The sequence below is a fragment of the Cellulosimicrobium sp. E-16 genome (assembly GCF_049913115.1).
Taxonomy (GTDB): domain Bacteria; phylum Actinomycetota; class Actinomycetes; order Actinomycetales; family Cellulomonadaceae; genus Cellulosimicrobium.
In genome coordinates, this window is record NZ_CP183974.1 from 3311875 (window position 1) to 3542560 (window position 230686).

Sequence of the window (230686 nt, forward strand, 5' to 3'; positions counted from 1 at the left end):
CTTCGGCGTCGCGCTCATGCGGGCAGCCGCATTTTTGAACATGTTCAAAAACTATCACAGGGGAGGTCGGCCCCCTGGCGCGCGACGAGCCACCCGCGCCTGACTGTTGTTTTCTGTTGGCTCTTGTGGGAATCTGTGGCCGACAGCGCAGTCATGTCCCCGCGCCCATGACCCGCGCGGGCCCGCTCTTCGACGACGAAGGACACGCATGCGACGACCACGCTCGACGGGCGCCCTGGCGCTCGCCTCCGGCCTTCTGGCCCTCGCCCTCGCGGCACCGGCGGTCGCGGCGACGCCGCGGATCCCCGCGGCCGCTCCGGCCACGTCCCCGGGCACCACGACCGACGACCCGACGACGCCCCTCGACCGGCCCGAGATCGGGCCGGGGACCTCGTTCGTCGACGTGCGCGAGAAGCTCGACGGCTACGCCGACCCCGACTGGTACGCGGCCAACGTCCCCGTCGTGGACCTCCCCGACGCGGACGCCGAGGCGGTCTACTACTACCGCTGGCGCGTGCTCAAGGAGCACCTGCGCTACACCGAGCCCGGTACGGGCTGGGTGCTCACGGAGTTCCTCGACTGCTGCGGCTATGCCGCGCCCTACCAGGCCATCAACGCGGCGGCGGGCCACCAGCTCGCCGAGGGCCGCTGGCTGCGCGACCAGCGCTACCTCGACGACTACGAGGACTACTGGCTCACGGGCCCTGGACAGATCGAGCCCGCGCAGAACCCCGAGGCCGCCGACTGGGCGCACCAGTACTCGTTCTGGGCCGTGTCCGCGATCGTCGAGCGTGCGAAGGTCACCGGGAACCTCGACCGCCTCCGCGCGCTCCAGCCCGAGCTGGAGACCTTCGTCGAGGACTGGGGGAACCAGTTCGACGCCGACCTCGGGCTCTACTGGCAGACGCCCGAGTACGACGCCAAGGAGAGCTCGCCCGCGTCGTACGTGACCGACCGCGACTACGCGGGTCGCCACACGTTCCGGCCGTCGATCAACGCCTACCTCTACGGCGACATGCTCGCGCTCGTCGAGGTCGCGACGCTCAACGGCGACGAGGCGACCGCGACGGAGTACCGCGACCGCGCCGCGGCGCTGCGCGAGGCCGTGGACACCTCCCTCTGGGACGACGAGCGCGACTTCTTCTACGACGTCGTGGACTGGGAGAACCCGGACCACGAGCCGCTGCGCGACCGGCTCGACGTCGGGTTCGTCCCGTGGAAGTTCGGCCTCGCCTCGCCGGAGCAGGCGGTCGCCCTCGACCAGCTCCTCGACCCGCAGGGGTTCGCGGCGCCGTACGGCCCGACGGTGACCGAGCGCCGCTCCCCCGACTTCTGGCGCTCGTCCGACCAGGGCTGCTGCAAGTGGGACGGGCCGTCGTGGCCCTTCTCGACGTCGCTCACGCTCGACGGCGTCGCGACCGCGCTGCGCGACGACGCCGCGGGCGACCTCACGCGCGCGGACTACCTCGACCTGTTCGACACCTACGTGCGCACGCAGCTCCGCGACGGCGAGCCGTACGTCGCCGAGGCGCACCACCCCGACGAGGACCACTGGATCTACGACGGGAACAACCACTCCGAGGACTACCTGCACTCCAGCTACGTGGACCTCGTCCTCCAGGACGTCCTCGGCATCCAGCCGCAGTCCGACGACTCGCTCGTGCTCGACCCGCTCGTGCCCGCCGACTGGGACTGGTTCGCCGCGGAGAACGTGCCGTACCACGGGCGCAACGTCACGGTCCTGTTCGACCGCGACGGCTCGCGCTACGGGGTCGGCGCAGGCCTGCGCGTCTACGTGGACGGCGAGCAGGTCCTCCACGCCGACGCCGACGCGGTCGCCGAGGGTGCCGACCCGGTCGAGGTGCCGGTGCCCAACGGTGAGCCGCAGCGGCTCCCCCACGCCGTCAACACGTCGGCGAACCCGCTCAAGAACGCCTACCCGCGACCCGTCGCGTCGTACACGTGGCGCTACGACGACGCGTGGCGGGTCCTCGACGGCAAGGTCTGGTACGACGAGGTGCCGCAGAACACGCGCTGGTCGAACTACTCCTCACCGAACGCGCGCGACTGGCTCGGGGTCGAGTTCGCCGAGCCGACGACGATCGGCGACGTCCGCTTCTACGGCTACCAGGACGCCGACGCCGTCCAGCCCGCCGTCGGCTACGAGCTCGAGTACTGGGACGGCGCTGCCTGGCAGGTCGTCCCCGACCAGACGCGCGTGCCCGAGCAGCCCGTGGGCAACGGCCTGAACCGCATCACGTTCCCGCCGCTCGAGACGACGAGCTACCGCGTCACGTTCGACGCCGCGCCCGGGAAGTCCGTCGGCGTGACCGAGCTCGAGTCGTGGAGCCCCGTGTCTCGGGCCGTCTCGGCGCGGGTCGAGGCCGCGGAGCCTGCCGTCGGACGCGCCTCGCGCGTCGACGTGACCGTCTCGACGCGCGACGACGCCGTAGCCGGCGCCGAGGTCGCGCCCGACCTCCCGGCCGGCTGGACGGCCGTCGCCGTGGGCGAGGCAGGCCCGCTCGACCTCGGCGCGTGGGACCGCGCGACCCGGTCGTGGGACGTCACGCCCGGGCCCGACGCCGTCCCCGGCAGCGAGGCGCGGATCGGCGCCGTCGTGCGCTGGGGCGGGTCGAGCTCCCCCGAGGAGGCGCGCGCGACCACGACCGCCCGGCTCGCGTTCGACCCGGACTGGTACGACGACGTCGTGCTGCACGACGACTTCGACGCCGACACGACCGCGGACTACGCGACGCTCCGACCCTCCGGCGAGGCGCTGCCCGCCGTCGCGGCCGGGGACGGGGCGCTCGCCGCGACCGGCGACGCGCGCTACTGGGGTCTGTACGGGCACCGCACGGCCCGCGCGACGCCGTCGTCCGTGGTGGTCGCGGAGATCGGCGCGTTCTCCGGCGCGGGCACGCAGGAGGACTCGCTGTTCCTCGGCCTCGCCGCCGCGGACCGCACCTACGCGCTCGCGTGGTTCAACCACACGAACGTCGCCGCGGGCCTCGACTACGTCGGGGGCGCGGACGGGTCGTCGCCCTACTTCGGTCTGCGGGGCTACGGCCCCGGCGACCGGGTCGCGCTCCAGGTGAACGGCGCGCGCGTCGACGTGTTCGCCGAGGAGGACGGCGAGTGGACCTGGTACGGCGGCACGACGACCGGCGGCGCGCTCGACACGTCCGACCCCGACGTGCTCGCCGGACTCCTCCCGACGATCGGGTTCCGTGCCGACCGCGGCACGGTGAGCATCGCGTCGTTCGAGGTGCGCTCCCGCTCCGCCGGCGCGCCCACGCCCCAGGTCGACGTCACCGCGGTGCCGCGCTGCCTCGCCGGAACGGCGTACGTCGCGGTCCGTGCGTCGTACGTCGGGACGGGCGGCACCGAGACGGGCGACCCGGTGGACGTCGAGCTCGTGACGCCGTTCGGGTCGCGCACGGTCATGGGCGTCGCGCCGGGTGCCAACGCCTACCAGTCGTTCTCCGCACGTGCCGCGTCGCTCTCGGCGGGCTCGGCGACGGTCCGCGTGACCGACGCCGCGGGGCGGGTCACCGAGCACGCGGCGCCGTACGCGGCCCTCACGTGCTGATCGGTCGGCAGGTCCCACGGTTCTGACTCCTCGACCAGTGCGGTCGTGGCCTGTCCCCGCTGCGGGACGGGCCACGACCGCCTGCACGTGCGGGTGGGCCGCGCGCGCGTCAGAAGAGGCGGGAGTCCACGTCGTCGACACCGCGCATCGCGTCGTAGTCGAGCACGAGGCAGCCGATCCCCCGGTCCGTCGCGAGCACGCGCGCCTGCGGCTTGATCTCCTGCGCGGCGAACACGCCGCGCACAGGGGCCAGGAGCGGGTCGCGGTTGAGCAGCTCGAGGTAGCGCGTGAGCTGCTCGACGCCGTCGATGTCGCCCCGGCGCTTGATCTCGACGGCGACGGTCGCGCCGCTCGCGTCCTTGGCGAGGATGTCCACGGGGCCGATCGCGGTCGGGTACTCGCGGCGCACGAGCGTGTGCCCCGAGCCGAGCAGCTCGATCTGCGCGGCGAGCATCTCCTGGAGGTGCGCCTCCACGCCGTCTTTGACGAGGCCAGGGTCGACCCCCAGCTCGTGCGAGCTGTCGTGCTGGACCTCGTGGAGCTCGATCTCGAGGCGGTCGTCGCTCTTGGCGTGCTGCACGGCCCAGACCTCGGTCACGCCACGCTCGCGCGCCTCCTCGGACGGCGCACGGACCGCGAGCGAGCACGGAGGGCTCATCCAGTTGAGGGGCTTGTACGAGCCGCCGTCGGAGTGCAGCAGCACGCTCCCGTCGGCCTTGACGATGAGCACGCGCGTCGCGAGCGGCAGGTGGGCCGAGAGACGGCCGGTGTAGCGGGCGGAGCAGCGGGCGACGACGAGACGCATGAGGCAGGTCCTCCGGGTCGGTGGTGGGCGGTCCGGGACGCGGCGTCAGCCCACGGGCGACGCCTCAGACGACGACGTCGCGCCGACCGGGCGGCGCGGCCTCCAGCCAGGAGGCGAGCCCCTCGTACGCGGCGCGCGACATCGTGAGCTCGAAGTCCTGGCCGTGGTAGCGGCACCGGACGAGGTAGGTGTCGGGGCCGTCGCCGACGAACGGCTCGCGGCCCGCGATGACGAGGTCGTAGCGGGACCACGTCCGGGCGGGGCGGATCGACACCGACCACAGCCGCCACCAGTCGATGCGACCGACGCCGTAATGCGCGATGCCCGCGACCCAGGGCGCGCCCGCCGCGCCCGCACGCCGTGCACCGCACTCGAACGACCCGACGCGGTGGGACAGGGCGCGCAGACGCCACGCCCCCAGCCCGATCGCGAGCAGGACGAGGACGAGCAGTCCGATCGCGAGCCAGGCCAGGGGCGTCATGGTCGTGCGAGGGTCAGCGGGCCGGTACGGACTCGACCGAGTCCGCGACGATCGTGACCTGGTTGGAGTCGACGGAGAGGAACCCTCCGCTGACGCGCACGTCGAGGGTCTCACCCTCGGCCACGATGCGCACCGAGCCCTCGCGCAGCACGGAGAGCAGGGGCGAGTGGTCCGCGAGGATGCCGATCTCGCCGTCCGCCGCAGGGGCCGTGACCCGCTGCGCGCGGCCCGACCAGATCTTGCGGTCCGCCGCCACGAGGTCGACGTTCAGCTGTGCCACGGGAACTCCTTCATGGGCGGTTCATGCCCGGCGTGGTGTCCGGGTCCGGGTGCGACGCCCGCGGGGCCGGGCCGAGCGGCCCGGCCCCGCGACTGCGTCGGATCAGGCGCCGTACTCCTGCTGGATGCGCGCCCAGTTGCGCTCGAGGTCCTCGAGGCCACCGATGTTGAAGAACGCCTGCTCGGCGACGTGGTCGAACTCGCCGTCCGCGATCTTCTTGAACGCCTCGATGGTCTCGCTCAGCGGCACCGTCGAGCCGACGACGCCCGTGAACTTCTCGGCCATGTAGGTGTTCTGGGAGAGGAACTGCTGGATGCGGCGCGCACGCGCGACGACCGTCTTGTCCTCCTCCGAGAGCTCGTCCACACCGAGGATCGCGATGATGTCCTGGAGCTCCTTGTTGCGCTGCAGGATCGACTTCACGCGCGTCGCGACGTCGTAGTGGTCCTGGCCCACGTAGCGCGGGTCGAGGATGCGGCTCGTCGACGCGAGCGGGTCCACCGCGGGGTACAGACCGCGCGAGGCGATCTCACGGGAGAGCTCGGTCGTCGCGTCGAGGTGCGCGAACGTCGTCGCCGGCGCCGGGTCGGTGTAGTCGTCCGCCGGCACGTAGATCGCCTGGAGCGACGTGATCGAGTGACCACGCGTCGAGGTGATGCGCTCCTGGAGCAGACCCATCTCGTCTGCGAGGTTCGGCTGGTAGCCCACCGCGGACGGCATGCGGCCGAGCAGCGTCGACACCTCGGAGCCCGCCTGCGTGAAGCGGAAGATGTTGTCGATGAACAGGAGGACGTCCTGCTTCTTCACGTCGCGGAAGTACTCCGCCATGGTCAGCGCGGAGAGCGCGACGCGAAGACGCGTGCCCGGGGGCTCGTCCATCTGGCCGAAGACGAGGGCGGTCTTGTCGAAGACGCCGGCCTCCTCCATCTCGACGATGAGGTCGTTGCCCTCACGCGTGCGCTCGCCGACGCCGGCGAACACGGACACGCCACCGTGGTCCTGCGCGACGCGCTGGATCATCTCCTGGATGAGGACGGTCTTGCCGACGCCCGCACCACCGAAGAGGCCGATCTTCCCACCCTGGACGTACGGGGTGAGGAGGTCGATGACCTTGATGCCCGTCTCGAACATCGTGGTCTTCGACTCGAGCTGGTCGAACGCCGGGGGCTTGCGGTGGATCGGCCAGCGCTCGGTGATCTCCACCGTCTCGCCAGGGGCGCCGTTGAGCACGTCGCCCGTGACGTTGAAGACCTTGCCCTTGGTGACGTCGCCGACGGGCACGCTGATCGGCGCGCCGGTGTCGGTGACCTGGGCGCCGCGGACGAGGCCGTCCGTCGGCTTGAGGGCGATGGCGCGCACGAGCGAATCACCCAGGTGCTGGGCGACCTCGAGCGTGAGCGTGAACGACTTCTCGCCCTCGCCCTGCGACGAGAGGTCGATCTCGACGGTCAGCGCGTTGTAGATGTCGGGGATCGCGTCCGCCGGGAACTCGATGTCCACGACGGGGCCGATCACACGAGCGACCCGGCCCACGCCGGGACCGCTGGAGTGCTCGACCTGTGCTTCCACGGTGGTGGCGGTCATTGCTGGCCTCGCTTCGCAGTGCCGGAGTGGTCCCCGGCGGTGTCGGTCAGGATGTCGGTGATGGTGCTGGCCGCGCGGGCCGTGCGGCCCGTCATGACGCCGCCAGGGCGTCGGCACCCGAGACGATCTCGCTGATCTCCTGGGTGATGTCCGCCTGCCGCGCCTGGTTCGCCAGCCGCGTGTAGTTGCGGATGAGGTCCTCCGCGTTGTCCGTCGCCGTGTGCATCGCGCGCTGACGTGCCGCGAGCTCGGACGCCGCCGCCTCGAGGAGGCAGCTGAAGATCCGGCTGCGCACGTAGCGCGGGAGCAGCTCGTCGAGCACGGCCTCGGGCGAGGGCTCGAAGTCGTACAGCGGGAGCACATCGTGCTTGCCCGCCGGGGCGACACCCTCGACGACTTCGAGCGGGAGCATCCGCACGACGCGCGGACGCTGCGTGACCATGTTGACGAACTGCGTGTACACGATGTGCAGCTCGCTCACGCCACCCTCTGCCGCCGGCGCGAGGAACGCCCCGAGCAGGGCGTCCGCGATCTCGCCCGCGACCTCGGAGTTGGGCGCGTCCGACCCGTACGACCACGACCCGGCGAGCTCGCGCCCGCGGAACGTGTAGTACGAGATGGCACGACGACCGGCCCCGTAGAGCGCGACCTCCTTGCCCTCGGCCACGAGGCGCTCGACGAGGCGCTCCGTCTCGCGGATGATCGACGCCGAGTAGGCGCCGGCCATGCCACGGTCGGAGGCCACGACGAGCACCGCGACGCGGTTGGTGTCCGTGCGCTCGCTCGTCAACGGGTGCTTCGTCGACGTGTGGGTCGCGACGGCCGACACGGCCCGGGTGATCGCCCGGGCGTACGGCGACGCGGCGGCCGTGCGGTCGCGCGCCTTGCCGATCCGCGACGCGGCGATGAGCTCCTGCGCGCGGAACATCTTCTTGAGCGACTGCGTCGACTTGATCCGCTGCTTGTAGACGCGCTGGGATCCGGCCATCGTCAGGCCCTCTTCTGCCGGACGATCTGCTCCTGCTCGATCTCCGTCTCGGCCTCGTCCTCGGTGTCCCCACCGACGAGCGGCGTGCCGTCACCCGTGAGGAACCCGGAGCGGAACGCGTCGACCGCCGAGGAAAGCTGGGCCTCGGTCTCGTCCGACAGCTTGCCGGTCTCCGCGATCGTCGACAGGACGTCCGTGTTGCGGCGCAGGTGGTCCAGCAGCTCGGACTCGAAGCGACGCACGTCCTCGACCGGGACGTCGTCGATCTTGCCCTTGGTGCCGGCCCAGATCGACGCGACCTGGTCCTCGACCGGGTACGGCGAGTACTGGCCCTGCTTGAGCAGCTCCATCAGGGCCGCGCCGCGCTTCAGCTGGCCGCGCGACGCCGCGTCGAGGTCGGACGCGAACATCGCGAACGCCTCGAGCGACCGGAACTGCGCGAGCTCGAGCTTCAGCGTGCCGGAGACCTGCTTCATCGCCTTGACCTGTGCGGCACCACCGACGCGGGACACCGAGATGCCGACGTCGACGGCGGGGCGCTGGTCGGCGTTGAACAGGTCCGACTGGAGGAAGATCTGGCCGTCGGTGATGGAGATGACGTTCGTCGGGATGTACGCCGAGACGTCGTTCCCCTTGGTCTCGATGACCGGCAGGCCCGTCATCGAGCCGGCGCCGAGCTCGTCCGAGAGCTTCGCGCAACGCTCGAGCAGGCGGGAGTGCAGGTAGAAGACGTCGCCGGGGTACGCCTCGCGGCCCGGCGGGCGGCGCAGCAGGAGCGACACGGCACGGTAGGCCTCGGCCTGCTTCGACAGGTCGTCGAACACGATGAGGACGTGCTTGCCGCCGTACATCCAGTGCTGGCCGATGGCCGAGCCGGTGTACGGGGCGAGGTACTTGAAGCCCGCCGGGTCGGACGCGGGAGCCGCGACGATCGTCGTGTACTCCAGCGCGCCGGCCTCCTCGAGCGCACCGCGCACGGACGCGATCGTGGAGCCCTTCTGGCCGATGGCGACGTAGATGCAGCGGACCTGCTTCTCGGGGTCGCCCGACTCCCAGTTGGCCTTCTGGTTGATGATCGTGTCGATCGCGATCGCCGTCTTGCCCGTCTGGCGGTCACCGATGATCAGCTGGCGCTGGCCGCGGCCGATCGGGATCATCGAGTCGATCGCCTTGAGACCGGTCTGGAGCGGCTCGTGGACCGACTTGCGGTCCATGACGCCGGGCGCCTGGAGCTCGAGGGCGCGACGGCCCTCCGTGGCGACCTCGCCGAGGCCGTCGATCGGGTTGCCCAGCGGGTCGACGACGCGACCGAGGTACCCGTCGCCGACGGGGACCGAGAGGACCTCGCCCGTCCGGCGGACCTCCTGGCCCTCCTCGATGCCGGTGAACTCGCCGAGGACGACGACACCGATCTCGCGGACGTCGAGGGTGAGGGCGAGACCCAGGGTCCCGTCCTCGAAGCGCAGCAGCTCGTTGGCCATCGCGCCCGGCAGACCCTCGACCTGGGCGATGCCGTCGGCGGCCAGGGTGACCCGGCCCACCTCCTCGGACACGGCGCCCTCGGGCTCGTAGGACTTCACGAAGCTGTCCAGAGCGGCCCGGATCTCCTCCGGCCGGATCGTCAGCTCAGCCATTGCTCTTCTCCTGTCGTGGCCGCACCTCGTGGTTCGGGTGCGGTCGAACGTTTGTCGGTTGTGCGGCCGGTGGCCGGCAGGACGGTCGTCGGTCGGAAGGGTCGCTCGTCAGCTCACGAGGCGACGGCGCGCGTCGGCGAGCCGGGAGAGCACGGTGGAGTCCACGACGTCGGCACCCACCTGGACGCGCAGCCCGCCGAGCACCGTGGGGTCCACGGTCACGTTGAGCTGCACGGCGCGCCCGTAGGCCCGCTCGAGCAGTCCCGCGAGGCGGTCGAGCTGCGCCTGCGTGAGCACCGCGGCCGACGTGACCGAGGCGACGAGGCGCTGGCGACGCTCGGCCGCGATCTCCCCGATCCACCCCAGCGTCGGGACGAACCGGCGACCGCGCAGCGCGCGCGTCGCGTGGACCGCGAGCACCTCGGTGACGCGGTCGACCTTGCCGTCGAGCAGCGCGTGCACGAATGCGGCACGACGTCCGGGGTCGGTCGTGTCGTCGGAGAGGACCTGCCGCGCCTCGCGCTGCCCGACGAGCGCGCGCGAGGTCCGGAACAGCTCGTCCTCGACCTTCTCCAGCGCACCACGGGCCTCGGCCGACGCGAGGACCGCGTCCAGGCCCAGGCGCTCGGTCGCGTCCGCGAGGTCGCCCTCGCGGGTCCAGCGGGACCGGACCAGGCCGGACACGAGGTCCACGACGCGCTCGTCGAAGCCCGACGCGAGGACGGCGGACACGAGGGCCGCCTTGTCCGCGCCGGACCGCGACGGGTCCGCGAGCGAGCGCCGCAGCGGCACCGACTCGTCGAACGCCGCGGTGACCGCGAAGAGCTGCTCGCCCAGCGCGAGCGCGCCCTCGCCCGCCGAGCGCAGGACCGGCTCGAACCGGTCCCGCGCCTGCGTCAGGGACTCGCCGCTCGTTCCGCGCATCAGCGCTCCTCGGATGCCGTGCCCGCCGCGCTCGCCGCCGCGGGACCCGCGGCCTCGAGCTCGTCGAGGAAGCGGTCGACGACGCGGCTCTGGCGCGCCGAGTCGGCGAGCGACTCGCCCACGATCTTCGAGGCGAGCTCCGTCGCGAGCAGACCGACGTCGTTGCGCAGCGAGACCGCGGCCTGCTGGCGCTCGGCCTCGATCTGGCGGTGCGCCGTCTCGACGATGCGCGAGGCGTCGTCCGACGCCTTCGCCCGCAGGTCCGAGACGATGGCCGAGCCCTCGGCCCGCGCCTCCTCGCGGATCTTCGCCGCCTCCGTGCGCGCCTCCTGGAGCTGCTGGTGGTACTCCGCCAGCGCCGCCGCGGCCTCCGCCTGGGCGGACTCCGCCTTGGCGAGGCCACCCTCGATCTTCGCGGTGCGCTCGTCGAGCACCGCCTGGAACTTGGGCAGGATCGCCTTGTAGAAGACGATCGCGATGACGATCATGATGACGGACGACCAGAGGATGTCGTACCCGGCGGGGAGGAACAGGTCGATGCCCTGCGGCTCCTCGCCCGTCTCCGCCGCGACGTTCAGCGCGGCGGTCGCCAGCGCCGACATCACGCCGTGAAGAGGAAGCCGGCGACGAGACCGAGCAGCGCGAGCACCTCGACGAACGCGACACCGATGAACATGGTGGCGCGAAGCTGGCCGGCGACCTCGGGCTGACGGGCGATGCCCTCGATGGTCTTGCCGATGAGAATGCCGAGGCCGATGCCCGGGCCGATCGCGGCGAGGCCGTAACCGACGGTGCCGATGTTGCCGGTGACCTCAGCGAGAGTGGTGACGTCCACGATTGCTCGTTCCTTCCGTTGGGCGCCCGACCGGATGACCGGGCGTCGCGTTGGTACTGCGCTTGATGGGTGTGTCTGGTGGAGCGGAGTCGGTGCACGACCCGGAGGTCAGTGCTCCTCCTCGAGCGACATGTTGATGTAGACCGCCGCGAGGAGGGCGAAGATGTAGGCCTGCAGGAAGGCGACCAGGATCTCGAAGAGCGTGATCGCGAAGCCGCCGACGAGGGTGAGCGCGCCGAAGGCCTTCATCGCGGGCACCGCCTCGAAGACGAAGTACTGCGTCGCGGCGAAGCACAGGACGAGCATGATGTGACCGGCGATCATGTTGGCCGCGAGTCGGATGGCCAGGGAGGCCGGCCGGATGATGAGGATCTGCAGCAGCTCGATCGGCGTCACGATGAGGTAGATGGGCCACGGGATACCGGGCGGGAAGAGGTTGTTCTTCAGGTATCCGCCGAGGCCGTGCTTCCTGATGCCGACCGCCCAGTAGGTCGCGAAGACCCAGAGCGCGAGCACGATCGGAAGTCCGATGCGCGAGGTCCCGGCCAGGTTGAGGAACGGGATCACGCTCGTGATGTTGAAGGCCAGCACGGCGAAGAAGATCGTCGCGATCATCGGGACGAACCGCCGGGCGGTCTCCTTCCCCATGATCTCCTCGACGATCTGGACGCGCACGAAGTCGATGAGCATCTCGAGCGCGTTCTGGAGGCGTCCGGGGACGAGTCGCGCCCGACGGGCCCCGATGACGAAGATCGTCAGCAGGACGACGGTGGCGACGATCCGGATGATCCAGATGCGGTCGATCTGGAAGATGGTGCCCTCGAAGAGGATGGCCGGCGGGAAAAAGTCGGCGATCGACGGCGCGTGGAAGCCACCTTCGCTCTCGGAAGCAGCGAGGAGCACGGGGGTCGCAAGCGTGGACAGGGTGGACTCCCAATGGTCGTGTGGTCCGGGCAGCCGTCACTCGTTGGTGGGCACGCCGTCGGACCTGGCCGTCATGGATTCGCCAGTAGCCTAACGTATGGATCGGCGTGCTCACGCCGATCTGGTGGCGCTTGTGACATTTTGCTCATGCGCTCCGGGCAACTGGTCCCTGGCCCGGGCGCTGCCCGCCTGGTAGAGGCGTGGTCGGTCAGCGGGCGTCGGGCTCGACGTAGGGGATGCGCCCCCTGCTCACGGCCCGGTAGTCGAGCACCGCGGAGCCGACGACGCCGACGAGCAGGACCCCCGCGAAGACCCAGCGGTCGTAGAAGTCCATGCCGCGCAGGACCACGAGGATCACGATGAGCACGACCATCTTCGCGAGCCAGCTCCCCATGACGACCGCCGCGGTCGTCGACGGGCTGGCGTCCACCGTGCGCAGCATCGCCCAGACCGTGGTGGCCGAGAAGAGCAGCGCCACGCCGACCCCGAGCAGGGCACCCCACACGCCCGGCAGACCGGCGACGAGCGCGCCGATCGCGACGCCGAGGACCGTGAGCGCGCCGAGCAGGACGAGGACGTCCCGCAGCGCGGTCCGGAAGACCGCGCGCACGGCCTGCCCGTGGGGGCCGATCGTCTGCTCGGCGGACTGCTCGGCAGGCTGCCCGCCGTTCGGCTGGGCGGGCTCGGGCTGGCTCGTCGTCATCTCAGTGCTTCCTTCGGCGGGGTCGTGACGGCGGGCGAGGACGGCGGGGCGGCCTCGCTCGGGTCGTCGTCGGAGGTGGTGGGCGTGACGGGCACGGACGACGTCGTGGTCGCGGCGTCGTCGTCGAGGAACCGGCCGCGCGTGCGCAGCGGGCCGAGCGTGAGGACCGCGGAGACCAGGACCGCGACCGCGAGGCCCACGGCCACGCCGTGCCAGTGCCACTGGACGAGCGCGACCGCGGCGAACGCGAACACCGCCGTCCAGACGTAGAGGATCAGCACGGCGCGCCGGTGCGAGTGCCCGATCGCGAGCATGCGGTGGTGCAGGTGCATGCGGTCCGGGTGGAACGGCGACCTCCCGCGCGCGACGCGGCGCACGACCGCCATGCCCATGTCGAGCAGCGGCAGGAGGATCACCGCGAGCGGCAGCAGGATCGGGATGAACGCCGGGATCTGCTGGGCGCCGGAGAGCGCGTCGGTCTCGATCTTGCCGGTCACGACGATGGACGCGGCGGACATGACGAGCCCGAGGACCATCGAGCCCGAGTCCCCCATGAAGATGCGCGCGGGATGGAAGTTGTGGGGCAGGAAGCCGGCGCAGATGCCGACGAGCGCGGCGATCACGAGCGTCGCGAGGCTCGAGTAGTCGTCGGCGCTCGCCTTCTGCGTGAGCACGTAGGAGTAGACGAAGAACGCCGTGCCACCGATCGCGACGAGACCCGCGGCGAGGCCGTCCAGGCCGTCGACGAAGTTGACCGCGTTCATCGCGACGACGACCACGAGGATCGTCGCGGCGAGCTGGAGGCGCGAGGACCAGATGAGCTGCTGCTCGCCGATCCCCAGCGGGAGCGTGAAGAGGACGACTCCCTGGGCCGCCATGAAGCCCGCGGCGAGCACCTGCCCCGCAAGCTTCGTCATCCAGTCGAGGTCCCAGATGTCGTCGGCGATACCGAGCAGGCAGACGATCGCGGCCGCGCCGACGATCCCCCACGCCCGCGAGTCCGCCACGAGCCTGCCCGCGACCTCGCTGACGAAGACGCTCTCGAGGAACGGCATCTGCGACGCGAAGACCACCGCCACCACGAGGCCCAGCAGCATCGCGAGCCCGCCGAGCCGGGGGGTCGGGATCGTGTGGACGTCGCGGTCGCGCACCGCGGTGATCGCGCCGGTGCGCAGCGCGACCCAGCGCGCGAAGGGCGTCGCGAGGAACGTCACCACGGCGGCGACGAGCATCACGAGCAGGTAGACCCTCACCCGCCGTTCGCCTCCGGCTCCCCGGCGTCGTCGGTGTCCTGAGCGTCGGTGGGCGCGTCGGTGGGAGCGGCGGCGGGCGGGTCGTCCGGGCCCGCGACGTCCGCGACCTCGCGGAGCCGGTCGAGCGTGACCGCGCCCTGGCGCACGACGCGCAGCGTGGCGGACGTCGCGTCGACGATGGTCGACGCCACCCCGCCGGGCGCCGTGCCGCCGTCGAGGTAGACCGTCACGGCGTCGCCGAGCTGCGCCTGCGCGTCGTCGACGTCGAGGGCCGCGGGACGGCCGGTCGCGTTCGCCGACGACACGGCGAGCGGGCCCGTACGGCGCAGGAGCGCGAGCGCGGCCGGGTGGTCGGGCATGCGCAGCGCGACGGTCCCGTGCGTCTCCCCCAGGTCCCACGCGAGCGAGGGCTGGGCACGCAGGATGATCGTGAAGCCGCCGGGCCAGAAGGCCTCGACGAGGCGGCGCGCGGCGTCGGGCACGTCCGTGGCGAGGCCGTCGAGCGTGCGCGCGTCCGGCACGAGCACGGGCGGAGGCATCTGCCGGCCACGGCCCTTGGCCGCGAGGAGCGCGGCGACGGCCTCGGCGTCGAAGGCGTCGGCACCGATGCCGTAGACGGTGTCGGTGGGCAGCACGACGAGGCCACCGCGGGAGATCGCGTTGACCGCCTCGTCGATGCCGGCGCCCCAGGTGTTCTGGTCGGTCACGGGGTGGACGGAGCTCACGGGTCCATCCTTCCACGCTCACGGGCGGGCTCCGGGTCACCGGCGTGCTCGGGTCCCGAGCGCCGGGCCACGACCATGCGGTCGCGTCCCGTGAGGTCGACGACGGTGCGGACGTCGACGAACGCGCCGGTCGCCGCGACCATCTCCCGCGCGGCCGCGGCCTGGACCTCGGCGTGCTCCATGACGTAGAGACCGCCGGGGCGCAGGAGCCGCGCGGCCGCGGCCGTGATCCCCCGCGGCACCTCGAGACCGTCCGGCCCGAGGCCGTAGAGCGCCACGCCGGGGTCGTGGTCGGCCACCTCGGGGTCGCGCGGGACGGCGCCGGGGGGCACGTACGGCGGGTTGGACACGACGACGTCGACCGCGCCGTCGAGACCGCCGTCGGCGGCGGGCCCCGCGAGCGCCGTGCGGGCGTCGCCCCGCACCAGGTGCACGGCGACGCCGCTCGCCTCGCGCGCGGCCGTCACGTTCCGCTCGGCCCAGGCATGGGCGGCGGCGTCGAGCTCGACCGCGTGCACGTCGGTCCCGGCGACCTCCGTCGCGACGGCGAGCGCGATCGCCCCCGAGCCGGTGCACAGGTCGACGACGGTCGCGCGTCCCGCTCCGGCCACGACCGCGCCGGCCTCGTCGACGGCGACCTGCGCGACCTGCTCGGTCTCGGGCCGCGGGACGAAGACGCCCGGCCCGACGGCCAGCTCGAGGTGCCGGAACGGCGCGGTGCCCACGAGGTGCTGGAGCGGCACGCGCCGCGCGCGCCGGGCGACGAGCTCCGCGAGGGCGGGCGCGACGTCGTCCGGGACGGGCGTGCCGAGGATCGCGCGACGCGCCACGTCGCTCCGGGGCACCGCGAGCGCGTGAGCGACCAGGAGCTCGGCGTCCGCACGCGCCGACGGCACCCCCGCGGCGTCGAGGACGGCCGTCGCCCAGCGCAGCCAGGTCGAGGTGCGGGCGTCCGACGGCGGGTTCGGACCGACCGGCTCAGGCATCGCCGGCGCTCGCGAGGCGGGCCGCCTCGTCGGCCTCGACCGCCGAGCGCACGACCGGGTCGAGGTCGCCGTCGAGCACCTGGTCGAGGTTGTACGCCTTGTACCCCGTCCGGTGGTCCGCGATGCGGTTCTCCGGGAAGTTGTAGGTGCGGATGCGCTCGGAGCGGTCGACGGTACGGACCTGCGAGCGGCGCAGGTCCGCGGCCTCGGCGGCCGCCGCCTCCTGCTGGGCGGCGAGGAGCCGCGCGCGCAGCACGCGCATGGCCTGCTCGCGGTTCTGGAGCTGCGACTTCTCGTTCTGCATCGACACGACGATCCCCGTCGGCAGGTGCGTGATGCGCACGGCGGAGTCGGTCGTGTTGACGGACTGCCCGCCGGGGCCGGACGAGCGGTACACGTCGATGCGCAGGTCGTTCGGGTCGATCTCGACCTCGCCCGCGTCCTCCACCTCGGGGAACACGAGCACGCCGGCCGCGGAGGTGTGGATCCGGCCCTGCGACTCGGTCACGGGCACGCGCTGGACGCGGTGCACGCCGCCCTCGTACTTGAGGTTCGCCCAGACGCCGTCGGCGGGGTCGGTCGGCGTGCTGCGCGCCTTGACCGCGACCTGGACGTCCTTGTAGCCGCCGAGGTCGGACTCGGTGGACTCGAGGACCTCGGTCTTCCAGCCCCGGCGCTCCGCGTACCGCAGGTACATGCGGAGCAGGTCGCCCGCGAACAGGGCGGACTCCTCGCCGCCCTCGCCCGCCTTGATCTCGAGGATGACGTCGCGCCCGTCGTCGGGGTCACGGGGCACGAGCACGCGGCGCAGGCGCTCGCGCGTCTCCTCCTCCGCGGCGCGCAGGCCCGGGAGCTCCGCGGCGAACGCGTCGCCGTCCTCGCCCCCGAGGGCCGCGAGCTCGGCGGCGGCCTCGGCGTCGTCGCTCGCCTCGCGCCACGCGCGGTACGCGCCGACGACCTGGTTGAGCTCGGCGTAGCGCCGCCCGAGCGTGCGCGCGCGACCGGCGTCCGCGTGGACGGTGGGGTCGGCGAGCTGGCCCTCGATGTCGGCGTGCTCGGCCAGCAGCGGCTCGACGGCGGCGAACGACTCGGTCACGGAGTGCTCCTCGGTGGCGGGCTGGGTCGCGGCCGGCGCGCCGGGGCGGCGACCGCGCGAGGATCGGAGGATCGCTCGGGCAAAGCAACAGCGCCGGTGGTCCGAGCTCGCCGACTGCCCCTGGAGAGGTTGTCGGGCTCGGACCACCGGCGCTGCGGAGCGGCTACTTGCCGGCGTCCTTCTTGCCGTAGCGCGCCTGGAAGCGGGCCACGCGGCCACCGGTGTCGAGGATCTTCTGCTTGCCCGTGTAGAACGGGTGGCAGGCGCTGCACACGTCAGAGCTGATCTTGCCCGACGCCTCGGTGCTGCGCGTCACGAAGGTGTTCCCACAGGTGCAGGTCACCTCGGTGACGACGTACTCGGGGTGGATACCAGACTTCACGGTTTTCTCCTTGGGGTGACGTCTCCGGGTCAGGTGCGGCGACCGCACCTGTGAACCGGCGACAGGCGGCCTGACGATCGCAGGCCGACGAACCATTGTGCCAGAACGCGCGGGCGCCCCGAGAACTTCCCGGGGCCGCCCGCCGTCGGCTCCTGCCGGACGACCGTCAGATCGTGCGGCCGACGTTGTCGTCGTCCGCAAGACCGCCCGGCGTGGTCTTCTGGACGTGGAGCAGGAACTCGACGTTCGTCTGCGTCTTCTTGAGCTGGCCGAGCAGCAGCTCGATCGCCTGCTGCTGGTCGAGGGCGCCCATGACACGACGGAGCTTGTAGACGATCTTCAGCTCGTCCTGCGACAGGAGGATCTCCTCGCGGCGCGTGCCGGACGCGTTGACGTCCACGGCCGGGAAGATGCGCTTGTCCGCGAGGTTGCGCGACAGGCGGAGCTCCATGTTCCCCGTGCCCTTGAACTCCTCGAAGATGACCTCGTCCATCTTCGAGCCCGTCTCGACGAGCGCCGAGGCCAGGATCGTCAGCGAGCCGCCGTTCTCGATGTTGCGGGCCGCGCCGAAGAACCGCTTGGGCGGGTAGAGCGCGGACGCGTCCACACCACCGGACAGGATGCGGCCCGAAGCCGGCGCCGCGAGGTTGTACGCGCGCGACAGGCGGGTGAGCGAGTCGAGGAGCACGACGACGTCCTGGCCGAGCTCGACCAGGCGCTTCGCGCGCTCGATCGCGAGCTCGGCGACGATCGTGTGGTCGGACGCGGGGCGGTCGAACGTCGAGGCGATGACCTCGCCCTTCACCGTCCGCTCCATGTCCGTGACCTCTTCGGGCCGCTCGTCCACGAGCACCACCATGAGGTGGACCTCGGGGTTGTTGGCCGTGATCGCGTTGGCGATCTGCTGCATGATGATCGTCTTGCCGGCCTTGGGCGGCGCGACGATGAGGCCGCGCTGGCCCTTGCCGATCGGCGCGACGATGTCGATGACGCGCGGCGTCAGCCGCGTCGCCTCGGTGTTCTCCAGGCGCAGGCGGTCCTGCGGGTACAGCGGCGTGAGCTTGGTGAACTCGGGGCGCTGGCGCGCCTCGTCGGGCGACATGCCGTTGACGGTGTCCAGGCGCACGAGCGCGTTGAACTTCTGGCGCGCCGTGCTGCCCTGGTTCTCGCCCTCGCGCGGCTGGCGCACGGCGCCCGTGACCGCGTCACCGCGGCGCAGGCCGGCCTTCTTCACCTGGCCGAGCGAGACGTAGACGTCGTTCTGGCCCGGCAGGTACCCGCTGGTGCGCACGAACGCGTAGTTGTCGAGGATGTCGAGGATGCCCGCGACGGGGAGCAGCACGTCGTCCTCGTTGACCTCGATGTCGTCGAGGCCCGCGACGTCCGGACCCTGGCGGTTGCGGCCGCGCTTGCGGTCGCGCTCGCGGCCGCGGTCACGACCCCGACGCCGGCGTCCGCCGCGCTCGTCGTCCAGCAGCTGGCGGTCGTCCCGCCGGTCCGCCTGGCGCTCGCCGCGGGTCTGCTGGCCGCCGCTCTGCTGCTCGCGCTGCTGACCGCCCTGCTGGTCGCGCTGGCGCTCGCCGCCCTGCTGGTCGCGCTGGCGGTCGGCGCGCGGCGCGTCGCCGTCACCCTCGCCGGTCCGGGGGGCGCCGGCACCGCGGCCCGCACGGCGCGAACCCCGCTCGCCCGTGACGAGGCCGACCGCCGCGGCGGCGCGCGCGGCGCGCTCGTCGACGGACTCGTTCGAGGTGTCGCGCGTGCGCACGCCCTGCTCGCCGAGCGCCTCGGCGACCGCGGCGGCGGCCTCCGAGCGGGAGTCACGACGGCCGTCACGACGCTCCCCCCGCTGTTCCGTGCGCTGCTCGTCGGCGCGCACGGGCAGGTCGAGCACGGGAGCGGCGGTGCGCTCCTCGCGGCTCGCGGCCGAGGGCGCGTCCTGACGCGCCGTCGTCGCGGTGTCGGTGGTGCCCGCCGGGCTGGCGGCGGGGCGCTCGGCGCGGCGGCTGCGGCCGCGCCCGGAGGCGGCGGGCGCCTCGCTCGTCTCACGGCCCGCGGCGTTCGCCCCGTCCGTGTCGCGCCGCGGCGTGGCGGGGCGCTCGGACGCGCCCTGCTCGCCGGTGCGGGCGCGGATGACGTCCACAAGATCGCCCTTGCGCATCTTGGACGTGCCCTTGACCCCGAGCTGCGAGGCGAGAGCCTGCAGCTCCGGGAGGCGCAGCGTGGAGAGCGCGCCGGTCCGGGCGTTCCCGCCGGCAGCGGCCGAACCGGTCGCGCTGCTCGTGGCGGTGTCGATGGTGTCTGTCACGAAGGACCCTTCCCCCTCGTTTGCGCCCGCCGCTCAGAGGGCGGGCCGCGGGTGGTCGACGCCCGGCCGTGACGGCCGGTGCGTAGGTGTCGCCACGCGTCAGTGGTACGACGACGTCATCTGACGCGGGGCTGGATTGCCTTCTCTCGGACTGCTCGGTCGCGGCACACCCGGTGGGCGAGAGCGCGCTCCGCGTGCGGATGTACTGGTGCGAGAGCGTGACCGAAGGCTGGGAACCATCCTAGCACCGGCACGCCCGAGGTCAGAGCCGTTCGCCCACGACGCCACGCGTGTCGACGTCGAGACGGTGCACCGCCCAGTCCGCGGTCCCCCCGACGAGCGAGTCCGCGACGCGCGCGACCTCCCCCAGCCGGTCCGCCGCCGAGAGCACGAGGACGGTCGGGCCCGCACCCGAGACGGTCGCGGCGAGGCCGCGGGCCCGCAGCGCCTGCACGAGCTCGAACGACGACGGCATGACGTCGGCCCGGTAGGCCTGGTGCAGGCGGTCGTCCGTCGCGTCGAGCAGCAGGTCGGGCCGCCGGGCGAGCGCCTCGACGAGGAGGGCCGCACGCCCCGCGTTGAAGGCGGCGTCGGCGTGCGGCACGTGCGTCGGGAGCACCCCCCGCGCCCGGCTCGTCGCGAGCCGGGCCGAGGGCACGAGCACGGTGGCCCGGACGTCGGGGTGCACGTCCAGCCGCGCGGCACGGGGCCCGGCGACCTGGCCCGCGTCCCACGCGACGGTCGCACCGCCCAGGAGCGCGGGCGCCGCGTTGTCCGGGTGCCCCTCGATGGCGGTCGCGAGGCCGAGCGCCACGTCGTCGTCGAGGACCGACGGGTCGGCGACGAGCGCCCGCGCCGCCACGATGCCCGCGACGACGGCGGCCGCCGAGGAGCCGAGGCCCCGCCCGTGCGGGACGCGGTTGACGCAGGTCAGGTGCAACCCGGTCTGCGGTGCGCCGGCCACGTCGAGCGCGGCCCGCAGCGCCCGCACCACGAGGTGCGTCTCGTCGCCCGGAACCTCGCCGGCGCCCTCGCCCTCGACGTCGACCACGACCTCGTCGGTCGCGAGCGCGCGCACCTCCAGCACGTCGTGGAGCGCGAGCGCCAGACCCAGCGCGTCGAAACCAGGGCCGAGGTTCGCGCTCGTCGCCGGGACGCGCACCCGCACGTGGTCCGCGCCGAGCTGCATCAGTCGAGCCCGAGGGCGTCGGCGATGGACACGACGTCGGCGCTCACGCGCGTCGGCGTCACCTCGCTGCCGTCGAGCGTGCGCAGCGCCCACTGCGGGTCCTTGAGCCCGTGGCCCGTGACCGTGACGACGATGCGCGCGCCCGCGGGCACGAGCCCGCGCTCGGCGCGCGCCAGGATCCCCGCGACGCCGGCCGCCGACGCGGGCTCGACGAACACGCCGACCTCGCTCGACAGGACCCGGTGCGCCGCGAGGATCTGCTCGTCCGTGACGGCCTCGATGACGCCGCCCGAGTCGTCGCGCGCCGACTCGGCGAGCTCCCACGACGCGGGGTTGCCGATGCGGATCGCGGTCGCGATCGTCTCCGGCTCGGTGATCGGGTGGCCCGCGACGATCGGTGCGGCGCCCGCGGCCTGGAAGCCCCACATCTGCGGCACGTGCGTCGCGACGGCCGGCAGGCCCTCCCCCGCGTGACCCGGGGCGCCCTGGCCGGCGTACTCCCGGAACCCCTTCCAGTACGCCGTGATGTTCCCCGCGTTGCCGACGGGCAGCGCGTGGATGTCGGGCGCGTCCCCCAGCGCGTCGACGATCTCGAACGCGCCGGTCTTCTGGCCTTCGATGCGGTCGGGGTTCACGGAGTTGACGAGCTCGACCGGGTAGGAGTCGGCGAGCTTGCGCGCCGCGACGAGGCAGTCGTCGAAGTTCCCGTCGACCTGGAGCAGGCGCGCGCCGTGCGCGATCGCCTGGCTGAGCTTGCCCATCGCGATCTTGCCGTCCGGGACGAGGACCGCGCACGTCATCCCGGCGCGCACCGCGTACGCCGCGGCCGACGCCGACGTGTTGCCCGTCGAGGCGCACACGACCGCCTGCGCGCCGCGCCCCGCGGCGGCGGAGATCGCCGTCGTCATGCCGCGGTCCTTGAACGACCCCGTGGGGTTCATGCCCTCGACCTTGACGAAGACCTGCGCGCCCGTGCGCGCGGAGAGCGCCGGTGCCTCGACGAGCGGCGTGCCGCCCTCGCCGAGCGTGACGACGCGCTCGGACACGTGCGCGGGCAGACGCTCCGCGTACTCGGCGATGATGCCTCTCCACTGGTGGGCCATCAGGCTCCCTCGACTCTCAGGACGGACGTGATCGTGCGGACGGGCTCGAGCTCGGCGACCGCCGCGACGGTCGCGGACAGCGCCGACTCCGGCGCCGCGTGCGTGGTGATGAGGAGCTCGGCGACCCCGGGCTCGGCGACGTCGGAGACGCCCGGTGCCGTCGGCTGACGGACCGCCTCGATGGAGACGCCGTGCTCGGCGAGCGCGTGCGCGACCTGCGCGAGGACGCCCGGGCGGTCGTCGACGTCGAGGCGCACCTGGTAGCGGGTCACGGCCGCGCTCGCGGGCAGGATGGCGAGCTCCGCGTAGGTGGACTCCTGCGGGCCCTTGCCGCCGAGCACGCGGTGCCGCGCGGCGGAGACGACGTCGCCCAGGACGGCCGACGCCGTCGGGGCGCCGCCCGCGCCACGCCCGTAGAACATGAGCTCGCCCGCGGACTCCGCCTCGACGAACACCGCGTTGAACGACCCGCGGACGTTCGCGAGGGGGTGCGACGTGGGCACGAGCGCCGGGTGCACGCGCACGGAGACGCCCGCGGGCGACCCCGCCCCTGCGCCGACCGGGGTGCCTGCCGTGGTGCCGTCGCGCAGCTCCGCGATGGCGAGGAGCTTGATGACGTGGCCGGTCTGCGCGGCCCACGCGACGTCGTCGGCCGTGACGGACATGATGCCCTCGCGCGCGACGTCGTCCAGCGACACGCGCGTGTGGAAGGCGAGGCTCGCGAGGATCGCGGCCTTGGCCGCGGCGTCGTACCCCTCGACGTCGGCCGTCGGGTCCGCCTCCGCGTAACCGAGGTCCTGCGCCTCCTTGACGGCCTCCTCGAGGTCCATGCCCGTGGTGGCCATCTGGTCGAGGACGTAGTTGGTCGTCCCGTTGACGATGCCGAGCACGCGGCGCACGCGGTCGCCCGCGAGCGACTCGCGCACGGGGCGCACGATGGGGATCGCGCCCGCGACGGCGGCCTCGAAGTAGATGTCGACGCCGGCCGCGTCGGCGGCCTTGTAGAGCGTGGGCCCGTCCTCGGCGAGCAGCGCCTTGTTCGCCGTGACGACGGCGGCGCCGGCGTCGATCGCGCGCAGCAGGAGCGACCGCGCGGGCTCGGTGCCGCCCATGACCTCGACGACGATGTCCGCGCGCGCAACGAGGCCCTCGGCGTCCTCGGTGAGCAGCGAGCGGTCGATCGCGGCGGCGCGCGGGGCGGCCGTGCTCCGCACCGCGATCCCGACGAGCTCGAGGCGGGCGCCCACGCGCGAGGCGAGGTCGTCCGCCTGCTCCGTCAGCAGCCGCGCGACCTGGGTGCCGACGACGCCGCACCCCAGCAGGGCGACGCGCAGGGGCGGGTGGGACTCGGCGGCAGGGGGCACGACGGACCTTCCTCGGGTGGTCAGGACGGGTGCGGCGCCGTGCACGCGGCCCGGGTCGTGCCCGGGTGGCTCGGGAGCCGCAGGCACAGGATACGGCGCCCCGTGCGACCGCCCGGGGCGTGCCCACGGGTCGGATGCCGGCCTCCCCGGGCGCGACGCACGGTCAGCCCTCGTCGAGCGCCAGCAGGTCCTCGACGGTCTCTCGGCGCACGAGCACGCGGCTCGCGCCGTCGCGCACGGCGACCACGGGCGGACGCGTCAGCAGGTTGTAGTTCGACGCCATCGAGCGGCCGTAGGCACCGGTCGCCGGGACCGCCAGGAGGTCGCCCGCACGCACGTCGCCGGGGAGCTGCACCTCGTGGACGACGATGTCGCCGCTCTCGCAGTGCTTGCCGACCACGCGCGCGAGGAGCGGCTCCGCGTCCGACGACCGGCCGACGACCTCCGCGTGGTACTGCGCCGCGTAGAGCGCAGGACGGATGTTGTCGCTCATGCCGCCGTCGACGGACACGTACGTGCGCACGCGGCCGTCGTCGAGCGTCACCGGCTTGACCGTGCCGACCGTGTAGAGCGTGAGGCCGGCCGGCCCGACGATCGCCCGCCCGGGCTCGATCGAGAACCGCGGCAGCGGCGTGCCGAGCTCCGCGGCCACCGCATCGACCGCGGCCGCGACGTCCTTCGCGACGCGCTCGGGGTCGAGCGCGACCTCCCCGGGGAGGTACGCGATCCCGTAGCCACCGCCGACGTCCACCTCGTCGACGAGCACGCCCGAGCGCGCGGCGAGCTCGGCGCGCAGCTCCAGCACCGCGCGCGCCGCGACCTCGAACCCCGACGGGTCGAGGATCTGCGACCCGATGTGCGAGTGGATCCCCAGCAGGTGCAGCTCGGGGCGCGCGACCACGTCGAGCAGCGCGGTCATGGCCGGGGAGTCGCCGGCCCGGGTGCCGTCCGCCGCGCGCGGCGCGGCGATCGACAGGCCGAACTTCTGGTCCTCGTGGGCGGTCGAGATGTACTCGTGCCCGCCCGCGTGGACGCCCGTCGTGACGCGCACCATGACGGGCGCGACGACGCCGCGCTCGCCCGCGAGGCGCGCGACGCGCTCGACCTCGACGAGCGAGTCGACGATGATCCGGCCGACGCCCTCGTCCAGCGCCCGGCCGATCTCGGTGTCGGACTTGTTGTTGCCGTGCAGCCCGATCTCGGGACCGGGGACGCCCGCGCGCAGCGCGACGGCGAGCTCTCCCCCGCTCGCGGTGTCGACCCGCAGGCCCTCCTCGCGCGCCCAGCGCGCGACGGCCACCGTCAGCAGGGCCTTGCCCGCGTAGTACACGTCGACGTCGGAGCCGACGGCGCGGAACGCCGCCTCGAACGCCGTACGGTACGCCCGGGCGCGCGCGCGGAAGTCAGCCTCGTCGAGCACGTACGCGGGCGTGCCGTGCGCGGCCGCGAGCTCGTGGACGCCGACGCCCGCGACCTCGACCGCCCCGTCCTCACCCCGGCGCACGCCCCGCGACCACGGCTCGCCGGGGTACCCCGGCAGGCCCGTGCTCACATGCGCTCCGGCGCGGAGACGCCGAGCAGCCCGAGGCCGTTGGCGAGCACCTGGCGCACCGCGTCGTTGAGCCACAGGCGCGTGCGGTGCGTGTCCGTGACCTCCTCGTCCGGGTAGGGCAGGACGCGCTGGGACTTCTGCTGGTACCACGTGTGGTAGTCGCCCGCGAGCGCCTCGAGGTAGCGCGCGACGCGGTGCGGCTCGCGCAGCTCCGCGGCCTGGGCCACGATGCGCGGGAACTCGGTCAGGCGACCGATGAGCGCGGCCTCGCTCGGGTGGTCGAGCAGCGCGGGCACGAAGCCGTCGACGCGCGCGACGCCCCGGTCGGCCGCGTTGCGGTCCACGGCCGCCGTGCGCGAGTGCGCGTACTGCACGTAGTAGACGGGGTTCTCGTTCGTCGCCCGGGCGAGCAGGTCGAGGTCGAGGTCGATGTTCTGGTCCGCCGACGAGCGCGCGAGGGAGTAGCGCGCGGCGTCGACGCCGACGGCGTCCACGAGGTCCTCGAGCGTCACGACGGTCCCGGCGCGCTTGGACATGCGCACGGGGTGCCCGTCCTTGACGAGGTTGACCATCTGCCCGATGAGGAGCTGGAGGTTCTTCCCCGGGGTGTCGCCGAACGCGGCGCACACCGCCATCATGCGGCCCACGTACCCGTGGTGGTCGGCACCGAGCATGATGATGACCTCGTCGAAGCCGCGCTCGCGCTTGTCGAGGTAGTACGCGATGTCGCCCGCGATGTACGCGGCGTCGCCGTCCGACTTGATGACGACGCGGTCCTTGTCGTCGCCGAAGTCGGTCGTGCGCAGCCACGTCGCGCCGTCCTGCTCGAACATGTGGCCCGACTCGCGCAAGCGCTCGACCGCACGCTCCACGGCGCCCGACTCGTGCAGCGAGTCCTCGTGGAAGTACACGTCGAAGTCGACGCCGAAGTCGTGCAGCGACGCCTTGATCTCGCCGAACATGCGCTCGACGCCCCGCGCCCGGAAGACCTCCTGCGCCTCGGCGTCCGGGAGCGTGCGCGGGTCGGGGTCGCCGGCGGCGACCGCGTCCGCGATGACCGCGTCCGCGATCTCGCTGATGTACTCGCCGCCGTACCCGTCCTCGGGCGCCTCCAGGCCGCGAGCGCGCGCGAGGAGCGAGCGCGCGAAGCGGTCGATCTGCGCGCCGTGGTCGTTGAAGTAGTACTCGCGCGTCACGTCCGCGCCGCTCGCCTCGAGCACCCGCGCGAGCGAGTCGCCGACCGCGGCCCAGCGGACGCCGCCGATGTGGATGGGCCCGGTCGGGTTCGCGGACACGAACTCGAGGTTGACCTTCGTGCCCGCCTCGGAGCCGCCGCGCCCGTACGCCGGGCCGGCCTCGACGATCGTGCGCGCGAGCTCGCCCGCCGCGGCCGCGTCGAGCGTGATGTTGAGGAAGCCCGGGCCGGCGACGTCCACGGCCTTGACGCCCGGGGTCGCCGCGAGCCGCGTCGCGAGGTCCTCGGCGAGGGCGCGCGGCGTCGTGCCCGCCTTCTTGGCGAGCTGGAGCGCGACGTTCGTGGCCCAGTCGCCGTGCTCGCGCTGGCGGGGTCGCTCCACGTGGACGCGCTCGGGGACCGCGGCGGGGTCCAGGGCGAGGGTGCCGTCGGCGACGGCGGCGGCCAGGGCAGCGCTCAGCGCTTCGGAGAGCTCGTCGGGGGTCACCGGGCGATTCTACCGAGGCACGAGCGCGCTCCGTCGCCGTGTCTCCGGATCCCGGACGGGGCCGGGGCCGCGGCTCGCGGCCGCACCCGGACGAGACGAGGGGTTGTGGCGCCCCGGCGGTCGGGCGTCAGATGGAGGCAGGTGCGACGGCGACGACCGGCGTCGTGAACGGCCGCACCGACCGCCGAGCCGAGGAGCCGTCATGGACGACCGCGTCGCCGAGTTCCACCGCCTGCACGAGACCGGGTGCTTCGTGATGCCGAACCCGTGGGACGTCGGCAGCGCCCGCGTGCTGGAACAGCTCGGCTTCCCGGCCCTCGCCACGACGAGCGCCGGGTTCGCGTGGACCCGGGGGGCTCCGGACACCGGGGTCGGGCTCGAGGACGTGCTCGACCACCTCGGCGTCGTCGCCGCAGCCGTCGGGGTGCCGGTGAACGCGGACTTCGAGGGCGGTTACGCAACGGACCCGGACGGCGTGGCGGCCCATGTGACCCGGGCCGTGACGACCGGCGTCGCGGGGCTGTCGATCGAGGACTCCACAGGGGACGCGGACCGGCCGCTGCACGACCTCGGCCTCGCCGCGGAGCGGGTCCGGGCGGCCCGGGAGGCGATCGACGCGAGCGGCACCGGCGTCCTGCTCACGGGGCGCTCCGAAGGGTTCGTCGTCGGGCACCCGGACATCGACGAGACGCTGCGCCGGCTCGTGGCCTACGCCGAAGCCGGTGCCGACTGCCTCTACGCGCCCCGGATCACCTCGCTCGAGCACGCCGCCGCGATCGTCGAGGCCGTGGCGCCCAAGCCGGTGAACCTGCTGATCAACGCGCCGTTCACGACGGTCGCGGAGGCGGCCGCGGTCGGCGTCCGACGGGTCAGCGTCGGGGGCACCCTGGCCCGCACGGCCTGGGGCGGCTGGCTCGCCGCGGCCCGGGAGATCGCCGAGGCGGGCACGTTCACGCGGTTCGACGCCCTCCCGGACGTCGACGGGCTGCTCGCGCGGGGCGAGTAGCCCGCGCGCCGCTGGAGAGTCACGCCGGCCCGAGGAGGGTCCGCGCACCCCGGACGTGCTGGTAGTCTCGTGCATCGCGTCGGCGGACACCGTCGGCGCTCGCCCTCGTAGCTCAGTGGATAGAGCGTCTGCCTCCGGAGCAGAAGGTCGTAGGTTCGAATCCTATCGAGGGCACCCTGCTCCGCTCCGACGAGCCCGGCCCGCCTCTGGCGGCCGGGCTCGCGCCGTCTCCGGTTCCGCCCGTCCACCGCCGCACCTCCCGTCGTCCCGCTACGGTGGGGCCATGACCGACGGCGGCTACGGGGACTTCGAGTTCGAGCGCCGGTTCCTCGTGCGCGACCTGCCCGAGGACCTGCGCGACGCACCGGCGCTCATCGTGCAGAGCTACTACCTGGCGGACGAGGGCTACGCGCTGCGGCTGCGTGCCAAGGTGCCGACGGTCGACGCGACGATGGACGCGGAGACGGACCCGGTCCGCCTGCTCGACCGGTTCGCGCCCGCCGTCGACCTGTGCACGCTCACGGTGAAGGGGCCCATGGCGGGCGGGACGCGGTACGAGGCGGAGCGCGAGGTCGACGTCGCGGTGGGCGTGCAGATGATCCGGCGTGGCGGCGCGCGCGTGGTCAAGACGCGGTACTCGGTGTGGGTCGGGGCGGACGGCTGGGTCGTCGACGTGTTCGGCGGGGCGAACCACCCGCTCGTCGTCGCCGAGTGCGAGCGCACCGGACCCGTCACGGACCTCCAGATCCCCGCCTTCTGCGTCACGGAGCTCACCGACGACCCCCGCTTCTCCAACGACGCCCTGGCCAACCGGCCCTACGGCTCGTGGCGCGAGGAATTCGAGGCCGAGCTCGCGGCGTCCGGGCCGCGGTTCCTCCAGGACTTCGGGCGCAACGAGCGGCTCGCGGGACCGTAGGTCCGGCGCCGTCGACGAGCACCGCCCCGGGCGCGGGGTCGTCGTGCAAGGAGTCGCGCACGGACGCCGTCAGCGCAGTGCGTCGGCCGCGTCGCACACGGCCGCGACGTCGAACCGGACCGTCCGACGATCGACAGGCACCCACCCGGGCTCGTGCCCGAACAGCACGGCCCACGGGAGCGCGCCCGACGAGACGTGCTCGCGCGCGTGGTCGTGCGCGCGAGCGTCCGCCACCTCCCGCTCGACGGAGTCCTCCAGCGCCACGAGCTCGGCCCGCACGGCCTCGCCCTTCTCCGTGAGGCGGCGCGCCCGCCCGGGCTCGAGGTAACCGTCACGGCGCGCGGCCCGCACGACGTCGCGCGAGGCGGAGCGCACCCGGGCGCGGAGACCGCCGTCGGCGGGGTCGAGGACGACGCGCGTCCCCCGCCCGGCGCCGTCGCCGAACACCGCGAGGAGCGCGACTCGGTCGCGCTCGGAGGACGGCTCGGGGTCGAGGAGGGTGAGAGCCGGGGGCGACCCGGACGCTGTCGGCTCGACCCTGACGAGTCCGGAGAGCGCGAGGCTCAGCACCTGCGCGGCGAGCGCGTGCTCGGGACGGCGCAGGACGACCGCGGCGAGGAGCAGGTCGGCCACGCTTCCGACGATACGGCGGCGACGGCCGCGGCGGAGGGCGACGGGCCGCGCGTCAGGAGCTCTGGATCTCCTCGACGCCCTGGACGAACTCGAAGTGCCACGGCTCGTAGGCGCCGCTTCCGCCGCGCTTGGCCCAGGCGGGGTTGGCCCAGCCGTAGGTGGCACCGTTCTGGTTGATCCACGCGTAGACCTCGCGCGAGCCGGTCTCGACCGAGCAGAGGTCGATCGCGAGCCCCCACCCGTGCATGGACCAGCCGGGAGGCGCGGCGAACGCGCCGCGGGAGGACTTGAGCGAGACCTGCGTCGAGAGCGTGCGGTACGACGAGACGAGGCACAGGTCGCGACCGAACGTCGCACGGAAGGCCTCGTTCATGGCCGACAGCGAGACGGCCGCGTCGGGCCGCAGGTGCTCGCCGGCCTGCCAGAGCTCGCACAGCGCGTGCTCGTCGAGCTTGCCGTTGGTGCCGGCGGGGCGCACGGTGGGGTCGCAGCCGGGGAGGGGGTCGCGCGCGGCGGACCGGGAGGCGGCCTCGCGGCGCACCTCGACGCGGGGTGCGGCCGCGACGCTCTGGGAGACCGCGGGCGCCGTCGACCCGGCGGTCGCGAGGTCGAGCGCGCTGGGGCCCAGCGGTCGCGTCTCGGGCTCGAAGGGAGACCCGCTGCCGAGGCCGTCGTCCGCGCCGGCGGAGAGGGGCATCGCGATCGTCGCGGCGGCGAGCGTCCCGAGGACGGCGATGCGCGGCATCCAGCGGTGCTGGCTGGAGACCTGCGCCTGGGGGCGACGACGACGGGAGCCCTGCTCCGCCTCGCGCCGGGCCCGTCGGGACTCGAGGGCGGGTGCGTCGGTCTGCTGCGACTCCACCCGCCACCTGCCTCTCACCCTTCGGGGTGGCTCTCGGGCCACCGACGACCGATCAATCACGGAACAGTAACGAAGCACTCCGGCGATGCCAAGTCCCCTGCTCAGGACCGGTCTCGGCGCCGGGGACGCTCGTCAGTGGCGACGCTGCATGGCGTCGCGCACCTCCCCCACGAGCTCCTCGAGGATGTCCTCGAGGAACACGACGCCGAGGGCGCCGCCGCCCTCGGGCGCGTCGACGCGCGCCAGGTGCGCGCCCGAGCGCTGCATCGCCCGGAGCGCGTCCTCGACCTCGTCGCCCGGGGCGGCGGTCGCGAGCGCTCGCACGCGCCAGGACGGGACCGGCGCACCGCGCGTCGTCTCGTCCGCGTACAGCACGTCCTTGACGTGGAGGTAGCCCACGAGCTCGCCCGACGCGTCGGCGACGGCGAACCGTGAGAACCCTGTCTTCGCGACGAGCCGCTCGACCTCCTCGGGCGTGCAGCCCTCGGTGACCGTGACGAGGTCGGCGACCGGGACCATGACGTCCTGCGCCGTGCGCTCGGAGAACTCGATCGCGCCCGAGAGGAGGCCCTGCTCGTCCCGGAGCACGCCCTCCGCCTGCGAGTGCTCGACGATCGACTGGACCTCCTCCGCAGTGAACGCCGAGGCGACCTCGTCCTTGGGCTCGACCCCCGTCGCCCGGACCGCGTGGTTCGCGAGCCAGTTGAGCGCGACGATGACCGGGCGCAGCACGCGCCCGATCCACACGAGCGGGGGCCCGAACCACATGACCGCCGTCTCCGGCCCCGCGACGGCGAGGTTCTTGGGGACCATCTCGCCGAGCACCACGTGCAGGTAGACGACGATCGCGAGCGCGACGACGAACGCGATGGGGTGCGCGAGCGACGTGCTCACGCCGAGCGCGTGCAGCGGGTCCTCGATGAGGTGCGCGAGCGCGGGCTCCGCCACGACGCCGAGGCCCGTCGAGCAGACCGTGACGCCGAGCTGGGCGCACGCGAGCATGAGGGACACGTTCTCCATCGCCCACAGGACGGTCTGCGCCCGGCGGTTCCCCTGCGCGGCGAGCGGCTCGATCGCCGAGCGGCGCGCGGAGATGACGGCGAACTCGGCGCCGACGAAGAACGCGTTCCCCGCGAGCAGGAGGACGGCGACGAGCAGTGCGGTGGTCGAGCTCACGACTCCACCTCCACCGGCGTCGCCCGGACCGAGAGCCGCTCGACCCGCCGCCCCTCCATGGCCTCGACGCGCAGCACGACGCGGTCCCGTGCGTCGCCCGCGACGACCTCGTCGCCCGGGACGGGCACGCGCCCGAGCCGGGCCATCACGAGGCCGCCGAGCGTCTCGTAGGCGCCGTCCTCGGGCACGCGCAGGCCCGTCACCTCGGTGAGCTCGTCGGGCCGCATGACGCCGGGAACCAGCCAGGAGCCGTCCGCGCGCCGGGCCGCGCCGGAGCGGCGGGGGTCGTGCTCGTCCGCCACGTCGCCCACGAGCTCCTCCACCACGTCCTCGAGCGTCACGACGCCGGAGGTGCCGCCGTACTCGTCGACGACGACCGCCATCTGGAGCCCGAACCCGCGCAGCTCGACGAGCAGCGGGCCGAGGCGCACGGTCTCGGGGACCCGGGGCGCCTCGACCATGAGCGCGGCCGCCGGGACCTCCTCGCGCCGGTCGTACGGGACGGCGACGGCGCGGCGCAGGTGGACGAGACCGACGACGTCGTCCCGGTCCTCGCCGATGACGGGGAACCGGGAGTGCCCGGTCCGCCGCGCGGCGTCGACGACGTCCGCGGCCGTCGCGTCACGGTCGACCACGACCATCCGCATCCGGTCCGTCATGACGTCGACGGCGCTCAGCTCGTCCAGCTCGATGGAGTTGGTGAGGAGCGTCGCGACGGACACGTCCAGCGTGCCCTCCTGGGCGGAGCGGCGCACGAGCGCGGCGAGCTCCGAGGCCGAGCGGGCGCCCGACAGCTCCTCGCGCGGCTCGACGCCGACGCGCCGCAGGATCGCGTTCGCCGACCCGTTGAGCACGGCGATCACCGGCCGGAACAGCTTGGTGAACTGGCGCTGCACGGGCACGACCTGCCGGGCCGTCGCGTAGGGCGCGCTCAGGGCGAAGTTCTTCGGGATGAGCTCACCGAAGAGCATCGAGACGAAGTTCACGACGAGGAGGGCGAGGACGCCGGCGAGGACGGCGGACGCCGCCTGGCCGAGCGCCGTGGCACCCAGCCCGGTGCCGAACAGCGAGAGCAGCGCGGGCTGCGCCGTGTAGCCGAGGAGGATCGTCGTCAGCGTGATGCCGACCTGCGCGGACGACAGCTCGGTCGACAGGTGCTTGAGACCGGCCCGGACGCTGCGGTCGCGGCGGTCGGCACGGGCCTTCCGGCCCGACGGCGGGGAGCCGCGTCTGTCGCCCTCCTGGTCGGGGTCGTCGCCCGCGGGGAGGACGGCGGGGTCGAGGGTGACCAGGGAGAACTCGCTGGCCACGAAGACGGCGGTGCCTGCGGTGAGGAGCACCCCGAGCGCGACCATGGCCCAGTCGCCTACCACGAGGTGCTCCACCGATATCGGGAGGTGCTCTTCATCGTGCCGACGATGCTAGCGCCCGCTCCCCCCGGGCCGCCCGGCCGTGCGGCGCCCGGGGTGCCGGGCGGCGGCGAAATCCGGCCGACCTGGGCCGACGTGTGCCACGCTGTATCCCATGGCAGATCCGAGGGCAGCGAGCGCATCACCGACCGGCGCGGGCGCCGGTCCCGTCCCGGGCCGCGGGCCCGTGCCCACGACGGCACCTCTGGCCGGCGGCACCCCGCAGCAGGCGGCGACGGTCCTCGTCGTCGAGGACGAGCCCGCCATCGCGACCGCGATCGCGCAGCGCCTGAGCGCGGAGGGCTGGCGCGTCGAGGTCGCGCGCGACGGGCTCTCCGGCGTCGACGCCGCGACGCGGCTGCGCCCGGACGTCATCGTGCTCGACGTCATGCTGCCCGGCATCGACGGCCTCGAGGTGACCCGGCGCATCCAGGCCGAGCAGCCCGTGCCGATCCTCATGCTCACCGCGCGCGACGACGAGACCGACATGCTCATCGGGCTCGGCGTCGGCGCGGACGACTACATGACGAAGCCCTTCTCGATGCGCGAGCTCGTCGCGCGCATCAAGGCGCTGCTGCGCCGGGTCGACCGCGCCACGCAGGCCGCGAGCGCCGCCCCGACCGACCCGCCCATGACGGTCGGCGACGTGACCATCGACAAGGCCCAGCGCCGGGTCTACCGCGCGGGCGAGGAGGTCCACCTCACGCCCACCGAGTTCGAGCTCCTCGTCATGCTGGCGAGCTCGCCCAAGACCGTGCTCACGCGCGAGCGCCTCCTCGCGGAGGTGTGGGACTGGGCCGACGCGAGCGGGACGCGCACCGTCGACTCGCACATCAAGGCGCTGCGCCGCAAGCTCGGCGCCGACCTCATCCGGACGGTGCACGGCGTCGGGTACGCGTTCGAGCCGCCCGCCGGATGACCTCCTCCCCTGCCGACCCGGCCGACGGCACGGGCCCGGGCCGGGGCCCGGGCGGGTCGACGAACGCTCCGGCGCGGAACGGCGTGCACCGTGCGCACACGATCCGCCCCCACCTGCCCGACGTCCGGCCGCTCGACTCGTTCCGCTCGCTGAAGATCAAGCTCGGCGTGCTCGTGGCCGCGACCGTCACGCTCGCGGTCCTCATCACGTGGATCGGGCTCCAGAACCAGCTCGGGCCGTCGCGCACGTTCCCGCTCGCGATCGTCCTGTCGCTGCTGCTCACCCAGCTCCTCGCGCGCGGCATGACGTCACCGCTGCGCGAGATGACGGCGGCGGCACGCGCCATGGCCGACGGCGACTACACGCGACGCGTGCGGGCGACGAGCCGCGACGAGGTGGGCCAGCTCGCGGTCGCGTTCAACGTCATGGCGGAGGACCTGGCGACGAGCGACCAGGTGCGCCGCGAGCTCATCGCGAACGTCTCGCACGAGCTGCGGACCCCGATCGCGGCGCTCCAGGCACAGCTCGAGAACGTCGTCGACGGCGTCACGCAGCCGACGCCCGCGACCATGGAGATGGCCCTGGCGCAGACGGAGCGCCTCACGCGCCTCGTCTCCTACCTCCTGGACCTGTCGCGCATCGAGGCCGGCGCGGCGGCCCTCAACATCACCGAGATCGACGTGGGCGACTTCCTCGAGGAGAACGCCGAGGCCGTGTCGATGGTGGAGGCCGGGAAGCAGCTGCGGTACGTCGTCGACGTCACGCCGCCCGACCTCGTGCTCGAGGCGGACCGCGAGCGTCTGCACCAGGTCGTGACGAACCTCCTCCAGAACGCGATCCGGCACTCTCCCCAGGGGGGTGAGATCCGGCTCGAGGCGTACCCCGTGGACGACGACGTCGTGCTCGAGATCGTGGACGAGGGCCCGGGGATCGCGAAGGAGGACCGCGAGCGCATCTTCGAGCGCTTCGCCCGGGCCAGCGCGACGGGCACGCACACGACGACGGGCGGCTCGACGGGCGGGACGGGCATCGGCCTGGCGATCGTCCGGTGGGCGATCGACCTGCACGGCGGGCGGATCGAGGTCGCGGACTCGCGCAGCGGCGCGACGATGCGTGTCACGCTCCCGGCGCACGCCCACCCCGTCGAGCCCGACCTGCTCGACGACCCGGCGGCGGGCCGCGAGGACCCGACGGCGCGCTGAGCCCGGCGCTGACAGCGTGGGTCACGAGCACGCGAGGACGAGTGAGTTCCGTCACACCGCGCGCCCCGGATACCTCGCTATGGCTTGGAATTCCGCGATCTTGCCGTCCGACGAGGTCCGCGTGGGGTCACGTTTGCCTGGCCCAGACGCGGCGTGAAGAACCCGCGAACAGGCCGCGCGCGAACGTCCCGCGCAGCCCCCTGGGCCGCCGTCGAGGGCCTAGGCTGGAGTGGTCCGGAATCCGGACGAGTCTGCGCCGACGTCGGGCGCCACGCCTCGCGCGTGCCGCCACGCGTCTGCTCGCAGACTGTGACCGACAGCGACCTGTGTGTGAAAGTGGGCGATCCTCGCGTGTCCCCGAAGGCTGAGTCAGAGGCGATCAGCGACGCAAGCTCCGTGTTCGGAGCGAACGAGTGGCTGGTCGACGAGCTGTACGAGCAGTACCTCCTGGACAAGAACGCGGTGGACCCCGCGTGGTGGGACTTCTTCGAGGACTACCGTCCGGCGGAGCGTGCCGAGCAGGCCACGACGACGGCCGCCGCGCCGTCGACGCCCGTGAACGGGTCCCCCACGGCACCGGCGGCCCCCGCCGCGCCGGTCGTCCCCGCCGCCGTGACGGACGGCTCGGCCGCCGCCGAGGCGGCGCAGCGCGTCAAGCCCCCGAAGCTCCCGGCCGACCCCGCGGTCAACGCCGCCGCCGAGGCGGTCCTGGCGACGCGTCCCGTCGCGACCGCCCAGCCCGCGACCGCGCCGTACGCGCAGGTCCCGGCCCGCAAGGTCGCCGGCGCCCCGGCGGCCGAGGCGGAGACCGTCGGGGACGACGTGCAGAAGCTCCGCGGTCCCGCGGCGCGCGTCGTGACGAACATGGAGGCCAGCATCCAGGTGCCGACGGCGACGTCGGTGCGCGCGGTGCCGGCCAAGCTCATGGTCGACAACCGGATCGTCATCAACAACCACCTCGCGCGCGGCCGCGGCGGCAAGATCTCGTTCACGCACCTCATCGGGTTCGCGCTCGTCGAGGCGCTGGCGGACATGCCGGTCATGAACGCGAGCTACACGCAGCTCGACGGCAAGCCCGCGGTGAACCAGCCGGCGCACGTGAACTTCGGTCTCGCGATCGACCTCGCCAAGCCGGACGGGTCGCGCCAGCTCCTCGTGCCGAGCATCAAGAAGGCCGAGTCGATGGACTTCGCCCAGTTCTGGGCGGCCTACGAGGACCTCGTGCGCCGCGCGCGCGGCGGCAAGCTCGGCGTCGACGACTTCGCCGGGACCACGATCTCGCTCACCAACCCCGGCGGCATCGGCACCGTCCACTCGGTCCCGCGCCTCATGGCCGGCCAGGGCACGATCATCGGCGTCGGTGCGATGGACTACCCCGCCGAGTTCGCGGGCGCGTCCACCGAGCGCCTCGCGCGCCTGGGCATCTCGAAGGTCCTGACGATCACGTCGACCTACGACCACCGCATCATCCAGGGCGCCCAGTCGGGCGAGTTCCTGCGGATCCTGTCGCAGAAGCTCCTGGGCGAGGACGGCTTCTACGACCGCGTGTTCGCGGCGCTGCGCATCCCCTACGAGCCGGTGCGCTGGGTCCGCGACAACACCACGGACGCCGAGATCGAGGCGGCCAAGCCCGCGAAGATCGCGGAGCTCATCCACTCCTACCGGTCCCGCGGCCACCTCATGGCGGACACCGACCCGCTCGCGTACCGGCAGCGCAAGCACGGCGACCTGGACATCCAGAACCACGGCATGACGCTGTGGGACCTGGACCGCACGTTCCCCACGGGCGGCTTCGGCGGCAGGACGAAGTCCTCGCTGCGCGACATCCTCGGCCTGCTGCGCGACTCCTACTGCCGCACCGTCGGCGTGGAGTACATGCACCTGGCCGACCGCACCCAGCGCAAGTGGCTCCAGGAGCGGCTCGAGTCGGGCTACGCCCGCACGCCGCGCGAGGACCAGCTCCGCATCCTGCGCCGCCTCAACTCGGCCGAGGCCTTCGAGACGTTCCTGCAGACGAAGTTCGTCGGGCAGAAGCGCTTCTCGCTCGAGGGCGGCGAGTCGGTGATCCCGCTGCTCGACGCCATCCTGTCGAAGGCGGCGGAGAACGGCCTCGACGAGGTCGGCATCGGCATGGCCCACCGTGGCCGCCTCAACGTGCTCGCCAACATCGCGGGCAAGAGCTACGCGCAGATCTTCGCGGAGTTCGAGGGCAACCTCGACCCGAAGAGCGTGCAGGGCTCGGGCGACGTGAAGTACCACCTCGGCACCGAGGGCGTCTTCACCGCGGAGAGCGGGGCGACGACGAAGGTCTACCTCGCGGCCAACCCGTCCCACCTCGAGGCGGTCGACCCGGTGCTCGAGGGCATCGTGCGCGCCAAGCAGGACCGCATCGACCTCGGCGGCGACGGCTTCTCCGTCCTGCCGATCCTCATCCACGGCGACGCGGCCTTCGCGGGCCAGGGCGTCGTGCCCGAGGTGCTCAACCTCGCCCAGCTGCGCGGGTACCGCACGGGCGGCACGGTGCACGTCATCATCAACAACCAGGTCGGGTTCACGACCGGTCCGTCGTCGTCGCGCTCGACGACGTACGCGACCGACGTGGCCAAGGGCTACCAGGTCCCGATCTTCCACGTGAACGGCGACGACCCCGAGGCGTGCGTGCGCGTCGCGGAGCTCGCCTTCGCGTTCCGCGAGCAGTTCGACCGCGACGTGATCATCGACCTGATCTGCTACCGCCGCCGCGGTCACAACGAGGGCGACGACCCCTCGATGACGCAGCCGCTCATGTACAACCTCATCGAGGCCAAGCGCTCGGTGCGCAAGCTGTACACCGAGAACCTCGTCGCGCGCGGTGACATCACGCTCGAGGAGGCCGAGCACGTCCTCCAGGACTACCAGGCCCAGCTCGAGCGCGTCTTCACCGAGACCAAGGAGGGCGGCTTCACGCCCGCCGCGGACCGCGAGCCGGTCGCCGGTCTCGAGCGCCCGGAGTCCCAGCTCGAGGACGCCGGCACGATGGTCGGCTGGAAGACGGCGATCGACCGCTCGGTCCTCGAGCGCGTCGGCCAGGTGCACGTCGCGCCGCCGGAGGGCTTCACCGTCCACCCCAAGCTCGCGCAGCTCCTCGAGAAGCGCCGGCAGATGTCCGTCGAGGGCGGCATCGACTGGGGCTTCGGCGAGCTCGCCGCATTCGGCTCTCTCCTCGCGGAGGGCACGCCCGTGCGCCTCGCCGGGCAGGACTCGCGCCGCGGCACGTTCGTCCAGCGCCACGCCGTCCTGCACGACCGCGAGACGGGCGCCGAGTGGACGCCGCTGCTGTACCTGTCGGCGGACCAGGCCAAGTTCTGGGTGTACGACTCGTCGCTGTCGGAGTACGCCGCGCTCGGGTTCGAGTACGGCTACTCGGTCGAGCGTCCCGACGCGCTCGTGCTGTGGGAGGCGCAGTTCGGCGACTTCGTCAACGGCGCCCAGACGGTCATCGACGAGTTCATCTCGTCCGCCGAGCAGAAGTGGGGCCAGTACTCCTCGGTCGTCATGCTCCTCCCCCACGGCTACGAGGGCCAGGGGCCGGACCACTCGTCCGCGCGCATCGAGCGGTTCCTCCAGCTCGCCGCCGAGGACAACATGACGGTCGCGCAGCCGTCGACGCCCGCGTCGTACTTCCACCTGCTGCGCCAGCAGGCGTACGCCCGCCCGCGTCGTCCGCTCATCGTCTTCACGCCGAAGCAGCTCCTGCGCCTCAAGGCCGCCGCGTCGAGCGTCGAGGACTTCACGACCGGCACGTTCCAGCCCGTCATCCCGGACGCGACGGCCGACCCGGCGAAGGTCGACCGCGTGCTCCTCTGCACGGGCCGCGTGTACTACGACCTCCTCGCCGAGCGCACCAAGCGCGGCGACGAGGGCGTGGCGCTCGTCCGCCTCGAGCAGCTCTACCCGCTCGACGTCGACGGCATCCGGACCGAGCTCGCGAAGTACCCGGGCGCCGAGGTCGTGTGGGTCCAGGACGAGCCGGAGAACCAGGGCGCCTGGTCGTTCGTGCACATCAACCTGCCGGAGGACCTGCCCCGCGTGAGCGTCGTCTCCCGCCCGGCGTCGGCGTCGACCGCCGCCGGCACGGCGAAGAAGCACCAGGCCCAGCAGGCCGTGCTCCTCGAGCAGGCGTTCGCCCGCTGACGCAGCCGGGCTCCGGCCCTGGACACGACGAAGGCCCCCTCCGAGCGGAGGGGGCCTTCGTCGTCGGTGCGTGCGGCACGGTCGCGCCCGGGGGCGCCGCCGCCACCGCGAGATCGACCCGAGCGTCCGAGATCGACCCTCAGGGGGTCGATCTGGTGACGTGCGGGTCGATCTCGTGGGTCACCAGCGGTCGTGGATCGTGGCGCGCAGGTGCTCGTCGTAGATCTCGCGGACGCCCGAGGTGAAGAGCGGGCCGAGGACGTCCGCGTCGCCCGCGGCGGCGTTCGAACGGGCCTGCTCGACGTTGCGCGCGCCGGGGATGACGGTCGACACGCCGGGCTGCTGCCAGACCCACGCGATCGCGACCTGGGCGGGCGTGAGGTCCTGCCCGACGACGTCCTGCACGAGCGTGGTGAACTCGCCCGCCGCCTGGACGCCGGTCTCGAAGTCGACGCCCGAGAACGTCTCGCCGACGTCGAACGCGCTCCCGTCGCGGTTGTAGGTACGGTGGTCGTCGGCCGCGAAGGTCGTGTCCTTCGTGTACCTCCCCGACAGGAGGCCGGACGCCAGCGGCACGCGCGCGATGACGCCCACCCCGGCGGCGGACGCGGCGGGCAGGACGGCGTCGAGGGGCTTGAGCCGGAACGCGTTGAGGATGATCTGCACGGTCGCGACACCGGGACGCGCGATGGCGGTGAGCGCCTCGTCGACCGTCTCGACGCTCACGCCGTAGCTCGCGATCGCGCCCTCGGCGACGAGGGTGTCGAGGCCGTCGTACACCTCGTCGCGCGAGTAGACCGCCGTCGGGGGGCAGTGGAGCTGCACGAGGTCGAGGCGGTCGGTCCGCAGGTTGCGGCGCGACCGGTCGGTCCACTCGCGGAACTTCGCGAGGGTGTAGTTGTCCGCGTCCTGTTCCTCGCGGCGACCCATCTTCGTGGCGACCGTGATCGCGTGGCCCGGGTTGTCGGCGAGGTAGCCACCGATGATCTGCTCGCTGCGCCCGTCGCCGTACACGTCCGCGGTGTCGAAGAACGTCACGCCGGCCTCGGCGGAGGCGTCGAGCACGGCGCGCGCGTCGTCCTCGCTCACGTCGCCCCAGTCGGCGCCGAGCTGCCAGGTTCCCAGTCCGACGACCGAGACGAGCCGTCCCGTGCGTCCGAGCACCTGTCGTTCCATCGTTCCTCCTCGTGCTGCGTCGGGTACGCCGGGAGACACACCCGGGCACCGAGTCTGACTGGCGAGAGCGCATCGCGCACGCTCGCACGCCGAGTACCGTATGTGAGCGTGAACACCCAAGCCCCCTCGGGGACCCAGGTCCGCATCGCCCACGGCGAGCACGCAGCGACGATCACCGAGGTGGGAGCGGCCGTGCGCGAGTACACGGTCGGCGGCCGGCCCGTCTTCACGTCCTTCCCGGAGGACGAGGTCGCGCCCGCGTTCAACGGCGCGGTCCTGCTCCCCTGGCCCAACCGGCTGCGCGACGGCGCGTACGAGGTCGACGGCACGACCTACCAGGTGCCCGTGTCGGAGCCCGACCGCGGCACCGCGCTGCACGGGCTCGCCTGCTGGCAGCGCTGGGTCGTCGTCGAGCACGACGCGACGAGCGCGACGCTCGAGCTGCACCTGCCGCCGTCGCCCGGCTACCCCTTCGACCTCGTCTCGCGCGTGACCTACTCGCTCGACGACGCCGGGCTGCGGGTCCGTGTGCGGACCACCAACGTCGGCGCCGCGACCGCGCCGTACGGCATCGGCTTCCACCCGTGGCTGTCCGCTGACGGCGCGAACCTCGACGAGTGCACCCTGCGCCTCGACGCCGCGACGCGCGTCACGACCGACGAGCGGCTCCTGCCCACCGGCACCGAGCCCGCCGCAGGGAGCCACGACCTGCGCGATCCGCGCCTGCTCGCGGGCGTCGACCTGGACGACGCCTACGTCGACGTGCTGCGCGACGCCGACGGCCTGTCCTGGATGCGCCTCTCCGCTCCCGACGGCCGCACGTCGGCCGTCTGGATGGACGGCTCCATGGACACCTGGCAGGTCTGCACGGGTGACCACGTGGGGGACGTCGCGTTCCGCCGGTCCGGCGTCGCGGCGGAGCCCATGAGCTGCATCGCGGACGCGTTCCGCACCGGCGAGCGCCTCGTGCGGCTCGAGCCGGGCGCCTCGCACGAGGTCACCTGGGGCGCGACGCTGCTCTGACCCGGCTGCTCGCGGGCGGTCCGTCCCCTATGTCCGGCTGGACACGCCGTCACCACGGGCCCGTTTCGACCGGCGCCGCCCGCGTCGGGGAGAATGGCGCCCGTGGAAGACGCGGTGAGTCGAGAGGTACGGATCTGCGTCGTCGGCGACGAGCTGAGCGCCGGCGTCGGCGACGCGAAGGCCCTGGGGTGGGCGGGGCGCGTCGTCGCGCGCACACGCTTCCCCCAGCCGGCGTACGTGTTCCCGCTCGCCATCCCCGGCGAGACGACGACGGCGCTCAGCCAGCGCTGGGAGGCGGAGACCGCGCGGCGGTTCGCCCCGGAGCCGGACGTGGACAACCGCCTCGTCATCGGCCTCGGTCGCCACGACCTCGACGCGGGGCTCTCCGTCGCGCGCTCGCGCCTCAACCTCGCGAACGTGCTCGACGTCGCGGAGTCGCACCGCCTGCCGACGTTCGTCGTCGGGCCTCCGCCGGGGCACGCGCAGGACGCCGAGCGGCTCGCCGAGCTCTCGCACGCCTTCTCGGACGTCGCGAACCGACGCCGCGTGCCGTACGTGGACACGTTCAGCCCGCTCGTGACGCACGAGCAGTGGCTCGCGGACCTCGCGCAGAGCGGCAACGGGTTCCCCGGCCAGGCGGGATACGGGCTCATGGCCTGGCTCGTGCTGCACACGGGCTGGCATGCCTGGCTGGGCCTGCCGGACGACACGGTCTGAACCACCACGCACGACGACGGCCCGCCGTCCCGGGATCGCTCCCGGGACCGCGGGCCGTCGGCGCGCGGGCGTCAGCCGCGCGAGACCGTGAGGTCGCCCGAGACGGTATTCGCCGAGACGTACGCGCCGCCGGCGCCGGGCTGGTCGACGTGGTCGACCGACGTCGTGCGCTGCGCGCTGGAGTCGAGGCGGACGCCGTCGAGCACGGCCTTGCCCGTGACGCTGCGGGCCTTGAGGTTGACCGGCGAGCCGGCGCCGAGGCGCACGGCCACGTCGCCGGAGACCGTGCGCGCGTCGACGAGCGGGGTGCTCTCGCGCGCGACGACCTCGACGCCGCTCGTCACGGTGTTCACGGACACGCGGCCGAGCGTCCCGCCGAGCGTGACCGCGCCGGACGCGGTGCTCACGTGGACGTCGCCGACGTGCTCGCCGACGTCGACGGCGCCCGTCGCCGTCTTGATCGACGCCGTGCCCGACACGCCCTGGACGCGGACGGCACCCGTCGCCGTGGTGACCGACAGGTCCGCCTGCGTGCCGAGGACGCTCGCAGCGGCACGCGCCGTCGTCACCTTGACCGGTACGTGCGGGGGGACGGTGAGCCGCACGACGGCGCGGTCCTTGTCGCGCAGGCCCTTCGCCCGCTCGACGAGGCCCTCGACACCGGCGAAGTCGTAGCCGACGCGCAGCTCGCCGTCGTGCACGCTCACCTGGAGCGGACGCTCGGACACCTCGCTGACGTAGAGGTGGGCCCCGGCCTCGCGCGCGGGGTCGGCGACGACGTCGACCGCGCCGTCGGTGAGCTGGACGACGACGCGCCGGACGTCGGCGACGTCGACGGTCTGGGGGGCGTTGATGACCCAGGACTCGGTGCTCATGCGCTTCTCCTCGTTCGGTTGTCTGGTTCGGGGGTGCGATGCGTTCGTCGAGGGGTTCTCGTGATCCTCGGTCAGGGCAGGGTCGCTCGCACGGCCTTGCGCGCGCTGTCGAGCACGGTGCGCAGGGTGTCGACCGTGAGCTCGGAGACCACGCTCGCGGCGTCGGCGCGGCGCAGGTCGGCGCGCACGTCCTCACGGAATCGCTGGAGCAGCGCCTCGGCCTCCATGCGCCACGCGTACGACTCGCGGCGCCGCGGGTCGGGCTCGCCGTCGCGCGGGCGGGCGCGCGCCGTCTGCGCGGCGGCCGCGAGCTCGGCCCGCAGGCCCTTCAGCGAGCCCTGCACGTCGGCGCGCAGCGCCTCGGCGCGCTGGCGCACCGTCTCGGCGATGCCGTGCTCCAGCGCGGCGACGTCCCCGCGGCGCGCCTCGATCTCCGCGCGCCCCGCGGGCGTCAGCTCGTACGTCGTCTTGCGGCCGTCGGCGCTGCGGTGCACGAGGCCCTCGTCCTCGAGCCGCGCCAGGCGGGGATAGATGGTCCCGGCGCTCGGCCGATAGGTGCCGCCGAAGCGCTCCGAGAGCTCGGTGATGAGCTCGTAGCCGTGCTTGGGCCCGGTGTCGAGGAGCGCCAGCAGGTAGAGCCGGAGCTCGCCGTGCGCGAAGACCGTGGCCATCAGCGGTCCACCGGCCCGCTCGACGACGCGGCGCCCCCGGCCCGCGGGCTCCCCCACGCGGGGGCGTCGGCGTCGACCGGGGCGTCCTCGACCGGGTGCTCGGCGGCGTCCTCCGACGTCTCGTCCGGCGCCCCGCGCAGGACGGTCACGTCGCCGGAGACGGCGGAGACCCGGACCGGCGAACCCTTCCCGGACCGCGCGGGCCGGTGGAACGAGCGCGCGGACCCGCGCTGCTCCGCGCCGTCCACGAGCAGCCGCCCGCTCACGCAGCGGATCGCGTAGTCCATGGCGTCGGGGTCAGGCAGGCGCACGAGCACGTCGGCGGAGACCGCGCTCACGGTGATCTCGGTCGGGGTCGTGCGGGTGTCGACGGTGACGGAGCCCGAGACCGAGTCGAGACGGAGCGCGTGGAGCGCGCCCGTCGCCGTGAGGCCGCCGGACACGGAGTCCATGCGGACCGGGCCGTCGTGCTCGCTCGCCGAGACCTCGCCCGAGACCGTGTCGACACGGAGCCCGCCTCGCGTGCGGCTCGTCATCACGGACCCGGAGACGGTCGCCAGCCGGGCGCCGTCGCGCACGCCCGCGACGAGGGCCTCGCCCTGCACGGTCGCGACCTTGACCTGCGTCGTCCCCGGCACGGCGACGTGCACGTCCGCGGCGTCCTTGCCGGTGTACGTGCGGAAGCGCTCGAGGAAGCCCTTCCAGCCCGCGACGAACGGTCCGTAGCCGACCCGGAGCGTGGTGCCCTCGAGACGCACCTCCAGGGGGCGCCCGACCACCGAGTGGACCTCGACGCGCGTGTCGGTGCGCGTCGGGTCGTCGTGCGCGACCACGTCGATGCGCCCGCCGATGACCGTCGCGTCGAGCGTCCGCACGCGCGCCAGGTCGATGGCCTGCGGACCCGTGACGGTCCAGCTCTCCTGCGTCATCCGTGTCTCCGTCCGTGGTCGCGTCCCGTGCGGTCGCGACGGCGACACTCGTGGACACTCGCGATATATCTCGTTCTGCAGACACGATATATCGCGTGCTCGACCCTGGCAAGGGGTCGCGTGTGGGACGATGGGAGGCGGACTTGACCCGCCGGGACCGGCGGGACTCCCCCGATCGTCAGGAGAACACCATGAGCAAGCGCGGACGCAAGCGTCGCAGCCGCAAGGGCAACGCCGCGAACCACGGCAAGCGCCCCAACGCCTGAGACGGCGCGCCCCCACGGGGGACGACGAGAGGGCCCGTACCGACGACGTCGGTACGGGCCCTCTCTCGTTCTCTTCCCGTCGGGGCAGGTGCCCCGCGGCGGTCCTCAGCGGGTCTCGACGACCGTCGTCGTGACCATGACCGTGAGCTGCGTGTGGATGCGCTCCCGCAGCCCGGCGGGAGCCTTCTCGTGGCACGAGCGGCGCACGAGCTGCTTGACGAGCTCCTCGACGCTCAGCTCGGCGAGGCACGGCGAGCAGTGCGCGACGTGCGCGCGCATGCGCAGCTCGTCGTCCGGCGTCATCTCCGAGTCGAGGTACTCGTACAGGTGCGTGAGCGCGTGCTCGCACTCCGACTCGCCCGCCGTCGAGTGCGGGATGGGCGTCACCGACTCCTCGACCGGGCCGCGCCCGGGGATCCGGCTCTCTGACGTGCTCACGACTCACCTCCGGGGGTCTTGGCCCCCACCAGTCCTCGCCTCACGGCGTAGTCGGCCAGCAGCTCGCGCAGCTGGCGCCTGCCTCGGTGCAGGCGGGACATGACCGTGCCGATCGGTGTCCCCATGATCTCGGCGATCTCCTTGTACGGGAAGCCCTCGACGTCCGCGTAGTACACGACCATGCGTCGGTCCTCGGGCAGCTCCTGGAGCGCGCGCTTCACGTCCGAGTCCGGCAGGCGGTCGAGCGCCTCCGCCTCGGCCGAGCGCAACCCCTGCGAGGTGTGCGACGCCGCGCGCGCGATCTGCCAGTCCTCGACGTCGTCCGTCTGGGCCTGCTGCGGCTCGCGCTGCTTCTTGCGGTACGTGTTGATGAACGTGTTCGTGAGGATGCGGTACAGCCACGCCTTGAGGTTCGTGCCCGGCCGGTACTGGTGGAACGCCGCGAACGCCTTCGCGAACGTCTCCTGCACCAGGTCCTCGGCGTCCGACGGGTTGCGCGTCATGCGCAGCGCCGCCGAGTACAGCTGGTCGAGGTACTGGAGCGCGTCCTGCTCGAACCGCGCGGCGCGCGCGGCGTCGCTCTCGGTCTGCGGCGCGCGGTTCGTGTCCTCGGCGTCCGTCGCGTCCGCGGGCAGCGTCGTACCCTCGACGGGCGTCGTTCCCGACGTCGTCGCGGGGCTGCCGGAGACGTCGCTGCCGGAGATTCGCTCTGTCATCAACAACGAGCCTAGTCCCCTGTTCGTCTGGGTGTCCGGTGACGTGACCGGCGCCGACCACGCGGCGGCGAACGCGGAGTCCGCCGTCGGCGCACCCGGGGTCGGGGACGCGGCCCGGGCAGCGGGTGCGGGGTTCTCGAGCAGGACGGTCACGAGTGGTGCAACCCGCGCGCGCCCTCGCACATTCCCGCGGCCCCGGGGACGCCGCGCAGCGCGGCGCGCGCGACGCGCGCGGCGTCGCTAGCGTGGCGCCATGACGACCTCGCAGACCCCGTCCCGCTTCCTCACCCTGCTGCGCGAGCAGGTCGGGCACGAGCTCGACGCGCACCAGCAGTACATCGCGATCGCCGTGTGGTTCGACGCGCACGACCTGCCGCAGCTCGCCGCGCACTTCTACCGGCAGTCGGTCGAGGAGCGCAACCACGCGATGATGATCGTGCAGTACCACCTCGACCGGGACCTGCCCGTCGAGATCCCCGGCTCCGGTCCGGTCCGCAACGACTTCGCCGACGTCGTCGAGCCGCTGCGGCTCGCGCTCGACCAGGAGAAGCAGGTCACGGCGCAGATCGAGGCGATCTTCCGCGCCGCGCGCGAGGAGGGCGACGCCCTGGGCGAGCAGTTCCTCCTGTGGTTCCTCAAGGAGCAGGTGGAGGAGGTCGCCTCCGCGACGACCCTGCTCACCGTCGCCCAGCGCGCGGGCGACAACCTGTTCGACCTCGAGAACTTCGTCGCGCGGGAGACGATCGGCGACTCGGGCGAGTCGGCCGACGCCCCGGAGGCCGCGGGCGGCGCGTTCTGAGGGTCCGACGTGAGGCGGGCGTCACCGGCCGCGGGTGGCGCCGTCCCGGCGGTCGCGGCAGGCTGGGACCGACCGGCGGACGCCCGAGGCGGACACCGGCGAGTCACCGGCGATGAGGAGAGAACCGATGCTGCTGCGTCACCTCGCGAGGCCCATGCTGGCCTCGTGGTTCGTCTACGACGGGGTCCAGGCCGCGCTCAAGCCCGCCGAGCACGTGCGAGCCGCGCGCTCGGGCGTCGAGCTCGTCGAGAAGAGCGCCGGCATCGAGGCCCCGCTCAGCGAGAAGCAGGTCGCGACGCTCGTGCGTGCCCACGGTGCCGCGACGGCCGTCGCCGGGCTGTTCCTCGCCGTCGGCAAGGCTCCCCGCACGGCGGCCCTGACGCTCGCCGCGCTCACGGTGCCGCTCGCGGTCGTCAACCAGCCCTTCACCTCGGGCGAGGCGACGCGCGCCGAGCGCACGCGCAAGTTCGTCGCGAACGTCGGCGCGATCGGCGCGGCGCTCATCGCGGGCGCGGACTACGAGGGCCGCCCGGGCGTGCAGTGGCGGCTCGAGAAGGCACGGCACGACCTCGCGCTCGCCAAGCAGGCGAAGCAGGAGGCCGTGGTCGCGGGCGCGAAGGGTGCCGTGAAGGAGGTCTCGGCCTCGGCCCGGGGAGCGGCGAAGGAGGCGGGACGCTCCACGAAGAACGCCGCGAAGCACGCGGCCAAGGAGGCGGGGCGCTCGGCGCGGCGTGCCACGAAGGCCGCCCAGGAGGCCGCGGAGCACGCCGCGACCCTCGCCGCGGGAGCCGTGCACGACGCCGAGGCCGCGGTCCGCGCGAAGGTCGCCTGACGCGGTCGTGACGCGTCCGCGCGGCGGGACCCTCCGCCGTCGGGCGCGGTCCCTCCACTAGCCTGGAGGCCATGACGACCTCGCCCTCCGCCGCGCCCGTGCCCCCCGCCGTCGACGAGGGCTGGGCCGCGCCCACGGCGGGCGGGCCGCTCGACGCGACGGTCGAGGTCCCGGGGTCGAAGTCGCTGACGAACCGGCTGCTCGTGCTGGCCGCGCTCGCCGACGGGCCCGGGACGCTGCGCGGCGCCCTGCGCAGCCGCGACGCGGACCTCATGATCGCCGCCCTGCGCACGCTCGGCGTCGGCGTCGAGGAGGGCGCGTCGCCGAGCGAGCTGCGCGTGACCCCCGGTCCGCTGCGCGGACCCGTCGCGGTGGACTGCGGCCTGGCCGGCACCGTCATGCGCTTCCTCCCGCCGCTCGCGGCGCTCGCCGACGGCACGGTCCGGTTCGACGGCGACGAGGGCGCGCGCGTGCGCCCCATGGGCCCGGTCCTCGCCGCGCTCAGCGCGCTGGACGTGCCCGTGGAGGGCGACGGGGACGGGCTGCCGACGACGCTCCCCTTCACGATCCGCGGCCGCGGCCGCGTGCGCGGCGGGGCGGTCGACGTGGACGCGTCGGCGTCGAGCCAGTTCGTCTCCGGGCTCCTCCTCGCCGCCGCGCGCTACGACCAGGGCCTCACGGTGCGCCACATCGGCCACACGCTGCCGAGCATGCCCCACATCGAGATGACCGTCGAGGTCCTGCGGGAGGTCGGCGTCGTCGTCGACGACTCCCGGCCCGCGATCTGGCGGGTCGAGCCCGGTCCGATCGCGGCGCGCGACGTGCAGGTCGAGCCCGACCTCTCGAACGCCGCGCCGTTCCTCGCCGCCGCGCTCGTCGCGGGCGGCACCGTGCGCGTCACGGGCTGGCCGACGCAGACGACCCAGCCGGGCGCGATGGTCCCCGAGCTGCTCGAGTCCATGGGCGCGACCGCGTCTCTCGACGGCGACGTGCTGTCCGTGACGGGCACGGGCGACGTGCGCGGTGTCGACGTGGACCTGCACGCCGCCGGTGAGCTCGCGCCGACGATCGCCGCGCTGGCCGCCCTCGCCGACTCCCCCAGCCGCCTGCGCGGCATCGCCCACCTGCGCGGGCACGAGACCGACCGGCTCGCCGCGCTCGCGACGGAGATCACGCGCCTCGGCGGGCAGGCGGAGGAGACGCGCGACGGCCTCGTCATCACGCCGCGCCCCCTGCACGGCGCGCTGTTCCGCACGTACCACGACCACCGCATGGCGACCTCCGCGGCGGTGATCGGCCTGCGCGTCCCGGGGGTCGGCGTCGAGAACGTCGAGACGACGGCCAAGACGCTCCCCGGGTTCGCGGGGATGTGGCAGCGCATGCTCGACGGCGCGGCGGGGTCCGGCACGGGAGCGGCGGCCCGCTGATGGCGCGCCGCGTCCCGGACGAGTCCGACTTCCGCGCGCGCCCCGGCAAGCGCGGGAGCCGTCCGCGCACCAAGCAACGGCCCGAGCACGCGGACGCGGTGACGGGGTTCGTCACGGGCGTGGACCGGGGGCGCTACACGCTGCTCGTCGGCGGAGGAGGCCAGGACCAGCACGTCGCTGCCGGCGAGGAGCGCACGGTCGTCGCGATGAAGGCCCGCGACATCGGCCGCACGCGGGTGGTCTGCGGAGACCGGGTGGACCTGGTGGGGGACGTGAGCGGCGACGACGGCACGCTCGCCCGCATCGTGCGGATCCAGGAGCGCTCGTCGGTCCTGCGCCGCACGGCCGACGACACCGACCCGTACGAGCGGGTCGTCGTCGCGAACGCCGACCAGCTCGTGATCGTCACCGCTCTCGCCGACCCGGAACCGCGCACGCGCATGATCGACCGGTGCGTCGTCGCCGCGTACGACGCCGGCATGGACGTCCTCCTCTGCCTCACCAAGGCGGACCTCGCCGACCCGGGGCCGCTGCGGGCGCTGTACGAGCCGCTCGGGGTGTCCGTCGTCGTGACGCGCCGTGCGCCCGACGGTCTCGCACCGGACGGCTGGGCGATCGAGCCGCTCGACGCGGTGCGCGAGGCGCTGGCCGGGCGCACGTCCGTGTTCGTCGGGCACTCGGGCGTCGGCAAGTCGACGCTCGTCAACGCGCTCGTCCCGGACGCGCAGCGCGCGACGGGCCACGTCAACGACGTCACGGGTCGCGGACGCCACACGTCGACGTCGGCCGTCGCGCTGCGCCTGCCTGGCGGCGGGTGGGTCATCGACACGCCCGGCGTGCGGTCGTTCGGGCTCGCGCACGTGCAGGTCGACCACCTGCTGCGCGCGTTCGAGGACCTCGACGCCGTCGCCGCGGACTGCCCGCGCGGGTGCACGCACCTCGACGACGCCCCGGACTGCGCGCTGGACGAGTGGGTCGAGGCGTCGCCCGACGACGAGACCCGCGCCGCCCGCGCGGCGCGCCTCGAGTCGTTCCGCCGCGTGCTCGCCTCGCGCACGGGCGCGGCCTGAGCCCTGGCCCGCGCGGCGCCTCCCCCACCCCGGCGGGCACCGCTACGGTGTGAGCCATGACGCCCCCCTCGACGCGCGGCTACGACGACGACCTGCGCCTCGCCCACGTGATCGCCGACCAGGTCGACGCGCACACGATGTCCCGGTTCAAGGCGCTCGACCTGCACGTCGAGTCCAAGCCGGACTCGACGCCGGTGAGCGACGCCGACCGCACCGCCGAGGAGATCATCCGCGGCCAGCTCGGCCGGGCGCGCGGTCGCGACGCGATCGTCGGCGAGGAGTTCGGCGAGACCGGTCACGGCGCGCGGCGCTGGATCGTCGACCCGATCGACGGGACCAAGAACTTCGTGCGCGGCGTGCCCGTGTGGGCGACGCTCATCGCGCTCGCCGACGGCGACGAGGTCGTCGTCGGGCTCGTCTCGGCGCCCGCGCTGGGTCGGCGCTGGTGGGCCTCCAAGGGCACCGGCGCGTGGACCGGCAAGTCGCTCGCCGCCGCGTCGCGGATGCAGGTCTCGGGCGTCTCGTCGTGGTCCGACGCCTCGTTCGCCTACGCGTCGCTCGACGGCTGGGAGGAGCGCGGGAAGCTCGAGCCGTTCCTCGACCTCCTGCGCGGCGCGTGGCGCACGCGCGGCTACGGCGACTTCTGGTCGTACATGCTCGTCGCCGAGGGCGCCGCCGACGCGGCCGCCGAGCCCGAGCTCGAGCTCTACGACATGGCCGCGCTCGTGCCCATCGTCACCGAGGCCGGCGGCCGGTTCACGTCGCTCGACGGCGCCGACGGGCCGTGGGGCGGCAACGCCGTCGCGACGAACGGGCTGCTGCACGACGAGGTGCTCGGCCGCCTCGGCTGACGCGGACCGCCGTCGGGCACCGCCTGGCTCCCGACCGGCCGGCCGCTCCGCACCGCTGAGCCCTCAGCCGCGCGGCACGTCCTTGAGCTCCGACCAGTCGTACCAGAGCAGGTCGCGCTCGTTGACCCGGTCGATCGCGGCGTCGAGCGCCGCGTCGGCACCCGGGCCGTCGTCGTCGGCCGCGGCGAGCACCGCCGCGACGTCCTCGACGGCCTCGGGCTCGTCGACGTGCACGCACACGATCGCGACGTCGGGCACGGTCCGCAGGACCTCGACCGCGCTGGGCGCGGGCGCGTCCTCGTCGTCGGAGTCCTCGGCGCCCACGACCTGCACCGCGCCGTCGGGCACCTCGAGCGTCACGACGAGCCGCTGGCGCGGCGCGCCCGGGCGCGCCGCGACGAGCGCGAGCGAGTCGTCCGCCGCCTCGAGCGCGGCCGCGTACTCCAGGCCCTCCTCGTCCTCGTCGGGCAGCGCGCGCGTCAACGCTGCTGTCACGGCGTGGGCGCCGCGGGGGGCGACGCTCCAGCGGGCGGCGTCGGCGGTCACGGTGACGGCGTCGAGCTCGTCGAGCGTCGCGGGGAGGTAGATGCGCATGGGTTCAGTGTGCCGCCTCCAGCGCGAGTCCGTGCGCCGCACCACGCCCGGGCTGCGCCGCCTCCCGCACGTGCGCGGCGAGCCGCGCGAGGGCGCGACGAGCGGGGCTCGCGGGCGCCGACTCCGCGAGCGTCCGGCCCTCGCGGAGGCCGAGGTCGACCGCGGCGTCCTCGGGGACGACGTGCAGGTCGTCGACGCTCGCGTAGCGGGCCATCGCGTCGCGCACCGCTCGCTCGGGCCGGGGCCCGACGGCGCTCGCACGTACGCGGTTCACCACGACGACGCGCGCCGCGCCGACGCACGCGCCCGTCTCGGCGAGCTCGTCGAGCGCCCGGACCAGACGCTGGAGCCCGACGGGGTCTCCCCCGCCGACGACGACCACCACGTCCGCGGCCGTGAGCGCGCTCCACGTCGCGTCGTTGCGCTGCGGGGCGCGGGTGTCGTACGTCAGGAGCTCGTCCCGCTCGATCCCGAAGCCGCAGTCGACGACCGTCCAGTCCGCGACGGACCGCCCGACCTCCCACACGGCGTCGAGCGACGCCCCGGGCAGCTCTGGCCACCGGGCCGCCCGGGTCAGGCCCGTCAGCACCCGGACCCGTGGCAGGACCGTCGGCGCCAGCGCGACCAGCCCCGCGTCGTCGAGCGCGCCCTGACCCGCGCTGCGGGCGGCCGCCGCCAGTCCCGGTGACTCGTCGAGCAGGCCGAGTCGCTGGGCGACGCTCCCGCCGTAGGTGTCCGCGTCGACGAGCAGGACCTCCGCGCCGGGCGCCGAGGGGACGGTGGCGGGGACGTCCGCGTCCGCGGAGCGCCGCTCCCGACGCGGCGGACGAGCACGCCGCACCGGTGCCGGTCCCGCGAGCTCGGCGGCGAGGTTCGTCGCCACGGTCGTCCGGCCCGGTGCGCCGGTCGGCCCCCACACGACGACGGTCCGTCCGAGGCGGGGCTCCCGCCCCGGATCCGTGGCGCCGGCGCCGACGGCCCGCCGGGGGACGCCGGGTGCGCCCGTGGCCGCCTCGCGTCGCGGCAGGACGGCCCGGACGACGTCGCACAGCGCGTCCGGCGCGGAGTCCAGGTCGACGACGGCGTCGACGCCGTAGGCCCGCACCCGCCCCTCCTCCCACGTCCCGGCCGGGGCGAGCGCGACGATCCGCACGTCGTGGGCGTGCAGGTCGACGACCGCCTGCCGGTCCAGCGCGGGCAGGTCGCACGACACGACGGCGACCCGGCCCGCACCCGCCGCGGCCGCGGCGAGCAGCTCGACGACGTCCGCGCACCGTCGCGTGACCTGGAGCCCGGGAGCGGCGAGCGTCGTGACCACCTCGGCCTCGCGCGCGCCCCGGACCGCGCACAGGACGGTCGCGACCGTGGTCGCGCCGCTCATCCCGCGGCCCCGACCGGGACGAGCGCGATCGTCCCGTCCCCGGCCACCGCCGCGAGGACGGCCGGGAGGTCGTCGACGCCGACCAGGAGGTGGACCGTCGTCGGTCCGCCCACGACGAGCGTCCCCTCGCCCTCGTCGACCTGCGCGACGGTGACGCCCTCGACGAGCGGCTCGGGCTGCGGCGGCCCGTCCCCCGCGGCGGCGCCCGGCTCGGCGCCGGCCGTCGGGGTGGCAGCCTCGGGGACGTACCAGACGTCGACCGCCGCCCCGGCGACGATCCGCTCCGAGAGGCCCGTCGTCACGGGGACCGCGACGGCGCGCACCGCGAGGTCGGCGGCCGCGCCGAGCGACGACGCGGGGACCAGCTCGCCCGCGGCGACGGTGCGCAGGACGACGGCCTCGTCCGGGAGCCCGTCGGCCACGAGGAGGTAGCTGTCCGTCTGCGTCCCGAGCCGCACCTCGACCGCCCGCAGGTCCGCCGCGGTCACGGTCGTCCCGGGCGTCAGCGCCGCCCCGGCCGCGTAGACGGTGACGGTACGGCTCGCGGTGCTCACGGCCCACGACCCGAGAGCCACCGAGAGCGCGACCACCACGATCCCCACGAGGAGCCGCGGGTCCTTCCAGCCAGGTCGCCTCAGGCGCACGGCGGGCGGTGGTGCCGGCTGGACCCGCACGGGTCGTTCCGCGGTCGTCGTCATCGATCTCCCCCTTGGTCGTCCGGCACGTCAGCCGTGCCGCGGCTTCATGATCCCCGGTCTGCGCCACCGGTGGCAGTGCCTGTGGACGACCGCCGAGGCGCGGCGCACGCGTGCCAGACTGACGCCATGGCCCAGCGGTTCCTCACCCTCGCCGACGTCACGGACGAGCTCAACATCTCCGCGGCGCAGGCGTACGCGCTCGTCCGCTCCGGCGAGCTCCCCGCGATCCAGGTGGGCGGCCGGGGGCAGTGGCGCGTCGAGGTCAGCGAGCTCGAGGCGTACATCCAGCGGATGTACGCGCAGACGCGCCAGCGCATCGAGGCCGGCGACTTCGACGGCTGAGCGCCCGCCGCGTCCTCGACCTGAGACCCGACGGGGCTGCGGGGACGCCGTGAGCCCGGCGCGCTCCCCCTGCACGCTCCTCACCGCGGGACGAACCCCGTCTCCGACTCGCTGACGCACAGGACGGCGGACCAGGGCACGACCCTCGAGCCGTGCCCGCTGCCCGGGACGACCTCCAGGTCGACGTGGTCCTTCCCGACCCGCGCGACCCACCCGGGAAAGACCCCGGTGGGGGTCCGCACCTGGACGGGCCGACGGTCGCGCATGAGCGCGCGCAGGGCGTGGCCGAGTCCCAGCCGCGCGGACCTCCCCGAGGGCGCCGGCTGGGCATGGCGGCCGAGGCCCTGGACGGCAGCGATCGCGCCGGTCGGGACCAGGTGCTGACGCCGAGCCTCGCCCACGAGCACCCACTCCTCCGCCGCCTCGCGCAGCTCTCCGGTGACGGCCCACCCGTCGCGCAGCTCGAGCGTGACCGTGCCGGGCGTGCCGCGCAGCCGCTCGACGAGCGTGATCGTCGCGTGCTCCGCACGGGTGAGGTCGGCGACGGCGGCGGCCCGGTCCTGCGACTCCGCGGCGGCGAGCTGCGCCGCGAGGTCGTCGAAGAGGGCGTCCCATCGCACCGGGACACCGTAGCGGTCCCCCACGCCACCGGCCCGCGCCCTGTCCACATCACGAGAAGCCCTCTGGACAGGAGCTACCGGTCGCGCTTAGATCGATCTGTCGTCATCAAACGACAACAAACGAGATCAAGAGCCGTCCATCACGGGCGGAGTTGCAGGGGGCAACCGATGGACCGTCGTACCGCCATACCCGCACGAACCGGAGGCGTCGCCGTCCTCCTCGCGCTCCTCCTCGTCATGGGCGGCGCCGTGACGGCGCTCGCGCTGCGCGCCGCGCACCTCGTGGGCACCCTCCCCGCAGCCCGCCCCGAGCCCTACGTCGAGCTTCTCGCCGTAGGGCTCGGGACCGTGGCGGCCACGTGGGTGGCCGCCAGTGCCCTCCTCGGCCTGGGCTGCGTCGTCGCGCGCGCGGTGGGCCGCTCGTGGGGAGCCGGGGAACGGCTCCTCCTGCGCGCGGCGCCCGCCGTCGTCCGCCGTGCCGCGCGGGCCGGCGTGGGGCTGACCGTGGGTGCGGGTCTCGTCCTCGCCGGAGGTACCGCACAGGCCGCCACGACCCCGGACGCCGACCCCGGCGTCGTGGCGGTCGACCTGGGATGGCAGACCTCGACGCCCACCCCCGCGGCGGCCGGACCGGCGCAGCCCGCTCCCCTCCCGACGGACGTACCGTCAGCCGCAGCACCGCACGGCCCCTCGGCCCCGGCGACGGCCTCCGACCGGTCAGCGCCGGCGGTGGCCGCACCGACCCCGGGGCCGGCCGGCCTCGCGCCCTCCGCACCGGCCGCGCCGTCGATGCCGCCGGGCACCCCGGACGCTCCGAGCGCGACCCCGAGCACGCCCTCGCCCCCGGCCCCGGCCCCGGCACAGCCACAGGAAACGGCGCAGGCGACGGCACCCGGAACCGCGACGACGACGGGTCCGCCCGCTCCCGCACGTGCTCCGGGAACCCGGAGCGCCCCGGCCGACCAGCGCGACGCCGCGCTCACGGTGGTGCGGGACGTCGCCGCGGACGGGCCGCGCGAGGTCGTCGTCGTACGCGGCGACTCGCTCTGGTCGATCGCCGCACGCCACCTGCCGGACGGCGCGTCGGACGCGCAGGTGGCCGACGCGGTGCAGCGCTGGTACGCCGCGAACGTCGGGGTCGTCGGCGACGACCCCGACCTCGTCCGCCCCGGCCAGGTGCTCGTCGCACCGACCTCCTGACGACCCGTCCGCCGCGAAGGAGGCCCACCATGACCGCTCCCCTGCTGACCACCGTCGACGACCTGGCCACGACCGACGCCGCCGCACCGCCGCGCCGTCGGGCCGCCCCCGCGCCGCCCGCCCGCTCCACGAGCGTGCCCGCCGAGCTGCCCGCTCGCCTGCTGCGCTGCGTCGGCGAGCGTCCCGTCCCGACACTGGACCTGGCCGACGTCACGACCGCGCGGGCACCGCAGCACGTCGTGCGGGGACGCCCGCTCGCACCTCCGGCGGCACCGCTCCCGCTGCCGGACCCGACGGCCCTGTGCTGCGCCGTCGTGCGGGCTGCCGTCGAGGTCGTGCGCGGCGAGCGCACCGTGGGCCAGCTCGCCCGGTGGGTGTCGCCCGAGATCTACGAGACGCTCGCCCGGCGGTCGCGGCTCGTCGCCGACGCCCCGCGCGCGACGACGACCCGGCCCGTCACCGTGCGCCGCGCACGCGTGCTGCGGATCGGCGACGGCGTCGCGGAGGGCACGGTCGTGGTCGAGGACGGTGACCGCGTGCGGGCCGCCGCGGCACGGCTCGAGGCTCGCCGGGGCACGTGGCGCGTGGTCGCGCTCGAGATCGGGTGACCGGGCCCGACCCCACCGACGACGGCGGGGCGCGCCACCCGCTGGTGGCACGCCCCGCCGTCGTCGGTCCCGTCACGGCGTACGCCGGACGGGTCGGGGATCACTCCTCGTTCTGGCCGTGGCAGACCTTGTACTTCTTGCCCGAGCCGCACGGGCACTGCGCGTTGCGCGGGGTGCCGGGGAACGTGCGACCGTCGCTCTCCACCGCGCTCGCCTCGCCGTGCAGCGCGCGGCGCGAGCGCCGGCTCGCGTCGCCCGAGACGACGGCCTGACCGGTTCCGTCCTCGCTCGGCGCGCTGTACGACAGCGGGACCTGCCGGTCGGGACCGTCGAGGCCCTTGGCGATGAGCGTGCCGGGGCGGTCACCGCTCGGGCCGCCGAACGCCGCCGGGGCCGTGACCGGAGCGGGCTCCGGCTCGACCGGCGCGTCCTCGACCGGGGCGTCGACCGCCGGTGCGTCCTCGACGGGAGCGTCCGCCACGGCGGCGCCCTGCGCCGGAGCGGCGGCCTGCTGGGCCGCCGCCGCGAGGCCTGCGGCCGCACCGGCCGAGGCCGCGCCCGCCGCCCCGCCGAGCGCCTGACCGGCCGCCGACTGCGCCGCCTGGGCGGCGTCCGCGACCGAGATCGCCGGTGCCTGGCCCGGCGCCGCGCCCGGCTCGGCGACCTTGACCTCGAGGTTGAAGAGGTACCCGACCGTCTCCTCCTTGATGGCCTCGGTCATCGCCTGGAAGAGCTGGAAGCCCTCGCGCTGGTACTCGACGAGGGGGTCGCGCTGCGCCATCGCGCGCAGGCCGATGCCCTCCTTGAGATAGTCCATCTCGTAGAGGTGCTCGCGCCACTTGCGGTCCAGGACCGAGAGGGTCACGCGCCGCTCGAGCTGGCGCATGTTCGTCGAGCCGAGCTGCTCCTCGCGGCTCTGGTAGGCGATGCGAGCATCGGAGAGGATCTCCTCGAGCAGCATCTCGCTCGTCAGACGCGTCTCTCCGCCCGCCTGCTCGACGACCTCGTCGGGCTCGATCGAGATGGGGAAGACCGCCTTGAGCGCGGTCCACAGGGCGTCCAGGTCCCAGTGCTCCGGGTTGCCCTCGGCCGTCGCACCCTCGACGTACGCGGTGACGACGTCGGTGAGGAAGTGCTGCACCTGCTCCTGCAGGTCCTCGCCCTCGAGCACGCGGCGACGCTCGTCGTAGATGACGGTGCGCTGGCGCGACAGGACGTCGTCGTACTTGAGGACGTTCTTGCGGATCTCGAAGTTGCGCGACTCGACCTGGCCCTGCGCGCTCGCGATGCCGCGCGTGACCATCTTGGACTCGAGCGGCACGTCGTCGGGGAACCCGGCGCGGTTCATCATCGACTCGGCGAGGGTCGAGTTGAACAGGCGCATGAGGTCGTCCTGCATCGACAGGTAGAAGCGGGACTCGCCCGGGTCGCCCTGACGACCGGAACGACCGCGGAGCTGGTTGTCGATGCGGCGCGACTCGTGGCGCTCGGTGCCCAGCACGTAGAGCCCCCCGAGCTCACGGACCTCGTCGTGCTCCGCCGCGACCGCGGCCTTCGCCTTCTCGAGCGCGTCGGGCCAGGCGGCCTCGTACTCCTCCGGGTTCTCCGCGGCGTCGAGGCCGCGCGCCGCGAGGTCCGCGACCGCCATGAACTCGGCGTTGCCGCCGAGCATGATGTCGGTACCGCGGCCGGCCATGTTCGTCGCGACCGTCACGGCGCCCTTGCGGCCCGCGAGGGCGACGATCGAGGCCTCGCGCTCGTGCTGCTTCGCGTTGAGGACCTCGTGCGGCACGCCCTGCTTCTTGAGCTTGGACGACAGCAGCTCGGACTTCTCGACGCTCGTCGTGCCGACCAGCACCGGCTGTCCCTGCGCGTGGCGCTCGACGATGTCCGCGACCACGGCGTCGAACTTGCCCTCCTCGTTCTTGTACACGAGGTCGGCCTGGTCGACGCGCTGCATCGGCCGGTTCGTCGGGATCGGCACCACGCCGAGCTTGTACGTGCCCTGGAACTCGGCCGCCTCGGTGTCCGCCGTACCGGTCATGCCCGAGAGCTTGGAGTACAGGCGGAAGTAGTTCTGGAGCGTGATCGTGGCGAGCGTCTGGTTCTCCGCCTTGATCTGCACGCCCTCCTTGGCCTCGATGGCCTGGTGCATGCCCTCGTTGTACCGACGGCCGGGCAGGATGCGCCCGGTGTGCTCGTCGACGATCATGACCTCGCCGTTGAGCACGACGTAGTCCTTGTCGCGCTTGAAGAGCTCCTTCGCCTTGATGGCGTTGTTGAGGAACCCGATGAGCGGCGTGTTCAGCGACTCGTAGAGGTTGTCGATGCCGAGGTAGTCCTCGACCTTCTCGATGCCCGGCTCGAGCACGCCGACGGTGCGCTTCTTCTCGTCGACCTCGTAGTCGGCCCCCTGGTTCAGGCGCCGCACGACCTTCGCGAACTCGCCGAACCAGCGGTTCGTGTCGCCCGACGCGGGACCGGAGATGATGAGCGGCGTCCGCGCCTCGTCGATGAGGATCGAGTCGACCTCGTCGACGATCGCGAAGTGGTGGCCGCGCTGCACGAGGTCGTCCGTGGACCACGCCATGTTGTCGCGCAGGTAGTCGAAGCCGAACTCGTTGTTCGTGCCGTACGTGATGTCCGCGGCGTACTCCTGGCGGCGCTGCGCGGGCGTCTGGCCGGACAGGATGACGCCGGTCGTCAGGCCGAGGAAGCGGTAGACGCGGCCCATGAGCTCGCTCTGGTACTTCGCCAGGTAGTCGTTGACCGTGACGACGTGCACGCCCTTGCCCTCGAGCGCGTTGAGGTACGCGGCCGTGGTCGCGACGAGCGTCTTGCCCTCACCGGTCTTCATCTCGGCGATGTTGCCGAGGTGCAGCGCCGCGCCGCCCATGAGCTGCACGTCGAAGTGCCGCTGGCCGAGCGTGCGACGGGACGCCTCGCGCACCGCCGCGAACGCCTCGGGGAGCAGGTCGTCGAGGGTCTCGCCCGCCTCGAGGCGCGCCTTGAAGCGGTCGGTCTCCTCGCGCAGCTCCTCGTCGGTGAGATCCTCGAAGCCCGGCTCGAGCTTGTTGACCTGGTCGGCGATGCCGGACAGCTTCTTGAGGATCCGGCCCTCGCCGATGCGAAGGACCTTGTCGAGGATCGAAGGCACGCAGGACTCCCGTATCGATCGGTGCCCGGGCCGGGTGGTCCGGGAGCAGCGCCGACGCTCTCCCGCGCGGGCGCGCACGGCAGCGGACGTCGGCAACGTCACACAACATCGTAGGCGAGTCGGAGCGACGTCGGACCCGCCCGGGTTTCGCCGACGACGAACCTCGCCGGCGAGACCCCGCGCCAGGGTACGACGCCGGGTCCCTGCACGGGCGGGCTGCCCACCGGCGCCCCGGCCCCGACCCGCCCCCGACCGACCGTCAGCCCGTCGTCGCCACCTCGGCCGCGAGCGCGGGGGCCAGGTCTCCCGAGAGCGCCACGTCGACGTCCGGCACGCCGAGCCACCCACCGAGCACGCGGAGCTCCGCGGCGAGCCGGGCCGCCGTCTCCTCCCCCGCCCCCTGCTCGCGGTGCGCCGACAGCACCCGCAGCACGCCCGCCCGCCGGTCGGCCTTGAGGTCGACCCGGGCCGTGAGCTGCTCTCCCTCGAGGAAGGGAAGGACGTAGTAGCCGTGCACCCGCTTCGGTGCCGGCACGTAGATCTCGATCCGGTAGTGCACGTCGAACAAGCGCTCGAGCCGCGTGCGCTCGAACACGAGCGGGTCGAACGGGTTGAGCAGCGTCGTCGCCGTCGCGCGACGCGGGAGCGCGGCGTCCGCGTGCAGGTACGTCGGCTCGTCCCAGCCGCGCACCGTCACCGGCCGCAGCGTGCCCGCCTCGACGAGCTCGTCGAACGCCGTGCGCACCGCGGGACCGCGGAGACGGAAGTAGTCCTTGAAGCAGCGCAGCGTCCCGACCCCGTGCGCGCGCGCACCGATCTCGAGGAGAGCCCGGACGGCGTCGGCGTCCGCGACGGGCGGCGCCGCGACGACCTCCGGCGGGAGCACGCGTTCCGTGAGGTCGTAGCAGCGCTCGAACGCGCCGTTGCGGCGCGCGGACGTGATCTCGCCCGTGAAGAACAGGAACTCGAGCGCCCGCTTGGCGACGGTCCAGTTCCAGCCCCACTGGGACCGGTCCCGCGGGTGCGCCCGACCCTCCGCCTCCAGGATCTCGTGCACCTCGCTCGCCGTGATGGGGCCCCGCTCGGTGACGAGTCGGCGCACGTCCTCCACGGCCTCGGAGTGACTCATCTCGACCGCGCTGATCGTTCCCCACGCCTCCGTCCGGTAGCGGCGGCGACGCCACTCCAGCAGCGGCCACGTGCTCGGCGGCACGTACGACGCGACGTGCGCCCACGTCTCCACGAGCCGGCGCGGCGCCCGTCCCGCCGCGCGGTCCAGCAGCGCCGTGTCGTACGGGCCGAGACGCGCGTACAGCGGCATGAGGTGCGCCCGCGCGAGCACGTTCACCGAGTCGATCTGGAGCAGCCCGAGGCGGTCGATCACCCCCTGGACCTGCCGCATCGTCGGCGCCCGCCCGGCAGCCCCGGCGCCCGCGCCGTCGTACGGGCGCGGGCGGTGCAGCCCCTGCGCGGCGAGCGCGACGCGGCGCGCCTGGGACAGGGACATCGACTCGGACCTCGACGGCGTGACGACCACCCTCCGATCCTGCCCGACCCCACCCACACTCCCGCAGGTCCGGACAGCGCGACGCGCCCGGACCCGAGGAGGGTCCGGGCGCGTCGGTGCGGGTCAGGCGGTCTTCTCGACCGCTGCGTCGGCGCAGTCGCAGGACGTGTCGAGCGCGACGACCCCGTACGTCCAGCCGCGGCGCCGGTAGGCGACGGACGGGCGCGAGGTCTCGACGTCGACGAACAGGAAGAAGTCGTGGCCGACCATCTCCATCTCGTACAGCGCGTCGTCCACGGTCATGGGTTCCGCGGAGTGCAGCTTCTGCCGGATGACGACGGGCGAGTCGCCGAGGGTGGTCTCGACGGCCTCCCCGGGCTCGCTGGGCGCGGTCGGCGCCGGCGGCGGGGGTGCGGCGTGCGTGGCCGGGTCGTAGGGACGCACGTCGACGGGCGGCACGACGGTGTGGTTGCGGTGGTCCTTGCGACGGTCGCGGGCACGGCGCAGGCGCTCGGCGAGCTTGTCCATCGCGAGGTCGAGGGCGCCGAACCGGTCGTCGGCCGCTGCTTCGGCGCGGACGACGGGTCCCTTGGCGCGCACGGTCAGCTCGACGCGTTCGCGGACCCCGGAGAGCCTCGGGTTGTTCTCGTGGGTGACCTCGACGTCCACGCGCTGCGCCGTGGGCGCGAGCTGCTGGACCTTGGCGAGCTTGTCCTCCACGTGCCGGCGGAAGCGGTCTGCCACTTCCGTGTGCCTGCCGACGACGACGATCTCCATGTGAGCCTCCGCGAGGATCTTGTGCGGCGCCCGGCTCGATGCGTCCGAGCGCCTCGTTCGGATTCGGTAGGAGCACCCGGTTCCGGGTGCGGTGGGCTACCACCTCCTTGCGGCGCGAGGCCGCGCGCTCGGTACGCTCGCGCGGCGCCGGACGTGCTCTGCACCTCCGTCGTCCGCGGCGACTGGCCCTCAGACTAACCCGCGCTCCGGGGTGTCGGCAGCACCAACGGGCGGTGAACCGGAGGACCTTCGCCCCGTCCGTCGGACGGGGAGTCACGGCACCCCCGGGACGGTCCCGCGGACGGCCTCGCGACGCCGCGAGGGCGCGGGCGTCGCCGCGACGACGAAGGCCCCCAGCACGGGCAGGCCGGCGCGCACGAGGGCGGCCTCGCTCGCGGCGAGGGTCGCTCCGGTGGTGAGGACGTCGTCGACGAGGAGGCACGGGAGGCGGTCGCGCACGGCCTCGCGCACCCGAGGACGCATCACCGGCCCGGTCGCGACCCCGACGGCACCGAGACGTGCGCCGCGCGCCCGGGAGCCCAGCCCGACCTGGTCGCGCGCGCGCCCGCGCTGCACGAGCAGGGGCACGACCCGTGCTGGTGTCCCCGAGGCCGTGAGGCCCGCCGCGACACCGCGCGCGAGCACGACGACGGGGTCCCGGCCGCGTGTCCGCCGCGCCGCGGCGGACGTCGGCGCGGGAACGACCAGGACCGCCCGGGGCGACGGTCCGCGGTCCGTTCGCGCCAGCGGCCTCGCGACGGGTCGGGCGCCCGCACCGAGGAGCCCGGCCAGCGCGGTGCCCGCGCGACGTGCGACCGCGGCCAGCGGCGGGTCGAGGTCCGCCCGGCCGCGGTCCTTCCACGCGACGACCACTCCTCGTACGGGCCCTGCGTAGTGCGCGGGCGCCCACACCGGCAGGGGCGCGACGCCGTCGAGCCGGTCGAGGCGTGGGGCGGCCTGCTCACGGCGCCGCAGCGGGGCGTCCAGGGGCGCGAGGCAGTCGGCGCACCAGCGGACGTCGGGCCGGTCGCACCCCGGGCAGGCGACCGGCAGGACGAGGCGCACGACGTCGTCGAGGGCACGGAGGAGCACCCGACCAGCCTGCCCGCGCAGGGCTCCGCGTGGGGGCGCGGGTGCGAGACCTGTGGACGACGGCGCCGCCCGGGCGCGCCGCCGTCCCGGCGGCCGGGCCTGTGGTCCACCCCGCACGAGCGACGGGCCGCCCTGGGACGGCGCGACGTCGCCGGCGCCGTCAGCCCGGGAAGGTGGGCAGCCGCACCTCGGTCGCGACCCTGGTCCAGAGCGTCGAGGTGCCTGCGGCGTAGAGGCTGCTGTCGCTCGTCCCGACGAGCGTCGTCGAGACGCCCGTCGCCGACGCGAGCGACACCGCGTCCTCGACCGGCGACGAGGGCACCGTGGGCCCGCCGACGGGGACGCGCTGCACCACGGGCTCGGCCGTCCCCGCCGTCCTGCCGAGGACACCCAGGAGCGCGCGGTCGACCCACGTGACCTGGGTGGCCGCCAGCACGGGCTGGCCCACCCGGACCGGCTCGGAGAGCTGGGTGGGGCGACCGGACTCGTCGCGGACGATGCCGGCGACGTGGATCTGCGCCCCGCTCCCCGCGTCGCTCACGACGGCGACCCGCGCGCCGTCCGGGGCGACCCGCACCGACATGACCGTGCGCCCCTCGAGCCAGGCCGCCGCGACGGGGGTCACGGCCTCGTCCGAGCCCGCCTCCCCGAGGTCGACCACCTGCAACGAGCCCGCCTGGACCTGCGGACCGCTCCACAGGTACTGGTAGCGGTCGATCGACGGGGCGAGGAGGTTCGACCCGGTGAGGAGCGTCGTCGGCCCGGCCTCCGCGGTGGGCGCCGTGACGATGCGGCTGCCCCCGTCGCGGACGACGAACGCGGCGTCCGTGGAGCGTCCCCGGAACGCGAGGGCCGTGGGCTGGAGGCCCGTGAGCGGCACGGCGGACGCGACCGGCTCGGTCGTGCGGCCCTGGAGCCTCATGATCTGGTCGCCCGCCAGGACGACGGGGTCGTCGGGGGTCGTGGCGACGCCGATCGTCGGGACCTCGTCGGCCGAGAGCACGGACCCGCCGACGTCGACCGTGATCTCGACGCGTCCCCCGAGGGAGGCCTGGAGCTGGGCCAGCAGCAGGGCACGGTCCGCGGACGAGGCCGCGGTGACGGGATCCGTGAGCGGCACGGAGATCGTCCCCTCCACCGCCGGGACCGAGTCGATGCTCAGCGCGGTGCCCTCGGGAGCGACGGTCGCCACGGAGCCGGCGAGCCACTCCGACGGCCCGCGCAGGGTCTCCCGGACCGCGAGCGCCTGCCAGTTGCGGCTGGGGAACCAGCGCGCGTCGGGCACGAGGTACTCCCGGTCGAGCGTCGGGAAGTAGAGGTTGACCTGCTTGTACGTCTGCGCGAAGTTCGTCTCGGTGATCGTCAGGCCGTCGTCGACGGTGTCGATGCGCCACTGGTCCTGGTCGTCGCGCACCAGACCGTAGGAGATCTCGATGGTCTGCCCGGGGACCTCCTCGGTGTAGACCCCGTGCTCGTCCACGGTGCCGACGAGCTCGGCGGTCGTGCGGACCGTCGTCGTCCCGCCCTCGAGCGTCGACTCGTCCACGACGAGCTCGGGCTCCCCCGCGACGACCGCCACCTGGGCGAGCGGGGACCACTCCTCCTGGACCTCCGGCGTGAGGAACTCCGAGGCGACGTCGAACGAGCTCCGGGCGCCCTGGGCCTGGGCCGCGAGGAAGCCCTGGACGATCTGGGACGGCGACGCGTCGGGACGCGGGGCGGCCGCGCTGACGAACGGCTGGCCGGGATCCTCCGGGGTCGCCTGCCCCTCGGTGACCGGTCCGGACGTGGGGATCGAGGCGCACGCGGCGAGCGCGGCGACGAACGCCGTCGCGAACCCGGCGGCGAGCGTGCGCACGGTCCGACGGCGCAGCGTCCCGGTCGTGGTCATCGCGCCTCCTGCACGTCGTCGGTGGTCAGCCGCTCCGGCTGCTCCCCGGGGCGGGGCGCCGCTCCACGGCCGGGGTGCGGGTCGTGGTCGCGCGGCAGGACGACGGGGATGCCGCCCGTGACGGACGGGAGGTCGGCGGGACCGGCCGTCCCCTCGACGTCCTCGACGACCGGGGTCGTGGCGCTCCACTCGGCGGGGAGGCCTCGGCCGACCGCCGCCTCCGACACGAGCGGCAGCGGCGACGACTGGAGCCGGATGCCCGCGCGCCGCGGGAGCGTGAGCCGGAAGCTCGCGCCGCGCGCCGGACGGCCCCACGCCTCGAGCCAGCCACCGTGCAGGTGGGCGTCCTCGAGCGAGATCGCGAGGCCCAGACCCGTGCCGCCGGTCGTGCGGGCGCGGGCAGGGTCGGCGCGCCAGAACCGGTCGAACACGTGCGGGACCTCGTCCGCGGTCATCCCGACGCCGTGGTCGCGCACCGCGACCGCGACGGCGTGCCCGTCGCCCTCGACCGTGATCTCCACGGGCCGCTCCTCGGCGTGCTCGATCGCGTTGACGACGAGGTTGCGCACGATGCGCTCGACGCGCCGGGGGTCGACGTCCGCCGTGACGGGCTCGTCGCCGAGGTGGACCGACAGCCACACGCCCTTGCGCTCGGCGAGCGGGGCGGCGTGGTCGACCGCGGCGTTGACGACGTCGCGCAGGTCGCGGCGCTCCGCGTCGAGGACCGCGGCCCCCGCGTCGAAGCGGCTGATCTCGAGCAGGTCCGCGAGCAGGTCCTCGAACCGGTCGAGCTGGGTCTGCAGCAGCTCGGTCGAGCGCTTCGAGACGGGGTCGAAGTCCTCGCGCGAGGAGTGCAGCACCTCGGACGCCATGCGGATCGTCGTGAGCGGCGTGCGCAGCTCGTGCGAGACGTCGGAGACGAACCGGCGCTGGAGCATCGACAGCTCCTCCATGCGCCCGATCTGGTCCTGCAGGCTCCGTGCCATCTCGTTGAACGAGTGCGCGAGCGAGGCCATCTCGTCGTGCCCCTTGACCGGGAGCCGTTCGTCGAGGCGACCGTCGGCGAGCCGCTCGGCGACGGTCGCCGCCTGCCGCACGGGCAGCACGGCCTGGCGGGTGACGAGCGCGGTGATGCCGACGAGCAGCGCGAGCAGGACGAGCGCGCCGACGAGCAGGACGGACTGCAGGAAGCGCAGCGTCTCCTGGTCGGCCTCCAGGTCGTACAGGTAGTAGAGCTCGTACGTCCCGGCGACGGGCACCTCGACCGTCGAGCCGACGACGATGCCCGGCACGACCGGCGAGGCGGGGTCCGCCGGGTCGACCGGGATCCCGACGGACTGCAGGTACTGCTCGCCGTCGGCGGTGACCGTGGCCGCGCGCATCTCGGGCGTGACGAGGTCGACGAGCTGCGGGTTCGTCGACAGGTCGAGGAACCCGACGGTGCTCGACCCTCCCGCCTGCCACAGGAAGACGTCGCGCGACGATCCCGTGGTCTGCAGCATCGAGAACAGGTCGAACAGCAGCGACTGCGCCTCCGTCGCGTTCGCGGCGGGCGACGCGTCGAGCGTGCTGCGCGCCTGCTGCGTCGACTGCGCGCTCTCCAGGTCCACCTCGGCCGCGCGCCGCTCGTAGAGCCCGTCGCGCATCGCGTCGGTGAGGTAGGCGCCGAGCGCGCCGACCGTGAGGACGCCCACGACGAGCGCCGACGTCACGACGCGAAGCTGCATCGACGAGCGCCAGCGCCACACGACGCGGCGGGCCGTGGCACGCGCGCGTCGACGGACCCGGCGCCAGAGCCCTCGCCAGCGCCCGTCGGTGGAGCCGGCCGTCGCGCTCACGTGCGGGTCGCGCCCGCCTTGTACCCGACGCCGCGGACGGTCAGCACGATCTCCGGGTTCTCGGGGTCGTGCTCGATCTTCGAGCGCAGGCGCTGGACGTGGACGTTGACGAGGCGCGTGTCCGCGGCGTGGCGGTAGCCCCACACCTTCTCGAGGAGGACCTCGCGCGTGAACACCTGCCAGGGCTTGCGCGCGAGCGCGACCAGGAGGTCGAACTCGAGCGGCGTGAGCGCGACCTGCTCGCCGCCGCGGGAGACGCGGTGGCCCGTCACGTCGATCTCGACGTCACCGATCGACAGGTGCTCCGGGGCCGGCTCCTCCGTGCGACGCAGGCGCGCCCGGATGCGAGCGACGAGCTCCTTGGGCTTGAACGGCTTGGAGATGTAGTCGTCGGCGCCCGACTCGAGCCCGAGGACGACGTCGACCGTGTCGCTCTTCGCGGTGAGCATGATGACGGGCACGCCCGACTCGGCGCGGATGAGGCGGCACACCTCGGTGCCGTCCTTGCCCGGGAGCATGAGGTCGAGGAGCACCAGGTCCGGCTGGGTGCTGCGGAACGTCTCGAGCGCGAGGTCCCCGTCCGCGCAGAACACGGGTTCGAAGCCCTCGGAGCGCAGGACGATCCCGATCATCTCGGCCAGGGCGGTGTCGTCGTCCACCACGAGCACACGAACCTTCATGCGGACATCTTGCCATCGACGCGCCTCACCTCGGCGCGGCCTGACGCCGCGCCGCGGGTGAACCCGCCGCGCCTCGCGCCGAGGTGGCGGGCCGGTCCCGCGTGCGCACGAGGCGAGGTCGGCAGGCGCGTGGCCCCGGCCGTGCCACGCGGGACCACGCCTCTCCTCGGCACGGCGGGCAGGGGCGCGTACTAGGGTGGCCTCGCCGCCGTTGCCGATCCTCGCCCGGCGGCCTGGAACGACGCCCGAGCCGACCGCGGGGGACCACGAGCACATGAGCACACCCGACACCTCCGGCACGCCGGACGGTGCCACGCCGGACCCGACGGCGGCACCCGGTCCGACGACGCCCGCGGGCCCCGGCGGCGACGCCGGAGGCTGGGGAGCCCCCGCGTACGGCGCACCCGGCTACGGCGCGCCGGGCAGCACAGCCCCGCAGCCGCCGCCCCAGCCCCAGTACGGCCAGTACGCCCCCGGGTACGAACCCGGGCAGGTCCCGACGGCGGACCAGCCGCCCGCGCCCGGCGGGTGGGGGCAGCCGTCGTACGGGCAGCCGCAGTACGGTCAGTCCGCGCCGCAGGCTCCGGGCGGGTACGGCCAGCAGGGCTACGGACAGGGGCAGCACGGACAGGGTCAGTACGGCCAGGGTCAGTACGGACAGCCGCAGTACGGCGCCCCCGGCTACGGCCCGCCCGCCGGGTTCGCGGGCGCGTCCTACGTGCCGCCCGCCGCGAAGCCGGGCATCGTCCCGCTCCGCCCCCTGTCGCTCGGCGAGATCTTCGACGGTGCCTTCGGCGCGATCCGGCACAACCCCCGGGTCATGCTCGGCATGAGCGCGCTCGTCGTCGTGATCGCGACGATCATCGGGGCGCTCCTCGGATGGGCGTTCTCCGGCTACTTCGCCGACTTCTTCCTCTCCCTGCCCAGCGAGTCCGGGCTCGGCGGGATGGAGAACGACTTCGCGATGCTCTACTCGAGCACGCTCGGGACCGGGCTCACGACGAGCCTCGCCACCCCGATCGTCAGCGGTCTGCTGACGGTGTCCATCGGGCAGTCCGTCATCGGGCGCAAGGCCACGATCGGAGAGGTCTGGTCGCAGGTCGGGCGCCGCGCCTGGTTCCTCATCGGCTTCTCGCTCCTGCTGGGCCTCGCGTGGGCGGTCGCCGTCGCGCTGGTCGTGCTCCTGGTCGCGCTCGGCTTCGCCGCCACGACCGGGCTCGGCGTGGTCCTGCTCGTCGTCGCCCTCCCGGGCCTCCTCGTGCTCGCCGTCTGGGTCGGTACCCGGACCGGGCTCGTCCCCCCGGCGCTCGCGCTCGAGGGCCAGCCGTTCTGGGCGACCGTCCGGCGGTCGTGGCGTCTGACGCGCGGCAGCTTCTGGCGCCTCTTCGGCATCTACCTGCTGGCCTACGTCGCGATGTACGTCGTCGTGCAGATCGTCGTCTCGCCGTTCAGCATCGTGAGCACGTTCCTCCTCGCCGCGGGTCAGGCCTTCCTCGCGAACGCCCTGCTGGCACTCGGTGTCGCGGTCTCGACCATCGTCATGACGCTGTTCCTCGGGAGCGTCGTGGCGCTCCTCTACATCGACGTGCGCATGCGTCGTGAGGGCCTGGACGTCGAGCTCGCCACCGCGGCGAACGCGCAGCCGCCCGCATGACGCTGCGGTCGCTCGCGGCCGACGTGCCCGTGCAGCCGGACGCCGACGAGGCGCGCCGGTGGCTCGTCGAGGAGCTCGCGAAGCCCGAGTACCGCACGGAGCCGTCGCTCCTCCAGCGGTTCCTCGACTGGCTGCTCGGGCTCTTCGACGGCGCGCCCACGATCGACCTGGGCGGCCCGCTCACCGCGGTGCTCGTCGTCGCGGTCGTGCTCCTCGTCGCCGGCATCGCCTACTGGGTGGCGGGCCCGGTGCGCCTGTCGCGCCGGGCGGCGTCGTCCGCCGTCGTGCACGACGACGACGCGCGGACCGCCGCCGAGATGCGTGCGGCGGCCGATGCCGCGGCGTCCCGGGCCGACTGGGCGACCGCCACGCTCGAGCGCTTCCGTGCCCTCGTCCGCTCGCTCGAGGAGCGGGCCGTCCTCGACGCACGTCCCGGACGCACCGCGTGGGAGGCCGCCGAGGCCGCGGGCGAGCGCGTACCCGACGTCGCCGACGGCCTCGCCCGCGGCGCGCACCTCTTCGACGACGTCGCGTACGGCAAGGCCGCCGTCGGGCCCGAGGCGGACGCGTTCCTGCGGGCGCTCGACGAGCGCACTTTGGCGACACGCCCCGCGCTGCGGGCAGAGCTCGCGAGCTCCGCCCCGACCTCGGGGGGTGGCGACGCGTGAGCACCACGGCGTCCCCGCCCCACCCCACCGCGCCCCCGTCCGGTGACGGTCCTCGAACCGTCACGACGGCGCACGTGCCCGTCGTGGGCGACGGCACCACGGCGGGCTCGCGCGCCCGCAGCCGGTGGCGTCGCGCGCGCTGGCCGGTGGCCGTGGTCGTCGCCCTCCTCGCGCTCGCCAGCCTGTCGGCGATCGCACGGCCGACGACGTCGTCCACGCCCCTCGCGCCGGACAACCCCGGGCCCGCCGGCGCCAGGGCCGTCGCGGAGGTCCTGCGCGACCAGGGCGTCGAGGTCACCTACGTGACCACGGTCGCGGACGCGGTCGCGGCGTCCGCGGACGGCGGCACGCTGCTCGTCGCGCAGGGCGACTTCCTGCTCGACGAGCAGGTGGAGGCGCTCGTGGGCACGCCCACCGACCTCGTCCTCGTGGCCCCGCCCGACTTCCTGCTCTCGCCCGCGACGGACGGGGGCGCGGAGCTCGCCTACGACTGGGGCTCGGGGTCGTCCGCGCGCTCCCCCCGCTGCGACGACCCGGCCGCGGAGGCGGCCGGCGCGCTGCGCTCGGACGGCGTCGGCTTCCTCGCGCTCGACCGGACGGCCGTCCTGTGCTTCCCCTCCCCCGACGACCCGGCCATCGGCGCCTACCTCGTGCACGAGACCGACGAGCGGACCGTGCGCGCCGTGGACACGACGGCCGTGCTGCGCAACGACTCGGTCACCGAGGACGGGAACGCGGCGCTCGCCCTGTGGATGCTCGGCGAGAACGACCGCCTCGTGTGGCTCGTGCCCGACCCGTTCGACACGTCCCTCGGCGGCGGCGAGGACGAGCAGACCCCCGCGCTGTCGCTGCCGCCCTGGTTCGGCGTCGTCGCGCTCCAGGTGCTCGTCGTCGTGCTCGTCATCATGCTGTGGCGCGGCCGCAGGCTCGGCCCGCTCGTGACCGAGGACCTGCCGGTCGTCGTGCGCGCCGTGGAGACGACGCGCGGCCGTGGCCGCCTCTACCGGCGCGCGGGGGCCCGCGGGCACGCCGCGGCCGGGCTCCGCGCGAGCGCCGCGGACCGGCTCGCGGGCCGGCTCGGCCTCCCGCGCTCCGCCGACGCACCTGCCCTCGTCGACGCCGTCGCCCGCGCGACGGGCCGACCGGGCGAGCAGGTCGCCCAGCTCCTGTACGGACCACCACCCGCCGACGACGCGGCGCTGCTCGAGCTCGCGCGTCACCTTGACCGGATCGAGAGCGAGGTCTACCACTCGTGACGCACCACCCCGACGGCTCCGTGCCGCAGCCCGACCGCTACGCGCCGCCACCGCGCCCGGACCAGCCGGCTCCGCAGGACCCGAGCGTCGCCGACCGCGTGAGCGCGGCCGCCGGCGCCCCCGGGCACGAGCCCGGACCGGGCGGTCCCGGAGCCCCGACGCCGGGCTACGCCACCGCGCCCCCGGCTGCCTACGGCCAGCCCGGCGTACCCGCACCAGCACCCGCGCCCGTGCACGACGCGCCGCCCGCGCCGTCTCCCGAGCTGCGCCAGGCACTGGCCGCCGTCCGCACCGAGGTCGGCAAGGCCGTCGTCGGGCAGGACGGGGCCGTGACGAGCCTGCTCATCGCGCTGCTGTGCAAGGGCCACGTGCTACTCGAGGGCGTGCCCGGCGTCGCCAAGACGCTGCTCGTGCGCACGCTCGCCGCCTCGCTCGACCTCGGCACCAAGCGCGTGCAGTTCACGCCCGACCTCATGCCCGGCGACGTCACCGGCTCGCTCGTGTACGACGCGCGGACCGCCGAGTTCTCGTTCCGCGAGGGGCCGGTCTTCACGAACCTCCTGCTCGCGGACGAGATCAATCGCACGCCCCCCAAGACGCAGGCCTCGCTCCTCGAGGCGATGGAGGAGCGCCAGGTGTCGGTGGACGGGACCCCGCGCCCGCTGCCCGACCCGTTCCTCGTCATCGCGACCCAGAACCCCGTCGAGTACGAAGGCACCTACCCGCTGCCCGAGGCCCAGCTCGACCGCTTCCTGCTCAAGGTCGTGCTGCCCCTGCCCGAGCGCGAGCAGGAGGTCGAGGTGCTCGCGCGGCACGCCGCGGGGTTCAACCCGCGTGACCTCGCGGGCGCGGGCGTGCGCCCCGTCGCCGGGCGGGACGTGCTCGACCGGGCGCGCGCGGAGGTCGCGCGCGTCCAGGTCGCGCGCGAGGTCCTCGGCTACGCCGTCGACGTGTGCCGCGCGACGCGCCACTCCCCCTCGCTGTCGCTCGGCGTCTCCCCGCGCGGCGCCACCGCGCTCCTCGCGACGGCGCGTGCGTGGGCGTGGCTGTCCGGCCGCTCCTACGTGACGCCCGACGACGTCAAGGCCCTCGCGCACCCGACGCTGCGCCACCGCGTGCAGCTCCGGCCCGAGGCCGAGCTCGAGGGCGTGACGGCCGAGAGCGTGCTCGACACCGTGCTCGCGTCCGTCCCCGTCCCCCGCTGAGGCGTCGCACGTGGCCCTGACGTGGCGCGCCGTCGTGCTGACGGCGCTCGGGATCGTCCCCGTGCTGCTGTTCCCCGTGCCGGGGACGGTGCTGGTGTGGACGCTGCTCGTCGTCGCGCTCTGCGCGCTCGATGCGTCGCTCGCGGCGTCCCCGCGGCGCGTCGCGATCGAGCGCCGCGTCCCGGGCTCCGTCCGGCTCACCGACACGACGACGTCGCGCCTCACGCTTACCAACCTGGCACCGCGGCGGCTGCGCGCGCTCGTCCGGGACGCGTGGCCGCCGTCGGCCGGGACCCAGGTCAACCGGCACCCGGTCGACCTGCCACCCGGCGAGGCCACGCGCGTCACCACCGTCCTCGTGCCGACCCGGCGCGGCGAGCGCGTCGCCGACCGGGTCACGATCCGCTCGTTCGGCCCGTTGCGCCTCGCCGCGCGCCAGGCCTCGATCACCGTGCCCGGCCGGCTGCGCGTGCTCCCCGAGTTCGCATCCCGCCGCCACCTGCCGAGCCGGCTCGCGCGCCTGCGCGAGATGGACGGTCGCGCGGCGGTCCAGGTGCGCGGCGAGGGCACCGAGTTCGACTCGCTGCGCGAGTACGTGCTCGGCGACGACGTCCGCTCGATCGACTGGCGCGCGTCCGCCCGAGGCCGGGACATGGTCGTGCGCACGTGGCGACCGGAACGCGACCGGCGCGTGCTCATCGTCGTCGACACGTCGCGCACGTCCGCGACCCGCGTCGGCGACGAGCCGCGCCTCGACGCGAGCATCGAGGCCGCGCTCCTGCTCGCCGCGCTCGCCGGCCGCGCGGGCGACCGCGTCGAGCTCGTCGCGTACGACCGCACCGTGCGCTCGCGCGTCGCCGGGGCCGCCGGTCCGCGCCTCATGCCCGCCATGGCCGACGCGCTCGCCCCCCTCGAGCCCGCGCTGCTCGAGACCGACTGGCCCGGGCTCGTCGGCGCGGTGCACGAGCGCCTGTCCCAGCGCGCGCTCGTCGTGCTCCTGTCCACCCTCGACGCCGCCGCGGTCGAGACCGGGCTGCTCCCCGTCGTCGGGCAGCTCACGGCCAAGCACCAGGTCGTGCTCGCGGCCGCCGGCGACCCCGAGGTCGTCGCCCTGCGCGACGAGCGCACCGGCACCGCCGAGGTGTACGACGCCGCCGCCGCGGCACGCGGGGAGATCGAGCGCGCCGCCGTGACGACCGTCCTGCGCCAGCGTGGTGTCGAGGTCGTCGACGCCCTCCCCGACGACCTCGCCCCCCGCCTCGCCGACACCTACCTCGCCCTCAAGGCCGCCGGCCGCCTCTGACGTCCGGGCCGCTGCGCGGTCAGCCGACCGCGAGGTAGAACCTCCGGTCGCGAGATAGAGCTCCGCACGTTCTACCTCGCGACCGGGGGTTCTACCTCGCGAGCACGGTTGCTGCCTTCGCGGGCGAGGTAGGGTCGTGCGGGTATTTCCACCGAGCTCAGGAGAACCCCGTGGCCTGGCAGCCGACCGATCCCCGACAGCGCGCACGGCGCAACCGTCGCGTCGCGATGATCGTCGTAGCGGCGCTCCTCGCGACGTTCCTCATCCCCGCGCTCGCGATCGTCCTGTCCTGACCCGCCGATGGTGGACGGGCGGTTCGGGCCGCGGCTGAGCCACGACGACCTCAACCGTGCGCTGCTCGCGCGCCAGCACCTCGACGCCCCGCGCGCGGGGTCGGTGCTGGACGAGGTGCGGCACCTCGTGGGGCTTCAGTCGCAGGTGCCGTCGTCGCCGTACCCGGCGCTGTGGTCGCGGCTCGCGACGTTCACGCCCGACGACCTGGGCTCGCTGCTCACCGCCCGTGACGTCGTGCGCGTGGGCGCGCTGCGCGGCACGGTGCACCTGGTCGCCGCGGACGACGTGCTGGGGCTCACCGCGCTGGTGCGGCCGACGCTCGCCGCGTACCTGCGGGCGAAGAACCAGCACGGCGCGGCCCTCGCCGACGTCGACCTCGACGAGCTCGAGGAGGTCGCACGCGACCTCCTCGAGGAGCCGCTCACCTCGGTCGAGCTCGGCAGGCGGCTCGCGGAGCGGTGGCCCGACGTCGACCCCAAGCACCTCGCGTACGGGGCGCGCTGCCTGCTGCCGCTGGTCCAGGTGCCGCCGCGCGGGCTCTGGGGCGCGAGCGGGCCGGGCACCACGACCACCTGGACGACGGCGCACGCCTGGCTGGGCCGCTCCGACCCGGTCCTCGACGCGGTCGCGCACGACACGGACCCCGACGCCGTCCTCGCGACCCGCGTCGTCCTCGTGCGGCGCTACCTGGCGGCGTTCGGCCCGGCCTCCGTGGTCGACGCGCAGCGGTGGGCGGGGCTGACCCGGCTCAAGGCCGCGTTCGACGTGCTGCGTCCCGAGCTCGTGACGTTCACCGGCCCGGACGGCAAGGAGCTCTTCGACCTCCCCGACGCGCCCCGCCCGCCCGGCGACGCCCCCGTGCCGACGGTCCTCGCGGGCGACTTCGACAACCTCGTCCTGGCGCACGACGACCGGACGCGGGTCCTCGGCGACGTGCCGGTCAAGAGCGTCGTGAGCATCAACGGCCAGGTCGCGGCGACGGTGCTCGTCGACGGACGCGTGGCCGGGGCGTGGACGGCGCGCCCCACAGCGACGACCACCCCGTCCGCCCCCGCCCGGGCGGCGACCGAGGAGACGTCAGCCGTCGCGCCGGCAGACGATGTCGTGCACGTCGAGGTGCGCCCGCTGCGCGGCCCCGCGGGTGACGCGGCCGGCCGCGGTACGGCTGCGGGCGGGATGGGCGACGCCGACGTCCGCCGCTCTCCCGCGGACCGGCTCCGCGAGCCCGGCGTGCGCGACGCGGTCGTCACGCGCGCCGAGGACTGGGTCCGGTGCGCGTGGCCGGGCGCGCGGGCGCGCGTCGTCGTGCACGACTGACTGAACCCCACGAGCCCCGAGCCGAGAGCAGGAGCCCGGGAGAGGAGCCGGGAGAACTGTCAGGCTGCGACCGGGGCGACGTCGCCCGCGTGGTCGGCGGTGAGGTCGCCGGTCTCGCCGGCCGCCACGGCACGACGGCCGAGCACGATCGTGTAGACCCAGAACCCGGCGAGCGCGATCGCGCCGATGACGATCTTGAGCCACCACGGCATGGTCGAGCCCGTGACGAAGCCCTCGATGACGCCGGAGATCGCGAGCGCGATGACGAGCCCGATCGCGACCGTGACGAGCGCGCGGCCCTCCTGGGCGAGGGCGCGCGAGCGCGGGAGCGGGCCGGGGTCGACCCAGGCCCAGAAGATCCGGAGACCTGCGGCACCGGCGACGAACACGGACATGAGCTCGAGCAGGCCGTGCGGCGCGATGAGCTGGAGGAACAGCCCGAGCTCGCCGTGCGCGGCCATCATGCCGCCGGTCGACCCGATGGCCACGGCGTTCGAGAACAGCACGTAGGCGGGGAAGATCCCCGTGATGCCCAGCCCGATGCACTGGGCCGCGATCCAGGCGTTGTTGGTCCAGACGACGGTGGCGAAGTCGAGGCCGGGGTCGTAGTAGGACGCGAACGCCTCGTTCACGTAGTTCTCCTGGACGCTCGGAGGCCCCATGGACGCGAGGCCCTCGGGCGTCGTCGCGACCCAGATCCCGGCGACGAGCGCCACGACGAGGCACGCGACCGTCACGCCGACCGACCACCACCGGATCCGGTACAAGGCGGCCGGGAGGGACACCGTGAGGAACCGCACGACGTCGCGCCACGCGGGCTCGTGCGCCCCGGCGATGCGCGTCCGTGCCTTGCCCAGGAGGACCGAGAGGCGCGAGATGAGCACGGGGTCGGGCGCGACGGACCGGACGGTCGACAGGTGCGTCGCGACGGCCTGGTAGAGCCGGACCAGCTCGTCCGCCTCGGCGCCGTCGAGCGTGCGCCGCGAGGTGAGGGTCTCCAGGCGGTCCCACTGCGCGCGGTGCACGTCGGTGAAGGCGTCGAGGTCCACGACCGATACCCTGCCACACAGGGCGTGCCGCCGGTGCGCCGACCGGCGCGCGGGCACGGACCCGTGGCGGAACGAGGGCGAGGAGCAGCGTGCGGGACGGCATCCTGATCGGCGAGGGCGTGGTCCTCGACGCGCGACCGGCGTCGTTCGTCACGCGCGGCCTCGCGCTCTTCCTCGACATGCTGACGCTCTTCGTCGCGCTGTTCGCGCTGCTCTTCGCGACGTCGGGCTCGCTCGAGCTGGTCGACCCGGACTTCGCCCCGGCCATCGGCATCGCGCTCGCCGTCCTCGTCATGGTCGTGATCCCGACGACGGTCGAGACGCTCTCGCGCGGCCGCTCGCTCGGCAAGCTGGCGCTGGGCATCCGCGTCGTGCGCGACGACGGCGGCCCGGTCCGCTTCCGGCACGCCTTCCTGCGCGCCCTGGTCGGCATCGGCGAGATCTGGCTGACGCTCGGCTCGGTCGCGCTCGTCGCGTCGCTGACGAACGACAAGGGCAAGCGCCTCGGCGACATGGCGGCGGGGACCTACGCGATCCGGGTGCGGGGCGGGCGGCCGACGCTCGCGCCGCTCGTCATGCCCCCGTACCTCGCCGCGTGGGCGTCCCACGCGGACATGCGCCGCCTGCCCGACGGCCTCGCGCTCGCCGCGCGCCAGTTCCTGGCGCGTGCGGACAAGCTCCACCCGGCGTCGCGGGCCCGGCTGGGCCAGGAGCTCGCGGGACAGGTCGAGCGGTACGTGGCGCCCGGCCCACCGCCCGGCACGCACCCGGAGACGTTCCTCCTGGCGGTGCTCGCCGAGCGGCGCGACCGGGACTGGGCGACGGCGCAGCGCGCGCAGGCGCTCGCCGGCGAGCAGGCCGAGCTGCTGCACCGGCTCCCCTACTCGATCCCCGACCCCACGCGCTGACGCCCTGGCGCGCGCTGCACGGGACGCGCGTCCTCGAACCGGCCGACGACGCGGGAGATGCCCAGGAGCACGAGCGCGAAGGCGCCGAACCAGACCGGGCGGCTCGCCCACCAGTCGGCGCTGCCCGGCGCCGGGAGCTGCTGGCCGAGCACCACGAGCACCGTCCCGACGACGACGATCATCGCGGTGAGGTGCCACAGGTAGACGGTCATCGACCGTCGGGCGAGACCCGCGACGACGCCCCGGCCGCGCCCGTCCGCCCAGCGCACGAGCGGTCCTCGGGCGGCGAGCGCGAGCGCGACGAGCGCGACCGCGTGCAGGACGACCGGCGCCGTCGGCGGACCGAGGTTCGACATCGCGTCCCCCGGCATGCCGATGAGCGAGACCGGGTACGGCCCGACGACGACGAGCAGGGCCGCGAGCGCCGCCGCCGCGAGCCCGACCCCGACGAGCACGAGCGGCCGCGGGAGGACGGCGACGGGCACCACGCGTCCCCGCCGCACGACCCGCGTCCCCGAGCGCGCGTCGGCGTACAGGAGCCCGATCGCGTAGGGCACGGCCCACACGAGCAGCACGTCGACGAGCGCGAGGCGTTCCAGACCGGCGCCGAAGCGGAGCGCCTCGACGACGAGCGGCGCGGCGACGAGAGCGGCGACGGCCCACCAGCCCGCGGCGTGCAGCGCGCGGCGCAGGAGCGGCGTGAGCACGACGAGGCCGAGGTACACCGCGAGGAACCACAGGAGCTGCGGCGCGAGCGTCCCGAGCGAGCGCACGGCGTCCCCGGGCAGCCCGACCGCGAGCAGCACCCCGATCGCGACGACCCACGCCCCGACGAACACCCCGACGGGCCGCAGCAGCCGGGGCAGGCGCCGCCCGGCGAGCCGTGCCCCGGCCGCGAGGTCGGCGAGGACGCTCGGGCGGGCCACCACCCGCCCCGCACCCGCCGGCCCGGGCGAGCGACCGCCGCCGGGCCCGCGCCGCAGCCCGTACGCGGCCGAGGCTCCGGCGGCGAAGAACAGGAGCGCGAGCACCTGGAGGACCCAGGTGACGGTCCAGCCGGCGCCGTGCGCGAGGGCGTTGCCGATGCGCAGGTGCTCACCGTCCCACGTCGCGTCCGCCATGAGCCAGTGCACCGAGAGGACGCTGAGCGTCGCGAGGGCCCGCACGGCGTCGACGAACACGTCGCGCCGCGGTCGGCGGGGGTCGTCCGCCGCAGGGAGCCGGACCGGCGCGGTGCCGGGTCTCCGCGCGGTGCCCGACGGCGGTCGGTCCCGGTGGGCCTGCGCCCCGCCCGGGGGCGACGGGTGGGCGGGTGCGGGTCGCGCGCGGGACGGCGCACGGGTCGGGGACGGCGGCGGCGACAGGACGGCCACGGGATGCTCCAAGGTCGGCGTGCCCGGGAGGATCCCCGGTGGTCACCAGTCTCGAAACATCCTGTTCGTCCCGGTACGGGACGGTCCCCCGGCCCTGCCGCGGCGGACCACCTGGTCCGACGGGGGTTGTCCCCCGCCCCCGCTCAGACCTTGAGGTAGCGCAGCACGGCGAGCACGCGGCGGTGGTCGCCCGCGTCCTGGGGCAGACCGAGCTTGCCGAAGATCGACGTGACGTTCTTCTCGACCGCGCCGTAGGAGAGGAACAGCGCCTCCGCGATGGCGGAGTTCGACCGCCCCTGCGCCATGAGCTCCAGGACCTCCGTCTCGCGCGGCGTGAGGCGCGCCAGCCCGTCGTCGGACCGCGAGGCGCCCATCAGCTGGCTCACGACCTCGGGGTCGAGCACGGTCTGCCCGGCCGCGATGCGCGTGAGCGCGTCGACGAACTCGCCGACGTCCGCGACGCGGTCCTTGAGCAGGTACCCGACGCCGCGCGCTCCCCCGGTGAGCAGCTCGCTCGCGAACCTCGTCTCGACGTACTGCGAGAACAGCAGCACCCCGAGGTCGGGGTGCGCGGCGCGCAGCGCGAGGGCGGCGCGCAGGCCCTCGTCGGTGAACGTCGGGGGCATGCGGATGTCGACGACCGCGACGTCGGGCAGGGCGTCCTCGGCCGCGAGCCGGGCGACCCGCGCGACGAGCTCGTCGCCGTCCGCGACCGCCGCCACGACCTCGTGGCCGCGGCGCGTGACGAGCGCGACGAGCCCGTCGCGCAGGATGGCGGAGTCCTCGGCGATGACGAGCCGCATGGTGTCCTTCCGGTCGGGCGGGCCGTGCGACGGCCCCGGCGGGCGTGGTGCCCCGGGGACATCGTGCCCGACGCCGTCCACACGTCCCGGCAGGACACGGTCGTCCGTGCGCACGTCAGACCCGCACGGGCAGGAGGACCGTGACGACGGTGGGGCCGCCGACCGGGCTCGTGAGCTCGAACGTGCCGTCCACGGAGCGCACGCGCTCCGCGAGGCCCGCGAGGCCGGACCGCTGGCCGTCGGAGCCGGGCTGCACGACGCGCGCGCCGCCCTGGCCGTCGTCGCGCACCCGCAGGCGCAGGCGCGCCCCGCGGCCGCTGCCCTGCCGCTCGACGAGCACGTACACGCCCGTCGCCCGCGCGTGCTTGACCGCGTTCGTCACGAGCTCGGCGACGCAGAAGTACGCGATCGACTCCACGGCCGGCGCGAGCCGCCCGGACGCCTCGACGGCGGGGTCGACGTCGACCGTGACCGGCAGCGGCGAGCGTGCCGCGAGCGTCTCCAGCGCGACCGCGAGCCCGTTGTCGAGCGCCGGCGGGTGGATGCCGCGCGCGAGCTCGCGGAGCTCGACGAGCGCCTCCTTGGTCGACGAGTGCGCGAGGTCGACGAGCTCGAGCGCCTCGTCGGGGTCGCCGCCCCCGGCGAGCTGCTCCTTGGCCTCCCCGAGCTGCATCGCGACGGCGACCAGGCGGGCCTGCGTGCCGTCGTGCAGGTCGCGCTCGATGCGCCGCAGCTTCGCGTCGGCGTCCTCGACGGTGCGGCCGCGCGACTCCTCGAGGTCGGCGACGCGCAGGCTCGAGAGGGTCGGGCCGAGCAGCGCCACGGTGAGCGCGCGGAAGAGCTGCGCGAAGCCCCGCGTGATCTGCGCCCAGAGCCAGAGGAAGAGCAGGCCGACGACGACGAGGCCGAGCTGCCGCACCGGGGTGTCGACGAACCAGTCCGTGCCGAACGACGCGCCACGGTGCCACGACCCGTCGCTCGCCTGCTGCAGGGGGAGCCAGCGCGACCAGATCCAGTGCGTCATCCCGCCCAGCCCCACGGCGAGGAACACCGTGCTCACGACGAAGGACACGATCGCGAGGGGGAACGTGACGAGGAGGAAGAGCACGGCCCGCCAGCCGGTCCCGTCGCCGATGCCGCTCCACAGCGTGCTCCAGAACCCGCGGCGCCGGACGTACGGCGCGGGGGCGGCGACGTCGATGCCGAGCGCCGAGCGCGCCAGGGACCGGTACATCGAGCCCCAGCCCCGCCCGCCGACCACGACCCACCCCGCGACCACGAGGCCGATGACCGGCACCAGCATCGCCACGAGGAAGACGACCGCGAACAGCCCGTAGGTGAACGCGAACGGCGCGAGGAGGATCGCGAGCCACAGGTACCCGTACGCGCGCCACGTCTGCCGGTGGAACGGCGCGCTCGCGAACGCCACCCGCTCGCGGTGGTCGACGTACCGCGGGTCGGGCTGCGTGCCGGCGAACGTCGTCGCGTCCATCGCCGTCGCGGACGTCGCGGCGACGTCCCTCGCGGGTGCGGTCGGCGCCGTCAGGGGGCCCTGCGCCGGTCCCGGGGTCGGGGTGCCCGACGTCGGGTCGCCCGCGGGCACGACGCTCGGCTGGTCAGGGGTCACGGCAGTCATGGTGCCAGTCTGGGCGTGCCGTGGTCACGGCGACAGGGTGGCCTCCGCCGCGCCGGGGTGGGGACAACCCCCGTGTCACCCGGCGCGGCCGGGTCAGTGCAGGAGGTACTTGACGGCGATGACCACGCCCGCGAACGCGGTGGCGAGCAGGGTCTCCCCGACGAGGCGGCGGCCCCGGGCGCCCGCCCGGTAGGCGGCGAGGAAGCCGACGACGCCGAGGAGGAGCACGGTGAACCACACCGCGACGAGTGCCGCGTTCTCCACGTCGAGCCCGAACGCGTAGGCGAGCAGGTAGACCACCATCCCGGGGACCGCGCCGAGCAGCACCCCGACGTTGAGCCGCAGCGCCGTGAGGGTGCGGTCCCACAGGGAGTGCCCGCTGTCGTGGAAGCGCCCGCTGACAGCGTCCACGTAGCAGTGCGCGAGCCAGTACCCGACGGCGACGAGGCCCGTCGCGATGATCACCCGGTCCCCCGTCGGGGCGTGCACGCTCGACACCGCCATGACGAACCCGGCGACGATCGCGCCGTAGAGCAGGTCGTGCGGGGGCTCGCGCTCCCACCGGTCGCCCACCCGGTGCCACAACGGCCTGACGCCTGGGGGCGGCCCCTCCGGCTCACCGTCGACCGGCGGACCGGCCCGTCCCGCCGTGCCCCCGCCCGTGGGGGGCGAGGGCACGGCGGAGCGACGCTCGTCGGGCGACAGGTCCATGCGGCCTCCTCGTGGCGCGAGCGGTCGCCCGCGCTCAGTAGCGGTAGTGCTCGGGCTTGTACGGGCCCTCGACCGGGACGCCGAGGTAGTCGGCCTGGGACGGCGAGAGCTCGGTGAGCCGCACGCCGAGCGCGTCGAGGTGCAGGCGGGCCACCTTCTCGTCGAGCACCTTGGGCAGGCGGTAGACCTGGCGCGCGTACGACCGCTCGCGGCCCTCGCGCTCGGCACCCGTCGCGTCCTGGAACAGCTCGATCTGGCCGATCACCTGGTTGGAGAACGAGTTGCTCATGACGAACGACGGGTGGCCGGTCGCGTTGCCGAGGTTGAGCAGGCGTCCCTCCGACAGCACGACGATCGAGCGGCCCGCAGGCTGCCCGCCCGGGCCGGGCTCGGCGAACGTCCACTCGTGGACCTGCGCCTTGATCTCGGTGCGGGAGACGCCCGGCACCTCGGCGAGGCCCGCCATGTCGATCTCGTTGTCGAAGTGGCCGATGTTGCCGACGACGGCCTTGTCCTTCATCGCGACGAGGTGCTCGGCGCGGATCACGTCCTTGTTGCCCGTGGTCGTGACGAAGAAGTCGGCCTCGCCGAGCACGTCCTCGATCCGGGCGACCTGGTAGCCGTCCATCGCGGCCTGGAGCGCGCAGATCGGGTCGACCTCGGACACGATGACGCGCGCGCCCTGGCCGCGGAACGCCTCGGCCGCGCCCTTGCCGACGTCGCCGTACCCGGCGACGAACGCGACCTTGCCGCCCATGAGGACGTCGGTCGCGCGGTTGATGCCGTCGGGCAGCGAGTGGCGGATGCCGTACTTGTTGTCGAACTTCGACTTGGTGACCGAGTCGTTGACGTTGATCGCCGGGAAGAGCAGCTCGCCGGCCTCGGCGAGCTGGTAGAGGCGGTGCACGCCCGTCGTCGTCTCCTCGGTGACGCCCTGGATCGCCTGGGCGATGGTCGTCCAGCGCAGCGGGTCGGCCTCGAGCGCGCGGCGCAGCACGGCGCGCACGACGTTCATCTCGTGCGTGTGGTCCGGCTCGCCCGGCAGGGTGTCGGGCGGGACGACGCCCGCGCGCTCGTACTGGAGCCCGAGGTGGACGAGCATCGTGGCGTCGCCGCCGTCGTCGAGGATGAGGTTCGGCGACTCGTCGCCGGGCCACACGAGGATCTGCTCGGTGCAGTCCCAGTACTCCTCGAGGCTCTCGCCCTTCCACGCGAAGACGGGCACACCCTGCGGGTCCTCGGGCGTCCCGTGCGGCCCGACGACGACGGCGGCCGCGGCCTCGTCCTGCGTGGAGAAGATGTTGCAGCTCGCCCAGCGCACCTGCGCCCCGAGCGCGACGAGCGTCTCGATGAGGACGGCGGTCTGCACGGTCATGTGGAGCGACCCGGCGATCCGGGCCCCGGCGAGCGGCTGCGACTCCCCGTACTCGGCGCGCAGCGCCATGAGGCCGGGCATCTCGTGCTCGGCGAGGCGGAGCTGGTGGCGGCCCGCCTCCGCGAGGGAGAGGTCGCGGACCTTGTAGCCGCCGGGGACCTCGTCGAAGCCGGGGGTGGCTCCCGGGGTTCCGGTCGTCGGGGCGGGCGCTGTGGTGGACATGGTTCTCCTGTGCGTTCTCGGTGCCGGTCGGGCCGGTGGTACCGGCCGGTCCGGTGGTCGGCCGGTGGCTGCGCTGGGGGCTCCCGTCCGCGCCGGACGGGACCGCGGCCCGCCCGGTCCCAGCCTACCGACGACGATGCCGACCGGCCCCGGCGAGCGGGCGCCCGGCGCGGGTCACACCGTTCGTCCTGCGCGCGCGCCCGGGCGCGCGCGTAACACGAATGCTTGACCATCTCAAGATCACAAAGGGATAACGATCCGCAATCGTTCGTCATCCGCACCGTTGCAACGATGCTCGGTCAAGAATCGTCCTAGAACAGCCCCCGATCCACGACCCCTAGGTAGAAGTTGAACCTCGAATCAGGCAGGGTGCTGGAGTACCGATTGACGTCGGACCAGCATGTGGCCCGCTGCGCGCCGAGCGCGGAGGTCGCCTCCGGGCGCCCGACCGCGACGCGATCAGGGGCCACGTGCCGCGCTCCCGAGACGCCGCCGCCGGACCCCTCTGGCGCCGTCCTCGCGCGGGGCGTGCCGGTCCCCCGCACGGAAGGTGGCGAGACCCGCCCGCATGACTGCCCCCAGCATCACCCCGCCAGACAGCACGACCGCAGTACCCGAGCAGACCGAGCCGAGCACGACCGCCGCCGACGTCGCGGTCTCCGTCCGCGACGTCTACAAGGTCTTCGGCCGCCGGCCCGTCGAGGCGATCCGCCGGCTCGAGCAGGGCGCGGCGCGCGACGACGTCAAGGCGCTCGGGACCGCTGCGGTCATCGACGCCTCCTTCGAGGTGCGCCGCGGCGAGATCTTCGTCGTGATGGGCCTCTCCGGCTCCGGCAAGTCGACGCTCATCCGCATGCTCAACGGCCTGTGGAAGCCGACGGCCGGCCACGTGGTGGTCGGCGGCACCGACCTCGCGACCACCGACGCCAAGCAGCTGCGCGCCCTGCGCCGCAGCAGCGTGAGCATGGTCTTCCAGCACTTCGCGCTCCTCCCCCACCGCACCGTGCTCGACAACGCCGCCTACCCGCTGGAGATCCAGGGCGTCGGCAAGGCCGAGCGCCGCGAGAAGGCCCGCACCGCCCTCGACCTCGTCGGGCTCGGCGGGTGGGAGGACTCGCTCCCGTCGCAGCTCTCGGGCGGCATGCGCCAGCGCGTCGGCCTCGCCCGCGCGCTCGCCGCCGACACCGACGTCCTGCTCATGGACGAGGCGTTCAGCGCGCTCGACCCGCTCATCCGGCGCGAGATGCAGGAGCAGCTCCTCGACCTCCAGCAGCGCCTCGGCAAGACGATCGTCTTCATCACGCACGACCTCAACGAGGCCATGCACCTGGGCGACCGCATCGCCGTCATGCGCGACGGGCGGATCGTCCAGATCGGCACCGCCGAGCAGATCCTCTCCGACCCGGCCAACGACTACGTCGCCCAGTTCGTCGCCGACGTCGACCGCACGCGCGTCCTCACGGCCTCGTCCGTGATGGTGCGCCCCGCGGTCGTCGTGCCCGTGAGCGGCGGGCCGCGCCAGGCGAGCCGGGCCATGCGCGAGGCACAGGTGTCGGCCGCGTACGTCGTCGACCGCCAGCGGGTGCTGCACGGCGTCGTGCGCGACGACGACGCCGTTGCCGCGCTCAAGGCCGGCCAGGAGTCCATCGCCGACCTCGTGCACGACGGCGTCGCGCCGGTGTCCCCGGACACGCCCCTCGCGGAGATCTTCGCCCCGGCCGCCGAGTCCTCGCTCCCGGTGCCCGTGACCGACGCCGAGGGCCGCCTCGTCGGCGTCGTCCCGCGCGTCACGCTGCTCGAGGCCATGGTCCCGCCGGACCAGCCGCGCACCGGCGAGATCGACCTCGGCGCGCCGTCCGTGGCGGACGAGACGGTCGCGGACGCCGCCGTGGACTCCGACCCGACGACCGAGGGAGGTGCCGCGTGAACGACACCCTCGTCCCCCGCATCCCGCTCGGCGAGTGGGTCGACACGTTCGTCGACTGGATGACCTCGACGTTCCGGCCGCTCTTCCGCTTCGTCAAGGACGTGCTCGTCGGCATCTACGACGGGCTGGACACCATCCTGTCGAGCCCGCCGTTCTGGGTCGTCGCGCTCGCGCTCGCGCTGCTCGCGCTCCTGGCCAAGGGCTGGAAGCTCGCACTGGGCTCGCTCGTCGGGTTCGTCGTCATCGCGGGCGTCGACCAGTGGGACAACGCGATGGACACCCTCGCGCTCGTCCTGCTCTCCGCGGTCCTGGCCCTCGTCGTCGCGATCCCGCTCGGCATCTGGGCCGCGCGGAACGACCGCGTCTCCACGGTCGTGCGTCCGGTCCTCGACTTCATGCAGACCATGCCGGCGTTCGTCTACCTCATCCCGACCGTCGTCATCTTCCTCACCGGCCCCGTGCCCGGGATCATCGCGACGATCATCTTCGCCATGGCCCCCGGCGTCCGGTTCACCGAGCTCGGCATCCGGCAGGTGGACAAGGAGGTCGTGGAGGCAGGCCAGGCGTTCGGCTCGACCCCGGGCCGCATCCTGCGACAGATCCAGCTCCCGCTCGCGCTGCCGACCATCATGGCGGGCGTCAACCAGGTCATCATGCTGTCGCTCTCCATGGTCGTCATCGCGGGCATGGTCGGCGCCGGCGGCCTCGGCAACGACGTCGTCGCCGCGCTCCAGCGCGTCAACGTCGCGCTCGGCTTCGAGGCCGGTCTCGCCGTCGTCATCCTCGCCATGTTCCTCGACCGCGTGACTTCCGCGCTCGGCGACCGCGCCCCCGTCTCGCGCGCCCTCGCCGCAGCACGCGTCTGAGGCACGTCCGAACCGAACCCGGCCGCAGCGCCGGGAACCAGCCCGCCGCACCCCCGGCGCCGGGCACACCGACCGGGTCCGTCCGGACCCAGGGAAGGACAGCATGACCCCCGCACGTACCCGCACCACCCGCCGCACCGTCCGTCGCTCCGCCGCCGTCGCAGCGACCGCCGTCCTCGGCCTCGCCCTCACCGCCTGCGCCTCCGACTCCGGCTCTGGCGGCTCGGACGGCGGCTCCACCGGGGAGGACGAGACGTCGATCTCCATCGGCATCCCCTCCGGGTGGGACGAGGGCATCGCCGTCTCCCACCTGTGGACCGCGATCCTCGAGGAGGAGGGCTACGACGTCTCCTCCCAGACCGCCGACGTCGGCGTCATCTACACCGGCCTCGCCGGCGGTGACTTCGACGTCACGCTCGACGTCTGGCTGCCCTACACGCACGCCTCGTACGAGAAGGAGTACGGCGACGAGGTCACCGACCTCGGCTACTGGTACGACGACGCGAAGCTCACCATCGCGGTGAACGAGGACTCGCCCGCGCAGTCGCTCGAGGACCTCGCCGGCATGGCCGACGAGTACGGCAACAAGCTCGTCGGGATCGAGGCCGGCGCCGGGCTCACCGAGATCACCCAGGACCAGGTCGTCCCGACCTACGGGCTCGAGGGCATGGACTACTCCATCTCCTCCACGCCCGCGATGCTCGCCGAGCTCAAGGGCGCGACCGACGCCGGCGAGAACATCGCCGTGACGCTGTGGCGCCCGCACTGGGCCTACGACGAGTTCCCCGTCCGCGACCTGGAGGACCCCGAGGGCGCGCTCGGCGAGGCCGAGAAGATCCACATGTGGGGCTCGTCCGACTTCGAGGAGCGCTACCCGACGCTGACCAAGCTGTTCGGTGCGTTCACGCTGGACGACGAGCAGCTCTTCTCGCTCGAGAACATGATGTTCAACTCCGACGAGTACGCCGACGAGGCCGAGGCCGTCCAGGCCTGGCTCGAGGCGAACCCGACGTTCGTCGACGACCTCAAGGAGTCCGCAGGCGTCTGACGCCCGGGCAGGACCACGAGCGCGGCGGCCGCCTCCCGTACGGGGGGCGGCCGTCGCCTCTCTATCATCGTGCGGTGACCTCTCCCCAGACCGAGCTCCGCACGCACCCCCCGCGGCACGCCGCGCCCCGTGCGTCCGGCGGCACGCCGGCAGCGCCCAGGACGGACGTCCAGGCGCTCCGCGCGATCGCGGTCGGAGCGGTCGTCCTCAACCACCTGTGGCCGAACCGGCTCCCGGGCGGCTACGTCGGCGTGGACGTCTTCTTCGTCATCTCCGGCTTCCTCATCACGTCGCACCTGCTCAAGGAGCTGCTCTCGACGGGGCGCGTCCGGCTCGCGACGTTCTACGCGCGCCGCGTCCGACGCCTCCTGCCGGCGGCGCTCCTCGTCCTGGCGGTCTCCGCCGTCGCCGTCTGGGCCTTCCTGCCGTACACGGCGTGGTCACGCAGCGCGCAGGAGATCGCGGCGTCCGCGTTCTACGTCGAGAACTGGGCGCTCGCCGCGCGCTCCGTGAACTACTCCGCGCTCAACGACGACGCCACCGTCGCGCAGCACTACTGGTCGCTGTCGGTCGAGGAGCAGTTCTACCTCTTCTGGCCGCTCCTGCTGCTCGGCCTCTACCTCGTGGCCGTCAGGGGCGGGCGCGCGGCGGCCCGGCCACGGCGCGCGGTCGCCGCCGGGGTCCTCGCCGTCGGCGCGCTCTCGCTCGTCCTGAGCGTCGTCATGACCGTCCGCTCGCCGAGCGAGGCGTACTTCGTCACGCCGGTCCGGTTCTGGGAGTTCGCGCTCGGTGGTCTCCTCGCGCTCGGCGCGACCCGCGTGCGGCTGAACGGCGCGGCGGCGAACGTGCTCGCCCTGGCGGGCTTCGCGACCATCGCCGCCACCGCGATCGTCTACGACCACGCCACGCCGTTCCCCGGCTGGCTCGCCGCGATCCCCGCGCTCGGCACGGCCGCCGTGATCCTGGCCGGGACGGAGCGCCGTCCGCTGCTCCACGACCGGGTCACGGCGCTGCGCCCGGTCCAGGTCCTCGGCGACGTCTCCTACTCCGTCTACCTGTGGCACTGGCCCCTGATCGTCGTGGCTCCGTTCGCGCTGAGCCGGTCGCTCACGACCGTGGACAAGCTGGGCATCGCCGTCGCGTCCGTCGCGCTGGCGTGGGTCACCAAGATCCTGGTCGAGGACAAGGGACGGACGTGGCGCTGGGCGTCCGTCCGGCCACGCCGGTCGTTCGTCCTCATGCTGGCGGGCATGGCGGTCGTCGGCGCGCTCGCCCTGGGGCTGCACGCCGCCGCGGGACGCTCCGCGGCCGAGGCGGAGCGCGCGGCGCAGCAGGCGGCCGCTGCTGATGCCGCCTGCTACGGACCGGCCGCGCTCGCTGCCGGCGCACCGTGCGACGACCCGTTCGGCCCCGCCGTCAACCCCGTCCTCGGCGAGGACAGCAAGTACTACGTCCTCGACCACCCCGACGCGTGCGGGCAGGCCGGGTCCTGGCTGGAGATCGACGGCACCAAGACGACCGTGCGGTGCGACTTCGGCGGCGGGCCCGACGCACCCCGGGTGTGGGTCATGGGCGACTCCCACGCGCAGCAGTGGCAGGCGCCGCTGCTGGAGATCGCCGACGAGCAGGGCTGGCAGGTGACGCTCAGCTTCCTGGGCGCGTGCCCGCCGGCCGACGTCGAGTACGTCGGGTACCGGGGGAATCCCGCGACCGCGGAGAAGCGCGCGCAGTGCGACGAGTGGCGCGACGCCGTGCACGACGAGATCTCCGCCGAGAAGCCCGACATGGTGTTCACGTCGAGCTTTGCCCGCGCGGAGCAGGTCGACGACGGCTCGGGCCGGAGCACTACCGAGCAGTACGTCGAGGGCTTCCGGTCGTTCTGGCAGCCGTGGCTCGAGGCCGGGACCGACGTCTACGTGCTCGGCGACCCGCCGATGAACGGCATGGTCCGCGACAAGGACTGTGCGATCCTCAACCCGCAGTCACCGGTCGAGTGCGCGGTCGACCGGGGCGTCGCCCAGCCCGCGGACCCCATGCTCGAGGCCGCGAGCCGACCGGCGGACGGTCCAGGCAGCCTCGTCCCCGTCGACCTCACGGACCGCTTCTGCGACGCCGAGCGCTGCTATGCGGTGGTCGGCGGGCTGCCGGTCTACGCCGACCGCGACCACCTCAACAAGCAGTACGCGCTCGGGCTCGAGGGCGAGATCGCCGGCATCGTCGCGCGCGAGGGCTGAGGTCGAGACCGTCGGCCGAGCGGAGACGGAGTCGCCGCACGGCCGACGGCCCTGTCAGGTCATCCGTTCTTGGACGCGCGGTAGCCCGCAGCGCGCGCGGCCGCCGCCGTCGTGAAGCACTCCTCCGGCTTGGTCGCCGCGTAGTACCGGCCGCCCGGGACGTGGTAGATCATGCTGTTCCGGTTGCCCTTGATCGGCGCCCAGGACGGGCAGTTCCACGTGCTCACCGGTGTGGTGCGCGACGGTCGCGGCGGGGCCTTCACCGCGGCGGTCGCGGCGCTCGTGCGGGACGCCGTGACCCAGCCGCCCCTCTTGCCCGTCACGGTCACGGTGATCTTCTTGCCCTGGTCCGCCGCGACGAGCTTGTAGGTCGACCGGGTGGCGCCGGGGATGGCGACCCCGTTGCGCTTCCACTGGTAGCCGAAGGTCGCTGCGGGCGACCAGGCACCTGGCCGCACGGTGAGGGTCTTGGTGACCTGCGCCGTGCCGGCGATCACGGGGACGACCGTGCGCACGAACGCCCGGACGACCCCGGCCGTCGCGGCGCTCGTCGCGCTCCGCGAGGTGTAGCCCGTCGCGCGACCGGTGACCGTCACCGTGATCCGCTTCCCGTGGTCGGCGACGGCGAGCGTGTACGAGGTCTTCGTCGCTCCCTTGATGGCGACCCCGTTGCGCTTCCACTGGTAGGAGAGCGTGGGCTTCGGCGTCCACGTGCCGGCGGTGACCTTGAGCACGGACCCGACCCTCGCGGTCCCGGAGATCTTGACCGCCCCGGGAGCCAGGACACCGTCCGCGACCTTCGCGGTCGCCTTGCTCGTCACGGCACGGGTCGTGTAACCGGCGTTCGTCCCCGTCACGGTGACGGTGACGGTCTTGCCTCGGTCGGCGACGCGCGGGGTGAACGTCGCACCGGTCGCACCCGTCACCCTCGCCCCACCGACGGACCACTGGTAGGCCAGGCGCGTGCCCGCCGTCCACGACCCCGCCGCCGCCGTCAGCCGCGAGCCGACGCGCGCGGTGCCGGACACGACCGGCGTCGGCGCGGTGAGCACGCCCGCGACGACCTTGGCCGTCGGCGCGCTCGCGACCTCGCGCGGCGCGTACCCCGGCGACGCCCCGGTGACGACCACGCTGACCTGCTGACCGATGTCGGCAGCCGAGAGCACGTAGGACACGCCCGTCGCCCCGGCGATCGCCGCCGTACCTCGACGCCACTGGTACGAGAACGTGGCCGACGGCGACCAGGTCCCGGGCGAGGCGACGAGGGTCGCGCCCACGCGGGCCGTTCCGGTCACGACCGGCACCTGCGGGAGGAGCGTGCCCGCGGCGACGGTGACGGGCGCGCTCGACGACGTGCGCGTCGCGTAGCCGGCCCTGGTCCCGGTCACCTCCACGACGAGCTCGCGACCCTCGTCCGCGGGCGTGGCGGTGTAGGCCGCGTCGAGCGCCTCGTCGACGGGGACGCCATCACGCAGCCAGCGGTAGGAGAGGGCGACGTCCTCGCCCCAGTCGACGACGGCGACGACCGTGCTCCCGACCGCTGCGGTCCCCTCGACGACGGGGTCCGGTCCGGGGAGGGAGCCCTCCGCGACCGGCTCCGTCGCGGCGGTCGCACGGGTCACGGGCGCCGCGCCGGAGCCGGGGAGGGACCCGACGAGCTCCGCGTGCACGCGCGCCCCGACGAGCGACGGCGAGATCTCGAGCTCGGTGGCGACGGCGCCGTCGATCAGGGTGCCGTCGGCGTACCAGGAGACCGCGAGCTCGACGCCGTCAGGACCCCACGGGTCCGAAGCGACGCCCAGCGTCGCGCCGACACGTGCCTCGCCGACGAGGACCGGGCTCGTCCTGGGAGCGACCACGACCTCCGTGGTCTCCTGCACGTCTTCCGACGGGGCCGTGCCGACCGCGTCGACCAGCTCGACGACCGGGCCCGCACCGGGCTCCGCGACGAGCGCCGCCGGCCGCTGGGTGGGCTCCTGGGCCGCCGCGGGGACCGCCGCGAGCGGCGTGAGGACGAGCGCTGCGACCACGGCCGGGGCGAGAAGCCGATGCCGCGGCGACGCGGCGTCGTGCGAGAAGAGGAACACTGCAGCTCCAGGCGGTGACGGGTCCGGCCGCCCTGGCCGGCGAGAGAACCGTAGTCGACCGGAGGTCGGTCACGACCCTTCCCGCCGAGGATCCGCAAGGAATTCACCCGCGCTGACGGCGGCGCTCAGGTCCGCGAGGTCAGTGCTCCCTGGCGTACTGCTCCAGGACGTCGTCGAGCGGCCCGTCGGCGCGCAGCTCACCAGCTCGCAGGTAGAGCCCGCGCGTGCAGAACCGCCTCAGGTCGTCGTTGTTGTGCGAGACGAGGAACAGGGTGCGCCCGGCGGACAGCAGCTCGCCGATCCGCTGGTAGCACTTGTCGCGGAACGCCTTGTCCCCGACCGCCAGGACCTCGTCGACGAGCAGGATGGGGCCGTCGAGCTGCGAGACCACGGAGAAGGCGAGACGGACCTGCATCCCCGAGGAGTAGTGCCGGTAGGGCGAGTCGAGGAACTTGTGGATCTCGGCGAAGTCGACGATCTCGTCGAAGCGCTCGTCGATCTCCTTCTTCGACATCCCGTGCAGGCCGGCGGCGAGGTAGATGTTCTCCCGGCCCGTGAGGTCGGGGACGAACCCGCCCGTGATCTCGATGAGCGGGGACACGTCGGCCTTCACGGTCGCCCGGCCCTCGTCCGGGAGGAGGACGCCCGTGACGACCTTGAGGAGCGTCGACTTGCCCTGACCGTTCCGACCGATCACCCCGATCGCCTCACCTGGAGAGACGTCGAACGAGACGTTGCGCAGAGCCCAGAACGAGTCGCGGGCCGGGCCCTTGTCACGACGCAGGATCATCTGCCGCAGGCCCGCGCTGCGGCGGCCGCGGTCGAACTGCACGCCGACGTCCTTCACCGAGATGATGGGGTCGGGCAGCCCGGCGAGCGAGGTCGTCGCCATCACAGCTCCTTCAGCATGGAACGCTCGGTCCGCGCGAAGACGATCCAGCCGAGCACGAGGGTGAACACCGAGACCCCGCCGGCGATCGCGATCGCGTCCCAGTGCACGGCGTCAGGGAAGAACCCCGCCCGGAACGCCGTGATGATCCCGCTCATGGGGTTGAGCAGGTACAGCGTCTTGAGGACCTGCGGGATCCCCGCGTTGTACACGTCCTGGATCCCGTACAGCACGGGCGACGCGTAGAAGAGCACGCGCATCGCGACCCGGATGAGCGGCTCGATGTCGCGCAGGAGCACCTGGAGCGGCGCCAGCAGCAGGCCGACCCCGGAGAGCAGGACGAGCTGCATGACGATCGCGACGGGGAAGAGCCAGATGTGGCCGTTGATCTCCGGCTGGAAGATGAGGAGGAACACGGCGAGCACGGGCATCGAGAACCCGAACTCCACGGTCTTCGACATCACCACGCGGAGCGGCCAGACCTCACGGGGCAGGCGCGTCGACCGCACCAGGCGGGAGTCGTGCTGGAGCGAGTTGGCGCTGTCGCCCACGCAGTTCTGGAACCAGGTCCAGGGCAGCAGCGCGGCGAGGAGGAAGATGATGTACGGCTCTTCCCCGACCGAGCGCGGGAAGATCTTGGTGAAGACGAACCAGTAGACCGCGGCCATGAGCAACGGGTCGAGGATCGACCAGAAGTACCCGAGCAGCGAGTCCGCGTACCGGACCTTGAGGTCTCGCCGGACCAGGAGGCCCAGGACCGAACGGGCCCTCCACAGCGCCATCGGCCTGTTCACGGCCGCGACGACGCCTGCATCACTCACTTCTGCCTCCACGTGCTGGACGCCTCGCACACGAGGCCGTCGCACACCCTACCGCCGTGAGACCCTGCGGACGGACGGTCAGTCGTCGCCATCGGTGATCCCGATCGTCGCGCGCCATGCCGAGGGGGCGACGAGCGCGGACGCCTGGTCGCGGTACGCCTTCTGCACCTCGGGCCAGCGCCGCTTGAGCTCTCGGTGCAGCGCGAACGACTCCCGCCAGAGCCCGACGAACGCCTTGCGGTCTCGCACGTACCAGTTCCCCGTACGGTCCTCTCCGGCCAGGACGAGCACGCTGTCGTACCGCGGCAGCTCCCACCAGACCCCCTGGCCCCGCTCGAGCTGGGCGTCCGGACGGCTCCGCTTCTCGGGGCGCACGGGGACGAGGAGCTGACGCGCGACGGCGCGCAGCGTGAAGACCGCGAGCGCCGCACCTCGGGGACCGTGCTTCCGGGCGGTGGGCGGCACGTCCTTGCGGGCCGCCACCGGAGCCGGGGCGTCGACGGTGTAGCTCCGGGCCTCGCCGAACTCCTTGGCCAGCGCGCGCAGCTCACCGAGCCGCGTCCCCATCGTCGCGTGGAGCTCGCCCGGACCCTTCAGCACGTCGCGGAGAGCCGCGTTGCGGAGCGTCACGGCGTAGTACTGCATCGAGAGGAGGTGCTTGAGGTTGAGCCGGCTGCTGTCCGCGAGGAGGGCACCGCCGTGGTCCTCGGTGGAGTGGACCAGCCCGGAGACCACGCGGTTGCGGGCGTGGAAGTACGCCTGCCAGTCGATCGCGTCGTCCTTGTCCTGCCACGTGATGTGCCACAGCGCGACGCCGGGGAGCGAGACCGTCGGGACGCCCGCCGCCTTGGCGCGCAGCCCGTACTCCGCGTCGTCCCACTTGATGAAGAACGGCATCGACAACCCGATCTCGCGGACGACCGCCGTCGGGATCAGGCACATCCACCAGCCGTTGTAGTCCGCGCGCGGCCTCCGGTGCAGCCACCGCGTCGAGCGCAGCGACTCGTCCGAGAAGTCGACGAGACGGTGGTCGGGGTCCGCGGGGCCCCACATGAAGTTGGACTGCTGCACGATCTCGCTCACCGCGTGCAGGTTGGTGGGGCGGTACATGTCGAACATGTGGCCGCCGACGATGGTGGGCCGCGAGCAGGCGTCCGCGAAGCGCACGGCACGGAAGATGCTCTCCGGCTCGACCGCGACGTCGTCGTCGAGGAGCAGGACGTGCGTGGAGCCGTGCGCGACCGCCTCGAGCATGCCGCGCGAGAAGCCGCCCGAGCCGCCGAGGTTGGGCTGGTCCACGATCTTCAGCCGGTCCCCGAGGCCTTCGCGCGCCTCCTCGAAGCCCGGCTCCGCCGCGACCTTCTGCGTGCCCTGGTCCACGACGACGACCCGGTCCAGGACCTGGCGCACGTCGTCGTCCGTGCCCAGCGCCCGCAGCGTCCGCACGCAGTAGTCGGGCTTGTTGAACGTCGTCACGGCCACGGTCACCGTGCCGGCCGCCGCGGTCCCGTCCACCTCCCAGTGCCCGGGGCCGATCTCGACGTCGGTCGACGCCGTGATCTCGAACCAGCACCAGCCGCCGTCGGCCGCCCCGGCCGTGGCCACCTCGAGCCGCACGGTCTCCTCGCCGTCGAACCGGACCGCCTCGAGCCGCGTCGCGTGCCCGCGGGCGTCCGTGCGCACGAGGCGGACCTGCCCGCGTCCGGCCAGCTCGATCTCCAGCGTCACGGACGTCACCGCGGTGCTCGCCGCCCAGTGCATCAGGGGGAAGGCGTTGAAGTAGGAGGCGAACGAGACGTCGCTCCCGGCGACCAGACGGGCCGTGCGGCGCGAGACCACGTCGATCGACGAGGTCGCTCCGCGCGGGCTCTCGACGTACAACGGGAGCTTGTCCAGATCCGTGGGGTAGACGACGTGCTGGACGGTGATCACGGTGGGCGCCTCGCAGGATGGGTCGAAGATCCGGACGGCCGAAGACGTGCGCAGCACCTGCTGAGGCGGCGCGTCGGCTCGATGGCACAGGCTACCGGCCCGACCGCTCAGGACGGGCGAAATCGGTCTGGTTCACAGAATGTGCAGATCGCGTTCACGAACGCGTCGACGGCACGTCCGTCGGGCGACGCTGGCGTAAACTCGGGTCGGCCTCGGGGCGGTCCTCCGCACCCGCGGCACTCGTCGAGACCCCGATCCGAAGGGCCCCCATGCCGCGTCGTCCCGCCACGACGTCCCGCGAGCTGCGCGCGAGCCGCACCCGCCTTCGACTTCCCGCACGTGTCCCGGACCATGTCTCCTCCCTCGACGTGCTCGTCAACGGCCACCGCGTGTGGTCGATCGACCTCGTCTCGGACGAGACGCTCCGCGAACGGCTCGACCACCCGTGGCCGGCACCGATCGCGCCGTTCCTCGACGGCACGGCACGCATCGACGTCGCCGACTCCACGACCGGGGACGTCCTGTGGAGCACCTCCGTGCGGTTCGGCAGGAGCGAGCGGCCCGTCGAGGTCGTGGACGCCCTGGGACGCCACGTCGCGCTCAACAAGTGGGGGCGGCTGGGCAAGACGTTCGACGGTGCGGACGAAGGCTTGCAGCAGCGCCTGCTCGACCGTCTGGACGTGCTCCTCGAGCTCCTGCACGAGCTCGGTCTGCGGCCGTTCGTGGTCGGCGGCACGCTGCTCGGCGCCGTCCGCTCGGGCCACATCCTCCCGCACGACGACGACGCCGACCTCGCCTATCTGTCGGAGCTGAGCCACCCCGCGGACCTCTCCCTGGAGAACGCCCGGATCGCGGCCGACCTCACGTCGCGCGGGTACGAGATCGTCCGGCACAGCAACGCGCACCTCCAGATCACGTTCCGTCGCGACGACGGGCTCGTCGACGGCTACATCGACATCTTCACGGCCTTCTTCACGCCCGACGGCCAGATCAACCAGCCGTTCCACGTGCGCGGTCCGATGCGCCAGGAGTCGATGCTCCCGTTCTCGACCGTCACGCTCGAGGGCCGCGACTACCCGGCACCGGCCGTCCCGGAGGACTGGCTCGTCGTCAACTACGACGAGAACTGGCGCACTCCGCTCCCGGGCTACAAGCTCCGGACCCCGCGCGCGACGGCCCGACGCTTCCGCAACTGGTTCGGCTCGTACAACTTCCAGCGCGACTTCTGGGAGGACCGCTACCTCTACGACCCGACGAGCGGGAGCGGCACGGACCTGCGCGGTGCGGACGCCCTGCTCGCCCGCACGGACGACGGCGACGTGGTGGTCGACCTGGGGTGCGGGGCCGGTACGGCGGCGCGGCACCTGGCGGCGAACGGTCGTCGGGTCGTCGGCGTGGACTACGCCGAGTCCGCGCTCCTGCGCGCCCGCGGCCTCACCGACGCCGCCGAGGCGGAGCGGGTCACGTGGCTGCGCCGCAACCTCATCGACTTCCGCGAGGCCGCGGACGTGATCGCCCTCCTCTCCGAGGAGGAGGGCCGTGTGCACGTGCTCGCCAACCACCTGCTGGAGCGTCTCGGCCACCATGGCAGGGCCACCGTCTGGCGTACCCTGCGCCAGTACGCCCGGGCCGGGAGCGTCGTGGCGCTCGTCGTCGACACGGTGCCCGACCCCGAGGTGACGTTCCGCGACCCGACGACGTGGCACCTGACGCTCGACGAGATCGAGCAGGAGATCGCCCCCCTGGGGCTCTCCCTCGACGGGACGACGCCCCTGCGCGGGACCGCACGCGACGACGTCCGGCGGCCCGTGCTCACCTACCTGACCATCGCAGCCCAGAGCTGAGACGAGGACGACATGAAGCAGAAGATCATCGCCGTCGGCGACCGCGTGGCGCCTTCCCTCATGGCACGCCTGCGGGGGAAGCCCCTGCCGAACCACGCACAGGTGCTCGAGGAGCTGGCCCAGCTGCGCGAGGACGTGCGCGACCTGCGCGCGGAGATCGACGAGTGCCGCCGGGACAACGTCCGCATCGCCGAGCTGACCGACATCGTCGAGACGCGGCTCGCCGCACCTCGGTCGGTGGACTGACCGACCCGCACCGCCCCGGCCCGACCTCGACGGAACAGCGAGCACCCCTATGACCCAGACCCCCCACGTGGCAGCCGTCGTCGTGACGTTCAACCGTCTCGAGAAGCTCAAGAAGGGCATCGCCGCGATCCGCGCGTCGAGCGTCCCCCCGCAGACGATCCTGCTCGTCGACAACGACTCCACGGACGGCACGGGCGACTACCTGCGCACCATCGCGGACGAGGAGGACATCCACGTCCTGTCGCTGCCGAAGAACGTCGGAGGCGCCGGCGGGTTCGCCGCCGGCCTGCGCCGCGCCCACGAGCTCGGGGCGGACTTCTTCTGGATCATGGACGACGACTGCTACCCGGAGCCGGACGCGCTCGAACGGCTCCTCGACGAGCACCGCGCGGTCGAGGAGCACGTCCACGACCGCGTGCCCTTCGCGTGCTCCGTCGTCAAGTTCGTCGACGGTCAGCTGTGCGAGATGAACGAGGCCGTGACCACCTGGGACTGGCCGCGCTACCTGGTGCAGGGCCTGAACGCGGTCAAGGTCCGCGAGTGCACGTTCGTCTCCGTCCTGCTGCCCCGGTGGACGGTCGAGGAGCACGGGCTGCCCCTGGCCGAGTACTTCATCTGGTACGACGACAAGGAGTACACGAAGCGCCTGTCGGGCCGCACGCGTCCCGGCATCCAGGTGCTCGACAGCTACGTCGTGCACGACATGGGCGACAACAAGGGCGTCAACTACGGCCAGATCACCGCGCAGAACGTCTGGAAGTTCAAGTACGGCGCCCGCAACCAGTCGTCGTACCGCTGGCACTACGAGGGCAAGCTCTCGTGGATCACCTACGTGAAGAACGTGGTCGGCAAGATGCGCCAGGGCGGGGTCTCCCGCAGCCTCCAGGTCCAGATGGTCCGGCAGCTCCTCGCCGGCATCCGCTTCAACCCGCAGCCCCAGTTCCCCCGGACGTCGCCGAAGGCGCCGAGCGCGAGCTGACGCCGAGCGGACGAAGGGCCGGTCTCCCGTGCGGAGACCGGCCCTTCGTGCGTCCTGGGACGGTCCGATCAGAGGAACTCGTTCGCCCGCTCGAGGTCCTCGGCGAAGTCCACCTCGACGGCGTACAGGTCGGAGACGTCGACGGGAACCACCTGGAGCCCGTCCTTCCCGATCGCGACCTCGATGCCGCGCTCGAAGTAGTCCTGGTCGCCGACCTCGGCGAGCCGCGCCACGAGCGCGGTCTTGTCCGCCGGGGCGACGAAGTTGATGCCGACGGCCTCCCCGAGCGCCCCCTGGACGGTCTTCGAGAGCTCGTCGATCCGCCCGTCGCCGTCGACGGTGTACTTGACCTCCTCGTCGCCGACCGCCGCGGTGTTGACGCTGACGAACGACTGCCCCGACTCGATGTACGGCTTGAGCCGCTCGAGGACGCGCGGGTCGAAGACGACGTCGCCGTTCATCCACAGGACCCCGCGGTCGCCGGTCACGCGCAGCGCCTTGAGCAGGCTCTTGGACGTGTTCGTCTGGTCGTAGATCTCGTTGTACGCGAACGTCACGTCGGGCGCCGCCTCGAGGATCTGCTCGAGCTTGAACCCGACCACGACGAGCACCTGGACGTCCCGCCCGAAGGCGCCGCGGACGTTGCCGAGCTGCTGGGCGAGGATCGTGCGCCCGTCCTTGAGCTCGGTCAGCGGCTTGGGGAACGGCCGTCCGAGGCGGGTCCCCATCCCGGCGGCCAGGATGACGACCTGGGGCGCGTTGCTCACGGTGTGTCCTTTCGTCTCTCGCTCCGGCTCGCCGACGAGCGGAGCACCGGACCGACTCTACCGACTGCGACCCTGCTCTCCTGCCGCGTCAGAGCTCGCGCGCGTCGTCCTCCAGCAGGACCGGGATGCCGTCGCGCACCGGGTAGGCGAGCGGGCGGTCGGTGTCGGTGGAGTGCAGCTCCGGCTCTCCGGACGGGCCGGTGCCGTCCACGAGACGGGCGCCGGTCACGGGGCAGCGCAGGGCCTCGCGCACCCAGGGGTCGATCTGCAGGCTCATGCTCGCTCCTCGTCGTCGTGCGTGCGCACGAGCGACAGGACGTCGTCGCGCACCTTCTCCATGATGTCCTCGTCTGCCGCCTCGACGTTGAGCCGCAGCAGCGGCTCGGTGTTCGAGGCGCGGAGGTTGAACCACCACTGCGGGTGGGAGTCCCAGTGCGAGACGGTCAGCCCGTCGAGCTCGTCGACCTCGACCGGGCCGCCGCCCTGCTGCGTCACGTAGGCCTCGACGACGCGCGCACGGGCCGCGGGCACGTCGGCCACGGTCGAGTTGATCTCGCCCGACGCGACGTACGGCTCGTACATCTCCCCCAGCGCCGACAGCGGGTGCGGCTGCGACCCGAGCGCCGCGAGGACGTGCATCGCCGCGAGCATCCCCGTGTCCGCGAAGAAGAAGTCGCGGAAGTAGTAGTGCGCGCTGTGCTCGCCACCGAACACGGCGTCGTGGTCGGCCATCTGCGCCTTGATGAACGAGTGCCCGACGCGCGTGCGCACCGTCCGCGCGCCCGCCGCCCCGAGGAAGTCGGGCACGGCACGCGACGTGATGAGGTTGTGGATCACCGTCGGCGTGCGCCCCGCCTCGACCTCCTTGGCGACCTCGCGCAGGCCGACGAGCGCCGTGATCGCCGACGGCGACACCGGGTCGCCGTGCTCGTCGACGACGAAGCAGCGGTCGGCGTCGCCGTCGAACGCGAGCCCGAGGTCGGCGTCGTGCTCCACGACGGCGGCCTGGAGGTCGAGCAGGTTCTTCGGGTCGAGCGGGTTCGCCTCGTGGTTCGGGAACGTCCCGTCGAGCTCGAAGTACAGCGGCACGACGTCGAGCGGCAGCGCGGGCAGGCCCGCGCCGGTGCCCAGGACGGCCGGCACGGTGTGACCACCCATCCCGTTCCCGGCGTCGACCACGACCTTGAGCGGCCGGATCTCCGACAGGTCGACGAGCGAGCGCAGGAACGTCGCGTAGTCCGCGAGCGTGTCGCGGTCCGTGAGCGACCCGGGCTCGTCCACGGCGGCCGGGAGGCCGTCGTCGAGGAAGCCCTCTGCGAGCCCACGGACCTCCGCGAGCCCCGAGTCCTGACCCACCGGCCGCGCCCCGGCACGGCACAGCTTGATCCCGTTGTAGACGGCCGGGTTGTGGCTCGCCGTGAACATGGCGCCCTGTACGCCCAGCACGCCGGAAGCGTGGTAGAGCCCGTCCGTGGAGCACAGGCCGATCCGCACGACGTCGACCCCGGCCTCCGTGAGCCCGGCGGCGAACGCGTCCACGAGCTCGGGCCCGGAGTCGCGCATGTCGTGCCCGACGACGACGCTCGCCCGGGCCGGCGCGTCGCCGTCGGTGACGTGCGCCTCGGGCAGGACCACCGCACGGGCGAACGCGGCGCCGATGGCCTTCGCCACCCGAGAGTTCAGCTGGTCCGGGACCGTGCCGCGGACGTCGTACGCCTTGATGAGGTGGGAGAGGTCGGTCGTCACGCGCCCCAGCCTATCGGCGCCCGCGGCGCCCGCCGCCGGTCGGCGGCGGGCCGCTACTGCCCGCCGGCCGCGTACCGCGCCTCGGTGCGCGCCTTCGCGGGGCGCCACCACGCCTCGTTGTCGCGGTACCAGTCGACCGTGCGGGCGATGCCCTCGGCGAACGACGTGTAGCGCGGCACCCAGCCGAGCTCGGCGCGCAGCCGCGTGGCGTCGATCGCGTAGCGCAGGTCGTGCCCGGCACGGTCGGCGACGAGGTCGTAGTCGGCGCGGTCGCGCCCGAAGATCTCGAGCAGGTCGCCCACGACGTCGAGGTTGGACCGCTCGCCGTCCGCCCCGACGAGGTACGTCTCGCCGACGGCGCCCCGCTCGACGATCGCCCACACCGCGTCGTTGTGGTCGTCCACGTGGATCCAGTCCCGGACGTTCTGGCCCGCGCCGTACACCTTGGGCCGGCCCCCGTCGAGGAGGTTGGTGATCTGCCGCGGGATGAACTTCTCCACGTGCTGGTACGGGCCGTAGTTGTTGGAGCAGTTGGAGATCGTCGCGCGCACGCCGAACGAGCGCACCCAGGCTCGCACGAGCAGGTCGCTCGACGCCTTGGTCGAGGAGTAGGGCGAGGACGGGTCGTACGGCGTGGACTCGGTGAAGCGGCCGGGGTCGTCGAGCGCGAGGTCCCCGTAGACCTCGTCGGTCGAGACGTGGTGCAGCCGGACCCCGTGGCGACGCACGGCCTCGAGGAGGGTGAACGTCCCGAGGACGTTGGTCCGGACGAACGGTGCCGGGTCGGCGAGCGAGTTGTCGTTGTGCGACTCGGCGGCGAAGTGCACCACGAGGTCCGTCGACCCGACGAGCCGGTCCACGAGGTCGCCGTCGGCGACGTCACCGACCTCCAGCTCGACCCGGTCGCGCACGGGGTCCAGCGACCGCTCGTCGCCCGCGTAGGTGAGGGCGTCGAGCACGACGACGTCGACGTCGGGCCGCGTCTCGACGGTGCGTCGCACAAAGTTCGCCCCGATGAAACCGGCCCCGCCGGTCACGAGCACCCGCACCGACGACCTCCTCGACCCGTTCCCCTGCCGCCGTGAGTCTAGCGACGGGCGGTGCGCGCACCGGCGCGTCGCACGGCATTTCACCCTCCCCCGGCCCTCCTGCTCGTGAGAGCCTGCCGGGATGAAGGGGATCGTCCTGGCAGGTGGCGCGGGCACGCGCCTGCACCCGATCACGCTCGGGGTGAGCAAGCAGCTGCTGCCCGTCTACGACAAGCCCATGGTCTACTACCCACTGTCGACGCTCCTGCTCGCCGGGATCCGCGACGTGCTGGTGATCACGACCCCGCACGACGCGGCGGCGTTCCACCGGCTGCTGGGGGACGGGTCGCAGCTCGGCGTCTCCATCTCCTACGCCGTGCAGGCCGAGCCGAACGGCCTCGCCCAGGCCTTCGTGCTCGGGGCCGACTTCCTCGACGGCGACTCGGCGGCGCTCGTCCTCGGCGACAACATCTTCTACGGGCCGGGCCTCGGCGACCGGCTCCAGCGCTTCGCGGGGATCGACGGCGGCGCCGTCTTCGCCTACCGCGTCGCCGACCCGACGGCGTACGGCGTGGTCGAGTTCGACGAGTCCGGGCGCGCGCTGAGCATCGAGGAGAAGCCGGTCCGGCCCCGGAGCAGCTACGCGGTCCCCGGCCTCTACTTCTACTCGGCGGACGTGGTCGACGTCGCGCGCTCGCTCCGGCCGTCGGCGCGCGGCGAGTACGAGATCACCGACGTCAACCTGCACTACCTGCGCGAGGGGCGGCTCCAGGTCGAGGTCCTGCCGCGCGGGACGGCCTGGCTCGACACCGGGACGGTCGACTCCTTGCTCGACGCGAGCGACTTCGTCCGCACGATCGAGAACCGGCAGGGGCTGAAGATCGGGGCGCCGGAGGAGGTCGCGTGGCGACGCGGGTTCCTCTCGGACGAGGAGCTGCGCGTGCGGGCGACCGCGCTCGCGCCGTCGCGCTACGGCACCTACCTGCTGTCGCTGCTCGACACGTGAGGGCCCGGACCCTCGGGGCCGGCGAGGACGCGCGAGGACGCCGTGGCCCATCGCTCGCGCCAGTCCCCGATCGGCTCGACCCCGAGCGTGCGCAGCGCGTCGTGGCCCAGGACGGACCACGCGGGACGGGGCGCGGGCCGGGCGAAGGCCGCGCTCGACGTCGGCCGGACGCTCCCCGGGTCGAGCCCCGCGGTCGCGACCACCTCCCGTGCGAGCTCCCACCACGACGCCTGGCCCTGGGCCGTCCCGTGGTAGGCACCGCCGGGCGCTCCCGCGCCGACGAGGCGCACCACAAGGTCGGCGAGGTCCACGGTCCACGTCGGCTGACCGACCTGGTCCTCGACGACGTCGACCGACCCGCGTTCGCGCGCGAGGCGCGCGATCGTGCGGGGGAAGCACGTGCCGTGCGCGCCGTAGAGCCACGCGGTGCGCACGACCAGGGCGCCGGGATGCTCGGCCCGCACCGCCCACTCCCCGGCCGCCTTGGAGCGCCCGTACGCCGAGCGCGGCGCGAGCGCGGCGTCCTCGGCGTAGGGCCTCGCGTCCGCGCCGCTCGCCCCGCCGTCGAACACGTAGTCCGTCGAGACGTGGACGAGCCGGGCCCCGTGCCGGGCCGCGGCCCGGGCCACGTGCTGCGCCCCCACCGCGTTCACGGCGAACGCTCGTGCCTCGTCGTCCTCCGCCGCGTCGACCGCGGTGTACGCGGCGGTGTTGACGACGACCTCCGCCCCGCGCACCGCCGCGTCGACCGCCGCGGCGTCCGTGACGTCCAGGCTCGCGCGGTCGACCGCTCGCACGTCCTCGCCGCGGGAGCGCAGCAGGGAGACGAGGTCCGTGCCGAGCATCCCCCCGGCGCCCGTGACCGTCCATCGCACCGCGACCACCTCCGCACGAACCCTACCGAGGAGCAGCATGAACGCTCGTGAGCTGACCGTCCCCGGCGCGTGGGAGCTCACGCCGCGCCAGCACCTCGACGATCGCGGGGTCTTCCTCGAGTGGTTCACGGCGTCGGCCCTGCGCGGTGCGACCGGTCGCGACCTCGACCTGGCGCAGGCGAACGCCTCCGTGTCGGCCGCCGGAGTGGTCCGCGGCGTGCACTACGCCGACGTCCCGCCCGGTCAGGCGAAGTACGTGACGTGCGTCGCGGGGTCCGTGCTCGACGTCGTCGTCGACCTGCGGGTCGGTTCCCCCGCGTTCGGGCGCTGGGACGCGGTGACCCTCGACGCGCACGAGCGCCGCGCCGTCTTCCTCCCGGAGGGCGTGGGCCACGCGTTCATGGCGCTCGAGGACGGGTCGACCGTCGTCTACCTGTGCTCGAGCGCCTACGCGCCCGAGCGTGAGCACGGCGTGGACCCGACCGACCCGGACCTGGCGATCGACTGGCCGACGACCGGGCCGCACGGGCACGTGCTCGTCCCGTCGTTCTCCGCGAAGGACGCCGCGGCCCCGTCGCTCCGGGCCGCGCTCGAGGCCGGTGCGCTCCCCCGCGCCGACGAGGTCGACGCGTTCGTGCGCACGCTCAGGGCCTGACGGGTCAGTCGCCCTCGGCGCGCAGCACGCGCAGGTGGCCGCGCCGTCCGACCTCGGTGACGTCCGGCGGCTCGGGCTCGGTCCGCACCTTGCCCGCCTCGCGCACCGCGTCCGCGAGCGCCGACAGGTCGTCGTCGCTCGGGCCGGTCTCGACGAACTGCGGCGACAGGCGCACGACCTCCCAGCCGCGCGGCGCGGTGAGGCGCTCCGCGTGCTCGGCGCACAGGTCGTAGCTGTGCGGCTCGGCGAGGTGCGCGAGCGGGCCCAGGACCGCCGTGGAGTCGGCGTAGACGTAGGTGAGGGTCGCGACGGCGGCACGGACGCACGCCGTGCGCGAGCACTGCCTGACGGATCTCACGCGCTGACCTTACGCCCTCCGGGCGTGTCGTGGGGCCGCCACACGCCGTCCGGGGACTCCGCGCCGCCGCAGGTGGGCGCGCTGCGCCGCGGGTCGGCGGGCTAGAGTCGTCGTGTGCGTGGCAACACTCCCTCCCCCGGCTCGCGGCCAGAGCCCGCCGGCACGGGGCGCCGAGCCCGCGACCGCTGGTCGCGGCGTGGCGCCGCCACCCCGCCCCCGGTCTCGTTCGACGAGCTCGTCATCCCGCCCCGTGCGCCCGGTCCGGGCGGCCAGGGCCCGGTGCCGCGGCGCCGGGACCGTCGTGGTCGCGGGATCCGCGGACCGCTCCTGCCGCCCACCGCACCCGCGAGCCGCACGCGGGCGGAGAAGTTCGACGACGTCGTCGTCGACGTCGTCGAGCGGGTCGAGCGCTCGTGGGCGAAGCAGCTGCGCGGGACGGAGTTCGCGGTGGAGGACGTCCCGCCGTCCGACCCGGCACCCTGGGAGGACGGCGGCGTGCCGCTCGGCCGGTGCTTCCCCGCGGAGTCGGGGCAGCCCGCCCGCATCGTCGTCTACCGGCGCCCGGTCGAGGCCCGCGCGTTCGACGCCGAGGACCTCGAGGACCTCGTCCGCGACGTGCTCGTCGAGCAGGTCGCGCACCTGCTCGCGCGGACCCCGGAGGAGATCGACCCCCGGTACACCGGCGACCGCTGAGCCGGCGCAGGCCCCTAGTACCCCAGCCCCGCGGTGTCCGACGCGCGGACCGCGACCTCGCCGGGCGCGGGTGCGTCGACGACGGGCAGCAGGACCGAGAGCAGGCTCGGTGTCTCGTCGCCGTCGTCGCCGCCCGGCGGACCCGCGCTCGCCGTGACCGACCAGGCCGGGTCCAGGTCCCCGCGTGCACCGACGACGTCGACCGTCACGGCCCCGACGACCGCCTCCGAGCCCTCGGCCCGCAGCGTGGACGGGTCGAGCGTCTGCACCGTGCCGGCGGCGAGCGTCACGGTCGTCGTCCCGGCCTCGGCGCCGTCCTCGTCGTAGGCGCGGACCCGGAGCTCGAGGCGTCCGACCGCGTCGTCGCCGCCGTCGGCCGCGTCCGTCGTGGGGACTGCCGCGAGCGTCAGCGCCGACGCCGTCCCGGGGACGAGCGCGACCTGACCGGCCCGCGCGCCGTCCTCGTCGACCGGGGCGTCCCCGCCCGCGGGGGCGCTCGTTGCGGGAGCCAGCGCGCGGGCCGCGATCCACGCCCGGTCGTACTGACGCTCCTCGTGCAGCAGGTCGGGGTCCGCCTCTCCGCGCCGGTCGACCGACGCCCCCGCGACGACGGGGACGTCCGCGTGCACGGCCACGGCGTACGACCCTGCGGGGAGACCGCCGAGCGAGACGTCCGTGACGACCCCCGGCGTGAGGGCGACGTCCTCCACGCCGCGCAGCGGCACTGGGCCGTCCGCGCCGTAGACGGTCACGCGCGCGGTCCCGGCCGCGTCGCCCGGTGCGAGGAGGCGCAGCTGCGGGGCGTGCGGGTCGTCGACGGCCTCGCCGACGCTCGCGACGCCGGCGAGGGCCAGGTCGTGCGCCGGCGCCGCGCCCGGCACGACGTAGTCGACCCCCAGCGGGACCAGCCCGTCGAGCGTGGAGTGCTGGAGGTACGCGGAGACGAGCCCGCCCGTCGCCGAGACGTGCACGACGAGGCGGCGCTGCTCGGGAGCCGCGGCCTCGACCAACGTCACGACCTCCTCGCCCGGCCCGACGAGCTGCTGCCCGCCCCCGGAGAGCACCGCCGCTCCGCCCTGGCCCCAGACGTCGACCTGCACGACCGCCGGCGTGAGCCCCGGGTTCTGGAGCACGAGCTGGGTGCTGCTGCCGATCTGGGTGCTCCCGCCCACGAGCCACTGGCTGATGCCGGGCCGTGCGCAGCTCGCCGCGGCGAGGCCGCGCAGGTCGCCGGCCGTCGTCACGGACCCGACCGACGCCGCGACCCGCGGCCCGGCCCCCTCCCCCGGGCGGACGGTCAGGACCGTGCCCGCGGTCGGGTCCTCGACGGTGCTCACCGTCGCGTCCGCGTCGGGGGCGCGCTCGAGCGCCCGGGCGTCGGCGCGCGCGGCCGTGCCGTCGAAGGCGCCGAGCTCGGCCGACCCGTCGCCCTCCACGACGGCGCGCAGGCTGCTCTCGGTGCCCACCGGCGCGGGGCCGAACTGCGCGTCGCCGACCGTCTCCGGGTCGGTGAGCCGCGCGGGGCCCGGGCAGACCGTGACCTCCGGGCCTGGCTCGACCGCGACCTGCTCGACCGCGTCGACCGGGGCCGGCGCGGCAGGGACGAGCGTCGCGCCCGTGCTCCCGAACGCCGCCACGGCACCCGCCGCGAGCATCCCGACCAGGCCGGCGCCCGTCGTCGTGACGCGTCGCACCACCCCGCGCCGCGTGCCGCGGGACGTCCCGGCACCCGCCTCGTCGGGGACCGACCGGCCCTGACCCGTCTCGTTCTGCGTCGTCACCGCGCTACCTCGTCCCCGCCCGTCGACGCCGTACCGGCACCGCGAGCAGCACGTACACGAGCAGGGTCACCCCTGCCACCGTCATCCAGCCCGACCGGTGGTCCGCCGCGTGGAACACCTCGAGGCGCCCGTCGGCGGAGCCGAGGGCGAACGCCTGGAGCCCGCCGGTGGTCGACGGGTCGACGGCCTCCAGCGGGCGGCCGTCGAGCGTCGCCCGCCACCCGGAGGAGGCGTCCTCCGCGAGCACGACGACACGGTCCTCGGACCCCGCCGGCACGGCCGTGTCGACCGGTCGGAGCGCCTCACGGTCGGCCTCGAGCGGCTGCGCCCCCGCCGCCGACTCGACCCGCGCCCAGGAGGGGTCGACCCCCTCGGGGGCCACGCGCCACACCAGCCCCGCCTGACCCTCCGTCATGCGCTCGAGACCGGGCACCGTGTCGAGGCGCGCCACGAGCTCCGCGCGCGCCTGGTCCTGCTCGGCCGACGCCGGCAGGAGCACCGCGCCCACGCCGAGGCGCCCGAGGCCGGCGGCCACGTCGGCGGACGTCCCGGAGACGAGGTCGGCGACGAGCCGGGGCAGCTCGCCCTCGGTCGCGCCGGGGTCCGCGGCCCGCCACGCCTCCACGACGACCGAGGAGTCGACGGCCTGCGGCCCGTCCGAGCGCAGGGCCGCGTACTCGACCACGTTGCCCGGAGCGAGCTCGAGGTTGAGGACACGGGCCTGGCGCGGGGAGGACTGCATCTGTCGACCGACCGGCGGGACGACGGGCTGGGTCGTCGCGCGGACCGCGCCGACTCGCGCGTCGTCCCGGTCGAGCACGCCCGCCGTCCACGACGCCGCGGTGCCCAGCGGGAGCAGGGTCACGACGAGGCCGAGAGCGACGACGGCACCGGACCGCCAGGGCGGGGCGCCGCCGTCGGGCAGCCGCGGCGCCCCGACGAGCGCGGCACCGAGGAGCGCGAGCAGCGCGAGCGAGGTGCCCACCCCGGGCCACCCCGTCACCGGGGCGTCCGGCGTCGTCCCGGCCGCGACGACGGTCGAGCCGGCGAGGATCGCGGTCGCCAGGCCGATCGCCGCGACGAACCACGCGCCGACGGCGAGGCGACGACCCCGGAGCACGGCCACGACGGCGAGCGCCACGACCACTGCCCCGGCCGCGAACGGCGCCCACCGCGCGAGCAGGTCGACGGCGCCCGAGCCGTCGAGGCCGAACCATGCGTCCGGCGGCACCGGCAGGCCGAGGAGCTGCTGCCACGGCGGCGCGGTCGTGGCGGCGACGGGCGCGCCGGGGTCGGCGAGCAGGAGGCGCCACCCGCCGTCGCCCGCGGTCCTCGCCACGTGCACGAGGAACGGCGCGAAGAGCACGACGGCGGGGACGGGCACGAGCGCGAGGTAGCGGCGGTGCGCGGGCGCTCCGACCGCGACCACCACGAGCACGAGGACGCCGACCGGGAGGAGCACGGGCGCGCCGGCGACGACGACGGCGAAGAGCAGGCCGGCGGTCGCGGCCGCGGCGAGCGACCCCGGCTCGCGCCGGGGGGACGGGCGTGCGGCGTCGGGCGCGGCCGGCGCGACCACGTCGACGCGCTGGAGCCCGAGCGCGCGGACGACCGCGAGCGCGAGCCACGGCAGGGTGGCGTGCACGAGCACGGCACCCATGCGACCCGCGCCGACGGCGGAGAGCAGCGCCGGCGCGGCCACCCACACGAGCGTGGCCCACGCACGCGCCGGGACCGAGCGGACGAGGGCCCCCGCGGCGAACCAGGCGCCCAGCCCCGCCGCGACGAAGCACGCCGGTACCAGCAGGTTCACCGCGGTCTGCGTCGCACCGCCGGCGAGCAGGGAGGCGGGGACGAGCGCCGTGACGAAGGGGTCGGACGGCGCCGGCGCGCCGAGGCCGGTCGTGACCCACCCGGTCGTGGCGGCGCGCCAGACGTCGCCGAGCGTGCCCGTCGCGGGGAGCAGCGAGCCGCCGACGAGGCGACCGCCGGCGAGCAGCGCCCCGGCGAGCGGGCCGAACACGACGGCCGTGTACGCCCCGAGGGCCACGACCGTCGCGGCGAGCCCCGCCCGTCGGCGCAGGGCGAGGGCGCGCAGCTCCCGTCGCTCGATGTCGGTCGGGGCCCACGCGGTGCGCCGCTGCTCTGCCCGGGCCAGACGACGGTCACGACGCTCGGCGAGGACCTCGCGCCACGTGCCACGCAGCGGGCGCAGGGCGCGGCGCGGGAGTCTGCGGGTGCGCCGGGCGGCGCGCCGCGCGCGCCACACGGGCCCGATCCGCACGAGCGCCCACAGCGGGGCGAGCAGCTCGTCCCGCGCGTGTCCGGGCTGCTTGACGAGCAGCCGGTACGCGGCGTGGAACGGCGCGCCCAGGACCATCGCCAGCGCGACGAACGGCAGCCACGGCGCCGCGACCCCGACGAGCCGCGCATGGAGCTGCGAGCGTCGCCGCGCGGCGGAGGAGGAGTCGGGGTCGGGCGCGGGGAGCGTGGTCGCGCCGCGTCGGCGGTCCCGCAGCCCGAGGAGCGACGCCTGCGCGTGCCGCACCACCGCCGACGGCACGACGATCACGCGGTGCCCGGCGAGCCGTGCCCGGCGGCACAGGTCGAGGCCGTCGCCGAACGGCCCGTACTCGGGGTCGGTCCCGCCGAGCTCCTGCCACACCGTGCGACGCACGAGCGCGCCCGCGAGCCCGACGGCGAGCACGTCGTCGCGCGCGTCGTGCTGGCCCTGGTCGATCTCGTCGTCGTCGATCCCCGTCATGCGGCGCCCTAGCGGCGTCGTCGTGACGCCGACCTCGACGAGGCGGCTCGCCGTGCCCGGCTCGAACGGCGCGGCGGGACCGGTCCCCGTGCCCACGGTCCACCGCTCCTGCTTGGGCCCCGCCACCGCGACCGCGGTCGAGTGCTCGACGGCGCGCAGGAGCTCGGCGAGCGCGTCCGGCGCGGGCGCCGAGTCGTCGTGGAGCAACCAGAGCCACGTGCCCGGCTCGACGTGCGCGAGCGCGGCGTCGACCGCGTCCCCGAACGAGCGGGCCCGCGGGGCCGCGACGAACCGCGCGTCCCCCAGCTGGAGGCCCTGGTGCTCGTGCGTCGCGTCGCCGGTCGTGGCGTCGACGACGACGACCGCGTGCGGACTCGTCGTCTGGGCGCGCAGCGCGGCCATCGTGTGCGCGAGGAACGGCGTGCTCCCGCGCGTGACGACCACGGCCGTGACGGTCGTGACGACGGGCAGCGCCCCGGTGACGGCGGCGACGATCTCGGGTGCCGCGACGACGCCGGACACCGCGGCGGCACGCGCGGCCGCCCCCGGCGTGAGGGCGCCGGGGCGTGCGCTGCGCGCGGAGGTGGTGAGGTCGGAGGAAGTCATGTCCCGTCGATCATGCGACGGGCACGGCTCCGGGCGCGGCATTTGCGCTCCCCGGTGTGGCGGGGTGTCGTGGCCCCGTCACAGCGCGGCCCGGCGGCCCGTGCGACGGCCGGTCCGCGGTGCGCTCGTCGTCAGACGACGCGGCGCTTGAGCTTGCGGCGCTCGCGCTCCGAGAGACCGCCCCAGATGCCGAACCGCTCGTCGTTCTCGAGCGCGTACTCGAGGCACTCGGCGCGGACCTCGCAGCCCGTGCAGACCTTCTTGGCCTCGCGCGTGGACCCGCCCTTCTCCGGGAAGAAGGCCTCCGGGTCCGTCTGGGCGCACAGCGCCCGCTCCTGCCAGCCCATGAGCGAGTCGTCGACCGGCTCACCGAAGAGCGGCAGCACCGGTGCCACGCGCTCCACCTCTCGTTCAGCGTCGGAGGGGAAAACCCCTCCCGTCCCGTCCAGCATGTTCCACATCGTGCGCCCCTTCATGCCGTTCGCCGGGCCTCGTGGCGAGAACCCCGCCGGAAACTGCATTGAAGAAATTACACGCGTGTCGTCCTCAGGCGTCAAGCCGAAATGTGATAGCGAGGAGGAGGCCAGGGGTGAAATTCCGACATGTCGGGAGCCGATACCAGCACTCTAGGGTGGTGTCCATGGTGACCGCTCCCCATCCTTCCGGCCCCCGCGCCGAGCGCCCGGCGCACGTCCCTGACCTGCTACGTCTCGTGACGCGAGACCCGGGCCGGCCGCGAATCACGTGGTACGGCGACGACGGCGAGCGCGTCGAGCTCTCCGGCGCCGTGCTCGAGAACTGGGTCAACAAGACGACCAACCTTCTCGTCGAAGAATTCGACGCCGGCCCCGGCACGCGCGTCGCTCTCGACCTTCCCGTGCATTGGCGCACGGTCGTCTGGGCGCTCGCCGCATGGCGCGTCGGGACGACGGTCGTGCTCGCGCCCGCTGAGGACGACGGTACGACGGGTACGGGCGCCACGCGACCGGACGTGGTCGTGACGTCGCGCCCCGGCCGCTGGGCCGGCACCCGCGCCGAGCTCGTGGCCGTCGCCCTGCCCGCGCTGGCACGACGCTTCGACGGTGACCTCCCGGCCGGGGCGATCGACGCCGCGTCCGCCGTCATGACGTACGGGGACCAGGTCGGTTGGGCACCGGAACCCGACCCCGGGGCAGCCGCGCTCGAGAGCGCCGCCGGGATGGTCACCTCGCACGCCGACCTCGTCCCGGGATCTCCGCCCCCGGAGGGCGCGACCGGGGGCGCCCGCGTCCTGGCGCGGGGCGGCTCCACCCTCGAGGAGGCGCTCCGTACGGTGCTCGCCGTCCTGGCCGACGACGGGTCCGTCGTGCAGCTCTCCCCCAGCCGTGCGCACGCGCTGGCCGGGGACGAGGCCGCCCTCGCGCGGCTGGTCGCCACCGAGCGGATCACGGTCTCCTGACGCCGGTGGCGCGCACCCTGCGGGTGCGCGCCACTCAGGCGGGCGTCCCGCGACCACCGCGCGGGCGACGTGACCGATCAGGCGTCGACGCCGCCGCTCTCGATCGCGGTGCCCCGACCGAAGTGCGGGGCGAGCTTGTTGTCGACCATCGAGAGCGCGGCGCCGATCGCCATGTGCATGTCGAGGTACTTGTACGTGCCCAGACGCCCCCCGAAGAGCACGTCCCGCTCGCCCGCGGCGAGGTCGCGGTACTTGAGCAGTCGCTCACGGTCGGCCGCCGTGTTCACGGGGTAGTACGGCTCGTCGGCGCGCTCGGCGAACCGCGAGAACTCCCGCATGATGACGGTCTTGTCCGTCGGGTAGTCCCGCTCCGGGTGGAAGTGCCGGAACTCGTGGATGCGCGTGTAGGGCACGTCCGCGTCGGCGTAGTTCATCACCGAGGTCCCCTGGAAGTCGCCGACCGGGAGCACCTCCTCCTCGAAGTCGAGCGTGCGCCACGACAGGTCGCCCTCGGCGTAGTCGAAGTAGCGGTCGACCGGACCCGTGTAGACGACGGGGACGTTCCCCACGACGTTGCCCTTGCTCACGGGCTGCGACTCGTCGAAGAAGTCGACCCCCAGGCGCACCTCGATGTTCGGGTGGTCCGCCATCCGCTCGAGCCACGCGGTGTAACCGTCGACGGGCAGACCCTCGTGCGCGTCGTTGAAGTACCGGTTGTCGTACGTGTAGCGCACGGGTAGGCGGGAGATGATCGACGCCGGCAGCTCACGCGGGTCCGTCTGCCACTGCTTGGCCGTGTACTCCCGGATGAACGCCTCGTACAGCGGGCGACCGATGAGCGAGACGCCCTGCTCGTCGAGGTTCTCCGGCTTCTTGCCCCCGAGCTCGGCGGAGAGCTCCTTGACGAGCTCGCGCGCGGCGTCGGGGCCGTGCGCGGACCGGAAGAACTGGTTGATCGTCCCGAGGTTGATGGGCATCGGGAAGACCTCGCCCCGGTGCGTGGTGTACACGCGGTGGACGTAGCTCGTGAACGCGGTGAACCGGTTGACGTACTCCCACACCCGCTCGTTCGACGTGTGGAAGAGGTGCGCCCCGTAGCGGTGCACCTCGATCCCCGTCGTCTTCTCGGCCTCGCTGAACGCGTTGCCGCCGATGTGCGGCCTGCGGTCGATCACGAGGACCTTCCGGCCGTACTCCTCGGCGATCCGCTCAGCGACGGTCAGGCCGAAGAAGCCCGACCCCACGACGACAAGATCCGCGTCCACACACACTCCTAGCTCTCGGTCTCAACGCCGCACAGCGTATCCCGGGCACGGTGCCCGGTCGTCAGTCCTCGGCGCCCGCGCACGCCGTGATCCGCAGGAGCCGCGAGTCCTCCACGCGCGCGACCTCCTCGGCGACGCCCGCGGCGACCAGGCCGTCCAGCCCGGCGAACCGGGCGCCGTCGTCGCCCCAGAAGTTCTCGCCGCCCAGGTCGAGGACGTACTCGAGCCCGAGCCGTGTGACGGCCTCGCAGACCTCCGGGTCCTCGCCGGCCTCGTTCAGTCGGTCGGCAACGACGGCCCGGTCGCCTTCGAGCGGCATGCGCAGGTGCGGGTAGAGCGTCTCCCGGTCCGTGAGCGCCCACACGAGCACGCTCCCGTCCCACGGCTGCCCGGCGACGACGGCGTCCTCGGGGACGACCCGTTCGACCTCGTCGAGGATGCGCATCTCCGACTCGTCGACGAGCGTGCTGGTCGTCGACTCCGGCGTGAGCTCGTAGCGGTGGGCGACGTAGTCGTACGAGTTCTTGAAGAGGGTCGTGCGTGGCAGGACCACCACGAGGACCAGGGCGGCGAGAACCGCCAGCACGGGAACGGAGAACACTGCCCGAGCCACCTTGCCGGCACCGGCCGAGCCGTGCACCAGGCTCGCGACGCCTGCGACGACGACGGTCAGCCCGATCGTGGCCAGCGGCACGGCGAGCAGCGGGAGCTGGGACGCCAGGCGCTGCACGTCGCCGTACCAGTAGCCCGTCAGCAGTGCACGCGTCTCGCCGTCAGCGCTCGCCGCGACGACGAAGAGCCACGCGAGCAGCACGTAGGCGATCGGGAGCCACCGCCAGCGCGCGACGAAGGCGGAGACGAGGACACCCACGAGGACGAGACCGGCGACGAGCATGTTGCTCTCGCCCGAGGGGTGCATGGCGGCGAGCGTCACCGCGTCGTTGACGGCCTCGCCCGTCGACATGCGCGCGGGCCAGGAGACCTGGGTCCGGAACTCCTCGACGAGCGAGACCTGGCCAGCAGCCCAGTACGCGACCACGCAGAGCGCGACGAGCACGACGCCGGGCACCACCGCGCCGGGGAGGCTGCGTCGCAGCCGCCAGGCACGCACGCTCACGTGCGCGACGTAGTGCGCCAGGAGCGGGACGGCGACGTATCCCAGCGTGAAGAGCCCGTTGGGCTGCGCGAGCGCCACGGCCACCGCGCCGACCCCCACGAACGCGAGCGGCGCGAGGCGCGCGCGTCCACGCGCGCGCCACAGCGCGAGCCAGGCGAGACCGAGGAGCGCGGGGAGCACCGCGTAGGCCAGAAGGTTGGGGTAGAGGACGCCGAACCCCGTGAGCTGGTTCGGGAACTGGGTCATCGCGAACGAGACTGCGACGGTCAGCCCGAGCATGACCGGGCGCGGCCCGAAGAGTCCGCGCGCGAGCACGAGCATCGACGCCGGCCAGACGAGGCACGCGATGACGAGCGTGGTCCAGTTCGCCGGCGCCACGACGTCGGTCCCGCCGGACAGCTGGACCAGGAGCGACACGAGGTCGTGCCAGAGCGCCGGGTAGAAGGACGTGGTGGCGTCCGGGGCGGTCAGCGTCATGTGGAGCGACGAGGCGTCGCCGCTCTCGAGAATCAGCCGGACCGAGTTGAGGTGGTACGGGGCGTCGAACGTCTGCGAGACGTGGTCGGGCCCACCGATCGCGGCCATGAGGCGACGGGCCTGCAGGCCGCCCGCCACCAACAGGCTCACGGCGACCGTCACGAACACCTGGCGCCAGACCACGCGGCTCCGGTCGACACGGGGAGAACGCCATCCCCCCGCGACCGCACGGACGCCCCACGCCACCCCTGCGGCGAGGACCGTCGCCCCGACCACGACGAGGACGGACCACGACAACCCGACGGCTCCTGCCACGATCGCCGACGCGCCGATCAGCGCGGAGGACACGAGCGGCGCGGAGCCCCAGGCGAAGAGGCCCCTCAGCCCGCCGGCATAGCCCACCGCAAGACCCGGGATCCACAGCAACAGCACTGCCAAGAGCCCGATCCAGGCCGTCGGGAGCCACTCGAGCACAACGCCTCCTGCTGGTTCTGTCCTTACCGGACCGTCCGGCTCCAGATCCGCCGCGGGACCGGTCCCGGGGCAAACTCGCGCAGCGTAGCAATCGAACGTGTCCGTCCGGTGACGCGTGCAGGGGAACCGCGTGCGCACCGGGTAGAGCCTCAAGGGCTTCTCGCGCTCGGATAGAGTCTGCACCATGCCCACCACGCCATCGCGGAGCCTCGCCGTCGCCCAGCACGAGATCGGGGAGGAGCACCGCCCGTTCGTCGTCGCCGAGATGTCGGGGAACCACAACGGGGACCTCGGACGCGCGCTCGCGATCGTCGACATGATCGCCGAGAGCGGCGCCCAGTCCGTCAAGCTGCAGACGTACCGCGCCGACACCATCACGATCGACGCGGACGGCCCGTCGTTCCGCGTGAGCGAGGGCCACGAGCTGTGGGGCGGCAAGAACCTGTACCAGCTCTACGAGGAGGCGCACACCCCCTGGGAGTGGCACGCGCCGATCTTCGAGCGGGCGCGCGAGCACGGGCTCGTGCCGTTCTCCAGCCCGTTCGACGACACGGCCGTCGACCTCCTCGAGGACCTGGACGCGCCCCTGTACAAGATCGCGTCGCTGGAGATCGGCGACATCCCGCTCCTGCGCCGTGTCGCCCGCACGGGCAAGCCGGTCGTCCTGTCGACGGGCGCCGCGAACATCTCCGACGTCGACCTCGCCGTGCGCACGATCCGCGCCGAGGGCAACGACCAGATCGTGGTCCTCGGCTGCACGTCGTCCTACCCGGCGTCACCCGCCGAGTCGAACCTGCGCACGATCCCCGTCCTGCGCGACACGTTCGACGTCGTCGCGGGCCTCTCGGACCACACGATGGGGATCGGTGTCGCCGTGGCGGCGGTCGCGCTCGGCGCGGCCGTCATCGAGAAGCACGTGACGCTCTCCCGGGCCGACGGCGGCGTGGACTCCGACTTCTCGCTCGAGCCCCACGAGCTCGCGGCGCTCGCCGCGGAGACGGAGCGCGCGTGGCTCGCGCTCGGCTCCGTCCACGTGGGCCCGACGGCCGGCGAGGCGGAGAGCCGCCGACTGCGCCGGTCCCTCTTTGTGGTCGAGGACGTCCGGGCCGGCGACGAGGTGACCTCCGCGAACGTCCGGTCCATCCGCCCCGCGGGCGGCCTCGAGCCGGTGCACCTCGACACGGTCCTGGGCCGGACGTTCAGCACGGACGTCGCGCGCGGGACCCCGCTGACCTGGAGCCTCGTCTGAGCAGACCCGTGAGCACGCGCTGAGAGCGGGCGCCGTCCGTGCCGGACGGTGCCCGCTCTCAGCGTCTGCGCTCCTTGACGAGCACGTCGAAGTCGCCGTCCCTGCGGTGCGGGACGTGCGCGTAGCCCGCCCGGGCGAACAGCCGCTGCGACGGTGCGTTGTCGGGCAGGATGGCGGCGACCAGCCTCGCCCCCTGCCCTTCTGCGGTGAAGGCGTCCTCCGCCGCGGCGAGCACGTCACCGGCCATGCCCCGGCCACGCGCCTCCGGGGCCAGGGTGATGGAGACCTCCCACTCGGTCTCGCCCCCCTGCTCGTCGCCCAACCGGTCGAACCGCACCGTGCCGGCCTGGACACCGCCGTGCTCGACGACGTACAGCCGCCGCGCCGGGTCCTCGAGGACCCGTGCCAGCCACGTCCGGTGCGAGTCCCACGGGACCGGATCGGACGACCGGGACACCGCCCGTACGGACGGGTCGTTGCGCCAGCGCAGCAGCACCAGCGCATCGTCGCTCGTCGCCGGCCGGGCGACCGTCCGGCCGTCGGGCGCGAGGGCGCGCGTCCGCTCGCGCAGCGCTGCGTCCCACTCCGCGACGATCCGCGACGCCCCGCGCCCGTCGACGCCGTCCCGCCGTTCGTACCGGGAGAGGTCGTCGAGCAGGGCGCCGAGACGCCCGGCCCCGGCAACCAGGTCGTGGCGAAGCTCCGCGAGCGTGCCCAGCCCGAGTGCGAAGCGTCTCGCGACCGCCGCCTCGTACCCGGGAACCTGGTTGTCCACGACCGCGACGAGCACGGTCGGGACGCCGATGCACGCGAGCTCCCATGCGGTCGTACCGGCAGCGCTGAGGACAACGTCCATGTCCGCGGCGAGGTCGAGGACGCCCGGGAACGGCTCGCGAAGGTCCACGTCGTCGCCCGCCAGCGCGCGGACGTCGTCCCAGCGAGCGACGGGCGCGACCACGACGAGGTCGACCACCCGCGCCGTCGCCCGGGCCACCCCCGCGAGGACCGCCGCCGCGCCGACCGCGTCGGTGCCGCCGGCGACGACGAGGGCGCGCAGCGGGCCACCCGGGTCGCGCGGGACGCGCGCCTTCCGGCGCTCGCGCGCGTGCAGCACGTCCTCACGCATCGGCGCGTACCGGATCCCGCGCAGCACCACACCGGACCCGTCGTCGGGACGCCCCGCGTCCTCGGCGCCGAGCGTCGAGTCCACCACGACGTCCGCCGGGCGGCGCCCGAAGGTGCCGTCCTCCATCGACGACAAGAGCGTCCCGGCCAGAGCGAGCTCGGTCCGCACCTCGGGGCCGGTCGCATAGTCGTCCACGTGGACGAGGGCTGCGCCCTGCTCGGCGGCGACGACGGCGAGACCCGCCGCCGGCACGTCGACGCGCTCGAGGCGGGACTCCGCGAGGAGGTCACGGCCCAGCGGCGACGTCACCTCGCCCGCGAGCGAGACCGTCCAGCCCGCCTCGCGGGCCGCCCGCGCGACCGAGAGCACGCGTACCAGGTGCCCGACGCCACCTTCGGGTGTCGCGTCGCACCGCAGCAGCGCGTGGCTCATCCGTCGGCCAGCGCCTTCTGGCGCACGGCGGCGTTCTTCTCCACGAGGGCCGGATCCCCGCGCAGGAGGTCGACGACCTCGTGCCAGCGCGGCGGCGTGTCGCCCAGCCTGTCGACGATCGCCTCGATCGCCTCGGCGTCCTCGGGCGTGTCCAGGGTGACGCGCAGTTCGTTCGCCGTCGGGGCCACGACGATGCCCAGACGACGGAAGTCCCGGTCCGCGGCCGCATAGAGATATGACGTCACGTGCACACGGTGGTGGTCACGCGCCTCGGCGTCGGCCGCGAGCAGCGCACCGCGCGACGCGAGCTCGACGTCCAGCCCGCGCGGGAGCGTGCGCTGGAGCGTGGTCGCCACGTACTCGAGCGTCGGGTCGGCCCGCCACAGCGCGACGACCTGGGAGACGAGAACCGGATCGACGAGGGGACAGTCGGCGGTCAGCCGCACGATCGCGTCGGCGGCCGTCTCCTCGAGCGCCAGGACGAAGCGTGAGAGCACGTCGTCCTCGCTCCCGCGGACCACCCGCACGCCCGACGACGCGGCGAGCTCTGCCACGGCGTCGTCCCCGGGCGCGGTGGACGTCGCGACGACCACCTCGTCGACGCCCCGGGCGGCCGACGCCGCTCGGATCATCCATGCGAGGACGGGCCGACCGGCGAGGGGCCGCAGGACCTTGCCCGGCAGACGGGACGAGCCGGTCCGCGCCTGGATCACGGCGACTACCTTCAGAGGGGTCTCATGCACCGTGCCATAATGCTCCATGCGTTCGGCCGCGGCGAAGCCGGTCCGGCGAGAATCCTCCGACTGACGGGAAGAGTTCCGTATGTCCATGCTCACTGGCGCATCGATCCTCGTGACGGGCGGCACCGGCTCGTTCGGCAAGGCGTTCCTGCGCGAGGTGCTCGACAACCACGATCCGCGCCGCATCGTCGTCTTCAGCCGCGACGAGCTCAAGCAGTTCGAGGTGCGGGCGCAGTTCGGCGACGACCCGCGCCTGCGCTGGTTCATCGGTGACGTGCGCGACCGCCGCCGCCTCGAGCGGGCGATGCACGGCGTCGACTACGTGGTTCACGCGGCGGCCCTCAAGCAGGTCGACACCGCGGAGTACAACCCGTTCGAGTACATCGCGACCAACGTCACCGGGTCCCAGAACGTGGTCGAGGCCGCGATCGACGCCGGCGTGAAGAAGGTCGTCGCGCTGTCGACCGACAAGGCCTCCAGCCCGATCAACCTCTACGGCGCGACCAAGCTCTGCGCGGACCGCCTGTTCGTCAGCGCGAACAACTACGCGGCCGCCTACGAGACCCGCTTCTGCGTGGTCCGCTACGGCAACGTCATGGGCTCCCGCGGGAGCGTCGTGCCGAAGTTCAAGGCGCTCGCCGAGGCGGGCGAGTCGCTGCCGATCACCGACAAGCGCATGACGCGCTTCTGGATCACGCTCCCCCAGGCCGTCAAGTTCGTGCTCGACTCCTTCGAGATGATGGAGGGCGGCGAGCTCTACGTCCCGCGCATCCCGAGCATGAAGGTCGTCGACCTGGCGGAGGCGATCGCGCCGGGCGCCGCCCAGCACGAGGTCGGGATCCGCCCCGGCGAGAAGCTCCACGAGGAGATGATCGCGCCGGACGACTCGCGCCGGACCGTGCGCCTGGGAGACCGGTACGTCGTCATGCCCTACGTGGGCGGCTGGGGCTACGAGACCCCGGCGGACGGCGAGGCGGTCGCCGACGGCTTCGCCTACCAGTCCGACACGAACGACCAGTGGCTCAGCGTGGAGGACATCCGCGAGCTCCTCGAGCTGTCGTGACGACGGGGCCCCTGCTCCCCTACGGGCGGCAGTCGATCGACGAGAGCGACGTCGAGGCGGCTGTCGCCGCGCTGCGGAGCGACTGGCTGACGACCGGCCCCGAGGTGGAGCGCTTCGAGTCCGCGATCGCAGCGCGTGCGGGCGTCCCGCACGCCGTCTCGGTGACGTCGGGAACGGCGGCGTTGCACGTCGCCTACGCCGCCACCGGCGTCGGCCCCGGGGACGAGGTCGTGACGACTCCGCTGACCTTCGTCGCGACGGCGGCCGCCGCCGCGCTGCAGGGCGCGACGGTGGTCTTCGCGGACGTCGACCCCGCCACGGGCAACCTCGACCCCCGCGCGGCGGAGGCCGCCGTGACGGAACGCACCCGCGTCGTCACGGGGGTCGACTACGCCGGCGTGCCGGTCGACGCCGCCGCGTTCCGCAGCCTCGCCGACCGTCGGGGCCTGCTCTTCGTCGAGGACGCCGCGCACTCGATCGGCACGACCCTCGACGGTCGCCCGGTCGGCTCGCTCGCCGACCTCACGACGTACTCGTTCTTCCCCACGAAGAACCTCACGACCGCAGAGGGCGGCGCCGTCGTCACGGCGGATGACGAGCTGGCGGCGCGCGCGCGTTCGTTCAAGAACCACGGGCTCGTCCGCGATCGCGCGTCCCAGCGCTACCCCGACGAGGGGCCGTGGCACCAGGAGGTCCACGCCTTCGGTCTCAACTACCGCCTGCCCGACGTGCTCGCTGCGGTCGGGACGAGCCAGCTCGCGCGACTCGACGCGTTCGTCGCGCGCCGCGCCGAGGTCAAGGCCGCGTACGACGAGGCCTTCCGCGACCTGGACGAGGTCGAGCTTCCGGCGTGCCCCGACGGTGCCGCGCCGGCGTGGCACCTGTACCCGCTGCGCGTCCCCGCGGACCGTCGCCGCGCGATCTTCGAGTCCCTGCGCGCGCAGGACATCGGTGTCCAGGTGAACTACATCCCGGCCTACTGGCACCCGGTGTTCGAGGACCTCGGATACCGGCGTGGCCAGTGCCCCGTCGCGGAGGACTACTACCGGCGCGAGATCTCGCTCCCGATGTTCCCCGGCCTCACCGACGGCGACGTCGCACGCGTCGTCGAGGCCACGCGGCACGCACTCGCCACCGCGCGGTGACCACGGGGCAGGGTGACGGGGGGCCGGAGCCGACCGTGGACGAGGTAGCCGACTCGCCCCGCCGCGTCGCGTCCCGTGCGGCGGTCTACACCGCCGGGAGCGCTGCGCCGGCCATCGCGTCGCTCGTCGTGATCCCCCTGATCACCCGTCTGCTCTCGCAGCGCGAGTACGACGTGGTGGCGCTCGGCACCGTCGTCATCCAGGTCGGGGTGATCCTGGTGGCGCTCGGCATGGGCGCCGCGATCACCCGCGAGTACATCCTCGGGGAAGCGGGGGCCCGGGGCGCCCGGGGACTGGTCGTCCAGTCCTCGCTCATCAGCGTCCTCATCGCGGGGCTCGCGCTCGCGCTCGGTCCCGTGTGGGGCCCGGCCCTGCTGGGCAGACCTTGGGACGCCGCCCTCGCCCTCGCGGTCGTCGCGTCGCTCGGTGGCGGCATCGTGATCGTCGTCCAGGCCTACCTGCGTGGCGCCGAGCGCCCCGTGCCGTTCGTGCTGCTCGCCGCCGGGGGCACGCTCGTCGGGCCGGCCGTGGGACTCGTGGTCGTCCTCGCGGGCCAGCGCACGGGAACCGCGTACCTCGCCGCGCTCGCCGCGGGCTACACGTTGTCCGCGCTGGTCGGCGTGTGGGTCACGCTGCGCTCGGGTCCACGCGACACGAGCTGGACGGGCCTACGGCGGGCCCTGCGTCTCGGGGCACCGACGGTGCCCCACCAGATCGCCATCTACGTCGCGATAGCCGGCCTGGTCGTCGTCGCAGACCGGGTCCTGGACGCCGGCGGCACGGCCAACATCGTGCTGACGCTCGGCGCGGGGGCGACCGTCCTGACGGGCGCGCTGAACAACGCCTGGGCCCCGCTCATCTACAAGGAGCCTGCCGCGACGCGTCACGCGCGCCTCACGAGCACCACGCGTGTGATCCTGCGGGTCGTGGGCGCCCTTGTCGCCGCGGTCTGCCTCGCGGCGCCCCTGCTCGTCCAGATCGCCTCGCCCCCGACGTACGACCACGAGGCCATGGTGCCCGCCGTCGTCCTCGCGTCGTTCTCCGCGGTCGCCTCGGTCTACTACCTCGCGAGCAGCCATCTCATCCTCGTCCGCGGACGCACGGGCGTGCTCTCGGTCTCGACGCCGACGGCCGTCGCGCTCGGCCTGGTCGCGGCGACGCTCGCCGCGCCGGTATGGGGGCTCGCCGCCGTCGGGGCGTCCTACGCGCTGATGTACGTGCTGCTCGCGCTGCTCACGACCGGCGCGCAGGCCGTGCTCGTGGACCGGCCGTGGCGTCCGCCGCTCGCGCCCCTCACGCTCGCCGTCGTGCTCGCGTGCGCCGCTGCCGCGGTCCTGCTGCCGACGGCCACCGGGTGGTGGACCGTGCTCCGTGCCGTGGTCGCACTGCTCGCGGCCGCGGTGCTCCTCGCGCCGCTCCGCACGGCGCTCCGACGGTAGTCAGGCGCTGGAAGCGGACCCGTCGAGCTCGATGGGTTGCGACGACGACGTCCGCGCACCGCCGAGCGGGCGGGGCAGGTAGGACGTCGCGGCACGCAGCCACGCGAGGTCGATCCCGGACGAGGCGGGCGCCGGCTCCTGGCCGCCACCAGCGGACTGAGGAGCCGCAGGAGCCGTCGCGCCGCGGCGACGCACGTTGACCAGCGCCCGCTCAACCGGCGAGGTCGTCCAGTGCCGCGCGAACGGCGCGATGCGAGGTCGGTCCCAGCCGAGCGCGCGGCGCAGAGCGTCGGGAGCCAGGAGGTCCCCCGCACCGAGCTCGTCCGTGGCGACGGCACGCGCGGCGTCGTCGTCGGTCTCGTACCCGTACAGCTCGGGCCACGTCTGCTCGAGGCGCACGAGCGCGCTCTGGTCCTCGGAGTCGAGGAGCATCGGGTCGCCGTACACCCCGACCGAGCGTCCGAGCCAGGCCGCGTACACGACCGGCGTCGAGAGCCGGTTCGAGACGACGCGCGCGCTGCTCGCGATCAGGCCGACGAGCCGCGCCAGGAAGTCCGGGTCGGTGCGCGGGCCGAGCGTCACGCACCGGTGGCCCGCGTCGCGGTAGGCGTCCACGAGCCGCTCGTCGCGCGCGTCGCTCCAGTAGATGGAGACGGTGGACGGCCCCTCGGAGTCGAACCACCGGCGTGCCGCTGCGCGGTGGTCGCCGGAGATGGCCTGCGTCTCGATCCCGTGGACCGGGAGGATCACGGTCCCCTCACCTCGCGGACCGCTCTCGAGGCCACGGCTCACCGCCTCGTACGCGAAGGGCGCGCCGACTGCCGTCGTGGGTGCGCTCGATGCCGGGTCCCACGCGCGCGACCGGTGGCTCCACACGAGGAGCCGGTTGGGTCCGCGGTACGTCGGGCTCGCGAGCCACGGGAAGTCCCGGAAGTGCGTGGTCACCGGCGAGAGCGCGGTCCAGCCGTGCTGGACGAGCCCGGCGATGTGCCGCGGCCTGTCCTCGCCGAGGTAGTGCGCGAAGGCGCGACTGTGACCGTAGTAATGGTTCTGGGACTCCATCCAGCCTCTCCGGTTCCGGGCACGCGTCGACGTGCGTTCGCCGACGAACGGGGGATCTCCCGGGCGACGCGCGCCCAGCATACCGACCGTCCTGCGTGCGGGGTGCGGCCCCACGACGGCGTGCCTAGCCTGGCAGGAGGAAGAGGAGGTCGGTGCAGATGGACATGACCAGACTCCGGCGGCGGGGACCCCTCCTCGTCGCCGTCCTGCTCGTGGCGCTGCTCGCGCCCGTGGCTGCGGTCGACCCTCCTGCACAGGCGTCGGTGACCACGACCGAGCGCGTGACGCTCACGGCGACGAGCACCGTGACGGTCGCGGGCCGCGGGTTCGGCCACGGCATCGGGATGTCGCAGTACGGGGCGCGTGCCGCGGCCGCCGCCGGCTCCACGTACCGGCAGATCCTCGACTTCTACTACCCCGGCACCACGGCCACGACCCAGGCGAGCACCGAGCTGCGGGTCCTGCTGAAGTCCGACTCGGACGACGACCTCCGCGTCGTCGCCACGCCCGGCATGGTCATGTCCGACGCACGGGGCGTCGCGACGCCCATCGGGTTCTCCGGTGCGACGGTCAGCCAGTGGCGCGTGCTGCGCAACGCCAACGACACGGGTTTCGTGCTCTTCGGGCTCGTCGGCTCGACGTGGCGTCTCTGGTCGCAGACAGCGTCACCGGGCTTCATCGCGCTCTCGACCTCGCCCGCGACGACCGTCCAGGTGGTCCTGCCCGACGGCTCCCGGCGCGAGTACCGCGGGTCCGTCCGCGCCGTCGCCGACGGCGCCGCTCCGGGGCTGGCCTCCGTCAACGCCGTGCGCATGGAGGACTACCTGCGGTCGGTCGTGCCCGCGGAGATGCCGTCGAGCTGGCCCGCGAACGCGCTCCGCGCCCAGGCCGTCGCAGCCCGGACCTACGCCTCCCAGAACCGGGCGTCCCGACCCACCGGCGCCTGGCACACGTGCGACGACACCGCGTGCCAGGTGTACCGGGGCGTGCGCACGCTCAGCGCTGCGGGAGCCGTCACGCCGCACGAGGCGGCCGCCACCGACGCGGCGGTCTCCGCCACGTCGGGCGTCACGCTCTATTACGGGGGCGCCCCGGCCTTCACCCAGTTCAGCGCCTCGAACGGTGGCTGGACCGCCGCCGGGAGCGCTCCGTACCTCGTGGCCAAGCGGGACCCGTGGGACGCCCAGGGGAACCCCGTGCACGCGTGGAGCGTGCGGATCACGGCGTCGCAGATCCGCGCGGCGTACCCGACGATCGGGACGCCGAGCTCCGTCACCGTGGTGAGCAGGACCGGTCCGGGCGAGTGGGGCGGGCGGGTCGAGAGCGTCGTGCTCGCGGGCTCCACAGGTTCCAGGACCGTCACCGGCGCGGCCTTCCGGACCGCGTTCGGTCTGCGGAGCGCGTGGTGGAAGGTCACCGGGACGTCTCGGCTCGAGCCGGACACGACGGCCGACGGCCGGCCGGACCTCACCGCGCGCACGCCCGGTGGCGCGCTCATGAGCTACGAGGGCGACCGGTCCGGCGGATTCGCGACCTCGGCGCGCCGTATCGGCACGGGGTGGCAGGTGATGCGGCTCGTCACGGACGGAGCCGACCTCGACGGCGACGGGAACGGCGACGTCCTCGCGATCGACAGCGGCGGGGTGCTCTGGTTCTACCCCTCGAACCGCGCGGGCGGATTGGCGGCACGGCACCAGGTGGGCACGGGGTGGCACGTCATGTCCTTCCTGGCGTCGCCCGGCGACATGACGGGCGACGGGCGTGCCGACGTCCTCGCCGTGGACCGTGCGGGCACACTCTGGCTGTACCCCGGCGACGGTACCGGCGGGGTCACGGCCCGCCGCGCGATCGGCAGCGGCTGGCAGGCCATGACCGCGGTCGTCGGCGCCGGCGACATGGACGGCGACGGCACGGCCGACGTCGTCGCGCGCGACTCTGCAGGTCGCCTGCTCCTGTACCGGGGGCGCGGCGACGGGACCGTCCGGGGCGCGGTCGTCATCGGCGACGGCTGGCAGTCGATGCGGCTGCTGACCGTGCACGGGGACTGGTCCGGCGACGGTCGCCCGGACGTCCTGGCCTCCGACGGCTCGGGCGCGCTCTACCTCTACCCGTGGAACGGGAGCGCGTTCTCGGCGCGCCGCACGATCGGCCAGGGCTGGACCGTGTACGACCGGCTGCTGTGAGGACGTGCCGGGGACCGCGAGCGCAGTCCCCGGCACGCGCTCACGCGATGGGTGCCGGTGCGGACCCGTAGGTGCGCCACGGGTAGAACCCTCCGGCGCCGTTCCCGGGGTAGAGCACCAGCGTCCCGTCCGACCGGCGCGCGACGAGGTCGTGCTTGCCGTCCCCGTCCACGTCACCGACGCCCACGACGCGCGTCAGCCCGCCCCACCCCGTGCCGATCGTCGTGGGGTTGCCGAGGAGCGCAGCCCCGTTGCCGCGCCGCAGCTGGAGGTCGCCCGAACGGGAGTCGCGCGTGAGCAGGTCCGGGACCCGGCCCCCTGACCACATCCCCGCGGTGACGATCATGTCCACGTTGGACACGCCGGACGCGAGGAGGACCCGCGCGCCGAACCGGGCGGCTCCCGTCGTGGGGTACAGCCAGATCCGCCCGCTCGTGTCGAGGGTGATCAGGCTGGGACGTCCGTCACCGAGGAAGTTCCCACCGTCGATGACCTGGCGCATGACCTGCCACCCCGTGCCCACACGAGTGCCGGACGCGGCGTACCGCCCGCCGCCGGTCCCGCGGTGCAGGTAGAGCTCGCCGCTCGTGCGGCGCACGACGAGGTCACGGCGGCCGTCGCCGTCGAAGTCCCCCGTCGGGACGAGCTCCGCGACGCCGGAACCCCCGGTCACGCCCGTCGCGACGACGCGCTGGAAGTCGCCCTGCCCCTGGTAGGAGTAGCGCAAGAGCTGGCCGCTGCCGGAGCGGACGGCGTACAGGTCCTGACCACGGCCCGAGCGGCCCGCCGAGACGATCCCCGAGAAGGACTGCCAGCCGGCTCCGATCTGCGACCGGCCCCGCAGCCCTCCCGTGCCCGTCCCCGGGTAGAGGAAGAGGCGTCCCGCGGCGTCGCGTGCGACGAGGTCGCCGCTCCGGCCGTCGTCGTTCATGTCGCCCACGCCGACGATGGCGGTCATGGCCTGCCAGCCCGTCCCGACCACGGTGCGCGCGCCGCTGAAACCGCCCCTCCCGTCACCGCGGTAGAGGTAGAGCGTGACCCCGCTGCGGGCGACCAGTGCGGGGCGGCCGTCGGACAGCGTGCCCGTCATGGCGACGGCGGCCATGGACTGCCAGCCCGAGCCGATCCGGCGCCGCGGCTCGAAGCCGCCCCTGCCGTTCGACGGGTAGAGGTAGAGGCTGCCGTCGCCGTGCCGCGCGAGCAGGTCGGGCCGCCCGTCGCCGTCCCAGTCGTGCCCGCCTGTCACGAGGTTCATCACCTGCCAGCCGTTCCCGACCGCGCGCCGTGGCGACCATCCCCCGTCGGAGCGGCCGGGGTAGAGCCAGAGCCGCCCGCTCGCGTCGACGAGCATGAGGTCAGGCAGCCCGTCGCCCGTCCAGTCGCCGGCACCGATCGTCCGGTTCCCCGTCCAGCCCGCGCCGACGGACGTCGCGGGCCGCCAGCCGGCGCCGGACGCGGTCGCGAGGTCGGCCGACGACGAGCCGCGGAGGGCGAGGTCCGCGAACCCGTCGCCCGACAGGTCGCGCGGCGCGTACGCGCGCGACGCCGTGTCGCCCTCGAGCCCCTTGACCTTGGTCCGCAGCTCGGGCATGCGCGCGAACAGGTACCGCCCCGGGCACGACGTCTGCCCCACCTCGCGATGGCCGAACACCGTCTGCAGACGCTGTCCGTTGATCACCGTCGACGTCCCCGCCGTGACGCCGTGGAGGGCGAACTTCCACGCGATGACCCGGGCTGCGGCGTCGATCGCGACGGTCGGGACGGCCGTCGTGTCGTAGTTGCCCAGGAACGACACCCCGAACGCCGCGGAGTTCACTCCCGACGCGTGCGCGCCGATCACGGCGCGGTCGAGCCCGCCCTTGCGGCCCTCCCAGAGCCGACCGAACTTGTCGACGAGCACGTTGTAGCCGATGTCGCCCCAGCCCCGGGACTGCGCGTGGTAGGTGTAGATACCCCGCAGCAGCGCCGGGACCTGGGCCGAGGTGTAGCTGTTCGTCCCCGCCGTGTGGTGCACCGTGGCGGCGACGACCTTGCCGATCTGCGGGGTCCACGTCGAGATCGACTCGTCCGCGCCCCACTGCGCGCGGCTGTAGATCGTCGGCCGCGGCGACGAGGCCGCGGCGAGGGCCGCCCCGGCCACCCCTGCCCCCGTGAGCGCGACCTCCGTCGAGGTCCCGATCGTCGAGGCGTCGGCGCCGAGCACGTCGAGGGAGACCTGGCTCACCTCTCCGAGCGCCTCCGCGCCGAGGCTCGCACCGGTCGGTGACCCGACGTCCGACGTGCCCGGGTCCGTCGTCCCCGGGTCCGTCGTCCCCGGCTCCGTCGTCCCCGGCTCCGTCGTCCCCGGGTCCGCGTCGGCGTCGGTGCCCGCTGCCGCGTCGTCGGGCGCTGCGGTGCCCACGACCGAGAGGCGCGCGTCGACCGGGCCGTCCCCGGCCGCGTGCCGCAGAGCGACCTCGACCGCGTCGACCTCGCCGGCGAGATACGGCTCCGTGCCGTCCCGGACGCCGGCGAGCGGGCTCCCGTCGCCCTCGCCCGCCTCTGCGTCGTCGGCCTCGAGCGCGGTCCACCCGCCCCACCCGTCGGCGGACCGCGTGCGAATCTCGACGGCCAGGTCCGCCGGCGCGGAGCCCTGCTCCCACGTCACGCCGACGACGACCAGCCCGGCTGCGGTCGTCTCGGCGGCGAGGACGACGTCGGAGGAGCCGGTACCGTCGTCGGCCGCCTCGCCGTCGAACGGGACAGCGTCCGGTGCCGTGGGCGCGTCCGGGCCACCCAGCGCGGGGTCGGGCTCGAGCGGGATCTCCTCGAGGACGGGCTCGCCCTCGGTGTCCTGGGCCGCGACGAGCGCGGACGGTACGGTGAGCGGCGTCGACGCCGCTCCTCCCCCGGGCGACGCTGCCGCCTCCCCGCCGAGGAAGGGCACGCCGACCGACCCCACCGCCATCGTCACCCATGCCGAGACCCCTGCGACGACCGACGTCGTCCTGCGTACCCGGAACACCCCGCGTCACCTCCGACCGGGCGACGCCCCTGTGCTCGCCCACGGTCGCCAGTATGTGCACGGCTTCGCCCGATCCGCGCGAGTTGCGCCCTCGCGCGGGCGTGCGTCACGCGGTCGGAGAACTGTCACAATGGGGGTCATGCATCCGCCACAGACGCGTGGGCACGCGGTTGCCCACGCCCCGGACGCCGTGGCTCCGGCTCCTGTCGACGACGCCTGGCTCGTCATCCCCCTCTTCAACGAAGGCTCGGTCATCGGCGACGTCGTGCGCGACGCCCTGCCGACGTTCCCGCACATCGTGTGCGTCGACGACGGCAGCTCCGACGACTCGATCGAGCAGGCGCGCGCGGCGGGAGCGATCGTGCTGCGCCACGCCGTGAACCTCGGCCAGGGCGCGGCGCTGCAGACCGGCATCGAGTACGCGCGCGAGCAGCCCGGCGCGACGTACCTCGTGACCTTCGACGCCGACGGGCAGCACCAGGTCTCCGACGCCGTCGCCATGGTCGAGCTCGCACGCTCGGAGGACGTCGCGATCGTCTTCGGGTCGCGATTCCTCGACGAGCGGACCAAGCCGGGGCTGATCAAGCGAGTGGTCCTGCGCGCGGCCGTGTGGTTCACGAACGCCACGACCGGCCTCAAGCTCTCCGACGCGCACAACGGGCTGCGCGTGCTGCGTCGCGACGCCGCCCTCGCCGTGAACATGACGCAGGACCGCATGGCGCACGCGAGCGAGATCGTCGACCAGCTCGCCAAGAGCAAGCTGCCGTGGCGCGAGGCGCCGGTGCACGTCCTGTACACGGACTACTCGCGAGGAAAGGGCCAGTCCGTGTGGAACTCGGTCAACATCCTCGTCGACCTCATCTTCAAGTGAGCGGGGAGCCAGAACAGTGCTGATCCAGGTCATCCTCATCCTGGCGGTCGTCGTCGTGACCGTCATGCTCACCCGCTCGACCGCGAACGCCCGGCACCAGGCGATCCGGCGGCTCCTGCTCGCCGGGTTCGTCGTGGCCGCGGTGCTCGCGATCATCTTCCCCGACGCCCTCTCGGTGCTGGCCAACGCGGTCGGCGTGGGCCGTGGCACCGACCTCCTGCTCTACGCTCTCGTCATCGCGTTCGTCAGCTACATCGCGACGAGCCACCGGCGCTCCAACCAGCTCAGCCGCAAGATCACGCTGCTGACGCGCGAGCTCAGCCTCGCGGAGGCGCGCCTCTCCGCCGTCGACGAGTCGGTCGACCGGCTCGAGGAGACGACCGTCGCCGAGGCGCGCGCCGAGCAGTCCTGACCGGCGCGGGCGCCCGTCAGCGACGGCGGGCGTCCGCCCGGTACGCACCGCGGCGCAGCACCTCCGGCACGAGGCGGTAGCCGCCGCGCAGGACGGAGTTGCGGATCTCCTGGAGCGTCGTGGTGAACCCGATGCCGTGCAGGCGGCGCTGGAGCTCCAGCTCGGACCGCAGGAGCTGGGACCCTCCTCGCCGCGCGTACGCGCCGGCGCCGACGCGGTACAGGACGAGCGGCTCGGGGAGGTTGCGAGCCCGCGCCCCGTTCGCGAGCATCCGCGCGAACAGCCAGTAGTCCTCCATGAGCGGCAGGTCCTCGTACCCGCCGACCGCCGCGACGGCCGACCGGCGGTACACCACCGACGGGTGGTTGAACGGCGAGCGGAACCGCGCGGCGCGATCGATCTCCTCGGAGCTCAGCGGCGGCACCCGGACGAGTCCGGGACTGGTACCGGGCGCCGGCTCGTCGGCGTCGAACTCCTCGATCGCCGACCCGACGATGTCGAGGCCACCCTCGACGAGCGGCACCTGGGCGGCGAACCGTCCGGGGCGGCTGACGTCGTCCGCGTCCTGACGCGCGACGATCTCGTGCGCGCACTGCGCCAGGCCCTCCTCGAGCGCGACGGCGAGCCCGCGGTTCCGCGGGAGCCGGACACGTCGCACCGGGACGGGCGACCCCGCCTCCAGCGTGTCGAGCGTGCGGTCCAGGGCGTCGCCGAGCGGCCCGTCCTCGACGACGACGACCTCCGTCGGAGGGAGCTCCTGCTCCGTCGTGACCGACGCGAAGGAGCGGCGCAGGAACGCCACGTCGTCCCGGTGGTAGACCGGCAGCAGGACGGAGAAGGACGTCACCGTGCCTCCGCCGCACGGGCGTCGACCGCCGCGACGGAACGGGTCTCGGCTCCCGCCCCGTCGAGGACCTCCGCCGACGGTCGCGGACCGCGCAGGACGCCGTCCCGCAGCCCTCGCGCACCGGCGCGCAGCAGCACGTCACGGCGCTCGCTCCGCAGGAACGTGCGGGCCCAGCGCCGCGCGCTCGCCCCGCTGTACAGGAGCCGCTCGACGGGGTCGAGCGACGACGACCGGGTGATCATCCAGATCTTGTTGCGCACCTCGTAGTAGAAGCGTTCGCCGGGGTCGGCGTCGGTCGAGCCGAACGCCTTGGTGCGGTGCTCGACGACCGAGGCCGGGACCGAGAGTCCCGTCCCGCGCCGCAGCAGTCGCGCCGAGTACTCGAAGTCGTCGTTCCAGATGAAGTAGTCCGCGACCGGCAGCCCGTGGTGCCGCACGGCGCGGGCGTCCACGAGCATCGAGACGAACGACGACGACCGCACCGGCACGGCGCGCGCCGCCCGCGCGGCGGCGATCTCGGCCCCGGACGCCCCGGGACGGACCCGGGGCGTGTTCATCGGGTGGTCGCGCCCGTCGTGCCACACGACGCGGCTGCCCAGGAGCGCCACCGGGCCGGGATACTCGTCCCGCGCCTCGAGGAGCGCCCGCAGCGCGTCCGGGGTGGGGATCGTGTCGTCGTCCATGAGCCAGACGAGGTCCGCGTCGAGGACGTCGACGGCGTGCGCGAGGCCCACGGCGAAGCCACCGGCACCGCCCGTGTTCCGGCTCAGCCCGACGACGTCGGCACCGACCGGGTGCTCCGCGGCGACGACCGCGGAGTCGTCGTCCGACCGGTTGTCGACGACGACCACCCGGTCGACGGGCCGCGTCTGCGCGGCGAGGGCGTCGAGCGCCTCGACCAGCAGGTCACGGCGGTTGTACGCCACGACGACCGCGACGACGCGGGGGGCTTCGGACGCGGTTCTCGGATCTGCTGGCACGGCGAGCAGGCTACCCGAGCCGGGGTGCGCGGGCCGCCTCGGGAAGGCCGGCCCCGGAGCGTACGGCGGCGATCTCGGCCCGCAGCACGTCGAGGATCCGGCCGGCCGCGCCGGGCGGCCCGAGGAGCTCTTCGACGTTGCGCTCCTGGACCGGGGCGAGCTCGTCACCGTCTCGCAGGACGTGCTCCACGACGGCGCGAGCACCCGCCGTGTCGCCCACGACGTGCGTTCCCGCGACGATCCGCTCACCGAGGTCGGTGAAGGGACGGTGACCGGCACGCTCGACGAACACGACCGGCTTGCGCCGGACCTGGAACTCCGCGAGCATGCTGAGCCCGTCGGTCACCATGACGTCAGCGGCGGCGAGCACGGGCGCGTAGCCACCGCCCTGCACGACCGAGGTGTTCCCGAGCGCGGACCAGCGCACGAGCCAGTCCTCGTACTGCGACGTCGTGTAGGGGGACACCTCGCGCGCCATGTACGGCACGAGGGCGGGGTGGGGCATCCAGACGATCTCCGCCTCGCCCTGACGCGCCCACTCCAGCATGTCCTCGGCAAGCTCGGGGAAGAGCCCGAACCGCGTCCAGCCCGCGCCGATCGAGTGGTGCGACGACCACACGACGCGGGGGCGCCGCGACTCTCCACCGACGACCGGCCAGGAGGGTTCGGCGGCCCGCAGCACGTCCAGCTTGGGGTGACCGGTCACCCGGAAGTGTCCGGCACCGCGCACCCCGTCCCGCTCGGCAGCGGCGAAGGTCTGGGCGTTCGTGCAGAACACGAGCCACGCCGCCCGGTGCAAGCCGGCGTCCACGGCGGTGTTGACGCCCGGTGTGCCGGGGCCGGGGACGTTGACGACCAGGTTCATGGTCTCGTACGGGACGACGCACAGCCGCGCGAAGTCGAGCAGTGCTGTCGACAACAGCGGGTCGACGTCCTGGTCCCACTGCGACTGGCGCACGACGACGTCCGGCTCGAGGATCTTGACGAGGCGGAGCACGTCGTCGACGCGGTCCGCCGTCGCGCGCAGGTGCGAGATCCCGCGAGCGGCGAGGCCCTCGTGCACCAGCTCCTCGTCCCGCAGCTCTCCCTGGCCGCCGAAGTGCCGGGGGATCGTGACCACCACCGGGTCGAAGTCGTCCGACATCTCCATCAGCCGGACCAGGTCGTCGAGACTGTCCCATGCCTCGACATGGTGGACGAGGAAGACGACACGGGTCACCGGCCGCGCGAAGGCGCCACGGCGAGACACGAGGTTGACCGTGTCGTTCAGCGCCGAGACCGCACGCGCGCCCTGCCGGTCGCGGTCTGCGGTCGCTCGCTCCATCGCGTCCAGCCGCCGCTGGAGCGCCGCGTGCTCGACCCTCAGGGCGTCGGTCGTGCGGCTCAAGGAGGTGAGCGCCGACTCCACCCTCTGGGTCACCTCGTCGACCCTCTGGGTCACCTCGTCGACGTGGACGAGGCGGTGCGCGAGCGACCGGAGGGTGGTCACGACCTGACGAGCACTGCGCACCGGCATCTCCAGCGTGGGGCGGGACGAACAGAGGGGCTTCCTCGCCCCCCCGACGAAGCGAAGGATAGTCGACACCGAGGAGGCCGGCTGCACGCCCGTCGATGCTCGTGGACGACCCCTCACACAACTCCTCCACGCGCTCAGCCCGCCCCCCGCGCCGTGGCCTCGCACACGCCGCCTATGCTCGGTGCCCGTGACGTCTCGTTCCCGTGCCCAGGCTCGCGCCGCGGCTGCCGACCGGCAGTCGCGCGGGCCGTCGCACGCACGGGCGCTCCGCACGCACGGCGCCGCTCGGACGGTCGGCCTCGTCGCGACCGCGGTGCTCGCGTTCGGCGCGGTGGGCGGGGCGTCGGCGCTGTCGAACATCCAGGGCAACATCACCAGCTCGAACATCGACGGTCTGCTCACCGACCGCCCCGCGCAGCCCGACCCGACCGACCCGAACGCCGGCAAGCCGCTCAACATCCTCGTGATGGGCTCGGACGAGCGGGGCGGCGAGAACGGCCACGAGGTCGAGGGCGTCGAGGGCATGCGCTCGGACACGACGATCCTCGTGCACGTCTCCGCGGACCGCTCACGCGTCGAGATGGTCTCGATCCCGCGCGACTCGCGCGTCGACGTCCCGGCGTGCAACACGACGAGCGGCAGGACGACCGCACCCGCGAACACCCGCTTCAACGCCGCGTTCGCCAACGGCGCGACCGTCGGGGGCGACGTCGACTCGGCCGCCGCCTGCGCGATCACCACCGTCGAGAGCCTCACCGACGTGTTCGTCGACGGGTTCGTCGTGGTCGACTTCGCCGGCTTCCAGAACATGGTCACGGCGATCGACGGCGTCCCCATCTGCATCCCCGAGGCGATCGACTCGCCCAAGGCGGACCTCCGGCTCGATGCGGGGATGCAGACGCTCGACGGTGCGCAGGCGCTCGGGTTCGCGCGGGCCCGCTACGGCGTGGGCGACGGGTCGGACCTCAGCCGCATCGGCCGTCAGCAGCAGCTCCTCGCCGCGACGGTGAACCAGGTGCTCTCGAAGAACGTGCTCTCGGACCTCGGCCAGATCTACGGGTTCGTCGACGCGGGCACCAAGTCGCTCACCATGAGCGACAACCTCTCGTCGATCCCGAGCCTCGCCGGGCTCGCCTTCAGCCTCAAGGGCGCGACCAGTGGCAACATCACCTTCATGACCGTTCCGAACGCGCCGGACCCGCAGGACCCCGACGCGAAGGTCGTCTGGACGTCAGAGGCCGACGAGCTCTGGGCGAAGGTGCGCGCCGACGAGCCGATCGTCGCGCCCGCACCCGCCGCCGACGAGACCGCAGGCGGGTCCGGCGACGCCGTCGAGGCCACCGAGCCGCCGTCGCAGGCCGGCGCGGACGCGCCGACCGACGACGCGTCCGGGGAGCCCGCCCCGGTGCAGACGAAGGAAGCCGGCAAGGAGGCGTTCTCCGCCGCCGACGAGACCGCGCAGTGCGGGTGACGCCATGACCGACCCGTCGCGCGACCCACGGTCGCTCCCCCCCAGCTTCACGCCCCAGGGCGGCCGCGCCCCGCGGCCGTCGTCCGTCGACGACGCGATCGCGGTGGGCAACAGCGGACGCGCCCAGGCGCGGCCCCGCCCCGCGGTGCCCGACGACGCCGTGCGCCTCGAGCCGCGCATCAAGCGGCAGTCGTCCCGCGAGATCCCCGTGGCCCCCGCACGCAAGGGCACTCCCCCGCCGGCACCTCCCGCGCGCGGCACCCGCCCGCGGGCGGACGCCGCGGCGTCGGCGCTCCCGCCGTCGGTCACCCCGTCCCGCCAGCCCCGTCAGGCGACGGCGACGCCCCCGCGCGTCTCGTCGTCGCCCCACGGGGGTGCCCAGGCCGTGCCGGCGACGACGCGGAGCCGTCCGGGCGCCGCTCCCCGCCCGAGCAGCAGCCGGGCCGGCGGCGGGAGCGGGCGGCCGCCGTCGGGCACGGGTGCGCCGCGGACCGGCGGGGGCGGCTTCCGCGTCCGCAAGGGTCGCGTCGTCGGGCTCGTCGCGTGCGTCGTGATCGTCGCGCTCCTCGCGTGGCCCGTGGGCCTGCTGATCTGGGCCAACGGCAAGATCCAGCACGTCGACGCGCTCTCCGGCGCGCCGGGCACCCCGGGCAACACCTACCTCCTCGCCGGCTCGGACGCGCGCGGCGAGGGCATCAGCGAGGACGGCACCGAGGGCGCGCGCACGGACACGATCATGGTCCTGCACGCCCCTCCGAGCGGCCCGGTCGCCCTCATCAGCCTGCCGCGCGACACCTACGCGGAGATCCCCGGCAACGGCGCGAGCAAGCTCAACTCGGCCTACTCGTGGGGAGGCCCTCCGCTGCTCGTGCAGACCGTCGAGCAGCTCACCGGCCTCACGGTCGACCACTACGTCGAGGTCGGGTTCGGCGGGGTCGAGGGCATCGTCGACGCCGTCGGCGGCGTCGAGCTGTGCCTCGACTACGACGTGGACGACCCGAAGAGCGAGCTCGTCTGGACGGCCGGGTGCCACGTCGCCGACGGTCACACCGCGCTCGCGTTCTCGCGGATGCGCTACTCCGACCCCAAGGGCGACATCGGCCGTGCCGAGCGCCAGCGCCAGGTGATCGGCGCGATCAGCTCGAAGGCGGCGAACCCGAGCATCCTGTTCCGCCCGGGCGACCAGGTCTCGCTCCTGGACTCGGGCCTCGGGTCGCTCACGGTCGACCAGAGCACCGGCATCATCGACCTGGGCAAGCTCGCCCTCGCGTTCCGCAAGGCCAACGGCCCGGAGGGCATCACCGGCACGCCGCCGATCTCGAACCCCGACTACCGCCCGGGCGGCAACGTCGGGTCGACCGTGCAGCTGGACCCCGAGACCGTCGGCAAGTTCTGGGTCGACATCCGAGACGGCAACCTGCCCGCGGGGCAGGTCGGCGGGCTCCCACAGTGACGCAGCGACGAGATCGACCCGCAGGTCGTCACATCGGCCTTCAGAAGGTCGATCTGGGACGTACGGGCCGATCTCGCGGGACGGGTGGCTCCTAGACGTCTGATCGCGAGGCACGCAGGCGTGCGCCCTTGGCGCGTGCCTGGTCGCCCAGGTCCGCCTGGAAGGCGACCATCTTGTCCCGCAGGCGCGCGGCGTCGTCGTCCGTGCCGGCCGCGAGGATGCGTGCGGCGAGCAGTCCCGCGTTGCGCGCCCCGCCGACGGAGACCGTCGCGACGGGGACGCCCGCGGGCATCTGGACGATCGACAGGAGCGAGTCCATGCCGTCGAGGTGACGCAGCGGCACGGGGACGCCGATCACCGGCAGCGGCGTCACGGCGGCGAGCATGCCCGGCAGGTGGGCCGCTCCCCCGGCGCCGGCGACGATCACGCGCAGGCCGCGCTCGGCGGCCGTGCGGCCGTACTCGATCATCTCGACGGGCATGCGGTGGGCGGAGACGACGTCGACCTCGACGGGCACGCCGAACTCGGCGAGCGCGTCGGCCGCGGCCTCCATGACGGGCCAGTCGGAGTCCGACCCCATGACGATGCCGACGACAGGGTTCTCGCTCATGCTCGCTCCTCGCTCGGGGTGCCCTCGGGGTCCTCGCCCCGCAGGATCGCGGCCGCGGCCAGGGCCCGGCGCCGGACCTCGTCCAGGTCGTCGCCGCTCACGTTCACGTGCCCGAGCTTGCGCCCGGGGCGCACGCCCTTGCCGTACAGGTTGACCTTCGCGTCGGGGAAGGCGGCGAGGACGGCGGGCAGGGCGTCGGTGAGCTCGACGAGCGTCGACCCGAGCACGTTTGCCATCACGGTCCAGGGCGCCGTGGCCGTCGTACCGCCGAGCGGCAGGTCCAGCACCGCGCGCAGGTGCTGCTCGAACTGGCTCGTCACCGCGCCGTCGATGGTCCAGTGCCCGGAGTTGTGGGGGCGCATCGCGAGCTCGTTGACCAGCACGCGCGGCCCGTCCTCGCCCGCGACCTCGAACATCTCGACCGCGAGCACCCCGGTGACACCGAGGCCCCCGGCGATCCGGACCGCGGCGTCGCGTGCGCGCTCCGCCTCGGCGTCGGTGAGCCCCGGCGCGGGTGCGATCACCTCGGCGCACACGCCGTCGCGCTGGATCGACTCGACCACGGGCCAGGTCCGGACCTCACCCGTGCCGTCGATCCCCCCGGACGGGCGGCGCGCCACGAGGACGGCCAGCTCGCGCGTGAAGGGCACCTTCTCCTCGACGAGCAGCTCGGGGCCGCCCGCGGCGGCCGCCTCGATCCACTCCGTGACCTGCTCGGGGCCGCCCTCGGCGACAGACACGACGCGCACGCCCTTGCCGTCGTACCCGCCGCGCGCCGTCTTCACGACGGCCTCGCCCCCGACTTCGGCGAGGAAGTCCGCGAGAGCGGCCCGGGCGGCGTCGGGCTCGGTGGGGAGCGCCGCCCAGCGCGGGCACGGCACGCCGAGCTCGGTGAGCCGCCGCCGCATGACGATCTTGTCCTGCGCGTGCACGAGCGCGTCCGGTCCGGGACGCACGGGCGTGCCGTGCTCGAGGAGGTCGGTGAGCAGCGCGTTCGGGACGTGCTCGTGCTCGAAGGTCAGCACGTCCGCCGGGGTGGCGCTCGCGGGGGCGATGAGGGAGCGGATCGCGGATTCGTCGGACGCGACGCCCACGGGGGCGTCGACCACGACCTGAGCCGCGGACGAGTCCGGGGCCTCGACGAGCACACGCAGGTGCACGCCGAGCTCTCCGGCCGCGGGGGCCATCATGCGTGCGAGCTGTCCTCCGCCGACCACGGCGATCACTGGGGCTGCCACGTGCACCCACCCTAGTGCCTGGGGGCCACGGGACCATGCGGAGACCGCGTACCGGACGCCTCGGCCGTCGGTCGGCACACCCCATGGCGGACGGCGGCACCTGGGCGACGCTCAGGAGCGCCCGGTAGCCTCGTGGGGTGACGAGCGACCTGGACCGCCGAGCGGAGGCGGACGCGGCGGCCCTGCCGCGCCGCGAGCGCGTCCTCGCCCGGGTGCGAGAGCTCGCGAAGTTCGGGTCCGTCGGCGCGGTCGCCTACGTCGTCGACCTGGGCCTGTTCAACCTGCTCAGCTTCGGCCCGGGCGAGCTCCTCGGGCACAAGCCGCTCACCGCCAAGATCGTGTCCGTCACGGTCGCGACGCTCGTCGCGTGGGTCGGCAACCGCTACTGGACCTTCTCCGCACGCCGCACCCAGGCGCGCGGTCGCGAGCTCGCGGCCTTCGTCGTCGTCAACGTCGGTGGCATGCTCATCGCGGTCGGCTGCCTCGCGATCTCCACGTACGCGCTCGGCCTCACGTCCCCGCTCGCCAAGAACATCTCGGCGAACGTCGTCGGGCTCGCGCTCGGCACCGCGTTCCGCTACGTCGCCTACCGACGCCTCGTGTTCACGGGCGACCGTGCGGCGGACGCCCCTACCGCGTCCCAGGACGCCGCGGCACGCTGAGGGGCCGGGCGCGAGCGCCCACCAGGTGACGTCAGCCGCGGCGGCGCCGACGCCGACCGTGCGCGGAGACCGCGACCCCCGTCGGCAGGACCACGCGCGGGTCCAGGCGCCGCGGCACACCCGCGAGGAAGAGTGCGAAGACGGCCGGACGGCGCTGCGCGAGCTCGAGCCGACCGCCGTCCGACGCCGCGAGGTCGCGTGCGAGCGCGAGCCCCAGCCCGGTCCCGGCACCGGAGGTCACCTCGCGCTCGAAGATGCGCGGCGCCAGGTCGTCGGGGACGCCGGCGCCCTCGTCCGACACCTCCGTGACGATCGCGCCGCTCGTGCCGGACGGGCGCGCGCGGACCGTCGTCGTGCCGCCGCCGTGCTTGAGCGAGTTCTCGATGAGCGTCGCCAGGACCTGCGCGAGCGCCCCGGGCGTCGCGAGCACCTGGTACTCCGCAGGGACGTCGACGACGAGCTCACGCCCCGCCTTGGCGAACGTCGGGACCCACTCCTCCTCCTGCTGGTGCACGACGTCGAGCAGGTTCACGGCCTCCGTCGTCCCGCCCTGGGCGCGACGCGAGGACGCCAGGAGGTCGTCGACGACGCCGACCAGGCGCTCGACCTGCTCGAGCGAGATCCGGGCCTCCTCCTGCACGGCCGGGTCGTCCGAGGCCATCGAGATCTCCTCGAGCCGCATGCTGAGCGCCGTGAGCGGCGTGCGGAGCTGGTGGGAGGCGTCGGCGGCGAACTGGCGCTCTGCGGCGAGGCGCCCCGCGAGCCGGTCGGAGCTGCGCGCGAGCTCGGCGGCGACGAGGTCGATCTCCTCGACCCCCGACGGCTCGAGGCGCGGGCGCACCTGTCCCGAGCCGAGCTGCTCGGCAGAGGCCGCGAGGTAGACGAGGGGCGCGGCGATGCGGTTGGCCTGCCACACCGCCATGCCGATGCCCGCGGCGAACGCGACGATGGCCGCGGCCACGACGAGGAGCACGACCTGCGCGGCCTGGAGGTAGGCGTCCCAGTACGAGACGGTGAGCGTGACGAGCGCACCCGACTCGGAGTGCAGGGGCTGCTCGATCCCGCGTCCGGTGACCTCCGGGCCGGCCGTGAGCACGGTGCCGTCCGGCAGCGTGACGTAGACCTGGGCCGGCGGGTCGCTCGCGCGGGGCTGGACCGCGTCCTCGATGACGTAGTCCGGGATCTCGTCGCCCGCGGCGAGCCGGGCGTCGATGGAGCGGGCGAGGCGCTCGACGCGCGACGTGACGTCGTCGACCTCGCCCTGGAGCACGAACCGCGCGCCGTAGAACGCGAGCGGGAAGCCCAGGAGGATGACGGCGACGGCCACGGCCGCCACCGTGGCCTGCAGCATCCGACGCCGCACGCTGCTCCTCGCTCCCCGTGTCCTCGTCCCCGGTCGGGGTCGGTCAGCTCTCGCCGGTCTCGAAACGGAAGCCGAGACCGCGGACGGTCGAGATGTACCGCGGCGCGTTCGCGTCGTCGCCGAGCTTGCGGCGCAGCCACGACACGTGCATGTCGAGCGTCTTGGTCGAGCCGACCGGCTCGGAGCCCCACACGTCGCGCATGAGGGCGTCGCGCACGACGACCGAGCCCGCGCTCGCGACGAGCACGCGCAGCAGCTCGAACTCCTTGGTGGTCAGGTGCAGCTCGCGCTCGCCCTGGAACGCGCGGTGCGCGGAGACGTCGATGCGCACGTCCTGCGCGGCGAGCTCCTCCTCGTCCACCTGCTCGCCGTGCGAGCGGCGCAGGAGCGCCCGGACCCGGGCGAGGAGCTCGGCGAGCCGGAACGGCTTCGTGACGTAGTCGTCGGCGCCGGCGTCGAGGCCCACGACGAGGTCGACCTCGTCGGCCCGGGCGGTGAGCACGAGCACGGGGGTGGTGAGACCCTTGTGCCGGATCTCGCGCGCCACGTCGAGGCCGTCCATGTCCGGAAGGCCCAGATCGAGCACCACGATGTCCGCACCGCTCGCGGAGTCGATCGCTCCTTGACCAGTTCCTTGGACGACGACGTTGTAACCCTCACGTGTCAGTGCGCGCGCCAAAGGTTCGGCAATCGCCGGGTCGTCCTCCGCTAGCAGTACGTGGGTCATTCGCTCATGCTAGGGCATCAGTACGACTTCGGTCCCATCGTGCCGCGTGATCTCTGCGACCGTGGTGGGACGCCCTGCGACCGCCCCCTGCCTAGGCTGGAAGGCATGGGATGGTACGAGCGCCTCGGGCAGTGGTCCGACGAGCACCGGTTCGGTGTGGACCTCACCGTCACGCTCGTCCTCGCCGTCGTGTTCGTGCCCGCGTCCGCGGCGTTCACCTCGATGGGCGCGAGCGGTACCGGCACGAGCGGCGGGTGGGCAGCCCTCTGGGCGCTGCTGCTCCTCGCCCCGCTGCCCTGGCGCCGCTCCCGCCCGCTCGCGTCGGCGATCACGGTGTACTCCGTCGCGCTCGTCCATCTGCTCGCGGGCTACCTCGTGATCTTCCCCGCCGACTTCGCGGTGCTCGTCGCGCTCTACTCCGTCACGGTCTACGGTCCCCGCTGGGCGCACCGGACGGCCATCGTGTCCTCCCTCGTCGGGGCGGTCGTCCTCGGGATCGCGCTCGGTCTGCTGTCCGGTCGCCTCACCGACCTCGCGACGATGGTCTTCTTCACGTCCGCGTTCGGCGGCATGACCTTTCTCGCGGTATGGGCGTTCGGCCTCGTGCGCCGCTCCCGGCGCGAGACGATCGCCGCGCTCGTCGACCGCGCGGAACGGCTCGAGGTCGAGCGCGACCAGCAGGCGCAGATCGCGACCGCCGCCGAGCGGGCCCGCATCGCGCGCGAGATGCACGACATCGTCGCCCACTCCCTCTCCGTCGTCATCGCCCAGGCCGACGGAGGCCGGTACGCCGCCGCCCACGACCCCGAGGCCGCGACGCGCGCGCTCGCGACCGTGTCCGAGACCGGCCGCGCGGCGCTGGCGGACATGCGCCGGCTCCTCGGCGTCCTCCGCTCGGAGCCGCCGCGCGTCGTCGTGCCTCCGGGCGCCGCCGTCGGGCCGTCCGGGACGCTCGCGCTGCCGTCGGGACGAGGCGCGGCCGGGACACCGCCCGACGGCTCGCCCTACGGGCCCGCCGCGCCCGGGCACCCGGCGCCCGCGAGCGCCGCGACCGCCGCGCTCGAGCGCGCGCCACAGCCGGACACCGCGGACCTCGAGACGCTCGTCGCGCAGGTGCGCGACAGCGGGATGCGCGTGTCGTTCGTCCGTGTCGGCCAGGCGCGTCCGCTGCCGCCCGGAGCCGGGCTGACGGTCTACCGCGTGTGCCAGGAGGCGCTGACCAACGTGCTCAAGCACGCCGGTCCCGACCCGGAGGTCACCGTCGTCGTGCGGTGGGGCGCCGCCACCCTGGACCTCGAGGTCGAGGACGACGGGAGGGGCGCGTCGACGTCCGCCGCGGCGCGCCAGGACGCCCGGCCCGGCGGCTACGGCGTGCTGGGCATGCGCGAGCGCGCCGCGCTCTTCGGCGGGTCCGTGCAGGTGGGTCCACGTCCCGGGGGCGGCTTCCGCGTGCACCTGCGCATCCCCGTGCCGGCCCTGCCGGGCGCCGCGCCCGCTCCAGGCGCCGTCCCCCGGCCTCCGGGACAGCCCGTCCCCGCACCGCCGCCCGCGCCGTCGGGCAGGATGGCTCCGGGCCGCCCGTCCGCCGCGACGACCCCGCTGCCGCCGCCACCGCCGGTCGGGCCCGACTCCTCGCACCCGGCCCACGACCGACCGACCGACAGGACACCATGACCGACGCCTTCCCCGTGCCCGACGGGGCGTACGCCGCCGACCCGCTCGAGCCCCTCGAGCCCGTGCGCATCGCGCTCGTCGACGACCAGCAGCTCGTGCGCGCGGGCTTCCGCATGGTCATCGACTCGCAGCCGGACCTCACCGTCGCGGTCGAGGCGGGCGACGGGTTGCAGGCCCTGCGGCTGCTCGCCGACCACCCGGTCGACGTCGTGCTCATGGACGTCCGCATGCCGCACCTCGACGGGCTCCAGACGACGGCCCGGCTCACCGCCGCGGCAGCCGACGGCGGCCACGCGCCCAAGGTCATCGTCCTCACCACGTTCGACCTCGACGAGTACGTGCTCGAGGCCATCCGCTCCGGCGCGAGCGGGTTCCTGCTGAAGGACGCGCCGCCCGAGGAGATGCTCGCCGCGATCCGCACGGTGCACCGCGGCGACGCCGTCATCGCGCCGTCGTCCACCCGGCGCCTGCTCGAGCACCTGGTGACGGCCCTGCCCGCCGAGCAGGCCGACGACTCCCCCGCGCACGCCGCCGTCGAGGGCCTCACCGAGCGCGAGCGTGAGGTCCTCGTCCTCATGGCGCGCGGCCGGTCCAACACCGAGATCGCGAGCGACCTGTTCGTCGCCGAGGCGACGGTCAAGACGCACGTGGGCCGCATCCTCGCCAAGCTCGGCGCGCGCGACCGCGTCCAGGCCGTCGTCACGGCCTACGAGACGGGTCTGGTCCGCCCGGGCGCCTGACCTGCGTCCGCCCCGACGGCGCCCCACCGGTCACCGGACCCGTGGGGCGCCGTCGTGTCCGCCCTCGGCGCCGGTCCTCTACGACCACGGGATGACCCGCCCCCCGTGCAGGACCCGACCCTCGCCGGACGCGGCCGGGCGGGCCCGGTCCGTAGCGTCGTCCACGATCCCGGCGCACGCCTCCGACCTGGTCGGCGTGAGCGCGCGACGGGCCCGACGACGAACCTCGACGACGTACCCAGGAGATGACGTGGACACGACCGTGTACCGCCCCACCGACCCCGCCCCCGCCCCCGCCGGCCCGCCCGCGGTCCGGGCCCGCTCGCTGCGCAAGACCTACGGCACGGGCGAGGCGGCGGTGCACGCGCTCGACGGCGTGGACGTGGACTTCGAGCGAGGCCACTTCACGGCCATCATGGGCCCGTCGGGCTCGGGCAAGTCGACGCTCATGCATTTGCTCGCGGGGCTGGACACCGCGACGGGCGGGCACGCCTTCATCGGCGACACCGAGGTCACGGGCCTGAACGACAACGCGCTCACGCAGCTGCGCCGCGACCGGGTGGGCTTCGTGTTCCAGTCGTTCAACCTCCTGCCCATGTTCACGGCGGAGCAGAACATCACGCTGCCCGTCGAGCTCGCGAACGGCAAGGTCGACCGCGCATGGTTCGACACCCTGGTGCGCACGCTCGGCCTCGAGGCGCGCCTCAGCCACCGGCCGAGCGAGCTGTCCGGCGGGCAGCAGCAGCGCGTCGCGATCGCACGCGCCCTCATCGCCGGCCCGGAGGTCGTCTTCGCCGACGAGCCGACGGGCAACCTCGACTCGCGCTCGGGCGCCGAGGTGCTGAGCTTCCTGCGCCGGTCGGTCCGCGAGCTCGGCCGGACGATCATCATGGTCACGCACGACCCGACGGCAGCCGCCTACGCGGACCGCGTCGTGCTCATCGCGGACGGCCGCATCGCGGGCGACATCAGCGACCCGACGCCCGAGTCGGTGCTCGCCGGGCTCGACGCCCTGCGCACGCTCGAGGCGCCGGGCGCCGACGGCCCCGCCCCGACCGCGTCGCAGGCGGTGCGCGCCTGATGCTCCGCCTCACCCTGGCGCAGATGCGCCGCAGCATCGGCCGCCTCGTCGCGGCCGGCGTCGCGATCGTCATCGGGACGGCGTTCGTCACGGCGACCCTGATCGCGGGCAACGTCATCACCCAGACCACGAACGACTCGATCGCCGCGCAGTTCGCGGACGCGGACCTCGTCGTGTCCGCACCGACCGACCTCTCGGCGTCCGACGTGGACGCCCTGCGCTCCGTGACGGGCGTCGACGCGGTGGACGCGGTCCAGTTCACCTACCTCGACCTGTCGCACGGCGCGAAGCGCGTGTTCCAGCTCGGCGTCCCCGCGCCCTCCGACCCGCGCTTCGAGGCGCTCGAGGTCGTCGAGGGCTCGATGCCGACCGCGCCCGGTCAGCTCTCCCTCCCGACCGCCGTCGCCGAGCGCCTGGGCGTCGGGATCGGCGACACCGTCACGAGCTCCCGCAACGTGTGGGACGCCTCCGCGCCCGACGGCGGCGACTACGAGGAGGTCCGTGACGAGCTGACCGTCGTCGGGACGACCGACGACCCGTACGGCGCGTACGCCCAGATGGGCGGGGCCGTCGTCGTGACGGCCGAGGACGTGGCCGCGTGGCAGGCGGCGCAGGCGATGCCCGACGACGCCGAGCGCACCTACTCCGCGGCGATGGTGGGACTCGCCCCGGGCACCGACCTCGAGACGGCGCGCACGGCCCTCGTCGCCGTGTCGCCGGACGAGGCCGAGGCCGTCACCCCCGCCGAGCACGCCCAGGCGCAGGCCCAGAAGATGACGGGCGGCCAGGACGTCTTCACGTACGTCATCCTCGGCTTCGCCGCCGTCGCGCTGCTCGTCGCGGCGCTCGTCATCGCGAACACGTTCCAGGTGCTCGTCGCGCAGCGCACGCGCACCCTCGCCCTCCTGCGCGCCGTCGGCGCGAACCGGTCGCAGCTCGCCCGGTCGGTCCTGTCCGAGGCGACGATCCTCGGCGTCCTGTCCTCCGTGGGCGGCATCCTGCTGGGCTGCCTGCTCACCCAGGTCGCGCTCCTCGTGGCCCGCGGGGCTGACCTGGGCGTGCCGATCCCGGCGACCATCACGGTGACGCCCGCGGTCGTGCTCGTGCCCCTGCTCGTGGGAACCCTCGTGACCGTCGTCGCGTCGTTCGCCCCCGCCCGGGCCGCCACGCGAGTCGCGCCGCTCGAGGCGCTGCGCCCCGCCGACGCGCCGAGCCTCTCCCGCGGCGGGGGCCGCGTGCGCCTCGTGATCGCGAGCCTGCTCACGCTCGGCGGCCTCGCCGTCCTCGGCGGCGGCATCTGGCTCGGCAGCACCGGCAGCCCCGAGGCCGGTCTCCTCGCGGGTGTCGCGGGCGGCGCCCTGTCGTTCGTCGGCGTCCTCGTCGGTGCCGTGTACTGGCTGCCGGGCGTCGTGTCGTTCGTGGGTCGGCTGCTCGCCGGCACCGGGTCGACGGCGCGGCTCGCCACCGCGAACACGCTGCGCAACCCGCGCCGCACCACGGCGACCAGCACCGCGCTGCTCATCGGCGTCACGCTCGTCGCGATGATGTCGACCGGCGCCGCGAGCGCCCGCACGTCCCTCGACGCGGCGCTCGACGACCAGTACCCGGTCGACGTCCTCGTCGCGACGGACGCGTACGGGTCGACGGGCGACGCCGTCCCGGACGACGTCGTGCGCGCCGTCTCGGGCACCGAGGGCGTCTCGCGCGTCGTCGAGCTCTCCGCGGCGACGGTCACGCTGCTCGACGGCGCCGAGATGACGATGCACGGGGTGGACCCGGACCAGGCGCGCGCCGTCGTGCGCTCGCCCGACGTGCTCGCGGCGTTCGCCCCGGGCGCGGTCATGGTCCCCGAGGCCGACGCCGAGGCCTGGGACGTCACCGAGGGCGACACGCTGGAGCTCACCGGGCCGGACGGGGCGACCCTCGAGCTGACCGCCCACGTCGGCGCCATCGGGGACGGCTGGCTCCTCGACGCCGACGACGCGAAGGCCCTCGCCCCGGACGCCCTCGTGTCCCGGCTGTGGGTCGGTCTCGACGACACGGGCGACGCGACGCAGGTCGTGCCCGCCATCCAGGACGCGATCGTCTCGTCGGACACGCCCGTCGAGGTCGCCGGCATCGCGGTGGAGCGCGCGGCGATGCAGAGCGTCATCGACACGATCCTCGGGGTCATCGTCGGTCTCCTCGCGGTCGCCGTCGTCATCGCGCTCATCGGCGTGGCGAACACGCTGTCGCTCTCCGTCATCGAGCGGCGACGCGAGTCGGCGACGCTGCGCGCCATCGGCCTCAGCCGGGCGCAGCTGCGGTGGATGCTCGCGATCGAGGGCATGCTCATCGCGGGCGTCGGCGCGGTCCTCGGCATCGTGCTGGGCGTCCTGTACGGCTGGGCCGGCGCGGCGACGGCGCTGAGCGTCATGGGCGACGTGTCGCTCGCGGTGCCGTGGCGGGACGTCGCGCTCGTGCTCGTCGTCGCGCTCGTGGCGGGGCTCGTCGCGTCCGTCGTGCCCGGCCGGACGGCCGCCCGCACGTCTCCCGTCGCGGCGCTCGCCGTGGACTGAGCCGCGGCTCGTCAGGCCTGACGGTCGACGCGCGCCCCTGTGGACGGACCGCCGTCCACAGGGGCGCGCTCGTTGCCGGGCGGGGAGGTCGCCCTGTCGGGCACCATCGCCACGTGCCGCCCGCCCCCGCCCCGACGCCCCCCGTCACCGCCTTCGCACCGCCCACGCCCGAGCACGCCGGGCCACGGGACGAGGCGTGGCTGCGCGTCACGGTGCACCCGGCTACGGACGTCCTGCTCCCGTCCGGGGCACGCCTGGGCGACGTCCGTGCCGGTCTCGCAGAGCTCGTGTGCCGCCCGGAGCTGCGCACCGCCGCCCTGCTCGTGGACGGCGTCCCGGTCGACGACGACCAGCGCTGCGGGACCCGCCCTCTGCTCCCCGGGGCGACGGTCGCCGTCGTGCCCGTGGACGGGAGGCCGGTCGCCGGGACGGCCCGCCCGGACGCCGTGCTCGCCGCCCCGCTCCACGTCGCCGTCCTCGCCGGCGGGGACGCGGGGCGGCTCGTCGCCGTCCCGGACGGCGCGGGCCGGACCCGGGTCGACGCGCTCGACGTCCGCCACCGCATCACGCGCCGCGGCACGCAGGTCCGCGTCCGCGTCCCGCGCGGCACCCGGCGCGTGCCCGACGACGCGGCGGTCCTCGTCGCGCGGCCGGCCCGGGCCGGCCGCCGGGTCGCGTCGTGGCGCACGGTCCGGTGGCGCACGGGCGACGCCCTCGCGACCCCCTACGGCGTCTACGCCCTGCGGCCGCGCCCCGTCCTCGTGCACGGACCCCGCACCGGCCCCGTCGACCCCGCCTCCGTCGACGCGCCCCCGGGTCGGCCGAGCCCCGGCCACCTCGCGACCGCGGCCGTGCCCGCGGTCGCGTCGCTCGCCCTCGCCGTGACGTTCCGCCAACCGCTCTACGCGCTGCTCGCCCTCGCCGGGCCGCTCGCGCTCCTCGTCCCCGCGCTCGTCGAGGCCCGCCGACGCCGCGCGACCCGCGGGGGCGGCGGCGGTCCGGGCTCTGACGCGAGGCGATCGTCGGGTGACGACGGCGCGCGCGCGACGGCGCCCGTCGACCCGCTGCGCCCTCGGCCTGCGGACGCGCTCACCTGGGCGACGATCGCCCGGCTCGCACCGGTCGCCGCGCCGCCCGGTGGGGCCGCCGGTGCGGCCCCGCCGGGTCCGGGCACCGACCCGTGCGCCGCCCCGGTCGCGCCCGCCGCGCCCGTGCGGCTCGCCGACGGCTGCGTCGCCGTCGTCGGCCCCCGCGCCCGCGCGCTCGCCGCCGCGCGGGCCGTGCTCGGGGAGCTCTTGTCGACGGGTGCCGTGCCGACGTTCCGGCACCCGCCGGATGCGGCGGGCGACTGGGCCTGGTGCCGCTGGCTCCCTCGGGCGAGCGCCGTCGGCTCGCTGGACACCGCACGACCGCCGGCCGGCCCGGCCGCCGTCCTCGTCGTCGACGGGGCCCCGCCCGCGGGCGAGCTCGCCCGGGCGTGGGAGCGGCTCGGGGCCGCGGGGACCGACCTGCTCCTCGTGCTCGACGACGCGGCCCGCGTCCCGGCGTGGTGCCGGACGGTCGTGGACGTGACCGGCCCGACCACCGTGGTCACCGGCCCGGACGACGCACGCACCGTGCGCGAGCACGTCGGGGCGAGCGAGGAGTGGGCCGTCGCGCTCGCCCGTCGGCTCACCGCCGCGGACCACCTCGGCCGGCTGGACGGCACCGACCCGGCCGGGCACGACCCCGGCGACCCGACCTCGCCCTCGCTGCCGGCGGACGTCGCGCTCGGCGACCTCCTCGACCTGCCGGGCGAGCCGGACGACCTCAGGGCATGGGTCGGCGCCCGCTGGCAGGACGCGGCGCGGCGCGACGGGACCGGTCTGCGGGTCGTGCTGGGCGTCGGGGCCGGGGGCGCACCGGTGACCGTGGACCTCGTCCGCGACGGCCCGCACGTGCTCGTCGCCGGGACCACGGGGGCGGGCAAGTCGGAGCTCCTCCAGACCCTCGTCACGGGGCTCGCGCTCGGGCGCTCGCCGGCGGAGCTGTCGATCGCGCTCGTCGACTTCAAGGGCGGCGCGAGCTTCGGGGCGTGCGGGCTCCTGCCGCACGTCGTGGGCACGGTGACCGACCTCGACCCGGGTCTCGCCGGCCGTGCGCTCGCCGGGCTGCGGTCCGAGCTGCGCCGGCGCGAGCACGTGCTCGCCGCGGCGGGCGCGACCAGCGTCGACGAGCTCCCCCGAGGACGCCTGCCGCGGCTCGTCGTCGTGGTCGACGAGTTCCGGGCGCTCGCCGACGACCTGCCCGACCTGCTGCCCGGCCTGCTGCGCGTCGCCGCCCAGGGCCGCTCGCTCGGCGTGCACCTCGTGCTGGCGACGCAGCGGCCAGCCGGGGCGGTGAGCGCCGACGTGCGGGCCAACATCACCCTGCGCCTCGCCCTGCGGGTGGTCGACGTCGCCGACTCGCGCGACGTCGTCGAGTCACCGCTCGCGGCGCTCGTCCCGGCGTCGGCGCCGGGGCGGCTCGTCCTGCGCTGGGGTGCCGAACCTCCGCTCGCGGTGCAGTGCGCCCGGGCCGGGGCGCCGGCGCGCGTCTCGGCGTCCGGTGCGCGCGGCGCTCCCCCGTGGGGCGTCGCACGAGGGCTGCCCCGGCGAGACTCCCCCGCGGACGACGACAACCCCGCGCCCGGTGCGGGAGCGCCCCGGCCGGCTGTCGACCGGCTTCCCCGGATCGTGGCCGCGGCCCGCGACGTCGCAGAGCGCGCCGGCCTGCGCCCGGCGCCGCCGCCGTGGCTGCCCGCCCTGCCCGACCGGGTCGGGCAGGACGACCTCGCGGAGCTCGCGCGTGCGGCCGGCGCCGCGGCGCGCGACGGCGAGCTCGGGGCCGGCGTCCCGCCGGTCGGCCCTGCGCGCCCGGGCGACGACCATGCCGGCGCCGGGGGTGGCGCGGTGCTCACCGAGGTCGCGACGCTGCCCGTCGCGCTCGGCGACGTCCCCGACCTCCAGCGCCGGACGGTCGTCCGGTGGGACCCCCGCGACGGGCACCTCGCGGTGCTGGGCCGCGCACGCTCGGGTCGGACGACGGCGCTGCGGACCGTGGGACGAGCCGCGCTCGCGCGCGGGTGGGCGGTCCACGCCGTCGGGTCGGGACTCGCCGACCTCGCGTCCCATCCCGGGACGGGGACGGTCGTCGACCGCGACGACCCGCGTCGCCTCGTCCGCCTCCTGCGGCTGCTCGCCGGTCACGACGACGGTCAGGGGCGCCCCGCGGGGACCGACGCCACCGACCGGGTCCTCCTGCTCGTGGACGACGTCGACGCCGTCCGGTCGGCCCTCGCGGGCGTGGCGGGCGGTGCCGGCGCCGACGCGCTCGTGGACGTGCTCGCCGGCCCCGCCGCGGTCGCCGTGGGGTGCGCCAGCCCGACGGTCGCGGGGCTGTCGTCGCGGGTCGGGGTGCGCGCGGTCATGGTGTCGCGCGACCGTCACGACGACGTGGCGCTGGGCGTGCCCTCCCCGCTCGCCGGACGGGGAGGCCCGGCAGGGCGGGCCGTGTGGCTCGGTCCCGGCGAGCCGGTCCTGTGCCAGGTCGCCCTCCCGGCGCGGCCACCGTCAGGGGCCGCTCCTGGGAGGCCGACGCACCCGGCCGCCGCCACGGGGTCGGGCGCGCCGGACCGAGACGGTCGGCCCGGCGCGTTCCGGCTCCTGCCGCTGCCCGCGCGGGTCGTCCCCGCCGACCTCGCCATCCCGGGTCCGCGCCTCGGGCAGGCCGGTACGGGCCCCGAGCCGGCCGGTTCGCGCCTCGCGTCAGCGGCACTCCAGGTCCCGGTGGGTCGGGGCGGCGACACGGCCGTCACGGTCGCGCTGGACGTGTCGGGCGGAGCGCTCGTGGTGGGCCCGCCGGGCTCGGGGCGCACGAGCGCGCTGACCCTCCTCGCGCGGCACGTCGCGCGCGCGGGCACCCTGCGCGCGGTCGTCGCCCGCGACGACGCGCTCGCCGCGGCCGCCGAGCCCGGGACCGACGTGGTTCGCCGGTACGCGCCGGCCGACGTCGGCGCGCTCCTCGACGCCGTCACCGCCGGCACGCGCGAGACCGGGCAGGAGGACGCGCGCGAGAACGGTCCACGGGGACTGCCCGACGTGGTCGTGGTCGACGACCTGGACGTCCTCGTCCAGCTCTGCGTGGTCGAGGGCGAACGGCTCGCGGCAGCGTGCCGGGACGGCCTCGTGCTCCTCGCGTCCGCGACGACCGGCGGCGCCGCGTCGGCGCTGCGCGGCCCGCTCGCGGACCTGCGCGGCGTTCGCGCCGGCATCGTCCTCGCGCCGGGTGAGCGCGGCAGCACCGAGGTGTTCGGTCGTGGCCTCGAGTGGCTCGCCGAGCCGGGGCGGCCGCGGCCCGGCCGCGGGGCGCTCGTCCAGGGCGCCCGGTTCACCCCGGTGCAGCTCGCGCTGCCCTCGGCGGGCGGTCCAGGCTCAGGGGCGTCCGGGCACGCTCAGCCAGGGAGTCAGGCGTGACGCACCAGGTGCCCGGGTGAAAGGCGCGGCCCGGGTGTCAGGCCCCGGTCCGGGAGTCGCGGGTCGTGGCCTCGACGACCGGCCGCAGCATGAGGAGGACGAAGACCACCACGGCGAGCACGAGCGCGGCGACGACCCACGGCGTGACGCCCACCTGGAGCGAGCTGATCGCCACGACGGCCTGGAGGATCTGCCACGTCGCGACCGGCGACCGCGCCCAGCGCTGCCCGCGCAGCAGGCCGCGCAGGCTCGCGGCGAGCACCGCGGCGACGCCCAGCGCGAAGACGACGAGGAACACGCTGACCCCGAACGACTGCGACCCGCCGCGCACCAGCTCGACGAGGAGGAGGACCGCGCCGACGACGAGGACCGCGACCTCGATCCCGACCCCGACGAGGAGCGCGGTCAGCGCAGGGGGTCGCGAGGCGCCGTCGGGCGCCGGACCAGGCGTCGGGACGGGTGTCGTCGGAGGCTGCTCGGGCGGCTGTCCGGAGGGCTTGCGGGGAGGCACGATCACCCAGCGTACGCGCCGACCTGCGGCTTCACACCCGTGTGACGAAGACCTCACGATTCATGCGACGGAAACTTTCTCGTAACCCCTTGTGCTGCGCTTCACGAGGTGTGAACCTGGTTCAAGCATCAATCACCCCCGCCTCGAGCCCTGGTCCAGGCAGCCCCCTGCCGGGCAACACCGCGACGAGTCATCACCTCGCGACCAGGCTCCCCTCTGCCAAGGAGACGACGATCATGGACTGGCGCCACCGCGCAGCCTGCCTCGACGAAGACCCCGAGCTCTTCTTCCCCATCGGCAACACCGGACCCGCACTCCTCCAGATCGAGGAGGCGAAGGCCGTGTGCCGTCGCTGCGACGTCGTCGACACGTGCCTCAAGTGGGCCATCGAGTCCGGGCAGGACGCGGGCGTCTGGGGCGGCCTCTCCGAGGACGAGCGCCGCGCCCTCAAGCGCCGCACCGCTCGCGCGCGCCGCGCCGGCTGACCACGCTCCGCCCGCCACGGGCGTCGAGCAGCACGTCGACGACGGGCCGTCACCCTCCGGGGTGGCGGCCCGTCGTCGTCCCAGGTGGTCGAACCAGGCGGTCGCGCCCGTTCGAACCAGGCGGTCGCGCCGGCCCCGCGGGCTCAGGCCTGCCGGTTGCCGTCGCGCAGGACGAGCGCGAGGACGACCTGGGTGCCCCCGCCCGGACGCGGGCCCCACTCGATGGTGCCGCCGAGCTCGTTCGTGACGAGCGTGCGCACGATCTGCGTCCCCAGGCCGCTCTTCGCCGCCTTGCCTGCCCGGGCGACGTCGCCGTCGGGCATGCCGACGCCGTCGTCCGCGACCACGATGCGCAGCGCGGAGCCCTCGCGCTCGACCGCGACCTCGACGGTCCCGGTGTCCTGCTTCGCGAGGCCGTGCTCGACCGCGTTGGTGACGAGCTCGGTGAGGATGAGCGCGAGCGGGGTCGCGTCCTCTGCCGGCACCAGGCCGAAGCTCCCGGTGCGGACGGTGCGCACGCTCGTGTCCGCAGACGCGACGTCGGCGGCGAGGCGCAGGGCCCGGCCCACCATGTCGTCGAACTCGACCTCCTCGTCGAGCGTCTGCGACAGGCTCTCGTGCACGAGCGCGATCGTCGCGACGCGGCGCATGGCCTCCTCGAGGGCCGCGCGCGCCTCGGGCACGTCCATGCGGCGGGCCTGGAGGCGCAGGAGCGCGGCGACGGTCTGGAGGTTGTTCTTCACGCGGTGGTGGATCTCGCGGATCGTCGCGTCCTTGGTGATGAGCTCGCGCTCGCGCCGCCGCAGCTCCGACACGTCGCGGCACAGCAGGACGGCGCCGATGCGCTGGCCCGACTCGGTGAGCGGCAGCGCGCGCAGCGACAGCGCGACGCGCTGCGCCTCGATCTCCGTGCGCCAGGGCGCGCGGCCCATGACGACGAGCGGGAGGGACTCGTCGACCGGGGTCTGGTGCTCGATGAGGTCGGCCGTCACCTCGGCGAGCGACCGCCCGACGAGCGGGCCGATGACGCCCAGGCGGTGGAAGCAGCTCAGCGCGTTGGGGCTCGCGTAGAGGACCTCGCCCTCGGAGTTGAGCCGGATGAGACCGTCGCCGACGCGCGGGGCGCCGCGGCGCGGTCCGGTCGCCGCGTTGGGGAAGGGGAACTCGCCGCGGGAGATCATCGCGATGAGGTCGTCCGCGGCCTCGACGTAGTTGAGCTCGAGACGGCTGGGCGTGCGCCCGCTGCCGAGGTTGGTCTGCCGTGCGACGACGGCGATCGCACGACCGGCGTGCAGGACCGGGATCGCCTCCTCCCGGACCGCGTACGCGCCGAACCAGCGCGGCTCGCGCGAGCGCTGGGAGCGGACCTCGGTGAGCGCGCGCTCGAGCTGCGGGCGCTGCCCCTCGGGGGCGAACGAGCCCACGATGTCGTCGTAGTGGACGGTGGCGCCGGTCGACGGGCGGCACTGCGAGACGGCGACGAAGTTGCCGTCGGTCGTGGGGAGCCACAGGACGAGGTCGGCGAACGCGAGGTCGGAGATCACCTGCCAGTCGCCCACGAGCAGGTGCAACCACTCGTTGTCCGCCGGGCTGAGGTCGGCGTGGCGGGAGATGAGGTCACTCATGGCAGACACGGACCCCAGCGTAAGGGGGTCGGACCGGTAGAGTCCCCTCAGCGCCCGCGCGCGCGGTCGCCCGAACCCGCCGACCGGCCCGGCGGCCGACCTGCACGGGTCGGCGGCAGGTCGGCCCGTGGCCCGAGGAGGTCCCGTGCACCTGAGCGTCGAGCTCCGCTACCCCGCCGCCGTCCCCGTGGTCGGCGCGATGCTCGCCGACGAGGAGTTCGTGCGCTGGCGCGCCGCGCGCTCGGGCGGCGACGGGGCCCACGTCGAGCAGGTCGACGTCACCGGCGGCGCAGTCGACGGGTTCACGGTGACGGTCCGCCGCACCCTGCCCACCGACCAGATCCCGGCCCACGTCCGGTCCTTCGTCGGGGGCCAGCTCGAGATCCGGCAGGCGGAGGCGTGGGAGCCGGAGCGCGACGGCGAGCGGTCCGGGACCGTCTCGCTCGAGATCACCGGTGCCCCGGTGCGGCTCACGGGCACGGTCACCCTCTCGCCCGACGGCGACGGCACCGTGGAGCGCTACGCGGGCGAGGTGAAGGCCTCGGTGCCGCTGTTCGGTGGCGCGATCGAGCAGGCCGCCGCGGAGGCGGTCCGCGCCGCCCTGGCTGCTGAGGAGGCGGCGGGCCGGGAGTGGCTCGCCCGCTGAGGTCGCGCGCCGGCCCTTGCGCGCCCGCGGAGGCGGTCTCGAACCGGTAACGATTTCCGCCGAACCCGACCGATCGGTAAGCGCGAGAAGCGCCCTGACCTGCGGTGATGCACGTGTGGGAGCGCGACCACACCGCGTCGAGGATGATCGGCGCTTGACACGGGTTCGGCGGGGAAAGCACGATCACTCCGTTGTGTGGAAGCGCTACCACATTGGAGGTGGGAGCGCTGCCACGACCCCGCCCCACCGACAAGGGAGTCACCGTGCTGAGCAGCACCCGTACGACCCGCCGGCCCCGCAAGGCGATCACCGCCGTCGCAGGCCTCGCGGCCATCACCCTCACCCTGACCGCGTGCTCGAGCGGCTCCGGCTCGAACGACGACGAGACGGGCTCCGGCGACGGCGAGAAGATCACGCTGACCGTCGCCACGTTCAACGACTTCGGCTACAGCGACGAGCTCCTCGCCGCGTACACGGAGGAGCACCCGAACGTCACCGTCAAGCAGACCAAGGCGGCGAAGTCCGAGGACGCGCGCACCAACCTCACCACCAAGCTCGCCGCGGGCGGCGAGGGCCTGGCGGACATCGAGGCCATCGAGGTCGACTGGATCCCCGAGCTCGTGCAGTTCCCCGACCTCTTCACCGACCTGGCCGACCCGGAGCTCGACGGCCGCTGGCTGGACTGGAAGGTCCAGCAGGCCACGACGGCGGACGGCAAGCTCATCGGCTACGGCACCGACATCGGCCCGAGCGCGATCTGCTACCGCCAGGATCTCTTCGAGGCCGCCGGCCTGCCGACCGACCCCGCCGAGGTCGCGGAGCTCCTCGGCGGCGAGGACGCGACGTGGGACGACTACTTCGCCGCGGGCAAGACCTTCGTCGAGGCGAGCGACGCGGCCTGGTACGACTCCGCCATGTCGATCTCGCAGGGCATGGTCAACCAGATCGACAACGCCTACGAGGAGTCCGACGGCACGCCCAAGGACCTCGCGACGAACCAGCCGATCATCGACATCTACAACACGGTCGTCGAGCAGTCCACGACCAACGAGCTCTCCGCGGGCCTCGAGCAGTGGACGCCCGACTGGGACGCCGCGTTCCAGAACGACGGCTTCGCGACGATGATCTGCCCGTCCTGGATGACCGGCCCCATCGAGGAGCGCGCCGGCGGCGTCACCGGCTGGAACGTCGCCGACGTCTTCCCCGGCGGCGGTCTCAACTGGGGCGGCTCGTTCCTCACCGTCCCGGCCTCCGGCCCGCACGCCGAGGCGGCCAAGGAGCTCGCCGCGTGGCTGACCGCCCCCGAGCAGCAGACCATCGCGTTCTCGAACGCCGGCACGTTCCCGTCCCAGGTCGAGGTGCAGAGCACGGACGAGGTGAAGTCGACGACCAACGACTTCTTCAACAACGCGCCCGTCGGTGAGATCTTCGCCGCCCGCGCGGCCGGCATCGACAGCGCACCGTTCAAGGGCGCGAACTACTTCGCGATCCACACGACGGTCCAGGACGGCATCAAGCGCGTGGACGTCGAGAAGACCGACGACGCCGCGGCCTCGTGGCAGAAGACGCTCCAGTCCTTCCAGGACCTGGGCCTGTGACCTGACGGGGCCGGGGCGGCACGACCTGCCGCCCCGGCCCCGCTCGCGTCGACCCACCGGGCGCTCCGCCCGCAGCCGCCCCGGCAGCCACCCGGCAGCCACCCAGCAGCCCAGGAATCCCACATGGCCGTCCTCTCGCCCACCCAGCCCACGCCCGGGCTCAGCGGGCCGTCGCCGCGCACGCCGCGTCGCGTCGGCTTCTCCCAGCGCCTGAGCCGCTGGGACGTCAAGGTCTCGCCCTACCTCTACATCTCGCCGTTCTTCATCCTGTTCGCGATCACGGGGCTCTTCCCGCTCGTGTACACCGCCGTGGTGTCGGTCTACGACTGGAACCTGCTCGGTGGGCAGGGCGACTTCGTCGGCCTGCAGAACTACACGGACGTCCTCGCGCAGCCCACGTTCTGGAAGTCGCTGCGCAACACGTTCTCGATCTTCCTGCTCTCCTCCGTGCCGCAGGTCATCGCCGCCATCGCGATCGCCGCGCTGCTCGACCAGAACCTGCGTGCCGCCACGTTCTGGCGCATGGGGGTCCTGCTCCCCTACGTCGTCGCCCCCGTCGCGGTGTCGATGATCTTCGGCCGCCTCTTCGCCGACCAGTACGGCCTCATCAACGAGCTCCTCGGCTTCGTCGGCATCGAGCCGATCCGCTGGCACGCGGACGCGCTCGCGAGCCACGTCGCCATCGCGTCGATGGTGAACTTCCGCTGGACGGGCTACAACGCGCTGATCTTCCTCGCCGCGATGCAGGCCGTGCCGCGCGAGCTGTACGAGGCCGCGATCATCGACGGCGCCGGCCGCGTGCGCCAGTTCTTCTCCGTCACCGTCCCGCAGATCCGCGCGACGATCATCTTCGTGGTCATCACGTCGACCATCGGTGGCCTCCAGATCTTCGACGAGCCGCGCATGTACGACGCGCAGGGCCTCGGCGGCGCCGACCGGCAGTGGATGACCACCGTGCTGTACCTCTACGACGTCGCGTGGGGCAACCAGAAGAACTTCGGCCGCGCGGCCGCGGTCGCCTGGCTGCTGTTCCTCCTCATCCTCGTCATCGGGATGATCAACTTCCTCGTGACCCGGCGGATCGCCACCTCCAACGCCCAGCCGCGCCCGCCGCGGTGGGTCAGACGGCGTCGTGAGACCCAGAAGCGCCTGCGCGCCGAGGGCGCCATGTCCGCCCAGCGCTCCGCCGCCGGGGACCAGGCGTCCGCACCGACCGCCGCCCGCACGACCGACCGGAGGAAGCGATGAGCTCCGTCCCCGTCATCGCCCAGACCGCCGGCCCGGGCGCGGCCCGCGCCGCCGCCCGACACCGTGGTGCCGGCAAGAACGTCGGCGGTACCCAGCGCCGCCCCCGCTGGGTCACCTACACGATCCTCGGGGTCGTCCTGCTGGTCTCGATCTTCCCGCTGTACTTCACGCTGATCCTGGGGTCTTCCACGCCGGAGGAGATCTCGCGGAGCGCGCTGCCGCAGCTCCTGCCGGACGCGAGCCTGTTCGACCGGTTCGCCGAGGTCATGAACTCCGACGCGATCAACTTCTGGAAGGCCGCCTGGAACTCGGTGGTCGTCGCGGTGCTCACGTCGCTGTCCGTCGTGCTCTTCTCGACGCTCGCCGGCTTCTCGTTCGCCAAGCTCCGGTTCCGCGGCCGCGGGCCGCTGCTCGTGTTCGTCATCGCGACGATGGCGGTCCCGACGCAGCTGGGCGTCATCCCGATGTACATCCTCATGTCGGACCTCGGGTGGATCGGCAAGCTCCAGGCCGTCATCGTGCCGGCACTCGTCACCGCGTTCGGCGTGTTCTGGATGACGCAGTACCTCGGCGAGGCGCTGCCCTACGAGCTCATCGAGGCGGCCCGCGTCGACGGCGCGTCGATGTTCCGCACGTTCTGGTCCATCGCGCTCCCCGCGGCGCGCCCTGCCGCCGCGATGCTCGGTCTGTTCACCTTCGTGCAGCAGTGGACGAACTTCTTCTGGCCGTCGATCGTGCTCAACCAGAACAACCCGACGTTGCCGCTGGTCGTCCGGTCCCTCCAGGCGAACTTCTTCGTCGACTACTCGCTCGTCATGGCGGGGATCTTCCTGGTGACCCTGCCGCTGATCGTCATCTTCATCTTCACCGGCCGCCAGCTCGTGGCGGGCATCATGCAGGGCGCCGTCAAGGGCTGACGCCCGGCGCCACCGCGCGGCCGCGCACCACCCCGGTGCGCGACGCCCGCGCGGCAGACCGTCGCGCGGGCGGGCCCACCGGCCCGCCCGCGCGCCAATCCTCGACCTCTCGAAGGACAATCGACCCATGACCAGCTTCGTCCCGTCCGCGCCCCTCCTCCCGAACCCGGCGACCGCGACCGGACGCGTCGAGATGCCCCCGGGCTTCCTCTGGGGCGCCGCGACCGCCGCGTTCCAGATCGAGGGCGCCGGGCGCACCGACGGCCGCACGGACTCGGTGTGGGACGCGTTCGCCCGCGTCCCGGGCGCCGTCGTGAACGGCGACGACGGCCTGGTCGCGTGCGACCACTACCACCGGTACCGCGAGGACGTCGCGCTCATGCGCGAGCTCAACCTCGGCACGTACCGGTTCTCGACGTCGTGGGCCCGCGTCCGCCCTGACGGCGGTGCGCCCAACCCGGCGGGCATCGCCTTCTACGACCGCCTCGTCGACGAGCTGCTCGGCGCGGACATCCTGCCGTGGCTGACGCTGTACCACTGGGACCTGCCGCAGGCGCTCGAGGAGAAGGGCGGCTGGACCTCGCGCGACACGGCCTACCTCTTCGCCGAGTACGCCGTGACGATGCACGAGGCGCTCGGCGACCGCGTGGGCGTGTGGACGACGCTCAACGAGCCGTGGTGCTCGGCCTTCCTCGGCTACACCGCGGGCGTGCACGCGCCCGGCCGCCAGTCGCGCGAGGACGGCCTCGCCGCGGCGCACCACCTCCTGCTCGGCCACGGCCTCGCCGTCCAGGCGCTGCGCGAGCGCGCGCCGGAGGCGAACCTCGGCCTCACGCTGAACTTCACCGTCTCCGACCCGGTCGACCCGCAGGACCCCGCCGACGTCGACGCCGCGCGCCGCATCGACGGGCAGTTCAACCGGATCTTCCTCGACCCCGTCTTCCACGGCGAGTACCCCGCGGATGTCCTGGAGGACGTCGCGCCCTACGGTCTGCTCGACCACGTCAAGGACGGCGACCTCGAGATCATCTCGACGCCGATCGACACGCTCGGGGTCAACTACTACAACGGCGGCGCCGTCTCCGGGCACCCGCTGCCCGCGACCGAGGCCGGCGGCGGGACGCGCCCCGAGGGCGTGCGCGACGAGCCCGCGGACGACGCGCCGGTGCGGGCGACGTCGTCCCCCTTCCCTGCCGCGGACGACGCGCACGACCGCTCGCGCGGCCTGCCCCGGACGGACATGGGCTGGGAGGTGCAGCCCGAGGGGCTGACGCGCCTGCTCACGCGCCTCCAGCAGGACTTCACCGGCCCGCGCGGCGTGGCGATGTACATCACGGAGAACGGCGCCGCCTACCCCGACCAGGTGGGCGAGGACGGCTCCGTGGACGACCAGGACCGGCTCGAGTTCATCGACGCGCACCTGCGCGCGACGCGTGACGCGATCGACGCCGGTGCGGACGTGCGCGGGTACTTCGCGTGGTCGCTCCTCGACAACTTCGAGTGGGCGCTCGGGTACACCAAGCGGTTCGGCATCGTCCGTGTCGACTACGAGACGCAGGAGCGCACGGTGAAGGCGAGCGGCGCCTGGTACGCGCAGGTCGCGCGCGACAACGCCGTCCCCGCGCGCGACGCGTCCGCCGCGGACGCCGCCGCCGGGGAGTGACGACACGGTGAGCGGGGCGGTGCGGTCGGGCGAGCGGGCGCGGGATACTGTCCTGATGAACAGCCTGCGCTCCGCGCCGACCCTGGACGAGGTGGCCCAGACGGCGGGTGTCTCGCGCTCGACCGCGTCGCGCGCGATCAACGGCGGCCTGCGCGTGTCGCCCGAGGCCCAGGCGGCGGTCGACGCCGCCGTCGCCCAGCTCGGCTACACGCCCAACCGCGCCGCCCGCTCCCTCGTGACGCGCCGCACCGACTCGATCGCCCTCGTGGTCCCCGAGCCGGACGAGCGCATCCTCACCGACCCGTTCCTCGCGGGCACGATGCGCGGCGTCAGCGCGGCCCTCGGCGGCACGGACCTCCAGCTCGTCCTGCTGTTCGCGCGGCCCGACGAGCAGCCGGGCCGCATCGTGCGGTACCTGAGCAGCGGGCACGTGGACGGCGCGATCGTCGCGTCGCACCACCGCGACGACGAGCTCGAGGAGGCGCTGCTCGCGGCCCGGCTGCCTGCGGTGTTCGTCGGGCGGCCGTTCCGCCCGACGCCCGACCTCCTCTACGTCGACGTCGACAACGTCGAGGGCGGCCGCCTCGCGGCGCGCCGGCTGGTCGAGGCGGGCCGCCGCCGCATCGCGACGATCGCCGGTCCGCAGGACATGACGGCCGGCGTCGACCGGCTCACGGGCTGGCGCGAGGTGCTCCAGGGTGCCGGCCTGCCCGACGACGCGGTCGAGATCGGCGACTTCGCCGTCTCGGGCGGCGCCGCGGCGATGGAACGGATCCTCGCCTCGCACCCCGACGTGGACGGCCTGTTCGTCGCCTCGGACCTCATGGCGGAGGGCGCGCTGCGCGTCCTCGCCGCGCACGGGCGCGAGGTTCCGGGCGACGTGTCCGTCGTCGGCTTCGACAACCTCGCCACCGCCGCCTCCACCGTGCCGCCGCTCACGACGGTCCAGAACCCGATGGTCGAGATGGTGCGCGGCGCGACGGACCTCCTGCTCGACCTCGTCGGCGGACGCGGGGACGAGATCGCGTCGCAGGTCCTCTCCCCCGAGCTCGTCGAGCGCGACTCGGTCTGACCCGTCGGCGTGGGCGGGACCCGTAGCCTGAGGTCGTGACCTCGTCCTCGGCACCCCCGACCACGCTCTCGCGCGCCGACGTGCTCACGGCGCGCTGGCACGCCCAGCAGCTCGACCGCGCGCCCGGCGCGGCCGACTCTCCCACCGACGTCGAAGTCCTCGACCTGGGCGTCCAGGACACGGGGCCCGACGGCGGCGCGTGGGCGCTCGCGGTGCGTGGCGCCCCGGCCGTGGCGCCGGGCAGCCTCGCGTCGGACCTCGCCCTCGCCTGGACGCTGCGCGGCGCGCCGCACGTCTACCGGCGCGCGGACCTGGGCGACGTCGCCGTCGCGACCGCCCCGCTCTCCGAGGCCGACGCCGCCAAGCGCGTCTACGATGCGAGCCGGCCCCTGCGCGCGGCAGGGATCGCGGTCCTGGACGCCCTGCGCACCGAGGCGCGGCTGGAGCGCGAGCTCGTCGTCGAGCCGACCGTCAAGGGGGACCTCTCGACGCGGCTCACGCAGCGCCTCCCCGAGCCGCACCTGCGCTGGTGCGGCCCCTGCGGCGCGACCCACAGCTACGAGCAGACGTTCCGCCTCGCGGCCCTGCAGGCCGGGCTCGAGCTCGAGCCCGGCACGTCGCCGCCCGTGCTGCGGCGGGCGCCCGGCCTCGAGCCGTCGCTCTACGGCCGGCTCGGGGGCGACGCCCCGCCGCGCCTCGACGTCGTGCGGGGCTACCTGCGCTTCTTCCCCGCCGCGAGCGTCCAGGACGTCGCGGGGTTCCTCGACGCGCCGGTCAAGGACGTGCGGGCCCACTGGCCCGACGACGCGGTGCGCGTGGAGATCACCGACGCCGACCCGGCCCCACGCCCGGCCGAGCGCTGGGCCCTGGCCGACGACGTCGAACGGCTCCCGGGCGCCGCGGCGCGCCACCGCGACGCGCGTCCGGGCACCGGCGCCCCGGTCGTCCGGCTCGTGGGCCCGTACGACCTGTACCTCCAGCTGCGTGACCGCGCCACGCTCGTGGCCGACGCGACGCGCGCCAAGGACCTGTGGCGCGTCCTCGGCCGGCCCGGGGCGGTGCTCGCGGACGGCGAGGTCGTCGGGACGTGGCGGCCCCGCGCGTCGGGCCGACGGCTCACGGTCCTCACGGACCCGTGGGTCCCGTGGGACGCCCGACTCACGGACGCCGTCGCCGAGCAGGCGGAGCGCCTGCGCGCGTTTCGCGACGCGGCGTCCGTGACCGTCTCGCCGGCGCAGGATGCACCCACGAGGTAGCGGGCTCAGCCCTTCACGTGGCCGTACCGGTGCGTCGTGCGGCTGACGGCCTGCTCGTGCAGGACCGTGAGCAGCTCGCGACGCCCGCTGGCGACGACCGGGTGGTCCAGGACCGTCACCTCACCGACGCGCTCGGCTGCGGCCTCGTGCAGCCCGGGCGCCGCCCCGACGACCCGGATGCGTCCGCGGACCGCGCCGGACGCGACGCGCCGCGCGAAGTCGTCGTCGCCCACCGCGGCATCGCCCGACGACGGCACGACGACCGCCGGCACGCCCGCCGTGCGCGCGGCGTGCAGCACGCGCTCGACCTCGACCGGCAGCGCGTCCGCGCCGACGCGCACGGTGAGCACGTCGACCGGGCGGTAGCGGAAGACGTTCGCCTCGACGTGCAGGCCCGAGGGGTCGTGGCCCGCGGAGAACTCCCGCTCCCACCAGCGCGCGTCGTCGGCCTGCGCCCACGCGAGCCACACCTCGGGCGAGGCCTCGCGCGCGGGCGGCCCGGCGGGCCCGGCGGCAGCGGTGTCCGACGACGAGCCCGCGCCCTCGTCGGTGTCCTCGCCCGTCGCGTCGGCCCAGCGGCCGAGCTGCGCGACGTAGTTCGGCCCGCCCGCCTTGGCTCCCGGCCCGACGGCCGACTGCTTCCAGCCGCCGAACGACTGCCGCTGCACGATCGCGCCGGTGATGTGCCGGTTCACGTAGGCGTTGCCCACCTGGACGGCGTCGAGCCAGCGCTCGACCTCGACGTCGTCGAGGCTGTGGATGCCGCCCGTGAGCCCGAACGGGACGGCGTTCTGGAGCGCGATCGCCTCGTCGAGCGTCGCGGCCGTCATGATCCCGAGGACGGGACCGAAGTACTCGGTGAGGTGGAACGGCGACCCGGGCGCGACGCCCTCCTTGAGGCCGGGCGTCCAGAGGCGGCCCTCCAGGTCCGGCCCGCCGTCCCGCTGCCGCGGCCGCACGAGCCACGACTCCCCCGGATCCAGGGTCGCCAGCGCGTGCAGCAGCTTGCCCGAGGCAGGCTCGGTGAGCGGGCCCATGGTCGTCGAGACATCGGTGGCCGGACCGACGGCGAGCGAGCGCACCGCGTCCACGAGCTGGCGCCGCACGCGCCGCCCCGTCTCGGTCCGCGGGTCGCCCGCGGAGCCGACGAGAATCGCGAGAGACGCCGCCGAGCACTTCTGCCCCGCGTGCCCGAACGCCGAGCGCACGAGGTCCGCGACCGCGAGGTCGAGGTCCGCCGACGGCGTGATGACGAGCGCGTTCTTGCCCGACGTCTCGGCGAGCACCGGGCGCGACGGCTTCCACCGCGCGAAGAGCTGCGCGGTCTCGATCGATCCCGTGAGCACGACGCGCGCGACGTCGTCGTGCGTGACCAGGTGCGTCCCGAGCTCGTCGTCGGGGACGCGGACGTACTGCACGACCTCCGTCACCGAGCCCGTGTCCAGCCCGGCGAACTCCCCCGGCGCGGCCGCGACGGCGTCACGCAGGCCCGCATGGATCGCCTCGACCGCCACCTCGAGGCAGCGCGGCGTCGGCGGAGCGGGCTTGGCGAGCACCGCGGACCCGGCCGCGAGCGCCGCGAGGACCCCGCCGACGGGGATCGCGACGGGGAAGTTCCAGGGCGGCGTGACGAGCGTGACGCCGTCGGGCGCGAACCGGGCGCCGGGCACGCGGTCCAGCTCCTCGGCGGAGCGCGCGTAGTAGGTCGCGAAGTCGACGGCCTCGCTCACCTCGGGGTCGGCCTCGGCGACGGTCTTGCCCGGCTCGTGCACCATCGCGGCGACGAGGTCGGTGCGCGCCTCCTCGAGGCGTCGGGCGACGGCGCGCAGCGCGGCGGCGCGGGCGGTCGGGGCGACCCGCGACCACGCCGCGGTCGCGCGCACTGCGGTCGCGACGGCGTCGTCCACCTGCGCGGTGGAGGTGAGCTCGGCCGTGCGCACGGCCACGAACCCGGACCCGGGCCCGGTGACGTGCCGAGCCCAGTCGCGCGACGCCGCGACGGCGGGATCGGTGTCGGCGGCGTTCGCGAACCCGGTGCCGAACCCGGGCTTGCGGGCGGGTTCGGTGTCGTCCGTGCCGACAACCCCGGGTTCGACGGCGAGGCGGGGCCGGCGGCGGGGGGTCACGTCGGCATCGGCGTAGTGCACCCCGTGGTGCACGGACGCGCGGAACGCGGCCTCCTGTCGCTCCATGGGGCTGCCCGCAGGCGACCCGTCGGGCGCGAACATGGCGTGCAGGAAGTTCTGCTCGGCGGCGTTCTCCTCGAGGCGGCGCACCAGGTAGGAGATCGCGACGTCGAAGTCCTCGTCGCGCACGACGGGCGTGTACAGCACGACGCGCCCGCCGCGCCCGGCGTGCGGGCCGCTCGCGACGCGGTCGGCCGCGACCTCGTCGCGCACGGCACGCGCCTCGCCGGGGGCCATGCCCTGGAGCATCTCGACGTCGAGCGCGTGGCTGACGCCGCGGGCCCGGCCGAGGAGCACGGCGAGCGCGACGTGGAAGAGGTTGTGGCTCGCGACGCCGATGCGCACCGCGTCGGTCCGCGGCGCGCGCAGGGCGTGGTCGAGGAGGCGGACGTAGTTCGCGTCGACGTCGGGCTTCGTGGGGTAGGGCGCCTGCGGCCAGCCGTGCAGCTCGGCCTCGACGGCCTCCATCGCGAGGTTCGCGCCCTTGACGAGGCGCACCTTGATCGGCGCTCCCCCGGCGGCGACGCGCTCGGCCGCGAAGCGCGTGAGCCCGTCGAGCGCGCCGAGCGCGTCGGGCAGGTACGCCTGGAGCACGATCCCGGCCTCGAGGTCGTGCAGGTCGTCGTGCGCGAGGATCTCGCGGAACACCGCGGTCGTCAGGGCGAGGTCCTTGTACTCCTCCATGTCGAGGTTGAGGAAGACCCCGTGGTCGCGCGCCGCCCGGTACAGCGGCAGCAGCCGCTCGACGACGCGCGCGCACGACCCCTCGAGGTCCCACGTGACGAGCTGGGACGCGACGGACGACACCTTGACCGACACGTAGTCGACGTCGGGCCGCCGCACGAGCGCGAGGGTGCGCTCGAGCCGCGCGTCCGCCTCGGACTCGCCGAGCACGGCCTCGCCGAGGAGGTTGACGTTGAGCGCGTAGCCCTCCGCACGTGTCCGGGCGAGGTGCGGGCCGAGGCCGCGGCCGGCGTCGGCCACGAGGTGACCCACGAGCTGGCGCAGCCGCACGCGCGCGGCCGGCACGACGACGCGCGGCAGCACCGGCGCGACGCCCGCCCCGACGCGCAGCAGCGTCCGGTCTACCGGCCCGAGGAACGACCCTGCGCTCCCGGCGAGCTCGCCGAGGCGGCCGAGCGCCCGCGCGGCGACGTGCACGTCCTGGGGGCGCGCGACGTCGTCGACGAACCGGACCGCGAGCTCGAGGCCCGCGGGGTCGGAGACGAGCGCGCCGAGGCGCTCGGCGGTCCTCCGGGCCCGGGCGTCACCGGCACCTTCGCTGGCCGCGAGCCAGCTACCGGCCAGGGCGACGGCCTCCTCGACGAGGTCGTCCGGCGAGGTGAGGGTCGTGTCGCCGACGGCTCCGGGGGTGGGGAGCGGCCGGGCGGGCGCGTCGTTGCTCATCCCTCCAGGGTGCCTCGGGTCGCCGTGACTCGTCTTGTACGATCCGGGGCGACATGGCACCCGTTCGCGACAACCTGTGGCCCGAGGGCGCGGCGCTCCTCGCGGCGCTGAGCCCGGCGATGGTCGCGCTCATGGACGAGCTGCCGGACACGATGTTCTGCGCCAAGGACGTCACGGGCCGGTACGTCGCGGTCAACCCGGTGTTCGTCGCGCGGACCAACGAGCGCTCGCGCCGCGCCGTGCTGGGCCGTCGGGCGCGCGACCTGTTCGTCCCGCAGCTCGCGGAGCGCTACGAGCAGCAGGACGCCGAGGTGCTGCGCGGGCGCGCGCTGCGCGGCGAGCTCGAGCGCATCCGGCGGCTCGGCGGGACGTCGGGCTGGTTCCTCACCTCCAAGCTCCCCGTGCACGACGACGCGGGCCGCCTGGTGGGGATCGTGTCCGTCTCGCACGACCTGCGCGCGGGCGCCGCGGACGACGCGACGATGGACTCCCTCGCCGCGCTCGTCGCCGCGGTGGAGGGGGACCTCGGGGCGCGCTGGACGACGGCGCGGCTCGCCGAGGCGGCCGGGTCCACGCCCGCGGTGCTCGACCGGCGCGTGCGGCGCGTGTACGGCGTGACGCCGCGCCAGCTCGTGCTGCGCACCCGCGTCGACCACGCGACGCGGCTCCTCGCCGGGAGCGCGGCGTCGATCGGCGAGGTCGCGGCGGAGAGCGGCTTCTACGACCAGCCGTCGTTCACGCGCACGTTCGCGCGTCTCACGGGCGAGACCCCGGCCCAGTACCGCCGCCGCACCCGCCGCTGACGGCACCCCACGTCCCGCTGCCGAACCTGGGGTTGTGGTCGCCTCACGCGCCGAGCCCGGGGATGTCGCCGGACTCGGCACCAGGCGGGGGCGAGGCGCGCGCGGTGGCGCGCGACGGCGTCGGGCACGGAGACTGACGGCATGACCTCGAACGCCGCCTCCTCCACCAGCGCCTCCGCCACCCCAGTCCCGACCGTCGACCTGCCCGGCGGCGCGATGCCGCTGCTCGGGCTGGGCACGTGGCAGTCCGAGGGCGACGACGCGTACCGCGCCGTGCGCCACGCGCTCGACGTGGGCTACCGGCACGTCGACACCGCGACGGGCTACGGCAACGAGGCGCAGGTCGGGCGCGCGCTCGCCGACTCGTCGGTGGACCGCGCCGACGTGTTCGTCACGACCAAGCTCCCGCCAGACGCCGCGGGGCGCGAGCGCGAGACGCTCGAGGCGTCGCTGCGCGACCTCGGCACCGACCACGTCGACCTGTGGCTCATCCACTGGCCGCCGGCGGGCGAGGCGTCGCCGTGGGTCTGGGAGCGGTTCGTCGAGCTGCGGAACGAGGGCAAGGCGCGGTCGATCGGGGTGAGCAACTACTCGGTCGAGCAGGTGGACGTCGTCTCGGAGCAGGTCGGCGAGGCGCCTGCCGTCGACCAGATCCCGTGGAGCCCCGCCGACTACGACCACCGCCTCGCGCACGAGCTCGCGCAGCGCGGCGTCGTCCTCGAGGGCTACAGCCCGTTCAAGCGCACCGACCTCGACGCGCCGGTCCTCGCCGAGGTCGCGGCCGCGCACGGCGTCACCCCGACCCAGGTCGTGCTGCGCTGGCACCTCGACCACGGGTTCGTCGTCATCCCGAAGTCGGTGACGCCGGAGCGCATCGAGGCGAACTTCGCGGTAACCGGGTTCTCCCTCTCCGCGGACGAGCTCGCGGCGATCGACGCCCTGGGGCACCGCCGGGGCGCGTGAGCGGCGAGCGTCCGCGCCGGGGGTAGCGTGACCCTCGGTGCCGCACACCCCCGCGGCACCGAGGAGAACCTCGAACCGGAGGAACCGTGACGACGACGTCCGTGCCGCCCACCCTCACCGGCGGCGAAACCACCCCGAGCGACCCCGCTCCCCGTACGACCTCTCGACCCGACGCCGCGACCGCACCGGCGTCCGCCCTCGACACCGCGCACGCGCAGCTCGCCGGCGCGGTGGACTTCCTCGGCTACGACGACGGCCTGCACGAGATGCTCGCGACCCCGCGCCGCGAGGTGAACGTCGCCGTCCCGCTGCGGCGCGACGACGGCCGCACCGTCCTCTTCCACGGCTACCGCGTGCAGCACAACGTCTCGCGCGGCCCCGGCAAGGGCGGGCTGCGCTACTCCCCGAGCGTCGACGTCGACGAGGTGCGCGCGCTCGCGATGTGGATGACGTGGAAGTGCGCGATCGTCGACCTGCCATACGGCGGGGCGAAGGGCGGGGTCGCGATCGACCCTCGCTGCTACTCCGAGGCCGAGCTCGAGCGCGTCACGCGCCGCTACACGTCGGAGATCATGCCGGTGATCGGCCCGGAGCGGGACATCATGGCGCCCGACATGGGCACGAGCGAGCGGACCATGGCGTGGGTCATGGACACCTACTCGGTCAACCAGGGCTACACGATCCCGGCTGTCGTGACCGGCAAGCCGATCACCGTGGGCGGGTCGCTCGGGCGCACGACGGCGACCAGCGCGGGCGTCGTGCACGTCACCGCCGCGGCACTCGACGAGGCGGGCGTGCCGCTGTCCGACGTGCGCGTCGCGATCCAGGGCTTCGGCAAGGTCGGCTCGCACGCGGCGGCGCTGTTCGCGGCGCGCGGCGCGCGCGTCGTCGCGGTCTCCGACCAGTACGGCGGCGTGCACGACCCGGACGGTCTGGACGTGCGCGCGCTGTTCGAGCACGTCGCCGCGACCGGCAGCGTGGTGGGGTTCGACCGCGCGGAACCGGTCGACAACGACGCGCTGCTCGCTCTCGACGTCGACGTGTTGGTCCCCGCCGCGGTCGAGGGCGTGCTCGACGGCGACACCGCCCGCACCGTGCGCGCGCGCTGGGTCGTCGAGGGCGCGAACGGCCCGACGACCGCCGAGGGCGACCGGGTGCTCGCCAAGAACGGCGTGACGGTGGTGCCGGACGTGCTCGCGAACGCGGGCGGCGTAGTCGTCTCCTACTTCGAGTGGGTCCAGGCGAACCAGGCGTACTGGTGGACCGCCGACGAGATCGGCGACAAGCTCGAGCACCGCATGCTGCACGCGTACGAGGAGGTCGCCGGCCTCGCGCGCCGCGAGGAGCTGAGCCTGCGCGACGCCGCGCTCGTCATCGGCGTCCAGCGCGTGGCGGAGGCCCACCAGATCCGCGGCCTCTACCCCTGACGCGCGGCGTCCCGCCCGGCGCGCGGGTCAGCCGCGCGCCGGGCGGGTCGCGGCGACGAGGGACGCCACGAGCGCGACCACGGATGCTCCGACGGCCGCCCAGGCCACGGTGGTGTCCACGAGCTCGCCCTGGAACCGCCCGACGGCGATCCACGCGAGACCCCACGACATGGCGAGGCCGATGCCGAGGGCGACCGCGCGGCGTCCGGCGGCGAACGCCGCCCAGGCGACGGAGAGCGCCGCGGCGAGCACGACGAGCACGACCGACCAGCCCGTCGCGCCGAGCCCGAGGTCGCCGACGCCCGCGTCCGTGAGCGCCGCGGCGACGTTCGCGAGCGTCGCGACGCTCACCCAGCCGGTGTAGAGGCCCATGGTCCCGTCGAGCACGACGGCCTGCGCGGTCGACTCGGGCCGCCGGCGCACGAGCCGCACCACGACCACGGCGTCGACCGCGAGCAGAGCCGCGATGACGACGACGCTGAACGGGATCCACCCGGCCTGCACGACGCCGATCCACGCCGCGTTGAGGACCATGGACGCGAGGACCCACCACGCGGTCGCGCGCAGCCGCGGGCTCGTCGCGTGCCGCGGCAGCACCTGGTACACCGCGAACGCGAAGAGGCCGAGGTAGATCACGGACCAGATGCGGAACGCCGGGTTGTCGGGCGCCACGGGCGTCGCGGTCGAGGACAGCGCTCCCCCGGCGGTCTGCTCGACGGCGGTGCCGCCGAACGCGCCCGCCCCGTAGGCCGCCGCCCCGGCGGCGACGAGCGAGCCGACGAGGACGACGACCTGGCGGACACGGTCGGAGGGCGCGGGCGAGGGGATCGCGCCCGCCGGGACGGCTGCTGTGGTCATGCCCCCAGCGTGACATCACTCAGCATGCTGAGCATCTGGGGAGCGGGGGTGCGGACGGGACTGGTGCCCCGGGCACGCGGACCACTATGCTCCGGCGCCAGACCGCCGCGCGGGTGCGGCGCATCGTGAGAGGCACGCCCATGACCACGACCCTGCGCGCCGCGCTGTCGGTCCTCCTCCTCGTCGGGTTCTACGTCCTCGCGCTCGGCGCCGTCGTCGGCCTCGGCGCCGCGACCGTCTGGGCGTTCTCGGAGCACGCGAGCGGCGGTGCCGCGAAGCTCGGGTTCTTCACGGTCGTCGTCGCCGTGGGCCTCGTCGTCGCGCTCGTGCGCGTCGCGCGGGCCGAGAAGCAGGGTCCGGGCGGCGTGCCGCTCGCGGAGCGCGACGCGCCCGAGCTCTGGGCCACCGTCCGCGAGCTCGCGCAGGTCGCGGACACGCGCGCGCCCGACGAGATCCGGCTCGTCGCCGACGTCAACGCCGCCGTCAGCGAGGACACGCGCCTGCTCGGGCTCGTCGGCGGGACGCGCCGCCTGTACCTCGGCGTCCCGCTGCTGCAGGGCTTGTCCGCGGCCCAGCTCCGCTCGGTCCTCGCGCACGAGCTCGGCCACTACTCGCGATCGCACACGCGCCTCGGCCCGCTCACGTACCGCGGCCGCGAGGCGATCACGGCGACGGTCGGGCAGCTCCAGGGGAACGTCGTCGGCTGGCTGCTCAGGCAGTACGCGAAGCTCTACGTCCTCGTCTCGGCAGCGGTCAGCCGGCGCCAGGAGCTCGAGGCCGACGAGCTGTCCGTACGTGTCGCGGGGCGCGCGACCGCCCAGGCGGCGCTCCGCGAGGTCCCGGTGCTCGACGCCGCGTGGGGCTTCTACACGAGCCAGTACGTCGGGCTCGGCTGGGAGCACGGCCTCGCCCCGACGCCGGCGGGCGTCTTCGGCGGCTTCGACGAGCTCCTGCGGGGCCGGGCGGGCGACCTCGCCGAGCTCCGGTACGACGACGCGCCCGCCGAGCAGTCCGCGTGGGACACCCACCCGTCGATCGCACGGCGCGTCGCCGCGATGGACGGCATGCCCGACGGCGGAGTGGCCACGACGGACGAGCGTCCTGCCGCCGCCCTCGTCCCCGGCTTTGCCACCTGGTCCGAGCGCGTCGCGGTCGAGGAGGTCGCGTTCGGCACGCGTGCCCAGCTCCCGTGGGACGCGCTCGTCGCCGCGGCGATGCCCATCCACGACCAGCGCACCGCGGACACCCTCTACCGCGCGGTCGGCCGTGCCGCCGGCCGCCCGCAGGGCGATCTGGCGACCCTGCTCGACCTCCTCGGCGCCGGCCGCCTCGACGCGGTCGCGCGCGACCTCGTGCCGGGGGCACCCGCCACCGAGGCGCGCGCGGCGATCACCGGCGCGATCTCCTCGGCCCTCGCGGCGGCGGCCGTCCGATCCGGCGCGGCGCGGTGGCGCGTGTCGTGGACGGGGCCGGCGACGCTCGAGACGCCCGACGGCACCGTCCTCGATGTGGCGGAGGTCGCGCGCCTCGCGGCCGACCCGACGACCACCGCGGAGGCCCGCTCCCGGCTCGACGCCCTCGGCATCGACGTCGCGGGCGCGGTCCAGCAGACCGCGCAGGCGACCGCGCACGGCGGCGACGTCGTCGGCGGTCTCGCGAACGTCAAGGTGGACGGGGCGTACCACGACGTCCTCGTGCTGGACGTCGGCCTCGTCCTCGCGCCGTGCCCCAAAAAGACGGAGGGCGGCAAGGCGCGGCTCGTGGAGCTCCTGCGCTCGGCGCCCGTCGCCGACCTCGCCGCACGGCACCGGTACGTGCCCTACGAGCAGATCGCCGGGGCGGTGATCCGCAAGGTCACGCCCGCGCGCGTCGACCTCACGCTGCACGACGGCACGACCCTCACGCTCCACGAGACCTGGTCGGGCGAGCGGCTCACCAAGGACAGCGACGAGGCGCTCGTCGCGCACGTCGCACCCTATGTCCGCGAGGGCGAGCCGGACGCCGTCCCCGCGGGCTGAACGAGCGCCGTCGCGCGGCCCGCCCGGCCCCGCCGAGAACGACACAGCGCGCGGACGAGAACGACCCTGGTGTCGTGATCCGTCGGATCACGACACCAGGGTCGTGCTCGGCGCGGTGCGGGCGTCAGGCCAGGGGCTGGCGGTCCGCCCAGGCGGTGAGCGTGGTGCGGGGGCCGGTGAAGAACGGGACCTCCTCGCGCACGTGACGGCGCGCCTCGGTCGCGCGCAGCTCGCGCATGAGGTCGACGATGCGGTGCAGCTCGTCGGCCTCGAACGCGAGGATCCACTCGTAGTCGCCGAGCGCGAACGACGCGACCGTGTTGGCGCGCACGTCCGGGTAGTCCTTCGCCGCGAGACCGTGGTCGCGCAGCATGGTGCGGCGCTCGGCGTCGGGCAGCAGGTACCAGTCGTACGACCGCACGAACGGGTAGACGCTCAGGTAGTCGCGCGGCGCCTCGCCCGCGAGGAACGCCGGCACGTGGCCCCGGTTGAACTCGGCGGGGCGGTGCAGCGCGGCGTTCGACCACACGGGCTCCAGGTGCGCCCCGAGGCCGCTCGCGCGCAGCCGCTGGTAGGCGCCCTGGACGGACTCGATCGTCGGGCCGTGCCACCACACCATGAGGTCGGCGTCCGAGCGCAGGCCCGCGACGTCGTACCAGCCGCGCACGACGAGGTCGCCGTCCGTCGCGGCCGGGTCGTCGCCACCGCCGACGGCGGTCAGCGCGTCGGCCACGAGGCCCGCGCGCTCGTCCGCGTCGGCGGGCAGCGGCGCTGCCGTCGCGAAGACGGACCACATCGCGTAGCGGATGGTGGTGTTGATCTGCTCGTGGTCCGCGGGTACGCGCGCGGCGTCGTTCATCGGGGGTTCCTCTCGGGTCCGTGCGGGTTCTTCGCGGGGCTCAGCTGTGGACGTCCGTGCTGCACAGCGCGGGGACGCCGCTCGGCTCCCCGTCGCGACGCAGGCAGCAGCCGGGCGCGCACACCGAGCGGAAGGCGGGCAGGCTGCCGACGGTGGCCTCGGCGACGGCCTCGCCCCGCGCGAGCGCCGCGCGCTCGACGAGCAGGTCGACGAGCCCGCGTACGAACGGCTCGCGCGTGCCCACGGTGCCCGCGCGGACGGCGGTCATCCCGAGCCCGGTCGCGGTCTCCATCGCCTCGGTGTCGAGGTCGTAGGCGACCTCCATGTGGTCCGACACGAAGCCGATCGGCGAGAGCACGACGTCGCGGACGCCGTCCTGCGCGATCGCCTCGAGGTGGTCGTTGACGTCGGGCTCGAGCCACGGCTGGCTCGGCGGGCCCGACCGCGAGCAGTACGCGAGGTCCCACGCCACCTCGTGACCGAGGCGTGCCGAGACCTCGGCGACGATCACGCGCGCCAGGTCGAGGTGCTGCTCGGAGTACGTCGCGTGGGAGACGCGCGACGCCGTCTCCATGGTGTCCGGGATCGAGTGGGTGACGAACACGAGGCGCGCGGCTGCGCCGTCGCCGCCCTTCTCCGCGAGCGCCGCGTAGCCGTCGAGCACCGCGTCGACGTTCGCCTGCGCGAAGCCCGGGTGGTTGAAGTACGAGCGCACCTTGTCGAACTGCACGCCCGTGGAGCCGTCGGGGCCGAGCTGGCCGCGCCCGTCGAGCACGACCGCGAGGTCCTCGCGGTACTGGCGGCAGCCCGAGTACGACGAGTACGCGGACGTCACGAGGGCGACCGCGTTCTTCGCGCCCAGCGCCTCGAGCTCGTCGATCGCGTCGGTCGTGTACGGCTCCCAGTTGCGGTTGCCCCACACGACGGGCAGCTCGACGCCGCGGCGCGCGAGCTCGGCCTCGAGCGCGGCCTTGAGCGCGAGGTTCTGCTCGTTGATGGGGCTCTTGCCGCCGAACCCGTAGTAGTGCTCGCCGACCTCCTCGAGGCGCGCGTCCGGGATGCCCTTGCCCGCGGTGACGTTGCGCAGGAACGGCACGACGTCCTCGGGCTTGTTCGGCCCGCCGAACGAGTAGAGCAGCAGCGCGTCGTAGGGGCTCAGGTCGGGGGTGGGACCGGGGTCGACGGCGCTCGCGGGGGCGGCGGCGGGCTCTGCGGCCCGGCCCGTGTCGACAGCGACGTCCTGGGGGGAGAACGGGGGCATGCTCCCGATCATGGCACCTGCTCCGGGGCCCGCCCGCCGGGAATCGGACCGGGCGGACGTGACATTGACGGGACAGAGTGTCACCTCGTCCGCTTGTGTCCCCGCAGCCCCTAGACTCGGCCCGCTCGCTCCTCGGGCCGGGCACCGGGCACCGTCGCCCGCCGCGCAGAGCCGCCCGAGCCGGACCACGTGGAGGTGGAGCGGTGGCGCTCCCGGAGATCACCGAGCGCGTCGCGCTCACCCTGCCCGACGGGAGCCTCGACCGCCGGTCGGTCGGCTGGGCGCGCCAGCCGCTCGTCGACACGTCCGGCGTCGCCCGCGACGGGCTGCGTCGCTGGACCCGCCACACCGGCCGGAACAAGCGCTGGGAGTACTGGGGCGTCGTCACCCCGACCCACGTCCTCGCCCTGACGGTGTCGTCGCTCGACTACGCGGCGGTGCACGAGGTGTGGGTCCTGGACCGGGAGACCGGGCGCACGTTCGGTGCTACGGCGACGGTCGTGCCGGCGCGCGGCGTCGAGCTGCCCGGCTCGCTCGGGGACGGACCCGCCCGGGCGCGCGCGAAGACCCTCGCGATCGACGTCGACGAGGTGGACGGTGGCACGCGCCTGCGCGCCCGGACCCGGGACGTCTCGTTCGACGTCGTGGCGGAGCTGCCGCCGGGGCACGAGCGGCTCGCAGTCGTCGTGCCGTGGAGCGACTCGCGGTTCCAGTACACGGTCAAGGACGTCGCGCGCCCGACGCACGGCACGCTGTGGGTCGACGGCCGGACGGTCGACGTCCCCGCCGGGTCGTCGTGGGCGGTGCTGGACCACGGCCGCGGGCGCTGGCCGTACGACGTCCGGTGGAACTGGGGCGCGGGGTCGGGCGAGAGCCACGGGCGGGTCGTCGGGGTCCAGGTGGGCGGCCGCTGGACGGCCGGCACGGGCTCGACCGAGAACGCGGTCCTCGTCGACGGGCGCCTCCACCACCTCCCCGACGAGCTGGTCTGGGACTACGACCTCGCCGAGCCGCACCGGCCGTGGCGCGTCACCGGGGGCGGGCTCGACGCGACGTTCGAGCCCTTCCACACCAAGGTCACGCGCACGAACCTCGGCGTCGTGTCGTCGTCGACGGACCAGTGCTTCGGCACCTGGTCGGGCACGTTCACCCCGCCGGGTGGCGAGACGTCGGACGGGCACGACGCCGGGGCGGTGCAGTTCGACGGGCTCGTCGGCTGGGCCGAGGAGGTCCACAACCGCTGGTGAGCGCCGGGTGACCCGACCCGGGTTGCCAGTGCCGACCCTGTGCCTAGCGTGGACTGCGACCGGCGGCACCGACGTCGCCGGGCGCGGCCCGCGCGCGACGGCGAACCCGTCCCCTCCGCGGCCGTGCCGGCACCGGCAGCGACGCCGGTGGGAAGGGGAGGCTCATGCAGTCACGACGAGGACAGCTCCGGGCGGGCACCACGGGGGTCGCGGCAGCCGCGGCGCTCGTGATGCTCCTGCCGTTCGGTGGGAGCGAGCGCGGCGACGACCGCGGCGGCGGTCACGGCCACGGCAACGACCGGGCACGCAACGTCATCTTCATCCAGGGCGACGGGCTCGGCCTGTCGCACCGCGAGCTGATCCGGCTCGCGACGGTCGGCAAGGACGGGCAGCTCGCGATGGACTCGCTCGAGCACGCCGGCTGGACGACCACGGACTCGGCCGACCCCGAGGAGGCCGTCACCGACTCGGCCGCGGGCGCGACCGCGTTCGCGTCCGGGGTGCGGACGTACAACGGGGCGGTCGGCGTCGACGTCGACGGCAACCCGGTCCCGACCCTCCTCGAGGCGGCCCGCGGCGCGGGCAAGGCCACCGGTCTGGTCACGACGGCACAGGTCACCGACGCGACCCCCGCGGCGTTCGGGGCGCACGTGCCCGACCGCGGCGACCAGAGCGAGATCGCGCGCCAGTTCCTCGAGAGCTCGCGGCCCGACGTCGTGCTCGGCGGCGGTGAGGACTGGTGGTACCCGGCGGGCGACCCGGGCGCGTGGGAGGACAACCCCGCCAAGGACCCGACCGAGCAGAGCAAGGGGACGAAGGGGAACCTCGTCGAGCGCGCGCAGGACCTCGGCTACACCTACGTGAGCGACGCCGAGGGGCTCGCGGACGCGCGCGGACGCAAGCTGCTCGGTCTGTTCGCCAACGAGGAGATGTTCGAGCAGCGCAACGAGGGCGAGGGCGACCTGTACGAGCCGGAGGTGCCGCTCGTCGACATGACGGCGAAGGCGCTCGACGTGCTGCAGCGCGACCGCGACGGGTTCTTCCTGCTCGTCGAGGAGGAGGCGGTGGACGAGTTCGCGCACCGCAGCAACGCGACGCGGACGATCCAGGCCGGGCAGGCGCTCGACGAGACCGTCGCGCTCGCGCTCGACTTCGCGAAGAAGAACCGGGGCACGCTCGTGCTCGTCGTGGGCGACCACGCCACGGGCGGGCTCGCGATCGAGAACGTCGACCCCGCGGACGAGGGCGGCGAGGGAGCCACGACCGAGGACGGCCCCTTCGACCTCGCGGGGTCGGACCTGCAGTTCACGGTCGACTGGACCACGGGCGGCCACACGGGCGAGGCCACGCCGATCACCGCGCAGGGACCGGGCGCCGAGCGGCTCGCGGGCGCCCAGCGCAACACCGACGTCCACGACGCCGTCCTGCGCGCGATGCAGGGCCGGGGCCGCGGCTGAGCACGACCCGCTCGCGATCGAGCACGACGTGGGTGCCGTTGTCCGCGGGACGACGGCACCCTTGTCGTGTTCGGCGACAGACGAGGTTCAGCCCTTGACCGCTCCGCCGAGGCCCGCACCCTGGAGGAACATGCGCTGGAAGACGAGGAACAGCCCGACGGGGATGATTGTGGAGATCGCGAGCGCCGCGAGGAACACTCCGAGGTCGGTCGACGCCTCGATGGACGGCAGGCGCACCGACAGCGGCTGGATCGCCGGGTCCTTGAGGACGAGCAGCGGCCAGAGGAAGTCCTTCCAGGCCGCGATGACCGCGAACACCGACACGACGCCGATGATCGGCTTGGACATCGGCAGCACGACCGACCAGAACAGCCGGTAGGGCCCGGCACCGTCCATGCGCGCGGCCTCGAACACCTCGCGCGGCAGGCTGTCGAAGAACCGCTGGACGAGCAGCACGTTGAACGCGCTCGCGCCCGCGGGCAGCCACACGGCCCAGAAGCTGTTGATGAGCGACCGGCCCAGCAGCGGCGGGTCGAGGATCGTCAGGTACAGCGGGACGAGCAGGACGATCGCCGGGACGAACATCGTCGACAGGACGAGCGCCTGCACGACCTTCCCGTACCGGGGCCGCAGGACGGACAGCGCGTAGCCGCCCGTCGTCGCGACGAGGATCTGCGACGCCCACGACCCGACCGCGAGCCAGATCGTGTTGAGGAAGTACCGGCTGACCTGGACGTCGTTCCACGCCTTGTCGAGGTTGTCCCACGCGATGCCGTTCGGGAAGATCGCCATCGGTGTGCGCAGGATGTCCTGCGTCGGCGTCACCGCGTACTTGGCGAGCAGCAGCATCGGGCCGAGGCCCGCGACGACGAGGATCACGAGCAGCAGGACGTGCGTGGTGCCCATCCCCCACCGGATGGACGGGCGGCGCCAGTCCGCCTCGGAGAGCGCGCCGCGATCCTCGACGCCGTCGAGCGCCTTGCGCCGCCGCGCGCGCACCCTGCGGCGCTCGGACTCGCGCCGGGACCGGCTCGCGTCGGCGGCGCGGCGGGCGGTGCCCGCCGGGTCGGCGACGGTGTCCGTCGTGGCCGCGGAGTCCTGCGAGACGACGCCGATCTCGCTCGGGTTGTCGGTGGGCGAGAGAGTCATGACGTGCTCCAGGACCGGGTGAGCCGGAAGTAGAGGATCGAGAAGACGGCGAGGACGGCGGCGAGCATGATCGACAGCGCGGTCGCGGCCCCGTAGTCGCCGCCGAGGCTGTTCTGGAAGGCGTAGCGGTAGATGAGCAGCAGGATCGTCAGCGTCGCGTTGTTCGGCCCGCCGCCCGTGAACAGGTACGGCTCGAGGAAGACCTGCGCCGTGCCGATCACCTGGAGGATCAGCGTGATGAACAGGACGCCGCGCAGCGCCGGGAGCGTGACGTGCCAGATCTTGCGCCACAGCCCCGCGCCGTCCACCTCGGAGGCGTCGTAGAGCTCGGGCGGCACGCTCGTCAGGGCGGCGAGGTAGATGATGATCGTCCCGCCCGCGCCGGCCCACGTGGCGGCGAGCACGAGCGACGGCATCGCGGTCGAGGCGTCCTGGAGCCACGGGTACGGGCCGAGGCCGACCCAACCGAGGATCGTGTTGAACACGCCCGTCGGGCTGCCGTTGTAGAAGAACTTCCACAGCAGCACGGCGACGACCGGCGGGACGACGACCGGGAGGTAGGCGAGCGCGGAGTACAGCCCGCGCGCCCGGCGGACCTCGCGCATGAGCACCGCCGCGATCAGCGGGATGGGGTACCCGAACAGCAGCGCGAGGAACGCGAAGTAGAGCGTGTTCTTCACGGCCTTCCACAGGAGCGGGTCGTTCAGCACCTGGCGGAAGTTGTCGAGCCCGACGAACGTCGGGTCGCTCACGAGGTTCGTCTCCTGGAAGCTCATGATCACCGCGCGCACGATCGGGAACCACGAGAAGACCCCGAAGATGAGGATGAGCGGGAGCAGGAAGACGAGGTTGCTCAGGCCGCCGCCACGGAACCACGTCACGGGGCTGCGGCGTCGGCCGTCGCGGTCGGCCCGCGCGTGGGAGGCGGGTCCCCGTCGCGGCGGGGCGGTGGTGGCGGTCACGGGCGAACGTCCTTCGGTGCGGTGGGAGGTGCCCGACGGCGCGAGGTGCGTCGCGCCGTCGGGCACCGGCGGGGTACGGGTCGGCCGGCAGGGGGCGCTGCCGGCCGACCCGGGTCTGGGGTCGCGCGGCCCGGTGCGGACCGCGCGGCCTCGGGGCGTCAGCCCTGGTCGAGCAGGGCCTGCGCCTCGGTGTTCGCCTGCTCCAGCAGCGCGTCCACGTCGGCGTTCTCGTCCGTCAGGACGGCCTGGACGACCGGGTCGAGCAGGGCGTAGATCTCCTGCGTCTTCTGCGACGGCTCACCGACGAGCGGCAGGTCGAACATCGTGTCCGTGTAGCTCGTCATCTGGTCGAGCGGGACGTTGATGTAGTCCTTGATCCACTCCTGGTTCTGCTCGTACTGCTCCTGGGAGAACATCGGCAGGACCGGGGTGCCCACGGGCTGGTCGTTCGCGACGAGCGTCTCGGCGTCGGCGACGGCGCGCTTCTCGTCGACGAGCTTCCCGAGGTAGAAGAAGTCGATCCACTTGATCGCGGCCTCCTTCTTCGACTCGTCGACGTTCGCCGGCATCGCGGCGAGCGTGCCGCCGGTGAGGACGCCCGCGTCGTCGCCCTCGAGCGGGAGCGCCGCGAGGCCGTAGGTGGCGGGGTCGATCGCGTTCGTCTGGACGAGCGACGTGAAGACGTCGGAGCCCGACGTGTACATCGCGACCTGGCCGGCCGCGAACGCCTGGTTCATCGTGCCCCAGTCGAGGAGGAAGTTGCTCCCGAGGGAGTTGTCCTCCCAGCGCATGGCCTTGAGCCACTCGAGCGCTTCCTTGGTGCCGTCGTTGGTGAGCGTCGACGTGGCCTTGCCGTCGTCGGCGACCTCCTGCGTGCGGCCACCACGAGCGAACGTGTTGACCGTGAGCTGCCAGCCGCCCGTGTTGTTCTGCGACATCTGCATGTAGCCCGCGACGCCGGGGTTGGCGTCCGCGATCTTCTTCGCCGCCTCGCGGACCTCGTCCCACGTGGCCGGCGGCTGGTCGGGGTCGAGCCCGGCCGACTCGAACAGCGCGCGGTTGTAGTGCAGGCCGACGCCGTACACGTTCTTCGCGGGGATCGCGTAGACGTGGCCGTCGGCGCCCGTCCCGGCCTCGATGATCGCCGGGTTGAACTTGTCGGCGTAGGGCAGGGTGCGGAACTGCTCGTCGAGGTCCGCGAGCTGGCCGTTCTCGACGAGCGTCTTCGCGTCGGTGAACGGGATCTCGAAGACGTCGGGCAGCGTGCCGCCGGCGAGCTGGGGGGCGAACGTCGTCGCCTTCCACTCGTACTCCTCCGGCACGATGTCGATGTCGGGGTTCGCGGCCTCGAACTCCTCGACCTGGGCGTTGAAGGCGTCGATCGCCTCCTGCTCGGAGCCCGGGAGGAGGGAGACCACCTTGAGGGTGACCTTCCCGTCGCCGTCCGAGCCGCTGCTCTCGTCGTCGCTGCCCGAGCCGCCGCTCGAGCACGCGGCGAGCGTGCTGATCGCGAGCGCCCCCGCGAGGGTGAAGGCGATCGCCTGACGTGTGGACTTCATCGTCACTCCTGTGTTCCGGTGGTGCTGGGTGTGTGCTGGGTGGGTGCTGGGTGTCCGGGCCGACCGGCTCGCGGCCCGGGGCTGGTGGCGGTCAGGCCTGACGGCTCGTGCGCGGCGTCATGCGCGCAGCCAGACCGCGGTGTCGGGGGCGAGGCGCGTCGGTGGCTCCGACGCGTCCGTCCCGTGGGGGGTACCGCTGTGCAGGAGGACCTCGGCGTCCGCGGGCAGCGGCACGTCCTCGGCCCCGAGGTTGACCACGCACGTGACCGCGCGGCCGTCGTCGCCGCGGGTGTCCCCGCGGACGAAGGCGAGCACGTCGTCGCCGAGCGCGACCCCACCGAGGGAGTCGAGCCAGCGGAACGCCTCGCCGTGCAGCGCGGGCTCCGCCCGCCGCGTCGCGAGGACGTGGCGGTAGAGCGCGAGCATCGACGTCTCGTCGTCGGCCTGCGCCTCGACGGACACCTCGCCCCAGCCCGCGGGCTGGGGCAGCCAGGGCCGCGCGCCGCCGTCGGGCCCGAACCCGTTGCTCGTGCCGCCGCGCGTCCACGGGAGAGGGACGCGGCAGCCGTCACGGCCGGGGTCGACGCCGTCGGAGCGGAAGTGCATGGGGTCCTGGATCGCGTCGAGCGGCAGGTCCTCGACCTCGGGCAGGCCGAGCTCGTCGCCCTGGTAGAGGTACAGCGACCCCGGCAGCGCGGCCGAGAGCAGCGCGGCGGCGCGGGCCCGACGGCGCCCGGTCTCCAGGTCCGTCGGCGTGCCGAAGCGCTTGGCCGTGAACGCGAACGAGCTGTCCTCGCGCCCGTACCGCGTCACCGGGCGCGTCACGTCGTGGTTCGAGAGCACCCACGTCGCGGGCGCGGCGACCGGGGCGTGCGCGTCGAGCGTCGTCTGGACCGACTCGCGCAGCGCCTTCGCGTCCCACGGGCGCGCCATGAAGTCGAAGTTGAACGCCGTGTGCATCTCGTCCGGGCGCAGGTACTGGGCGAACCGGGCACGGTCCGCGAGCCACACCTCGCCGACCAGCACGCGCGGCTCCTCGTAGGAGTCGGCGACGGCGCGCCAGCCGCGGTAGATGTCGTGCAGCTCGTCGCGGTCGACGTGCGGGTGCTCCCCGGGGCCGGGGTGGGCCGGGACCTCGGGCAGCGCCGGGTCCTTGACGAGCTGGGCCGCGGAGTCGATGCGGATGCCCGCGGCGCCGCGGTCGAACCAGAACCGCAGGATGTCCTCGTGCTCGCGGCGCACGTCGGGGTGGTTCCAGTTGAGGTCCGGCTGCTCCGGCGCGAACACGTGCAGGTACCACTCGCCGGGCGTGCCGTCGGGGTTCGTCGTGCGCGTCCACGTGCTGCCCTGGAACTCCGAGACCCAGCGCGTCGGGATCTGGGACCCGTCGTCGCCCTTGCCCGGGTGGAACCAGAAGCGCTCGCGCTCGGGCGATCCCGGACCTGCGGCGAGAGCGGCCTTGAACCACTGGTGCTCGGACGAGACGTGGTTGGGGACCACGTCGATGATCGTGCGGATCCCGAGCTCGCGCGCCTCCGCGATGAGCTGCTCCGCCTCGGCCAGCGTGCCGAACTGGGGGTCGATCGCGCGGTAGTCCGCGACGTCGTAGCCGCCGTCCGCGAGCGGGGACACGTACCAGGGGGTGAACCAGATCGCGTCGACCCCGAGGTCGCGCAGGTAGGTGAGGTGCTGGCGCACGCCCGCGAGGTCGCCCGTCCCGTCGCCGTTCCCGTCCGCGAAGCTGCGCACGTACACCTGGTAGATCACGGCGCTGCGCCACCAGTCGGGCGACGCCGCCCCCGGCGCCCGCACCGCCTGCGCGAGGGTCGCGTCGGGGGTGGGTTCGCCGTCGGCGACTCGGGGGTGATCGTTGCTCACCGCGTCCTCTTCCGTGAGTTCGTGGGCCGCGCGGCCCGGGGGCCGCGCCTCGCCTGCTGCTGCGCACTGCGTTCGATCCGACCGGGCGGGGTTCCCGGGACGACCGTCGTGCACCAGGTGCCGACCGCGCCGTCGTGGACGACTGTAACTAGACGACATGATCCGCGCAAGAACATGACAGTGTCGTTATCGAAACGCTATCTCTCGACGTCGAGAGACCTACGATCCCTTGCGCCCGACCCTTCGCGACATGGGTCCGTCCCGCGCCACGACGCACCCCGACCGCGTCGAGCCCGGGGATGTCGGCGGGCTCGACCTCCGCCGTGCCGACAACCCCGGGTTCGGCGACCGCGGGAGGGCGCGACGACGAGGGGCCCCGGTCCGGCGCGCGCGAGCGGCCGGGCCGGGGCCCTGGAGGAGTGGGTAGGGACTAGGAGGCGGTGGCCTCACGGCCGGCGGCGTGCGCCGCGGCGGTCGAGCCGCGCACGACGAGCTCGGGCTCGAACAGGAGCTCGTCGCGCGAGACGTCGGCGCCCGCGATCATGCTCGCGAGCAGGTCGACGGCGGCCCGGCCCATGGGCTCGATGGGCTGGCGGACCGTGGTCAGGGCCGGGTCGGTGGAGTTCATGAGGTTCGAGTCGTCGTAGCCGACGACGGAGACGTCCGTCGGGACGTCCAGGCCCGCGCGCCGGACCGCGCGGACGGCGCCGAGGGCGAGCGGGTCGCTCGCGCACACGATCGCCGTCGCGCCGGCCTCGAGCAGGCGGTTCGCGGCGGCCTGCCCGCTCTCGAGCGAGTACTGGCTGTGCACGACGAGCGCCGGGTCGAGCACGTGCCCCTGCCGCTCGGCGAACGCCTGCGCCGCGGCGAGCTTGCGCTCGGACGGCACGTGGTCCGCCGGCCCGAGCAGCAGGCCGACCTTCTCGTGGCCGAGCGAGAGCACGTGGCCGAGCGCCTGGTTCATCGCGACGAGGTCGTCGCACGAGACGCGCGGGAAGTCGAGGTCCTCGATCGAGGCGTTCATGAGCACCACGGGCAGCCCGAGCTTCTCGAGGCGGCGGAAGTGCGCGTGGTCGGCCAGGCGCTCGGCGTAGAAGCCGCCCGCGAAGATCACGCCCGACACGTGCTGGCCCAGGAGGAGGTCGATGTACTCGGCCTCCGTGACGCCGCCCGCGGTCCGCGTGCACAGCACCGGCGTGAAGCCCTGCTGCGCGAGCGCGCCACCGATGACCTCGGCGAACGCCGGGAAGATCGGGTTGACGAGCTCGGGGAGCACGAGCCCCACGAGGCGCCCGCGCTCGCCGCGCAGCTTGGTCGGCCGCTCGTAGCCGAGCACGTCGAGCGCGGTGAGCACCGCGTCGCGCGTCGCCTGCGAGACGCCGGGCTTCCCGTTGAGCACGCGGCTCACCGTGGCCTCGCTGACACCGACCTTGGTGGCGACCTCCGCCAGACGTCTCGACATGCCGTCGACTATACGCGCCGCTGCAAGCCGCTTGCGTGAATCCGGGGCGGCCGAACGCATGCTTGCGTCGTCCGAACCTCGCCGCGTCGTGGGGTCCCCGGGCGGGGCGGGGTGAGGAGGCCACGTCGGTTGCTAGGCTCGTTCGGTGTCCTTCCAAAAGGTGCCCGCGCCCCACCCCGCGTCCACGACGGACCCGTTCGGGATCGTCCCCGCTCCCGCGGCGCTGACGCCCGGCGCAGGGACGACGGCGATCCCCGACGGGACGCGGGTCGTCGCAGACCCGGCGCTGCGCGCCGCCGCGCGCTGGTGGCGCCGCGTGACGGATGGCGCCTTCGGCCTCGACCTCGTGCCGGCCGACCCATCGGCCCCCGGACCGGCAGACCCGACGGTTCCGGCGCCGCTCAGCGCCACGGTGCCCACCGCCGTGGTGGCGTTCGCCCTCGACAGCGACCTCCCGCCGTCGGGCTACCGCCTCACGGTCGACGCCGGCGGGGTCCGCGTGGACGCCGGCGGCCTCGACGGCGCGCACGCCGCCGCGCAGACGCTCCGCCAGCTCGCCGGCCCGGCCGCGTTCCGGCGCGCTCCGGCCGACGCCTCCGCCACGCCGGCGCTGGTCCTCCCCCACGTCACGATCACCGACCACCCCCGGTTCCCGTGGCGCGGCGTGCTGCTCGACGTCGCGCGCCACTTCCTCCCGAAGGTCGACGTGCTGCGGTTCGTCGACCTCGCTGCGGCGCACAGGCTCAACGTGCTGCAGCTCCACCTGACCGACGACCAGGGGTGGCGCATGGAGATCGCGCGCTACCCGCGCCTCACCGAGGTCGGGGCGTGGCGGCGCGAGTCGGGCGTCGGCACGTGGCGCGCCGGCGTCTTCGACGGCCGCCCGCACGGCGGCTTCTACACCCAGGACGACCTGCGCGAGATCGTCGCCTACGCGCGCGAGCGCGGCGTGACGGTCGTGCCGGAGATCGACGCGCCGGGGCACGTCGAGGCCGCCGTGGCGGCGTACCCCGAGCTCGGCACGCGCAAGCAGCCGCACGAGGTGCGTACGACCTGGGGCGTGAGCACCGAGGTGCTCGACCCGTCCGAGGAGTCGCTGACGTTCTTCCGGCACGTGCTCGACGAGGTGCTCGACGTGTTCGACGCACCGTTCGTCGCGATCGGCGGCGACGAGGTGCCGACGACGCTGTGGCGCGAGAACCCGGCGATCGTCGCGCGCGCCGAGGCGCTCGGGCTCGACGACGTCGGCGGGCTGCACGGCTGGTTCCTCGCCCGGCTCGCGGAGCACGTCGCCTCCCGCGGGCGGCGCGCGGTCGTGTGGGACGAGGCGTTCGGGCCCGCGCTGCCTCGCGACGTCGTCGTGACGTCGTGGCGGGGGTGGACCGTCGGGGCGGACGCGCTCGCCGCGGGCCACGACGTGGTCATGGCCCCGGAGCAGGTCGTCTACCTCGACCACCGCGGCGGCGACGCACCGGACGAGCCGGTGCCCGTCGGCTTCCTCACGACGCTCGACGACGTGTACGCGTTCGAACCGCTGCCGGCGGGGCTCGCGGGCTCGCGAGCGGAGCCGGAGCCGGGCACGGACGACGACCGGCCGGGCGTCCTGCTCGGCGGTCAGGCCGAGCTGTGGTCCGAGCACCTCGACTCCGCCCGCCGGGTCGACTACGCCGCGTTCCCGCGCCTCGCGGCGTTCGCGGAGGTCATGTGGTCGCCCGAGGCCGACCGCTCTCCGGGCTCACCCGCGTCGCACGCGTTCCGCGAGCGCCTCGTCGCGCACCACCTGCCGCGCCTCGACGCGTACGGGGTCGAGTACCGGCCGCTCGACGGCCCGCACCCGTGGCAGACCCGGCCGGGAGTCGCGGGCTGGCCGCGGGACCGCGCGGCCGAGCTCGCCGCAGGCGGCCTGCGCGGTGTCGGCGGCTGGGTCGAGGGCCGCGACGAGGACGAGGGCGGCCCCGCGTGAGCGCGCTCGTGGTCCGCGGCGCCCGGCTCGTCGAGCCCGACGGCGGTTCCTCCTCCCCCGTGGACGTGACGGTCCGCGCGGGCCGGGTCGAGAGCATCTCCCCCGCCGGGTCCGCCCCGGGGAGCGCCGACGTGCTCGACGCGGGCGGGCGGCTGCTGCTGCCCGGGTTCGTGGACGCGCACGTGCACGGCGAGGCGGCCGTCCTGGACGAGGACGTGCAGCTCGCGATGCTGCGCCAGGGCGTGACGAGCGTCGTCGTCGGGCAGGACGGCGTGTCCTACGCGCCCTCGCCCGCCCCGGGCGAGCGGCACACCGCGGGCGACGAGCCGTCGTCGGGCCTGCACGACGCGGCGGCCTGGGCGAGCGGGTACTTCGCCGCGATCAACGGCGAGCACCCCACGTTCCGCGGCGGGTCCGTCAACGACCTGCTCGCGACCTACGACGGGACGACCCGGGTCAACGTCGGCTACCTCGCCCCCCACGGCACGATCCGCTACGCGGTGCTGGGCGCGGCGGCCCGCGCCGCGACGCCCGCCGAGGCCGACCGCATGCGCGCCCTGCTCACCGCCGCGCTCGACGACGGCGCGCTGGGGATGTCGACCGGCCTGGAGTACGTCCCGGCGACGTACGCCGACGAGGCCGAGCTCGTCGCCCTCACGAGCATCCTCGCGGCCCGCGGGCTCCCCCACGTGTCGCACATGCGCGGCTACGAGGACAAGGCCGGCCCGGCGTTCGCGGAGCTCGTGCGCGTCGCGCGCGCGTCGGGCGTCGCGACGCACGTCTCGCACTACCACGGCCCCGCCGCGGAGCTGCTCGGCTACGTCGACGAGGCCCACGCCCAGGGCCTGGACGTCACGTTCGACTCCTACCCCTACCTGCGCGGCTGCTCCATCCTGTCGATGGTGTCCCTGCCGACCTGGCTGCCCATCGCGGACGTCGACGCGACCGTGGCGGCCCTGACGGACCCCGCCGTCCTCGACCGCCTGCATCGCGAGCACTTCCCCGCCCTGGCCGACCTGTGGCCCCGCGTCACGATGGCGGCGGTCCCCACGGGCACCGCCGCCGGTGCCCCCGAGGGCGGGCCCGCCGACGCCCTGGCCTGGGCCGAGGGCATGACCCTGCCCGACGTCGCCGCCCGCCTGGGCGTGTCGCCGGCGGAGGCGGCGGTGCGACTGCTCGTCACGACGCGCCTGCGCGCCTCGTGCGTGTTCGCGCAGCCCCCGACCAACTCGCCCGAGTCCGTGCGCGCCCTGCTGCGCCACCGCGCGCACGTGGGCGGGTCGGACGCGATCTATGCCGGCGGCCGCCCCCACCCGCGCGGCTGGGGTGCCTTCGCGCGCTTCCTCGCCGAGCACGTGCGTACGCTCGGGGACTGGACGTGGCACGACGCCGTCACGCACCTGTCGACGCGACCCGCCGAGCGGTTCGCGCTCACCGGGCGCGGCGTGGTCGCGCCGGGGGCGGTCGCGGACCTCGCGCTCGTCGACCCCGACCGGGTGCGCGACGAGGCGACGTACGAGGACCCGCGCCGCCCGGCGTCAGGCGCGGACGACGTGCTCGTGGCGGGCGTGCCCGTCCTGCGCGACGGCTCGCTGACCGACGCCCTCCCGGGCCGGCCGCTGCGCCCGGGCGCGGGCGTTCCGGCGACGTGAGCCGCGAGCCGTCCAGCACGAGAGCCCCACTCCCGAGGAGGACCACATGACCGGCACGACGGACGACGCCGCGCGTCCCGCACCCGACCGACCCTGGGCGCACGACGCCGTCGGGCCCCGGACCAAGGGGTTGCGGCTCGACGCCCCGGCGACCGTCGCGGACGTGCTCGCGGGCTCGCCGCGCGTCACGGACGGTGCCTTCTCCTGGCCGCTGCTCACGCTCGACGACGCGACGCTCGACCACAACGTCGGCGTCGTGGCGCGCGTGTGCGCGGAGCGCGGCGTCGAGCACGCGCCGCACGTGAAGACCACGATGTCGCGCGCGCTCTACGCGCGGCAGGCCGCTGCGGGCGCTTGGGGGGCGACGGTCGCGACGCCGTCGCAGCTGCGCACCGTCCGCGACTGGGGCGTGCCGCGCGTGCTGCTCGCGAACGAGCTGCTCGACCCGCGCGAGATCGCGTGGCTGCGGGACGACCTGTCGGGCGTCCTCGACGAGGGCCACCCGGACGCCGAGGACGAGGTGTGGCTGTGCGTGGACTCGCCGCACGGGGTCGACCTGCTCGCGCGCGGGTTCGCCGACGCACCCGCCGCCGTCCGGGCGCGCCTCGGCGTGCTCGTGGAGCTCGGCGTGCCGGGCGGGCGCACGGGCGTGCGCAGCACCGCCGCGGCGCTCGACCTCGCGCGCGCCGTCCGCGCGTCGGGCCTGCGCCTGCTCGGCGTCACGGGGTACGAGGGCTCCGTCGCGGGCAGCACGACCGACGACGAGCTCGCCGCCGTCGCCGCGTGGTGCGACGGGCTGCGCGACCTCGGCGCCGCGTTCGTCCGCGAGGGCCTCGCGGGCGCTGACGAGCCGCTCGTGCTGTCGGCGGGTGGCAGCTCGTTCCTCGACGTCGTGCTCGCCGAGCTGCCCGGACCGGTCGCCGGCGCCGACGGTCGCGAGGTCGAGGTCCGCGTCGTCGTGCGCTCGGGCGCGTACGTCACGCACGACCACGGCTTCTACTCGCGCACCGACCCGTGGAGCCGCATCCCCGGCGCGGAGCCGCTCCGGGGCGCCGCGACCGTCTGGGGCCAGGTCCTGTCCGTCCCGGAGCCGGGTCTCGCGATCTGCGGCATCGGGCGCCGCGACGTGTCGTTCGACATCGACCTGCCCGTCGCGCTGTGGCTGCGCTCGCAGTCCGACGACGGCTGGCTGCCCGCGCGCGAGCTCGCCGGGACGCGCGTGACCGCGCTCAACGACCAGCACCTCTACCTCGCGCTCGACGCCGGCGACGCGGGTGCCAGCCAGGTGACCGGCCCCGCGACCGCCCAGGTCCGCCCGGGCGACGTCGTCGGGTTCGGCATCTCCCACCCCTGCACGACGTTCGACCGCTGGCGCGTGGCCGCCGTCGTGCGCGGCGACGAGGTCACGGACCTCGCGACCATCGATCTCTGACCACCGTCCGTGACCACCTCCACCCAGCGACCCCGCAGAACCGAGAGGACATCATGACCAGCGAGAAGACCGCGATCTCGACCCCCGACGCACCGGCCCCCGCGCACACGTTCCACCAGGGCGTGCGCAAGGGCCCGTTCGTCCAGGTCTCGGGCCAGGGCCCCGTCGACCCCGCGACGAGCGAGTACCTGTACCCCGGTGACGTCGCCGCGCAGACCACGCGCACGCTCGAGAACGTCAAGGCCATCGTCGAGGCGTCCGGCGCGACGTTCGACGACGTCGTCATGCTCCGCGTCTACCTCACGAAGCGCGAGGACTTCCCGATCATGAACGACGCCTACGGCGCGTTCGTCGCGCAGCACACCACGAAGGGCGTGCTGCCCAGCCGCACCACGGTGTTCACGGGCCTGCCGCGCGAGGAGATGCTCGTCGAGATCGACGCCTTCGCCATCACCGACTGATCCCGCCCCGTGCTGTGGGCGTGACAAGGGCCCGGTTCTCGGTCGAGAACCGGGCCCCTTTCACGCCCACAGCAGGTCAGCGGGTCAGAGCAGGTGCACCAGCAGGATGCGCAGGCCGAGCAGGACGAGCACGACGCCGCCCACGACGGTCGCCCAGCGGCCCAGGCGCTCGCCCACCCGCGCGCCGATCCGCACCCCGAGGCCCGACAGCACGAGCGTCACGACGCCCACGAGCGCGACGGCGGGGAGGATCGGGACGCCGAGCACCGCGAACGTGACGCCCGACGCCGCGGCGTCGATCGACGTCGCGATCGCCAGCGGGAGCAGCACGCGGTAGGCCACGCGGGGGCGCCGGGTGACGGGCGGCGCGAGCGTCGCGACGGCGGCCGGAACACCGAGGGCATCCGCGGCCTCGACCTGCTCTCGCGCAGGCCCCTCCACGTGCTCGACGGCATGCTCGGCCTCGTCCTGGAGGCCTTCCTTGACCATGTGCGCGCCCACGACGGCGAGCATCCCGCACGCGATCCACGGCGCCACGCCGGAGACCGCGTCGGCGAACCACGTCGAGAGCGCCCAGCCGGCGAGCGGCATGAGGGCCTGGAAGAGGCCGAAGAGGACCGCGACGCGCGCGGTCTCGCGCCACGTCGGGCGCCGCATCCGGGTGCCCTGCGCGAGCGCCACGGCGAACGCGTCCGCCGCGAGCGCGACGGCGATCACCACGAGCTCGAGAATTCCCACGAGAAGGCAGCCTAGAAAACGCCTTCTGAATGCGTCCAGGCACGTCGCGGTGACGCTGATCTCGCCATTTCGGGACGGGGTTGACAGCATTCCTGGACGAGAATTCCCGAATTCCTGGATACGGGCGTCCGCAACCTGAGGTGCGGACGGCCAGGGACCGCGGCGAGCCTGCGTTGGAGGCGACGCGTAGCGTGCGCGGCGGAGGTGACGATGCTCGCGACGATCGCCGTGGAGGGGTACCGATCCCTGCGCAGCCTGGTCCTGCCGCTCGGCCGGCTGACGGTCGTGACCGGGGCCAACGGGACCGGCAAGTCGAGCCTGTACCGCGCGCTGCGCCTGCTCGCCGAGTGCGCCCTCGGGGGCGCGGTCGGGGCGGTCGCGCGCGAGGGCGGGCTGCGCTCGACGCTGTGGGCCGGGCCCGAGCAGGGCGGCAGCCGCGCGCTGCGTGACGGCGGCCCGGTGCAGGGCACCCGCCGGACCGCGCCCGTCGCGCTGCGGCTGGGGTTCGCGGGCGCGGATCCGGGCGACCTCGGCTACGCCGTCGACCTCGGGCTGCCGCAGCACCCGGGGTCGGCGTTCGGCCTCGACCCGGAGATCAAGGTCGAGACGATCTGGTCCGGCCCGGCCCCGCGTCCCCCGACGCTCCAGGTCGAGCGGCGTGGACCCGCGGTCCGCGTGCGGGACGACGCCGGACGCTGGGTCTCCTCCCCCGCCCGGCTCCGGTCGTTCGACAGCGTGCTCACCGAGCTCGTCGACCCCGTGGGCGCGCCGGAGGTCGTCGCGGTGCGGGAGGTCCTGCGCTCGTGGCGGTTCTACGACCAGCTCCGCACCGACGCCGGCGCCCCGGCGCGCGCGCCTCAGGTCGGCACCCGCACGCCGGTCCTCGCGCACGACGGCGCCGACCTCGCCGCGGCGCTCGAGACCGTGCGGGACCTCGGCCGCGGCGACGAGCTCGACGCCGCCGTCTCCCGCGCGTTCCCCGGGAGCCGGCTCGCGGTGCACGCCGACGACGGGCGGTTCGAGCTCGCCCTCCACCAGGACGGACTGCTGCGGCCCCTCACCGGCGCCGAGCTGAGCGACGGGACGCTGCGCTACCTGTTCCTCGTCGCCGCGCTGCTCTCGCCGCGACCGCCCGCGCTCCTCGTGCTCAACGAGCCGGAGACGAGCCTGCACCCCGACCTGCTCCCGGCGCTCGGCGCGCTCGTGCACGCCGCGGCGCGGGAGACGCAGGTCGTCGTGGTGACCCACGCGACGCCGCTCGTCGAGGCGCTGCGGGACGCGACGACGTCGGGCGCGGCCGACCTGCCGGGCCCCGGCGACCTCCTCGAGGTCGAGCTCGTCCGCACGCCGTTCGGTGAGACGACGGTCGCCGGGCGCGAGGGTCTGCTCGACCAGCCGCCGTGGACCTGGCCCCGGCGGTGACTCCGGCCGCGCGGGCCTCGGGCTCGAGCCTCGCCTCGGCGGGGCGGTCAGCGCCGTGAGGCGACGTGGAGGCTCGTGACCGTCGCGGCGAGGTCGGTCAGCCGGGAGGCCGTGCGGTCGAGCAGCTCGTCGAGCTCGATGGGGCCGGGGGCGATGCTGAACGCCGCGGCGATCCCGGCGTCGCGCGCCTGGTGGGCCGGCAGCAGGACGCGCCCCGCGAGCACGACGACCGGCGGGCGGTGCGGCGCCTCGGCGGCGAGCGCGCCCATCGCGTCGGCGACCTTCCCGTTGACCGACTGCGAGTCGAACGACCCCTCGCCCGTGAGGACCAGGTCCGCGCGACGGATCGCGTCCGGCAGCCCGACGGCCTCGGCGACGAGCCGCGCGCCGGGCTCCAGCTCGGCACCGAGGACGCCGACCATCGCCGCCGGCACACCTCCGGCGGCGCCCGCGCCCGCGAGCTCGGACACGTCGAACCCGGCCTCCTCGACGAGCACGCCCGCCCAGCGGCGCAGCGCGTCGTCGAGGAACGCGACGTCCGCCTCCTGGGCGCCCTTCTGCGGGCCGAACACGGAGGCCGCACCTCGCTCGCCGTGCAGGGGGTTGGTCACGTCGACCGCGAGTCGCCAGCGCACGTCGCGGGCACGCGGGTGCAGCCCGGACAGGTCCAGGCGCGCGACGCGCGCGAGCCCTTCGCCGCCGTCGGGCACCGGCGCGCCGGCGGCGTCCAGGAGCCGCGCGCCGAGACCGGTGAGGATGCCCGCGCCGCCGTCGGTCGACGCCGACCCGCCGAGGCACACGATCACCTCGTCCACGCCCGCGTCGAGCACGGCGGCGGCTGCCGCCCCGGTGCCGAGGGTGTGCGCGTGCAGGGGCTGGAGCGCGACGTCGCTCACCTGCGGCAGGCCGCTCGCCTCCGCGAGCTCCACGACGCCCAGCCGCCCGTCGGCAGAGACCCCGTACCGCGCGGTGCGCGGGCGGCCGATCGCGTCGACCGTCACGACCTCGCGCGCCGGCACGCCCCACACGGCGAGGAGCGCCTCGAGCGTCCCCTCTCCGCCGTCGGCCATGGGGAGCTCGACGACCTCGGCGTCCGGGACGACGCTGCGGATCCCGGCGGCGACGGCGTGCGCGACGTCCGCGGCGCTCAGGCTGCCCTTGAACGAGTCGGGCGCGACGACGACGCGCAGCGGGCCGTCAGGGCGTGGCTGGTCGGGACCGGTCGGGGTGGTGCTCGGCGTTGAGGACACGCTCGCATCCTAGGCAGCCGGACCCGTCCTGGTCCGCCCGGGAACGGACGGACCGGACGTGTTCCCCGCCACAGCGCTCAGGGACGCCGCTCGGCCGTCCGCGGGTCCGGCACCGCGTCGGGGATGTCGCTCTGCGCCGCGCGCAGCCGCTCGAGGAGCGCGCCGAGCGTCGCGAGCTCGTCGTCGTCGAGCGCCCCGCCCACGTAGGTCGCGATCGCGCGCGCGTGCGCGCGGCCGGTCGCCCGCTGGAGGTCCCGGCCCGCCGGGGTGAGCCGGACGAGCGTGCCGCGCGCGTCGTCGGGCGCGGACGTCCGGTCGACCAGGCCGCGGGTCGCCAGCCGGTCCACCATGCGGCTCAGCGACGGCTGGCTGAGCAGGATGTAGACGTTGAGGTCGCGCAGGCGCATCCCCTCGTCGGGGCCCTTGGTGAGCGAGAAGAGCACGTCGTACTCGCGCAGGGTCAGGCCGTCCCAGACGGGGTCCGACTGGAGCCGGCGCATGATCGTCACCTGCGCCCGGAAGAGCGACTCCCACGTCTCGACGGCGAGCCGGGGGCTCGCGTGGCCGGGTGCGGTCACAGGCCCGTCGTCGCGGTGGCCCTGCGCGACCATGACACCCCCGGACGGATCGATCGATGCGTTCGCATCGACCCTACCCGCTGGCGGAGAGGATCAGCGGCCGAGCCGGCGCTCGCGCTGGGAGTAGGCGCGCAGCGCGCGCAGGTAGTCCACGCGCCGGAAGTCGGGCCAGTACGCCTCGCAGAAGTAGAACTCGGAGTGCGCGCTCTGCCACAGCAGGAACCCGCCGAGGCGCTGCTCGCCCGACGTGCGGATGACGAGCTCCGGGTCCGGCTGACCCTTGGTGTACAGGTGCTCCTCGATGTGCTCGACGTCGAGGTTCTCCGCGAGGTCCTGGAGCCGCGCGCCCGCGGCCGCCTGCTCGCGGAGGTAGGACCGCACGGCGTCGGCGATCTCGTGGCGCCCGCCGTAGCCGATGGCCACGTTCACCTGGAGCCCGTCGACCGAGGCCGTGCGCTGCTGCGCCTCGCGCAGCGCGCCCGCGAGGCGCTCGGGGAGCAGGTCGAGGCGGCCCATGACCCGCAGACGCCACCGGCCCGAGTCGGCCAGGTCGCGCACCGCGTCCTCGATGATGTCGAGCAGCGCGGAGAGCTCCTCCTGCGAGCGCGAGAGGTTGTCGGTCGAGAGCATCCACAGCGTGACGACCTCGACGCCCTGGTCCTCGCTCCAGCCCAGGAACTCCGCGATCTTGTCCGCACCTCGGCGGTGGCCGGTCGCCGTCGACTCGCCGAACGAGCGCGCCCAGCGCCGGTTGCCGTCGAGGATGACGCCCACGTGGCGGGGCACGCTCTCGTGCGAGAGGGTCGCGGCGAGGCGACGCTCGTAGAGTCCGTAGACGGGGCGGGGCAGGCGCACGACGGTTCCTCGACGGTGGAAGGACGGGTGTCGCCCGGCGGGCTGGCCCCTGGTCGGGACACGCGGGCCGAACCCGCACACGCTACCGCCCCGCGCCGCCCGGACGGCAGGGCTGCGGCGGCCGCGCACGCCCCTGCCCAGGATCTTCACACCGCGGCGCCGTCCGCGGTCGTCTACCTACGCTGCCGTAACCTACGATGGCGTAGGTTGACCGTGACGGCGCCGTGCGCCGACTCCGCAAGACCGAGCACGACCCTGACCGCGCCCGATCCGGCCCGACCCCGAGGAGACGCCGTGGACCGACCGACCGACAGCGACCGAACCCCCGACGCACCCGACGCCGGCGCCCTGGAGAGCGTCCGCGAGAGCGTGGGCGACGCCGTCGAGAAGGTCGCCGAGGCGGTCAAGCCGCGCCTGCGCGGGTGGATCCACGCCGGGACCTTCCCCTTCGTCCTCGTCGCGAGCATCGTCCTCGTCGTCGTCGCGCCGCCTGTCGCGGGCAAGGTGTCGTGCGCGATCTTCGGGCTCAGCGCGTGCCTGCTCTTCGGCACGAGCGCGGTCTACCACCGCGGCACGTGGTCGCCTCGCGTCGCCGGGGTGCTCCGCCGCGCCGACCACTCGAACATCTTCCTCATCATCGCCGGCACGTACACGCCCCTCGCCGTGCTCCTCCTCCCCCAGCGGACCGCGACGATCCTGCTCGCGATCGTGTGGGGCGGCGCCGTCCTCGGCCTCCTCGCCCGGATCCTGTGGCTCGACGCCCCGCGCTGGGTCTACGTGCCGATCTACGTCGCCCTCGGCTGGGTCGCCGTCGGGTACATGCCGCAGTTCTGGACCACGACGAACGGGCCGGCGATCGTCTGGCTCGTCGCCGTCGGCGGCCTCGCCTACACGCTCGGCGCCGTCGTCTACGGCATCAAGAAGCCGAACCCCAGCCCCCGCTGGTTCGGCTTCCACGAGATCTTCCACGTGCTCACCGTCGTCGGGTTCACGTGCCACTACGTCGCGATCATGCTCGCGGCGGTCGCGGCGCGCTGAGCCGCCTTGGCCTCAGCCCCGCGGTACGACGGCGTAGCGGCGGTTCGCGAGGGACGGGTTGCGCTCGCGCACGCCCGCCAGGGCCGCGGGGTCGAGGTCGGCGCTGCGCAGCTCGGCGCCCTCGCCGAGCTCGAGACCTACCTGACCGTCGGGCCCCACGAGGAGCGAGCGGCCGGTCACGCCCTTGCCCGCCTGCCCGACCGCGAGCACGACGGCGGTGTTCTCGATCGCCCGCGCACGGGCGAGGGTTCGCCACTGGTCGGCCTTGAGGTCGCCCGCCGCCCACGCCGCGGGCACGACCAGCACGTCCGCACCGGCGTCGACGAGCCGCCGCGCGCTCTCGGGGAACCGCAGGTCGTAGCAGGTCATGACGCCGAAGGTCAGGTCGCCGAGGCGCAGGACCAGCGGGGGTGCCGCCGGGTCGCCGGCGTCGAGCCGGTCGGACTCGCGGTGCCCGAACGCGTCGTAGAGGTGGACCTTGCGGTACGTGCCCACGAGCTCGCCGGACGCGTCGACGGCGACCACCACGTTGACCGCCCGTCCCGCCGCGCTGCCCGGCACGAGCGTGCCCGCGATCACCGCGACCCCCTGCTCGCGCGCGAGCCGGCGCAGGGTCGTCACGAACGGCCCGTCGAGCGGCTCGGCGTGCTCGACCCCCGTGCCCCGCGGGTCGAAGCCCGCCGCGTACTCGGGCAGGACGAGCAGGTCTGCGCGCACGCGCGCCGCCTCCCGGAACGCGGCGCCGATCGTGACGAGGTTGGCCGCGTGGTCGGCCGACACCTCGAGCTGGCCGATCGTGACCCGTGCCCCGGTGGCCACGGTCAGCCCTGCCGCGCGGGACCGCTGCCGGGCGCCCCGTCGGGAGCGCTGCCGTCGGGTGCGCTGCCGTCGCCCGTCGCGCCGCCGGAGGACTCGCCGTCGTCGCCGTCGCCCGGCTCCAGCGGCCCGTCCGCGCCGATGCCCTGCACCTCGGCGTTGTGCCGCATGCGCCGGAGCTGGCGGGACAGCGCGAAGAACAGGCCGACGGTCGCGAGGGCCACCGCGAAGATCGCGAGGAAGCCGACGAGACCCGGGGACACGTCGTTCGGGTCGAGGTCCTCGCGCAGCGGGTCGTCCGAGGGGCTCGGCGTCGCGGTCTCGGCGACGACGTCGGCCGCCCAGCCCGGACCACCAGCACCGGACGCCACCAGGGAGTCCGCGAGGGAGGTCGTCGTGGTCATGAGGCCGCCCCCTCGCTCGTGACGAGCTCGCGGACGCCCGCGAAGAGGTCGTCCTCGGGCAGCTGCGTGGGGACGCGCGACTCGGCGAGCTCGAACTCCTCGAACGGCCACACGTCGACCTCGAGGTCGCGCGGGATCGCGAAGAAGAAGCCGTCGGGGTCGATCTGCGACGCGTGCGCGATGAGCGCCGCGTCGCGCTGCGCGTAGTAGCGCGCGACGTGGACGCGGGTCGTGACCTCGCGCTCGGGGATCTCCCGCGCGGACCGGGACTCGACCCAGTCGCCGAACGGCGACTCCAGGCCGGCACCCTGCATCGCCTCGTGCAGCGTCCGGATCCGGTTCATCGAGAAGTCGTGGTTGTAGTACAGCTTGAGCGGCGCCCACGGGGCCGCGCCGCCCTCGCGGCGGTAGCGGTCGGGGTCGCCCGCGGCGTGGAACGCCTCGAACGCGACGCGGTGGCACATGACGTGGTCGGGGTGGGGGTAGCCGCCCGACGGGTCGTACGTCGTCACGACGTGGGGCCGGAACTCGCGCACGAGCTCGACGAGCGGCGCGGCCGCCTCCTCGAGCGGGACCAGGCCGAACGAGCCCTCGGGCAGCGGGGGCAGCGGGTCGCCCTCCGGGAGCCCCGAGTCGACGAACCCGAGCCACTGCTGGCGCACCCCGAGAGCGCGCGCCGCGGACGCCATCTCGACCCGGCGCAGGGCGCGCATGCCCTCGATGCCGTCGGGCCCCTCGCCGAAGCTCGGGTTGAGGATGTCGCCTCGCTCACCGCCCGTGCACGTCGCGACGAGCACGTCGACGCCCTCGGCCGCGTAGCGGGCGGCCGTCGCGGCGCCCTTGCTCGACTCGTCGTCGGGGTGGGCGTGCACGGCCAGGAGACGGAGCGTCTCCGGCTGCTCGTGGTGGGTGGTCGATCCGGCCGCGGGTTCGGCCACTGGTCCTCCCGGGTGCGTCGTACGTCTCCTCGCACGGCCGGACCTGTCGTGGGTGCACGACGAGCGCCCGGGCTCTGCGAAGATGGGTCGAGGACATGATCCCCCACCGCGCCCACACCTGACGAACCGCCGGGACCACCGGAAGGACGCCGGGTCCGCGACCGGACGCGGCGGCACCGACCACGGGACCGCACCATGACGAACGAGACCACCGCCCCGCAGCCGAGCCCGGGCGCGCCCCTGCGACCGCCGGCGGGCCGCTACGGGCCCGAGCCGACCGAGCGGCGCCGACGCCTCGCCGTCGTCGGGATCGTGCTCGTCGCGATCGTCGGGCTCGCGATCACGCTCGTCATCGGGCTGCGGTACGCGAACGAGCCGGTGCGGTTCAAGGACTTCGGCTACACCGTCGTGAGCCCGGAGCGCGTCGACGTGACGTTCGAGGTCTACATGGACCCGGGGACGACGGCGACGTGCACGCTCGACGCCCTCGCCGAGAGCTTCGCCCAGGTCGGGACGGTCGACGTGACGGTCGGCCCGGTCGAGGTCACGGAGTCCCGGTACACCGTGAGCGTGGCGACCTCCGAGCTCGCCACGACGGGCATCGTCCAGTCCTGCCGCGTCGTCCCCTGACGCGCCCCGGGGTGTCGGCCGCGCGCGCTCGCTGACCTGCGGCGTCGCTGTCGGCGCCCTGTGCTTTGCTATCCTGAGGGATTCCCGCACCCGACCGTGTGGAGCCCGAGACTGCGTGCCGGTGACAGGCACGCGTCCTCCGGGCGCCCCGGCGACCAGCAGGAGACCAGTCCTACGCGCTGCCACCCGGCCAGCGTCACCGACCCGGGCAGGCAGGCGCACCGCGAACGCACGCGCCCCGGCTGCCCGTACCCGTACGGCCGTGCGACCGACCCGGCCGTCGACCATGGAAAGGAAGGAGCGAACCGTGACCGACACCACCGTCACCTGGCTGACCCAGGAGGCGCACGACAGGCTGCAGGCCGAGCTCGCCCACCTGTCCGGCGAGGGCCGCACCGAGATCGCGGAGCGCATCGCCGCCGCGCGTGACGAGGGCGACCTCAAGGAGAACGGCGGCTACCACGCCGCACGCGAGGAGCAGGCCAAGAACGAGGCCCGCATCCGTGAGCTCACCGAGAAGCTGCGCAACGTGCAGATCGGCACGCCGCCGGACGACGGCATGGTCGAGCCCGGCATGGTCGTCACCGCGCTCGTCGCGGGCGACGAGATGACGTTCCTCCTCGGCTCGCGCGAGATCGCCGGCACGACCGACCTCGACGTGTACTCGCCCACGTCGCCGCTCGGTGCCGCGATCGGCGGCAAGACCGTCGGCGACGAGACGAGCTACGCCGCGCCGAACGGCAACGAGATCGCCGTGAAGATCGTCGCCGCGAAGCCCTTCGAGGGCTGATGCGCCACCGGCGGCCGCGCCGCCGGTGAGACGAGAGAAGTGGCCCCTCCGACGCACGTCGGAGGGGCCACTTCTCGCTTCGCGTCAGAGGCCGGGCGAGCCACCGTCGCTGCGCTCGACGCGGTAGCCCTCGGAGCGCAGGTGCGCGACGAGCTCGTCGCAGTGCTCGGGGCCCTTGGTCTCCACCTGCATGCGCACCCACGCCTCGCCGATCGCGAGGCCCACGTCGGTGCGGTCGTGGTCGATGTGCATGATGTTGCCGCGCTTGGTCGCGATGACCTCGAGCATGCGCGCGAGCGCGCCGGGGCGGTCGTCGAGCAGCACCTGGAGCTGGATGTACCGGCCGGCCGCCGCGAGGCCGTGCCGCACGACCCGCAGCAGCACGAGCGGGTCGATGTTCCCGCCGGACAGGACGACGACGACGGGCCCCTCGACCGGGTCCGCCGCGCCCGCGTCGACGGCAGCCGTCCCGGAGAGGAGCGCGGCGACGCCGGTGGCCGCTGCGGGCTCGACGAGCAGCTTGGCGCGCTCGGCGACCATGAGCAGCGACCGGGAGATCTCCTCCTCGGTCACCGTGCGGACCTCGACGCCGTGCTGCGCCAGGATCCCGAACGGCACCACGCCGGGCGTGCCGACCGCGATGCCGTCGGCCATCGTCGCGGCGAGCCGCGCCGTCGTCGGCTCCCCCGCGGCGAGCGAGCCCGGGTAGGCGGCGGCACGCTCCGCCTGCACCCCGATCACGCGCACGTGCGGCGCCGCCTGGGCGAACGCCCCGGCGAGGCCCGCGACGAGCCCGCCACCGCCGAGCGGCGCGATCACGGTCCGGACGTCGGGCACCTGCTCGAGGATCTCCAGCGCGATCGTCGCCTGACCGGCCACCACGTCGGGGTGGTCGAACGGGTGGATGAAGACGGCCCCCGTACGGTCGGCCTCGGCGCGCGCGGCGGCGAGCGTCTCGTCCACGTCCGCGCCGACGAGCCGGACCTCGGCGCCGTACTGGCGCGTCGCCGCGACCTTGGGCAGCGCGGCGTCCACCGGCATGTACACGACGGCGCGGATGCCGAGCAGACCGGCCGCGAACGCGACGCCCTGCGCGTGGTTGCCGGCGCTCGCCGCGACGACGCCACGCGCCTTCTCGTCGTCGCCCAGGCGCGCCATGCGCACGTACGCGCCGCGCACCTTGAACGACCCGGCGCGCTGAAGGTTCTCGCACTTGAGCAGCACGCGGACGCCCGCGGCCTCGCTGATGGCGCGCGTCGTCTGGACCGGGGTGCGGTACGCGACGCCGTCGAGCAGGCGGGCGGCGTCGCGGACGTCGTCGAGCGGGACCGGTACCGGACCCGAGGTCACCGCACCTCCCCGGGCGCGTCCTCCACGGGGCCGGCGTCGTGCGGGCCGGCGACGGCGGAGTCCTCGCCGGCACCCTCGCGGGTCCGACGGCGCGCGCCCACGTCCTCGAGGTCCGCCTCCGCGCGCGCGATGACCGGGGGCTGCGGACTCCCCCGCACCACGACGCGGTCGTCCGTCCCGAGCTCGGGGAACTTGTCGTGCCCGTGCAGGTAGAGGACGACCGTGTTGAGGACCGCGGCGATGGGGACGGCGAACAGCGCGCCGACGATCCCCGCGGCGAAGCTGCCCGCCGCGACGACGAGGAGCACGGCGACCGGGTGCAGCGAGACCGCGTGGCCCATGAGGAACGGCTGGAGGATGTGGCCCTCGATCTGCTGCACGAGCAGCACGATGCCGAGCATGACCAGCGCCTGCACCCACCCCTGCGCGACGAGCACGACGAGCACCGCGATCGAGCCCGTGACGATGGCACCCACGATCGGGATGAACGACCCGACGAACACGAGGATGCCCAGCGGCAGCGCGAGCGACGGGACGAAGAACGCCGCGCCGATCCCGATGCCGACGGCGTCCACGGCGGCCACGAGGATCTGCGTGCGCGTGTACGCGGCGAGCGTCACGATGCCGCGGCGGCCGGCCTGGTGGACGTTGTCGCGCGCGCGCAGCGGCAGCAGGCCGACGACCCACGACCAGATCGTGCGCCCGTCGAGCAGGAAGAAGAACGTGCAGAACAGCGCGATGAGGGCGCCGGCGACCACGTGGCCGATCGTCGTGGCCGCGCCGAGCGCACCGGAGACGATCGAGTCCTGGTTCTCCGAGACCGCGGTCCCGGCCTGGTCGAGCCAGTGCGAGATCGTCGTCGAGTCGAGACCGAGCGGGCCGTCGGCGAGCCACTCGGTGAACTGCTCGAACCCCTCGACCGCCTGGTCGCGCAGGTCCTGGAAGCCGCTGACGATCTGCTGCCCCGCGATCGCCACGAGCCCCGCGACGACGACGATGAGCGCGATGAGCGACGCGCCGGACGCGAGACCGCGCGACATCCGCAGGTGGCGCCGGAAGAAGCGCTGGACGGGCGTGAGCAGCACGGTGAGCAGGAGCGCCACCGCGATGGGGACGACGATCACCTTGAGCTGCGTGACGAGCCAGAGGCCGGCCGCGATCGTCAGCCCGATGAGCAGCAGCCGCCACGACCAGGCGGCGGCAGAGCGCACCGAGTCGGGCACCGCCGCCGCGCCGGGGCGGCCGGGAGGAAGCGGGTCGGGGGTGCTGTGCTGGTCCGTCTGCGCGCTCACAGCGCAACCCTAGGTGAGCGACCCTCCGCTCGCGGCGCTGAATACCCGCGGCGCGCCCGGTGTGCGCAGGATCTCCCCACCGCCCGGCGGGGCGTGCCCGTGCTACCCCAGCGCCTGGGTGAGGTCCGCGACGAGGTCCTCGACGTCCTCGATGCCGACGGAGAGGCGGACCAGGTCGTCGGGGACCTCGAGCGCCGTCCCGGCGACGGAGCCGTGCGTCATGCGGCCGGGGTGCTCGATGAGCGACTCGACGCCGCCCAACGACTCCGCGAGCGTGAAGACCTGGGTGCGCGCGCACACGTCGAGCGCCTTCGCCTCGCTGCCCGCGCGGAACGAGACCATGCCGCCGAACCCGCGCATCTGGCGCGCCGCGAGCTCGTGCCCGGGGTGGGACGCGAGGCCGGGGTAGATCACCTCGGTGACCGCGGGGTGGGCCGCGAGGAAGTCCGCGACGGCCGCCGCGTTCGCCTGGTGGCGGTCCATGCGCACCGCGAGCGTCTTGAGGCCGCGCAGCGTGAGCCACGCGTCGAACGGCCCGGCGACGGCGCCCGACGCGTTCTGGTGGAACCCGACAGCGCCCGCGACGTCGGTCCCGCCCGCGGGCGACGCGAGCCCGCCCGGGAGCTGCGCGCCCGACGCCACGACGAGCGCTCCCCCGACGACGTCGCTGTGCCCCCCGACGTACTTGGTCGTCGAGTGCACGACGACGTCCGCGCCCAGCGCGAGCGGCCGCTGGAGGTACGGGGTCGCGAACGTGTTGTCGACGACGAGCAGCGCCCCGGCGTCGTGCGCGACGCCCGCGAGCGCCGCGATGTCGGAGACCCCGAGCAGCGGGTTGGTGGGCGTCTCGACCCACACGACGCGCGTCTCGGGGCGTACCGCGGCCCTGACGGCCTCGACGTCCGTGAGGTCGACGGGCGTGTGCTCCACGCCCCACGGCCCGAACACCCGGGCGATGAGCCGGTACGTGCCGCCGTACGCGTCGTCGGGCACGATCACGTGGTCCCCGGGGCGCACGACGGCGCGCAGCAGCGTGTCCTCCGCCGCCAGGCCGGACGCGAAGGCGAAACCGCGCGCGGCGGGGGAGCCGTCCGCCGTCGGGGCGAGGCCGCCGGACTCCGCGGCCGCGAGCGCCTCCTCCAGTGCGGTGCGCGTCGGGTTCGCGGAGCGCGAGTACTCGTAGCCGCCGCGCAGCCCGCCGACGCCGTCCTGCTTGTACGTCGAGACCTGGTGGATGGGCGGCACGACGGCGCCGGTCGTCGCGTCCGGGTCCTGGCCCGCGTGGATCGCACGCGTGGAGAATCCGGTGGTGGTCCAGTCGGGGTGCTCGCTGCTGGCGTCGCTCATCCGCCCAGCCTACGGCGCGGTCCACGGCCGGGCAGGCGGTCGCGCGGGGCCGGAACACCGGCCGCCCCTGCCGCGTTCTACCCCGTGCCAGGATGATGCGTCGTGGGCCAGCGCCCCGGTCGTCCGGGCAACTCAGGAGGTAAGCGATGAACTCGATCTTCGACGCGATCTTCGGCTCGTCCGGCAAGACGACGATGATCGCCCCCGAGGACGCGCTGCCCGGGCGCCAGTCGCCCGTGCTGCAGACCCCGCGTCCCCACACCGTGCTCGGCACGTCCATCACCGGTCCGTGGCCCGAGGGCACGCGCGTGCTCTACCTCGCGATGGGCTGCTTCTGGGGTGCCGAGGAGATCTTCTGGCAGGTCCCCGGGGTGGTGAGCACCGCCGTCGGGTACATGGGCGGCACGACGCCGAACCCGACCTACGAGGAGGCGTGCACCGCGCGCACCGGCCACACGGAGACGGCGCTCGTCGCGTACGACCCGACGAAGGTCTCCGAGGAGGAGCTCCTCAAGATCTTCTGGGAGCGTCACGACCCGACGCAGGGCTACCGCCAGGGCAACGACGTCGGCACCCAGTACCGGTCCGCCGTGTACTGGACGACGCCGGAGCAGGAGCAGGCGGTCCGCGACACCGCGGCACGCTACTCCGCGGTGCTCGAGGCCAAGGGCTACGACCCGGTGACGACCGAGATGCGCCCCGCCGCCGAGGCCGGGCCGTTCTACTACGCCGAGGACTACCACCAGCAGTACCTCGACAAGAACCCGAACGGCTACCGCTGCCACGCGACCACGGGTGTCCCCTTCCCGAGCGCCGCGTAGCACCCGCCGAGAGGTGAGAGGTGGCCCCCGGTCCCTGCGGATCGGGGGCCACTTCTCGCACTCGCCCGGGCGCAGGTCCCGGCGCCCCCGGCCCGTCGGCGTGCGTGCCGCGCCGGGCCCGACGCACGATGGGGCCCATGACGATCCCCACCCTCAGCGCCCAGGACGGCACGACGATCCCCGCGATCGGGTTCGGCACCTACCGGCTGGGCGGTGAGGAGGGGGCGGAGACGATCGCGCGTGCGATCGACACGGGCTACCGGTTGATCGACTCGGCGTTCAGCTATGAGAACGAGGGCGCCGTGGGTGCGGCCGTCCGCCGTGCGGACGTCCCGCGCGACGACGTGATCGTCACGTCCAAGCTCCCCGGTCGCCACCACGCGCACGACGACGCGGTCCGCACCGTCGAGGAGTCGCTCTTCCGCACCGGCCTCGACCACATCGACCTGTACCTGATCCACTGGCCGAACCCGCGCGTCGGGAGGTACGTCGAGGCGTACGAGGCGCTCGTCGAGTGCCGCGAGCGCGGGCTGGTCCGCCACGTGGGCGTCTCGAACTTCCTGCCCGAGCACCTCGACGCGGTGATCGCCGCGACGGGCGTGACGCCGGTCGTCAACCAGGTCGAGCTGCACCCGTACTTCCCGCAGGCCGCGCAGCGGGCCGCGGACGCCGAGCGCGGGATCGTCACCGAGGCGTGGAGCCCGATCGGTCGCGCGAGCGACCTCCTGCGCGACCCGGTCGTCACGGCGGTGGCCGCCGCGCACGGCGTCTCCCCCGTCCAGGCGATCCTGCGCTGGCACGTGCAGCTCGGCGTCGTGCCGCTGCCCAAGGCGTCGTCGCCCGAGCGTCAGCGCGAGAACCTCGACGTCTTCTCGTTCGAGCTCACGACCCACGAGATGAACGCCCTCACGGGCCTCGCCCGGCCGGACGGTCGCACGAACGACCAGGACCCGGCGGTGTACGAGGAGCTGTGACGGCTCAGGCACGCATGCCGAGGAGCACGCGGGTGACGCGCGTGCGCCGCACCAGCAGGTCGTAGACCGCCAGCAGCACGCCGAGCGACGCCACGACGATCACCACGTACTTCGACGCGGCGGGCAGGTCCCATCCCACGACCGTGTAGGCGACCGCGACCACGACCGGCTGGTGCAGCACGTACAGCGGCAGCACCGCCGCACCGAGGTAGGCCCAGGCCCGACGTCGCCACGGACGGACCGCGGCGGCGCCTCCCCGGGCGGTGCTCGTCACGCGCAGGGGCGCCGCCGCAGGAGGGGCGGCCACCGTGCGCCGTCGCGCGCCCCACCGGTCCAGGAGCCCGAGCAGCGCGAGCACCCAGCACCACCCGGCGACGCCGTAGAGGAACCGGAACGCGACCGCGCCGACCCCGCGACCCGTGAACGCGTCGACCTCGCCCGCGGGTCCGAGGAACAGCACCATCCCCACCGCGAACGCCCCCAGTCCGACCAGCCCGGCCAGCGCCGCGTCCCGGCGTACCGCCGCCCGGAACCGCTCGTCGGACGCGAGCGCGAAGCCGCCGAGGAAGAACAGCAGGTACCCCCAGCGGCTCCAGGCGGCGAAGCCCTCCTCGAGCTCGTGCGCCGCGCACACGACGCCGACGACCACCGCCGGCGCGAGCACCGCCCCCTTCGCCCCCACCGCCCGGGCGAGCCGCCCGCGCGTCCGGCGTGCGACGTCGTCGGGCACGAGGCGCACGAGTACGGCGAGCACGAGCGCCCAGGTGAGCAGCAGCACGAGGAACCACAGGTGACCCGTCTCGAAGTGCTCGCCGTCGAGCACGAACGGGACGTCCCCGGGCTGGAACCGGACGTCGAAGAACCGCGGCCAGAACGCGAGGTACGAGCCGGTCCACGTGCCCTCCGAACGCGCCCGGAGGAACTGCGGGACGGGCAGGAGCAGCACGAGCGCGACGAGCAGCGGGACCCCGATCCGGAGCACGCGCTCCCGGACGAACCCGCCGGGCCCGCGCGACCGCACCGAGTGCCACGCCCCGATCCCCGCGATCACGAAGAGCAGCGGCATCGCGCACACCACGACCGGCGCGACGACGAACGTCGTGAGCTCGGTGGTCTCGACGTTCTTCACGTAGAAGTCGTCGCGCGCGTCGAACACGAGCGCGGCGTGGAACAGCACGAGGCCCACGACGACGACCGCACGGACCGCGTCGAGCTCACGCCGCCGGTCCGGTCGCCGCTCGGGCCCTCGCTCCACGCCTCGCATCATGGCACCGTGGGCGGGTGACGTCACCGGCCCTCGCTCCCCTGCCCGACGCCGCCCGACCGCCCTGGGCGGTCGGCTCGCCGCTGCGGCTGCTCGCCGCGGTGCTCGTCTCCGGCTCGGCGGTGCTCCTGTTCGCGGTGCACGTGCGCCCGCTCGGGTACGTGCCGCTCGTGCTCGGCGTGGCGCTGGGGCTCGCCGTGGACCGCCGGCTCGGGCGCGACCTCGCGCTCGTCGGCAGCGGCATGGCGATCATCTCGACGATCTCGCTCGAGGCGGACCTGTCGGACGCCGGGATGGTGCGCTTCGCCGTCGTGCTGTCCCTCGCGGTGCTCGTGCCGTGGGCGCTCTCGCGGTTCGTCCTCCACGAGGACGTCATCCGGTTCCCCGTCGCCACCGGGCGGCGCTGGACCCGGGGACAGATCGTGTACCTCGTCGTGGTCGTCCTCGCGGGGTACCTGATCCTGCCGTTCTACTTCATCGGGTCGGGCGCGTACCTCAACTGGCCGGAGATCACGGGCGGGCAGGAGATCGCCCGGCTGTTCGTCGGGGTCAACGCGGTGGGGATCTGGGACGAGCTGTTCTTCGTGTGCGTCGTGTTCGCGCTGTACCGCGAGCACTTCGGCCTGTGGACGGCGAACCTGCTCCAGGCGGCGGTGTTCGTGTCGTTCCTGTGGGAGCTCGGGTACCGCGAGTGGGGACCGCTCCTCACCGTCCCGTTCGCGCTCGTGCAGGGCTGGATCTTCTCGTGGAGCAAGTCGCTCACGTACGTCGTCGCGGTGCACCTGCTGTTCGACGTCGTGGTGTTCGCGGTGCTCGTGCACGCCCACCACCCGGAGCTGTTCGACGTCTTCGTCACCGCGCCGCGCTGACCGTGGCCGGAGGCCCGTGCCGGTACGGTGCCCGCATGACCGGACGACGAACCGGCCCCCGCCCCGACCTCGTTCCCCTCGTGCTCGCAGGCCTGTGCCTGCTGGGCGTGCTGTGGCTGTGGGTGCTCCCGGGCTTCCGGGTCCAGGCCGCGACGCCGTTCGGCGAGACGGCGCGCGTCGAGCTCGCCGCGGGCGACCACACCGTCTACGCCGACACCGGCGCCGCCTGGAGCGAGGTCCGGTGCGAGGGCACCGGACCCGACGGCGAGGACGTCGGGCTCCGCGTCTCGATGTCGCAGCAGGACCTCCGCGTGCCCCGGCACTGGCGCGCGCAGTCCTCGTTCGCGAGCGACGCCGGCAGCGTGACCCTCACGTGCCGGTCGGAGGGCACGACGACGGACGGCACGTTCGCCGTCGGGCCGTCGGTCGACCTGTCGCAGGCGGCGCTCGGCACCGTGCTGCTCGTCGCCGCGGTGGTCCTGGGGGTGGTCGGGATCGCCCGCGCCCGACGCCGTCCCTGAGGCTCCTCAGGCGGGCCGCGCCAGCAGGACCTTGCGGACACCGTCCACGCGGCACGCCGCGGTGACCGCGACCGTCGCCGGACCGGCGAGGACCGTCACGGCCGCGACGACGACCGCCACCCCGACGGCCGCACCCGCGACGACGTCGTGCGGGAAGTGCACGCCCTCGGCGACCCGCGCGGTGGCGACCGCGACGGCGAGCGCCACGGGCAGCACGACCCACACCGCGACCTCGCGCAGCGGCGACCGGTAGGCGTGCCGGGCGGGCACCGCCCCGGGGACGCGCACGGCGGGCGCACCGGCCAGGACGACCGCCGTCGCGAGCGCGAACGCGATGGCGGTGTGGTTGCTGGGGAACGACCAGTCCCCGGCAGCGGGGCAGTGCGCGACCTCGACGAGCTCCCAGCACCCCCGGGGTTGGCGGACCAGGGACTTGACGGCCTCGCTCGCCGCGTAGGCCGCGACGGCGCCCACCCCGGCGACGAGCGTCGTCGCGACGGCGGACGCGCCCGCGCGACGCGAGCGCCACGCGACGACCGCGCACAGCCCGAGGAGCACGAGCACCCCGCCCTCCGCGACCAGCCCGGACCCGGGCAGCTCCGCGGTCCGCGCCGTGACCGCGAGGTAGAGCGCCTCGCTCGGGCCCCGCAGGAGCCGCGCGACCAGCACGACGAAGGCCGCCCCGACCAGCCACGACACCGCGACGAGGACCTGGCCCGCGACCCGGGACGACGCGCCCTCTGGCGGCTCCGGCAGCACGCGCGGACGCGCCGTCGGACGGGTCGCGGCGGGGGCGTCGGGGCGGTCGAGCAGGGTCGAGGGACGGGACGAATCGGGCGGGGTCATCGCACGAGGGTAAGCCGGGTGAACGGCAGGTGAACATCCGACCCACGGGGGATGTCCGCCGCCGGCCGTCCCCCCGGGGCCGGACCTACCGCGCGTCGGGGGTGTCGTCGGCCGGGACGTAGAACGCCGTCGTGGCGGCGACGCGCGCGGCGACCTCGTCCGCGCCCAGCCCGTCCGCCTCCGCGAGCGCCGCTCCCCACGCCTCGCTGCTCGCGACGTTGAACGCGCGCAGCTCGGGGCTCGCGAGGACCTCCTCGGGATCGAGCGGTCCGGCCCCGTCGAGGTGCAGCCCGAGGCCCAGCAGCGCGCCGTCCCAGCCGACGCCGACGGCCCCCGGGCCGTACACGTCCCACATCTCCGGCGGCACGACGGCGGTGTGCTCGAGCGTGAGGGTCGTGCCGCCGTCGGGCGCGGGCGCGAGGCGGAGCTCGACGACCGACGAGTCCTCCGGTGTCGGCGGGCCCATGACCCAGGTGAGCCGGAGGAGGTTCGGCGCGTCGCACGCGCGGATCTCTCCGCCCGCGTTGCCCTCGACCTGGTAGGTGCCGCCGACCCGGAAGTCGCCCGTGACCGGCAGGAACCAGCGCGGGATGCGCTCGGGGTCGGTGACGGCGTCCCACACGTCCTCGACGTCGGCGGGGTAGGTCCGCTCGATCGTCAGGACGCGGGCCTCGCCCGCGGGGAGCGTTCCCGTCCCGAGGGAGCGTCGCGCGGACTCGAGCTCGGCGATGAAGTCCTTCATGCTGTCCTCCTGGTGGTGTCGGTCGGGCGTCCGGTGCCCTCGTCGGCGGCCTCGGCCCGTCGCCGCTCGCGGGCGCCGCGAGCGAGCTCGGTGCCGAGCGCGTCGAGCCGCTGCTCCCAGAACCGGCGCAGGCCCGCCGCCCACTCCTCGACCTCGTCGAGCGCCGCGGGGTCGAGCGCGTAGAGGCGCCGGGTCCCCTCGGGCCGCACGGTCGCGAAGCCGCTCGTCCGCAGCACCTTGAGGTGCTGGGACACGGCCGGCTGGCTGATCCCGAACTCCTCGCCCACGAGCGCGGCGAGCTCCCCCGCCGGTCGCTCGCCCCGGGCGAGGTGCTCGAGCAACCGGCGCCGGACCGGGTCGCCGAGGACGTCGAACGCTTCCATGGTGACCATGTTTCATCGCCTGCTTATATAAGTCAAGGACTATCTAGAGTCGTCGCCATGATGCGCTGCGGCCCGGCGTTCCCGCCGAGGTAGGCACCGCGGTCCGCCAGGCCCGCGCGGGCGTAGGCGCGGCGCCCCGCGGCGTTGCGCTCGTTGACCGTGAGGACCAGGGCGGCGTACGGGTCAGCCCGACGGCGCACGCGCGCCAGGTCCGCGACGGCGGCGGGGAGCAGGGACGCCACGCGCGTGCCGACCCCCGCGCCCTGCGCGGCGACGTCGACGAGGAATCCACGGAAGAGCACCACGTCCGCCGAGGCGGCACCACCGAGCAGCGCCACGACCTCGTCGGGCGCACCGCCCGGGTGCAGCACCCCGAGCGCGACGACGGCGCCCCCGGCGGCCCGGGCGACCAGGAGGTGCCGGTCGGGGTCCGCCAGGGCCGCGTCCACGACGTCGGTGGCCGGCGGGACGAACGCGTCCTGCCCGGGACCGAGCCGCAGCGCGCGGGCGGCCGCCAGGAGGTCGTCGCGATCGGCTGCGGGCACGGTGTCGAGCAGCACGAGCTCGAGCGGGAGCTCGGCGCGGGGGTCCGACGACGGCGGGTCCGAGACCGCACGGGCCCCGGGCCGGGCGGTCACCGCCGCTTCCCGCCCTTCCCGCGCGAGCCGCGTCCCTTCGAGGGGCCACCGCGCCCCTGCTTCCCGGCACCGGCACGCCCGCTGCCCGACCCTCCCCGGCCGCCGGAGCCACCGCGCGAGCCCTGGTTCGCGGGTCCGCCGCGGCCGCCCTGCGCACGGGGCGTCGCGGTCTCCTCGGGCACGGCCACGGTGCGGCGACCCCGCGAGCTGTTGACGGTGCGACCCCGCACGATCCCGACCATCTCCTCGACCAGCTCGTCGTCGCGGTCCGCGACCCACGCGAGCGCGACCGGGGCGGTCGGCGCGTCGTCGAGCCGCCGGTACGTCACGTCCTTGCGGTGGTGCAGGCGCGCGAGCGACTGCGGCACGACCGCCACCCCGACGTTCGCCGCGACGAGCACGACGGCGTCACCCGTCGTCGCCGGACGCTCGACGGCCGGCCGCCCCGGGGGCTCCGGCGCGTCGTCCGCGGCGCCGGGCTCGCCCGCCCACGGCACGACGTCGTCGAGCGGCCGCAGCAGCACGTCGTCGGCGAGGTCCGCGAGCGCGACCGGCTCCTCGGGCTCGAGCGCGGCGAGCAGGTGGTCGCGCGAGACGAGCACGACCGGCGCCTCCTCGTAGAGCCGGATCGCGCTGAGCACGTCGCGATCGACCGGCAGGCGGAGGATCGCGGCGTCGGCCTCCCCGTCGCGCAGCGCGCGCTCGGCGTCGCCCGCCTCGACGGCGACGAGGTCGAGCGGCACGTCGGCGAGGCGCTCGCGCCAGGTGCGCACCCACTTCGCCGGGGTCGCGCCCGGCACGTACGCGAGCCGGAACCGCCGCACCGCACCGCCGTCGTCGGGGGTCTCGCCGTTCGTCACCTCGGGGGTCGTGCCCGCGTCGTCGTCCACCCGACCAGCCTAGGCGCGCCGCCGACACCCGACCGGCCGACTACCCTGGAGCCCATGACCCCCAAGCAGTCCGCGCAGACCATGAAGCCCGCCACCGCGGCGAAGAAGCTCGGGGTGTACCTGCCCGCCACGCCGCCGGAGTTCCAGGAGGGCACGATCACGCGGGCCCAGCTCGAGGAGCTCGAGAAGAACCCGCCGGAGTGGCTCGCGGACCTGCGCCGCAACGGCCCCCACCCGCGACCCGTCGTCGCAGGGCGCCTGGGCGTCTCCATCTCCGGCCTCACGCGCGGCGGGCTCACCGAGCCGCTGACGACGGAGGAGATCGACGCGCTGCGCCAGGACCCGCCCGCGTGGCTCGCGACCGAGCGCGAGGTGCAGAAGAAGGTCCGCGCCGAGGAGGAGCGGCTCGCCGCCGCCCGCACCAAGAAGGGCTGAGTCCTCAGCCCTCCGGCGGCGCCTCGCCGCCGGACCCTGACCGGGCGGCGGCCCGGTCGGTGTGCCCGAGCGCGAGGTCCGGGGCGACGGCGTCGCGCACGCGCCGCTTGAGGTCGGGGATCTCGGGGAACCCGCCGTCGGCCTTGCGGTCCCACAGCAGCACGGGACCGTCTCCGGCGTCGAGCGTGACGCGGAAGACGCCGCCCGTCCCCGGCACCAGCGCGACCTCGCCGAGGCGGGTGCGGAACGTCTGGAGCAGCTCCTGGGCGACCCACGCGGCGCGCAGGAGCCACCGGCACTGCGTGCAGTACTCGACCGCGACGCGCGCCGTCCCGCGCGGCGGGTCGGTGGGCGCGGGCGTCTCGGGACCGGGCAGCCCGGCGTCGTCCGTCATGGCGCTCAGCCTACGGTCGGGCGCGTCGTCTCAGGTGCCCCGTTCCGCGGGCAGCCGCCCGCTCGCGACGGCCGCCTCGAGCGCGGCGAAGTCCTGCTCGACGACGTCCGCGTACGCGCACGACCAGCGCGCGATCGCGTCGTCGAACGCGTCGGAGCGGCCGAGGTACCCGTGGGCCACGCGGGTGCCGGGCGACTGGCTGTGCGCGCGGGCGAGCACGCGCCCGCAGAGCTCGCCGTACCGGACGAACTGCGCCGCGGAGAGTCGGTCGAGCTCGACCGACCCCTTCATGTCGCGGAACTGCCGCCAGAAGAAGTCGACGCGGGGCCGCCCCGTGCGACCCGGCGCCTCGACCGTGGTCCAGCCGAGGAACGGGTCCGACTGCGCCTGGAGGATCCGCTGGGCGGCGACGACGCGTCGCCCCTGGGCGGGCACGCTCCCTGCCGGCACCAGTCCCGAGGGGAGCGCGTCGACCATCCCGCCGTAGGTCGCCAGCACGGACCTCGTCGCCTCCTTCACCTGGAGCACGAGGGGTTCCCCCGCGGGTCCCTCGAGCAGCACGATGTAGCAGCGGGTGCCCACGCTGCCGACCCCCACCACGCGCAGCACGAAGTCGACGACCGTGAACTGGCTCAGCAGCAGCCGCGCGTCCGCGCGCAGCGGCTCGCGGTACGCCTCGAACAGGGTCGTGAGCTCGTCCAGGCTCGCGGTGTCCACGTGCTGCGTGACGGGCGGCTGGTCGACGATCCGGGTCCGCCCGTCGGCGGACAGCGCCGTGATCTTCTGGACCACCTGCTCCGACGTGCGACGGCGGGCCTTCTTCAGGGTGCGCTTCAGCTCCAGCCGCCCCTCCTTGAGCAGGAGCGGCTCGATGAGCTCCGCGTCGACATGGAAGGCGTACCGGTCCAACGCGCTGCGGTCGTACGCGGCGGCGAGCGCCTCCCGGTAGCCCCGCGCCGCGCCGCGCGCCGCCTCGCGGCACTGCTCCTCCGACATACCCTTGTCCCGTCCCCCCACGTGCATGCTCGCGGCGAGACGCTTGACGTCCCACTCCCACGGCGCGTCGGACGCCTCGTCGAAGTCGTTGAGGTCGAACAGGACGCGCCGCTCGGGCGACGCGAACAGCCCGAAGTTCGAGACGTGCGCGTCTCCGCACGCGACGACGTGCACGCCGGTCCGCGGGCCGTCGCGCAGGTCGTGGGCCATCGTGGCCGCCGTGCCGCGGTAGAACGCGAACGGCGACTCGAGCATCCGCCCGATCCGCAGCGGGACGAGGTCCTGGAGCCGGTCGCGGTTCTGCTCCTCGATGATCGCGACGGGGTCGCGCTCCGGGAGGAGCAGCTCCCCCTGGGTGCGGCGCGGCACACGGTCACGTAGGGCGCGCCCCGCCGCGCGGGACTCGGCCAGGGTTCGCGGGACGTCCACGGGTGCCTCCTCGCTGTCCGGGAACCGCACAGTAGCGCTCGCGGCGGCGCACGGCACGGCGACGCCGGGTGAGGTTCGGCGGAGCGACGGCGCAGGCGCGACCGGGCGGGGAGCGTCGTGCCGTCGGGGAGACTGGACCGGTGACGACCTCCCCGCCCGACCTGGCCGCGCTGCTCGCGCGCCTGCGTACCGACGACACCGGCCCGGACCGCGAGGACGCCCCGGTCGCCGTGGACCCCGCGGACCGCCTCCTGCTCGACCTCCTGCTCGACGAGGCCGCGCCGCGGCTCGCGGGCGCCGGGCCGGAGGCCGTGGCGGTCGTCGACGACCGGTACGGGGCCCTCACGCTCGGCGCCGCGCTGCTCACCGCCGCGGCGACGACCGAGGACGGGCCGGCGTCGGGAGACGGGCGCGCTGCGAGGGTGCGCGTCCACCAGGACGCGTGCACCGCGGAGGCCGCGCTCGACGCGAACGCGGCGGCTCTGGGACTGACCGGCGCGTACGCGCGCCACGGTCTGGGGACGGGGCTGCTCGCCGGGGCGCGTGTCGTGCTGCTGCGCCTGCCCCGAAGCCTCGCGGCGCTGCGCGACGTCGGGGAGCACGTCGCGCGCGAGGCCGACCCGGACGTGGTGCTGTTGGCGGGCGGACGCGTCAAGCACATGACCCGCGCCATGAACGACGTCCTCGGCGAGTCGTTCGCCGACGTGCGCGCGAGCCTCGCGCGCGGCAAGTCCCGCGTGCTCGTCGCGTCGCTGCCGCGCCCTGCGTACGGCGGGTTCACCTACCCCGTGACGACCGACCTGCCCGACGTCGGGCTGCGGGTCGCGGCGTTCGGGGCGGCCTTCGCGGGGGCGGGCCTCGACCTCGGGACGCGGTTCCTGCTCGAGCAGCTCGGCGCCGCTGCCACGGACGGGTCGGCGCCCGGGAGCACGGGCCCGAGCGACGTCGTCGACCTCGGCTGCGGGACGGGCCTGCTCGCCACGTGGGCGGCCCGGCGCTGGCCGGAGGCGCGCGTCGTCGCGGCGGACCGCTCCGACGCGGCGGTGCGGTCGGCGGCGCTCACGGCGCGGGAGAACGGGGTCGGCGACCGCGTGCGCACCGTGCGCGACGACGCGGGCACGACGCTGGCCGACGTGAGCACCGACGTCGTGCTGCTCAACCCGCCGTTCCACGACGGCGCGGCCCTGCGCACCGACGCGGCGCACCGCATGTTCGCGACGGCGGGGAGGGTGCTGCGGCCGGGCGGGGAGCTGTGGTGCGTGTGGAACTCGCACCTGCGCTACCGGCCGGCGCTGGAGCGCGCGGTCGGGCCGACGACCCAGGTCGCGCGCGGCCCCCGGTTCACGGTGACACGCTCCACGCGCCGCTGAGTGCTGGGTCTTCGTCGTCGGGACGGCTCGGCGGCGGCGAATACCCGGCACTCAGCGGGGGGTGTCACTGGACGTCGACGACGTCCACCACGAAGACGAGCGTGTCCGTGCCCGCGATGCCGGCCTGCGGCACGCCGCGCTGGCCGTAGCCGTGCTCCGGCGGGATCGAGAGCAGCACGCGCGAGCCGACGTTCTGGCCCACGAGGCCCTTGTCCCAGCCGCCGATCACGGCGCCGACGCCGATCGGGAAGGCGATCGTGTCGCCGCGGTCGTACGAGTTGTCGAACACGTGGCCGCCCCACGCCTGGCCGAGGTAGTGCACGACGATGTTGCGCCCCGACGTGACGGCCGGGCCGTCGCCCTCGCTGAGCACGACGACCTGGAGGCCGCTGGGCGCGTCCGTCTCCGGGAAGGTGAGCGTCGGCTTGTCGCCGAAGGATCCGGATGCGGTCGGAAGGGTGGGCTGGTCGGTCACGAGGTTGCCTCTCGTCGGGTGCAGGAAAGGCCGCGCGGACGCGGGTCTCCCTACCCTACGCGGGTCGCTCCGGGGCGGCCGGGGGGTGTCCTCCACCCGCCCTCTTGCCAACTCTGGCTAATGGCATTAGCCTTGGGGCTATGAACACGAGCCAGCGATCCACCGTGCACCACCTCACCCGGGCCGAAGGGCGTCTCGCCTACACGGACGCCGGCACCGGCCCCCTCGTCGTCGCCTCGCCCGGGATGGGCGACCTGCGCGCCACCTACGACGACGTCGCCCCGCACCTCGTGGCCGCGGGCTACCGCGTGGTCGTCGCGGACCTGCGCGGCCACGGCGACAGCGACACCACGTTCTCGACCCACGGCGACGAGGCGACGGCGTCCGACTACGTCGCGCTCGTCGAGCACCTGGACGCGGGTCCCGCCGTCCTGCTGGGGAGCTCCATGGCGGCGTCGGCCGCGGTGATCGCCGCGGCCGAGCGCCCCGACCTCGTGCGCGGGCTCGTCCTCCTCGACGGGTTCCTGCGCGAGCCGTCGTCGCCCGCGAAGCTCCGTGCGATGCGCGTGCTCTACCGCCTCGCGCTCGCCCGGCCGTGGGGCGCCGCGTTCTGGGCGTCGTTCTACGGGTCGCTGAACAAGGGCCGCACGCCCGCGCGCCTCGCCGACCACCAGGCCGCGATCCGCGCCAACCTCTCCGAGCCGGGGCGCCTGCGCTCGTTCCGGGACCTCACCCTCCAGCTCGACCACCGCGTCGTCGAGCCGCGCGTCGCGCACGTCGAGGCGCCCGCGCTCGCGATCTTCGGCGCGCTCGACCCCGACTACGCAGACCCCGCGGCCGAGGCCGCGTGGGCCCAGGAGTCGCTCGGCGCGACGACCCTCGTGCTGCCCGAGGTGGGCCACTACCCCCAGCTCCAGGCGCCGGAGGAGGTCGTGGCCGCGACGCTCGCGTTCCTCGCCGACCTGCCCGACGCCGCCGCGCGCCCGAGCGACGCGCGCACCGAGGGGTCGGAGAGCACCCGTGGCTAGGGCGGGGCTCTCGCACGCGGCGGTCGTGGGGATCGCCGTCGACCTCGTCGACGCGGGCGGCCCGACCGGGTTCGCCGACCTCACGCTCGCGAAGGTCGCCGCGCAAGCGGGCGTCGCGACGCCGAGCCTGTACAAGCACGTCGGGTCGCTCGCGGCCCTGCGGCGCGAGGTCGCCGTGGTGTCGGTCGAGGACTACACGCGGGCGCTCACCGACGCGACGGTCGGGCTCGCCGGGCCCGACGCCGTCGCCGCCCTCGCGCACGCGACCCGGCGCTACGCGCGCGCGCACCCGGGCCGGTACGCCGCGGTCCAGGTGGCGCCCGACCCCGACGACCCCGCCGACGCCGCGCTGTCCGCGGCGGCCGGGCGCAGCGTCCAGGTCGTCGGCGCGGTGCTGCGCGGCTTCGCCCTCCCCGAGGACCGCACGATCGACGCGATCCGGTCCGTGCGCGCCAGCCTGCACGGATTCGTCGCGCTCGAGCTCGGCGGCGGCTTCCGGCTCCCCGACGACCTCGACCAGAGCTTCGAGCTCCACGTCCGCTCGATGCTCGCCGGTCTCGCGGCGCTCACCGGCGGCTCCTGACCGCGCGCGCCCGTCCTACACCGCACACCGGACCGGGCGGACACCCACCCGTTCCCGCGAACCCCCGGAGGCTCCCATGAGCTCGACCACCACCGCAGCGCCCGCCACGCCTACGTCGTCGACCTCGACCCGACGCCTGACCGCCGCCGCGCTCGTCGCAGCGGGTGCGGGCTTCGTCCTGTTCCCCGTGCTGCGACCCTGGCCGGACGAGGCGCGCCCGACCGCCGAGCTCGCCGCCGCGTTCGCGTCCGACCGCTGGGTCGTCGCGCACCTGTGCGGCATCCTGGCGATCGGCCTGCTCGCCCCGGCGCTCCTGGGCCTGCGATCGACGGTCGCCGCCCGGGCCCCACGGCGCACGGCCGATCTGCTCGCGTCCGCGACGGGACTCGTCTGGGCGGGTGGATTCCTCGCCGCGCTCTTCTTCGGTGCGGAGATGTTCGGCATCCAGGCGATCGCGAGCGCGGCGACCTCCACGAGCGACCCCGCCGCCACGGGGTTTCTCGACGTCGTGACGGACCTGCGCGCGGGATCCCTCGCCGTCACGCTCTTCGGCGCGGGGCTGATCCTCCTCGCCGCAGGCGGCCTGCTCGCCGCCGTCGCGCTCCGCGGCGTCGCGCGCTGGTGGTTCACCCTGCCGTTCACCCTCGGCCTCGTCCTGCTGCTGCCGCAGTTCTGGGGCAGTCCCGGACTGAGGGTCGCGCACGGCGTCCTGCTCGGCGCCGGGTGCGTGCTGCTCGCCGTCGTGGCTCTTCGCCGACCACGACCCTGATCGCTGCCGAGCACGACACGGGGTCGCCATCCACGGGATGACGACCCCCTGGTCGTGCTCGGCGGGTGCCGGGGAGAGTCAGCGCGCGGCGACGAACCCCAGGAGGTCGTGCCGCGTGAGAACGCCGACCGGGTCGCCGTCCTCGACGACGAGCAGCGCGTCGGCGTCGTGCAGCGCGGCCCGGACGGCCTCGACGCCCTCGCCCGCGCCGATGAGCGGGAACCGGGGCTCCATGTGCTGGTCCACGCGGTCGGCGAGGGACGCGCGGCCGGAGAACACGGCGTCGAGCAGCTCGCGCTCGCTCACCGATCCCGCGACCTCGCCGCTCTTCACCGGCGGCTCGGCGCCCACCACCGGCATCTGGGAGACGCCGTACTCGCGCAGGATCTCGATCGCGTCACGCACGGTCTCGCTCGGGTGCGTGTGCACGAGGTCGGGCAGGCGCCCGTCCTTGGCGCGCAGCACGTCGCCCGCGGTCACGCCCTCCTCGTCGGGCAGGAACCCGTACGACCGCATCCAGGCGTCGTTGAAGATCTTCGACAGGTAGCCGCGCCCGCTGTCGGGCAGCAGGACCACGATCACGGCCCGGGCCGCGGCCTCCGGGTCCGCCTCCTCGAGCCGGCGCGCGAGCCGCAGCGTCGCCTCGACAGCCATGCCGCACGACCCGCCGACGAGCAGGCCCTCCTCGCGCGCGAGGCGCCGCGTCATCGCGAACGAGTCCGCGTCCGTGACGGGGATGACCTCGTCGGGGACCGTCGGGTCGTAGGCGGCCGGCCAGAAGTCCTCCCCCACGCCCTCGACGAGGTACGGGCGCCCGTCGCCCCCGGAGTACACCGAGCCCGCCGGGTCGGCGCCGACGACGCGCACGCGGCCGCCCTCGGCCTCCGCGCGGTCCGCCGAGACGTCCTTGAGGTAGCGCCCGGTGCCGGTGATCGTGCCACCCGTGCCGACGCCCGCGACGAAGTGGGTCACGCGGCCGTCCGTGTCCGCCCACACCTCCGGCCCGGTGGACTCGTAGTGCGACGCCGGACCGTTCGGGTTCGCGTACTGGTTCGGCTTCCACGCGCCCGGGATCTCGCGGACGAGGCGGTCCGACACGGAATAGTAGCAGTCCGGGTGGTCGGGCGCGACGGCGGTCGGCGTCACGACGACGCGCGCGCCGTACGCGCGCAGCACGTCCCGCTTGTCCTGGCTCACCTTGTCCGGGCAGACGAACACGCAGTCGTACCCCTTGCGCTGCGCGACGAGCGCGAGGCCGACGCCGGTGTTGCCGGACGTGGGCTCGACGATCGTGCCGCCCGGAGCCAGCTCTCCCGACGCCTCTGCGGCCTCGACCATCTTCAGCGCGATGCGGTCCTTGACCGAGCCGCCGGGGTTCACGTACTCGACCTTGGCGAGGATCGTCGCGCTGAGGCCTTCGGTGACACGGGACAGCCGGACGAGCGGGGTACCGCCGACGAGCTCCGAGACGTGCTCTGCGTATCTCATGCCTCGATCATCCCCGATCCGCGCGGCGCGCGTGTGTCGTTCGACCCCTCAGCGCCACGACGGAGGGAATTTCCGTACGGTGTACAGCGTTGAGCCCTCCGACTGCCCCGACCGAGAGGTGACCAGTGCCCGAGACGACCACCGCCGCCCCGCGCCCGACCGCCCCCGCGACGCCCCTCCCCGACCTGCCCGGCCTCGCCGCCCAGGCCGAGCGCCTCGTCGCGCTCGGCGTCCACGAGCTCGCCGGCCTGGCGCCCGACGCGTTCCGTGCCGCCGCGACCGGGCTCGCCGCCACCACACCCGCCGGGTCGCTGCTCGTCGTCGACCCCCGGCTCGCGCCGCCGTCGGCCCTGGCTCCCCTGCTCCGGCTCCCGGCGCGCGACGGCGAGAAGGAGGGCTTCGTCGTCGTCGACATGACGGACGTCGACCGCTTCGCGCCGATCGAGGGCGTCGAGGTCCCCGACGGCCCGCTCTACGTCGTCGCGGGCCTGGACCGAGGCGACGACCTGGCGAACTGGTCGCCGGACGAGGCGCTGCCCGAGCTCACCGCCCGGGGTCGGACGCCGATGCTGCTGCACGAGGGCATCCACTGGGCGCTCCAGGCGCCGAGCGTCCTCACGCGCAACCTCTGCTACATGACGATCGGGTCACGCCTGCGCAAGCCCGACGGTCGTCTCGACGCCCGCACCCCGGCGCTGTGGATCTCGAACGGCACGGGCCGCGACGGGCGCGAGCGCCGCGGCGCGCCGAAGGTCGGCTGGTGCTGGGCGGGCAACCGCCACACGTGGCTCGGCTTCGCCTCGACCACGGGCCGCCTCCCCGCCTGACCCTGCACTCACGGGATGGCGGGGTGAGGCGGTCAGCCGACGAAGCCCAGGAGGGCGACGAGGACCACGACGACGCCCAGCACGACGACGAGGAGCGGCCGGTCGGAGGCCTCGCGCGCGGCGAGGCGACCGAGCCCGGCACCGATCGCCGCGGTGACCCCGACGACGCCGGCCGCACCCGCGATGAGCGCTCCCCCGCCGCTCGCACCGGCGTCGGCGAGCTGCCTCGCGAGGCCGCCGGCGAGCAGCGACCCCCACAGCGCACCCGCGACGAGACCGAGCGCGGCGAACACCAGCGCGGCCCGGCGCTCGGACGCGTCGCGCGTGATCCGGGTGCCGAGCCAGGCCACCGCGGCGCCCGCGGTCGGCACGCTGAGCAGGATGAGGAGCGCCGCGAACGCGAGCCACGCGGGCGGCGCGCCGGAGACGACCATGTAGAGGACCTGGACGCCGAGCATCGCCGCCGCGGCGACGACCAGGCCGGCGAGAAAGACCGGCACCCGCGGCGGGAGGTCCGCCGCGGGTGCCGGTTCACGGGTGCTGCGCGCCACCGTCAGTCGCTGCTCTGCAGGATCGCGAAGAGGCGCAGGAACTCGAGGTAGAGCCAGATCAGCGTGACGAGCAGGCCGAACGCGGCCGACCACGCGAACTTGGCCGGCACACCGCCCTCGACGCCGCGCTTGATCGAGTCGAAGTCGACGATGAGCGACGCCGCCGCCAGGCCGACGCCGATGACGCTGGCGATGATGCCCCACCCGCTGTAGAGACCCCAGCCGCCGAGGACGCCCGTCATGATGAGCACGACGTTCACCAGCGAGAAGACCAGGTAGCCGACCATCGCGATGAGCAGCCAGCGCATGAACTTCGGCGTGACCCGCACGCGGCCCGACTTGAACAGGAACAGCGCGGCGGCGAACGTCGCGACCGTGGCCACGACGGCCGACGGCACGACGCCGTTCCACGCCGTCTCGTAGAAGCGGCTGATGCCGCCGAGGAACAGGCCCTGCGCGAGCGTGTACAGCACGATGAGCGCGGGGCTCGGGTTCCGCTTGAACGAGTTCACCAGGCCGAGCACGAGGCCGACGACGGCGCCGATGATCCACAGCGCCGGCATCTGCGGCGTGACCATCCACGATCCCGCGCCGACCACCACGAGAAGGGCGAGCAGGCCGCCCGTCTTCATGATGACGTCGTCGTAGGTCAGGCGCTTGGTGTCCGCGGTCGTCGCCGACGGCGCGTTGTACATCGCGTCGAGCGACGCGGCGTCGGCGGTCTGGGCGCCGTAGGCACCCCACTGCGCGCCCTGCTGCTGGGGCGGCGTGCCGTAGGCGGGGCCCTGCCCCTGCGGCGGCGGGCTCCCGTAGGCGGGACCGGCCTGCGTGGCCGCCCCACCGCGCTGGTTCTTCGGATCACCGAAGACCGCGCTGTTGTTGAAGACGGGGTTGCTCATGAGCTCCTCCTGGTCGCGGCGTCCACTACCTCTCAGCGGGCCTCGTCATCGGCGTCTCGCCTCGAGTCGGGTGTCGCTGGCCTGTGTTCATCCTAGGGAACGTGCGAGCCGTGGCCACTGTTCCCGCCGGCTTTTCGCCCCGAGCCGGCGAAGTGCCGACCAGCGGACCACCCGACGACGTGCCACGTACGCCGCGCGGTGTACGCCGCCCGGCCCACACCCCGGGCAAGATACGTCGCACGGGGGCCGCCCGACGTCGTGCACGTCCCTAGGCTCGAGACGTACCTCGCGGAGAGGACCCCGGTCAGACCGGTGCGACCCTCGCCCGCGAGCACCAGAACCATCCCGGACGAACGACCCTCGGAGGGGCGAAGTCATGATCGAAGCACGCGGCCTGACCAAGCGGTACGGGCCCAAGACCGCGGTGGACGGTATCGCGTTCACCGTGCGTCCCGGGACCGTCACCGGCTTCCTCGGCCCCAACGGCGCCGGCAAGTCCACGACCATGCGCATGATCATGGGTCTGGACCGCCCGACCGCGGGGACCGTCACCGTCAACGGGCGCCCGTACGCGCAGCACCGCTCCCCCCTCACCGAGGTGGGCGCGCTGCTCGACGCGAAGGCCGTCCACACCGGGCGCACCGCCTACAACCACCTCCTCGCGATGGCCGCGACGCACGGCATCCCGACCAAGCGCGTGGACGAGGTCATCGAGATGACCGGCCTCCAGTCGGTCGCGAAGAAGCGCGTGGGCGGGTTCTCGCTCGGCATGGGCCAGCGCCTGGGCATCGCGTCCGCGCTGCTGGGCGACCCCAAGACGCTCATCCTCGACGAGCCCGTCAACGGCCTCGACCCCGAGGGCGTCCTGTGGGTGCGCAACCTCGCCAAGTACCTCGCGTCGGAGGGCCGCACGGTCTTCCTGTCGAGCCACCTCATGAGCGAGGTCGCCCTCACGGCCGACCACATCATCGTCATCGGCAAGGGCCGCATCATCGCGGACGCCCCGGTGAGCGACATCGTCAACGGCGCCCAGCAGCGCACGGTCCGCGTCCGCACGCCGCACGCGACGCAGCTCGCCGAGATCCTCACGAGCGACGGCGCGACCGTCACGAGCGACGAGCCGAGCCTGCTCGTGGTCACCGGCGCGGACGCGCCCGGGATCGGCGAGCTCGCCGCCGCGAAGGGCTTCGTCCTGCACGAGCTCACGCCCGTCACGTCGACGCTCGAGGACGCCTACATGGCCCTCACGGCCGACTCGGTCGAGTACCAGACCGAGTCCGCGCAGATCCACATCGGCCACGGCGCGGCGGGTGCGCCCGCGGGTGCGCCGGCCCCCACCGACTCCCTCGAAGGAGCGCAGCGATGAGCGCCACGACCCTCGCCCCCGGCGCGACCAGCCCGACGGCGTCCCGCACGTCCCCCTACCGCCTCACCTTCGGCCACGTGCTCCGCTCGGAGTGGATCAAGTTCCGCTCGCTCCGCTCCACGTGGTGGACGCTCGGCATCACCATCGCGGTCATGGTGGGCTTCTCCCTCATGTTCGCCGCCGTCGTGTCCTCGATGGACTCGGCGGGCGTCTCGGCCGAGGAGGCGGGGATGGGGGCGTCCGACGGCGTCGGCGTCATGGTCATCACGGTCGGCTACTCGTTCGCGCAGCTCGCCGTCGCGGTGCTCGGCGCGCTCACCGTCACGGGCGAGTACTCCACCGGCATGATCCGCTCCACGCTCTCCGCCGTCCCGCGCCGCACCCCCGCGCTCGCGGCCAAGATGATCGTCGTCGGCGTCGTGACGGCCGTCTCGACCGTCGTCGCCGTCGGGCTGTCCTACCTCGTGACGTACCCCATCCTGTCGGGCAAGGGCATGACGGTCGACTTCTCGTCCGCGGACGACCAGCGCGCCCTGATCGGCGTCGTGCTCTACCTCACGGCCGTCGCGCTGTTCTCCGTCGCGATCGGCGTCCTGCTCCGCAGCTCCGCGGGCGCGATCTTCACGCTCGTCGCCGTGTTCTTCGTCCTGTCGATGGTCCTCAACATCGTCATGGGCGTCACGGGGGCGGACTGGGTCCAGACCCTCATGAACTCGCTCCCCGCGTCCGCAGGCGAGCAGGTCGTGCTCGGTGGCGGGATGTCGTCGCCGGACGCGATCGGCCCGTGGCCCGGCTTCGCGGTGCTCGCCGGCTGGACCGCCGCGCTCACCGTCGCCGCGGCCGTCGTGCTCAAGCGCCGGGACGCGTGACGTCCCGGCCCACCACCCCGCCGACGCCGGACGAGCAGCCCGCTCGTCCGGCGTCGGCCGTGGCGCGCCCGGGATCCGCCGCTCCGAGCGCGCCCGCGCCGCTGCCGATGCGGCCCGCGCCCGAGCCGTTCACCGAGCTCGACGCCCGGCGCCTCGGCCCGGTGCGTCGGTACTTCGCCCGGCACCCCGTCGTCATGGACTGGGTCATCGTCGCGGTCTTCGTCGTGCCGGGGGTCCTCTACTCGCTCTTCGCGGAGCAGCCCCACGGCTCCTCGCCGCTGTCGCTCGTGTTCTTCCTCCTCGGCGGGGTGCTCCTGTACTGGCGCCGCCGGCGACCCGTCACCGTCGCGCTCGGGCTCACCGCCCTCGGCGTCCTCGCGATCGCGGTCACCGGCGACACCGCCGGGTTCGAGGTCGCGGCCATGTTCGCGGTGTACGCCGTCGCGGCCTCGCGGCCGTCGCGCATCGCGTGGCCGGTCCTCGCCATCGTCGTCCTGGCCCTGTCCGCCGCGACCCTCCTCTGGTACGACGTCATCACCACCGCCGACGGCGAGGTCCTGCGCCAGAGCGTCGAGCCCGGTCGCGCGACCGTCGACCGCATCGTCGGCATCCTCGTCACGACCGTCCTGTGCCTGATCGCCCTCGCGATCGGCACCAACGTGCGCGCCCGCCGGCAGCACGTCTCCGACCTCGTCGAGCGGGCCAACTCCATCGCGCGCGACCGCGACCAGCAGGCACAGCTCGCCGCCGCCGCCGAGCGCACGCGCATCGCGCGCGAGATGCACGACGTCGTCGCGCACTCCCTCACGGTCATGGTCGCCCTCGCGGACGGCGCCAAGGCGTCGGGCGCCAAGAACCCCGAGCTCGCGGGCCACGCGCTCGACGAGCTCACCGCGACCGGGCGCGCCGCCCTCGCCGACATGCGGCGCGTGCTCGGCGTCCTGCGCGAGCCCGGCGGCGAGCAGACCGTGCCGCTCGCCCCGGCGCACGAGACGCCCGAGCTCGAGGAGATCGTCGAGCGCTTCCGCACCGCGGGCCTGCCCGTGCGCCTCGTCCGCTCCGGCCCGCAGCCGGCGCCCGGCCCGGCCCTGCGCCAGACCGCGCACCGCATCGTCCAGGAGTCCCTGACGAACGTCCTGCGCTATGCGCCCCTGTCCCCCATGGTCCTCGTCGAGGTCTCGCGCCGCGCCGAGCCCGGCGCGGACTGGCTCGAGCTCCGGGTCGTCAACCAGGCCGGGCGCCGCCCCGGCGAGGGCGCGAGCGCCGACGAGCGCGGCCTGCCGCCGTCGGTCGCGGAGCAGCACCCGCCCGGCGTCCCGGTCGGGACGGGCCGCGGCATCATCGGGATGCGAGAGAGGGCGGCCGTCTACGGCGGTACCGTGTCGGCGGGGCCGAGCGGCACCGGCTGGGAGGTGCGGGCGAGCCTGCGCCTCGACCTCGACCCCGGCCGGGAGACCGGCGGACGCGACGACGGACGGGAACGCACATGACGGACAGCGGCGCACCGACCCGGGTGCTGCTCGTCGACGACCAGGCCCTGCTGCGCATGGGCTTCCGCATGATCCTCGCCGCCGAGGACGACATCGAGGTCGTCGGCGAGGCCGGCGACGGCGAGACCGGGATCGCGCAGGCCGCCGCGCTGCGGCCCGACGTCGTGCTGATGGACGTCCGCATGCCCGGGACGAACGGCATCGAGGCGACCGAGCGCATCGTCGCCGCGCAACCGGAGTCGCGCGTCATCATCCTCACCACGTTCGACCTCGACGAGTACGCGTTCGCCGCGCTGCGCGCCGGTGCGAGCGGGTTCCTGCTCAAGGACGCCAAGCCCGGCGAGCTCGTCGGGGCGATCCGTGCCGTCGCGAGCGGAGACGCCGCCGTCTCCCCGCGCATCACGCGCCGCATGCTCGAGATGTTCTCCGGGCAGCTCCCCCAGGACGGCGCCGTCGCCCCCGCGCCGAGCCAGACCGGCCTGCACGACCCTCGCCTCGCCGAGCTCACCGCACGCGAGCTCGAGGTCTTCGAGGCGCTCGGTGAGGGCCTGACGAACGCCGAGATCGCCGAGCGCTTCGTCCTGTCCGAGGCGACCGTCAAGACCCACGTCGGCCGTGTCCTCGGCAAGCTCGGCCTGCGCGACCGCGTCCAGGCCGTCGTCCTGGCGTACGAGACGGGCGTCGCCCGCCCCTCCTGACGGTTCTCCCCCGGCGCCGAGCAGGTGGTTCCGGCGCGTCCTGGACTGCTGACGCGCCAGGACCACCTGCTCGGCCCACCGGGATCGCCTGGTCGGCGGGGTCCCGGCGGGCCGAGGGAAGGTGGTCGGGCGGCTCAGGCCTTCGCGGTCGCCTCCGCGGCGGCGGCCTTGTCGGCCTCGGCCTGGGCCGCGGCCTCCTCCTTGGCGGCCTTCTTCGCCGCGCGCTTCTCGCCGCGGCGCTCGGCGAGCGTGTACAGCACCGGCACGACGACCAGGGTCAGCAGCGTCGAGCTGAGCAGGCCGCCGATGACGACGAGCGCGAGCGGCTGGGAGATGAACGCCCCGCCGCCGGTGATGCCGATCGCCATCGGGGTGAGCGCGAAGATCGTCGCCGCGGCCGTCATGACGATGGGACGCAGACGCTTGCGCGCGCCCTCCATGACGGCGTCGTCGAGCGACCGGCCGCGCTCGCGGTACTGGTTGATGAGGTCGATGAGCACGATCGCGTTCGACACCACGATCCCGACGAGCATGAGCAGGCCGATGAGGGCCGGCACGCCGAGCGGCGTCGCGGTGGCGAGCAGCAGGAGCAGCGCACCCGTCGCGGCGAACGGGATCGACACGAGCAGGATGAACGGCTGCAGGAGGCTGCGGAACGTCGCGACCATGACGAGGTAGACGATGAGGATCGCGACGAGCAGCGCGAGCCCGAGGTCGGCGAACGCGTCGGCCTGGTCGGACGCGACGCCGCCGATCTCGACCGTCGCGCCGCCCTCGAGCTCGAGGCCGTCGATCGCGGTCGTGAGCTCGGCTGTGAGGGCGCCGAGGTCCTGGCCCGCGGGCGTGACGGAGATCGTCGCGCTGCGCTCGGCGTCGACGCGCGTGATCGAGGTGGGGACCTCGACCTCGGCGACGTCGGCGACCTGCGTGAGCGGGACCGGCCCGGCCGCGGTGGGCAGCACGACCTGCTCGAGGTCCGCGACGGTCGCCGGGGCCTCGCCCGCGAGGACGCGGACCTGGACCGGGCCGTCCCCGAGGTTCACCGTGCCGATCGGCGCGGGCGACATCGTCCCCGCGACCGTCCCGGCCACCTGCGTCTCGGTGAGCCCGACGGCGGCCGCGGCGTCGCGGTCGACGGTCACCTGGACCGTGGACTGCGCCGAGGCGAGGTTGTTGGTGACCTGCGCGGCGCCGTCGGCGTCCTCGGCGAGCTCCTGCACGTCCGCGGCCGCGGCCGCGAGGGTCTCGGTGTCGGGGGCGCGCACGACGAGGTCGACCGTCGAGCTGCCGAACGCGGCGTCCGCGCCGGCGACCTCGATGCCCTCGCTCGACTCCCCGCCGAGCCCCGAGACGGCGTCGCGCACGTCCTCCTGGGCCGCGACGGCGTCGGCGTCCGCGTCGAGCGTGACGGCGAACGTCGCCGTCGGGGACCCGCCACCGCCGAAGAACGCGGCCTCCGGCCCGCCCGCCGTACCGACGGTCGTCTGCACGGTCGCGACGCCGTCGACGTCCATGAGGGCCTGCTCGACGTCGCGCGCCGCGGCGTCCTGCGCCTCGAGCGACGTGCCGGGTGCGAACGACTCGGTGACCGTGAGCGTGTCCTGGCCGGTGTCGCCGAGGAAGTTCGTCTCGAGCCGCGGCACGAGCGCGAGCGTCCCGGCGAGGATCGCGACGGACACGCCGAGCGTGATGGCCGGGTGGCGCAGCGCCGCCCGCAGCGTCGGGACGTACCCGCGCTGCCACAGCCCGCGGCGCTCCTTGGCCTCCGCCGCGGCGCGGGCGCGCTCGCCCGCGAGGCGCGCGGCCTCGGGGTCGGCGGGCACGGGCGGGGACTTGATGAACCAGTACGCGAGGACCGGGACGATCGTCAGCGCGACGAAGAGCGACGCGAGCATCGCGATCGCCACGGTGAGCGCGAAGGGCCGGAAGAGCTCGCCGACCATGCCGCCCACGAGGGCGATCGGCAGGAACACGGCGACGGTCGCCACGGTCGAGGCGGTGATCGCGCCCGCGACCTCCTTGACGGCGCCGATGATGGCGCCCACCTTCTCCTCGCCGTACGACAGGTGCCGCTTGATGTTCTCGATGACGACGATCGAGTCGTCGACCACGCGGCCGATCGCGACCGTCATGGCGCCGAGCGTGAGGATGTTCAGCGTGTAGCCCGTGGCGTTCATGACGATGAACGTCACGAACAGCGACAGCGGGATCGACACGGCCGAGACGAGCGTCGAGCGCAGCGACGCGAGGAAGAGCAGGATCACGACGACCGCGAAGAGGAGGCCGAGGAGCCCCTCGGTCGCGAGGCCCTCGATGGACTCCTCGATGAACGGCGCCTGGTCGAACACGACCTCGACGCGCACGTCCTGCGCCTCGAGCACGCCGGAGAGGTCGTCGACCGCGTCCTGGACGGCGTGCGAGACCTCGACCGTGTTGCCGGCGGGCGTCTTGGTGATCGCCACGGCGAGCGCGTTCTCCCCGTCGAGGCGTGAGTACGACGTCGCGGGCTCGGGGCCCGCGGTCACGGTCGCGACGTCGCCGAGCGCCACGGGCGCGGTGCCGGGCGCGGCGGTCGGGGACACGAGCGGCAGCGCGGCGAGCTCGTCGACGGTCGTGACGGCGGTGCCCACCTGGACGCTGAGGGTCCGGTCGCCGTCGGAGACGGTCCCGGCCGGGATCACGACGCCGTTGTCCTGGAGGATCGTGGAGACCTGCGCCGGGCTGAGCCCGGCAGCGGCGAGCGCGGCCGGGTCGAGGTCGACCGTGACCTGCTGGTCGGCGATGCCGCTCACCGCGACGCTCCGCACGCCCTCGACGTCCTCGAGCGCCGGGACGACGCTCGACGTGACGGTGTCGGCGAGGGCCGCGTCGTCCGAGCCGCCGGACACGGCGAGCTGGATCACGGGCAGGTCGTCGACGGAGCCCGTCACGACCTGCGGCTCGACGTCCTCGGGGAGCTGGGACTGCAGCCGGGTGATCGCGGTCTGGAGCTGGGACGCCGCGGCGTCCATGTCGGTGCCGTACGCGAACTGCACGGTCGTCACGGACATGCCCGTGGACGACGTCGACGTGACGTCCTCGACGCCCTTGACGGCGCGCGCGGCCGTCTCGACGGGGACGGTCACCTGCTGCTCGACGATCGCCGGGGCGGAGCCCGGGTAGACGCCGACGACGGCGGCGGTCGGGATCTGCAGGCTCGGGATGAGCTCCTGCTTGAGCGATCCCATGCTGATGACGCCGAAGATCGCGATCGCGACCGTGGCGAGCGCGACGAGCGCGCGGTTGGCCAGCGACAGCCGGGCGAGACGGGACACGGAGCCTCCAGGGGTTCCAGGTCGGTGGGAGACGACGTCGGCGTCGCGATTTCGTTAGCGTAACGCGAAGCATCTCGAGATGGTTCCCGCTCCCACCGATAGAGTCTGCGCCGTGACCCACCCCGCCGACGACGAGCGCGCGGCGCTCGCGCGGCGCCTCGAGGACGCCCAGCGTCGCCTCGCCGACCTGCTCCTCGCCCAGCGGCTCGAGCCCTTGCTGCGCACGACCCTCACGGTCCCCCAGCTCCGCGCGCTCGCCGTTCTCCAGCTCGACGGCGAGACGAGCTCGCACCGGCTCGCCGAGGTGCTCGGCATCTCCCCCGCGACGCTCTCCGGCATCGTGGACCGGCTGGAGGCCGCGGGGATGGCCGCGCGCCGCCCCGACCCGCAGGACGGTCGCGTGCGCCTCGTCGCCGCGACGCCGCGCGGTGCTGCCGCCGTGCGCCGGATCGCGGCGCAGGAGGACGAGCCGCTCAAAGACCTGCTCGACCGGCTCGACGTCGCGGACCTGCGTGCGCTCACGGTCGGGATCGAAGCCCTCACCCACGTCGCGGAGGCTTCTGCCACGGACACCTCGACGGAGGCGTCGACCGCACCGGAGGAGTGAGGGTCCCGAGCCAGGCGGCGCGAGACCCTCGCGTCGGCGTCCGGTGCTCAGACCTCGCCGAGGGCCTCCTCGGGCGTCCCCTCGACGGTGCGCGCCCGGCGGTTCCAGCGCGACCACAGCACGCGCTCGCCGAGCTCGCCCGCCATGCGGTGCCCGAACGCCACGAAGACGACGACGCCGAGCACGAGGATCCCCGCGCCCAGCCAGAACGGGGCCGTCGCGGAGACCGGGTGCAGCAGGCCCGCGATGACCGGCGCGGGAGCGGCGAAGCCCCAGCGCACGAGGTTGAACGCGCCGGTCGTCACGCGCCGGTCCGGGTCGCCGAGCGCGAGCGACAGGTCGGTGAGGTTCGCGTTCGCGATGCCCATGAAGACGCCGGCACCCACGAGCACGACGACGGACCACGCCGTCCCGAGGTCGAGCGCCAGCAGGACCAGCGCGACCAGGACCCCCACGATCGCGACGCCGAGCGTCTGGACGGCGCCCACGCGGTGGGCGAGCCGGTGCCCGACGACGAGGATCCCGACCGCGAGCCCCACGCCCCACGCGGTGAAGACGAGGCCGAGCGGCACGACGTCGAGCCCGAGGAAGACGGGCGTGTACCCGAGCACGATGAAGAAGCAGAAGTTGTACGCGGCCGTCACGGCGGCGAGCGCGAGGAAGCCGGGCTTGCGGAAGAGGCGGAACACCTGGCCGAGCCGCAGGGGCGCGGGCTTGTCGGCCGGGCCCTTGAGGCGGGTCACGGACACGAGCAGCGCGACGAGCATGAACACACCGCAGACGAAGAACGGGACGCGCCACGAGATGCCGCCCAGCAGACCGCCCAGCAGGGGGCCGACCGCGAAGCCGAGCCCGACGCACGTCTCGAAGAGCTCGACGACCCACTCGCGGTCGTTCGCGAGCGAGACGAGCAGGACCATCGCCGTCGCGAAGAACATCGCGTTGCCGAGGCCCCACAGCCCGCGCAGCGCGGCGAGCTGGCCGATGCTCGTGCTCAGGGCCGCGAGCACGGCGGCCACGGCGACGAGGCTGACGCCGGTCGCGAGGATCTTCTTGTAGCCGAAGCGCCCGGTGGCCATGACGGCGGGGATCATGCCGAGCGCCATGACGGCGATGTACGCCGTGAAGAGGAGCTCGATCTGCCAGGTCGAGGCCCCGATCTCCTCGCCGATGACCGGCAGGATCGGGTCGACGACGGCGATGCCGGCGATCGCGAAGAACGCCGTGAGCGCGGTCGCGTAGATGGCGGTGCGGTTCGGTTCGTTGCGCGTGGAGGCCACTGCGTTCGTACTTCCTGGTCGGCGGGAGAGGGCCGCCCGGCCGGAGCGGGCACGGCGGCAGCATTTATCTGTATCTGACAGGTAAGTATCTGTAGAATACACCCATGACGGTTGCCGAGGGAAACGATCGAAGGGCCCGACCGACGCCCGACGGCACGAACGCCCGCGACGACGCGGCCGCGCACGACGTGCTCGGCGCGATCGAGCTGGAGGTCGCGCAGCTGCTGCGCCGCGCCGAGCGCACGCGCGCCTCGGGGACGCCGGGCACCTCGCGGCGCGGCGGGACGCTCGACCGCTCGGGCTACCTCCTGCTCCACACGCTCGGGACGCACGGCCCGCTCCACGTCAACGCGCTCGCGGAGCGGCTCGGCCTCGATGCCTCCACGGTCACCCGCCAGGTCGTCGCGCTCGAACGGGCCGGGCACGCGCGCCGTGCGCGCGACCCCCACGACGGCCGCGCCGTCGTGGTCGAGCCGACGGCCGAGGGCCTCGACGAGCTCGCCACGCACCGCGTCGCACGGACCGAGCTCTACGCCGACGTGCTGGGCGACTGGTCCCGGCTCGACCGCGCGCTGCTCGCCGAGCTGCTGGGTCGCCTCAACGGCGACCTCGACGCGTACCGGAGGCGGCGCGACACGCCATGACCACCACCCGTGAGCCCGCGCGGGAACGCGGGTTCACGGCGAGGGGAGCGCCCACCGGATCA

201 protein-coding genes, 1 tRNA gene and 1 pseudogene (2 of these 203 running past the window's edge) are annotated in these 230686 nt (G+C 74.3%); 90 read left to right on the forward strand and 113 right to left on the reverse strand.

Annotation, left to right across the window (positions count from 1 at the left end; genetic code table 11):
• Positions 1-18 carry the beginning of a TetR family transcriptional regulator gene (locus tag ACN9MS_RS14570; protein ID WP_426309230.1) on the reverse strand. 714 nt of this gene lie to the left of the window's left edge, so only the first 18 of its 732 coding nucleotides appear in the window; its start codon is at positions 16-18; its stop codon lies beyond the left edge, outside the window.
• A gap of 190 nt (positions 19-208) precedes the next feature.
• Here ACN9MS_RS14570 and ACN9MS_RS14575 point away from each other — a divergent pair, with 190 nt between their 5' ends.
• Positions 209-3589 (forward strand): MGH1-like glycoside hydrolase domain-containing protein, encoded by a 3381-nt coding sequence (locus tag ACN9MS_RS14575; protein ID WP_426309231.1) that lies wholly within the window; start codon positions 209-211, stop codon positions 3587-3589.
• Between the two features lie 109 nt (positions 3590-3698).
• Here ACN9MS_RS14575 and nucS read toward each other — a convergent pair whose 3' ends face one another.
• The 22 genes from nucS to argS form a co-directional block, all read right to left on the reverse strand.
• Positions 3699-4394: an endonuclease NucS gene (nucS, locus tag ACN9MS_RS14580; protein ID WP_426309232.1), complete on the reverse strand. Its 696-nt coding sequence runs from the start codon at positions 4392-4394 to the stop codon at positions 3699-3701.
• Between the two features lie 64 nt (positions 4395-4458).
• Positions 4459-4875 (reverse strand): DUF2550 domain-containing protein, encoded by a 417-nt coding sequence (locus tag ACN9MS_RS14585; protein WP_047232904.1) that lies wholly within the window; start codon positions 4873-4875, stop codon positions 4459-4461.
• A gap of 13 nt (positions 4876-4888) precedes the next feature.
• Complete coding sequence (locus tag ACN9MS_RS14590) at positions 4889-5155, reverse strand: F0F1 ATP synthase subunit epsilon (protein WP_047232903.1); 267 nt, start codon at positions 5153-5155, stop codon at positions 4889-4891.
• A 102-nt stretch (positions 5156-5257) separates the two neighbouring features.
• Complete coding sequence (gene atpD, locus ACN9MS_RS14595) at positions 5258-6739, reverse strand: F0F1 ATP synthase subunit beta (RefSeq protein WP_426309233.1); 1482 nt, start codon at positions 6737-6739, stop codon at positions 5258-5260.
• Between the two features lie 91 nt (positions 6740-6830).
• The gene (locus ACN9MS_RS14600) at positions 6831-7727 is read right to left on the reverse strand and encodes a F0F1 ATP synthase subunit gamma (protein WP_047232901.1); all 897 of its coding nucleotides are present in this window, start codon (positions 7725-7727) and stop codon (positions 6831-6833) included.
• Positions 7728-7729: 2 nt separating this feature from the next.
• Positions 7730-9361: a F0F1 ATP synthase subunit alpha gene (atpA, locus tag ACN9MS_RS14605; RefSeq protein ID WP_389276138.1), complete on the reverse strand. Its 1632-nt coding sequence runs from the start codon at positions 9359-9361 to the stop codon at positions 7730-7732.
• Positions 9362-9469: 108 nt separating this feature from the next.
• Positions 9470-10285: a F0F1 ATP synthase subunit delta gene (locus tag ACN9MS_RS14610; protein ID WP_389276141.1), complete on the reverse strand. Its 816-nt coding sequence runs from the start codon at positions 10283-10285 to the stop codon at positions 9470-9472.
• Positions 10285-10887 carry a F0F1 ATP synthase subunit B gene (locus tag ACN9MS_RS14615; protein ID WP_375809343.1) on the reverse strand — a complete coding sequence of 201 codons (603 nt, stop codon included), beginning with the start codon at positions 10885-10887 and terminating at the stop codon, positions 10285-10287. Before ACN9MS_RS14615 ends, ACN9MS_RS14610 begins: the two co-directional genes overlap by 1 nt.
• Positions 10887-11120: an ATP synthase F0 subunit C gene (locus ACN9MS_RS14620; protein WP_141389322.1), complete on the reverse strand. Its 234-nt coding sequence runs from the start codon at positions 11118-11120 to the stop codon at positions 10887-10889. Before ACN9MS_RS14620 ends, ACN9MS_RS14615 begins: the two co-directional genes overlap by 1 nt.
• A 108-nt stretch (positions 11121-11228) precedes the next feature.
• Positions 11229-12023, reverse strand: a complete 795-nt coding sequence (gene atpB, locus ACN9MS_RS14625) for a F0F1 ATP synthase subunit A (RefSeq protein ID WP_313664203.1) — start codon at positions 12021-12023, stop codon at positions 11229-11231.
• 229 nt (positions 12024-12252) lie between these two features.
• Positions 12253-12747, reverse strand: coding sequence for a hypothetical protein (locus ACN9MS_RS14630; RefSeq protein ID WP_426309234.1), 495 nt, complete (start codon positions 12745-12747; stop codon positions 12253-12255).
• Positions 12744-14000: an MraY family glycosyltransferase gene (locus tag ACN9MS_RS14635; RefSeq protein ID WP_426309235.1), complete on the reverse strand. Its 1257-nt coding sequence runs from the start codon at positions 13998-14000 to the stop codon at positions 12744-12746. The genes ACN9MS_RS14630 and ACN9MS_RS14635 overlap by 4 nt, the downstream gene beginning before the upstream one ends.
• Complete coding sequence (locus ACN9MS_RS14640) at positions 13997-14725, reverse strand: L-threonylcarbamoyladenylate synthase (protein ID WP_426309236.1); 729 nt, start codon at positions 14723-14725, stop codon at positions 13997-13999. Before ACN9MS_RS14640 ends, ACN9MS_RS14635 begins: the two co-directional genes overlap by 4 nt.
• Positions 14722-15711, reverse strand: a complete 990-nt coding sequence (prmC, locus tag ACN9MS_RS14645) for a peptide chain release factor N(5)-glutamine methyltransferase (RefSeq protein WP_426309237.1) — start codon at positions 15709-15711, stop codon at positions 14722-14724. The genes ACN9MS_RS14640 and prmC overlap by 4 nt, the downstream gene beginning before the upstream one ends.
• On the reverse strand, positions 15704-16807 hold the full coding sequence (gene prfA / locus ACN9MS_RS14650; protein ID WP_426309238.1) for a peptide chain release factor 1: 1104 nt from the start codon (positions 16805-16807) through the stop codon (positions 15704-15706). The genes prmC and prfA overlap by 8 nt, the downstream gene beginning before the upstream one ends.
• Before the next feature lie 163 nt (positions 16808-16970).
• Complete coding sequence (gene rpmE / locus ACN9MS_RS14655; protein WP_047232891.1) at positions 16971-17189, reverse strand: 50S ribosomal protein L31; 219 nt, start codon at positions 17187-17189, stop codon at positions 16971-16973.
• Between the two features lie 166 nt (positions 17190-17355).
• Entirely contained in the window at positions 17356-19494 is a 2139-nt protein-coding gene (gene rho, locus ACN9MS_RS14660; RefSeq protein ID WP_426309239.1) for a transcription termination factor Rho, read from the reverse strand.
• 262 nt (positions 19495-19756) lie between these two features.
• A complete protein-coding gene (thrB, locus tag ACN9MS_RS14665) occupies positions 19757-20683 on the reverse strand; it encodes a homoserine kinase (protein ID WP_426309240.1) in 927 nt (308 codons plus the stop codon).
• The gene (thrC, locus tag ACN9MS_RS14670; RefSeq protein WP_426309241.1) at positions 20683-21786 is read right to left on the reverse strand and encodes a threonine synthase; all 1104 of its coding nucleotides are present in this window, start codon (positions 21784-21786) and stop codon (positions 20683-20685) included. Before thrC ends, thrB begins: the two co-directional genes overlap by 1 nt.
• Positions 21786-23150, reverse strand: a complete 1365-nt coding sequence (locus ACN9MS_RS14675; protein ID WP_426309242.1) for a homoserine dehydrogenase — start codon at positions 23148-23150, stop codon at positions 21786-21788. The genes thrC and ACN9MS_RS14675 overlap by 1 nt, the downstream gene beginning before the upstream one ends.
• A 163-nt stretch (positions 23151-23313) precedes the next feature.
• The gene (gene lysA / locus ACN9MS_RS14680; protein WP_426309243.1) at positions 23314-24702 is read right to left on the reverse strand and encodes a diaminopimelate decarboxylase; all 1389 of its coding nucleotides are present in this window, start codon (positions 24700-24702) and stop codon (positions 23314-23316) included.
• Positions 24699-26384, reverse strand: a complete 1686-nt coding sequence (gene argS, locus ACN9MS_RS14685; RefSeq protein ID WP_426309244.1) for an arginine--tRNA ligase — start codon at positions 26382-26384, stop codon at positions 24699-24701. Before argS ends, lysA begins: the two co-directional genes overlap by 4 nt.
• Positions 26385-26586: 202 nt before the next feature.
• Between argS and ACN9MS_RS14690 the strand changes: the two genes are divergently transcribed.
• The 3 genes from ACN9MS_RS14690 (at position 26587) to ACN9MS_RS14700 (ending at position 28306) form a co-directional block, all read left to right on the forward strand.
• Positions 26587-27390, forward strand: a complete 804-nt coding sequence (locus ACN9MS_RS14690; protein WP_426309245.1) for an isocitrate lyase/PEP mutase family protein — start codon at positions 26587-26589, stop codon at positions 27388-27390.
• Positions 27391-27491: 101 nt separating this feature from the next.
• Positions 27492-27564, forward strand: a tRNA-Arg gene (locus ACN9MS_RS14695).
• 109 nt (positions 27565-27673) lie between these two features.
• Positions 27674-28306, forward strand: a complete 633-nt coding sequence (locus ACN9MS_RS14700) for a CYTH domain-containing protein (RefSeq protein ID WP_426309246.1) — start codon at positions 27674-27676, stop codon at positions 28304-28306.
• Positions 28307-28375: 69 nt separating this feature from the next.
• Here ACN9MS_RS14700 and ACN9MS_RS14705 read toward each other — a convergent pair whose 3' ends face one another.
• From ACN9MS_RS14705 to ACN9MS_RS14720, 4 genes are all read right to left on the reverse strand, one after another.
• Positions 28376-28939 carry a hypothetical protein gene (locus ACN9MS_RS14705; RefSeq protein ID WP_426309247.1) on the reverse strand — a complete coding sequence of 188 codons (564 nt, stop codon included), beginning with the start codon at positions 28937-28939 and terminating at the stop codon, positions 28376-28378.
• A 52-nt stretch (positions 28940-28991) separates the two neighbouring features.
• Positions 28992-29801: a M15 family metallopeptidase gene (locus tag ACN9MS_RS14710; RefSeq protein ID WP_426309248.1), complete on the reverse strand. Its 810-nt coding sequence runs from the start codon at positions 29799-29801 to the stop codon at positions 28992-28994.
• Positions 29802-29933: 132 nt separating this feature from the next.
• A complete protein-coding gene (locus tag ACN9MS_RS14715; RefSeq protein ID WP_426309249.1) occupies positions 29934-30977 on the reverse strand; it encodes a hemolysin family protein in 1044 nt (347 codons plus the stop codon).
• Positions 30974-32332 (reverse strand): hemolysin family protein, encoded by a 1359-nt coding sequence (locus ACN9MS_RS14720; protein WP_426309250.1) that lies wholly within the window; start codon positions 32330-32332, stop codon positions 30974-30976. The genes ACN9MS_RS14715 and ACN9MS_RS14720 overlap by 4 nt, the downstream gene beginning before the upstream one ends.
• A 169-nt stretch (positions 32333-32501) precedes the next feature.
• Here ACN9MS_RS14720 and ACN9MS_RS14725 point away from each other — a divergent pair, with 169 nt between their 5' ends.
• The 3 genes from ACN9MS_RS14725 (at position 32502) to ACN9MS_RS14735 (ending at position 38680) form a co-directional block, all read left to right on the forward strand.
• Positions 32502-33305, forward strand: coding sequence for a response regulator transcription factor (locus tag ACN9MS_RS14725; RefSeq protein ID WP_231581757.1), 804 nt, complete (start codon positions 32502-32504; stop codon positions 33303-33305).
• The gene (locus ACN9MS_RS14730) at positions 33302-34507 is read left to right on the forward strand and encodes a HAMP domain-containing sensor histidine kinase (RefSeq protein ID WP_426309251.1); all 1206 of its coding nucleotides are present in this window, start codon (positions 33302-33304) and stop codon (positions 34505-34507) included. Before ACN9MS_RS14725 ends, ACN9MS_RS14730 begins: the two co-directional genes overlap by 4 nt.
• A gap of 396 nt (positions 34508-34903) precedes the next feature.
• Positions 34904-38680, forward strand: a complete 3777-nt coding sequence (locus tag ACN9MS_RS14735) for a multifunctional oxoglutarate decarboxylase/oxoglutarate dehydrogenase thiamine pyrophosphate-binding subunit/dihydrolipoyllysine-residue succinyltransferase subunit (protein ID WP_426309252.1) — start codon at positions 34904-34906, stop codon at positions 38678-38680.
• 180 nt (positions 38681-38860) lie between these two features.
• Here the strand turns inward: ACN9MS_RS14735 and ACN9MS_RS14740 are convergent, their stop codons facing one another.
• The gene (locus tag ACN9MS_RS14740; protein WP_426309253.1) at positions 38861-39856 is read right to left on the reverse strand and encodes an aldo/keto reductase; all 996 of its coding nucleotides are present in this window, start codon (positions 39854-39856) and stop codon (positions 38861-38863) included.
• Between the two features lie 108 nt (positions 39857-39964).
• Between ACN9MS_RS14740 and ACN9MS_RS14745 the strand changes: the two genes are divergently transcribed.
• Both ACN9MS_RS14745 and ACN9MS_RS14750 read left to right on the forward strand, forming a co-directional pair.
• A complete protein-coding gene (locus tag ACN9MS_RS14745) occupies positions 39965-40879 on the forward strand; it encodes an aldose 1-epimerase family protein (protein WP_426309254.1) in 915 nt (304 codons plus the stop codon).
• A gap of 93 nt (positions 40880-40972) precedes the next feature.
• Positions 40973-41596 (forward strand): GDSL-type esterase/lipase family protein, encoded by a 624-nt coding sequence (locus tag ACN9MS_RS14750; RefSeq protein ID WP_047232150.1) that lies wholly within the window; start codon positions 40973-40975, stop codon positions 41594-41596.
• Between the two features lie 71 nt (positions 41597-41667).
• On the opposite strand, the gene ACN9MS_RS14755 is transcribed toward ACN9MS_RS14750, so the two are convergent.
• The 3 genes from ACN9MS_RS14755 to ACN9MS_RS14765 form a co-directional block, all read right to left on the reverse strand.
• Positions 41668-42471: a DUF4097 family beta strand repeat-containing protein gene (locus tag ACN9MS_RS14755; RefSeq protein WP_426309255.1), complete on the reverse strand. Its 804-nt coding sequence runs from the start codon at positions 42469-42471 to the stop codon at positions 41668-41670.
• A gap of 71 nt (positions 42472-42542) precedes the next feature.
• Positions 42543-43142, reverse strand: a complete 600-nt coding sequence (locus tag ACN9MS_RS14760; RefSeq protein WP_426309256.1) for a PadR family transcriptional regulator — start codon at positions 43140-43142, stop codon at positions 42543-42545.
• On the reverse strand, positions 43142-44071 hold the full coding sequence (locus ACN9MS_RS14765; RefSeq protein ID WP_426309257.1) for a DUF4097 family beta strand repeat-containing protein: 930 nt from the start codon (positions 44069-44071) through the stop codon (positions 43142-43144). The genes ACN9MS_RS14760 and ACN9MS_RS14765 overlap by 1 nt, the downstream gene beginning before the upstream one ends.
• 191 nt (positions 44072-44262) lie before the next feature.
• On the opposite strand from ACN9MS_RS14765, the gene ACN9MS_RS14770 reads away from it, so the two are divergent.
• A complete protein-coding gene (locus ACN9MS_RS14770; protein WP_099052597.1) occupies positions 44263-44337 on the forward strand; it encodes a 50S ribosomal protein bL37 in 75 nt (24 codons plus the stop codon).
• Between the two features lie 105 nt (positions 44338-44442).
• Here ACN9MS_RS14770 and rsrA read toward each other — a convergent pair whose 3' ends face one another.
• Both rsrA and ACN9MS_RS14780 read right to left on the reverse strand, forming a co-directional pair.
• On the reverse strand, positions 44443-44775 hold the full coding sequence (gene rsrA / locus ACN9MS_RS14775; protein WP_426309258.1) for a mycothiol system anti-sigma-R factor: 333 nt from the start codon (positions 44773-44775) through the stop codon (positions 44443-44445).
• Positions 44772-45491: a sigma-70 family RNA polymerase sigma factor gene (locus tag ACN9MS_RS14780; protein WP_378233628.1), complete on the reverse strand. Its 720-nt coding sequence runs from the start codon at positions 45489-45491 to the stop codon at positions 44772-44774. The genes rsrA and ACN9MS_RS14780 overlap by 4 nt, the downstream gene beginning before the upstream one ends.
• 253 nt (positions 45492-45744) lie before the next feature.
• Here ACN9MS_RS14780 and ACN9MS_RS14785 point away from each other — a divergent pair, with 253 nt between their 5' ends.
• From ACN9MS_RS14785 to hisN, 5 genes are all read left to right on the forward strand, one after another.
• The gene (locus ACN9MS_RS14785; RefSeq protein ID WP_426309259.1) at positions 45745-46290 is read left to right on the forward strand and encodes a ferritin; all 546 of its coding nucleotides are present in this window, start codon (positions 45745-45747) and stop codon (positions 46288-46290) included.
• Positions 46291-46417: 127 nt separating this feature from the next.
• Complete coding sequence (locus ACN9MS_RS14790; RefSeq protein ID WP_426309260.1) at positions 46418-47122, forward strand: DoxX family membrane protein; 705 nt, start codon at positions 46418-46420, stop codon at positions 47120-47122.
• 71 nt (positions 47123-47193) lie between these two features.
• Positions 47194-48549 (forward strand): 3-phosphoshikimate 1-carboxyvinyltransferase, encoded by a 1356-nt coding sequence (gene aroA / locus ACN9MS_RS14795; RefSeq protein ID WP_426309261.1) that lies wholly within the window; start codon positions 47194-47196, stop codon positions 48547-48549.
• On the forward strand, positions 48549-49619 hold the full coding sequence (gene rsgA / locus ACN9MS_RS14800) for a ribosome small subunit-dependent GTPase A (protein WP_426309262.1): 1071 nt from the start codon (positions 48549-48551) through the stop codon (positions 49617-49619). Before aroA ends, rsgA begins: the two co-directional genes overlap by 1 nt.
• A gap of 56 nt (positions 49620-49675) precedes the next feature.
• Entirely contained in the window at positions 49676-50470 is a 795-nt protein-coding gene (hisN, locus tag ACN9MS_RS14805; RefSeq protein ID WP_426309263.1) for a histidinol-phosphatase, read from the forward strand.
• Positions 50471-50533: 63 nt separating this feature from the next.
• Here hisN and ACN9MS_RS14810 read toward each other — a convergent pair whose 3' ends face one another.
• The 3 genes from ACN9MS_RS14810 to ACN9MS_RS14820 are packed head-to-tail and all read right to left on the reverse strand — an operon-like array spanning position 50534 to position 53143.
• A complete protein-coding gene (locus ACN9MS_RS14810; RefSeq protein WP_389276238.1) occupies positions 50534-51064 on the reverse strand; it encodes a DUF6912 family protein in 531 nt (176 codons plus the stop codon).
• Between the two features lie 4 nt (positions 51065-51068).
• Positions 51069-52445: a hypothetical protein gene (locus tag ACN9MS_RS14815; protein WP_426309264.1), complete on the reverse strand. Its 1377-nt coding sequence runs from the start codon at positions 52443-52445 to the stop codon at positions 51069-51071.
• Positions 52442-53143 (reverse strand): hypothetical protein, encoded by a 702-nt coding sequence (locus ACN9MS_RS14820; RefSeq protein ID WP_426309265.1) that lies wholly within the window; start codon positions 53141-53143, stop codon positions 52442-52444. The genes ACN9MS_RS14815 and ACN9MS_RS14820 overlap by 4 nt, the downstream gene beginning before the upstream one ends.
• 126 nt (positions 53144-53269) lie before the next feature.
• Between ACN9MS_RS14820 and ACN9MS_RS14825 the strand changes: the two genes are divergently transcribed.
• Positions 53270-53485 carry a helix-turn-helix domain-containing protein gene (locus tag ACN9MS_RS14825; protein WP_087472469.1) on the forward strand — a complete coding sequence of 72 codons (216 nt, stop codon included), beginning with the start codon at positions 53270-53272 and terminating at the stop codon, positions 53483-53485.
• Between the two features lie 80 nt (positions 53486-53565).
• On the opposite strand, the gene ACN9MS_RS14830 is transcribed toward ACN9MS_RS14825, so the two are convergent.
• On the reverse strand, positions 53566-54105 hold the full coding sequence (locus tag ACN9MS_RS14830) for a hypothetical protein (RefSeq protein WP_426309266.1): 540 nt from the start codon (positions 54103-54105) through the stop codon (positions 53566-53568).
• A gap of 168 nt (positions 54106-54273) precedes the next feature.
• Between ACN9MS_RS14830 and ACN9MS_RS14835 the strand changes: the two genes are divergently transcribed.
• Together ACN9MS_RS14835 and ACN9MS_RS14840 are read left to right on the forward strand one after the other, a co-directional pair.
• On the forward strand, positions 54274-55305 hold the full coding sequence (locus ACN9MS_RS14835) for a LysM peptidoglycan-binding domain-containing protein (protein ID WP_426309267.1): 1032 nt from the start codon (positions 54274-54276) through the stop codon (positions 55303-55305).
• Between the two features lie 29 nt (positions 55306-55334).
• Entirely contained in the window at positions 55335-55913 is a 579-nt protein-coding gene (locus ACN9MS_RS14840) for an Rv3235 family protein (protein ID WP_426309268.1), read from the forward strand.
• Between the two features lie 100 nt (positions 55914-56013).
• Here the strand turns inward: ACN9MS_RS14840 and ACN9MS_RS14845 are convergent, their stop codons facing one another.
• The 8 genes and pseudogenes from ACN9MS_RS14845 to mtrA all read right to left on the reverse strand — a co-directional run bounded on the left by ACN9MS_RS14845 (position 56014) and on the right by mtrA (position 66855).
• Positions 56014-56118: an SEC-C metal-binding domain-containing protein gene (locus tag ACN9MS_RS14845; RefSeq protein ID WP_426311902.1), complete on the reverse strand. Its 105-nt coding sequence runs from the start codon at positions 56116-56118 to the stop codon at positions 56014-56016.
• Between the two features lie 71 nt (positions 56119-56189).
• Positions 56190-59070, reverse strand: a pseudogene (secA, locus tag ACN9MS_RS14850) (preprotein translocase subunit SecA); the annotation flags it as partial.
• A 259-nt stretch (positions 59071-59329) separates the two neighbouring features.
• Positions 59330-60577, reverse strand: a complete 1248-nt coding sequence (locus ACN9MS_RS14855) for a winged helix-turn-helix domain-containing protein (protein ID WP_426309269.1) — start codon at positions 60575-60577, stop codon at positions 59330-59332.
• A gap of 123 nt (positions 60578-60700) precedes the next feature.
• A complete protein-coding gene (gene hpf / locus ACN9MS_RS14860) occupies positions 60701-61354 on the reverse strand; it encodes a ribosome hibernation-promoting factor, HPF/YfiA family (RefSeq protein ID WP_047232136.1) in 654 nt (217 codons plus the stop codon).
• A 273-nt stretch (positions 61355-61627) separates the two neighbouring features.
• Positions 61628-62446, reverse strand: coding sequence for a ComF family protein (locus ACN9MS_RS14865; protein ID WP_426309270.1), 819 nt, complete (start codon positions 62444-62446; stop codon positions 61628-61630).
• A 160-nt stretch (positions 62447-62606) separates the two neighbouring features.
• Complete coding sequence (locus tag ACN9MS_RS14870) at positions 62607-64337, reverse strand: LpqB family beta-propeller domain-containing protein (protein ID WP_426309271.1); 1731 nt, start codon at positions 64335-64337, stop codon at positions 62607-62609.
• The gene (gene mtrB / locus ACN9MS_RS14875) at positions 64334-66175 is read right to left on the reverse strand and encodes an MtrAB system histidine kinase MtrB (protein WP_426309272.1); all 1842 of its coding nucleotides are present in this window, start codon (positions 66173-66175) and stop codon (positions 64334-64336) included. Before mtrB ends, ACN9MS_RS14870 begins: the two co-directional genes overlap by 4 nt.
• Positions 66172-66855 (reverse strand): MtrAB system response regulator MtrA, encoded by a 684-nt coding sequence (mtrA, locus tag ACN9MS_RS14880; RefSeq protein ID WP_047232133.1) that lies wholly within the window; start codon positions 66853-66855, stop codon positions 66172-66174. Before mtrA ends, mtrB begins: the two co-directional genes overlap by 4 nt.
• A gap of 274 nt (positions 66856-67129) precedes the next feature.
• On the opposite strand from mtrA, the gene ACN9MS_RS14885 reads away from it, so the two are divergent.
• From ACN9MS_RS14885 to ACN9MS_RS14915, 7 genes are all read left to right on the forward strand, one after another.
• On the forward strand, positions 67130-68509 hold the full coding sequence (locus ACN9MS_RS14885; RefSeq protein ID WP_426309273.1) for a DUF7544 domain-containing protein: 1380 nt from the start codon (positions 67130-67132) through the stop codon (positions 68507-68509).
• On the forward strand, positions 68506-69177 hold the full coding sequence (locus ACN9MS_RS14890; protein WP_426309274.1) for a DUF4129 domain-containing protein: 672 nt from the start codon (positions 68506-68508) through the stop codon (positions 69175-69177). Before ACN9MS_RS14885 ends, ACN9MS_RS14890 begins: the two co-directional genes overlap by 4 nt.
• The gene (locus ACN9MS_RS14895) at positions 69174-70433 is read left to right on the forward strand and encodes a DUF4350 domain-containing protein (protein ID WP_426309275.1); all 1260 of its coding nucleotides are present in this window, start codon (positions 69174-69176) and stop codon (positions 70431-70433) included. The genes ACN9MS_RS14890 and ACN9MS_RS14895 overlap by 4 nt, the downstream gene beginning before the upstream one ends.
• A 98-nt stretch (positions 70434-70531) precedes the next feature.
• Entirely contained in the window at positions 70532-71638 is a 1107-nt protein-coding gene (locus ACN9MS_RS14900) for an AAA family ATPase (RefSeq protein WP_426311903.1), read from the forward strand.
• A gap of 10 nt (positions 71639-71648) precedes the next feature.
• Positions 71649-72941, forward strand: coding sequence for a DUF58 domain-containing protein (locus ACN9MS_RS14905; protein ID WP_426309276.1), 1293 nt, complete (start codon positions 71649-71651; stop codon positions 72939-72941).
• A 170-nt stretch (positions 72942-73111) separates the two neighbouring features.
• Entirely contained in the window at positions 73112-73234 is a 123-nt protein-coding gene (locus ACN9MS_RS14910) for a hypothetical protein (RefSeq protein ID WP_255318720.1), read from the forward strand.
• Between the two features lie 7 nt (positions 73235-73241).
• Positions 73242-74552, forward strand: coding sequence for a winged helix DNA-binding domain-containing protein (locus tag ACN9MS_RS14915; RefSeq protein WP_426309277.1), 1311 nt, complete (start codon positions 73242-73244; stop codon positions 74550-74552).
• Between the two features lie 59 nt (positions 74553-74611).
• On the opposite strand, the gene ACN9MS_RS14920 is transcribed toward ACN9MS_RS14915, so the two are convergent.
• Positions 74612-75601 carry a stage II sporulation protein M gene (locus ACN9MS_RS14920; RefSeq protein ID WP_378233952.1) on the reverse strand — a complete coding sequence of 330 codons (990 nt, stop codon included), beginning with the start codon at positions 75599-75601 and terminating at the stop codon, positions 74612-74614.
• Between the two features lie 89 nt (positions 75602-75690).
• On the opposite strand from ACN9MS_RS14920, the gene ACN9MS_RS14925 reads away from it, so the two are divergent.
• On the forward strand, positions 75691-76509 hold the full coding sequence (locus ACN9MS_RS14925) for an RDD family protein (protein WP_426309278.1): 819 nt from the start codon (positions 75691-75693) through the stop codon (positions 76507-76509).
• Here the strand turns inward: ACN9MS_RS14925 and ACN9MS_RS14930 are convergent.
• From ACN9MS_RS14930 to ahcY, 5 genes are all read right to left on the reverse strand, one after another.
• Positions 76482-77690 (reverse strand): acyltransferase family protein, encoded by a 1209-nt coding sequence (locus ACN9MS_RS14930; protein ID WP_426309279.1) that lies wholly within the window; start codon positions 77688-77690, stop codon positions 76482-76484. The two genes, ACN9MS_RS14925 and ACN9MS_RS14930, sit on opposite strands and share 28 nt — an antisense overlap.
• Positions 77691-78025: 335 nt before the next feature.
• Complete coding sequence (locus tag ACN9MS_RS14935; RefSeq protein ID WP_087472475.1) at positions 78026-78685, reverse strand: response regulator transcription factor; 660 nt, start codon at positions 78683-78685, stop codon at positions 78026-78028.
• Between the two features lie 115 nt (positions 78686-78800).
• Positions 78801-80321, reverse strand: a complete 1521-nt coding sequence (locus ACN9MS_RS14940) for a sensor histidine kinase (protein ID WP_426309280.1) — start codon at positions 80319-80321, stop codon at positions 78801-78803.
• 93 nt (positions 80322-80414) lie between these two features.
• The gene (locus ACN9MS_RS14945) at positions 80415-81032 is read right to left on the reverse strand and encodes a hypothetical protein (protein ID WP_426309281.1); all 618 of its coding nucleotides are present in this window, start codon (positions 81030-81032) and stop codon (positions 80415-80417) included.
• 34 nt (positions 81033-81066) lie between these two features.
• Entirely contained in the window at positions 81067-82629 is a 1563-nt protein-coding gene (gene ahcY / locus ACN9MS_RS14950; RefSeq protein WP_426309282.1) for an adenosylhomocysteinase, read from the reverse strand.
• A 568-nt stretch (positions 82630-83197) separates the two neighbouring features.
• Here ahcY and ACN9MS_RS14955 point away from each other — a divergent pair.
• The 4 genes from ACN9MS_RS14955 to ACN9MS_RS14970 all read left to right on the forward strand — a co-directional run bounded on the left by ACN9MS_RS14955 (position 83198) and on the right by ACN9MS_RS14970 (position 88704).
• Entirely contained in the window at positions 83198-84556 is a 1359-nt protein-coding gene (locus tag ACN9MS_RS14955) for a quaternary amine ABC transporter ATP-binding protein (RefSeq protein WP_426309283.1), read from the forward strand.
• On the forward strand, positions 84553-85422 hold the full coding sequence (locus ACN9MS_RS14960; RefSeq protein WP_426309284.1) for an ABC transporter permease: 870 nt from the start codon (positions 84553-84555) through the stop codon (positions 85420-85422). The genes ACN9MS_RS14955 and ACN9MS_RS14960 overlap by 4 nt, the downstream gene beginning before the upstream one ends.
• Before the next feature lie 103 nt (positions 85423-85525).
• Positions 85526-86470 carry a glycine betaine ABC transporter substrate-binding protein gene (locus ACN9MS_RS14965; RefSeq protein ID WP_426309285.1) on the forward strand — a complete coding sequence of 315 codons (945 nt, stop codon included), beginning with the start codon at positions 85526-85528 and terminating at the stop codon, positions 86468-86470.
• A 74-nt stretch (positions 86471-86544) separates the two neighbouring features.
• Positions 86545-88704 (forward strand): acyltransferase family protein, encoded by a 2160-nt coding sequence (locus tag ACN9MS_RS14970; RefSeq protein WP_426309286.1) that lies wholly within the window; start codon positions 86545-86547, stop codon positions 88702-88704.
• A 59-nt stretch (positions 88705-88763) separates the two neighbouring features.
• Here ACN9MS_RS14970 and ACN9MS_RS14975 read toward each other — a convergent pair whose 3' ends face one another.
• The 4 genes from ACN9MS_RS14975 to ACN9MS_RS14990 form a co-directional block, all read right to left on the reverse strand.
• Positions 88764-90791 (reverse strand): hypothetical protein, encoded by a 2028-nt coding sequence (locus ACN9MS_RS14975; RefSeq protein WP_426309287.1) that lies wholly within the window; start codon positions 90789-90791, stop codon positions 88764-88766.
• Between the two features lie 139 nt (positions 90792-90930).
• Positions 90931-91683 (reverse strand): ABC transporter ATP-binding protein, encoded by a 753-nt coding sequence (locus ACN9MS_RS14980; protein ID WP_426309288.1) that lies wholly within the window; start codon positions 91681-91683, stop codon positions 90931-90933.
• Entirely contained in the window at positions 91683-92501 is an 819-nt protein-coding gene (locus ACN9MS_RS14985) for an ABC transporter permease (protein ID WP_426309289.1), read from the reverse strand. Before ACN9MS_RS14985 ends, ACN9MS_RS14980 begins: the two co-directional genes overlap by 1 nt.
• A gap of 78 nt (positions 92502-92579) precedes the next feature.
• A complete protein-coding gene (locus ACN9MS_RS14990; protein ID WP_426309290.1) occupies positions 92580-94433 on the reverse strand; it encodes a glycosyltransferase in 1854 nt (617 codons plus the stop codon).
• A gap of 269 nt (positions 94434-94702) precedes the next feature.
• Here ACN9MS_RS14990 and ACN9MS_RS14995 point away from each other — a divergent pair, with 269 nt between their 5' ends.
• The 3 genes from ACN9MS_RS14995 to ACN9MS_RS15005 are packed head-to-tail and all read left to right on the forward strand — an operon-like array spanning position 94703 to position 97502.
• Positions 94703-96277, forward strand: a complete 1575-nt coding sequence (locus ACN9MS_RS14995; RefSeq protein ID WP_426309291.1) for a methyltransferase domain-containing protein — start codon at positions 94703-94705, stop codon at positions 96275-96277.
• Between the two features lie 12 nt (positions 96278-96289).
• A complete protein-coding gene (locus ACN9MS_RS15000; RefSeq protein ID WP_277512064.1) occupies positions 96290-96523 on the forward strand; it encodes a DUF6752 domain-containing protein in 234 nt (77 codons plus the stop codon).
• A gap of 49 nt (positions 96524-96572) precedes the next feature.
• On the forward strand, positions 96573-97502 hold the full coding sequence (locus ACN9MS_RS15005; RefSeq protein ID WP_426309292.1) for a glycosyltransferase family 2 protein: 930 nt from the start codon (positions 96573-96575) through the stop codon (positions 97500-97502).
• Between the two features lie 68 nt (positions 97503-97570).
• On the opposite strand, the gene ACN9MS_RS15010 is transcribed toward ACN9MS_RS15005, so the two are convergent.
• From ACN9MS_RS15010 to rfbB, 4 genes are all read right to left on the reverse strand, one after another.
• Positions 97571-98230, reverse strand: a complete 660-nt coding sequence (locus tag ACN9MS_RS15010) for an NTP transferase domain-containing protein (protein ID WP_426311904.1) — start codon at positions 98228-98230, stop codon at positions 97571-97573.
• A 127-nt stretch (positions 98231-98357) separates the two neighbouring features.
• The gene (locus ACN9MS_RS15015; protein WP_047232120.1) at positions 98358-98546 is read right to left on the reverse strand and encodes a Trm112 family protein; all 189 of its coding nucleotides are present in this window, start codon (positions 98544-98546) and stop codon (positions 98358-98360) included.
• Positions 98543-100015, reverse strand: a complete 1473-nt coding sequence (locus ACN9MS_RS15020; protein ID WP_426309293.1) for a phosphomannomutase/phosphoglucomutase — start codon at positions 100013-100015, stop codon at positions 98543-98545. Before ACN9MS_RS15020 ends, ACN9MS_RS15015 begins: the two co-directional genes overlap by 4 nt.
• Before the next feature lie 53 nt (positions 100016-100068).
• Positions 100069-101064 carry a dTDP-glucose 4,6-dehydratase gene (gene rfbB, locus ACN9MS_RS15025; RefSeq protein ID WP_426309294.1) on the reverse strand — a complete coding sequence of 332 codons (996 nt, stop codon included), beginning with the start codon at positions 101062-101064 and terminating at the stop codon, positions 100069-100071.
• Between the two features lie 121 nt (positions 101065-101185).
• Between rfbB and rfbA the strand changes: the two genes are divergently transcribed.
• Positions 101186-102049 (forward strand): glucose-1-phosphate thymidylyltransferase RfbA, encoded by an 864-nt coding sequence (gene rfbA, locus ACN9MS_RS15030; protein ID WP_426309295.1) that lies wholly within the window; start codon positions 101186-101188, stop codon positions 102047-102049.
• Here rfbA and rfbD read toward each other — a convergent pair.
• The gene (gene rfbD, locus ACN9MS_RS15035; protein WP_426309296.1) at positions 102022-102924 is read right to left on the reverse strand and encodes a dTDP-4-dehydrorhamnose reductase; all 903 of its coding nucleotides are present in this window, start codon (positions 102922-102924) and stop codon (positions 102022-102024) included. The genes rfbA and rfbD overlap by 28 nt on opposite strands.
• 37 nt (positions 102925-102961) lie before the next feature.
• Here rfbD and ACN9MS_RS15040 point away from each other — a divergent pair, with 37 nt between their 5' ends.
• Positions 102962-103579 carry a dTDP-4-dehydrorhamnose 3,5-epimerase family protein gene (locus tag ACN9MS_RS15040; protein ID WP_426309297.1) on the forward strand — a complete coding sequence of 206 codons (618 nt, stop codon included), beginning with the start codon at positions 102962-102964 and terminating at the stop codon, positions 103577-103579.
• A gap of 4 nt (positions 103580-103583) precedes the next feature.
• Here the strand turns inward: ACN9MS_RS15040 and ACN9MS_RS15045 are convergent, their stop codons facing one another.
• Positions 103584-103937, reverse strand: a complete 354-nt coding sequence (locus ACN9MS_RS15045; protein WP_047232115.1) for a DUF3499 domain-containing protein — start codon at positions 103935-103937, stop codon at positions 103584-103586.
• A gap of 114 nt (positions 103938-104051) precedes the next feature.
• Between ACN9MS_RS15045 and ACN9MS_RS15050 the strand changes: the two genes are divergently transcribed.
• Complete coding sequence (locus tag ACN9MS_RS15050; protein WP_426309298.1) at positions 104052-104630, forward strand: metallopeptidase family protein; 579 nt, start codon at positions 104052-104054, stop codon at positions 104628-104630.
• 14 nt (positions 104631-104644) lie between these two features.
• On the opposite strand, the gene ACN9MS_RS15055 is transcribed toward ACN9MS_RS15050, so the two are convergent.
• The 3 genes from ACN9MS_RS15055 to ACN9MS_RS15065 all read right to left on the reverse strand — a co-directional run bounded on the left by ACN9MS_RS15055 (position 104645) and on the right by ACN9MS_RS15065 (position 110242).
• The gene (locus ACN9MS_RS15055) at positions 104645-106411 is read right to left on the reverse strand and encodes a DUF5719 family protein (RefSeq protein WP_426309299.1); all 1767 of its coding nucleotides are present in this window, start codon (positions 106409-106411) and stop codon (positions 104645-104647) included.
• A gap of 4 nt (positions 106412-106415) precedes the next feature.
• Entirely contained in the window at positions 106416-109781 is a 3366-nt protein-coding gene (locus ACN9MS_RS15060; protein ID WP_426309300.1) for a glycosyltransferase, read from the reverse strand.
• A gap of 131 nt (positions 109782-109912) precedes the next feature.
• The gene (locus ACN9MS_RS15065) at positions 109913-110242 is read right to left on the reverse strand and encodes a WhiB family transcriptional regulator (RefSeq protein WP_082141085.1); all 330 of its coding nucleotides are present in this window, start codon (positions 110240-110242) and stop codon (positions 109913-109915) included.
• Between the two features lie 251 nt (positions 110243-110493).
• Between ACN9MS_RS15065 and ACN9MS_RS15070 the strand changes: the two genes are divergently transcribed.
• Complete coding sequence (locus ACN9MS_RS15070) at positions 110494-111219, forward strand: TIGR03089 family protein (RefSeq protein ID WP_426309301.1); 726 nt, start codon at positions 110494-110496, stop codon at positions 111217-111219.
• 77 nt (positions 111220-111296) lie between these two features.
• Here ACN9MS_RS15070 and glf read toward each other — a convergent pair whose 3' ends face one another.
• Both glf and ACN9MS_RS15080 read right to left on the reverse strand, forming a co-directional pair.
• Complete coding sequence (gene glf, locus ACN9MS_RS15075; RefSeq protein WP_277512054.1) at positions 111297-112484, reverse strand: UDP-galactopyranose mutase; 1188 nt, start codon at positions 112482-112484, stop codon at positions 111297-111299.
• Positions 112485-112545: 61 nt separating this feature from the next.
• Complete coding sequence (locus ACN9MS_RS15080; RefSeq protein WP_426309302.1) at positions 112546-114552, reverse strand: DUF6541 family protein; 2007 nt, start codon at positions 114550-114552, stop codon at positions 112546-112548.
• 184 nt (positions 114553-114736) lie between these two features.
• Here ACN9MS_RS15080 and pseI point away from each other — a divergent pair, with 184 nt between their 5' ends.
• On the forward strand, positions 114737-115801 hold the full coding sequence (gene pseI / locus ACN9MS_RS15085; RefSeq protein ID WP_426309303.1) for a pseudaminic acid synthase: 1065 nt from the start codon (positions 114737-114739) through the stop codon (positions 115799-115801).
• A 58-nt stretch (positions 115802-115859) separates the two neighbouring features.
• Here the strand turns inward: pseI and ACN9MS_RS15090 are convergent, their stop codons facing one another.
• Together ACN9MS_RS15090 and ACN9MS_RS15095 are read right to left on the reverse strand one after the other, a co-directional pair.
• The gene (locus ACN9MS_RS15090) at positions 115860-117359 is read right to left on the reverse strand and encodes a GNAT family N-acetyltransferase (protein ID WP_426309304.1); all 1500 of its coding nucleotides are present in this window, start codon (positions 117357-117359) and stop codon (positions 115860-115862) included.
• Positions 117356-118189, reverse strand: coding sequence for a cytidylyltransferase domain-containing protein (locus tag ACN9MS_RS15095; RefSeq protein ID WP_426311905.1), 834 nt, complete (start codon positions 118187-118189; stop codon positions 117356-117358). Before ACN9MS_RS15095 ends, ACN9MS_RS15090 begins: the two co-directional genes overlap by 4 nt.
• Between ACN9MS_RS15095 and pseB the strand changes: the two genes are divergently transcribed.
• From pseB to ACN9MS_RS15110, 3 genes are read left to right on the forward strand one after another with little or no spacing between them, the layout of a single operon-like run.
• A complete protein-coding gene (gene pseB, locus ACN9MS_RS15100; RefSeq protein ID WP_336723927.1) occupies positions 118188-119162 on the forward strand; it encodes a UDP-N-acetylglucosamine 4,6-dehydratase (inverting) in 975 nt (324 codons plus the stop codon). The two genes, ACN9MS_RS15095 and pseB, sit on opposite strands and share 2 nt — an antisense overlap.
• Positions 119159-120307 carry a UDP-4-amino-4,6-dideoxy-N-acetyl-beta-L-altrosamine transaminase gene (gene pseC, locus ACN9MS_RS15105; RefSeq protein ID WP_426309305.1) on the forward strand — a complete coding sequence of 383 codons (1149 nt, stop codon included), beginning with the start codon at positions 119159-119161 and terminating at the stop codon, positions 120305-120307. The genes pseB and pseC overlap by 4 nt, the downstream gene beginning before the upstream one ends.
• A 35-nt stretch (positions 120308-120342) precedes the next feature.
• Positions 120343-121746: a lipopolysaccharide biosynthesis protein gene (locus ACN9MS_RS15110; RefSeq protein WP_426309306.1), complete on the forward strand. Its 1404-nt coding sequence runs from the start codon at positions 120343-120345 to the stop codon at positions 121744-121746.
• Here ACN9MS_RS15110 and ACN9MS_RS15115 read toward each other — a convergent pair whose 3' ends face one another.
• Positions 121747-122808 carry a hypothetical protein gene (locus ACN9MS_RS15115; protein ID WP_426309307.1) on the reverse strand — a complete coding sequence of 354 codons (1062 nt, stop codon included), beginning with the start codon at positions 122806-122808 and terminating at the stop codon, positions 121747-121749.
• A 164-nt stretch (positions 122809-122972) separates the two neighbouring features.
• Here ACN9MS_RS15115 and ACN9MS_RS15120 point away from each other — a divergent pair, with 164 nt between their 5' ends.
• Entirely contained in the window at positions 122973-124991 is a 2019-nt protein-coding gene (locus tag ACN9MS_RS15120; RefSeq protein ID WP_426309308.1) for a SpoIID/LytB domain-containing protein, read from the forward strand.
• A 40-nt stretch (positions 124992-125031) separates the two neighbouring features.
• On the opposite strand, the gene ACN9MS_RS15125 is transcribed toward ACN9MS_RS15120, so the two are convergent.
• Complete coding sequence (locus tag ACN9MS_RS15125) at positions 125032-127938, reverse strand: FG-GAP-like repeat-containing protein (protein WP_426311906.1); 2907 nt, start codon at positions 127936-127938, stop codon at positions 125032-125034.
• 196 nt (positions 127939-128134) lie between these two features.
• Between ACN9MS_RS15125 and ACN9MS_RS15130 the strand changes: the two genes are divergently transcribed.
• Together ACN9MS_RS15130 and ACN9MS_RS15135 are read left to right on the forward strand one after the other, a co-directional pair.
• On the forward strand, positions 128135-128866 hold the full coding sequence (locus ACN9MS_RS15130; protein ID WP_426309309.1) for a glycosyltransferase family 2 protein: 732 nt from the start codon (positions 128135-128137) through the stop codon (positions 128864-128866).
• 16 nt (positions 128867-128882) lie between these two features.
• Entirely contained in the window at positions 128883-129278 is a 396-nt protein-coding gene (locus tag ACN9MS_RS15135) for a DUF2304 domain-containing protein (protein WP_426309310.1), read from the forward strand.
• Between the two features lie 16 nt (positions 129279-129294).
• On the opposite strand, the gene ACN9MS_RS15140 is transcribed toward ACN9MS_RS15135, so the two are convergent.
• Genes ACN9MS_RS15140 through ACN9MS_RS15150 form a run of 3 tightly spaced genes read right to left on the reverse strand, consistent with a single transcriptional unit; the run spans position 129295 to position 132594 of the window.
• Entirely contained in the window at positions 129295-130125 is an 831-nt protein-coding gene (locus tag ACN9MS_RS15140) for a glycosyltransferase (RefSeq protein ID WP_426309311.1), read from the reverse strand.
• Positions 130122-131105: a glycosyltransferase gene (locus ACN9MS_RS15145; RefSeq protein ID WP_426309312.1), complete on the reverse strand. Its 984-nt coding sequence runs from the start codon at positions 131103-131105 to the stop codon at positions 130122-130124. Before ACN9MS_RS15145 ends, ACN9MS_RS15140 begins: the two co-directional genes overlap by 4 nt.
• A 10-nt stretch (positions 131106-131115) precedes the next feature.
• Entirely contained in the window at positions 131116-132594 is a 1479-nt protein-coding gene (locus ACN9MS_RS15150; protein ID WP_426309313.1) for a hypothetical protein, read from the reverse strand.
• 214 nt (positions 132595-132808) lie between these two features.
• On the opposite strand from ACN9MS_RS15150, the gene ACN9MS_RS15155 reads away from it, so the two are divergent.
• A complete protein-coding gene (locus ACN9MS_RS15155; protein ID WP_426309314.1) occupies positions 132809-134092 on the forward strand; it encodes an LCP family protein in 1284 nt (427 codons plus the stop codon).
• A gap of 4 nt (positions 134093-134096) precedes the next feature.
• Complete coding sequence (locus tag ACN9MS_RS15160; RefSeq protein ID WP_426309315.1) at positions 134097-135545, forward strand: LCP family protein; 1449 nt, start codon at positions 134097-134099, stop codon at positions 135543-135545.
• Positions 135546-135636: 91 nt separating this feature from the next.
• Here the strand turns inward: ACN9MS_RS15160 and purE are convergent, their stop codons facing one another.
• Positions 135637-136155 carry a 5-(carboxyamino)imidazole ribonucleotide mutase gene (gene purE, locus ACN9MS_RS15165; RefSeq protein ID WP_426309316.1) on the reverse strand — a complete coding sequence of 173 codons (519 nt, stop codon included), beginning with the start codon at positions 136153-136155 and terminating at the stop codon, positions 135637-135639.
• Positions 136152-137393, reverse strand: coding sequence for a 5-(carboxyamino)imidazole ribonucleotide synthase (locus ACN9MS_RS15170; protein WP_426309317.1), 1242 nt, complete (start codon positions 137391-137393; stop codon positions 136152-136154). The genes purE and ACN9MS_RS15170 overlap by 4 nt, the downstream gene beginning before the upstream one ends.
• A gap of 137 nt (positions 137394-137530) precedes the next feature.
• Between ACN9MS_RS15170 and ACN9MS_RS15175 the strand changes: the two genes are divergently transcribed.
• A complete protein-coding gene (locus ACN9MS_RS15175; protein ID WP_426309318.1) occupies positions 137531-138055 on the forward strand; it encodes a GtrA family protein in 525 nt (174 codons plus the stop codon).
• Between the two features lie 31 nt (positions 138056-138086).
• Here ACN9MS_RS15175 and ACN9MS_RS15180 read toward each other — a convergent pair whose 3' ends face one another.
• Both ACN9MS_RS15180 and ACN9MS_RS15185 read right to left on the reverse strand, forming a co-directional pair.
• Complete coding sequence (locus tag ACN9MS_RS15180) at positions 138087-139418, reverse strand: ATP-binding protein (RefSeq protein ID WP_426309319.1); 1332 nt, start codon at positions 139416-139418, stop codon at positions 138087-138089.
• Positions 139419-139461: 43 nt separating this feature from the next.
• On the reverse strand, positions 139462-140145 hold the full coding sequence (locus tag ACN9MS_RS15185; RefSeq protein ID WP_031316534.1) for a response regulator transcription factor: 684 nt from the start codon (positions 140143-140145) through the stop codon (positions 139462-139464).
• Between the two features lie 105 nt (positions 140146-140250).
• On the opposite strand from ACN9MS_RS15185, the gene ACN9MS_RS15190 reads away from it, so the two are divergent.
• The 5 genes from ACN9MS_RS15190 to ACN9MS_RS15210 all read left to right on the forward strand — a co-directional run bounded on the left by ACN9MS_RS15190 (position 140251) and on the right by ACN9MS_RS15210 (position 150691).
• Entirely contained in the window at positions 140251-141819 is a 1569-nt protein-coding gene (locus ACN9MS_RS15190) for a sensor histidine kinase (RefSeq protein WP_426309320.1), read from the forward strand.
• Positions 141816-142559 carry a response regulator gene (locus ACN9MS_RS15195; RefSeq protein WP_426309321.1) on the forward strand — a complete coding sequence of 248 codons (744 nt, stop codon included), beginning with the start codon at positions 141816-141818 and terminating at the stop codon, positions 142557-142559. Before ACN9MS_RS15190 ends, ACN9MS_RS15195 begins: the two co-directional genes overlap by 4 nt.
• Before the next feature lie 250 nt (positions 142560-142809).
• Complete coding sequence (locus ACN9MS_RS15200) at positions 142810-143640, forward strand: ABC transporter ATP-binding protein (protein WP_426309322.1); 831 nt, start codon at positions 142810-142812, stop codon at positions 143638-143640.
• 23 nt (positions 143641-143663) lie between these two features.
• Entirely contained in the window at positions 143664-146198 is a 2535-nt protein-coding gene (locus ACN9MS_RS15205) for an ABC transporter permease (RefSeq protein WP_426309323.1), read from the forward strand.
• A 113-nt stretch (positions 146199-146311) separates the two neighbouring features.
• Positions 146312-150691 (forward strand): FtsK/SpoIIIE domain-containing protein, encoded by a 4380-nt coding sequence (locus ACN9MS_RS15210; protein WP_426309324.1) that lies wholly within the window; start codon positions 146312-146314, stop codon positions 150689-150691.
• A 37-nt stretch (positions 150692-150728) separates the two neighbouring features.
• On the opposite strand, the gene ACN9MS_RS15215 is transcribed toward ACN9MS_RS15210, so the two are convergent.
• Entirely contained in the window at positions 150729-151202 is a 474-nt protein-coding gene (locus ACN9MS_RS15215) for a hypothetical protein (RefSeq protein WP_426309325.1), read from the reverse strand.
• A gap of 236 nt (positions 151203-151438) precedes the next feature.
• Here ACN9MS_RS15215 and ACN9MS_RS15220 point away from each other — a divergent pair, with 236 nt between their 5' ends.
• Positions 151439-151687, forward strand: a complete 249-nt coding sequence (locus tag ACN9MS_RS15220) for a WhiB family transcriptional regulator (RefSeq protein ID WP_021481972.1) — start codon at positions 151439-151441, stop codon at positions 151685-151687.
• 143 nt (positions 151688-151830) lie between these two features.
• Here the strand turns inward: ACN9MS_RS15220 and ACN9MS_RS15225 are convergent, their stop codons facing one another.
• A complete protein-coding gene (locus ACN9MS_RS15225; RefSeq protein ID WP_426311907.1) occupies positions 151831-153312 on the reverse strand; it encodes a sensor histidine kinase in 1482 nt (493 codons plus the stop codon).
• Between the two features lie 145 nt (positions 153313-153457).
• Between ACN9MS_RS15225 and ACN9MS_RS15230 the strand changes: the two genes are divergently transcribed.
• From ACN9MS_RS15230 to ACN9MS_RS15260, 7 genes are all read left to right on the forward strand, one after another.
• On the forward strand, positions 153458-153958 hold the full coding sequence (locus ACN9MS_RS15230; RefSeq protein WP_168731602.1) for a DUF2505 domain-containing protein: 501 nt from the start codon (positions 153458-153460) through the stop codon (positions 153956-153958).
• Between the two features lie 263 nt (positions 153959-154221).
• Positions 154222-155556 carry an ABC transporter substrate-binding protein gene (locus ACN9MS_RS15235; protein WP_168731601.1) on the forward strand — a complete coding sequence of 445 codons (1335 nt, stop codon included), beginning with the start codon at positions 154222-154224 and terminating at the stop codon, positions 155554-155556.
• A 123-nt stretch (positions 155557-155679) separates the two neighbouring features.
• A complete protein-coding gene (locus ACN9MS_RS15240) occupies positions 155680-156804 on the forward strand; it encodes a carbohydrate ABC transporter permease (protein ID WP_154798132.1) in 1125 nt (374 codons plus the stop codon).
• On the forward strand, positions 156801-157721 hold the full coding sequence (locus ACN9MS_RS15245) for a carbohydrate ABC transporter permease (protein WP_426309326.1): 921 nt from the start codon (positions 156801-156803) through the stop codon (positions 157719-157721). The genes ACN9MS_RS15240 and ACN9MS_RS15245 overlap by 4 nt, the downstream gene beginning before the upstream one ends.
• A 127-nt stretch (positions 157722-157848) precedes the next feature.
• A complete protein-coding gene (locus tag ACN9MS_RS15250) occupies positions 157849-159384 on the forward strand; it encodes a glycoside hydrolase family 1 protein (RefSeq protein WP_426309327.1) in 1536 nt (511 codons plus the stop codon).
• A gap of 55 nt (positions 159385-159439) precedes the next feature.
• Positions 159440-160456, forward strand: coding sequence for a LacI family DNA-binding transcriptional regulator (locus ACN9MS_RS15255; RefSeq protein WP_426309328.1), 1017 nt, complete (start codon positions 159440-159442; stop codon positions 160454-160456).
• A 35-nt stretch (positions 160457-160491) separates the two neighbouring features.
• Positions 160492-161712, forward strand: a complete 1221-nt coding sequence (locus ACN9MS_RS15260; RefSeq protein WP_426309329.1) for a DNA glycosylase AlkZ-like family protein — start codon at positions 160492-160494, stop codon at positions 161710-161712.
• 5 nt (positions 161713-161717) lie between these two features.
• Here ACN9MS_RS15260 and ACN9MS_RS15265 read toward each other — a convergent pair whose 3' ends face one another.
• Entirely contained in the window at positions 161718-165305 is a 3588-nt protein-coding gene (locus tag ACN9MS_RS15265; RefSeq protein WP_426309330.1) for a bifunctional proline dehydrogenase/L-glutamate gamma-semialdehyde dehydrogenase, read from the reverse strand.
• 53 nt (positions 165306-165358) lie between these two features.
• Between ACN9MS_RS15265 and ACN9MS_RS15270 the strand changes: the two genes are divergently transcribed.
• The 3 genes from ACN9MS_RS15270 (at position 165359) to ACN9MS_RS15280 (ending at position 168498) form a co-directional block, all read left to right on the forward strand.
• Positions 165359-166108: a helix-turn-helix domain-containing protein gene (locus tag ACN9MS_RS15270; protein ID WP_426309331.1), complete on the forward strand. Its 750-nt coding sequence runs from the start codon at positions 165359-165361 to the stop codon at positions 166106-166108.
• Between the two features lie 141 nt (positions 166109-166249).
• On the forward strand, positions 166250-167071 hold the full coding sequence (locus ACN9MS_RS15275; protein ID WP_426309332.1) for an aldo/keto reductase: 822 nt from the start codon (positions 166250-166252) through the stop codon (positions 167069-167071).
• Positions 167072-167301: 230 nt separating this feature from the next.
• Entirely contained in the window at positions 167302-168498 is a 1197-nt protein-coding gene (locus ACN9MS_RS15280) for a Glu/Leu/Phe/Val family dehydrogenase (protein WP_426311908.1), read from the forward strand.
• A 27-nt stretch (positions 168499-168525) separates the two neighbouring features.
• On the opposite strand, the gene ACN9MS_RS15285 is transcribed toward ACN9MS_RS15280, so the two are convergent.
• On the reverse strand, positions 168526-169356 hold the full coding sequence (locus ACN9MS_RS15285) for a tryptophan-rich sensory protein (protein WP_426309333.1): 831 nt from the start codon (positions 169354-169356) through the stop codon (positions 168526-168528).
• Positions 169357-169496: 140 nt separating this feature from the next.
• Here ACN9MS_RS15285 and ACN9MS_RS15290 point away from each other — a divergent pair, with 140 nt between their 5' ends.
• Positions 169497-171374 (forward strand): M48 family metallopeptidase, encoded by a 1878-nt coding sequence (locus tag ACN9MS_RS15290; protein WP_426309334.1) that lies wholly within the window; start codon positions 169497-169499, stop codon positions 171372-171374.
• A gap of 124 nt (positions 171375-171498) precedes the next feature.
• On the opposite strand, the gene hemQ is transcribed toward ACN9MS_RS15290, so the two are convergent.
• Together hemQ and ACN9MS_RS15300 are read right to left on the reverse strand one after the other, a co-directional pair.
• Positions 171499-172233, reverse strand: coding sequence for a hydrogen peroxide-dependent heme synthase (gene hemQ / locus ACN9MS_RS15295; protein ID WP_378234301.1), 735 nt, complete (start codon positions 172231-172233; stop codon positions 171499-171501).
• A gap of 40 nt (positions 172234-172273) precedes the next feature.
• Positions 172274-173494, reverse strand: a complete 1221-nt coding sequence (locus ACN9MS_RS15300) for a ferrochelatase (protein ID WP_426309335.1) — start codon at positions 173492-173494, stop codon at positions 172274-172276.
• A gap of 203 nt (positions 173495-173697) precedes the next feature.
• Between ACN9MS_RS15300 and ACN9MS_RS15305 the strand changes: the two genes are divergently transcribed.
• Positions 173698-174741: a DUF2804 domain-containing protein gene (locus ACN9MS_RS15305; RefSeq protein ID WP_426309336.1), complete on the forward strand. Its 1044-nt coding sequence runs from the start codon at positions 173698-173700 to the stop codon at positions 174739-174741.
• 164 nt (positions 174742-174905) lie between these two features.
• Positions 174906-176198 (forward strand): alkaline phosphatase, encoded by a 1293-nt coding sequence (locus ACN9MS_RS15310; protein ID WP_426309337.1) that lies wholly within the window; start codon positions 174906-174908, stop codon positions 176196-176198.
• 87 nt (positions 176199-176285) lie between these two features.
• On the opposite strand, the gene ACN9MS_RS15315 is transcribed toward ACN9MS_RS15310, so the two are convergent.
• The 5 genes from ACN9MS_RS15315 to ACN9MS_RS15335 form a co-directional block, all read right to left on the reverse strand.
• On the reverse strand, positions 176286-177347 hold the full coding sequence (locus ACN9MS_RS15315) for a carbohydrate ABC transporter permease (RefSeq protein ID WP_426309338.1): 1062 nt from the start codon (positions 177345-177347) through the stop codon (positions 176286-176288).
• Positions 177344-178309, reverse strand: a complete 966-nt coding sequence (locus tag ACN9MS_RS15320) for a carbohydrate ABC transporter permease (RefSeq protein WP_374615002.1) — start codon at positions 178307-178309, stop codon at positions 177344-177346. Before ACN9MS_RS15320 ends, ACN9MS_RS15315 begins: the two co-directional genes overlap by 4 nt.
• A 158-nt stretch (positions 178310-178467) precedes the next feature.
• On the reverse strand, positions 178468-179868 hold the full coding sequence (locus ACN9MS_RS15325) for an ABC transporter substrate-binding protein (protein WP_426309339.1): 1401 nt from the start codon (positions 179866-179868) through the stop codon (positions 178468-178470).
• Positions 179869-179985: 117 nt separating this feature from the next.
• A complete protein-coding gene (locus ACN9MS_RS15330; RefSeq protein ID WP_426311909.1) occupies positions 179986-181680 on the reverse strand; it encodes a glycoside hydrolase family 13 protein in 1695 nt (564 codons plus the stop codon).
• A gap of 496 nt (positions 181681-182176) precedes the next feature.
• The gene (locus ACN9MS_RS15335) at positions 182177-183208 is read right to left on the reverse strand and encodes a LacI family DNA-binding transcriptional regulator (protein WP_426309340.1); all 1032 of its coding nucleotides are present in this window, start codon (positions 183206-183208) and stop codon (positions 182177-182179) included.
• Positions 183209-183353: 145 nt separating this feature from the next.
• On the opposite strand from ACN9MS_RS15335, the gene ACN9MS_RS15340 reads away from it, so the two are divergent.
• From ACN9MS_RS15340 to ACN9MS_RS15355, 4 genes are read left to right on the forward strand one after another with little or no spacing between them, the layout of a single operon-like run.
• Entirely contained in the window at positions 183354-185171 is a 1818-nt protein-coding gene (locus ACN9MS_RS15340; protein WP_426309341.1) for a beta-N-acetylhexosaminidase, read from the forward strand.
• Entirely contained in the window at positions 185168-186823 is a 1656-nt protein-coding gene (locus tag ACN9MS_RS15345; RefSeq protein WP_426309342.1) for an N-acyl-D-amino-acid deacylase family protein, read from the forward strand. Before ACN9MS_RS15340 ends, ACN9MS_RS15345 begins: the two co-directional genes overlap by 4 nt.
• A 46-nt stretch (positions 186824-186869) precedes the next feature.
• Positions 186870-188255: an alanine racemase gene (locus ACN9MS_RS15350; protein WP_426309343.1), complete on the forward strand. Its 1386-nt coding sequence runs from the start codon at positions 186870-186872 to the stop codon at positions 188253-188255.
• Positions 188256-188308: 53 nt separating this feature from the next.
• Complete coding sequence (locus ACN9MS_RS15355) at positions 188309-188716, forward strand: RidA family protein (protein WP_378234314.1); 408 nt, start codon at positions 188309-188311, stop codon at positions 188714-188716.
• Positions 188717-188800: 84 nt separating this feature from the next.
• On the opposite strand, the gene ACN9MS_RS15360 is transcribed toward ACN9MS_RS15355, so the two are convergent.
• Positions 188801-189454 (reverse strand): manganese efflux pump MntP family protein, encoded by a 654-nt coding sequence (locus ACN9MS_RS15360; RefSeq protein ID WP_426309344.1) that lies wholly within the window; start codon positions 189452-189454, stop codon positions 188801-188803.
• Between the two features lie 210 nt (positions 189455-189664).
• Here ACN9MS_RS15360 and ACN9MS_RS15365 point away from each other — a divergent pair, with 210 nt between their 5' ends.
• On the forward strand, positions 189665-190876 hold the full coding sequence (locus ACN9MS_RS15365; protein ID WP_426309345.1) for an AAA family ATPase: 1212 nt from the start codon (positions 189665-189667) through the stop codon (positions 190874-190876).
• 47 nt (positions 190877-190923) lie between these two features.
• Here ACN9MS_RS15365 and ACN9MS_RS15370 read toward each other — a convergent pair whose 3' ends face one another.
• The 3 genes from ACN9MS_RS15370 to ACN9MS_RS15380 all read right to left on the reverse strand — a co-directional run bounded on the left by ACN9MS_RS15370 (position 190924) and on the right by ACN9MS_RS15380 (position 193559).
• Positions 190924-192126, reverse strand: coding sequence for a glycerate kinase (locus ACN9MS_RS15370; protein WP_426309346.1), 1203 nt, complete (start codon positions 192124-192126; stop codon positions 190924-190926).
• Positions 192127-192203: 77 nt separating this feature from the next.
• A complete protein-coding gene (locus ACN9MS_RS15375) occupies positions 192204-192704 on the reverse strand; it encodes a MarR family winged helix-turn-helix transcriptional regulator (RefSeq protein ID WP_426309347.1) in 501 nt (166 codons plus the stop codon).
• A 93-nt stretch (positions 192705-192797) separates the two neighbouring features.
• Entirely contained in the window at positions 192798-193559 is a 762-nt protein-coding gene (locus ACN9MS_RS15380) for an isoprenyl transferase (protein WP_253053055.1), read from the reverse strand.
• 294 nt (positions 193560-193853) lie between these two features.
• On the opposite strand from ACN9MS_RS15380, the gene trhA reads away from it, so the two are divergent.
• A complete protein-coding gene (trhA, locus tag ACN9MS_RS15385) occupies positions 193854-194597 on the forward strand; it encodes a PAQR family membrane homeostasis protein TrhA (protein ID WP_426309348.1) in 744 nt (247 codons plus the stop codon).
• 12 nt (positions 194598-194609) lie between these two features.
• Here the strand turns inward: trhA and ACN9MS_RS15390 are convergent, their stop codons facing one another.
• From ACN9MS_RS15390 to mca, 3 genes are read right to left on the reverse strand one after another with little or no spacing between them, the layout of a single operon-like run.
• Positions 194610-195416, reverse strand: a complete 807-nt coding sequence (locus ACN9MS_RS15390) for a carbon-nitrogen hydrolase family protein (RefSeq protein ID WP_426309349.1) — start codon at positions 195414-195416, stop codon at positions 194610-194612.
• Positions 195417-195418: 2 nt separating this feature from the next.
• Complete coding sequence (locus tag ACN9MS_RS15395; protein ID WP_426309350.1) at positions 195419-195817, reverse strand: hypothetical protein; 399 nt, start codon at positions 195815-195817, stop codon at positions 195419-195421.
• Positions 195814-196755, reverse strand: coding sequence for a mycothiol conjugate amidase Mca (mca, locus tag ACN9MS_RS15400; protein ID WP_426309351.1), 942 nt, complete (start codon positions 196753-196755; stop codon positions 195814-195816). The genes ACN9MS_RS15395 and mca overlap by 4 nt, the downstream gene beginning before the upstream one ends.
• 195 nt (positions 196756-196950) lie before the next feature.
• Between mca and ACN9MS_RS15405 the strand changes: the two genes are divergently transcribed.
• Both ACN9MS_RS15405 and greA read left to right on the forward strand, forming a co-directional pair.
• Entirely contained in the window at positions 196951-197385 is a 435-nt protein-coding gene (locus ACN9MS_RS15405) for a DUF4307 domain-containing protein (RefSeq protein ID WP_426309352.1), read from the forward strand.
• A gap of 307 nt (positions 197386-197692) precedes the next feature.
• Positions 197693-198175 carry a transcription elongation factor GreA gene (greA, locus tag ACN9MS_RS15410; RefSeq protein ID WP_426309353.1) on the forward strand — a complete coding sequence of 161 codons (483 nt, stop codon included), beginning with the start codon at positions 197693-197695 and terminating at the stop codon, positions 198173-198175.
• An 84-nt stretch (positions 198176-198259) separates the two neighbouring features.
• Here greA and ilvA read toward each other — a convergent pair whose 3' ends face one another.
• From ilvA to ACN9MS_RS15425, 3 genes are all read right to left on the reverse strand, one after another.
• Positions 198260-199525, reverse strand: a complete 1266-nt coding sequence (ilvA, locus tag ACN9MS_RS15415) for a threonine ammonia-lyase (protein ID WP_426309354.1) — start codon at positions 199523-199525, stop codon at positions 198260-198262.
• Positions 199522-200817, reverse strand: a complete 1296-nt coding sequence (locus tag ACN9MS_RS15420; RefSeq protein WP_426309355.1) for an AI-2E family transporter — start codon at positions 200815-200817, stop codon at positions 199522-199524. Before ACN9MS_RS15420 ends, ilvA begins: the two co-directional genes overlap by 4 nt.
• Positions 200818-200919: 102 nt before the next feature.
• Positions 200920-202164, reverse strand: coding sequence for a cystathionine gamma-synthase (locus ACN9MS_RS15425; RefSeq protein WP_426309356.1), 1245 nt, complete (start codon positions 202162-202164; stop codon positions 200920-200922).
• A 146-nt stretch (positions 202165-202310) separates the two neighbouring features.
• On the opposite strand from ACN9MS_RS15425, the gene msrA reads away from it, so the two are divergent.
• On the forward strand, positions 202311-202985 hold the full coding sequence (gene msrA, locus ACN9MS_RS15430) for a peptide-methionine (S)-S-oxide reductase MsrA (protein ID WP_047232060.1): 675 nt from the start codon (positions 202311-202313) through the stop codon (positions 202983-202985).
• Between the two features lie 137 nt (positions 202986-203122).
• Entirely contained in the window at positions 203123-203959 is an 837-nt protein-coding gene (locus tag ACN9MS_RS15435; protein WP_426309357.1) for an aldo/keto reductase, read from the forward strand.
• A gap of 4 nt (positions 203960-203963) precedes the next feature.
• Here the strand turns inward: ACN9MS_RS15435 and ACN9MS_RS15440 are convergent, their stop codons facing one another.
• Entirely contained in the window at positions 203964-205214 is a 1251-nt protein-coding gene (locus ACN9MS_RS15440) for an acyltransferase family protein (protein ID WP_426309358.1), read from the reverse strand.
• Between the two features lie 50 nt (positions 205215-205264).
• Here ACN9MS_RS15440 and ACN9MS_RS15445 point away from each other — a divergent pair, with 50 nt between their 5' ends.
• Together ACN9MS_RS15445 and ACN9MS_RS15450 are read left to right on the forward strand one after the other, a co-directional pair.
• Positions 205265-206092 (forward strand): CPBP family glutamic-type intramembrane protease, encoded by an 828-nt coding sequence (locus ACN9MS_RS15445; protein ID WP_426311910.1) that lies wholly within the window; start codon positions 205265-205267, stop codon positions 206090-206092.
• Between the two features lie 35 nt (positions 206093-206127).
• A complete protein-coding gene (locus ACN9MS_RS15450) occupies positions 206128-206613 on the forward strand; it encodes a hypothetical protein (protein ID WP_426309359.1) in 486 nt (161 codons plus the stop codon).
• Between the two features lie 6 nt (positions 206614-206619).
• On the opposite strand, the gene ACN9MS_RS15455 is transcribed toward ACN9MS_RS15450, so the two are convergent.
• The 5 genes from ACN9MS_RS15455 to ACN9MS_RS15475 form a co-directional block, all read right to left on the reverse strand.
• Positions 206620-207459 carry a phosphatase PAP2 family protein gene (locus ACN9MS_RS15455; protein ID WP_426309360.1) on the reverse strand — a complete coding sequence of 280 codons (840 nt, stop codon included), beginning with the start codon at positions 207457-207459 and terminating at the stop codon, positions 206620-206622.
• 85 nt (positions 207460-207544) lie between these two features.
• On the reverse strand, positions 207545-208201 hold the full coding sequence (locus ACN9MS_RS15460; RefSeq protein ID WP_378234335.1) for an SRPBCC family protein: 657 nt from the start codon (positions 208199-208201) through the stop codon (positions 207545-207547).
• Positions 208198-208593 carry an ArsR/SmtB family transcription factor gene (locus ACN9MS_RS15465; protein WP_426309361.1) on the reverse strand — a complete coding sequence of 132 codons (396 nt, stop codon included), beginning with the start codon at positions 208591-208593 and terminating at the stop codon, positions 208198-208200. The genes ACN9MS_RS15460 and ACN9MS_RS15465 overlap by 4 nt, the downstream gene beginning before the upstream one ends.
• Positions 208594-208616: 23 nt before the next feature.
• Entirely contained in the window at positions 208617-209222 is a 606-nt protein-coding gene (locus tag ACN9MS_RS15470; RefSeq protein WP_426309362.1) for a GNAT family N-acetyltransferase, read from the reverse strand.
• Entirely contained in the window at positions 209219-210112 is an 894-nt protein-coding gene (locus tag ACN9MS_RS15475; RefSeq protein WP_426309363.1) for a LysR substrate-binding domain-containing protein, read from the reverse strand. Before ACN9MS_RS15475 ends, ACN9MS_RS15470 begins: the two co-directional genes overlap by 4 nt.
• A 54-nt stretch (positions 210113-210166) precedes the next feature.
• Here ACN9MS_RS15475 and ACN9MS_RS15480 point away from each other — a divergent pair, with 54 nt between their 5' ends.
• Complete coding sequence (locus ACN9MS_RS15480; RefSeq protein WP_378234340.1) at positions 210167-210547, forward strand: DUF5997 family protein; 381 nt, start codon at positions 210167-210169, stop codon at positions 210545-210547.
• 4 nt (positions 210548-210551) lie between these two features.
• Here ACN9MS_RS15480 and ACN9MS_RS15485 read toward each other — a convergent pair whose 3' ends face one another.
• Positions 210552-210941, reverse strand: a complete 390-nt coding sequence (locus ACN9MS_RS15485; RefSeq protein WP_426309364.1) for a SelT/SelW/SelH family protein — start codon at positions 210939-210941, stop codon at positions 210552-210554.
• Positions 210942-210971: 30 nt separating this feature from the next.
• Complete coding sequence (locus tag ACN9MS_RS15490; protein ID WP_426309365.1) at positions 210972-212366, reverse strand: DUF2252 domain-containing protein; 1395 nt, start codon at positions 212364-212366, stop codon at positions 210972-210974.
• A gap of 140 nt (positions 212367-212506) precedes the next feature.
• On the opposite strand from ACN9MS_RS15490, the gene ACN9MS_RS15495 reads away from it, so the two are divergent.
• Positions 212507-213736 carry a class I SAM-dependent methyltransferase gene (locus ACN9MS_RS15495; protein WP_426309366.1) on the forward strand — a complete coding sequence of 410 codons (1230 nt, stop codon included), beginning with the start codon at positions 212507-212509 and terminating at the stop codon, positions 213734-213736.
• A 64-nt stretch (positions 213737-213800) separates the two neighbouring features.
• Here the strand turns inward: ACN9MS_RS15495 and ACN9MS_RS15500 are convergent, their stop codons facing one another.
• Positions 213801-214211 carry an FKBP-type peptidyl-prolyl cis-trans isomerase gene (locus ACN9MS_RS15500; protein ID WP_087469658.1) on the reverse strand — a complete coding sequence of 137 codons (411 nt, stop codon included), beginning with the start codon at positions 214209-214211 and terminating at the stop codon, positions 213801-213803.
• 140 nt (positions 214212-214351) lie between these two features.
• On the opposite strand from ACN9MS_RS15500, the gene ACN9MS_RS15505 reads away from it, so the two are divergent.
• The 3 genes from ACN9MS_RS15505 (at position 214352) to ACN9MS_RS15515 (ending at position 216591) form a co-directional block, all read left to right on the forward strand.
• The gene (locus ACN9MS_RS15505) at positions 214352-215239 is read left to right on the forward strand and encodes an alpha/beta fold hydrolase (protein ID WP_426309367.1); all 888 of its coding nucleotides are present in this window, start codon (positions 214352-214354) and stop codon (positions 215237-215239) included.
• The gene (locus ACN9MS_RS15510; RefSeq protein WP_426309368.1) at positions 215232-215822 is read left to right on the forward strand and encodes a TetR-like C-terminal domain-containing protein; all 591 of its coding nucleotides are present in this window, start codon (positions 215232-215234) and stop codon (positions 215820-215822) included. Before ACN9MS_RS15505 ends, ACN9MS_RS15510 begins: the two co-directional genes overlap by 8 nt.
• A gap of 76 nt (positions 215823-215898) precedes the next feature.
• Positions 215899-216591 (forward strand): hypothetical protein, encoded by a 693-nt coding sequence (locus tag ACN9MS_RS15515; RefSeq protein ID WP_426309369.1) that lies wholly within the window; start codon positions 215899-215901, stop codon positions 216589-216591.
• Between the two features lie 78 nt (positions 216592-216669).
• Here ACN9MS_RS15515 and ACN9MS_RS15520 read toward each other — a convergent pair whose 3' ends face one another.
• Positions 216670-218079, reverse strand: coding sequence for a cystathionine beta-synthase (locus ACN9MS_RS15520; protein ID WP_426309370.1), 1410 nt, complete (start codon positions 218077-218079; stop codon positions 216670-216672).
• A gap of 125 nt (positions 218080-218204) precedes the next feature.
• Between ACN9MS_RS15520 and ACN9MS_RS15525 the strand changes: the two genes are divergently transcribed.
• Complete coding sequence (locus ACN9MS_RS15525) at positions 218205-218906, forward strand: DUF5701 family protein (protein WP_426309371.1); 702 nt, start codon at positions 218205-218207, stop codon at positions 218904-218906.
• A gap of 32 nt (positions 218907-218938) precedes the next feature.
• Here the strand turns inward: ACN9MS_RS15525 and ACN9MS_RS15530 are convergent, their stop codons facing one another.
• Positions 218939-219457 (reverse strand): hypothetical protein, encoded by a 519-nt coding sequence (locus ACN9MS_RS15530; RefSeq protein WP_426309372.1) that lies wholly within the window; start codon positions 219455-219457, stop codon positions 218939-218941.
• Between the two features lie 2 nt (positions 219458-219459).
• Complete coding sequence (locus tag ACN9MS_RS15535) at positions 219460-220356, reverse strand: Bax inhibitor-1/YccA family protein (RefSeq protein WP_378234351.1); 897 nt, start codon at positions 220354-220356, stop codon at positions 219460-219462.
• Positions 220357-220732: 376 nt separating this feature from the next.
• Between ACN9MS_RS15535 and ACN9MS_RS15540 the strand changes: the two genes are divergently transcribed.
• The 4 genes from ACN9MS_RS15540 to ACN9MS_RS15555 are packed head-to-tail and all read left to right on the forward strand — an operon-like array spanning position 220733 to position 224779.
• Entirely contained in the window at positions 220733-221722 is a 990-nt protein-coding gene (locus ACN9MS_RS15540; RefSeq protein ID WP_426309373.1) for an ABC transporter ATP-binding protein, read from the forward strand.
• Positions 221719-222591, forward strand: a complete 873-nt coding sequence (locus ACN9MS_RS15545; protein WP_426309374.1) for an ABC transporter permease subunit — start codon at positions 221719-221721, stop codon at positions 222589-222591. The genes ACN9MS_RS15540 and ACN9MS_RS15545 overlap by 4 nt, the downstream gene beginning before the upstream one ends.
• Positions 222588-224081, forward strand: a complete 1494-nt coding sequence (locus ACN9MS_RS15550; protein ID WP_426309375.1) for a histidine kinase — start codon at positions 222588-222590, stop codon at positions 224079-224081. The genes ACN9MS_RS15545 and ACN9MS_RS15550 overlap by 4 nt, the downstream gene beginning before the upstream one ends.
• Positions 224078-224779 carry a response regulator gene (locus tag ACN9MS_RS15555; protein ID WP_237843555.1) on the forward strand — a complete coding sequence of 234 codons (702 nt, stop codon included), beginning with the start codon at positions 224078-224080 and terminating at the stop codon, positions 224777-224779. Before ACN9MS_RS15550 ends, ACN9MS_RS15555 begins: the two co-directional genes overlap by 4 nt.
• Positions 224780-224913: 134 nt before the next feature.
• On the opposite strand, the gene ACN9MS_RS15560 is transcribed toward ACN9MS_RS15555, so the two are convergent.
• Positions 224914-228093, reverse strand: a complete 3180-nt coding sequence (locus ACN9MS_RS15560) for an efflux RND transporter permease subunit (RefSeq protein ID WP_426309376.1) — start codon at positions 228091-228093, stop codon at positions 224914-224916.
• Between the two features lie 112 nt (positions 228094-228205).
• Between ACN9MS_RS15560 and ACN9MS_RS15565 the strand changes: the two genes are divergently transcribed.
• Positions 228206-228700: a MarR family winged helix-turn-helix transcriptional regulator gene (locus ACN9MS_RS15565; RefSeq protein ID WP_426309377.1), complete on the forward strand. Its 495-nt coding sequence runs from the start codon at positions 228206-228208 to the stop codon at positions 228698-228700.
• Between the two features lie 47 nt (positions 228701-228747).
• Here ACN9MS_RS15565 and ACN9MS_RS15570 read toward each other — a convergent pair whose 3' ends face one another.
• The gene (locus tag ACN9MS_RS15570; RefSeq protein WP_426309378.1) at positions 228748-229980 is read right to left on the reverse strand and encodes an MFS transporter; all 1233 of its coding nucleotides are present in this window, start codon (positions 229978-229980) and stop codon (positions 228748-228750) included.
• A 104-nt stretch (positions 229981-230084) separates the two neighbouring features.
• On the opposite strand from ACN9MS_RS15570, the gene ACN9MS_RS15575 reads away from it, so the two are divergent.
• On the forward strand, positions 230085-230624 hold the full coding sequence (locus tag ACN9MS_RS15575) for a MarR family winged helix-turn-helix transcriptional regulator (RefSeq protein ID WP_426309379.1): 540 nt from the start codon (positions 230085-230087) through the stop codon (positions 230622-230624).
• Positions 230625-230657: 33 nt separating this feature from the next.
• Here the strand turns inward: ACN9MS_RS15575 and ACN9MS_RS15580 are convergent, their stop codons facing one another.
• Positions 230658-230686 carry the 3' portion of an oxygenase MpaB family protein gene (locus ACN9MS_RS15580; protein ID WP_426309380.1) on the reverse strand. It continues 817 nt past the right edge of the window, so the window shows 29 of its 846 coding nt (coding positions 818-846); its start codon lies beyond the right edge, outside the window — the gene reads right to left on this strand; it ends in the stop codon at positions 230658-230660.

What these genes read in the sequence shown, in the direction of transcription:
- ACN9MS_RS14575 (WP_426309231.1), top strand. Translation starts at nt 209, where the DNA reads ATGCGACGACCACGCTCGACGGGCGCCCTGGCGCTCGCCTCCGGCCTT.
- nucS (WP_426309232.1), bottom strand. Translation starts at nt 4,394, where the DNA reads ATGCGTCTCGTCGTCGCCCGCTGCTCCGCCCGCTACACCGGCCGTCTC.
- ACN9MS_RS14585 (WP_047232904.1), bottom strand. Translation starts at nt 4,875, where the DNA reads ATGACGCCCCTGGCCTGGCTCGCGATCGGACTGCTCGTCCTCGTCCTG.
- atpD (WP_426309233.1), bottom strand. Translation starts at nt 6,739, where the DNA reads ATGACCGCCACCACCGTGGAAGCACAGGTCGAGCACTCCAGCGGTCCC.
- ACN9MS_RS14600 (WP_047232901.1), bottom strand. Translation starts at nt 7,727, where the DNA reads ATGGCCGGATCCCAGCGCGTCTACAAGCAGCGGATCAAGTCGACGCAG.
- atpA (WP_389276138.1), bottom strand. Translation starts at nt 9,361, where the DNA reads ATGGCTGAGCTGACGATCCGGCCGGAGGAGATCCGGGCCGCTCTGGAC.
- ACN9MS_RS14610 (WP_389276141.1), bottom strand. Translation starts at nt 10,285, where the DNA reads ATGCGCGGAACGAGCGGCGAGTCCCTGACGCAGGCGCGGGACCGGTTC.
- ACN9MS_RS14615 (WP_375809343.1), bottom strand. Translation starts at nt 10,887, where the DNA reads ATGTCGGCGCTGGCGACCGCCGCGCTGAACGTCGCGGCGGAGACGGGC.
- ACN9MS_RS14630 (WP_426309234.1), bottom strand. Translation starts at nt 12,747, where the DNA reads ATGACGACGAGCCAGCCCGAGCCCGCCCAGCCGAACGGCGGGCAGCCT.
- prmC (WP_426309237.1), bottom strand. Translation starts at nt 15,711, where the DNA reads ATGCCTGAGCCGGTCGGTCCGAACCCGCCGTCGGACGCCCGCACCTCG.
- thrB (WP_426309240.1), bottom strand. Translation starts at nt 20,683, where the DNA reads ATGCAGCTCGGCGCGGACCACGTGCGGGTGCGCGTCCCGGCGACGAGC.
- thrC (WP_426309241.1), bottom strand. Translation starts at nt 21,786, where the DNA reads ATGGCCCACCAGTGGAGAGGCATCATCGCCGAGTACGCGGAGCGTCTG.
- ACN9MS_RS14690 (WP_426309245.1), top strand. Translation starts at nt 26,587, where the DNA reads ATGGACGACCGCGTCGCCGAGTTCCACCGCCTGCACGAGACCGGGTGC.
- ACN9MS_RS14700 (WP_426309246.1), top strand. Translation starts at nt 27,674, where the DNA reads ATGACCGACGGCGGCTACGGGGACTTCGAGTTCGAGCGCCGGTTCCTC.
- ACN9MS_RS14720 (WP_426309250.1), bottom strand. Translation starts at nt 32,332, where the DNA reads ATGGTCGCGCTCGGGGTGCTCCTCACCGCAGGCACCGCCGTCTTCGTG.
- ACN9MS_RS14725 (WP_231581757.1), top strand. Translation starts at nt 32,502, where the DNA reads ATGGCAGATCCGAGGGCAGCGAGCGCATCACCGACCGGCGCGGGCGCC.
- ACN9MS_RS14730 (WP_426309251.1), top strand. Translation starts at nt 33,302, where the DNA reads ATGACCTCCTCCCCTGCCGACCCGGCCGACGGCACGGGCCCGGGCCGG.
- ACN9MS_RS14740 (WP_426309253.1), bottom strand. Translation starts at nt 39,856, where the DNA reads ATGGAACGACAGGTGCTCGGACGCACGGGACGGCTCGTCTCGGTCGTC.
- ACN9MS_RS14750 (WP_047232150.1), top strand. Translation starts at nt 40,973, where the DNA reads ATGGCGCCCGTGGAAGACGCGGTGAGTCGAGAGGTACGGATCTGCGTC.
- ACN9MS_RS14755 (WP_426309255.1), bottom strand. Translation starts at nt 42,471, where the DNA reads ATGAGCACCGAGTCCTGGGTCATCAACGCCCCCCAGACCGTCGACGTC.
- ACN9MS_RS14760 (WP_426309256.1), bottom strand. Translation starts at nt 43,142, where the DNA reads ATGGCCACGGTCTTCGCGCACGGCGAGCTCCGGCTCTACCTGCTGGCG.
- ACN9MS_RS14765 (WP_426309257.1), bottom strand. Translation starts at nt 44,071, where the DNA reads ATGACGCAGGAGAGCTGGACCGTCACGGGTCCGCAGGCCATCGACCTG.
- ACN9MS_RS14780 (WP_378233628.1), bottom strand. Translation starts at nt 45,491, where the DNA reads ATGACAGAGCGAATCTCCGGCAGCGACGTCTCCGGCAGCCCCGCGACG.
- ACN9MS_RS14785 (WP_426309259.1), top strand. Translation starts at nt 45,745, where the DNA reads ATGACGACCTCGCAGACCCCGTCCCGCTTCCTCACCCTGCTGCGCGAG.
- ACN9MS_RS14790 (WP_426309260.1), top strand. Translation starts at nt 46,418, where the DNA reads ATGCTGCTGCGTCACCTCGCGAGGCCCATGCTGGCCTCGTGGTTCGTC.
- aroA (WP_426309261.1), top strand. Translation starts at nt 47,194, where the DNA reads ATGACGACCTCGCCCTCCGCCGCGCCCGTGCCCCCCGCCGTCGACGAG.
- rsgA (WP_426309262.1), top strand. Translation starts at nt 48,549, where the DNA reads ATGGCGCGCCGCGTCCCGGACGAGTCCGACTTCCGCGCGCGCCCCGGC.
- hisN (WP_426309263.1), top strand. Translation starts at nt 49,676, where the DNA reads ATGACGCCCCCCTCGACGCGCGGCTACGACGACGACCTGCGCCTCGCC.
- ACN9MS_RS14810 (WP_389276238.1), bottom strand. Translation starts at nt 51,064, where the DNA reads ATGCGCATCTACCTCCCCGCGACGCTCGACGAGCTCGACGCCGTCACC.
- ACN9MS_RS14815 (WP_426309264.1), bottom strand. Translation starts at nt 52,445, where the DNA reads ATGAGCGGCGCGACCACGGTCGCGACCGTCCTGTGCGCGGTCCGGGGC.
- ACN9MS_RS14820 (WP_426309265.1), bottom strand. Translation starts at nt 53,143, where the DNA reads ATGACGACGACCGCGGAACGACCCGTGCGGGTCCAGCCGGCACCACCG.
- ACN9MS_RS14825 (WP_087472469.1), top strand. Translation starts at nt 53,270, where the DNA reads ATGGCCCAGCGGTTCCTCACCCTCGCCGACGTCACGGACGAGCTCAAC.
- ACN9MS_RS14835 (WP_426309267.1), top strand. Translation starts at nt 54,274, where the DNA reads ATGGACCGTCGTACCGCCATACCCGCACGAACCGGAGGCGTCGCCGTC.
- ACN9MS_RS14840 (WP_426309268.1), top strand. Translation starts at nt 55,335, where the DNA reads ATGACCGCTCCCCTGCTGACCACCGTCGACGACCTGGCCACGACCGAC.
- ACN9MS_RS14855 (WP_426309269.1), bottom strand. Translation starts at nt 60,577, where the DNA reads ATGTCCCTGTCCCAGGCGCGCCGCGTCGCGCTCGCCGCGCAGGGGCTG.
- hpf (WP_047232136.1), bottom strand. Translation starts at nt 61,354, where the DNA reads ATGGAGATCGTCGTCGTCGGCAGGCACACGGAAGTGGCAGACCGCTTC.
- ACN9MS_RS14870 (WP_426309271.1), bottom strand. Translation starts at nt 64,337, where the DNA reads ATGACCACGACCGGGACGCTGCGCCGTCGGACCGTGCGCACGCTCGCC.
- mtrA (WP_047232133.1), bottom strand. Translation starts at nt 66,855, where the DNA reads ATGAAGGTTCGTGTGCTCGTGGTGGACGACGACACCGCCCTGGCCGAG.
- ACN9MS_RS14885 (WP_426309273.1), top strand. Translation starts at nt 67,130, where the DNA reads ATGAGCACACCCGACACCTCCGGCACGCCGGACGGTGCCACGCCGGAC.
- ACN9MS_RS14890 (WP_426309274.1), top strand. Translation starts at nt 68,506, where the DNA reads ATGACGCTGCGGTCGCTCGCGGCCGACGTGCCCGTGCAGCCGGACGCC.
- ACN9MS_RS14915 (WP_426309277.1), top strand. Translation starts at nt 73,242, where the DNA reads ATGGTGGACGGGCGGTTCGGGCCGCGGCTGAGCCACGACGACCTCAAC.
- ACN9MS_RS14935 (WP_087472475.1), bottom strand. Translation starts at nt 78,685, where the DNA reads ATGCGGCTCGTCATCGCCGAGGACTCCGCCATCCTGCGCGACGGGCTC.
- ACN9MS_RS14940 (WP_426309280.1), bottom strand. Translation starts at nt 80,321, where the DNA reads ATGACTGCCGTGACCCCTGACCAGCCGAGCGTCGTGCCCGCGGGCGAC.
- ACN9MS_RS14945 (WP_426309281.1), bottom strand. Translation starts at nt 81,032, where the DNA reads ATGGACCTGTCGCCCGACGAGCGTCGCTCCGCCGTGCCCTCGCCCCCC.
- ahcY (WP_426309282.1), bottom strand. Translation starts at nt 82,629, where the DNA reads ATGTCCACCACAGCGCCCGCCCCGACGACCGGAACCCCGGGAGCCACC.
- ACN9MS_RS14955 (WP_426309283.1), top strand. Translation starts at nt 83,198, where the DNA reads ATGACTGCCCCCAGCATCACCCCGCCAGACAGCACGACCGCAGTACCC.
- ACN9MS_RS14965 (WP_426309285.1), top strand. Translation starts at nt 85,526, where the DNA reads ATGACCCCCGCACGTACCCGCACCACCCGCCGCACCGTCCGTCGCTCC.
- ACN9MS_RS14980 (WP_426309288.1), bottom strand. Translation starts at nt 91,683, where the DNA reads ATGGCGACGACCTCGCTCGCCGGGCTGCCCGACCCCATCATCTCGGTG.
- ACN9MS_RS14995 (WP_426309291.1), top strand. Translation starts at nt 94,703, where the DNA reads ATGCCGCGTCGTCCCGCCACGACGTCCCGCGAGCTGCGCGCGAGCCGC.
- ACN9MS_RS15000 (WP_277512064.1), top strand. Translation starts at nt 96,290, where the DNA reads ATGAAGCAGAAGATCATCGCCGTCGGCGACCGCGTGGCGCCTTCCCTC.
- ACN9MS_RS15005 (WP_426309292.1), top strand. Translation starts at nt 96,573, where the DNA reads ATGACCCAGACCCCCCACGTGGCAGCCGTCGTCGTGACGTTCAACCGT.
- ACN9MS_RS15010 (WP_426311904.1), bottom strand. Translation starts at nt 98,230, where the DNA reads ATGGGGACCCGCCTCGGACGGCCGTTCCCCAAGCCGCTGACCGAGCTC.
- ACN9MS_RS15015 (WP_047232120.1), bottom strand. Translation starts at nt 98,546, where the DNA reads ATGAGCCTGCAGATCGACCCCTGGGTGCGCGAGGCCCTGCGCTGCCCC.
- rfbA (WP_426309295.1), top strand. Translation starts at nt 101,186, where the DNA reads ATGAAGGGGATCGTCCTGGCAGGTGGCGCGGGCACGCGCCTGCACCCG.
- ACN9MS_RS15040 (WP_426309297.1), top strand. Translation starts at nt 102,962, where the DNA reads ATGAACGCTCGTGAGCTGACCGTCCCCGGCGCGTGGGAGCTCACGCCG.
- ACN9MS_RS15060 (WP_426309300.1), bottom strand. Translation starts at nt 109,781, where the DNA reads ATGACTTCCTCCGACCTCACCACCTCCGCGCGCAGCGCACGCCCCGGC.
- ACN9MS_RS15065 (WP_082141085.1), bottom strand. Translation starts at nt 110,242, where the DNA reads ATGTGGAACATGCTGGACGGGACGGGAGGGGTTTTCCCCTCCGACGCT.
- pseI (WP_426309303.1), top strand. Translation starts at nt 114,737, where the DNA reads ATGCCCACCACGCCATCGCGGAGCCTCGCCGTCGCCCAGCACGAGATC.
- ACN9MS_RS15090 (WP_426309304.1), bottom strand. Translation starts at nt 117,359, where the DNA reads ATGAGCCACGCGCTGCTGCGGTGCGACGCGACACCCGAAGGTGGCGTC.
- pseB (WP_336723927.1), top strand. Translation starts at nt 118,188, where the DNA reads ATGCTCACTGGCGCATCGATCCTCGTGACGGGCGGCACCGGCTCGTTC.
- ACN9MS_RS15095 (WP_426311905.1), bottom strand. Translation starts at nt 118,189, where the DNA reads ATGGACATACGGAACTCTTCCCGTCAGTCGGAGGATTCTCGCCGGACC.
- ACN9MS_RS15115 (WP_426309307.1), bottom strand. Translation starts at nt 122,808, where the DNA reads ATGGAGTCCCAGAACCATTACTACGGTCACAGTCGCGCCTTCGCGCAC.
- ACN9MS_RS15120 (WP_426309308.1), top strand. Translation starts at nt 122,973, where the DNA reads ATGACCAGACTCCGGCGGCGGGGACCCCTCCTCGTCGCCGTCCTGCTC.
- ACN9MS_RS15125 (WP_426311906.1), bottom strand. Translation starts at nt 127,938, where the DNA reads ATGGCGGTGGGGTCGGTCGGCGTGCCCTTCCTCGGCGGGGAGGCGGCA.
- ACN9MS_RS15130 (WP_426309309.1), top strand. Translation starts at nt 128,135, where the DNA reads ATGCATCCGCCACAGACGCGTGGGCACGCGGTTGCCCACGCCCCGGAC.
- ACN9MS_RS15160 (WP_426309315.1), top strand. Translation starts at nt 134,097, where the DNA reads ATGACCGACCCGTCGCGCGACCCACGGTCGCTCCCCCCCAGCTTCACG.
- purE (WP_426309316.1), bottom strand. Translation starts at nt 136,155, where the DNA reads ATGAGCGAGAACCCTGTCGTCGGCATCGTCATGGGGTCGGACTCCGAC.
- ACN9MS_RS15185 (WP_031316534.1), bottom strand. Translation starts at nt 140,145, where the DNA reads ATGACCCACGTACTGCTAGCGGAGGACGACCCGGCGATTGCCGAACCT.
- ACN9MS_RS15190 (WP_426309320.1), top strand. Translation starts at nt 140,251, where the DNA reads ATGGGATGGTACGAGCGCCTCGGGCAGTGGTCCGACGAGCACCGGTTC.
- ACN9MS_RS15195 (WP_426309321.1), top strand. Translation starts at nt 141,816, where the DNA reads ATGACCGACGCCTTCCCCGTGCCCGACGGGGCGTACGCCGCCGACCCG.
- ACN9MS_RS15205 (WP_426309323.1), top strand. Translation starts at nt 143,664, where the DNA reads ATGCGCCGCAGCATCGGCCGCCTCGTCGCGGCCGGCGTCGCGATCGTC.
- ACN9MS_RS15220 (WP_021481972.1), top strand. Translation starts at nt 151,439, where the DNA reads ATGGACTGGCGCCACCGCGCAGCCTGCCTCGACGAAGACCCCGAGCTC.
- ACN9MS_RS15225 (WP_426311907.1), bottom strand. Translation starts at nt 153,312, where the DNA reads ATGAGTGACCTCATCTCCCGCCACGCCGACCTCAGCCCGGCGGACAAC.
- ACN9MS_RS15240 (WP_154798132.1), top strand. Translation starts at nt 155,680, where the DNA reads ATGGCCGTCCTCTCGCCCACCCAGCCCACGCCCGGGCTCAGCGGGCCG.
- ACN9MS_RS15245 (WP_426309326.1), top strand. Translation starts at nt 156,801, where the DNA reads ATGAGCTCCGTCCCCGTCATCGCCCAGACCGCCGGCCCGGGCGCGGCC.
- ACN9MS_RS15250 (WP_426309327.1), top strand. Translation starts at nt 157,849, where the DNA reads ATGACCAGCTTCGTCCCGTCCGCGCCCCTCCTCCCGAACCCGGCGACC.
- ACN9MS_RS15255 (WP_426309328.1), top strand. Translation starts at nt 159,440, where the DNA reads ATGAACAGCCTGCGCTCCGCGCCGACCCTGGACGAGGTGGCCCAGACG.
- ACN9MS_RS15265 (WP_426309330.1), bottom strand. Translation starts at nt 165,305, where the DNA reads ATGAGCAACGACGCGCCCGCCCGGCCGCTCCCCACCCCCGGAGCCGTC.
- ACN9MS_RS15270 (WP_426309331.1), top strand. Translation starts at nt 165,359, where the DNA reads ATGGCACCCGTTCGCGACAACCTGTGGCCCGAGGGCGCGGCGCTCCTC.
- ACN9MS_RS15275 (WP_426309332.1), top strand. Translation starts at nt 166,250, where the DNA reads ATGACCTCGAACGCCGCCTCCTCCACCAGCGCCTCCGCCACCCCAGTC.
- ACN9MS_RS15285 (WP_426309333.1), bottom strand. Translation starts at nt 169,356, where the DNA reads ATGACCACAGCAGCCGTCCCGGCGGGCGCGATCCCCTCGCCCGCGCCC.
- ACN9MS_RS15290 (WP_426309334.1), top strand. Translation starts at nt 169,497, where the DNA reads ATGACCACGACCCTGCGCGCCGCGCTGTCGGTCCTCCTCCTCGTCGGG.
- hemQ (WP_378234301.1), bottom strand. Translation starts at nt 172,233, where the DNA reads ATGAACGACGCCGCGCGCGTACCCGCGGACCACGAGCAGATCAACACC.
- ACN9MS_RS15300 (WP_426309335.1), bottom strand. Translation starts at nt 173,494, where the DNA reads ATGCCCCCGTTCTCCCCCCAGGACGTCGCTGTCGACACGGGCCGGGCC.
- ACN9MS_RS15310 (WP_426309337.1), top strand. Translation starts at nt 174,906, where the DNA reads ATGCAGTCACGACGAGGACAGCTCCGGGCGGGCACCACGGGGGTCGCG.
- ACN9MS_RS15315 (WP_426309338.1), bottom strand. Translation starts at nt 177,347, where the DNA reads ATGACTCTCTCGCCCACCGACAACCCGAGCGAGATCGGCGTCGTCTCG.
- ACN9MS_RS15325 (WP_426309339.1), bottom strand. Translation starts at nt 179,868, where the DNA reads ATGAAGTCCACACGTCAGGCGATCGCCTTCACCCTCGCGGGGGCGCTC.
- ACN9MS_RS15335 (WP_426309340.1), bottom strand. Translation starts at nt 183,208, where the DNA reads ATGTCGAGACGTCTGGCGGAGGTCGCCACCAAGGTCGGTGTCAGCGAG.
- ACN9MS_RS15350 (WP_426309343.1), top strand. Translation starts at nt 186,870, where the DNA reads ATGACCGGCACGACGGACGACGCCGCGCGTCCCGCACCCGACCGACCC.
- ACN9MS_RS15355 (WP_378234314.1), top strand. Translation starts at nt 188,309, where the DNA reads ATGACCAGCGAGAAGACCGCGATCTCGACCCCCGACGCACCGGCCCCC.
- ACN9MS_RS15365 (WP_426309345.1), top strand. Translation starts at nt 189,665, where the DNA reads ATGCTCGCGACGATCGCCGTGGAGGGGTACCGATCCCTGCGCAGCCTG.
- ACN9MS_RS15395 (WP_426309350.1), bottom strand. Translation starts at nt 195,817, where the DNA reads ATGACCACGACGACCTCCCTCGCGGACTCCCTGGTGGCGTCCGGTGCT.
- ACN9MS_RS15405 (WP_426309352.1), top strand. Translation starts at nt 196,951, where the DNA reads ATGACGAACGAGACCACCGCCCCGCAGCCGAGCCCGGGCGCGCCCCTG.
- ACN9MS_RS15425 (WP_426309356.1), bottom strand. Translation starts at nt 202,164, where the DNA reads ATGAGCGACGCCAGCAGCGAGCACCCCGACTGGACCACCACCGGATTC.
- msrA (WP_047232060.1), top strand. Translation starts at nt 202,311, where the DNA reads ATGAACTCGATCTTCGACGCGATCTTCGGCTCGTCCGGCAAGACGACG.
- ACN9MS_RS15435 (WP_426309357.1), top strand. Translation starts at nt 203,123, where the DNA reads ATGACGATCCCCACCCTCAGCGCCCAGGACGGCACGACGATCCCCGCG.
- ACN9MS_RS15450 (WP_426309359.1), top strand. Translation starts at nt 206,128, where the DNA reads ATGACCGGACGACGAACCGGCCCCCGCCCCGACCTCGTTCCCCTCGTG.
- ACN9MS_RS15455 (WP_426309360.1), bottom strand. Translation starts at nt 207,459, where the DNA reads ATGACCCCGCCCGATTCGTCCCGTCCCTCGACCCTGCTCGACCGCCCC.
- ACN9MS_RS15460 (WP_378234335.1), bottom strand. Translation starts at nt 208,201, where the DNA reads ATGAAGGACTTCATCGCCGAGCTCGAGTCCGCGCGACGCTCCCTCGGG.
- ACN9MS_RS15465 (WP_426309361.1), bottom strand. Translation starts at nt 208,593, where the DNA reads ATGGTCACCATGGAAGCGTTCGACGTCCTCGGCGACCCGGTCCGGCGC.
- ACN9MS_RS15480 (WP_378234340.1), top strand. Translation starts at nt 210,167, where the DNA reads ATGACCCCCAAGCAGTCCGCGCAGACCATGAAGCCCGCCACCGCGGCG.
- ACN9MS_RS15485 (WP_426309364.1), bottom strand. Translation starts at nt 210,941, where the DNA reads ATGACGGACGACGCCGGGCTGCCCGGTCCCGAGACGCCCGCGCCCACC.
- ACN9MS_RS15505 (WP_426309367.1), top strand. Translation starts at nt 214,352, where the DNA reads ATGAACACGAGCCAGCGATCCACCGTGCACCACCTCACCCGGGCCGAA.
- ACN9MS_RS15515 (WP_426309369.1), top strand. Translation starts at nt 215,899, where the DNA reads ATGAGCTCGACCACCACCGCAGCGCCCGCCACGCCTACGTCGTCGACC.
- ACN9MS_RS15520 (WP_426309370.1), bottom strand. Translation starts at nt 218,079, where the DNA reads ATGAGATACGCAGAGCACGTCTCGGAGCTCGTCGGCGGTACCCCGCTC.
- ACN9MS_RS15535 (WP_378234351.1), bottom strand. Translation starts at nt 220,356, where the DNA reads ATGAGCAACCCCGTCTTCAACAACAGCGCGGTCTTCGGTGATCCGAAG.
- ACN9MS_RS15540 (WP_426309373.1), top strand. Translation starts at nt 220,733, where the DNA reads ATGATCGAAGCACGCGGCCTGACCAAGCGGTACGGGCCCAAGACCGCG.
- ACN9MS_RS15545 (WP_426309374.1), top strand. Translation starts at nt 221,719, where the DNA reads ATGAGCGCCACGACCCTCGCCCCCGGCGCGACCAGCCCGACGGCGTCC.
- ACN9MS_RS15555 (WP_237843555.1), top strand. Translation starts at nt 224,078, where the DNA reads ATGACGGACAGCGGCGCACCGACCCGGGTGCTGCTCGTCGACGACCAG.
- ACN9MS_RS15575 (WP_426309379.1), top strand. Translation starts at nt 230,085, where the DNA reads ATGACGGTTGCCGAGGGAAACGATCGAAGGGCCCGACCGACGCCCGAC.